This window comes from Streptomyces sp. GS7 (genome assembly GCF_009834125.1).
GTDB lineage: Bacteria > Actinomycetota > Actinomycetes > Streptomycetales > Streptomycetaceae > Streptomyces.
In genome coordinates this window covers 2,648,664-2,876,743 of the sequence record NZ_CP047146.1, presented here as the reverse complement: position 1 = coordinate 2,876,743, position 228,080 = coordinate 2,648,664, and the positions used below count along the sequence as shown (strand labels likewise).

The window sequence follows — 228,080 nt, the reverse complement described above, 5'->3', positions numbered from 1 at the left end:
AGTGCCCGGGCGATGCCGACGCGCTGCTTCTGGCCGCCGGAGAGTTGGGCCGGGTACGCCTGGGCCTTGTCGGCGAGGCCGACCAGGTCCAGCAGTTCCAGGGCCTTGCGGGAGCGCTCGCGGCGGTCGACCTTGAGGATTTCCAGCGGCAGTTCGACGTTGTCCTGGACGGTGCGCGAGGACAGCAGGTTGAAGTGCTGGAAGACCATGCCGATGTGGCTGCGCGCGGCGCGCAGGGCGGCGTTGGCGCGCTTCTGGTTGCCGGCCAGCGCCGTGAGGTCCTGGCCGGCCACGGTGACCGTGCCGGAGGTGGGGCGTTCCAGGAGGTTGAGGCAGCGGATGAGGGTGGATTTACCGGCGCCGCTCTGGCCGATGACGCCGTACACCTCGCCTTCGCGGACGTGCAGATCGACGCCGTCCAGGGCGGTGACCTCGCGGTCTCCTGAACGGTAGACCTTGGTCAGGCCCGTTGTGGTGATCACAGGGAATTCCGTCACTGTCGAGTGCTCGGCGGCTCGCCCGCCGGGCACGGGGCATTCTTGCGAGTGCGGCAGAGGGGAACGCGGAGCGGCGGCGGGCGCGGGGCCCGGCTCCGGGTTCCGGTGACGCGGGGCGGCCGGTGGCGTCTGTGGGGTGACGTACGGCGCATGGCAGCGGGTCTCGCTTCGGGGCGCGAGGCTCAGGCGGGGGCCCTCAGCGGTCACACATTCGACACATGCAACGAGCACCGGGCGCGTTGGACGCCTCGGTCGCAGGGGTGCGGTAGCTCGTCGTGGTCATGTCGGCCAGTAAACCAGACAGCGGCGCGACCCCTTCAAGCCTGTCCGTATATCGGACATCGCTGATCGCAGGGTGGACGGCGCCCTGCTCCGCGCCGCCGCTCCCGGCCGGGCGCCCGTGGCCTGCGCGGACGTCTCCGGCGGCCCGGGACGGCGGAAGCCGGCTCCCGCCCCGCCGCGGGGCGCGCTGTGGCCAACGCCACGGCCGGCGCGCCTCCGGGTGCCGTGGCGGGGTCGGGCGCGGCCCGCCACGCGCCGCGGATTAGCATCGGCCCATGCCCCACAACCCCATGGCGCGCGAGCGCGTCGTCCGGAGGCCCCGGTGATCGACGCGCTGACGATCGCGGTCGGCGTCGCCGCTCTCGCCCTGGCCGTCTGGTGCGGCTTCGCGGCCTACCGCGACCAGCCCACCAAGGACTGGCACTTCATCGGTATGGCCGTCGTGTCGCTGCTCTGCATCGTCCAACTGGTCATCGCCTTCGTGCAGTTGGCGCGCGGCCAGTCGCCGGACAAGGGCACCGCGCTGTTCGTGGCGTATCTGCTCGGGGCCGCCGCCTGCGTACCGGCGACCGGGTTCATGTCGCTCTCGGAGCGCACCCGGTGGGGTTCGGCCACCGTCGCGGCGGGCGCCGTGGTGCTGGCCGTACTGGAAGTGAGACTCTTCGACATCTGGGGAGGCGGCAGTGCCTGAGGCAGTGCCCGAGACCACGACGAGCGCCGCGGCGCAGGACGCCCGGGGCGCGGCCCCGGCCGGAAGGCTGTCGCTGGGCACCGGCCCGGGGCGGCTGCTGGTCACGCTCTACGGGATCTTCACGGTGGCCGCCGCGTCCCGCTCGCTCTACCAGCTGATCGCCCAGTTCGACCGGGCCCCGCTGGCGTACAGCCTCTCGGCGGTCTCCGCGGTCGTGTACGGGTTCATCACGTTCTCGCTGGTGCGGGGCGGGGAGGGCGCCCGCAGGGCGGCGATCGCCTGCTGCCGGCTGGAGCTGCTGGGGGTGTTCGGCATCGGCACCTGGACGCTGGTCGACTCGGCCGCGTTCCCGGACGCCACAGTCTGGTCGGACTACGGGATGGGCTACCTCTTCATCCCCGTCATCCTGCCGGTCACCGGTCTGATCTGGCTCCGCCGGGCCCGCGCGAAAGCGGCGGCCTGAGCGGCGCGACGGCCGCGTCGGAGGTACGGGCCCGCCACCGGCGCGGGCCCGTCCCGGCGTCCTACGCTCCGGTGAGCTGCTTCTCCAGCGTGACCACGCTCAGCCGACCGGTGCGCCGCTCGGTGCCCACCGGCGCGTAGCCGTGGCTGCGGTAGAGCCGGAGGTTGCCCTCGCTGCGGTGGCCGGTGAGCAGGCGGTAGCGCTTGGCGGACCGCTCGGCGGCGAGCCGTTCCTCGACGGCGGCCAGCAGCCGCCCACCGAGGCCGTGCCGCTGGAGGCGCGGATGCACCATCAGTTTGGCGATCTTCGCGGTGCCGTCGGCGTCGACCGTGCCGCGGACCGATCCGACCACCTCCTGCCCGAGTCTGGCCACCATCACGCAGCCCTCGCCGAGTTCGGCGCACAGGGCGTGCAGCGTCTGGGTCAGCGGCTCGATGGCGTAGTCGTCGTAGAGCGCGGCCTCCGTCTGGTAGCAGAGGTACTGGAGTTTGAGGATCTGTTCGGCGTCGTCGTCGGTCGCCGCAGAGATGGTCACGCTCGTGCCCATGCGCGTTTGCCTCCCCTTTTCGGTTCGCTGCTCGCTTCCGGAGTCCCCGCAAATCAGGCGCGGCAATCTCCGGCGCGAGCATTCTGCGCAGGCATTCGGGACAAGCGGAACGGACCGGCGCCAAGCTCCCCTGTGACATTCCCAACTCAGATGAGTACGGGGGCGGATGGGGCGACATGGCGCCGGTCCGGGACGCGCGGGCGGTCAGTGCCGGCGGAACTCCTCGGCGGCGAGCACCGCGGTGTCCGGGTTGTCGGAGAACAGGCCGTCGATACCGGTCGCGTAGAGCGCCTTGAAGTACGCGAGCGAGTCGCCGTAGTCGCCCGGGTTCTCACCCACCCGGAAGTCCAGCGGTAGGAAGTTGTTCTCGTTCCGCACGGTGTACGGGGTGAGGAACAGCCCCGCGGCGTGCGCGTCGCGGACAAGGGTGGTGGGCTTGCCGAGCTTGCCCTTGTCGTCCTGCGCGATGATCTGCGGCAGCCAGGGGCCGATGCCCTGGGCGAAGCCGGCGATCCACTTGAGCCCCTCGGGCTTGAGGAGGTCGGCGGTGGTACGCGGGTCGCCGGACTCGACGAAGTCCCAGGGCCTGACGGACGGTTCGTCGAGCAGGACGACCTTCGGGCACTTCACGCCCAGTTCGCTGAGGCGGCGGAGACTGCTGGACTCGAAGGACTGCAACAGGTTGGGGGCGTGCGCGGTGTGCCGGCCGTACCGGCGCAGCAGCTTGGCGAGCGGCTCCTCGATGCCCAGGCCCAGCTTGCGGAAGTAGGTGGGGTGCTTGGTCTCCGGGTAGATCCACACCGGGCGGCCGCGGCGGCGCCCCTCGCGCTCGGCCCACTGGAGGACCTCTTCGAAGGTGGCTATCTCCCAGTGCCCGTTGTAGAGGGTGTTGTGCTGGCGGACGTCGGGGATGCGCTCCTTGGCGCGCAGGGTCTTCAGCTCGGCGAGCGTGAAGTCCTCGGTGAACCAGCCGGTGATCTTCTTGCCGTCCACGGTCTTGGTGGTCTTGCGGCCGGCGAACTCCCGGTGGTCGGCGACATCGGTGGTGGCGGAGATGTCCGGCTCGTGCCGGCAGACCAGGTGTCCGTCCTTGGTGGGGACGAGGTCGCCGGCCTCGATGACGTCCGCGCCCATGTCGAGGGCGAGTTGGTAGGAGCCGAAGGTGTGCTCCGGGCGGTAGCCGCTGGCGCCGCGGTGGCCGATGACGAACGGGACGGGCAGCTTCGCGGGCCGCCCGGCGGGCGTCGGCCGGGCCGGCCGGCCGTCCGGATCCGCCGCGGTGGCCGCGGTGGCCGGGCCGGCGGCGGCGAACACCGCCGCTCCGGCGCCGAGCGCCGCGGCCCCCAGCACCGTCCGCCGTCCTGGCTCCTGCCGCTTCTCCATACGGTGCTCCTCGCTGCGCGTCGCGTTGCCCGTCCGGCCGGTTTCCGGACTTTTCGCGGTTTTCCGGTGTATCAAGAGACATCCCAGGAGGTGTCCTGAGCACGTCACCCGGGGCGTCGCCCGATCGTAAGCACGAACGGGCGACATCGACGAGACGACAGGGGGTTGTTGGAGGGACCATGAACGTAACCCGCGTCAACTCTGCGTATCGCCTTGGTGAACCCGATGTGCGAGCAGGGGTAACCCGCGAGTATGGTCCTGGGCGGCAGAGAACTGCGCTCCCTTGACCTGTCCAGCCACGACCCGGAGGACCCGTTGTCCCGCATTGTGCTGAAGGCGATTCTCGGACTGGTGATGCGTGTCCTGTTCCGCCCGAAGGTCGAGGGCATCGAGCGCATCCCGGAGACCGGCCCGGTGATTCTGGCCGGCAACCACGTCACCTTCATCGACTCGCTGTTCCTGAGCCTGGTCGTCAAGCGCCCGGTGTTCTTCATCGGCAAGGACGAGTACGTCACCGGCAAGGGCGTCAAGGGCCGCCTGATGGCCTGGTTCTTCACCACCGCCGGCATGATCCCGGTGGACCGCGACGGCGGGCACGGCGGGGTCGCGGCGCTGATGACCGGCCGCCGGATCCTGGAGGAGGGCCAGGCCTTCGGCATCTACCCGGAAGGCACCCGCTCCCCCGACGGCCGGCTGTACCGCGGCCGTACGGGCATCGCCCGGCTCGCCCTGATGACCGGCGCCCCGGTCGTCCCGTTCGCCATGATCGGTACGGACAAGGTGCAGCCCGGCGGCAAGGGCCGTCCGCACATCGCCCCGGTGACGGTGCGCTTCGGTGAGGCGCTGGACTTCTCGCGGTACGACGGCATGGACCGCGACCGCTATGTGCTGCGGGCGGTCACCGACGAGGTGATGAGCGACGTCATGGAGCTGTCCGGCCAGGAGTACGTCGACATCTACGCCACCAAGGCCAGGGCCGCCTGACCCCTGCCCCCTGACCACGACGCCGGGCCCCTTCCGTATACCGCGGGATGGGGCCCGGTGCGTGAGTCCGGACCGTCACAAGGCGCGCCGGTCAGCAGGGCACCCGGAAGCCGCCGGGGGCGCGCTGGCCCTCGGCGCCGCCGGTCAGCGCCGCCCGCAGGGCCGCTTCGGGCCGCGGGATGTTGCCGCCGACCACGTGGAGGAGCTGCTGCTCCACGGCGACGATGCCGGTGCGGGCGCCGGGGACGTGCGCGTTCTTGACCGCGACGCGGTTCAGCGGGGCCGGCGCCAGGTGCTTCCTGGTGCGGACGAAGGCGACGAAGCTCTCGAAGTCGCGGCTGTGCCGGACGGGTTCGGTGAATCCGGTGAAGGCGCTGAAGCCGTCCTGGTTGATGAGGGTGTAGGAGGGGGCGGCCAGGCGGTAGGTGCGGGCGCGGTCGAGGGCCTTGCCGTCGATGAAGACCTCGGCGGGGTCGATCCGGCGGCCGACCTTGCCCGTGGCGTCGAAGGTGTAGCGGACGTTGCCGGAGACGGCCAGCGGGGCGAAGGCCAGGCCGCCGCCGTGGGCGGGCGCCCACTGCTCCTCCAGGGCGTCGTGGATCTGCTGCCCGGTGACGGTGACGGTCATGATCGGGTCGCCGAAGCCGACCGCGTTCCACGCCTGCCCGAAGGTGATGACGCCATCCGCCTCCTCGTCACGTTCCAGGTCGGCGGAGATGATCGCGGAGCCGACGCGCGGGGCGACCGCGATGACGGCGAGTTCGGCGGGGACGTTGCGGTGGGCCGCGGGGTCGTCCATCGGGCCGTGCGGCTGCCCGCCGGCCCACAGCGCCCAGTCGGCGACGAGGTCGCCCATCGTGGACTCCCCCGCGGCGTTGCGCTGCCGGGTGAAGGAGGCGGACTGGGTGCCGATCCGGGTGCGGGCGCGCCGGGCGCCGTAGCCCGCCCAGTAGTCGGCGATCGACCGCAGCTCCTTGTCCGGGGCCACATCGCGGGTGTTGGGGTGGTTGACCGCGGTGGTCAGCGAGCGGATGACCTTGCCGGTGCGGCGGTCCAGCCGCAGATTGATCTCGTTGATGATCTGGCCGTAGCAGCCGGCCTCGACGAACGGGCGGGGGGCGCCCTTGGGGTCGGGCAGCATCATCGTGAAGGCGCAGTGCCAGTGGCCGGTGACGATGGCGTCGATGTCGGCGGAGGCGCGCAGCGCCAGCTCGTAGGCCGGGCCCGACGGGTTGCTGCCGCTGGAGAAGTCGCTGCCGGCCACCGCGCCGTCGTGCATGCTGAGCACGATCGCGTTGACGCCGCGTGACTTCAGTTCCGCGGCACAGCGGTTGGCGGTCTCCAGCTCGTCCAGGGTGCGCAGGCCCGGCTGGTAGGAGCCGGGGAAGGACTCGGTGCCGATGGCGGTCAGGTGGATGAAGCCGATCGGCAGTCTGCGGCCGTGGCCGGCGTCGACGTGCACGATGTTGTACGGGGGCAGCACCCGCTTGCCGGTCTCGTGCCACACCATGTTGGCGCTGTAGTACGGGAAGTCCGCTCCGCGGAAGCGGTGGCCGGTGGAGTCGGTGAAGGAGTCGTCCCGGCCGGCGACCCGGAAGGACTCGCCGCGTTCCATGTGCGACGTCAGAAACGCCGCGGACTTGTCGAATTCGTGGTTGCCGGCCGAGGCGAAGTCCAGGCCCATGGCGTTGAGGGCCTCGATGGTGGGCTCGTCGGCGAAGGAGGAGGCGTCGAACTCCCAGCCGGAGAAGAGGTCTCCGGGGGCGAAGAAGATCGAGTTGTGCCGCCCGGCACGCAGCCGCTCCAGGTGGGCGGCCATGAAGGCGACGCCGCCCACGGTGTAGCGCTTGCCGCCGGCGCCGGTGATGACGGAGTTGGCGCCCGGCGCGCCCTGCAGGTAGCCGTGCAGATCGGTGATGTTGAGGAGCTGGACGTCGACGTACTCGTCGGCGGTGGCCGCGTCACGGGCGTGGCCGGTGGCGTAGGCGTTGCTGCCGATGGCGCTGGCGGTGGCCATCGCCCCCGCAGCGGTGAAGAAGGACCGTCGTCCGATGTCGCGCACTCTGCGTCACTCTCCTGAGCGGGGCCGACCGTTGGGGGGACGACGGGAGAGTCAAACGAGCCGCACGGGACATCCGGCCACGAGGACGCATACCGGGCATGAACGGCGAGGGACAGTCGCCCCCGGGGGCGTGTCCCGTGGATCATGGCGGGTGTCCACCGCCGTGATCCACGGGACACGCCTGCACGGGGCCAGGGGGCCCGGCGCTGTCCCTCGTTCGCCTGCCGGGTCCGCCCTTACGGGTGTCCGGGACGCTACGGGAGTTCGGCCGGGCCGCCGGCCGCGGAGCCGGACCCGGTCACCGGCGCGGCAGCGTCCGGCGCGGGCTGCTCCTGGGCCGGGCTGTTCGCCAGCTCCTGGCCGCGGAGCAGGAACCACGCGGCCACCGCGGCGCCCAGCAGCACCACCGCGCCCACCCCCGCGGCGGTGTCCACGCCGTTGACGAAGGAGTCCTGAGCGGCCTTCAGCAGCGCGGCGCCCTGGTCGGCGGGGAGTTGGCCGGCCGCCTCGACGGCGCCGCCCAGCGACTCGCGGGCGGCGTCGGCGGCGTGCTCGGGCACCCCGGCCGGGGTGCCGAAACCGCGGTAGATGCTGGTGACGATGGAGCCGAGCAGGGCGATGCCGAGCGCGGCGCCGAGTTCGTACGCCGTCTCGGAGACCGCGGAGGCGGCGCCCGCCTCCTCCTTCGGGACGCTGGAGAGGATCACGTCGGCGGTGACCGTGAAGGCGAAGCCCGCGCCGACGCCCACCACGAAGAGGATGACGGACAACGCGAGGGTGCCGGTGTCGCCGTGCAGGGTCATGCACCCGGCGAGCGAGAGCCCGACCACCGCGAGGCCGCCGGCCACCACGACGCGTACCGTCAGCCGGCGGGCGACCCAGCCCGCGGCCAGGCCGGCGCCCACCGCGCCCACCGCGGCCGGGAGTTCGGTGAGCCCGGCGTTCAGCGGCGTGCGCGACTGCACCATCTGGAGGAACTGGGAGAGGAAGAACACCAGCCCGGACAGCCCCAGGATGGTCAGCAGGTCCGCCAGCACCGCGCCGGAGAACCCGCGGTGCTGAAAGAGCTTCATGTTCAGCAGTGGTGAGGCGAGGGTGTGCTGGCGCCGGACGAAGACGATCAGCGTGAGGACGCCGATGGCGGCCGCCAGCCCGATGTCCCAGCGGAAGCCGTGGACCGCGGCCTCCTTGATGGCGTAGACGACGGCGACGATGCCCACCAGCGACAGCAGGACGCTGGGAACGTCCCACGGCCCGGGATCCGGATTGCGCGACTCCGGGATCACTTTCGCCCCGACGACCACCAGCAGCGCCATCACCGGAAGGTTGATCAGGAAGACCGAACCCCACCAGAAGTGGCCCAGCAGAAAGCCGCCGAGGACCGGCCCGACGGCGGTACCGGCCGAGGCCATGGCGCCCCAGATGCCGATCGCCAGGCTGCGTTCCTTGGGGTCGTGGAAGAGGTTGCGGATCAGCGCGAGGGTGGACGGCATCAGCGTTGCGCCGGCCACGCCCTGGAGGGCCCGGGCGGCGATCATCATCTCCGGGGTGGTGGCGTACGCGGCGACCACCGACAGCGCGCCGAACGCGACCGAGCCGACCAGCAGCAGCTTCTTCCGGCCGATCCGGTCGCCGAGGCTGCCCATGGACACCAGCAGACCGGCGATGACGAACGAGTAGATGTCGCCGATCCACAGCAACTGGGTCCCGGACGGCCGCAGATCCTCGCTCAGGAACGGGGTGGCGAGGCCGAGGACGGTGGCGTCGACGCCGACCAGCAGCACCGCGAGGACGAGGACCGAGAGCGCGAGCCAGCGGCCCGGCCGGGGCTGGTCGTCCACATGAGCCGAACCGGCCCGTCCTGACGCTATGGTCTCGCTCATTTCTCCATGCTCCGTCGGATGCCACCGAGCAGCAGCTCGGCGATCGAGTGGTTGAGGTCGTTGCGGGCGACCCGCCCTTCGTGCACCGCCCAGGCGCCCGCGCCGATGAGTCCGTAGAACGCCTCGGTCAGCCAGGCCGAGCTGAGGTCGATGCGGAAGTCGCCCTCTTCCTGGCCGCGGCGGAAGAGCTCGGTGATCCGCGCGTCGAGCCGGGCCCAGCCGGCGTTGATCTCGCCGCCCTCGAAGAGCTGGTTCTCGGTGAAGAGGAAGGCGAGGACGCCGGCGACCGGTTCGCTCGCGCGGATCAGCCGGCGCAGCGCGTCGGCGGCGTCCCCCTCGGCGAGCCGGGCGGCGTCCATCGCCTGCGCCAGCTGCTCGATCCCGTGCTCCTCCAGGGCCCGGATCAGCGCGTCCCGGCCCGCGAAGTGCCGGTGCAGGGTCGCCCGGCTGATGCCGGCGGCGCGGGCGATCTCGTCCATCGAGGTCGTCGCCCGGCGGGTGAGCAGGGCGGCGGCTTCCTTCAGTACCTGTTCACGATCCACGGCCATGAGACACAGTCTAACCGAATGAGACATTCATGTCTCATGGCGGAAGGAGGCGCCGACACGGCACCTACGTCCGCGGTGCGTCCGGGATCGCCGCCCCCGTCTCGCGAAAGCACCGGGACGCGGAGTACGGCGAAGGCCCCCACCCGGTCGGGTGGGGGCCTTCGCCGTACTCCGTCGTCAGATGCCGGTCAGGGCCGCTTCTTGGCCTCGGCCCACTCCTGCTGCCGCACCAGGTCGGCGCGTACCTCGGCGAGCTGCACCGCCACCGCGGACGGCGCCGTGCCGCCCCGGCCGCTGCGCGAGGCGAGCGAACCGGGGACGTTCAGCACACCGCGGACCTCGGGCGTCAGATGCGGCGAGATCTTGGCGAACTGCTCGTCGGTGAGCTGGTCCAGCTCGATGCCGTGCGCCTCGCACTCCTTGACGCACTCACCGGCGACCTCGTGCGCCACCCGGAACGGCACACCCTGCTTGACCAGCCACTCCGCGATGTCGGTCGCGAGCGAGAAACCGGCCGGCGCCAGCTCCGCCATCCGCTCGCGGTGGACGGTGAGGGTGGCCATCATCCCGGTGAACGCCGGGAGCAGCACCTCCAGTTGGTCGCAGGAGTCGAAGACCGGCTCCTTGTCCTCCTGGAGGTCCCGGTTGTACGCGAGCGGCAGCGCCTTGAGGGTCGCCAGCAGCCCGGTCAGGTTGCCGATCAGCCGGCCGGACTTGCCGCGCGCCAGCTCGGCGATGTCCGGGTTCTTCTTCTGCGGCATGATCGACGAGCCGGTGGAGAAGGCGTCGTGCAGGGTCACGAAGGAGAACTCCTTCGTGTTCCAGATGATGACCTCCTCGGCGATCCGCGAGAGGTTGACCCCGACCATCGCCGTGATGAAGGCGAACTCGGCGACGAAGTCCCGCGAGGCGGTGCCGTCGATGGAGTTGCCGACCGAGCCGTGCTCGAAGCCGAGGTCCGCGGCGACCGCCTCCGGGTCCAGGCCGAGCGAGGAACCGGCCAGCGCGCCCGATCCGTACGGCGAGACGGCGGTGCGCTCGTCCCACTGCCGCAGCCGCTCGGCGTCCCGCGACAGCGACTGCGCATGCGCCAGCACATGGTGGGCGAAGAGCACCGGCTGGGCGTGCTGGAGATGCGTACGGCCCGGCATGGCCACGTCCGGGTGCGCCTCGGCGAGGCCGACGAGCGCTTCCTGGAGGTCGGCGATCAGCCCGCCGATGATCCGGGCGTGGTCGCGCAGGTACATCCGGAAGAGCGTGGCGACCTGGTCGTTGCGGGACCGGCCGGCCCGCAGCTTGCCGCCGAGGTCCGGACCGAGCCGTTCCAGCAGCCCGCGCTCCAGGGCGGTGTGCACGTCCTCGTCGGCGACGGTGCCGGTGAACGAGCCGTCGGCGACGTCGCGTTCGAGCTGGTCGAGGCCGGCGAGCATCCGCGTCAGCTCGTCCTCGGTGAGCAGGCCCGCCGTGTGGAGGACGCGGGCGTGCGCGCGCGAGCCGGCGATGTCGTACGGCGCGAGCCGCCAGTCGAAGTGGACGGACGCGGACAGCTGGGCCAGGGCCTCGGCGGGACCGTCGGCGAACCGGCCGCCCCAGAGCCGTACCTCACCGCTGTTGCTGCTCACTGCTGCTCCTCAAGGCTGTGGATGTGCCGCCGCCTCCCTGCGAGGGCGGGGAGGCGGCCGTCGTACGAAAAGTAACGAGCCGGGCCCGGAATCGGCCACGCCGGGCCCGTCGGGGTCCGCCTGCCGGGTCCGTCAGGCCCCGCCGGCCAGATCACGCCGTGCGGCGATCTTGCTCGACATGCCGAAGAGCTCGATGAAGCCCTTGGAGAGCGACTGGTCGAAGGTGTCGCCGGTGTCGTAGGTCGCGAGGTGGAAGTCGTACAGCGACCGGTCGGACCTCCGGCCGGTGACGACCGCGCGGCCACCGTGCAGGGTCATCCGGATGTCGCCGGACACGGCCTCGTTGGCCTCGCCGATGAAGCCGTCCAGGGCCCGCTTGAGCGGCGAGAACCACAGGCCGTCGTAGACCAGTTCGCCCCAGCGCTGCTCGACCTGCCGCTTGTAGCGGGCCAGTTCGCGCTCGACGGTGACGTTCTCCAGCTCCTGGTGCGCGGTGATCAGGGCGATCGCGCCCGGCGCCTCGTACACCTCGCGGGACTTGATGCCGACCAGCCGGTCCTCGACCAGGTCGATCCGGCCGATGCCCTGGACGCCGGCCCGCTCGTTCAGCTCCTGGATCGCCTGGAGGACGGTGACCGGCCTGCCGTCGACGGCGACCGGGACACCGGACGCGAAGGTGATGACGACCTCGTCGGCCTCGCGCGGGGTGGCCGGGCTCTGCGTGTACTCGTAGACGTCCTCGATCGGCGCGTTCCAGATGTCCTCCAGGAAGCCCGTCTCCACGGCCCGCCCGAAGACGTTCTGGTCGATGGAGTACGGCGACTTCCTGGTGGTCGCGATGGGCAGGTTCTTCTCCTCGCAGAACGCGATCGCCCGGTCCCGGGTCATCGCGTAGTCACGGACCGGTGCGATGCACTTCAGGTCCGGGGCGAGGGAGGAGATCCCCGCCTCGAAGCGCACCTGGTCGTTCCCCTTGCCGGTGCAGCCGTGGGCGACGGTCGTCGCGCCGTGCTTCCGCGCGGCGGCGACCAGGTGCTTGACGATGGCCGGCCGCGAGAGCGCGGAGACCAGCGGATAGCGGTCCATATAGAGGGCGTTGGCCTTGATCGCCGGGAGGCAGTACTCGTCGGCGAACTCGTTCCTGGCGTCCGCGACCTCGGCCTCCACGGCACCGCAGGCGAGCGCGCGCTTGCGGATGACGTCCAGGTCCTCGCCGCCCTGGCCGACGTCCACGGCAACGGCGATGACCTCGGCGCCCGTCTCCTCGGCGATCCAGCCGATGCAGACGGAGGTGTCCAAGCCGCCTGAGTAGGCGAGTACGACGCGCTCGGTCACGGGCTTCTCCTTACGGTGCATGCGCTGGTAGGTATAAGTATGCACTCGGCCGTATGTTTCGTCAATGGCGTGGGGGACGTGCAGGCCGGCGGCGCGCCACCGGTCCGGCGCGGGCGGCCCGACCCCTTGCCCGGCACGGACTATTCACCCTCCCGCAGCGCCTCCAGCAGCACCTTCACATGACTGAGGGACAGGTCCCTGGTCGCGGTCAGCAGCGTCACCGGACCGTCCGCCGCCAGCTCCCGCAGATGCCGCAGCGCCGCCCGCGCGCGCTCCTCCGCCAGCTCGTCGCGGTACCGCGCGGCGAACTCCTCGAACCGCTCCCCCTCGTGCCGGTACCAGCGCCGCAGCTCGGACGAGGGCGCCGCGTCCTTGCACCACTCGGTCAGCCGGGCGTCCTCCTTGGCCAGCCCCCTGGGCCACAGCCGGTCGACCAGCACGCGGGCCCCGTCCGCCGGCTCCGGCGTGTCGTACACCCGGCGCACCCGGATGGCATCGACGGTCGACACACCACCCTTATGGGATTTTGCGGACATAACCCCATCGAAACACGGCCGCCCGAGCCCCGCAGGGGGCCGACGGACACCGCCTGCCGTCCTCGGCGGGGCCCCGCTTTGGATTCATGGGCCGGGACAGGGTAGTTTTTCTTCTGCACGCCCGGCCGGGAACACTCCGGCCGGTTCGAGCACCGGGACGTGGCGCAGCTTGGTAGCGCACTTGACTGGGGGTCAAGGGGTCGCAGGTTCAAATCCTGTCGTCCCGACGGTGTTGTTGCAGGTCGAAGGCCGTTTCCGAGTATCGGAAGCGGCCTTTTCCCGTGGGGCTTTCCCGTGGGGCGCGGCCGGCTTGCGCCGGAGTGCTTCAGCGCGGGCGCTCGGACGTCACGACAGTTTGCCGATCTCGCCGCGGACCCGGTCCATGACCTTGGCCGGGAGGGTCGCGTAGCCCTGGAAGGTCAGGTTCTCCTGGCCTTTCTGGCTGGCGATGTACGCCAGGAACGCCTTGGTGGCGGGCCAGGTCGCCGGCTTGTTGCCCTTGTCGCAGACGATCTCGTAGGTGACCACGTCGATGGGGTAGGCACCGGCGTCCTTGGTCGCGTAGTCGAGGTCGAGGAGCACATCGCCGCCGGTCCCGGCGGTCCGGGCACCGGCGATCGCCCGGGATGCCGCGATCACGTTGGGGTCGGCCGGGATGGGGGCCCCGGTGTCGACCGAGACCGTGCGGATCATGCGGTCGACCGCGTACGGCAGCTCGACGTAGCCGATCGCGCCCTCGGTCCGCTGGACCTGGGAGGCGAGGTCCGCGGACCCCTTGGCGGACTTGCCGCCCTTGCCGGTCCAGTCCTTGCTGTGTGCGTTCGGCCAGGCGTCCGGGGCGGCGGCGTGCAGATACGCGGTGAAGTTGTCCGTCGTCCCGGAGGAGTCGGAGCGGTGGAACGGCTGGATCGGCGTCGCCGGCAGCTTGGCGTCCTTGTTCCGCTGGGCGATCGCCGGGTCGTTCCAGGTCGTGATCTGCCCGTTGAAGATCTTGGCGAGGGTGGGGGCGTCCAGGACCAGCCGGTCGACCCCGGGGACGTTGAAGCCGACCGCGATCGGCCCGCCGACCATCGGGAGGTGGATCGCCTGGCCGCCGTCGGAGCAGACCTTCCGGGACCGGGCGACCTGGTCGGCGGTCAGCGGGGAGTCCGACCCCGCGAAGGCGGTCCTGCCCGCCAGGAACTGGTCCTGGCCGGCGCCGGAGCCGTTACCGGTGTAGTCGATCCTGGTGCCCTCGCAGGCGTGCGTGTAGCTCTTGATCCAGAACTTCATGGCGTACTGCTGCGCCGTCGAGCCGGAGGCCAGCAGTCCGGCCGCCCTGCCGCAGGCGATGCCGTTCGCGCCGGCACCGGCGGTGGGCGGCTTGGTGGTGCCGGGCGACGAGCCGGAGGAGGGGGAGCCGCCGTTCGAGCCGCAGGCGGTCAGCGCCAGGGCGCCGGAGATGACCGCCACCCCGGCCGCCTTGGTGTACGGCCGGCCCTTCCGCTGGAGTTTCACGCGCTGGTGCTCCTTCCCGCGGACCGGGCTCGGCCGGCGCGGCAGAGGATAGTGAGACCTCCGTCACTATATGCACATGAATCGGAACTATGGGTGATTTCCGGTGGAACGGGTGCGTCAGTGGGCCTTCTGCGCCAGGCGCAGCAGGTGGTCCGCCAGTTGCTGCCCGCCCGCCGGGTCGCGGCTGATGAGCATCAGGGTGTCGTCGCCGGCGATGGTGCCGAGGATGTCGTGGAGTTCGGCCTGGTCGATGGCGGACGCCAGGAACTGGGCGGCGCCCGGCGGGGTGCGCAGGACGACGAGGTTGGCGGACGCCTCGGCGGAGATGAGGAGTTCGCCGGAGAGGCGGCGCATCCGCTCCTCCTTGGCGGACTCCCCCAGGGGCGCGCGGGGCTTGCGGTCGCCGCCCTCGCTGGGCACCGCGTAGATCAGCTCGCCGCCGGTGTTGCGGATCTTCACCGCACCCAGTTCGTCCAGGTCGCGGGAGAGCGTCGCCTGGGTGACGGAGAGTCCGTCGTCGGCGAGCAGCCTCGCGAGCTGGCTCTGGGAGCGCACCGGCTGCCGGTTGAGGATGTCCACGATCCGGCGGTGGCGGGCGGTGCGGGTCTGCGGTACGGCCTGGCCACCGTTGTACTCGTTGTCCTGCGGCACGGTCATCGTTGCGTCAGTCTCCGGATCATCGGTCCCCGTCGGCCTTTTGGCGGGCCGCGTTGAGGACGCCGGGAAGCTTCCGGAGGAAAGTGTCCGCCTCCTCGTCCGAGACGATCAGCGGCGGGGCGAGCCGGATGACGTCCGGCGCGACCGCGTTCACCAGAAGGCCCGCGTCCTGAGCCGCCTGCTGCACCTGCGGTGCGAGGGGCTCGGTCAAGACGATACCCAGGAGCAGACCCGCCCCGCGGACCTGGCCGATCAACGGGTGCCCCAGCGCCTCGGTCCCGGCACGCAGCCGCTCGCCGACCCGCTTGACGTGATCGAGGACGCCGTCCGCCTCGATGGTGTCCAGGACGGCGAGGGCACCGGCGCAGACGACCGGGTTGCCGCTGAAGGTCGAGCCGTGCAGGCCCGGGGTGAGGAGGTCGGCGGCCGCGCCGAAGGCCAGCGTGGCGCCGATGGGCAGTCCGCCTCCCAGGCCCTTGGCGAGGGTGATGACGTCCGCCTCGACGCCCTGTGCCTGGGATTCCAGCCAGTGCCCGGTCCGGCCGATGCCGGTCTGGATCTCGTCGAGGACGAGCAGGGTCCCGTTGGCCGCGGTGATCTCGCGGGCCGCCCGGAGGTAGCCGGGCGGCGGGACCACCACGCCGTTCTCGCCCTGGACAGGCTCCAGGATGACGAAGGCGGTGTCGGTGGTGACGGCGGCGCGCAGCGCCTCGGCGTCCCCGTACGGCACGTAGTCGACCTCGCCGGGCAGCGGGGCGAACGGGCCCTGCTTGGCGGGCTGTCCGGTGAGGGCGAGGGCGCCCATGGTCCGGCCGTGGAAGCCGCCGACGGTGGAGACCATGTGGGTCCGGCCGGTCAGCCGGCCGATCTTGAAGGCGGCCTCGTTGGCCTCGGCGCCGGAGTTGGAGAAGTAGACCCGGCCCGGGCGGCCGGCGAGCCCGAGCAGCCGCTCGGCGAGGGCCACGGTGGGCTCGCTGACGAAGAAGTTGGAGACATGGCCGAGGGTGGCGATCTGGTCGGAGACGGCGCGGACCACCGCCGGGTGGGCGTGGCCGAGCGCGTTGACCGCGATACCGCCGAGGAAGTCGAGGTACTCCCCGCCGTCGGCGTCCCAGACCGTGACGCCCTCGCCGCGGACGAGTGGGAGGCGCGGGGTGCCGAAGTTGTGCATCATGGCGCCCTGCCAGCGCTGGGTGAGCCCTTCGTTGGTCACCGGGCCCCGGGTGCCCTCGGTTGCTGCCGACCCGCTCATTCCGTCCCCTCCTGGGTGCCGCTCGTGTCCGTTTCCGGCGCGGGGTCCGGCACCACCATCGTGCCGATGCCCTCGTCCGTGAAGATCTCCAGCAGGATCGAGTGCTGGACCCGCCCGTCGATGACCCGGGCGGTGTGCACGCCGTTGCGTACGGCGTGCAGGCAGCCCTGCATCTTCGGGACCATGCCGCTGGCCAGATCGGGCAGCAGCTTCTCCAGTTCGCTCGCGGTGAGCCGGGAGATCACCTCGTCGCTGTGCGGCCAGTCCTCGTACAGCCCCTCGACGTCGGTGAGCACCATCAGTGTCTCCGCGCCCAGCGCCGCCGCCAGCGCGGACGCGGCGGTGTCGGCGTTGACGTTGAAGACGCCGGAGGTATCGCCCTCGTCGCTGCTGCGCGCGATGGACGAGATCACCGGGATCCGTCCGTCGTCCAGCAGGGCCTGCACCGCGCCGGGGTCGATGGCGGTGATCTCGCCGACCCGGCCGATGTCGACCAACTGCCCGTCGACGTCCGCGTAGTGCTTGGTCGCGGTCATCAGGTGGGCGTCCTCGCCGGTCATGCCGACGGCCAGCGGACCGTGCTCGTTGAGCAGCCCGACCAGTTCGCGCTGCACCTGGCCGGCCAGCACCATCCGTACGACGTTCATCGCCTCGGGCGAGGTCACCCGGAGCCCGCCCCTGAACTCCGACTCCAGGCCGAGCAGTTCCAGCTGTGCGCTGATCTGCGGCCCGCCGCCGTGCACGACGACGGGCCGCAGCCCGGCGTGCCGCAGGAACACCACGTCCTGCGCGAAGGCGCGCTTCAGCTCCTCGTCGACCATCGCGTTGCCGCCGAACTTGATGACGACGGTCTTGCCGTGGTGCCGGGTCAGCCAGGGCAGCGCCTCGATGAGCGTGCGGGCCTTGGGGAGCGCGGTGTGCTTGCGAGTGCTCATGACGAGTACGCGCTGTTCTCGTGGACGTAGTCGGCCGTGAGGTCGTTGGACCAGATGACCGCGGACTCGGTGCCGGCGGCGAGGTCGGCGGTGATCCGCACCTCCCGGTAGCGCATGTCGACGAGGTCGCGGTCCTCCCCCACCGAGCCGTTCTTGCAGACCCAGACGTCGTTGATCGCGACGTTCAGCTGGTCCGGCTCGAAGGCGGCGGAGGTGGTGCCGATGGCGGAGAGCACCCGGCCCCAGTTGGGGTCCTCGCCGTGGATGGCGCACTTGAGCAGGTTGTTGCGCGCGATGGACCGGCCGACCTCGACCGCGTCGTCCTCGCTGGCCGCGCCCACGACCTCGATCCGGATGTCCTTGCTGGCGCCCTCGGCGTCGCCGATCAGCTGCCGGGCCAGGTCGTCGCAGACCGTGCGGACCGCCTCGGCGAAGACGTCCCGGTCCGGCACGACACCGGAGGCGCCGGAGGCCAGCAGCAGCACCGTGTCGTTCGTGGACATGCAGCCGTCGGAGTCGACCCGGTCGAAGGTGGTGCGGGTGGCCGCGCGCAGCGCCGCGTCCAGGTCGGCGGCCGGCAGATCGGCGTCGGTGGTCAGCACCACGAGCATGGTGGCGAGGCCGGGTGCGAGCATCCCGGCGCCCTTGGCCATCCCGCCGACGGTCCAGCCGTCCTGACCTGACTGGGCGGTCTTGTGGATGCTGTCGGTGGTCTTGATGGCGATGGCGGCCTTCTCGCCGCCGTGCTCGGTCAGTTCGGCCGCGGCCCGCTCGACTCCCGGCAGCAGCTTGTCCATCGGGAGCCGCAGTCCGATGAGCCCGGTGGACGCGACCGCCACCTCCCCGGCGCTGTGCCCGTCGAGCACCTCGGCGACCTTCTCGGCGGTCGCGTGGGTGTCCTGGAACCCGAGCGGACCCGTACAGGCGTTGGCGCCACCGGAGTTGAGGATCACCGCGGAGACCCGGCCGCCCTTGAGGACCTGCTCGGACCAGACGACCGGCGCCGCCTTGACCCGGTTCGAGGTGAACACACCGGCGGCGGCCAGGCGCGGCCCGTTGTTCACCACCAGGGCGAGGTCCGGGTTCCCGTTCTCCTTGATCCCGGCGGCGATACCCGCCGCGGAGAATCCCTTTGCTGCCGTGACGCTCACGGCGCCTCCTTGTTCGCTTCTCCGCCCGCGCAGCGCAGCGGCGCGGCCTTCGTGGTCATCCGCGGCCCGGCGGCCGCGCGTGCGACGCTCACAGCGCCCCCTCGTTCGCTTCTCCGCTCACGGTGCGACCCCGGTCGCCGACAGTCCGGCGGTCTCGTCGAGGCCGAGGGCGATGTTCATGGACTGGACGGCGCCGCCCGCGGTGCCCTTGGTGAGGTTGTCGATGGCGCTGATCGCGATGATCCGGCCGGCCGCCGGGTCGTACGCCGCCTGGATCTGCGCGGCGTTGGAGCCGTGGACCGAGGCGGTCGCCGGCCACTGGCCCTCGGGCAGCAGCCGGACGAACGGCTCGTCGGCCAGCGCCTTCTCGTACGCGGCCCGCACGGTCCCGGCGTCCGTCCCGGGCACGGCCTTCGCCGAGCAGGTGGCGAGGATGCCGCGGGACATGGGCGCGAGGGTCGGGGTGAAGGACACCGTGACCCGCTCGCCGGCCACCGCGCTGAGGTTCTGGATCATCTCGGGGGTGTGCCGGTGCCCGCCGCCGACGCCGTACGGGCTCATCGAGCCCATGACCTCGGAGCCCAGCAGATGCGGCTTGAGGGCCTTGCCCGCCCCCGAGGTGCCGGTGGCCGCGACGATCACGGCCTCCGGCTCGGCGAGACCGGCGGCGTACGCCGGGAAGAGCGCGAGCGAGACGGCGGTCGGGTAGCAGCCCGGGACCGCGATGCGCTTGGCCCCCCGCAACGCGGCCCGGCCGCCGGGCAGTTCGGGCAGGCCGTACGGCCAGCTGCCCGCGTGGTCCGAGCCGTAGAACGCCTCCCAGTCCGCGGCGTCCCGCAGCCGGAAGTCCGCGCCGCAGTCCACGATCAGCACGTCCGGCCCGAGCTGCTCGGCGACCGCCGCGGACTGCCCGTGCGGCAGCGCGAGGAAGACGACGTCGTGGCCGGCCAGCGCCTCGGCGGAGGTGGGGGCCAGTTCCCGGTCGGCCAGCGGAACGAGGTGCGGCTGCAGCGCGCCCAGGCGCTGGCCCGCGTTGGAGTGCCCGGTCAGCGCCCCGATCTCGACCTCGGGGTGCCCCAGGAGCAGGCGCAGGACCTCACCTCCCGCGTATCCGCTCGCACCGGCGACTGCTGCTCGTACCGTCATGGACCCTCCTCCGTGATGGCATGACTATACGGACCCCAGCAGTTTTATGCAATGAGGTGCGTCAAGGTCCGGTGGGGGCGACTGCGGCTCACGAGACGCCGCAGCCCGGCCCACCCCGGGTCATGGCGCATGAGCGCACAAGGCTCACGGGTCGGGGTGTCGTCGGGGCTCCGCGTCAGGGCAGGGCGAGGACGCAGAACTCGTGGCCCTCCGGGTCGGCGAGGACCGTCCACGGCACCGTGCCCTGGCCCACGTGGGCGGGCGTCGCGCCGAGGGCCCGGAGGCGCGCGACCAGCTCCGCCTGGTGGGCCGCGAAGGCGGTGGCGAGATCGAGGTGCACACGGTCCTTTGCCGCTGCCTTGGGTTCCGGGACGGGAACGACGTCGACGCAGACGGCGACCGGGTCCGGCCAGACGGGGCCGCCGACGCGTCCGACGTACGGGGTCACGCCGGGGCTGTAGGCACTCCGGCCGAGCGCCTCCGCCCAGAACCGGCCGACCGCCGAGGCATCGAGAGCCTTGATGTTGACCCGAACAGGTCGTAATGCCATGCCGGTGATCCTACGCACCCGCTCCGCAGCGACACCGCACCGTCGCCAAACAGAGATCAACTCGCTTACCGGCCGCAAGGTCTGGCTCGCCGACCGGAGCACGCGGCCCCGCCGGGTGACGTCGCGGTGCCGCCCGGCCTGCGGCCGCTGCCGGGGGCACCACGACGTGTGGCGGGACGCGACGAACGCGACGTGCGGAAAGGGGTCAGCGGGTGCGGGGCTGGGTGAAGCGGAGCATGTTGCCGGCCGGGTCGCGGAAGGCGCAGTCGCGGACGCCGTAGGGCTGGTCGATCGGCTCCTGGAGGACTTCGCCGCCGGCGGACCGGATCCGTTCGAAGGTGGCGTCGCAGTCGTCGGTGGAGAAGATCACGCCGCGCAGGTTCCCCTTGGCCAGGAGTTCCGCCATCGCCTGCCGGTCGGCCGGGGAGGCGTTGGGGTTGGCGAGCGGCGGTTCGAGGACGATCTCGACGTCGGGCTGGGCGGGCGACCCGACGGTCACCCAGCGCATCCCCTCGAACGCGACGTCGTTGCGCACCTCCAGACCGAGGACGTCGCGGTAGAAGGCGAGCGCCTTGTCATGGTCGTCGACTGCGATGAAGCACTGCGAGAGCTTGATGTCCATGCCTCCGACGCTACGAGGCGGCGGCGGAGTCCGCTTCTCCGATCCTGACCGGTTCGCCGGCCCCGACCGGTGCGCCGTTCCTGACCGGTCGCGTGAGGATCTTGGCGACGCACGCCGGGATCGCGGCGCCCGCCTCGTGGCGGCGGGCCCGGTACGCGCTCGGGGTCTCCCCGACCAGCGCGGTGAAGCGCGAGCTGAACGACCCCAGGGACGTACAGCCGACCGCGAAGCAGACCTCCGTCACGCTCAGGTCGCCCCGCCGCAGCAGCGCCTTGGCCCGCTCGACACGGCGGGTCATCAGGTAGCTGTAGGGCGTCTCTCCGAAAGCGGCGCGGAAGCTGCGGGAGAAGTGCCCGGAGGACATCAGGGCGATGCTCGCCAGCGACGGGACGTCCAGCGGCTGCGCGTAGTCGCGGTCCATCACGTCCCGTGCGCGGCGCAGCCTGACCAGGTCCTCAAGTGTCACGCGCACCAGCATCGCACGGCGCCGGACGCCGCCCGGCCGGCTGCCGCCGGGGCCGGTGCGGGGGTCAGTGCTCCTGGGCCGTGGGGCGCACCATGATCTCGTTGATCGCGGCGTGCGGGGGCTGGGTGACCATGAAGGTGAGGGCGCGCGCGATGTCCTCGGCCCGCAGCCAGGACTCCTGCGCCATGCCGCGGGCCGCGGCCAGCCCGGCACCGGTCGCCATCTCCGTCGAGGTCAGCCCCGGCTCGACGACGCCCACCCGCACACCGCGTCCGGTCACCTCCTGGCGCAGGGCCTCGCTGAACGCGCACACCGCGTGCTTCGTCGCCGAGTACACGCTGTTGCCGCGGCGCGGCACGCGGCCCGCGACCGAGCTGACGGCGACCAGGTCGGCGACCCCGCGCGGACCGTGCTCCGCCGCGCGCAGCAGATGCGGCAGTGCCGCCCGCGACAGGTGCAGAACGGCCGTCAGGTTCAGGTCGACCATCCGGTCGAGGTCCTCGGGGCCGACCTCCTCCAGTGCCCCCATCGCGACGTAACCGGCGTTGTTGACCAGCACGTCCAGCCGCCCGAAGCGCTCGGCGGCCTCCGCGACGCTGCGCCGGGCGCGGGCGCCGTCCCGCAGATCGGCCGTGATGGCGGCGCACGAGCCGCCCCGCGCCCGGATCGTGTCGGTCAGCTCCGCCAGCCGCTCGGCGCGCCGGGCCACCAGCGCGAGCGCCGCGCCCTCCCGGGCCAGCGCCAGGGCGGTGGCCGCCCCGATGCCGCCGGACGCGCCGGTCACCAGCGCCACACAGCCCGCCAACGGTGGGCCCGGTGCCGCGGCGCCGACGTTCGCGGAGTTCTCGGCGGCCCCGGCGTTCGCGGTGTGTCCGGCGTTCTCGGCGTGCGTACCCGTGGGCCCCATGGCGGCAGCTTGCACCCGGCGGCCCCGGAGCGCCTCCCGGCGCGGGCGGGAGCGGTGCGGGATGCAGCCGCCGCCCGTGCTCCGTAAGGTCGTAGAAGGGGGTGCGGGGCGGGCGGAGGTCGCCTCTCGTCGGGAGCTGCCATGACCACACCGCGGGATCTGTTGCTCATCAGCCTGGAGCTGACGCCCCGGCATCCTGTCGAGCGGGGCGATCTGTCGCTCGCGCTCGCCGCGGCCGAGGTGATCGACCTGCTCGGCGTCGAGGCCGTCCGGCTGGACGGCGACCGCATCGTGCCGGGCTATCTGCCGGGACTCTCCGACCGCCTGCTGGCCACGGCCGCGGAGTCGCTGGTACGGGACGCGCCCCACGAGACCGTCGACGACTGGCTGTGGCGCAGGGGCCGCGGGCTGGCCGAGGCGTATGAGACCGTCCTGGAGGACGAGGGTCTGCTCACCCGGCAGCGCCACCGGGGGCTGCCGTTCCGGAAGGGTGCGGCGGTGCCGGTGGATTCGCCCGCCCGGTGGCGGGCCGCGGACCGCTGGGCGGCGCAGGAGCCGGTGCTCATGGCGCTCGCGACGGCGCTCGGATACGGCGCGGAACCGGCCGAGCAGGCGCCCGGCGTCGTCGACGAGGCGGTGACGACCGTGCTGGCCACGGTCAGCGACGCGCTCCAGGAGCTGGCGGCGGTGCGGCAGCGGCGCGCCATCGAAGAGGCCGCGTTCGAGAACATCTGGCGGGGCGAGTGACGGACCGGCGGGCCGGCCTCCTCGGGTGAACGGCCCGGCCCCTCACGTCCCGTAGACGCTGCCGGTGTTGCGGCGCGGCGCCGGGCGGTGCTTGGCCGCCGGGCCCGCGGCGAAGGCGTGCAGCAGGTTCTCCGTGGTGCGGGTGACGAACGCTCCGGCGCGGGTGTCGATGCCGTGGTCGCGGCCGTCGTCGGCGGTGCCCGCCATGAGCGCCTCGACCCAGCGCATGGTGCCGGTGGCGAAGACGCCGGCACCGCTGGGGACCGTGTAGTAGGCGGAGTCGGCGTGGCTGGAGCGCCCCTGGCAGACGAGCGGGGAGTGGGCGATGATCTCCAGCTCGGCGGGGGTGGGGGCCTCCGGGGTGACCCGGTCGTACTCGACGCCGACCAGGTGCGGGAAGGAGTCGCCCGGCCGCACCCCGGTGCCGCTGAAGAGCCAGTGGTCCGCGGCGTGCACGACGTACGGGGCGTCGGTCGGGTAGCCCTCGTAGAAGACGCCGGTCAGCGCGGACTCCGGGTCGGCGGCCGGCGGCTCGCGGAAGTCGTGGGTGGGCGGCTCGCGGTGGGCGGCGAAGCCGGGATCGGCGCGGTAGTCGGTCTTGTAGCAGGCGACCGTGCGCAGCGGTCCGGTCGGGCCGGACTCCAGGCGGACGCGGCGGAAGCAGGCGTTGGCGCCGAGGAAGGCGAGGTTGGTGCCCGCGTCGCGGGCCCGGGTGACATGGTCGCGCTGCTGCGGGGTCCAGTATTCGTCGTGGCCGAGGGAGAGGGCCGCACTCGCCCCGTGGAGGGCGGCCGGGTCGCGGTGGACGTCCACGGACGTGGTGTAGGCGAGCGGGAGGCCGAGCCGTTCCGCGAGGACGACCAGGGCGCGCTCGTAGACCAGGAACTTCTCGGCGCCGGTGGCGTCGTAGGGGCGGTCGAAGGCGACGGCCAGCGAGCGGCCGGCGTAGGAGCCGTCCTCGCCCTGGTAGAGGCTGTAGCCGCCCCAGGTGTTGTACGCCTGCCAGGTCGTCACCGCGTGCATCAGGACGGTGCGGCCCGCGGCGGCGGCCGAGCGGACGATCAGCGGGACGTAGCGCTGGTGGCCGTGCTCGGCGTCGAGGCGGAGCAGGTAGGCGCCGGGGGGCCAGCCGTCGGTGCGGACAGCGGTGCTGCGCGGCCAGTCGGCCCGGACGGTACGGGTCTCCGGCAGCAGCCGGGGGTCCCGTTGGCGCCGCCCGGCCAGCCGGTCCGAGCGCCACACCAGCCGGGCCTGGGCGCCGCCGTACCAGCCGACCCGGTAGGCCAGGACCCGGTAGCCGGGCGCGGTGGTGGAGACATGGAGCCCGAACTCCTCGCCGGGCAGGACGCTCACCCGGTCGGTATAGCCCGCGATCGCGTCGGGCGGACCGGTGGAGCGCAGCCGCCAGTCGGGGCTGCCGGGGCGGTTCCGCTCGGCGGTGAGGGAGGGCTGGTCGCCGGTGGCGGGCGCGAACCGGTTGCGCTCCTCGGCGTCGCAGCCGGTGAGGCCCGCGGCGAGACCGGCGGCACCGGCCGCCGCGGCGCCGAGGAAGTGCCGGCGGTCCAGGCCGCCGTCCGTGCGGTCGTTCATCGGATCGCTCCCGTCGGATCGCCGGTGCGGGGCGCCGGCGGCCCGGCCCCGGTGCCCTCCCGGGCTCTGGTCGCCGGGCCCGCGGTCCTCTCAGCACGATGCTGCGCCGCCGCGGACCGCCGGACGACCCCGGCGGGCCCGAATGCGCGGACGGCGGCCCCGGAGGGTGCACGGCTGTGCCCGGCCGCCCGTGAGGACGGCCGGGCACGGTGCTGCCGCCGCGGGCGGCTCAGGCGTGCTGCGGCATCTCGTTCTTGAGGGATGACCGGATCTGCTCGCGCAGCTCGGGGCCGTCCGTGTGGCCGTGTACGGATACCGCGTGCTCGCTGGCGGCGCGGACCACTTCCTCCTCCTCGCCGGCGATGACGAGGGTGCAGTGCGTCTCGCTCGGGTGATCCCGGCAGTCGATCTTCTTGCGCATGATCCACCTCCTCGCCTCCAGTGTCGGCCCGGCCGCGGCGCGCCGCCGTCCGTATACGGGGAATCGCGTATGGCGCTCCGGCCGCCCGAGCTGTTGCAGTGGAGGCAGGCGAGGAGGTGACGGCCATGGCGACGTCCGCCCGTGTCGTGCCCGGCGGCGCCCGGGGCGGCGACGCTGCCCGGGACGGGCAGGTGCAGGACTTCCTGGAGCGGGTGATCACCGACGGCGGGGCCGCGGTCGCCGGCCTGTGCACCTCCCTGGGCGACCGGCTCGGCCTGTACCGGGCGATGGCCGGCGCGGGTCCCCTCACCTCCGTGGAGCTCGCCGCCCGCACCGGGCTGGTCGAGCGCTACGTCCGCGAATGGCTGGCCGCGCAGGTCGCCGGCGAGTACGTGACGTACGCGCCCGACGCCGGCACCTACCTCCTGCCCGACGCGCACGCCGCCGTCCTGGCGGATCCGGAACTGCCCAGCCACGTAGCCGGGTTCTTCACCATGCTCCAGGCCCTGTACGCCACCGAGGACGCCCTCATGGACGCCTTCCGCACCGGCGAGGGGGTGGGCTGGGAGGAGCACGGGCCGGCGCTGTTCGCGGGCACCGCGAAGTTCTTCCGGCCCGGCTACACGGCCGCGCTGGTACCGGAGTGGCTGGCCTCGCTCGGCGGTGTGGTGGACAAGCTGGAGCGCGGCGCGAAGGTCGCGGACATCGGGTGCGGCTACGGCTACGCCACCGCGCTGATGGCGCGGGCCTTCCCGCGGTCGCGCTTCGTCGGGTACGACTTCCACCGCCCGTCCGTCGAGGCGGCCCGCGGCGTCGTGGCCAAGCAGGGCATCGGCGACCGGGTCCGCTTCGAGGTCGCAACGGCCCAGGACTTCCCCGGTGAGGACTTCGACCTGATCACCTTCTTCGACTGCCTGCACGACACCGGCGACCCGGGCGGCGCGCTGCGGCACGCCGAGCACGCGCTGGCCGAGGACGGCGTCTGCATGATCGTGGAGCCGAACGTGTCGTCGCACGACGAGGAGAACGCCAACCCCATCGGCCGGGTGCTGACCGCGGCCTCGGTCGCCGTCTGCCTGCCGTCCGCGCTGGCCCAGCACGGTCCGCAGGCGCTGGGAAACCACGCGGGTGAGGAGGCGATGCGGGGCATCGCCGACGCGGCCGGGCTGCACCACTGGAGGCTCGCCGCCCAGAGCCCGGTCAACCGCGTCTATGCCGTCGGGCGTTGACGCGCCCGACGCCCCCGGCCGGTCTTCCCCCGGCCGGCCGGGCGGCCTCGGCCTCCGGGGCGGCCTTCCGGGCCGTCCCGGACCGGCCTTGACCCCGGCCGCCGTGCTCGGCACGCTGGTCGTATGAGCGCTGCCGCGGAGGCCGGCCTGCGGCGCATCCTGTCCGTCGTGGACCTGCTGATCGACGCCGTGGACGAGGAGTCCCTCGTGCCGGCGCTGCTCCCGCTGCTGCTCGGCGCGCTGCCCGGCGACAGCGTCATCTGGTCGCCCCGGCCCGACCTGCTCCACCCGCGGCGCACGCTGCCGGACGACCTGCTGAGCCAGGACGTCGTGGATGCCTTCGACCGGGAGTGGCGGACCGACTCGTTCGTGCGGCACACCCGCCTCGGCAGCGGCACCCCGATGCGCCGCTCGACCCTCCAGAGCCGCGCCGAGTTCCACGCGATGCCCGCCTACACCGACGTCTACCGGCCGTTCGGCGCCGAGCGGCAGCTCGCCATGTCCTTCCCCGCGGGCTACGCCGCCGGCGTACCGCGGCGGGTCTGCGTGGTGGTCAGCCGCGACGCGCACGGCAGCGACTTCGGCGCGGCCGACGTGATCGCCGCCGGCCTGCTGCGCACCCGCCTGAGCCATGTCCTCAACCGGCTGGCCCCGCCGGCCCCCGCGCCCGACCTGATCACCCGGCGGGAGTCCGCCGTACTCGGCCTGCTCGCCCACGGCCTGACGAACCAGCAGATCGCCCGCCGCCTGGCGATCAGCCCGCGCACCGTCGACAAGCACCTGGAGCACGCCTACGCGAAACTCCGTGTCGGCGGCCGGGTGGCGGCGGCGAACGCCTGGCTGATGCGCGGCACGGACCCGGTCCGCGGCATCGGGGCCTTACGGGCCACCGGGGCCGCCGCCCCCGGCAGCCGTACGGCGGGCTGAGACGGGCGTACGGGCTGCCGCCGGTCCGGCCACTCCCCGCGCCCCGCGAACACCTCCGCGGAGGCCGGCAGGACGACCGCCGCGGTGCCGCCGCTGCCCATCGGCACCGGCGTCCCCGCCGCCGGCGATCCGTCCTCGACGGCCGCCCGGAACACCGCCCGCACCAGCCGGTGCCTGACGCTGCCGGTGGGGTGCGCCGACTCGTCCTTGAGGTGGATGTCGACGTCCGGGAGGGCGGACAGGCGCGGCGGAAGCAGCGGTGTCGGGGCGCCGCCGTCCCCGTCGGCGGCGAGGCGGGCGCAGCGCCTCCGCGGCCCAAGTGCCGTGATTCGGGGACGAGTTCGCAGCCATGGACCGGTCTCCAGGCCATGTCCGCGGCGCCGTTGACCCGTGCGTCTCCCGGGCGAAGGGCGTGCGCGACGCCGGCCCGTCAGATGCCGATCGGCCCCGGGTCGATCAGCCCCATGGTCATCCACTGCTCCGGTGCCGTCAGCGTCCGGAAGCCGACCTTCTCGTAGACGCCGTGCGCGTCCTTGGTGGCGAGCGTGAGCCGGGACAGCCCGAAGGGAGTCAGGTGCGCGGCGATCGCCTCGACCAGGCCGGTGCCCAGGCCCTTGCCGCGGTCGTCGCGGCAGACGTAGACGTCGCAGAGCCAGGCGAAGGTGGCATAGTCGGTGACGATCCGGGCGTATGCCGCCTGACGGCCCGAACTCTCCTCGTAGAGACCGAAGTTGAGCGAGTTCGCGAGGGCCCGGTCGTGCATCTCGCGGGTGCGGCCCAGCGCCCAGTGGGTGTCGGCGGACAGCCAGTCGTGGACCAGGTTGGCGTCCAGGCGCGCCGGGTCGGTGGAGATCTCGTAGCCGTCGAGGGCGTGATCGGTCATGCCGGGAGGTTGGCAGAAAGGCGGGCCCGGAGTCGAACCGGTGGACGAGACGGCCCGCCCGCTCCCGCGGGCCGGCGCTCACTCCACCGGCACCCCCAGCTCCCGGCAGGCCACCCGGAGCCGGCGGACGCCCTCCGACAGTTCGCCGGTGCCGCCCGCCGACGCGAAGCTCAGCCGCAGATGGGCGGCGGGCGGTTCGGCGGCGAAGTACGGGCGGCCGGCCGCGACCGCGACGCCCGCACGCAGCGCCGCGCCGGTCAGCGCCGCCTCGTCGGTGCCGTCCGGCAACCGCAGCCAGAGGTGGTAGCCGCCGGGCGCCGCGGGGTGCCCGAGCCCACGCGCGGCGAGGCCGGGCAGCTCCCGGTGCAGCGCGGCCAGCACGGTCTGCCGACGGTCCGTCAACTCCTGGGCGATCGACCTCAGATGGCGGGGCCAGGCGGGCGACCCGACGAGTTCCAGCGCGGCCTCCTGGAGGGGCCCCGGCACGAAGAAGCTGTCGACGACCTGGATGGCGCGCAGCCGGTCCAGGACCGGGCCGCGGGCCGCCAGCGCCCCCACCCGCAGGCTCGGCGAGGTGGCCTTGGTGAGCGAGCGGACGTGGACGACGGTGCCGTCCGTGTCGTCCGCGAACAGCGTCGGCGGCAGCGCGGGCGCGTCGCCGTGGACCAGCAGCCGGGCGAAGTCGTCCTCGATCACGAACGCGCCGGCCGCGCGCGCCACCCGCAGCACCTCGCGCCGCCGCTCCCCGGCCAGCACCGCGGCCGTCGGGTTCTGGAACAGCGGCTGGCAGACGAACAGCCGGGCGCCGCTGGCCCGGAAGGCGTCGGCGAGCAGATCGGTCCGCACCCCGTCGGCGTCCATCGGCACCGGTACCGGGCGCAGCCCGGAGGCGCGGGCGACGGCCAGCATCCCGGGGTAGGTCGGGGACTCGACGAGCACCGGGGCGCCGGGCGCGGCGAGCGCGCGCAGCGCGGCGGTCAGCGCGCTCTGGCCGCCGGCGGTGATCAGTACGTCACTGGCCGCCGGCCCGCCCCGGGGGCCGCCGATCTCCCGCGCGAACCAGGCGCGCAGCTCCGGGACCCCGTCCAGCGGCGGCCGGTTCCAGGCGCCCGGCCGCCGCCCGGCCCGGGCCAGGGCCGCGGCGAGGGCGCGTTCGGGCTGGAGGTCGGGGTGCAGGTAGCCGCTGTTGAGCTCGATGACGCCGGGCGCGGGGGCGGCGAGGGTCGCCAGCACGCCGGACGCGTCGACGCTGCGCGGGACCTGGTCGCCGGCCGGTTCGGCGCTCAGTGCGATCTCCTGCCAGGAGGTGTCGACCGGCCCGGCGGCTTCGCCGCGTGGCTCGGCGCGGAAGGCTCCGGCGCCGGGGCGGGTGACGACCAGGCCCTCGGCGACCAGCTCGGCGAGGGCCCGGGAGACGGTCACCGGGCTGACCCGGTGCCGTTCGACGAGCACCCGGCTCGACGGCAGCTTCTCACCGGGTGAGTAGCGCTTCAGCTCCCTACGGAGGATCGCGGCCAGTTCGGCACCACTGCTACGCTCTTGCATGAGAGCCAACGATAGCGCTACCACCCTCGATGCGATAGCGGTCACCGCCCCGGAGCCGCCGCGCACCCCGCAGCCCGCGGCGGCCGGCACGCCCCGCTCCGGCGCCCTGCTCGCCGCCCTCGGTGTCGCCGCCTTCTCGCTCACCTTCCCGGCGACCGCCTGGGCGCTGGAGGGCATGGGCCCGTGGACCGTGGTGATGCTGCGCAGCGTGCTAGCCGCGGCGCTGGCGGGCGGCTGCCTGGCGGCCCGCCGGGTCCGCGTCCCGGAGCGGCGCCACTGGGCGGGCATCGCCGTCGTGGCCGGCGGTGTCGTCCTCGGCTTCCCGCTGCTGACCACACTCGCGCTGCAGACCTCCACCACCTCGCACGCGGCCGTCGTGGTCGGCCTGCTGCCGCTGACCACCGCCGCCTGCTCGGCCGTACGGACCGGTGCCCGGCCCTCCCGGATGTTCTGGATCGCCTCGCTGGCCGGCGCCGCGGTGGTCGTCGGCTTCGCGGTGCAGCAGAGCGGCGGCGCGCCGAGCACCGGCGACCTGTACCTCTTCGCGGCGCTGCTGGTGTGCGCGGCGGGCTACACCGAGGGCGGGCGGCTGGCCCGCCACATGCCCGGGTGGCAGGTGATCGGCTGGGCGCTGGTGCTGGCGCTCCCGGTGACCGCGGTCGGCACGGCGGTGGCGCTGCCGGCCGAGCCGCCGCACTTCACGGCGCACGCGGTCGCCGGACTGCTGTGGCTGACGGCCGGCTCGACGTTCCTGGGCATGGTCGTGTGGTACCGCGGGATGGCCGCCATCGGCGCCCCCAAGGCGAGCCAGATCCAGCTGGCGCAGCCGCTGCTGACGCTGGTCTGGTCCGTGGTGCTGCTCGGCGAGCGGCTGCCGCCGGCCGCGCCCGCGGCGGCGCTGGCGGTCCTGGCCTGCATCGCCGTCACCCAGCGCGCACGGTGCTGACCGGGTTCGGGCCGGGCGCCGCACCGCTCTCCGGGTGCGAGCGGCGCCCCCGGACGTAAACTTGCGGCGATGGCGGGTTACGCCGTCCGGGCCGTCCCAGGTCCGTCATCCGCTGGCCGCCCACCGCCCGGCCGTCGCGCAGTCGGCCGTGCGGTCGTACGGCCACTCGACGCGGGAGGACACCAGATGCAGGCGAAAAAGGGCGACAGGCTGCTGGTGCACGGCAGGACCGTCGGGCATGGCGACCATGTCGTCGAGATCGTCGAGGTGCTGGGGACGAACGGCGAACCGCCCTTCCGCATCCGCGCCGAGGACGGCCACGAGACGATCATGTGGCCCGGCCCGGACTGCGTCGTCCAGCACCCCAAGACCACCCGCACCCACACCACCGCGTAGCGGCGCCGCCCGCCACGCCGGCGGCGCGGCGCGCGCCGCCTACCGTGCCGCGCCGCCGTAGTGGTCCCGGACGACCCGCGCCAGCGCGCCCAGCGGGTCCCGGACCACGTCCTTCGCCGAGAAGTAGACATGGCCGCCGATCTGCGGGTAGCGGCGGGCGAAGGCGACGTGCCGGGAGAGTTCGGCGGGGTTCCGCCAGGCTGCGGGGTCGGCCGTCCGGCCGGCCTTGTACAGCGCCTCGCCGATGTAGACGTCGACCTCGGTGCCGGCCGCCGTCCGGGCCCACCACGACACCAGCTCCGCGTAGTCGGCGGCCGGGAAGCCGAGGGGCCAGTACACCTGCGGCACGATGTAGTCGATCCAGCCCTCCCGCACCCAGCGGCGGGTGTCGGCGTAGAGATCGTCGTAGGTCTGCACCCCGGCCTCGGTCCGCGAACCCCGGGGGTCCGTGGTGCGATTGCGCCAGACCGCGAACGGGCTCACCCCGAACCGCACCCGCCGCCCCAGCCGCTCGCTCATCCCCCGCACCAGGCGGTCGGTGTTCGCCCGCCGCCAGTCACCGCGGTGCACGAAGTCCGCGCCGTACTCCTCGTACGCCGCGTCGTCGCAGAAGGACTCGCCGGCGACCGGATACGGATAGAAGTAGTCGTCGAAGTGCACCCCGTCGACGGGGTAGTGCCGCACCGCGTCGAGCATCGCGTCCTGCACGAACCGGCGGACCTCCGGCAGCCCGGGGTTGTAGTAGAGCTTGCCGCCGTACGGCACCACCCACCGCGGGTGGCGGCGCGCGGGGTGGCCGGGCGCCAGCCGCCCGGGGTCGGCGTGGTTGGCCACCCGGTACGGGTTGAACCAGGCGTGCAGCTCCAGATCACGCCGGTGCGCCTCATGGACCGCGAAGCCGAGGGGGTCCCAGCCCGGGTCGCGGCCCTGCGTGCCGGTCAGACACTGCGCCCAGGGCTCGTACGGCGACGGCCACAGCGCGTCGGCCGTGGGCCGCACCTGGAAGAACACGGCGCCGAGCCGCCGTTCGACCGCCACGTCCAGCAGTTCCACCAGTTCCCGCTGCTGCTCCGCGCGCCTCAGCCCCGGCTTCGAGGGCCAGTCCAGGTTGGCGACCGTCGCCAGCCACATCCCCCGCATCTCGCGCCGGACCACCCCGTCCGCGCCCGCCTTCGTACCCGGCGCCAGCAGCCAGGAGGCCGCTCCCGCCGCCGCCGCTCCGAATCCGCGCCGTGTCATCCCTCGCACCAATAGCCCCAGTTCATCCGTTTCATCCTGTTCCGAAGGCTCAGAATGCCTGCCCCGGCGCCCTCGTCCCAGCACCTCGCGGAGTAACGTCGGGGCCGAGGCGGGCGCCGGACCCTTACGGCGTACCGCCGGTCCTGAAGATCAGCGAAAGGCACGAGGTGACGGACTCATTCGCCGACATTGCACGCGTCGGAGTGGTCGGCTGCGGCCAGATGGGCGCAGGCATCGCCGAGGTGTGCGCCCGCGCCGGGCTGGACGTCATGGTCGCGGAGACCACTGGCGAAGCACTGGAGCTGGGTCGCACCCGCTTGACCCAGTCCCTCGGCAAGGCCGCCGAACGCGGCAAGATCACCACGGCGGAGCACGACGCGACGCTCGCCCGACTCAGCTTCACCACCGACCTCGGCGAGTTCGCCGACCGCGACCTGGTCATCGAGGCCGTGGTGGAGAACGAGCAGGTCAAAACGGAGATCTTCCAGGTACTCGACCAGGTGGTGACCCGCCCGGACGCGATCCTGGCCTCCAACACCTCGTCCATCCCCCTGGTGAAGCTCGCCGTGGCGACCTCCCGCGCCGACCAGGTCATCGGCATCCACTTCTTCAACCCGGCGCCGGTCCAGAAGCTCGTCGAGCTGATCCCGGCCCTGACCACCGCCGAGGAAACCCTCAAGCGCGCCGAGTCGCTGGTCCAGGACGTCCTGGGCAAGCACGCCATCCGCGCCCAGGACCGCTCCGGCTTCGTGGTGAACGCGCTCCTCATCCCGTATCTGCTCTCCGCCATCCGGATGTTCGAGTCCGGCATGGCGAGCCGCGAGGACATCGACAACGGCATGGAGATGGGCTGCGCCCACCCGATGGGCCCGCTCAGGCTCTCCGACCTGATCGGCCTCGACACGGTGGCCTCGGTCGCCGCATCCATGTACGAGGAGTACAAGGAGCCGCTGTACGCCGCTCCCCCGCTCCTCCAGCGGATGGTGGACGCGGGGCGGCTGGGGCGGAAGAGCGGGTCGGGGTTCTATTCGTACTAGGGAGTGCGGCGAGGCTGCCAACTGGCGCTGTTCCAGGGCGAGTTCGTATGGAGCAGCGCTGGCGGCGACGCGGCGGGGCTGGCTCTTGCCGCCCCCGCCGGGCCCTCCCGGAGCATCACCCGGAGGTATAGGGGGATCGCCGAGATAAGCCCAAAAGGGGCCACAGGATGATCTTGAAGCCCTGAGATCACAGCCCGTCACCCGTTTCATCTCGGCTTCGTTGGTGTGATGTTGAGCCTGTCGTCTGAGGCCGGGGCGGGATTGTGACCTCGATCGAGCGGACCGCGTATCCGCGGTTCAAGCGGCTGATCACCGCACATGAGCTGCATCTGTTCTTCGCTCACGAACGCGGTGATCTTCCACGACGCCCTGGACATCGCCGAGATCGTCCGCCAGCTACTGGAAGAGGGGTGGGAGATCCATCCCGAGGACCTGGCCCACATCGCGCCATACCCGACCGAGCACATCAAGCGGTTCGGCGAGTACAGCACGCACGAACTCGGCATCGAGCCCGAGGCGTACGACCCCAAGCTCGACGTCGACTTCACCCAGCTACGCGACCAGGAACCGGCCGCCTCCGGCTTCGGCGAGCGGGATCTGCTCGTCGGGGCGGACGGGGTCGGCTCCGCGGTTCGCCAGGTGCTGACGCCGCGGACCAACCCGAGGGACACCGGCGTTCGGTTCGTCATCGGCCGCACGCCGCTAACGGAGCAGTTCGCCGGCCTGTCCCGGGCCTACGGCGGGAAGATCGTCGGGGGCGGAGTGAGTCTGTTGCTCGGGGCGATGCGGTTCCCCATTCCGCCAAAGGAAGCGGCGGAGAAACTGGCACCCGAAGTAACGCTCCCTGACATCCATGACTACGTGCGCTGGGCCATGGTCCTCCCGCCGAACGGCTCTCTCGACACCTCGACGGCACAGGAGACCGCGCTGTCCAGGATGAAAGGTTGGCATCCGGACCTGCGGGCGCTCATCGAACAGGCCGACCCGGACAACAGCACCCTGCTGCCCATCGGGGTGGTCGAGCCAGGTGAGCGCTGGGCGCCCGGTCCGGTCACGCTGCTCGGTGGCGCCATCCACGCCACCCCTCCGACCGGCGGCAACGGTGCGAACACCGGCCTGCGCGATGCCGACCTGCTGGGCCGCTGCCTAATTGAGGCCGCCGAGGGCCGTCAAGATCCTCTCACCGCAGTCGACAGCTACGAGCGCCAGATGTTCGAGTACGGGGGCGAGGCCGTGCGGCACAGCCTCGCCGCGCTACCCGCCTTCGTACCGAACCTGGAACGACCCGAGCCGGCATAGGTCCAGAACCTCCCGGCCACGCCCTCAAGGCCGAACGGCACGTTTCCGGCGTGTTCCGGCTGGCCTCCTTGCAGGTGGGCCGCCCGCCGGGTTCTCCCGACCGGCCGCCCTGTCGTCAAACGACGAATGACCGCCCCTTCACCTGCTGATCTCGTGTTCCCGCTGGTCCGTGGAGCCTGAGCTCACGACTGGTCGGGCGGCACAGCTCCCTTCTCGCTCTGGAAAAGCTGATCCACGACGCCCAGCACCGCGGCACGAGCCTCGGGCGAGAGCTGTCCGGCGCGCATCGCGATCTCCTTGACCCCGTGTTCTTCTTGGAGCCGGCGCCAGAGATCCGCGTCCGCATTCATTTCCTCGGGCTGAGCCTCGGCAGCGTCGGTAGCCGGCTTGGCGTCGACACAGCCGTCCTCCAGCATTCGCAGCCGGCGTTCGACCGCGAGGACGGCAGGGTCGTCGTCCGGTTTGAGGAAGTAGTCCACGTGCTCGACCTCGAAGAGCTCGGCGAGGCTTTGCGCCTTCTCGACGGAGGGCACGGACTTCCCATTGCGCAGCTTGCGGATGTACTGGGGGCTCACTCCCACGTGTGCCGCGACTTCCGCGTCGGTGTAGCGCTGCCGGCCTTTGGGGCGCGCCGTGTCCACCAGACGTTGAAGACGGCGCCCGAACAACTGGGCAGTATCAGCCCCTTGATTGGGCGACGCTGTCGACTCCTGCCGGTGATTGGTCACAAATGTGGATCGTAGGCGGCAGTGATCGGCTCTGGAAGCTGAATAGCAACAATCGTTTCGCCGTCCGTACCTCGACCGCAAGCACTCAGCCATCTTCGGACCACTGGAACGCAGCCGATACCCCGGCTGCCTCATGCACAGCCCTCTGGGTTCCCGCTCACCGGAGGTGCTGCCGAATGACCCGATAGAGAAGGGAAGGTCGGAAACCCATGCTTCATGGTGGAAGTAACCAGGGCTGCGAACATGGCGCGGTTCGCGAACCGCGCACCCGCTCATCGGCTGGCGGCGGCTCTGGAAGCGGGCTCGCTCAGTGCCCAAGGGCTCCGGGTTACATTCGGCAACGACGTCCCGGACAGGGCAGTGGACTGGGCACGTACGCTCCTGGCGATGGAGATCATGTTCGCCAGCGATCTCGTTGGTTATGTCAAGGGCACGTGGCCTGAACACCGTGAGAGTGTCGGGCGCGCATTCAGAACCAGCCACTCTCATCGAGCACGCTGACCAGTGATGATGAGGCGTTCTAGGATCGGCCGTCAGTGGCGGTCAAAGACGCGTACAGAAACGGAGACTGCACGTTGCTGAGTTACCTCTCACCCGGTCTCCGGATGTGCCGCATCGCCTCCCCGGGCTTGGCGGCGCTGCCCCAGCATTGTGCGCGTCACGCGTCCATCAACGCCGCGGAGTTAGGTCTCTCGGCGGCTTCATGAAGGGACGCCGCTGCCAGGTTCTGTGTCCTGCCGGTCCAACAATCGCTGGAGATCCGACCACGATGCGCTGGAGGCGATTGCGCCGTCGATGCCAGGAGGTAATTGACGGGCTTCCGCTGCCCGTACCCTTCTCTGCTTCTCAACTGTGCGCCCGGCTCGCCGTGCAGCGAGGCCGTCCCTTGCACCTACGGCCGTTTCCCACGCCGGTGGTTCCCGATATGCCGACCGGTATCTGGCTGGCGACCGAGCACGAGGATTTCATCCTCTATGACGCCCAGACCAGCCCACTGCACCAGGAACACATCATTCTGCACGAGGTCGGACATCTGGTCTGCGACCACCGATCCATGGGCGGGGAACAGCATCTGTATCGGCAGATCAACCTTGCGGACCCGGCTTCCATTCGACAGGCCCTGCCCCGCGCCCGCTACTCGGACGAGCAGGAACAGGAAGCGGAGATGATCGCCAGCCTGATTCTGGAGGGCGCCGACCGCCTTGCCGCCCCGACCCTGCTGTCTGGGATGCTGGGCGGGCTGGAATCCGCGATGGGGCTGCGTAGAGCTCGCCATCGAGGATCATCGTGCTCACAGGACTAGAGGGCACCGGGATCATCACGCTGTGGGCGGTGGCCGTCGTCCGCGCCCCGCAAGGTGTCCGCAGTCGGGAGCAGCGCCCCTTGTGGTTCGCGATCGTCATGATCGCGCTGGCCATGTCAATGCATCTGGATCCCGTCACCACGGTTCTGGCCCACGTGGGCCCCAGCGCCCACTGGATCGATCTGACTACTCATCTGTTTAGCATCGTCGACGGTGCCGCCGTACTGTGGTTCATCCTCCAAGCCGCAAGACTCCAGCAGCACACTGTTTTGGTGTTCGGTGCCGCGATCGCGGTCATGGTCGCATTGGTGCTCCTGGACGTCGGTGCCACCCCACATAACCGCAATCAGATCGCTTCCTCACCGGACATCCCCAGTGTCCCGGACTCCTACTGGTGGATATTCTTCGCCTTCCACTTGACCGCGGATACCACCTGCGGGCTGGTGTGTTGGCGACACAGCCGTCGGGGCAGCATTCCCCAATCCCTCCGTTACGGATTGCGGCTGTTCGGCACGGGCATCCTCCTGGCCACTCTGCTGTGGGTGCTCAAGCTCGGGTACCTTGGGACCCGCTCAACGCTCTTCGACCCATTGTTCTCGCCCATCACTGGTGCCGAGGCCTTGTTCATCGCGGCCGGTGCGGCGTTGCCGTTCCTGATCCAGATTCGCGCTCTGTTGCGGTACCGCAGGTCTCACCGCGGCTTGGCCCTGCTCTGGCGAGACTTGGCCGCCGCCGCTCCCGATGTAGTGCTCTCACCAGGCAACCCCTTGCGTGCCGCGGCAGTGCCGATCCAACTGCGCCTGTACCGAAGGGTGATCGAGATCAGGGACGCCATGATCGTGCTGCGCAGCTATGTCGCGGAAACCACCGTCGACCAGGTGCGCCGGCACGTCACCGCTCACGCCGTCCCCGAGAACCAGGTCGACGCGCACATCACCGCCTGCTGGCTCACCGCAGCATTGCGCTCCCGGCGCATGGGCCAGACCCCCAAGGCCCAATCACTGAAGCTCACCGGGGGCGGCGCACACGACCTCACCGAGGAAATCAGCTACCTGCTCCGGATCGCCGCCGCCTACCGATCGTCGGTGGTCCACGACTACCGGGCCCTGCAGTCGGGCCCGAATCACTAGATTGGAAACACTCCTGTGCTCGTCGCCTTCGCCTTGACCCCCATGGGTGTGGAGGAAGTTGTCGCGGACTACATCGCAGATGCGGTGAAAATTGTCCGCGAATCCGGTCTCCCCAACCGCTCGGATTCCATGTACACCATGATCGAGGGTGAGTGGGACGAGGTCATGAGCGTAATCAAACGCGCTACGGAAGCGGTGGCGCTGAAGGCGCCCCGCGTCCAGGTGAGTATCAAGGTCGACGTGTGGCCGAACATGCCTGACCCCCTCAATAACAAAATTGCCCTTCTAGAGCAGCGCATCGTGGACACTGGAGGCAACGGATCTGGGCCCATCACCGACGATGCGTGAGGTCCCGATCATGATCTGCTGAGTTCTTGGAGCCTCGGATGCGCCGGCACCGCCGGACCGTCCGCCGGAATCGACAAGTAGTATCGCTCGTTGTTTGCCCAGCTGGTACGAACCGTCACCGGAAATTGTCCGCACGTCAGCATGCCTCTGCACACGGTGGTGGAGCGCCCAGTTGAAGGAATCAACCGCGGACTGAACTGGCGTTGCGGCACGCATGCCCCGGTGTTCCCTTACGTCTTGGCGAGCGTTATGCCCAACTGCTGCATGGCATCAGAGGCTGGCCCGCCTTCGGAGTGTTCAGTCCTGTACCTCTTGGTACAGGGGGACGGTGGCGGGTTCGACAGTTTCGGAGGGTGCGTGCCCGGCCTCCGGGCGGGTGGAAGAGCTTGTGGATACAGCGCCTCGACGGCGCCTGAGGCAGGCCCGCCCTGTCCAGAGGCACGATGCCGGCCCACGGGGCAGCATGCTGCACTGTCTCGCAGAACCTGGCGCCCATCGCCGGGCTCGGAGGAACAAGTCCGATGCCTGCCAGCACCCTGCCCGGTGCCGCAGCAGGATTGAGGCATGCTCCAAGACAGCACGCTGCTGGGGAGCACACCAAGCGGCGATATCCAATTTTGACCGCTTTGATCACAGGTATCGCCTATATGCTGGAGTTTCACCATAGTGCTTCATGAGAACGGTGCGCTTTTTGGACGGCCTTCCATTGTCGTCGCACCGGGTGCGATCCTCATCCCCGGTTGGCTGAGCCAAGAGGTTCAACAGGAACTTGTGACCTGCTCCCGGAAGTGGGCGATGGGGCCCGCCGGTATGCGGCGACCTCGTATGCCAGATGGCTCATGGATGCACATGCAGTCCGTGTGTCTCGGATGGCATTGGAAACCGTACCAATACTCGCGCATTGCGGATGACGTGGACGGGGAACGCGTACGTCCCATGCCGCAACGAATTAAGAGCCTTGCGCGAGCTGCTGTGCAGGACGCCGCCCAATTAGACCCTACCGTGAGCCACAATCCTGACGAGTTTTCTCCAGATGCCGCGATCATCAACTTCTACGATGATGATGACAGGCTAGGTATGCATCAAGATCGCGCCGAGGATAATTCGGCCCCAGTGGTCACCCTCAGTCTGGGCGATAGCTGCATCTTCCGTTTCGGTAACCCAGTGGGAAGAACTAAGCCATGGAAGGATCTAGTTCTCCAAAGTGGTGACCTGTTCGTTTTCGGTGGACCATCTCGACTCGCCTTCCACGGAGTCAGGCGCACATTACCCGGAACGTCACCGGCGGGACTAGACATTCGACGCGGCCGAGTCAGCGTAACCGTCCGGGAAACAGGAATCTCGGATCGTTGAATCGAAGCTTTAGCGAAGGGAATGAAAATGCTCACTAAATCTGATGCCGCAATTTTAGTGCGTGCCGCCAAGATTCGGATGAAGCTGACATGGGGTGACTTAGCTGGCGCGGTGGGCCGGCCGGTCGCATGGACCACAGCGGCCCTTCTGGGGCAGCACCCCATGACGAAGGAAGAAGCCGAGGCGGCAGCGACGCTACTGGGACTCAGCCAAGATGCCGTTGAGGCTTTCCAGCTACAACCCACCCGTGGCACTGAAAGCCCTTCAGTGCCGACCGACCCGACGGTCTATCGGCTGCACGAAGTGGTTCAAGTCTATGGGACCACTATCAAAGAACTCATCCATGAAGAGTTCGGCGACGGAATCATGAGTGCAATCAACTTCCGCTTGGAGGTAGATCGGAAGTCGGACCCGGAGGGCGACCGTGTTGTCATCACACTCGATGGGAAATTCCTCGCCTACCAGTGGGAGTAGGCAACCTGACACCCCGAGAGGTCTTCATCAACGCGCAGACGCCTGCATTTAGATTGCGTGAGATTGAGTGAGCGTGCAAGTGGCATATGTGCCCGGCTTGGGGCAATTCGTGAATTGAATCGAAGGGTTTTCACGATGATCGAATCCGCCCTTGCGGGCCTGTGGGCGGGCTACGGACTGGCTGTACCCGTGGGTGCGGTGGCTGTGCTCATGGTCAATATGACAGCGCAGACTTCGTTCCGCATAGGTGCATCGGCAGCCCTGGGAGCGACAACCGCGGACGTCATGTATGCAGTGATCGCTGTAACAGGAGGCGCCACCGTGGCGGGCGCGATACAGCCCTTCTCGACTCCTCTACGCTGGGTCGCCTTCGGCATCCTGGCCTTCATGGCAATTCGAATCTTCATAACTGCCATGCGCCGAGGTCGTGCAGCAGGGCTCGGCGAGCGGCAGAAAGGAAAAAATCTACGGCCTCTGAAATCCTACACGATGTTCCTCGGGCTGACGGCCCTCAATCCGTGGCCAGCCATCTACTTTGTCGCACTCATCCTGGGCCGGCAGTCGCAAGAACGCATGTCGGGCACGGACTCGGTGGTCTACGTGCTGGCGATTGCAGTTGCCTCGGCCAGCTGGCAACTCCTGCTAGCGGGCGGTGGCGCGATATTCGGCAGACTTCTCACTGGCGCACGTGGCAGGGTATTGACCGCCATGGTATCCAGTGTCCTGATTCTTGGACTGGGCGTCAGCATGGTCATGGACCAGTGACCCGCAGGGTCGGCACAGTTTGGGCGCGCTCCCGAGGAATGGGGGCGCGCCCAAGTCGCTGTGCAGGCCACGGCTATCTGCGGTCACGTGAGAGATTCAGCAGGCTGGCGCTGTAGGTCTGGATGGAGACGATCATGGACCCACTTGCGGAAGTCCAGGATCAGGCTCTCATGGGGGGTATGGAATTCCTCGAAGTATGAGGAAGCGGTTGCATTCTGAACCCGTTCGCATGCTTCGAAATCTTCCCGAGCCGTGATGTCAACGAGAGCGGCGGCGTCGTCGGGAGAGAACCCTGGCATTTTTATTGCATCCGGATGGAACAACCATTGTGTGATGACCCGGGTGCGTGCCGGTGCTACTGGTTCAAAGCGCATGCACATTACGTGGTCGGGGATGAACATGAGGTGGACATTGGGCCATAGCAGGATCCCGTGAAACGTTCGTGCATCTTCCGGAAGGACGCCAGGAAGGGTGGCTGCTGCAGGCTTCCCTGAGAGGGAGAAGCCGGTGACTTCGTCCGCAAGCAGCGAGCCTTCCATCTTGGGGCCGTCGGGGCCGCTGACGGTGCCATACCCGGTACGCCAGCTGGGAAGGATCTGGCAGATCTCGGGGTGCATCGTGGGGCAGTGGTAGCACTCACAGAAGTTCTCGTAGAGGATCTTCCAGTTTGCCTCAACGTCGTACGTGACCTCCTTGGCCACCTGGAGGTCTTCGCATCCATATCGGCCGGGTACGTCCTTGTCACCGAAGCGGTGCTGCAATAGCGGCCCGATCTGCTCCATAAGCGGCTTGGCCAACGGGTCCAGATTGACCCACAGGTAGCCCAGCCACTCGGTCACCTGTGCGGTGAAAAGATGCCGTTCCTTCGTCTCGGGCGGCAAATCGTGCAGGAAGGGTGCGGAGGTGAGATGACCGTCCAGGTTGAAGGCCCAGCCGTGATACGGACAGCGGATGGAGTTTTTGAATTGGCCCTGTTTCTCCGTACACAGCGTGGCGCCACGGTGCCGGCAAAGGTTGATCAGGGCACGTATCTCTCCATCAGGCTTCCGCACCAGGATCAGGTCTTCTCGACCGGCCCGCGCGCGTATGAAGGAGCCGGGGGCGGCGATTTGGGAGGAACGAGCCACGCAGAGCCAGGATTTTTCAAAGATCCTTTCCTGCTCCAGGTTCAGATGCTCTTCGCTGGTGTAGTAGGAGGGCGGCCACGGGATCGTCATAGTGATGCCCCTTGCGAATAGGTGGCGAAGGCGGGGTGCCTCGCCCAGGTGGCGTTGGTGGCAGGCCGCAATGCTGCGGTCATGGCTTGGGAACGTCGGAGACTGCCGGCTGCACGGCGGGGGCGCAGTGGGCCAGGAGGCGATCGATGAGCTCCGCACTGGCGCCCAGATACTGGGCAGGGTCGAGAAGGTCGCTGAGCGGGAGGTCTGTGAGGTACTGCAACACCTCAGCGTCAGCAGCCAGATTCTGTGCGAAGGTACCCTCACCCTGGCCAGCGGCATTGGTGAGCGCGGTAATGTGCTTCTTCGCTGAAGCCTTGCCCATGGCGTCACTCAGCCGGGCGACGACGCGCTCGGCGACGACTTGACCCCCGGTCAGCTGCAGGTTCTGGGCCATCCGTTCGCGGTCCACGGTGAGTCCCTCGCACAGTTCCGCGGCGGTGTGAGCTGCTCCGCCGGTGATGCGCAGGGCCTCGCGCAGTGGGTTCCACTCGGCATGCCAAGCACCAGATGGTCGCTCATCTTCGCTCACCAGGCAATGAGCAAGGGTGGCGGCGAGGGGAGGCACCTGCATCGCCGCGGAGACCAGGAGGGTGGCCAGGACGGGGTTGCGCTTTTGCGGCATGGCGGAAGATGCTCCGCGTCCCTCGACTGCCGGTTCGGCTGCCTCGGACACTTCGGTGCGTGCCAGTACCTGCACGTCTGCACCAAGCTTGCCCAGGGTGCCGACGAGGAGGGAGAGATCGGCTCCGAGAGCGGCTATCGGGACTCGGGCGGTGTGCCATGGCAGGAGAGGTGCGGCAAGTCCCAGCTCTTCGGCGAATGCCTCGGCCAGCAGTAAAGCGGGGCTGCCGTGTTCGGTTGAGGCCCCATCCAGCAGCGCGTATTCGTGATAGGCGGCCAAGGTGCCAGCGGCGCCACCCAATTGGGCAGGCAAGGAGGTCATGGCCGCCTGGGTGCGTTGGGCTGCCTGGTGGATGGCGAAGAGCCATCCGGCTGCCTTGAGGCCGAAGGTGGTAGGCACGGCATGCTGTGTCAGGGTCCGTCCGGCCATGGGGGTGTCGCGGTGGAGGGCGGCCAGGCGGGCCAGGGCGCGGAGGATCCGTTCGACGTCTTGGTGAATCAGCTGTAGGGCACGGGTGGCGACCAGCATGGCAGCGGAGTCGAGGATGTCCTGGCTGGTTCCCCCGCGGTGGACGTGGTCGGCGGCCGCGGGGTGGTCAGCGGCCACGGTGCGCTGGAGTTCAGTCACCAGAGCGACCACAGGGTTTGCGGCCTCACGGGCCCGGTGAGCCAGGTCGGCGATGTCGTATCGGTCGGCTCGGGCAGCTGCGGTGATGGCTTTGGCGGACGCTTTGGGGATCAGTCCGAGGCTTGCCTGCGCCCGGGCCAAGGCTGCCTCAGCATCCAGCATCGCCTGCAGCCATGCCCTGTCGCTGACGGCCGCCTCGATGGGGGTGCCGGAGCTCACTGTGGACAGCAGTCCGACGTCTACCAGTTCATGCGGGGTGGTCATGCCGGCTCGACTCCTTCGGTGGGGCAGCAACCAGGGCGGGGGCGGTCAGAGCAGCTCGCGCAATGGCGTCGGAATCGCTGAGGATCACCGAGTTCACTCCGGGACGGACGCCGGCGGCGGTGACCCAATGGACGTGTTCAGTGGGGATGCCGTAGGCAAAGCGTTTGGGGTGCGGGGTGCCGGAGGCATCGAGGACCCTGTAGGGCCGTTCGGTGACGGCCAGGCCGCCGGTTTGGTAACCAGGGCCGGACGGGTCGGCGATGTGGTAGGCGCTCGCCGCGCCGGCCTTCACGAGTTGGGTCAGCAGGACGTCTTGCGTATTGCGGATATCCGTTTCGGGCAGCCTGGCCTCGATCACGGCGGTGACGGGGAGGGGCCGGGAGTTGGTGATTGCGGACGTGACCAGGAAGCGGCTGCCGAGCCGGTCAGGGTGGACGGTCATGCGGGGTCCGACGACGCTCAGTATTCCGGCTTCCATGAGGGCGACCATCTCGCGTACTCGACGTGCGGGAGGCCCGATGGACAGGAAGGCGTTGAGTGGTGTGTACCACTTGTCCAGGTCCGTGTCATAGGAGGTGCCGCTGATGCCTCCGTGGTCGGCGATGAGACGGATCTCGTTGCGCAGGTCGCGCAAGACATCGAGGGCGGCCTTGAGCGGGTCGGATACGTTGCCCTGGTCGGCGTGCGCAAGGTCTTGTCGCAGGTACGGCAGCAGCCAGTTGTGGAACTCTGCGATGCTGGTGAAGCAGTGGTCTCCGTACGGGCGGTCGATACGCTCCCAAGACCAGCGCTCGTGCGGTGCGATGGTGAACTCGTCCAGCAGGTGCTCGGTGGCTGCATCGTCGTCCGTGGCGCTGTATTTGCTGAGGAAGCGCTCCCCCAGGCAACGGCAGTGCCGGTTGGTCAGCAAGGTCGCGTAGTAGACCGCCTGCACCTCGCGGCTGACCAATGGCCATACGTCCCGCCGGAAGTTCACCGTCCGGCCTGCGTCAGCACACTCACGCAGGTCCCTGATGAGTTCTGGTGTCAGGAACAGGGGCTGATGGCGCTGGGAAACGCCCTTTTCGTTCTCGCCCCGTGCGTGGTAGGGGATGCCACGCCGAGAGCCGGCCAGCAGTCTGGGCTCGCGGCCAGAGGGCCGGTAGATCAGTGAACCCTTGTGGCTCTCGAACCGTCCACCGCGGCCGGTGGTGAGGAGTGCCAAGTAGTCGAAGAAGTTCAGCCCCAGACCGCGTAGGGCTACTGCTTCCTGTGGCCGGATGGTGGAGAGGTCGGCGTCGGCGGGGTTGGAGGGGGCGAGATAGGTCAGGTTTCGCTCGGCGGCGTGGGCGGCCAGACGGGTTTCGTTGGTCCCGCGTTCGTCGAGGTGACCTTGCGCCAGGATCACTGCGTCGAGGTCGCTGAGCACGTGTCCGGTGCTCAGGATGATCTCCTGGCGTTCTCTTGTCGTGTCTTTCAGACCGATGGCTGTGGCGCGCTCGTGTCGGATCTGTACCGAGGGCGGTGCGGTCGTGACGATGTGTTGGTACGCCCAGCGCAAGTAGTGGCCGTAGAAGGAGCGGGACGGGTAGGTGTCCGGGCCCAGCTGGCGAGCCTCGGTGCGTATGTGTGCGGGGTAGTCCGACAGTGATCCCATCAGGGTCAGAAAGCGTGCCCACTCATACAGGCTGGGGCCCTCCTGGATTGGCCCGTCGCACTCGACGCTCTCGTCGGAGAAGATGGTCACTTGGCAGGCGACCGTGTTCATCAGTAGCTCGTGCGGCTGGTCTGTCCGCCACACCCGCCCTGGCCCGGGATCGTAGGGGTCGATGATGTGGATGTGCAGGCGGTCGTCGGGCGCCAGGTCGGGGACGTTGGCGCAAAGCCGCTCGAGAACTGACAGGCCACGTGGCCCGGCCCCGACGATGGCTATCTTCTTCGTCTCCGGTAAGTCAGGTGCCTGGTGCATGCATCCTCCATAGGGATGGGTCGGCTGAGGCATCGGAACGCGGTGCACGGCAGCGGGTTCGGCTCGTTGAGGGAAGAGCCGAGCTTTGCTGGTGATGACGTGGCGTCACTGTGCCGTCCGGCACTGGTTGCAGTGCCGGATCGTGGCCGGCCGTGGGTGGACGGAGGTGTGGGACATGGCTGTGGGTTGCGTAGCCTCAGCTTCCGGCTGGGGCACTGGGCCTCAGCTGCTGATGGAGCTGTTGCAGTGAGACCAGCTGGAAACTGCCGGCTCGCAGGGCTTGGATGCCGTACGCCGCGGCTTGGGCAGCCTCGATGGTGGTGAAGCATGGCGTGTCCCGCAAGACAGCCGCGGTCCGGATGCGCCGACTGTCCCCGCGTGCGGGGCTGGTGCCCGGAATGCTGATCACTAGGTGGACTTTGCCTGCGAGCACGGCATCCGCGATGTCTCGTCCGGGTGCGCCCTGGACAGGAATCTGCTTGCCACAGGTGCCAGTGCGTCGAAGCTGATCGGCGGTGTCGTATGTGGCGAGGATTTCGAACCCCAGGTCAGCCAGATGCTGAACGGGGCGTGAGACTGCGGCCAGCTCCTCTTCCTCAGCGCAGATCACCAGGCGCCCTGCGGTCGGCAGTGCCCCGTAGGCGGCGACCTGAGACTTGGCATAGGCCGCACCGAAGGTGGCGTCCAGGCCCATTACTTCGCCGGTGGATTTCATCTCCGGCCCCAGCTGGGGGTCGGCTCCCTCGCCTTGAGGGGTGGGGAAGCGGTGAAAGGGCAGGACAGCTTCCTTGACTGCGATCGGAGCGTCAGCGGGCAAGGCCGTGCCATCGCCGGAGTGCGGCAGGAGCCGCTCGGTGCGTAGCTGGGCGATGGAGACGCCGAGCATGATTCGAGCAGCTGCCTTGGCCAGGGGTACCGCTGTGGCTTTGGAGACGAAGGGAACGGTTCGGGAGGCTCGCGGGTTCGCCTCCAGGACGAACAAGTCCCCGTCTTTGAGGGCGTATTGAACATTGAGTAGACCCTGCACGCCGACGGCGCGGGCGATGGTGGCGGTGGCGTGGCGCACCCTGGCTATGACGGAGGTGGTGAGAGTGAGAGGGGGAAGGGTGCAGGCGGAGTCCCCGGAATGGATGCCGGCCGGTTCGATGTGTTCCATCACTCCGCCCAGAAACAGTTCATGGCCGTCGTAGAGGGCGTCGACGTCTATCTCCAACGCGTTCTCCAGGAACCTGTCCACCAGTGTGGGGCGCTCCTGGGAGATGCGCGGGGCGTGGCTGAGGTAGCGCTCCAGTTGCTGAGGGGTGTGGATGACTGCCATGCCTCGGCCGCCGAGCACATAGGAGGGCCGCACCATGACGGGATAGCCGAGTCGGTCGGCGGTGTGCTGTATCTGGGCAGGGGATGTGGCGGTGCCGAAGGGCGGGGCGGCGAGCCCGGCATCAGTGAGGATCTTGCCGAATGCCTCGCGGCTCTCGGCGAGATGGATGGCCTGGGGCGATGTGCCGACGATCGGGACACCGGCGTCGGCGAGCTCCTGCGCCAGGTCCAGGGGGGTCTGGCCGCCCAGTTGCACGATCACGCCGGCGACGTGACCTGAGCCCCGTTCGGCGTCGACGACCTCGAGCACGTCCTCTAGGGTCAAGGGCTCGAAGTACAGCCGGTCGGCGGTGTCGTAGTCGGTGGAGACCGTCTCCGGGTTGCAGTTGACCATGACGGTCTCATAGCCGGCGGCCTGAAGGGCCATCACGGCGTGCACACAGGAGTAGTCGAACTCCAGACCTTGCCCGATCCGATTTGCTCCGGATCCCAGGATGATGACCTTCGGGCGGTCGGTCTGCTCGGCTACCTCCGATTCGGCATCGGGGTCCAACTCGTATGCGGAGTAGTGGTACGGGGTGTGGGCGGCGAACTCCGCTGCGCAGGTGTCGACGGTTTTGTAGACAGGGCGGATACCAAGCTGGTGCCGCAGTGCGCGAACTGCCCGCTCTCCTTCTAGTTCAGGGCGGAGGGCGGCGAGTTGCCGGTCGGACACGCCGGAACGCTTCGCCTGTCGTAGCAGGTCTGCAGTCAGCGGCTCCTGCAGAAGGCGGGTGCGTAGCTCCACCAGTAACTGCAGCTGGTCACAGAACCAGGGGTCAACGGACGAAGCTTCGGCCACCTGCTGCACACTGGCGCCCAGCCGGAGGGCTCGCTCCATGGTGAACAGGCGTCCGTCATGTGGTGTGGCCAGGTGAGCAAGGACGGCGTCCAGGCCCTGGTCGACGGGGTCTGGTTGGTTCCAGAAGCCGTCGTCGTGGGCGCCGAGTGACCGCAGAGCCTTGCCCAGGGCTTCCGGAAAGCTGCGGCCCAGAGCCATCGCCTCGCCGACGCTCTTCATCGTGGTGGTGAGCTGCGGGTCGGCATCAGGGAACTTGTCGAAGGCGAAGCGAGGGACCTTCACCACGACGTAGTCCAGTGCCGGCTCGAAGCACGCGGGGGTCTCCTGCGTGATGTCGTTGCTGATCTCGTCGAGCGTGTAGCCGAGCGCGAGCCGCGCCGCGATTTTGGCGATGGGGAATCCGGTCGCCTTCGAGGCCAGCGCGGATGAGCGGGAGACTCGAGGGTTCATCTCGATGACAACCATGCGACCGGTATCAGGGTGCACGGCAAACTGGATGTTGCATCCACCGGTATCGACGCCGACCTGTCGCAGGACAGCGATGCCAAGGTCGCGCATGTTCTGGTATTCGCGGTCGGTGAGGGTCATGGCAGGTGCCACGGTCACCGAGTCGCCGGTATGCACACCCATGGCGTCGATGTTTTCGATGGAGCAAACCACCACGACGTTGTCGTTCCGGTCGCGCATGAGCTCCAGTTCGTACTCTTTCCAGCCGAGCACGCTCTCCTCGACCAGCACCTCGTTGACCGGGGATTCGGTCAAACTGGCACTGCCCAGGCGTTCCAGCTCGGCGACGGTGCGAGCCAGCCCCGAGCCCAGACCGCCCATGGTGAAGGAGGGGCGAATGACGACAGGAAGGCACAGCTGCGCAGCGGCGTCCCGGATTTCGGGCAGGGACCGGCAGACCATGCTGCGCGGCACGTCACCGCCGACGGAGCGGACGATGTCCTTGAAGCGTTGTCGGTCCTCGCCGCGCTGGATGGCTTCGACGTCGGCCCCGATCAACTCCACACCGTAGTGCTCCAGAACGCCTCGCTCATGGAGGGTGACCGCGGTGTTCAGCGCCGTCTGGCCTCCGAGGGTGGCCAGTAGGGCCTGCGGCCTCTCCCGTGCGATGACCTTCTCGACGAAGTCGGGGGTGATGGGTTCGAGGTAGGTGGCGTCGGCGATCTCCGGGTCGGTCATGATGGTCGCCGGGTTGGAGTTGACGAGGGTCACCCGCAGACCCTCCTCTTTGAGGACCCGGCATGCCTGGGTGCCGGAGTAGTCGAATTCGCATGCTTGCCCGATCACGATCGGCCCGGAGCCGATCACCATGACGTGGGCGATGTCGGTCCGCTTGGGCATCAGGATTCCCTGCCCTTCTCCATCAGCGTGACGAACTCATCGAATAGCAGCCGGGCATCGTGGGGGCCGGCTGCGGCTTCCGGGTGGTATTGGACTGAGAACGCCGGTACCTCCAGGCACTGGAGTCCCTCAACTGTGCCGTCGTTGGGGCAGTAGTGGCTGACCAGGGCTGTGCCGAAGGGTGTCTTGAAGGTCTGGCCGGGCACAGCGTCGAGGGCAAAGCCGTGGTTTTGCGACGTGATGGCGACCTGCCCGTTGCGGGCGTCTATGACGGGAACGTTGAGGCCGCGGTGCCCGTAACGCAGCTTGTAGGTGCGCAGCCCAAGGGCCTGTCCCAGGATCTGGTTGCCCAGGCAGATGCCGAACAGCGGGATGCGTCGCAGCAGTGCTTGGGTGACCACCTCGATCAGGGGACCTGCAGTGGAGGGGTCGCCGGGACCGTTGGGCAGGAAGAGGCCATCAGGAGCCAGAGCCTGTACTTCCTCGAAGGTGGAGGTCGGCGGCAGCAGATGGGTTTCGATGCCGCGTTCGGAGAGGAGGTTGTGGATGTTTTTCTTAATTCCGGTGTCCAGCGCGGCGATACGAAAACGGGTCGTGCCGGCAGCCGGTATGAAGCGCCGGCGCTCCACGCCTACCTCGTGAGCCAGGGCGGACCCAGCCATGGGCTTGCTGCCATGCACCGCGGCCAGCATGGCGGCTGTGTCGGTCACAGCCCCGGCAGAAAAGATGCCACCGCGCATGGTGCCCTGCTCCCGTAGGTGACGGGCAAGGCTGCGGGTGTCCACACCGGCAATGCCGACGATCTGCTGGCGGTGGAGCTCCTCACCAAGGGAGCGTGTGGCGCGCCAGTGCGAGGGATGGCGTGCGGGGTCACGTACTACATAGCCAGCAGCCCAGATGCGGTCGGATTCGTCGTCCTCGTCGTTCCAGCCGGTGTTACCGATCTGCGGAGCGGTCTGCATCACGATCTGGCGGTGGTAGGAGGGGTCGGTCAACGTCTCCTGGTAACCGGTCATTCCAGTACAGAAGACCATCTCTCCCAGTGAACGACCCGTCGCCCCGTAGGAAAGGCCCGGAAATACGGATCCATCCTCGAGTACGAGCACCGCAGAATGCTGTGCAGCGACGTATCCCATTAACTCACCCCTTCGATAATGTCTGGCAGGGATCGGACATGCACAATCGGAATATTGTGGCTGGATGAGCTGATGCCGCTTGCAGTGCAACAGCGACCTCTGGAACGATTCATATCCGAGCGGCGACGTTGCGCCGGCGCCTCGCACCTTGCATTCCATCGAGAGGAAAGCCTGTGATCACCTGTTGCATCCAATACAGAATTGATCCCTGGAAGCTGGAGGACTTCGAGCGATACGCGAAGGCATGGCCACCCGTCATCGAAAGGTGCGGCGGCGATCTCACAGGCTACTACCTTCCGAAAGAGGGCGAGAATAATTTCGCACTCGCTCTGATCAACTTCGCGAGCCTCGCCGATTATGAGAAGTATCGCGAACGACTTGCCGCGGACGTGGAGGCGGTCGAGAATATTCGCCAGATGAAAGAATCCGGCTGCATTCTCGTTGAGTCCCGATCCTTTCTCCGGAAGGTGTGATCCCGCGGGGCGGGAGGATGGTGTTGGCCGGCGCGACCGGCCAACACCATCAATCGATGGCCACGGAGTCCGACCCGAGGGCGGGGCGGCTACTTCACTCGCCGCCCAGCATCACCGACAGCAGAGCCATGCGGATGGGGACCCCGTTGTGGGCCTGTTCCCAATAGCCGTTGAAGGGTGTCGAATCCAGGCTGGAATCGATTTCTCCCTTGCGTGGCAGAGGATGGAAGACGGCAAGGTCTGGTTGTCCGTACTGCTCGAGCAGGCTGGCAGTCAGCGGGGTATCACCACGCAACACTCCGTCTGCCGGACGAACACTCGACACCTCATCGAGAATGGTCGGTGAGGAGTAGATCGCGTCCACCTGTGGCAGCACCTCCCGTAGATCCTCACAGATCTCCAGGTGCGGGCCGCGTTGCGCACACTCCTCGCGCAGCTGGGAGTCCAGGCCCTTTCCGGGGGCGGCCACCGCGTACACGGTGCAGTCGTAGTCCCGAAGGCCGCGTAGCAATGAGCGCGTGCAACGCATTCGCAGGTCGTTGACCACGCCGATACGCAGCCCGTCGATCTTGCCGAAGCGTCGCCAGACGGAGTACAGGTCGGTGAGTGTCTGGGTGGGATGCTCGCCTGTGCCGTCACCCGCGTTGATGACCGCGGCGCGGTCGCCGGCAGCATGGGCTGCCAGGGCCGCAACGCCGGTCTCGGGGTGTCGGACGACGATGACATCGCCGTACTCCGACAGCATCCGGAAGACGTCGTAGAGGCTTTCTTGGGTTGCGCCTCCGGCCCGAGTGACTTCGGGGTCTGCGAATCCGGTGACCGCGCCGCCGAGGCGGAGCATCGCTGTTTCATGTGCCAGGCGAGTGCGGGTGCTGGCATCGAAGAAGGCTGAGACCAGGACGCGGCCGGCGAACCGGAGGGGCAGTGCGCCCTGTTCGGCAGCGAGCCGTAGAGCTTCTGCCTTGGTGAACAGATTTTCCAGGTCCCGGCGTTGGAACTGCTGCATCGACAGCAGGTGCCTGCCGTGGAGAGCCTCAGGTGGGGCGGGGGCGGTTACCACCACACGCCCTCGACTGTCTTTGCCGTCCAGGTGCGCGAGTCCACCATGGCGTACCCCGGGGAGACTGGCAGCTGCACGCTGTCGGCCTGCTGGTCGATACCGGTGATCGCGAGCATCAGCCGCTCAATGAGCAGGCCCTGGGACATCGGAGGGGCGCCCGGAGTGATGGGGCAGGTGGTCTCCTCGATCAGCCATTTGCGCTGCATCGCCGCGTCCGGGTAGCCCGGGGCCTCGGGCACCAGCCGGCTGACGAGCTTCTCGGCATTCGCCGGCGTCAGCTCCGCGTCCTCCGGCAGGCCGATGACCTCTTCGATCGGCATGGAGTCATGGGTCCACTTCCACAAGAAGGTGCGGTTGCCGTAGACCTGGCCGGTCAGCATGAACTGGCACTGCGGGTTCCGTCGGAATGCCCGGTGCAGCATGTAGCGTGCCGGGAACTGGTACGGCTCGATCTCGTCGAATATGTAGTCGCATCCTGCGACGAACTCGTCCGCGGTCTCCGCTGAGATGCCCTCCGTGTAGACCTCGATTCGTACATCCGGGGTCATGTCGTGGACGATCTCGCCGACGACCTCGGCTTTATTGCGGCCGACGTTGCCGAAAGTCGCGCCAAGCTGCCGGTTGATGTTCGAGTATTCGAAGGTATCGAAGTCCGCGATCTTCATGCTGCGGACGCCGAGGCGGGCCAGTCGTTCCACCAGGCTGCCGCCGATACCGCCGCATCCTGCGATGCCGATGGTGCAGTCGCTCAGCTTTTCCTGACGGTGCCGCGCCTCATCCTCTGAGTCACCTAACCAGCCCAGATTGCGCCTCACTCGCGACCAGTACAGCTCCTCGTCGTACTTGGCCTCATGCACATGAACGGTCGACTTTCCCATGGTCACCCTTCCTGGCGTGAAATTCCTGCATAGGGCAGTAGAGGAACGTTCAGCGGTCGAGCACGAAGGCCCTCGATGACTGATCCTCGCTAGACAAGCTAAACAATAGTTCGGCCGCACACAAGGTGTATTACTCGTAGTCACTTCCGTTAACAACGAAATGCACGCGTAACCCCTGCGGCATATGCGTGAAACCCTCCAGGGATGGGACTAAAGCGACATTTCGTCCAACAGCTTTCCGTTACCAAAGTTTCGGAGCGGCGCAAACGTGCTTCGCAAAAAGACCCCCGTGAAGGTAATCGCATCGTCAGCAATCGAAGCATTTGATATGACGCCGAGGTACGGTTCCATTCCTCCTCAGCAGCGCCTGTGTCCTGAGGAACTCTTATTTCGATGGAGAGCGAAACGTAGATGCACTCGCTGCTCCTCGGCAGCCGCCGTAGTCGGACGGGCAGCTCTGAGGTGGCGGGCGTCGCTTCCCTCCCTCTCACATCAGGAGGTTCCGTTGAACAGCCCTCACCTGTTAACCATCCGGCCCGAGCCCGGTGAATTCGCGTGGACCTTCGGCGGAGTCCCTCCCGTGGCCCGCCTCACCCCGGATACCGCCCTGGCGGTGTACACGGAGGATGCCTTCGCTGGTGGGGTGCGGTCTGTCACCGACCGAGTGTCGAGGGTCTGCACCTTCCCCCTGCTCAACCCTCAGACCGGCCCCTTCTACATCGAGGGGGCGGAGCCCGGTGACACGCTCGCCGTGCACCTGGTCTCCATCGAGCCGGCCCGGGACTGGGGTGTCTCCAGCACAATTCCCCTCTTCGGGGCCCTCACCTCCTCGCCCACCACCGCAACACTGCAACCCCCTCTACCGGAACGGACATGGATCTGGGAGCTGGACCGGGCCCGGCGCACCTGCCGGTTCCAGGCACAAGACAGCGACATCGTCGTCGACCTCCCCATGGATCCCATGCACGGCACCGTCGGGGTGGCCCCCGCACACGGTGAGGTGCGCTCCGCCTTGGTCCCTGACGCCCACGGCGGCAACATGGACACCCCGGAGATGCGCGCGGGGGTCACCTGCTTCCTTGGCGTCAATGTCCCCGGAGCGCTGCTCAGCCTGGGCGATGGCCACGCCCGCCAAGGCGAGGGCGAGTCCTGCGGGGTGGCGGTCGAGACAGCGATGAACACCACGGTGCTCATCGGCCTGCTCAAGGGCGTGAGGACGCCATGGCCTCGCCTGGAGTCCGACACCCACATCATGACCGCCGGCTCCGCACGGCCCTTGGAGGACGCCTTTCGCATCGCCCAACTGGACTTGGTGCACTGGCTCGGTCGGGACTACGGCCTCTCCCACATGGACGCCTACCAGCTCATCACCCAGGCCCTGGAATCTCCCCTGGCCAACCTGTGCGACACCAACTACACGGCCGTCGCGAAGATGCGCAAGGCCTGGCTTCCGCCGGCCACACCTCACCGGGGCCTGCACGAGCAGCTACGCGAAACCAGCCGTCAGTTGCTGTAGCCGCTGGGAGCGGAGCGCTGCATGACGACGTGATCGGCTCTGTCACGGCGAGCCTGCCGCATCCAGCGCCTCAACCGCGAAACAGCGGGTGCCATCGAGAGAACTCACGTGGCGAGACGCCAGAAGAGGTGCCGTATGCATGTCGTACAACCCGTGAAATTCGCCAACGTCTGCTACGAGATCCGCGGCCCGGTCCTTGAGGAGGCCATGCGGCTCGAAGCGGCAGGTCACCGCATCCTCAAGCTGAACACCGGCAATCCGGCGGCGTTCGGCTTCGAGTGCCCGCCCGAGATCCTGGAGGACGTCCTCCGCTCGATCGGCACGGCGCACGGCTACGGCGACGCCAAGGGCCTGCTCTCCGCCCGCCGCGCGGTGATGCAGCACTACCAGACCAAGGGCATCGAGCTCTCCGTCGACGACATCTATCTGGGCAACGGCGTCTCCGAGCTGATCCAGATGTCGATGCAGGCGCTGCTCGACGACGGCGACGAGGTGCTGGTCCCGGCCCCCGACTACCCGCTGTGGACGGCGTCGGTCTCGCTCTCCGGCGGCACCGCCGTGCACTACCGCTGCGACGAGCAGGCCGACTGGATGCCGGACCTCGCCGACATCGAACGCAAGGTCACCGACCGCACCAAGGCCATCGTCGTCATCAACCCCAACAACCCCACGGGTGCGGTGTACGGCGACGAGCTGCTGCGCGGCATCGCGGAGATCGCCCGCCGGCACAACCTGATCGTCTGCGCCGACGAGATCTACGACAAGATCCTCTACGACGACGCCACCCACACCCCGTTCGCCGCGCTCGCCCCCGACCTGCTGACGCTGACCTTCAACGGCCTGTCCAAGGCGTACCGCGTCGCCGGCTACCGCAGCGGCTGGCTGGCGGTCTGCGGCCCCAAGGCGCACGCCGCCTCGTACATCGAGGGGCTGACGATCCTCGCGAACATGCGGCTGTGCGCCAACATGCCGGCGCAGCACGCGGTCGCCACCGCCCTCGGCGGCCGGCAGTCGATCAACGACCTGGTGCTCCCCGGCGGCCGGCTGCTGGAGCAGCGCGACACGGCCTACGAGGCCCTGATCCGGATACCGGGCATCAGCTGCGTCAAGCCGAAGGGCGCGCTGTACGCCTTCCCGCGGCTGGACCCCGCGGTGTACAAGATCAAGGACGACCGGCAGATGGTCCTCGACCTGCTGCGCGCCGAGAAGATCATGATCGTCCACGGCACCGGCTTCAACTGGCCCGAGCCGGACCACTTCCGCCTGGTCACACTGCCCGGCAAGGACGATCTGGCCGACGCCGTCACCCGAATCGGCGCCTTCCTCGACGGCTACGGACAGCCATAGGCTGCTGGACTTTTCGAAGCGGGCAGAGAAATACCCCGGTGGGTGCTCTGGCATCGCCAGGGCACCCACCGGGCTCGGGGGTTGGCTCCACCCGAGGCCCGGCGCCCCTCCGGGGGAAAGGGGTCACCGGGGGTCTGTTTACGGCTGGGCGTCAGCCAGCGGGGGCGCGCTGACAGGCTCCGGCGCGGTGCCGGCTTGGGGCCGGCGGATGAGTGCGAAGCTGGCGACGGCGCCCAGGAGAGCTACGCACGCGCCGACGATGAAGGCGGTTCGCATGCCGGTGGCGAAGGCGTGGTCGGCCGCCGCCCGAAAACCTTCCCGCACAGGGGCGGGCACGGAGGCCGCCGTGCCGTTGATGTTGCCTGTGGCGACTTCGGTTGCCAGGCCGCTCACGTTCTGGTGCAGGCCGTGGAGCCGGCCGGCCTGGGAGGTCAGGTCGTGGGAGACGGCCACAGCCATGACCGCTCCGATGCCACCGAAGCCGGCGTTCATGCCAACGATGCGCATCGTGGAGTTGATACCGGAGGCCATCCCGGACCGGGCGGCCGGCACGATGCTGATGGCCACGTTGCTCATCTCACCGTTGATCAATCCCGTTCCCAGGCCGCTGATCAGCCCGCCGATCGCGTAGTTGGTCCAATCGCTGTCAAGCGGGGCGAAGGCCAGGAGAGTTGCTCCGGCTGCGACCAGGAGCTGGCCGATGGCGAGCAGTGCGCGCGAGGAGATGCGGTTGGCCAGGCGCGCTCCCAGGGGGCCTGCGCCGAAGAGGGGGATGGCGAAGGGCAGCATCGCCATGCCTGCTTGCAGCGGGCTGTAGCCGAGTACGCCTTGGAAGTAGAGCGGCGTGTAGAGGAACAGGCCCCAGAAGGCGATGGACAACACCAACGGTGCCAGGCTGGCGCCGAGGAAGGTGCGGTTGGCGAACAGGCGCAGGTCGATCAGCGGGTAGGTCTGCCGCAGCTCCACGAAGACAAAGACGATGGCAAGCACAGCCCCCGCAGCCAGGGTGGCGACGATGGTGGGGCTGGTCCAGCCAATCTGCGGCGCCATGACGATGGAGTAGACCACCAGCAGCACTGCTCCGCTGAAGAGCACCAGGCCCTTGAGGTCCATGCGTGTGGCATGAGGGTCCTTGGACTCCCGCGTGCGCATCAATCCCAGGATGAGCATGGCGATGCCGAACGGCGCGTTGAGCAGGAACGCCCATCGCCAGCCACCCAGGTTCACAGCGAGTCCGCCGATGAACGGGCCCAAGGACGCGCCCAGCCCGGAAGCGACTCCGAAGACCGCGAAGGCATGGACGCGGCGCGGGCCCGTGAACTCCTGAACGAGGAGGGCGAGCGAAGAGCTGAACATCCCTGCCGCGCCGATGCCTTGAGCGACCCGTCCGACGTTGAGCCACAGCACAGCCGGGGCCAGTCCGGCGAGCAAGGAAGCGGCGGTGAAGAGGGCGAGCCCTGACAGGAAGACCTTCCGACGGCCGAACAGGTCCGCCAGACCACCGCCGGCCATCAGCAGGGCGGCGAAGGCCATGGTGTATCCGTTGATCACCCACTGTTGGTCGCTGAAGCTGACGGAGAAATCGCGGTGGATGTCGCGCAGGGCAACCGAGGCGACCGTGTAGTCCAGCGGCAGCAGAAACGTCGTCACGCTGCTGACGATCAATGTGCTGACCGCATAGCTCATGCGCAGTTTCGGGGTCATGCAATTCCTAGCTCAGCGTCGGGGCGCATTTTGGGGTGCGGACGCAGCACCTGGGAATGACGGTCCCAAGGATCTCTTCGAGGAGGATTGTCGGGACCGTGGCATTCGGGGGCAGATGCCTCACAGCTCCCCTCCGGATGCACCGGCGAGGGAAATTTACTAAGACGATCCTGGCAGGCTGGGAGACAGATTCTCTAGCGTCTATCGGACCAACACGTTCGGGCTGACTCGTGCCCGAGAACGGCTGCGGCGGTCTGCCGAGGGCAGACCGCCGTGCGGGGTTCGTTTCGTCATGCTGCGGGAGGATCCTCGTTGAGGGTGCTGGCCCAGTTCAGGAACTGTGCGATCTCAGGCTGCGCCAGGCGGTAGTAGCGGTGCCGTCCTTGTGGCTTGACATCCAGCAGACCTCCGGCAACCAGCTTGCTCAAATGCGAACTGGCGGTCGAGGCTGCTGTCCCTGCGACATCGGTGAGCTCGCTGGCAGAGTAGGCCTTCCCGTCAAGCAGCTTGTACAGGATGCGTACACGGCTCGAGTCCGCCAGAAGAGAGGCGACCATCACCAGCCGCCTTTCCTTGCTCATGTCACGTTCTCGAAGACTCCCGCTGCCTCCCTCGCGAAGCCCCCGGAATCGTGGCTGATCGGTGCTTAATAACGGAGAGATGGATCCGCCTTGCATTCGACCCAGCCCTTTCTTCGCTGGCGGCCGATGCCCCACGCGGGTCGCTATCAGGGCATCGGCCGCGACGTCTTGAAACGCGCTCAGCTTGAACGATGGCCGTGCTGGAGTGGATCAGAAGTGGATGTCGACTCCGTAGTTCTTGATCCACTTATTGAAGCTGACGATGTACGACATGCTGTGTGCCGGGCTGGGAGCTGTGCCGATGTAGGGCACGGGCCGGGTGCCGTCGAGAATGCCGGCAACCTTTGCACGGTCGAAGAGGTCGAAGACCGGTTCAGTGGGCCGCTCCAGCAGCGCTGCCAGCTGGGCACGGACGTGCTTGAGGTACTTGTCGTCGCGCGCCGCGGGGTAGCCGCTCTTCTTCCGCCACGCGACCGATTCGGGCAGAGCATCGGCGACGGCGTGCCGCAGGAGCCCCTTTTCCATGCCTCCCATCTGCTTGATGTGCCACGGCACGTTCCACACGTACTCCACCAGGCGGTGGTCGCAGAAGGGAACCCGAACCTCAAGCCCCACGGCCATGCTCGCCCGGTCCTTGCGGTGCAGCAGGGCCGGCAGCCAGTGTGTGAGGGCCATGTAGAACACTTCACGCAGACGGGCGTCGGTGCCGGTCTCACCCTCCAGACGTGGCACTTCGGCCATGGTCTCCAGGTAACGCTGGTGTGCGTACTCCTGCGGCTTGATCTTGGCGATGTGGGAGTCGTGCAGGAGGTCGGCGAAGGCCATTCCTTCACGCAGCCACGGGAACCCGTCGTGGTGCAGGGCCTGGGGATCCTGGAAGTAGTAGTAGCCGCCGAACACCTCATCGGCGGACTCCCCCGACAGGGCGACGGTGGAACGTTCCCGCACGCCCTTGAACAGCAGATACAGGGACGTGTCGAAGTCTCCCCAACCGGGCAGGTCGCGGGTCTTGAGACCGATGTCCTCGTGTTCGATGAGCAGGTCGTTGCTCAGCACGATGGGAGTGTGATTGCACTTCACGTGGTTGGCGACTTCACGGGCAAAGGGCGCGTCGAGGGAGGACCACCAGGTGTCCTCCGGGGTGCTGCTGCTCGTGATCTTGTCACTGTCGACGAAGTCGACAGCGAAGCTGTCCAGGGTCTGGCCGGTGGAGGCGCGCAGGTTCTTCGCCGCCAGAGCAGTCATGGCACTGGAGTCGACGCCGCCGGACAGCAGGGAGCACAGCGGGACATCGGATATGAGCTGGCGGGTGGTGATGTCCTCGAGATAGTCCCGAACGGTGCGGATGGTTTCCTGTTCGGTGTCGGTGTGCAGAAAACTGGTCAGCTGCCAGTACCGCCGCTCGATGCCGCCTTCGCGGGTGAGTTCGAAGACATGGCCCGGTCGCAGCTCGCGCATGCCACGGTAGATGCCTTCGCCGGTAGTCCGCGGCCCCGGGAAGATCAGCAGCTCGGAAAGCCCGGTCAGGTCGATGCCTGCGCTGACCTTGGGGTTGGCCAGGATCGCCTTGGGCTCCGACCCGAAGACCACTCCCCCGTCCAGGGGGTAGTAGTAGAGCGGCTTGATGCCCAGGCGGTCTCGGACCAGGAGCAGACGCTCCTGGCGCTGGTCCCAGATGGCGAAGGCATACATGCCGTTGAGCCGGTCGACGAAGGCGTCGCCCCACTGAAGGTAGGCGTGGAGGACAACCTCGGTGTCGGAGCGGGTGCGGAAGTTGCGCCCCAAGGCGCTGAGCTCGGTGCGCAGTTCCTGGAAGTTGTAGATCTCGCCGCTGTAGGTGAGCACCACATCGCCGGCCTGGGAAGCCATCGGCTGCTTGCCGCCGTCGAGGTCGATGATGGACAGGCGGCGATGGCACAGGGCTACATGGTTGCGGACCCAGATGCCGTCGGCGTCCGGACCACGGCACGCCATGGTCTGGTTCATGGCCTCCAGCGTCTTATCCTGCTTCGTCAGGTCATCCTGCCAGCTGACCCAGCCGGTGATTCCGCACATAACAGTCCCTCTCTTCACTCTAAAACCGCTCTGCCGACGTTCTCCTTGTCGACAAGGCGTCAGAAATTCGGAGCTCTGCGTGCTGTGCTTGCGGCGCTAGGCTTGCGGCGCCTTTCCCTCAGTAGCTTTTTGGGGATGGATTGCGGGGAAACGAAGACCCCACGGTTTCGTGCACCAGAGGCCGGTAGCCCGCACGAAGGACACGTACGGTGCATTGCGGGGTAACCACCGTGGCCTGCTGGGGAAGATGGTCTCTGGCAGCAGCGTTGGCGTAGCCGTCATGGGTCCACCGGAACACTCGCGCGCCCCACACCAGCCACGGGCCGCCCTGCCAATGGACCATGGTCCCGTCCGGCAGATCGTCCCTGTTCTGCTCGTGCCAGATCTGACGGGAGCGCCCCGGGTCCAGCCGGTGCCGGGCCAGGGTGTGATCGACCGTCTGCGCGTCCGGCAGCTCCGTCAGTTCATATGCGGCCATCCAGGCCCGCTTGAAACGGAGGTAGTCGGCGTTCCTGCATTCCGAGCAGGGACGATGTCCCGCCGCAAAGGAAGTGGCCTCGTCGAGGAAGAACAGCTCGGTGTAAGAGGCGGGCCCCATGACCTGACGCTGCCGCCCGCGGAATTGGAGACGGCATGAGAGCCAGTTTACCGTCCGCCAATTCCGGGTCAGCTCCTGCTGTTTGTTGTGCAGGCGCCCGCGGTTACCGAGCATCGTCCCGCGGCTCGGTACGGCTTGGATCTCACCGTATGGTGTCACGCGATTCTGGAGCGGCATGGCCCCCCTTTCTCCCGATCGTCTGTGAATCTCTGGGTGCGCGGCAGGAGCGATCACGCAGCCAAGATCGCTTGTCGTGGTGATGTCTGATGCGCCGGCGCAAAGATCTGGGTGTCGCCGGGGCGGAGGTTCCACAGCTGCATGAGGGCGTAGGAGCGCCAGGGGCGCCAGTGCTCGGCGCGGCGCATCGTGGGGGCCAGCCCGACCGGTTGCTCCAGGCTCTGCAGCGCCCGGCCGGTTGCCGGTGCTTGGGCGAGGAAGACGTCAGGGTCTTTGAGGGCCCGCATGACGAGGTAGGCGGCTCCGTGTCCGCTCAGGCCGGCTTGCATCAGCTGGCGCTCGCTCTCCGCACGGTCATGGCCGTCGCTCAGCGTCAGGTCTCCGGCAGCCAAGTCGGTGGCGATGCGCCGCAGGAGATCGGCTGCTGCGTTCGGGAGGAGGTCGGTCAGTGGTGCCTCGGCCAGGGTTTGGGCTGTGGGGAACAGGTGGGTCACCGCTCCGGTCGGGGAGGGCAGAGGACGGCCGAAGCGGCGGGTCAGTGCTGCCAAGGCCCTTGAGACTTGGGGCTCGGGCAGCATTTGCCGAAGCGCGGTGCACAACAGCAGTTCCTCGGGGTCGGCCGCGCCAGGAACGCGCAGACCCGGGTGAGCGACGACCAGAGGAGCCATCAAAGGTTCGCCGGCGAGGAGTTCTGTGACAGCCAGCGGGTCGGCGTCCAGGTCCAGCAGGCGGCGGCAGCGGTGGATGACCGTCGCCAGATCCCGTATGTCCTCCAGGCAGAACTGCGACTCGACGTAGCCGGGGCGTGGTGTGAGAGCGACCGTACTTGCTCCGTGAGGCAGACGCAGGCTCCGGCGGTACGTGCCGTCATCGATCTCTTCGATACCGGGCACCGCGCGGGCAGCGAAGAACCGGAGCAGAGCGGGCCCGTCGAAGGGTTCACGGACCGACAGGCGCACCGTGATGGTCCCGGCAGCCTGATCGGCAGGCGAGGCAGCCATATCGCGCAGAGCGGTGGGAGTGCGGTCGAAGACGGATGCGATGGTGTCGTTGAACTGGCGGACGCTGGAGAAGCCCGCGGCCATTGCCACGTCGGTGATGCGAAGGCTGGTCGTCTCCAGCAGGATGCGGGCAGTCTGGGCGCGCTGGGCGCGGGCGAGTGCTTGCGGGCCGACTCCGACCTCGGCGGTGAGCAGACGGTGAAGGTGCCGTGTGGTGTAGCCGAGGTGCGCGGCCAGTCCGGCGACGCCTTCGCGGTCGCAGACGCCGTCGGCGATCAGGCGCATGGCCCGGCCCACGACATCAGCTCGCAGGTTCCATTCCGGCGAGCCCGGGCTGGCGTCCGGGTTGCACCGCTTGCAAGCGCGGTAGCCGGCTTCCTGCGCCGCGGCCGCGCTCCGGTAGAAGCGGACGTTCTTGCGCATGGGGCAGCCGGGACAGCTCGGTCGACAGTAGATGCCGGTGGTGACCACCGCGGAGTAGAACAGCCCGTCGAAACGGGTGTCCCGGCTCAGTGTGGCCCGCCAGCAGCGTTCGAAATCAAGCACGCAAAAAACCTTTCCATTAGAGACAGCGTGGTGCTGGCAACTATCGGACATGGAGGATCCCACTTCGACTGACCCTGCGGCTCCCTGCGCCCGGTTGAAACCTCCCACTAAGAACATGGGACGCGATGAAAACAGAAGAAAAACCTACCGACCGGCCAGGTCAACGCCGTGGACGAGAGCCCGGTATCACATGGCCACTTGGACAGTCACGCCATTAACGGGCCGTGCGATCCACATAGTCGGCACGCCGAGTTGACCGCCGCCTGTTCACAGCCCGTTATTCTGGCCCAATCTTTAAGAGGCCATGTGTGCTTAGCACTCACTGAGTGGCTCAAAGAGGCTGGACGAGTTGCCCGAAAAGCAGTGCCTGCCGTGACATGGCTGATTGTTCGGCTCCACGTGAGAGGGCAGTCCAGCCGACCAACCCCTCCTGTGCGTCACGGGACCCGGCGGCCACCTCTTTTGGAGGCGACCGCCTCGCACCCACTGCAACCATCTCAAGGCATGGGGGCTGCCAAGGCAGGCGATGTGGCGTCACCCGACGGCTACCAGGGCTGGGCGGGATGGCAAACCAGCGGTAGGGATCCCGCCAATGGCGCGAAAGCGGCGTGTGCCCCGCCGAGGCACGACTGAGTCAGAGGGTGCTGGTGTCCAGGTCCAGGTCGAACGGCTCCGGCAAGTGGACGGTAGCGCCATAGGGGTGGGGCCCGTCGGCGCGGGTGTAGCCGAGGCGGCCGGGCTCGGCATACACCGTCACCGACCGCTCCTGCCGGTCCACCAGCAGGCACAGCGGTGCCCCGTATTCGGCATACCGCTTGCGTTTGACGACGCGGTCGGTAGCGCCGTTGGACTCGGAGGTGACCTCGACGACGAGGAGGGTGTCGGCGGGCAGTAGGGTGCCGGCGCCCTTGGCCGCGGCCGCGGGAACGACGGCGAGGTCGGGGATGTACCAGTTCGCGGCGCCGGGCAGGTCGAGGTTGCCGGAGCCGATGACGCAGCCGAGTCCACGGGCACGAGCGCGGATCTGTTCGCGGAGAGTGTCGGCGACGGCTTCGTGGTCCGAACGGAGCGGTGTCCTCCACATGAGCGACGTGTCGGCGCTGCTCCAGGCGCACCGGTGACCCTGTAGCGGGACAGTGCGGCGAAGGCATCCGCGCCTTCGGCCGCTGGAACACCCCGCTCTCGCGCCAGGACCTGCTCGCCACCCTGGAGCTACCGGCCTGTTCTGCTGCCTCGCCTTCATGAACCGCTTCGGGTCTGATGGAGGCTCGATTCCCTGAGAGGATCGAGTCATGGCACGTCCGTCCCCTTACCCTGCCGAACTTCGCGAGCGTGCGGTGCGCATGGTCGCGGAGATCCGTCCGAACTACCCGACCGAGTGGGCCGCGATGAAGGCGGTCGCGGCGAAGCTGGGCACCGGTGCGGCCGAGACGGTGCGGACCTGGGTCCGCAAGGCCGAGGTGGACGCGGGCCAGCGGCCCGGCACCACGTCCGAGGAAACCGCGGAGATCAAGCGTCTGCAGGCGGAGAACACCGAACTGCGGCGGGCGAACGAGATCTTGAAGGCGGCGTCGGCTTTCTTCGCGGCCGAGCTCGACCGGCCGTCAAAGCGCTCGTAGCGTTCATCGACGAGTTCAAGAAGGTGTTCGGGGTCGAGCCGATCTGCCGTGTGCTCTGCGGCCACGGACTGAAGATCGCAACGAGCACCTACTACGCCGCCAAGAACCACGCTCCCAGCGCCCGCGCGATACGGAGCTAAAGGCGCACATCAGTCGGGTGCATGCCGACAACTACGGCGTCTACGGAGTCCGGAAGGTCTGGCGGCAGCTGCACCGCGAGGGCATAGTCGCGGCCCGCTGCACGGTCGCCCGGCTGATGCGCGAGCTCGGCCTGGAAAGCGCCCGTCGTGACAAGAAGATCCGAACCACCCTGCGCGACGATGGGCATGAACGGGCGGCTGACCTGCTGCAACGCGACTTCACCGCCTCCAGGCCGAACGAGCGGTGGGTCGCGGACTTCACCTACCTCGCCACCTGGTCCGGGATCGTCTACGTCGCATTCGTCGTGGACGTGTCCTCCCGGGCGATCGTCGGCCGGTCCGCGGCGACCAGCAAGCGGGCCAAGCTGGTCCTCGACGCCCTCGACATGGCCCTGTGACGCCGGGATCGCGCCGGAACTCCCACTGGACCAGGGCTGGTTCATCATTCGGATGCGGGCAGTACACGTCTTTCGCGTTCACCGCGCACCTCATCGAGCCCGGCATCGACGCCTCGATCGGCACCGCCGGCGACGCCCTGGACAACGCGCTCATGCAGTCCCAGATCGGCCACTACAAAACGGAGCTGATCAAACCCCGCAGGCCCTGCCACGGCCTCGCCGACGTCGAGCTCGGCACCGCGGAATGGGTCGACTGGTTCAACAACCAGCGCCTCCACAGCGCGACCGGCGACATCCCGCCCCATCAGTACGAGACCAACCACCACGCTCAACACCAGCCCCGACCGGCGGCTGGAGTCAACGTATAGAGCCTCCACCGATCCCGGAGCGGTTCATCACTGAGGCAAACCGCAACCTCGGGCCGGCCAAAGAAATCGATGACGTCGCTGAGTTCATCCGTCGCACTGGCCTGCACCCAGACGACGTCACATCGGGCAACTCTCAGCTGCTGTGATGGTGTAACCACCCTTTGCTGCGGCGCGTGCTGCTTAAGCCAGCCACCTGGCAGTGAAATGCTCGATTGTCATCGAACAGGATGGGCGGCCCGAGCATGGCAGCGCTACAGGCAAGAGCTCTTCCCGCCAATGGGTTCAAGTCGTGGCTGCCCTCACGGGAGCAGTCGGCAGCGTTGTCGCCTTCCTGCTCGGCGACAACGTGCACAATCCGGCGTTGCCTCCTGCACCCTCGCCCACCGCAACCTTTTCCACTCCGCCAACGCCTACAGCACGGCCGTCGGCGAGTACATTCGCGCCAGTCTCGCCGACGCCCACGGGACAGCCGTCGACAAGCGTTCCGGTGCCCCCCAACGGGCAACCGGTAACGATCGCAGTAACCCTCACGCAGCCGGCTGGTGGCGGTATCAACGCCACATCCTGGATCGCCGCATTTGGAACGGCTGTGACTCCCTTGGCGGTAGCGGGCATTACGTACTTTCTCGGTCGCCGACAAGGCCAGGCCTTGGCGGTTCGGCAGAGGGTTGTTGGCGCTCCGGTAAGGGTGCGTCGACCGAGGGCAACAAGGGCTTCACGGCGCTGACTCGGGTCCGGGAAAGACCAGTCACTCGTCGGCTGCGTGGCTGTGCGCGAGGGCGCCCTGACCCGTCGGGCACGCTCTAGTGGAGAGGTTTGAGGCACGAAACGGTCGTACCGCCGGGGCCGTACTTCAGGTCCGCGTACAACTCGCCGCGAGAGCAGGTCGCCCCGGGCTTCTCCAGTCGACGGGTCACCTGATAGCGGGCATCCGGTGCTCCGCAGTCCGTGACCCGGAGATCCTGATGGTGCCAGTCGCCGTCATTGTGTACGCAGGCACCGACGGCGAGAGTCGGCGCGGTCTCGAAGCCGGGCCCGGAGTTGGAGCGACCGCCACCGGTCACCATGCCAAGGACGATCAGACCAGAGATCGCGACGACAACGACCAGCATCGGCACAAGGAAGAGCAGAGCCTCCGGACGGCGCAGCAGCGGCTTGCCTGGATCAAGCGGAGGCCGGAATCCGCCTACGGGAGAGGTGAGTTGGCGGAAGCCGGCCGCTGGGCCGAGGTTCATCAGCAAGGTGATTGGTGTGATGACGAGGGACAAGGGCCCCCACCAGCCCTGCCACAGCGTTTTTGCGGACATGTCGCGGACGGTGGCGAGGCCGCAGTCACGGCAGAACGCTCCGCGCCGGCTCAAGAACCGCATCAGGATGATGATGCCCTGGTGGCCGCGAACGACTGCCGGTACAGCCGGTGATGCTCCGCAGATACCGCAGGCAGGCGAACCCGGCGGCGGCGCGTACCGGCCATACGGCTGTGGTGGGGCTGTGTACGCGCCATGCGGTGAGAGGGGGGCAGCGGCGGTCGGCGCATAGGGGCTGCCCGTCTGCGGAACGTACGCGTGATGCGCCGGGTAGGGCTCGCCGCCATTGCCCGGGGCCTGATACGAGGCATGCGGACCACTCGGCTGCTGAGGCATCTGCGCGCCGGTGGGCTGCGCCCAGCCATTCGAACCAACGCCGTACGGTGGCGGTGGAGTAGCCACAGATTCCCCCTCAGTCCCTCAGTCGTTACCGAACGCAGTAACTTCGAACACCCTAGCCTCTGACCAGTGCCGGCGTTTTCCACGGCCGTCGCAGCCGGCGAGGCGGACGTCGTCCTCACACCGCTGCGGCGCGGGCCCCGCCGGGTCCGAGGTCCTGGCCGGGCCCACGCCCTCCAGACACCAATCCTCACTCCTACGCCACTGGCCTGAAGCACGCCCGCAACGCCTGCCCCCGGCGTGAACACCCCGCACTCCCGCGACTCCGTCCCCCTGTCAGCTCCATGTCTCGCAGGGCGTCCAGCAGTTGGGGCACCCCACCTCGACCTCCGTCTTCGCCAGCAGCGCGCTGACGCAGAAGTGGCGGCGCGCGTAGCGGGCCGTGGGGTGTGAGCCAGGCCAGAGCCCGTGGGGCAGAAGCGCACGCGCCTCGCAACCGCATGTCCCTGAAGGGTCCCTGGGTGTCCCGCAGCCCCCGGGCGGAGCCGGAAACCGCAGGCCAGGGCAGTAACAGCGCGTACTTCCCCCATTCACGAACGGACCCGCTCACGCCTGGAGGAACAGCGCGGCCGGCCCAGTGGGCAGCTGGTGCTGGCCGCGTTGCCCGCGGCCTGCCGCGGCTTCGCCGCCGCCGCGCTCGCCAGCCTCGCCGGGCGCCACACCGCCCTGGACTGCCGGCTGGTGGAGTCCGACCCCGGCCGCGCCATCAGCCTGGTCGTACGAGGAGAGGCGGATCTGGCGGTCGTGCACGACTGGCACAACACCCCGCTGGCGCTGCCCGCCTCGCTCTCCGTCGCCGAGCTGGGCGAGGACATCGCCGACGTCGCCCTGCCCGCCGGGCATCCGCTCGCCGGCCGGGACGTGGTGACCCCGTACGACCTGCGGGACGAACGGGTGGATCGGGCAGGGGTCCGGGGCCATGAGTGGCTGGTGCGTTGCTTCTCCGGCCTCGGCATCGAACCGGACATCACCTACCAGATCGAGGAGTACGAGTCCCAAGTGGCGCTGCCGACTGCGGGATTGGGCGTCACGATGCTGTCCCGGCTCGGCCGCGGCACCCTGCCGCCCACCGTCCACGTCGTCCCGATGCAGCCCCACCGTCCCGTCGACTCTCGGTCGTTCGGCGTTCCCGGACCGACCGCAGGCCCGCAATTCGCGCGACCTCGGCGGCGCCGCGCGAACACCGTCCGGGACAGACTCCGACCACCGACCGGCCCGAGTAGCCGGGTGAACATCGACCCGCCGGCGGTACGCCAACGGGCGCAGGCCGCCCGGCACCTGGTGCACCGCACGTAGCGGCACCGCACCACATGGACCCCGTGGCGGGAGGGTTGCCCCTCCACCACGGGGTCCACCGGCCCGTGCCGGGCCATGCAGGTGGGGGCCGTCCGCCCGCCGCTCGGGGGAAAGTTCGGCGGGCGGATCCGGCCGGCGGGCGCCCGACCGCCGGCGCCGGCCCCCGTGAAGACGAGTCAACTCCCTTGCGGGCGTTCGCAACAGAGTGTGAACGGGCCATCTCGGTGCGCGCGCTTCACACCCCGTGCGAACCGCTCACGCTCCGTCATCTCACACGGGGTGTGAAGCGCTGACCCGCATATCCCCTCCACACACGCTCCCGCCTTCCGCCGCAGCGCAGTTGACTGTTGGGCGTAACCGCACCGACCGTCACCAGAAGAAGGAAAGAGGAGCGGACCGTGACCGCCCACCCCGAACCCGACCTGACCGCCGCCGACTTAGCGGAGCTGAGGCGTCTACTCGACGTACGCACCGCCAAGGTCGACGGCCAACTCGCGCTCCAGGCACAGCGATCCGAGCAGAACACGCGTGACGCGGACGAATTGCACGCCCGCGTCACGCGGTTGGAGAGTGGCCGCTGGCCACTGCCCTCGATCGCCGCGCTCACGGGGCTCGCGGCACTGGTGGTCACCCTGTGGCAGGCAACCGGGCACTGAGGAGGATGCGGCGGAGGGGGTCAGCCCAGCCGGATGTGATGGAGCATCAGTAGGGCCGCGGCCATGTTCGCGGCCGGCACCTCCCCCCTCCCCACCATGTCGGGGACGAGCTTGAGGGACACCCACTCCCGCCGGTCCGACTCGAAGTCGTCCTGCGGCGAGCCGACGTACTCGCCCTCGTCGGACCAGTAGATGTGGTGCCGCGCGTCGGTGAGGCCGTTGGACGGCTCCACCGTGAGGAGGTGTCGGAGGGGCCCGGGTCGCCACCCGGTCTCCTCCTCCATCTCCCGCGCGGCCGCAGCCGCCACATCCTCCCCGTCCTCCACGACACCGGCGGCCAGCTCCCAGCCCCAGCTGTCGGTGATGAACCGGTGCCGCCACAGCAGCAGCACCTCATTGGCCTCGTTGACCACGGTGGCGACCGCGACCGGCCGCATCCGGATCACGAAGTGATCGAGATGACGGCCGTCGGGTAGCTCCACATCGGCCAGGTTGACCCGGAACCAGGGATTCGCGTAGACGGGCTTTTCGTCGAGGTTGTTCCAACGCACGTAACTGCCACCTTCCGCTGTTGGGCCGGCAAGGTGACACGAGCCCGGTCACAGCGGAACGCGCAGCACCTCGTCGATGAGATCGGCAGCCTCGTCCGTCGCGGAGCTCCCGGTCTCCGCCAGATGCTCGCGCACCGCCCGCAGCCGGTCCCGCAGCCGTTGCGACTCCATGCCCCGAGCCCGCTCGGTCATCTGCGCGGCATTGGCCACGGCCCGGTCCGCATCCCCTTGGCGCAGCTCGATATGAGTGAGCATGGCCAGCCGGTGAACCCGGCCGCGGTCATGTGCGGGAGTGTCCACGGCGGCGTCCGCCTGCTCCCGTGCGGCCCGCAGGTCACCGAGACTGAGCAGCGCCTCCGCCACTTGTACGTTCACCAGGCCGGGCTGGACATAGCCCGTCTCGTCCGGTTCGAGCCCCGGCCGGATCCGCTCCGCAGCCGCCTCGGCCCGCCGGATGCAGGCCAGCGCACTGGTCCCGTCCCCCAGCCGGGCATACGACTTGGCCTGCATCGCGTAGAGATCCGCGGAGAGCGCCGGAGTGATCTGCGGACCCGCGGCCCGCAACGCCGCCTCCGCGAAGGCGACCGCCTGGCGGTACTCCCGTACGAAGAGGGACTGGTTGACCAGCAGCGCGATCACATACGCGCCGAGTCCGCGGTCCCCGCTGGCCTTGGCCAGCCGCAACGCCTGATGGAAGTAGCGCTGGGCCAGCCCGAGAGCATCCGAGTCGTACGCGCAGATTCCCGCGACGGCGACCAGCCCACCGGTCGCCCGGTGCAGCTGGCGTCCCGTCGCATCGCTGTAGCTGCCCCGCAGCAGCGGCGCCGCCTCGGTGTTGAGGAATCCCACGATGCGCGCTCTGGTAGCGATACCACCCGCCTTCCGGTACATCTGCTCGTAGTGGGTCCGCGCCGCCCGCAGCATCTCGATGTCGGCCATCCCGACCCGGGTCAGCCCGTCGCGCGACACGTCGAAATCCTCCGGCGGGTTCTCCCACTCCCATACGGGGATGACCGCCGAGGTCCCCGTCAGCGCCGGAGCCGCCAGCACGTGGGGCCGCTGCTGCTCGTCGGACCGCCACAGCGCGGTGGCCCGCTCCACGAACCCCGAGAGCGGCGTCTCCGAAGCCCGCCGCTCCCCCGGCCTGCTCAGCCCGATGTCGTCCAGCCCCACCGGCCGGCGCAGCCGCTCGCCCAGAATCTCGCAGATCAGATCGGGCACCTGCCCCCGCGGGCGCTGCCCCTTCAGCCACCGCGCCACCGCGGTGTGCTCGTACCGCAGCGCCAGTCCTCGCCGCCGCCCCAGCTGATTGATCCGCGCCGCAAGCCCGGCATGCGAGATACCGGCCTCGTCCAGGATCGCGTCGAGCAGCGTGTTGGGCTCCATACCGTGCCCCCAAGGACGTAACGGCTCCGTAAGTCCAGCGTAATCAGGGCGAGTTCACACCCCGTGTGAACCGGCCGCGGCAGGAAGCCGCCACGGTGAATCGGCGAGACCCGCATCGGGACGGCGGGAAAGTCGCATACGGCGCAGGGTCGGAGGGGATGTACCGGGGTGCGCCCGCAGGACCTGGAGCGAACGCCGGGGCATTCCTCATCCACACACCAGATGCGCCCGCGCCGAGGACGAACCCCGGTGCAGCCCCTCCGCCCCCCACCCACAACGCGTCGGCGCACAACGGCGCCCAGCCACAGACAACGGAACGGGCCCCTGCCCACACACCGTGGACAGGGGCCCGAAGCACCGAGGGGGACAGCAGGGCGTCAGCCCCGCAGCACCGCCCCCACCCGCTCGACCGCCACCGCGACCGCCGCATCGCGAGCCGCCGAAGCCTCCTCCGCCGTCAGTGTCCGGTCCTCCGCCCGGAACCGCAGCGCGTACGCCAGCGACTTCTTCCCGGCGCCCACCTGCTCACCGGTGAAGACGTCGAACAGCCGCAGCGACTCCAGCAGCGCACCCGCGCCGTCCCGCAGCGCGGCCTCGACCTCCGCCGCCGGCACCGCCGCGTCGACGACCAGCGCGACATCCTGCGTGGCCACCGGGAACGTGGAGATCCGCGGTGCCTTCAGGGCGCCCGAGGCCGCCCGCTCCAGCCGGTCCAGGTCGATCTCCATCGCGCTGGTCCGCTCCGGCAGGCCCATCGCCTTGATGACGCGGGGGTGCAGCTCACCGGCGTTGCCGACGAGGATCTCCTCACCGTCGGCCACCGCCAGCAGCGCCGCACAGCGGCCGGGGTGCCACGGGGCGTGCTGGTCCTGGCGGACGATCAGCTCGACGCCAGCCTCACGGGCGACGGTCCGCCCGGCCTCGACGGCGTCCGCCCAGCCCGCCGGGTACCCGGCACTCCACCAGCCGGCCTGCTCCCGCGCCCCGGCGAGGACCACGGCGGCCCGCCGCGGCTGCTGCGGCAGCGACGCGTCCAGCGAGGCGATCTCGTCGTCGGTCGGCCGCCGGTCGACGACCAGCCGGCGGGCCGGCTGCTCCTCGCCGGTCGCCCGGAACACCGGTCCGGTCTCGAAGAGCGCCAGATCGTGCGTGCCGCGGCCGAAGTTGCGCCGCAGCGCGCCCAGCAGCCCCGGGACGAGGGTCGTACGGAGGTCGGGCTCCTCGTCCGACAGCGGGTTCACCAGCGTCACCGCGTCCCGCCGCGGGTCGTCCGCCTCGATGCCCAGCTGGTCGAGGACCGCGGACCCGGTGAACGGGTAGTTCAGTGTCTCGACATAGCCGGCGCCGGCCAGCGCCCGCCCGACCCGCCGGTACAGCCGCTGACGCTCCGTCAACCCGCGGCCGGCCGGCGGCAGCGGCAGCGTGGAGGGCAGGTTCTCGTAGCCCTCCAGCCGGATGACCTCTTCCGCCAGGTCGTTCGGCTCGCTCAGGTCCGGCCGCCAGGACGGCACGGTCACGACCAGCTCGTCCTGCCCGTAGACATCGCAGCCGACCTGCTGCAGGCGGCGTACGACGGTCTCGCGGCCGTAGGCGACACCCGCGACCTTGTCCGGGTGGTCGGCCGGGATCGTGATCGTCCGCGGCCCGCGGGGCGAGACGATCTCCGTCACGCCCTCCTCGGCGGTACCGCCGGCGAGCAGCACCAGCAGGTCCACGGTCCGCTGCGCCGCCGCGGACGCCGCCTCCGGGTCCACCCCGCGCTCGAAGCGCTTGGCCGCCTCGGAGGACAGCCGGTGCCGCCGCGCCGTACGGGCGATGGTGATGGCGTCGAAGTGCGCGGCCTCGATCACCACATCGGTGGTCCCGCGCAGCCGCCCGGTCTCCGGATCGGCGACCGGCGCCGCGATCTCGGTGTTGGCGCCGCCCATCACACCCGCCAGGCCGATCGGCCCGCGGTTGTCGGTGATGACCAGGTCCTCGCCGTCCAGCACCCGCTTGGTGCCGTCCAGCGTGGTCAGCTGCTCACCGGGGGTGGCACGGCGGACGCCGATCGGGCCGTCCACGGTCTGCCGGTCGTAGGCGTGCAGCGGCTGGCCGAGCTCCATCATCACGTAGTTGGTGACGTCGACGGCCAGCGAGAGCGGGCGCATCCCGGCCTTCTGGAGCCGCCGCTGCATCCAGATCGGGGTGCGCGCCTCGGGCTCCAGACCGGTCACCGTACGGGCGGTGAAGCGGCTGCAGCCGATCGGGTCGGCGACCTTGACCGGGTAGCCGCCGGCGTTCGGCGGCGGCACGTCCAGCAGCGCCGGGTCGCGCAGCGGCAGCCCGAACGCGGTGGCCGCCTCGCGGGCCACACCGCGCATCGACAGGCAGTAGCCGCGGTCCGGCGTGACGGCGATGTCCAGCACCTCGTCGACGAGCTCCAGCAGCTCGATCGCGTCGGTGCCCACCTCGGTGACCGGCGGCAGCACGATGATGCCGCCGCTGCCGTCGTCGCCCATGCCCAGCTCGTCGCCGGAGCAGATCATGCCGTGCGACTTCTTGCCGTACGTCTTGCGCGCCGCGATCTTGAAGTCGCCGGGCAGCACGGCGCCCGGGAGCACGACCACGACCTTGTCGCCTACGGAGAAGTTCCGCGCACCGCAGACGATCTCCTGCGGCTCACCGGTTCCGTTGGCGGTGCCGACATCCACCGTGCAGAAGCGGATCGGCTTCTTGAAGCCCTCCAGCTCCTCGATGGTCAGCACCTGGCCGACCACGAGCGGGCCCTTGAGTCCGTCGCCCAGCCGCTCGACGGTCTCGACCTCCAGGCCGACCCCGATGAGCTTCTCCTGTACGTCGCGCCCGGTCGTCGTCGCCGGCAGGTCGACGTACTCCCGCAGCCAAGAAAGCGGGACCCGCATCAGATCTCCATCCCGAACGGCCGGGTGAACCGGACGTCGCCCTCGAACATGTCACGCATGTCTTCCACGTTGTGCCGGAACATCAGCATCCGGTCGATCCCGAACCCGAAGGCGAAGCCGCTGTACTTCTCGGGGTCGACACCGCAGGCGACGAGCACCTTGGGGTTGACCATGCCGCAGCCGCCCAGCTCGATCCAGCCTTCGCTGGAGCAGGTACGGCACGGCCGGTCGGGGTTGCCCACGGACTCACCACGGCACACGTAGCAGACCATGTCCATCTCGGCGGACGGCTCGGTGAACGGGAAGTAGTTGGGCCGCAGCCGGGTCTTCATGTCCGGGCCGAACAGCGCCCGGACCATGTGGTCCAGGGTGCCCTTGAGGTCCGCCATGGTCAGGCCCTCGTCGACGGCGAGCAGCTCGATCTGGTGGAAGACCGGGGAGTGCGTGGCGTCCAGCTCGTCGGTGCGGTAGACCCGCCCCGGGCAGACGACGTAGACCGGCGGCTCGCGGTCGACGAGCGTACGGGCCTGCACCGGCGAGGTGTGGGTCCGCAGCACGACGCCCGACTCGTCGCCCTGGGTGCCGTTGCCCTGCACGAAGAAGGTGTCCTGCATCTGGCGCGCCGGGTGGTCCGGCACGAAGTTCAGCGCGTCGAAGTTGAACCACTCGGCCTCGACCTCGGGGCCCTCGGCGACCTCGTAGCCCATCGCCACGAAGACGTCCGCGACCCGCTCCATGAAGGTGGTCAGCGGGTGCCGGGCGCCGGCCGGGGTCCGGTCGTAGGGCAGCGTGACGTCCACCGCCTCCTCGACGAGCACCCGCGCGTCGCGCTCCGCCTCCAGCTCTTCCTGGCGGACCTTGAGCGCCTGGTTGACCCGGCCGCGGGCCTGGCCGACGCGCTTGCCCGCGTCCGCCTTGGCGTGCGGGGGCAGGGCGCCGATCTCGCGGTTGGCGAGGGCGAGCGGCGAGCGGTCGCCGGTGTGCGCGACCTTCACCTCGCGCAGCGCCTCCAGATCGGCGGCGGCGGCGATGGCGGCCAGCGCCTCGTCCACCCGTCGGGCGATCTCTTCCGGTTTCAGGGCTTCGACCTCGACAGGGTCGTACGACTTATTGGGTGCGGACATCTCTTCCCGTGCTTCCGGTGGACTGGCTTGGCGTGGCTGCCCGCGTGTGCCCGCGATGCCTGTGCGCCAAAGGTGCCAAAGGTCAAGTCTAAGGGGCGGGCCGCCTGCGGCCTGTCCGCCCCTGGGTGCGGGGCGCCCGACGCTTCCTCTAGGCCATGAAGGCCGGGGCCGCGACGGGCAGGCTAAATCGGAATTCCGCGCCGCCGGCCGGCGCCCGGCCGACCGTGATCGTCCCGCCGTGCGCCTCGACGATGCCCTTGACGATGTAGAGGCCCAGGCCGGTGCCGCCCCGCTTGCTGCCCCGCCAGAAGCGGGTGAATACGCGGCTCATCGACTCCTCCGGGATGCCGGGGCCCTCGTCGCTCACGGTGACGCTCGTGCCCTCCATGCTGGACGCGTCGCCGGTCGTGTCACCGGTCGCGTCCGATGCCGGTCCGACCTCGATGGTGACGGTTCCCTCGCCGTGCCGCACCGCATTTTCCAGCAGGTTGCCCAGCACCTGGTCCACCTTGTCCGGGTCCGCCCACAGATCGGGCAGCGGCTCCATCATCCGGATCAGGAAGCGGTCCGGCCGCTGGCCCGCGGTGGTCTGCGCCTGCACGTGCCGGCGGACCGCGGCGATCATGTCGACCCGCTGCCGGCGGACCTCCAGGCGCCCGGAGTCGATCCGGGAGATGTCCAGCAGCTCGGCGATCAGCCGGGTGACGCGGTTGGCGTCGGCGTCCACCGTCTCCAGCATCAGCCGCTTCTGGTCGTCGGTGAAACGCTCCCACTTCTGGAGGAGGGTGGCGGTGAACCCCTTGACGGAGGTCAGCGGAGAGCGCAGCTCATGGGCGACGGTGGCGATCAGCTCGGCATGGCTCAGCTCCGTGCGCCGCCGGGCCTCGGTGCCGCGCAGCGCGATCACCAGCCGCCGTACGGGACCGGTGGGCACGCTGCGGACGTAGCGGGCGGAGACCAGCACCTCGCGGCCCCCGAGCAGCAGGTTGCGCTCGGGCTGGCCGCGGCGGATGGCGAGCCCGCCGTACGGATCGGTCAGCCGCCACCAGCGGCGACCCTCGATGTCCTGGAGCGGCAGGGCGCGGTCGACGGGGCGGCCGAGGGCGTCCGCGGGGTCGATACCGGTGATCCGCGCGGCGGCGGCGTTGAAGCAGATCACCCGGCCCCGTTCGTCGGCGACGACCAGGCCGTCCGGGAGGTCGTCGGGGCCGAGCCCGAGGCCGCTGCCGAGCGGCTGCCCGGCGGTGGCCGCCCCGCTCCCGGGTCCGTCGGACGGGCACCCGTCAGCGGCGGCTGTGGTGGCCGAAGTCCGCACCGTCATCCCCGATTTACCCCCTTCCGGGCCGGAGCTGGCAAGACTACTAGCTCGGCCCGGATGCACCGGCGAGAACGCGGGTACGCCCCTCAGGCGGGTGACACCGAGCGGCAGCCGCCGCTGCCGCGCTGGGCGCGCGCGGAGGCGTAGAGGCACACCGCGGCGGCCGTCGCCAGGTTGAGGCTCTCGGCCCTGCCGTGGATGGGCACCCGCACCACGGCGTCGGCCAGCGCACGGGTCTCCTCCGGCAGCCCCCACGCCTCGTTGCCGAAGACCCAGGCGGTCGGCCCGCCCATGGACCCCGCGTCCAGCTCGGCGTCCAGGTCGCACTCGCCCGCGCCGTCGGCGGCCACGATCCGCACCCCGGCGCCCTTGAGCCCGCCGACCACCCGCTCCACCGGCACGCCGACCGCGACCGGCAGATGGAAGAGCGAACCGACCGACGCCCGCACGGACTTGGGGTTGTACAGGTCCACGGAGGCGTCGGTGAGCACCACCGCGTCGGCGCCCGCGGCGTCCGCGCAGCGCAGCACCGTCCCGGCGTTCCCGGGGTCGCGGACGTTCGCCAGCACCGCGACCAGCTGCGGGCGGGCGGCCAGGATCTCCTCGAACGGCGAGTCCAGGAACCGGCAGACGCCCAGCAGGCCCTGCGGGGTGACCGTCTGCGAGATGTCCGCGACGGTCCGGTCGTCGGCGAAGTGCACCCGCACGCCGGCCGCGTGCGCCGCCGCGACGATCTCCGCGTGCCGCTCGGCGGCCTCGACGGTGGCGAACAGCTCCAGGAGCGTCGGCGTACCGTCCGTACGGTGCGCGATGGCCTCCCGTACGGCCTGCGGGCCCTCGGCGATGAACCGGCGTTCCTTGCCGCGGAAGTGGCGGCGGGCCAGCCGCCGGGCGGCGGCGACACGCGGGGAACGCGGGGAGATCAGCTCGGGGGTGCCCATGGGCGGCGGCTCGCTTCTTTCGTTCGGTGCGTGGGCCCCGCTCCGGGGCGGCGGGGCGGGAAAAGCGGCGGACCCGCAGGCCGGGGCCTGCGGGTCCGCTCTCACAACGTCGTCACACGTCGGGGATCGCGACAGCACGTCGCCGTCGGCGCCGTCAACGCGGTCGGGCTGAAACTCAGGCAGCCTTCGGGGCGTTGACGTCGCTCGGCAGCGCCTTCTGGGCAACCTCGACGAGCGCGGCGAACGCACCCGCGTCGTTGACCGCCAGGTCGGCGAGGATCTTGCGGTCCACCTCGATGTTGGCGGCCTTCAGACCCTGGATGAAGCGGTTGTAGGTCATGCCGTTGGCGCGGGCAGCGGCGTTGATGCGCTGGATCCACAGCTGACGGAAGTCGCCCTTGCGCTTCTTGCGGTCGTTGTAGTTGTAGACGAAGGAGTGGGTGACCTGCTCCTTGGCCTTGCGGTAGAGGCGGGAGCGCTGGCCGCGGTAGCCGCTGGCCTGCTCGAGGATCGCCCGGCGCTTCTTGTGGGCGTTGACTGCCCGCTTGACGCGTGCCACTTGTTAACTCCTTGTAGCGGGGCCGTGGTTGTTCCTCACACGGCCCGAATCGACGTAGGGTCCCGGTCCGGTCGGCGCACCCCGCCCGCGCGGCGGGGTGCCCCGGCTCACTTGCCGAGAAGCTTCTTGATCTTCGCGGCGTCGCCCGGGGCCATCTCGGCGTTGCCGGTGAGGCGACGCGTCACGCGGGACGACTTGTGCTCAAGCAGGTGGCGCTTGCCGGCACGCTCGCGCAGCACCTTGCCGGAGCCGGTGACCTTGAAGCGCTTGCTGGCACCGCTGTGCGTCTTGTTCTTCGGCATGCGCCGTACTCTCCTCGTCAGTGGCGCTCCCACCGGCACGGGCCGGCACGCGGGAGCGTCAGATGTATCGGTTGTGTCCGGGGCGGGTGCCCCGGCCTGGATCCGGGGCGCTCGCCCAGAGATCACGCCTCGGCGTGCTCCTCGGCGGGCTCCGCAGGAGCCGCACCCTGGCGCTCCGCCTTGCGGGCGGCCTGCGCCTCGCGGGCCTCGGCCATCGCCTCGGTCTTCTTCTTGTGCGGACCGAGGACCATGATCATGTTCCGGCCGTCCTGCTTCGGGTTCGACTCGATGAAGCCGAGCTCCTGGACGTCCTCCGCGAGCCGCTGCAGCAGCCGGAAGCCGAGCTCCGGCCGGGACTGCTCGCGACCACGGAACATGATCGTGATCTTGACCTTGTCACCCTGCTTGAGGAACCGGACGACGTGACCCTTCTTGGTGTCGTAGTCGTGCGGGTCGATCTTCGGCCGGAGCTTCATCTCCTTGATGACCGTGTGCGCCTGGTTCTTGCGCGCCTCACGGGCCTTCATGGCCGACTCGTACTTGAACTTTCCGTAGTCCATGAGCTTGCAGACCGGCGGACGGGCGTTCGCCGCCACCTCGACCAGGTCGAGGTCGTACTCCTGCGCAAGCTCCAGGGCCTTGGCAAGCGGCACAATGCCGACCTGCTCGCCACTGGGACCGACGAGTCGCACCTCGGGGACGCGAATCCGGTCGTTGATGCGGGGCTCGGCGCTGATGGATCCTCCTCGGTAGCACCACGCGACGGCCTGGCGGACTGCCGCGTAACGTCTGTTCGGTGTGACCAACCGCGCCGGTACACGAAAAATGCCCCGACGGGACACAGGCGGGGCTCCACATAGATCAGGAGCACCGCCGCGAAGTCTCCGCGGGGCGCAGCCGGACCGAAGACCCGCCAACCCTGAGGTCGGTTCGGGTGGGAGAAGGAGCCTCCACTTGTGGGCCGGTCACATAGGTGTCCGGCCGGTCGCAGCAACCAGAATACACGAGTCAAGGGGTGACCCCCACTCTCGTGCTGACGCACCCCGCGCCCGCAGTGCCCGGACGGCGCCGCCGGAGGCCGCGGGCGCTCCCGCGCACGGGGGTCGCGCGCCGGGGTCATAGGCTGGGGGCGATCCCCTCAGCAGGAAGTGAAGCCTTGACATGAGCGAGCAGACCCCCCAGCAGCGGCACAACGCAGGCGACGCGGCCCGGCCCGACTTCGACACCATGACCCGCGACATCGCCGACGTGCCCGCGGTCGAGGTGATCACGACGGTCGCGGTGCACCTGATGAGCTCGGCGGCGGTCAACCTCGGGCTCGCCGAGGGCGGCGAGGCGCACAAGGACCTGGACGAGGCCCGCAAGCTCATCCACGCGCTGGCCGGGCTGGTCACCGCCGGCGCCACCGAGATCGGCTCGTACCACGCGGCGCCGCTGCGGGACGGTCTGAAGTCGCTCCAGCTGGCGTTCCGCGAGGCGTCGGTGGTGCCGGACGAGCCCGGCCAGGGCCCCGGCGAGAAGTTCACCGGGCCGGTGCACGGCTAGGGTCACCCGCACACCGACGACGAGCCCCGGCCGCACCGGCCGGGGCTCGTCGTCGTACGGGGTCGTGCCCGCCTCAGACGCGGTCGCCGGAGGCCGGTTCGTCGGGGGTCGACTCGCCGGGGGCGGCCTTCTCGGCGCCGGCGGCCTCCTCCTGCGGGTGGGTGATCTGGTGCACCACGGCCGCCAGGGCGCCGCCGATCAAGGGCGCGATGATGAACAGCCAGAGCTGGGTGATGGCCGCGCCGCCCGCGAACAGGGCCGGGCCGATGCTGCGGGCCGGGTTCACCGAGGTGCCGTCCAGCGGGATGCCGATGAGGTGGACGGTGGCCAGGGCCAGACCGATGGCCAGGCCGGCGAAGCCCGTCACCGCCGTGCTGTGCGTGACCCCCAGCACGACGAAGACGAACAGGAAGGTCATCACGATCTCGGCGACGAACGCGCCGCCGAGGTTGATGTGCACCGCCGACCGGTCGCCCCAGCCGTTCGTCCCGAAGGCCGCGTGGGTCTGCAGCCCCGGTACCTGCTTGGCGACCAGGAAGAGCAGGGCGGCGCCGACGATGCCGCCCAGGACCTGGGCGATCCAGTACTCGACCGCGGTGCGCACGGTGATGCGCCTGGCCAGCAGGGCGCCCAACGTCACCGCGGGGTTGATGTGGCAGCCCGAGATCGGGCCGAGGGCGTAGGCAAGTGCCAGCATGACGAAGCCGAAGGCCAGGGCGATGCCGAAGGTGCCGATGTACTCGCCCGCCAGCACTGCCGAGCCGACGGCGAAGAACACCAGGAGCAGCGTGCCGAGGAATTCGGATACGACCGGGCGGGTCTCCGTGATCTCCATGGGCTCTCCTCGCGTGGATCTTGAGCTCTTCTCGCATTGTGCGGTGCGGGAGGCGTCCGCGCCCGTTGGGCACAGACCGGCGGCGCGGCGGCGGCGAGCGGATCAGCGCTGGTAGAGCAGCTCCCCGGCCGGGTCTGCGGCCTCCGTACCGGGCGGCAGCAGCGCCAGGTCCAGGCCCCGTACGAGACGGGCGCGGAGGGTTTCGTCGGCGGCGAGCGCCCGGGCGAGGCGCTGGGCGGCCTCGGCGGGGACGGCGTCCGGGGCGAGGCCCAGGGAGAGGGTGCCGTCGGTCTCGTCGGACGGGTCCAGGCGGGCGCGCAGGACGGCGGGCTCGGCGGCGAGGAGGGTGCGCAGCGCGCCGGTGACGGCGGGGTCGGCGAGCGGGTCGGCGGTCGTCCGGCCCTCGGCGAGGGCGCGCAGGGCGGGGCCGGTGAGCTGGTAGGCGACCGGGCCGGCCAGGTCGACGACGACCGTGTCGGCCTTCTCGTGGGCGGCGGCCAGCAGCGCCTGCCGGAGCGGGACGGCGACCGGGCGGGCGTCCGGGCGCCACCGCTGGAGGGCCTCCATGGAGGTGAAGGCCGGGAGGGCGCGGCGGCCGTCGGGGGCGGTGAGGGTGGGGACGGCCATGTCGCTGGACTTCTCGCGGCGGAGGCCGTCCGCGCCGGTCTCGACCTCGCCGAGGAGGGCCACGACGGGGACGAGGACGCGGGCGCCGGCCAGTGCGCTCAGTACGCGGGGCTCGGCGCCGCGGTCCGCGCCGTAGGCCGCGAGTGCCGCCGCCAGGGCCGGGTCGGCGGAGCCGTCGTCGTCGGCGAAACCGGGGTCGGGGATGTTCTTCTGCACGTCGCCGAGCGTATCGGCCGGGGTGCGGGGCGCCGCCGGCCGGGGCGCCGGGTGCGGTGTCAGCCGCGGGTGCGGGTGCGCCGGATGACGAGGGCGGCGGTCACCAGGGCCAGGCCGATGCCGCCTGCGGTCCAGGGGAGCCAGTTGGTGGGGGTGGCGTCGGGGGTGTCGGTGGTGGGGCCGGGGCCGAAGTAGCGGTGGGCGTAGCCGGCGGGGGTGGGCTTCTCGGGTGTGGGTTTGAGGTCGTCGGCGGCTTTGAGGGCGGCGGCGGGGTCGACGAGGCCGGCGCCGAAGTCGTCGTTCCGGCCGCCCTTGGGGGGCTGCTGGGCGGTGGAGGTGAGCAGTTGGCGGATCTGGGCGGGGCTCAGGTCGCGGTGGGCGGAGCGGAGCAGGGCGATGGAGCCGGAGACGAAGGCGGCGGCGGGGCTGGTGCCCCAGCCGGAGACGTAGCCGGTGCCGTGGTCGGCCATGAAGATGTCGTAGCCGGGGGCGGCGACGGTGGCGTACCAGTGGCGGGTGGAGAAGGAGGCGCGGGCGCCCAGGTGCGTGACGGCGGTGGCCGCGATGACGCCGGGGTAGGCGGCGGGGTACGAGACGTGGTCGCCCTTCTCGCCGCCGTTGCCGGCGGAGGCGACGACCGGGATGCCCTTGCCCAGGGCGTACTGGATGGCGGCGTCCTCGCGGGGGTCGGGGTGGGCGGACTCGCTGTCGTCGCCGAGGGACATGTTGATCACGTCGGCGCCGTGGTCGGCGGCCCAGCGGATGCCGTCGGCGAGGGCGCCGGCCTTCTGGTCGCGGGCGCGCCGGCGCTGCGGGTCGCTGTCTTCGAGGATCACCCGGACCGGGAGGATCTTGGCGGCCGGGGCGACGCCGAGGACGCCGTCGGCGTGGCCGTCTCCGTGGCCGTGGCCGGCGATGACGCTGGCCATACCGGTGCCGTGCTCGGCCCAGGCGGCGTCGCCGGGGCCGGCGCCGAAGCCGATCAGGTCCTTGGTGGGCAGCACCTGGCCCGCGAGGTCGGGGTGGGTGCCGTCGACGCCGGTGTCCAGGACGGCGACGGTGACGCCCTCGCCCTTGGTGGTCTGCCAGGCGTCCTGGGCGTGGATGGACGCCAGGCCCCATTCCTGGGCCCGGATGGCGTCGGCGCTCGCGGGCACGGACGGCAGCACGGCCAGTGCGGCGGAGGTCAGCGCGACGGCGGCGGCGCGCCGGACGGCCTGGGTCACGGCGCTTCCTCCGTGGGCTGGGCGGGAATTCCGGATGCCGTGCGGAAGGTCGTCTCGACCTTGTCGGCGAGGTCCTTGGCGTCGTGGCCCAGACCGGACTCGCCGGGGGTGGTGGCGGTGCCGGGCTGGGCGGCGGCCTCGGCGGGCTGCGGTTCGGTGATCTCGCGGCCGTCGGCGAACCCGGAGACGGCGTAGACGACGACGGGGATGTCGGTGAGGACCCGGATGGTCCAGCTGGCGCGCTGGGCCGGGCCGAAGTCCGCGGCGGGGGTGCCCTTGGCGGCCAGCGGCAGCGGCATCAGGTCCGTGCGGGTGGCCAGGTTGTGGGTGCTGAAGCGGGCGTTGAGGTCCATCATCCCGGGCCGGTCGGCGCGGGTGGTCTGCGCGCCGACGGTGATGACGCTGGTGCGGGTGGCGTCGACGTAGGTGGCGCGCAGCAGCCGGGCGCAGCCGGCCGGGGCGAGCTCCTTGGCGAGCGGCCCCTCGTAGGCGGCGGAGCAGTCGGTGTCGGGGGCGACGGCGATTCGGGTCCACTGCCGGTCGGCGCCGCCGGGGCCGACGCCCAGGCCGTCGACGACGCGCGGGAAGAGGCTGTCGACGGGGGCGGTGTGCCAGGCGTCCTGGCCCTTGGCGAAGGCGGTGTCCGGGTTCGGGGTGCCGTTGCCGGTGTCGTCGGTGAGCCAGCTGCCCGCCGCCGCGCCGCCGAGGAGGCCGACGCCGAGGACGAGGCAGGCCGCGGTGGCGAGGGTCCGGGGGGCGGGGCGGCGGCCGGCGAGGCCGGGGAACGGACGGCGCGGGGCGGCGGCCGGGGCGGCGCCGGCCGCGGCGGGCGCGGCGGGCCTCGACGGCCAGGTGGGCTGCTGCGGGCTTCCGCGGTCCGGGGGCGGCGGGGTGCCGGGGGCGCGGTCGCCGGGCTCGCTCCACAGGGCCTCGCTGTGGGCCAGGTGGAAGGCGGCGGTGTCGCGGAAGGACGCGGGGCGGCCGGTGGGGGGCGGCGGCGCGGCGGGCGGCTCCGTGCGGGGGCGCGGCGGGGTCGCCGGACGCGGTGGGACCGCGGGGGCCGGTGGCACGGTGGGGGCCGGCGGGGCGGCGGGGGGCAGCGGCTGCCGGGCCGGCGGGGGGATGGTCGGGTCGGCGGGGACCCGGCGCAGAACGGTGGTCTGGGGGTCCTCGTCGGGCTCGGGGGTCGGGGCGGGGCGGTGCGGCGGCTGCGGGGGTATGGGTGGGGTGTGCCGTGCATCGGCGTAATCGGCGTCGGCGCTCACCAGCGCTCCCCCTCGCACGGTGTGCCCCGGACCCGATACGCAATCGGGGCAGGGTGGCTCGTATCCGGACAACACGCCGCTGACCTGCTGGTTGCGGTGTCGGGCCACTCTACGGGCTGGCGCCGCCACTGCTCCAACCCCTGGCACCTCTGTCCCCGCCGCTGTCGCGGATCCGGCGCCGCCGCTGCCGCCCCTTGTGCCGCCCTTTCCGCCGCGGGCGCTCCCCTACCCAGTGGTAGCGCACTCTGGCAGGCTGCGGCCATGTCCCAGTACCGCACCGACGCGTATGCCGACAAAGCTTTTCCCCGGGCTCTCCACTCCTCCCCCACTCTCGACTTCTCCCCCGAGCTCTCCACTTCGTTCGAGCAGGGGATACCCCCCTGCGCGGGGGGACCCCCACGCGCAGGGGAGACCGCGATCGACCGGGCGACCGCGCACCTCGACGCGCCGCTGGCCGTGGTCGACCTGGCCGCTTTCGACGCCAACGCCGCGGACCTGGTGCGCCGTTCGCGGGGCAAGCCGATCCGGGTGGCGAGCAAGTCGGTGCGCTGCCGGGCGCTGCTGGAGCGGGTGCTGGCGCGGGACGGCTTCGCGGGGATCATGAGCTTCACGCTGGCCGAGTCGCTGTGGCTGGCGCGCTCGGGGTTCCCGGACGTGCTGCTGGCGTATCCGTCGGCGGACCGGGCGGGCTTCGCCGAGCTGACCTCCGATGCCGAGCGGGCGGCGGCGGTGACGGTGATGGTCGACGATCCGGCGCAGCTGGACCTGATCGACGCGGCGCGGCCGGCCGGCGCGGGCCGCGGCGAGGAGGTGCGGGTGTGCCTGGAGCTGGACACCTCCTACCGGCTGGTGGGCGGGCGGGTGCGGGTCGGCGCCCGGCGGTCGCCGCTGCGGGCCCCGGACCGGCTCGCCGCGCTGGCCCGCACGGTGGCCCGGCGCCCCGGCTTCCGGCTGGTCGGGCTGATGGCGTACGAGGGACATGTGGCGGGGGTGGGCGACGAGGTCGCCGGGAAGCCGGTGTTCTCGCGGGCGATCCGGCTGATGCAGGCGGCGGCCCGCAAGGAGCTGGCGCAGCGGCGTTGGGAGGCCGTACGGGCGGTGCGGGCGGTGGCGCCGCGGCTGGAGTTCGTCAACGGCGGTGGGACGGGCAGTGTGCAGCACACCGCGGCGGAGGCGGCGGTCACCGAGATCGCGGCCGGGTCGGGGCTGTACGTGCCGCGGCTGTTCGACAACTTCCGGTCGTTCAGGGGGCGTCCGGCGGCGCTGTTCGCCCAGCCGGTGGTGCGGCGGCCGGGGCCGGGGGTCGTCACGGTGCTGGGCGGCGGCTATCCGGCGTCGGGGGCGGCGGGCGCGGACCGGCTGCCGGAGCCGTATCTGCCCGCCGGGCTGCGCTACGACCCGCAGGAGGGGGCGGGCGAGGTGCAGACGCCGCTGCTGGGGGCGGCGGCGGACGGGCTCTCGGTCGGGGACAAGGTCTGGTTCCGGCACGCCAAGGCCGGGGAGCTGTGCGAGCGGTTCGCGGAACTCCAACTGGTCGACGGGGACCGGGTGGTGGGGACGGTCCCGACGTACCGGGGCGAGGGCCACACCTTTCTGTAACGGCGTTACGGCACTACATCGCTACACCGTCACGGCGCAGCGATGTCACGCCGTAACGGTGTCACAGGAGGCCGGCGCCGCAGAAGGCCGCACCGCTGTCCTGTAACGGTGTCACAGGACAGCGGTGCGGCCCCCGCCGGTACGCGTCCGGCCGGCTCAGCCGTGGATGCGGTCCCGCTGGTCGGGGACGACGCTGCCGTCGGGGCGGCGGACCGGGCCCGGGGCGCCGTCGGTGTTGGTGTAGCCCTTGGTGGCGCAGGGGTAGCGGCCGGACTTGCGGGGCAGCGGGTCGATGAACATCGGGTTGACCACCCAGCGGCCGTCCGCGTTGTCGTAGCCGCGGCACATCAGCTCGTCCTTGTTGCGGTTGATGGCCAGGTGGGCGCCGGTGGCGTCGTCGACGAAGGTGACATCGGTGTTGGCGTCGCCGCCGCCCAGCGCGATGCGGTGCGCGGGGTCCTGCTGCCGCCAGGCTTCGGCGCCCTTGACCTTGAAGATCTCCTGGTTGATCCAGCAGCGCTTGCCGTCGATGTACGGAATGACCTCGCCGTGGCCGTCCTTGACGTCACCGCAGCCGGCGATGCCGGTGGTCAGCCGGCCGTCGCGGACGAGGTTGCGTATGCCGATGGTGTGCCGGGCGTCGACGCCGACGCCGCCGGACCACGCCTCGGCGACGGTCTCGGAGGACGCGGAGACGATGTAGACGTCGAACCCGGCCGCCTTGAGGGTGCGGATCAGGTCCTTCTGCTGGGCGTAGTAGCGGATGTAGCCGGCGAGTTGGTGGGTGCCGACGGTCTGCTGGGTACCGATCGGGGCGGCGAGGTTCTCGGCGCGGGCCTTCCTGGCGTACGCGGTCAGGGTGGCGGGCTTCAGGCCGGCGAACAGCGCGGGCACCCAGGCGTATTCGGGGACCGTGCGGCGGTGGTTCCAGCCGCCGGCGAAGGCCGGGGCGCCGCTCATGGTCTTCGCCTCGCCGCGGATCTCCATGATCTCGTCGGCGCAGGCGGTGTTGCGGGAGGTGGGCAGCGGCCGGCCGGGGGCGCCGGTGCCGCAGGCCCGGGTCAGCGCCCGGTCGGCGGCCGCGGTGAGCCAGGGGCTGGTGTCCCGCCAGCCTGTGGGCCGCGGCACCTTGTCGTGCCGCAGCATCCAGGCGAGGGTGGCGTCCGAGATGTCGTTCTTGACGACGGTGTTGTCCCAGTCGAAGGCGGCCACGGGGCGCGGACCGTGGTGTCGCGAGCACGTACCGCGCTCGTCGATCATCCGCTGGAGTCTGGCGCGGTTGTCGCCGTACCAGGGGATGTCCGGGGAGAGCCGGGGGCAGTGGGCGCGTACCGGGTTCGCGGCGGGGGCTGCGGCCGTCGCGGGCACGGTGGCGGTGAGCGCGGTGAGGGCGGCGGCCCCGGCGAGGCCCAGGGCGAGCGTGCGGCGCTTGCGGGTGGTCATCTGTCCTCCGTGGTCAGGGGCGGGCAGCAGACGGGACCGGCACCCGGTGGGGCCGGTCCCGATGTTGATCATGGAGGCTACAGGGGTGTGACGTAGGCGCCCGCGATGCCACCGTCGACCAGGAATTCGGCGGCGTTGACGAACGAGGAGTCGTCGCTCGCGAGGAAGGCGACCGCGGACGCGATCTCCTCGGGTTCGGCGAACCGGCCGACCGGGACGTGCACCAGGCGGCGCGCGGCCCGCTCGGGGTCCTTGGCGAACAGCTCCTTCAGCAGCGGGGTGTTGACCGGTCCCGGGCACAGCGCGTTGACGCGGATGCCCTCGCGGGCGAACTGCACGCCCAGTTCGCGGGACATGGCCAGCACGCCGCCCTTGGACGCGGTGTAGCTGATCTGCGAGGTGGCGGCGCCCATCACGGCCACGAAGGACGCGGTGTTGATGATGGAGCCGCCGCGCCCGGTCTGCTCGAACTGCCGCCGCATGTAGGGCAGTGCGTGCTTGCAGCAGAGGTAGACGGAGGTGAGGTTGACCTCCTGGACGCGCTTCCAGGCGTCGAGGCCGGTGGTGAGGATCGAGTCGTCGTCGGGCGGCGAGATGCCCGCGTTGTTGAAGGCGATGTCGACCGAGCCGTAGGTGTCGAAGGCGGTCCGGTAGAGCGCCTCGACCTGCTCGGAGTCGGTCACGTCGACCTGGACGAAGGTGCCGCCGACCTCCTCGGCGGCGGCCTTGCCGGCCTTCTCGTCGATGTCGGCGCACACGACGTCGGCGCCTTCGGAGGCCAGCCGGCGGGCGGTGGCCAGGCCGATGCCGCTGCCGGCTCCGGTGATCACGGCGGTACGGCCGACGAGGCGGCGGCAGACGGCGGTCTGGTCGGTCACTTGGAGCCCTCTTTCTGGTGGTGGCTGAGCAAACGGTCGGCGCTCGGGCCGGGAACGGCTGGGGGTCCGGGGGTCAGCCCCCGGAAGGAGCAGCCTCGGTGCTGATGAAGATGTTCTTGGTCTCGGTGAAGGCGGCCAGCGCGTCCGGGCCCAGTTCGCGGCCGAGGCCGGACTGCTTGAACCCGCCGAACGGGGTCCAGTAGCGCACGCTGCTGTGGGAGTTGACGGAGAGGTTGCCCGCCGCGACGGCCCGCGAGACGCGCAGCGCCCGGCCGACGTCACGGGTCCACAGGGAGCCGGAGAGGCCGTAGTCGGTGGCGTTGGCGAGCCGGATCGCGTCGGCCTCGTCGTCGAAGGGGAGGACGACGGCGACCGGGCCGAAGATCTCCTCGACGGCGGTGCGGTCGTCGGGGCGGCCCTCAAGGACGGTGGCCGGGTACCAGAAGCCCTTGCCGGCCGGGGCCTCGCCGCGGATGGCGGCGGGGGCGTCCTCGGGGACATAGGACCGTACGCGGTCGCGCTGGGCGGCGGAGATCAGCGGGCCCATCTGGGTGGCGGGGTCGGCCGGGTCGCCGACGGTGAACGCCTTGACGGCGGGCTCCAGCAGTTCCATGAAACGGTCGTAGACGCCGCGCTGGACCAGGATCCGGCTGCGGGCGCAGCAGTCCTGGCCGGTGTTGTCGAGGAAGGAGCCGGGGGCGGCGGCCGCGGCGGCCTCGATGTCGGCGTCGGCGAAGACGATGTTGGGGCTCTTGCCGCCGAGTTCGAGGGTGAGCCGCTTGGTCTGCGCCGCGCAGCGGGCTGCGATCTGCCGGCCGGTGGCGGTGGAGCCGGTGAAGACGACCTTGGCGACGCCGGGGTGGTCCACCAGCGCGGTGCCGGTGACCGGCCCCTCGCCGGGCAGGACCTGGAAGAGGCCCTCGGGGAGCCCGGCCTCCAGGGCGAGTTCGGCGAGCCGGAGCGCGGTGAGCGGGGTGGTCTCGGCGGGCTTGAGGAGGACCGCGTTGCCGGCGGCGAGCGCGGGGGCGGTGCCCCAGGCGGCGATCGGCATCGGGAAGTTCCAGGGCGCGATCACGGCGACCACGCCGAGCGGTTCCTGGACGGTGATGTTCAGACCGCCGGCCACCGGGATCTGGGTGCCGGTCAGGCGCTCCACTCCCCCGGCGGCGTAGTGCAGCAGGTCGCGGACGTTGCCCGCCTCCCAGCGGGCGTTGCCCAGCGGGTGGCCGGCCTCGCGCAACTCCAGGTGGGCGAGCGGGTCGATCTGCGCGTCGACGGCGTCGGCGAACCGGCGCAGCAGGCGGGCCCGGTCGCCGGGCGCCGCCGCGGCCCAGGCTTCCTGGGCGGCGGCGGCCCGGCGGACGGCCGCGTCGACCTCGGCGGGCGAGGTGGTGGGGACGGTGGCCACCACCTCCTCGGTCGCCGGGTTGAGGATGGTCAGCTCTTGCAGCACGGGCGCTCCTTACATGCGCTCGAAGGAGCGGAAGCGCTCCCAGTCCGTGACGGCGGCGTCGTAGGCGTCCTGCTCGACGCGGGCCATGTGGCGGTAGTGGTCGACGACCTCGTCGCCGAAGGCCGCGCGGGCGATCGTGCTGTTCTCCCACAGCTCGGCGGCCTCGCGGAGGGTGGTGGGGACGTGGGCGGCGTCGGCGGTGTAGGCGTTGCCGGTGGTGGCGTCGGGGAGTTCCAGCTCGTGCTCTATCCCGTACAGGCCGGCGGCGACCATGCCGGCGACCGCGAGGTAGGGGTTCACGTCGCCGCCGGGCAGGCGGTTCTCCAGGCGGTGCGCGCGGCCGTGGCCGACCACCCGCAGGGCGCAGGTGCGGTTGTCCGGGCCCCAGGCGACGGCGGTGGGCGCGAAGGAGCCGGGGCGGAAGCGCTTGTAGGAGTTGATGTTGGGGGCGTAGAGGAGGGTGAACTCGCGGAGCGCGGCGAGCTGGCCGGCGAGGAAGTGCCGCATCGTCGGCGACATCCCGTAGGGGCCGTCGTCGTCGGCCAGCACCGGCCGGCCCTGCTCGTCCTGGAGCGAAAGGTGGATGTGGCAGGAGTTGCCCTCGCGCTCGTCGTACTTGGCCATGAAGGTGAGCGCCATGCCCTCCTGGGCGGCGATCTCCTTGGCGCCGGTCTTGTAGATGCTGTGCTGGTCGCAGGTGGTGAGCGCCTCGTCGTAGACGAAGACGATCTCGTGCTGGCCGAGATTGCACTCGCCCTTGGCGGACTCGACGGTCATCCCGGCCGCGCCCATCTCGTTGCGGATCCGGCGCAGTACGGGCTCGACGCGGCCGGTGCCGAGGACGGAGTAGTCGCCGTTCCACTGGTTGGCGGGGGTCATCCCCCGGTAGCCGCGCGACCAGGCGTCCTCGTAGGTGTCCTTGAAGAGCATGAACTCCAGCTCGGTGCCGGCGTGCGCGGACCAGCCGCGCTCGGCGAGGCGGTCGAGCTGGCGCCGCAGGATCTGCCGGGGGGAGGCGGCGACCGGGGAGCCGTCGTGCCAGGCGAGGTCGGCGGTGATCAGGGCGGTGCCGGGGTTCCAGGGGGTGCGGCGCAGGGTGGTGGCGTCACCGTGCAGGGCGAAGTCGCCGTAGCCGCGCTCCCAGGAGGACATGGCGTAGCCGTCGACGGTGTTGAGGTCGACGTCGACCGCGAGGAGGTAGTTGCAGCCCTCCGTGCCGTGTTCGAGGACGGTGTCGAGGAAGTAGCGGGCGGCGAACCGCTTGCCCTGGAGCCTGCCTTGCATGTCCGTGAAGGCGAGGACGACAGTGTCGATCTCCCCGGTGTCGACGAGGATCCTCAGCTCCTCGACGGAGAGCGGGGGCGTGCGGTCTGCCACGGTGGTGCCTCCTGTCACTGCATCCGGAGGTCATAAGGTAGGCACACGAACCATTGATTGGGAAGGGGTTCCGATGGACGGTGCGGCTGATCGGCTGGCACCTGTGCTGCGGCCGGTGCGGGCGGGCAACGGATTCGAGGAGGCGCTGGAGCAGATACTCCAGATCGTCCGGCTCGGGCTGGTACCGCAGGGCGAACGGCTGCCCGCCGAGCGGGAGTTGGCCGAGCGGCTGCAGATCAGCCGGGTCACCCTGCGCGAGGTGCTGAAGGTCCTCCAGGACGAGGGCCTGGTGGAGAGCCGGCGCGGCCGCTACGGCGGCACGTTCGTGCGGGTGCGCCCGGAGAACCCCGGCGAGGCCGAGCTGCGGCGCCGGATCGACAAGATCGACGTCGAGGACACGCTGCGCTTCCGGGAGGTGCTGGAGGTCGGCGCGGCCGGGCTGTGCGCGGCCCACGGACTCACCGACGACCAGGCGGAGCGGCTGCGCGAGGCGCTGGCGGCCACCCAGGACGCGCCGCTGGCGGACTACCGCCGGCGCGACACGCTGCTCCATCTCACGCTCGCCGAGCTGTCCGGCTCGCCGTCGCTGGCCGCCCAGTACGCAGCCGTCCGGGCGAGCGTCAACGACCTGCTGGACTGCATCCCGCTGCTGGTCCGGAACCTGGAGCACTCGCAGACCCAGCACGCCGCGCTGGTGGAGGCGGTGCTGGAGGGCGATGCGGACAGTGCGCGCGAGGTGATGCGCGAGCACTGCTGCGGGACCGCCGCCCTGCTGCGCGGCTTCCTGTCGTGAGGACCGCGAAACCCGCCTGTTACGAGATTTTCCCGCCGGGGTATTGCGCTCAGCCGACCCTGAGACAAAGGTATCGGCCCATACCTTTATTGCGGGGCTGGTAGCGGTTCGCCGACGGCCGTACCCGCCGCGGATCATCGAGTCCCCCGGAGGCGTGGTGTCCATCAACGAGCACGCGACGAACCCAGACCACGAACAGCGATCCCCTCAACTGTCCAGCGACGAACAGCGCCTCCACGAGCTGGGATACGCCCAGGAGCTGGCCCGCTCGATGTCGGCGTTCTCGAATTTCGCCGTCTCGTTCACGATCATCTCGGTCCTCTCCGGCTGTCTGACGCTGTACGGCTTTGGCATGAACACCGGTGGGCCCGCCATGATCACCTGGGGCTGGCCACTGGTCGGCCTCATGACGCTGTTCGTGGGCATGGCCATGGCCGAGGTCTGTTCCAGCTACCCGACGGCTGGCGGCCTGTACTACTGGGCGGCGAAGCTGGCCCCCTCGCACGGCCCGGCGTGGTCCTGGTTCACCGGCTGGTTCAACTTCCTCGGCCAGGTCGCGGTGACCGCGGGGGTCGACTTCGGCGCCGCGTCCTTCATGAACGCGCTGCTGGACCTCCAGTTCGGCTTCACCGCCACCCCGGTGCACACGATCATGCTGTTCGGCATCGTGCTGCTGGTCCACGGCCTGCTCAACACCTTCGGCGTGAAGCTCGCCTCCCTCCTCAGCAACGTCAGCGTGTGGTGGCACGTCCTCGGCGTGCTGGTCATCGTGGGCGCCCTGGTCGTGGTGCCCACCAAGCACCAGTCCGCCTCCTTCGTCCTCACCCACTTCACCAACAACACCGGCTGGCACTCCGGCCTCTACGTCGGGCTGCTGGGGCTGCTGCTCGCGCAGTACACCTTCACCGGCTACGACGCCTCGGCGCACATGACCGAGGAGACGCACGACGCGGCCAAGGCCGGCCCCCGCGGCATCGTGATGTCGATCCTGGTCTCCCTTGTCGCCGGCTGGGTGCTGCTGGTCGGCATCACCTTCGCCATCCAGGACTACGACGGCGAGCTGGCCAGCAAGACCGGCGTGCCCCCGGCGCAGATCTTCATCGACGCGCTGGGCACCACCGGCGGCAAGCTGCTCCTCCTGATCGCCATCGGCGCCCAGTTCTTCTGCGGCATGTCCTCGGTCACCGCCAACTCGCGCATGATCTACGCCTTCTCGCGGGACGGCGCGCTGCCCGGCTCGCAGCTGTGGCACCGCATCAACAAGCGGACGAAGACCCCGACCAACGCGGTGTGGCTGGCCGCCGGCGGCGCCTTCCTGCTGGGCCTGCCGTACCTGTGGAACGCCACGGCGTACGCGGCCGTCACCTCGATCGCGGTGATCGGCCTCTACATCGCCTACGTCCTGCCGGTCATCCTCCGCCTGCTCCAGGGCGACCGCTTCCAGCGCGGGCCCTGGCACCTCGGCCGCTGGAGCAAGCCCGTCGGCGTCATCGCCGTCGGCTGGACGCTGGTCATCTCCGTCCTCTTCATGCTCCCGACCACCAGCCCGGTCACGGCGGAGAACTTCAACTACACCCCGCTCGCCGTCCTGCTGGTCCTCGGCTTCGCCGGCACCTGGTGGCTGGTGTCGGCCCGCAAGTGGTTCACCGGCCCGAAGGTCCAGGGCACGGCGGAGGAGCTGGCCGCCATCGAACACGACCTGGAATTCTGAAGACCGACCCGGAACGCACCAGCACCCCATCGGAGGATCCGTGTCCCAGCCCCTCATCGGCATCAGCACCTACCAGGAAGAGGCCCAGTGGGGGGTGTGGACGCTGCCCGCCGCGCTGGTGCCGGCCGGCTATCCGCGCCTGGTCCGGCGCTCCGGCGGGCTGCCGGCGCTGCTGCCGCCGGGCGATCCGGAGGCCGCCGCGGCGACCGTCGCCCGGCTGGACGGGCTGGTGATCGCCGGTGGTGCGGATGTGGCGCCGGCCCGGTACGGCGCACTGCCGCACCCCCGCACCGGTCCGCCCGCGCTCGACCGGGACGCCTGGGAACTGGCCCTGATCGAGGCCGCGTTGGCGGGCGGCGTGCCGCTGCTGGGCATATGCCGTGGGCTCCAGCTGCTGAACGTGGCGCTGGGCGGCACCCTCGTCCAGCACCTGGACGGGCACGCCGGACCGCCCGGGGTCTTCGCCCGGCACGACGTCGAGCCGGTGCCCGGCACCGTCCTGGGCGCCGCGCTGCCGGGGACCGTCGCGGTCCCCACGTACCACCACCAGGCGGTGGACCGGCTCGGCCGCGGGCTGCTGGCCTCGGCGTACGCGGCGGACGGCACCATCGAGGCGGTGGAGCTGCCGGACGCGCGGGCCTTCACGCTGGCGGTGCAGTGGCACCCGGAGGCCGGGGACGACGCCCGGGTGATGGACGCGCTGGTGGCGGCCGCGGGCGGAGCCTCGCCGGCGGCGTGAGTTCCGTGACGGCGGAGCATGACGGGCCGTCAACTGCCCGTGCGGCGTGCGGTGTTCCGCACGCCGCTGCCGCTCATCCCCGGAAGTCGTCCGCCACCCCCACCAGCACCACCCGGCTCTCCGGGGCCAGCGACCGCCAGCAGTGGGTGGTCCCTCCCGAGCAGTAGAGCGTGTCGCCGGGGCCGAGTTCGTAGCGGACACCGTCCGCCTCGGCCTCCACCGCTCCCTCGACGACGTACATCAACTCATCGTGCGGATGCCGGAACTCCCGCTGCCAGTCGTGCCGCCCGGTGAACTCCAGGGCGTGCAGCTGCTGCCGGCCGCGGACCAGCGGGCGGACCCGGCCGCCGGTGCCGTCCTCGGGCACCGCCGCGGAGTCGGCGCGCACCACATCGACCGTACGCGGCCCGTCGGCGGCGGCCAGCAGGCGGACCGCGGTGGTCTCCAGGGCGTCGGCGATCAGCTGGAGCGAGCGCATGCTCGGGCGGGCCCGGTCGTTCTCGACCTGGCTGAGGAACGGGGCGGACAGACCGGTGGCACGGGCGAGGTCGGCCAGCGTCAGCTCCCGTGCGCGGCGGCGTCTGCGCACCGCCGCCCCGACGCGCGGGGCGTCCGCCGTCCCCCCGGTTGTGCTCATCCCTCGCTCCTCACCGGCGCCATCTCCGCCTCTTTATCGGTGCGTTCACACCTCTGCAACACACCGGCCCTAGCGTCTACGCTGTTTGATTCCATCAAACAAAGTTTGACGAGAGCCAGTTTGACGAGGGGAACCCGGCATGACCGCTGTCGATCAAAACACACGCCGCCGCCGCGGCACCGGCCTGATCGCACTCGACGAATCCGCCGCCTGCGACGGCTACACCCTCTACGCCCCGCTCACCGGCGGCGGCCAGGTCCTGCTGATCGACCTGCACGGCACCGTCGTCCACCGCTGGCGGTTGCCGCACCGCCCCGGCCGCCACGCCCGCATCCTCCCCAACGGCAATCTCGCCTACAACGCCACCCTCCCCGGCCAGGACGCGCTGTTCCCGATGTGGCACAAGTACCGCGGCGGGCTGATGCAGGAGATCGCCCCCGACGGCACCGTGCTGCGGGAGTTCACCGACCCGCTCCAGCACCACGACGCCCACCACCACGGCGACGGGCGGATCCTCTACACCGCGCTGGAACCCCTCACCGGCGAGCGGGCCGCGGCGGTCCGCGGCGGCGTCCCCGGCTCCGAGCCGGCCGGCGGCACCGTCCACGCCGACACCGTCCGCGAGGTCGACGCGGACGGCCGGCTGCTGTGGTCCTGGCGCGCCGCCGACCACCTCGACCGGGACGCCCACGCCCTGCACCCCGCCTACTCCCGGGAGCACTGGCCGCTGATCAACTCCGTTGCGCCGCTGGCCGACGGGAACGTCCTGGCGAGCCTGCGGAGCACCTCCGCGGTGATCGTCATCAGCCGCGCGACCGGCGAGGTCCTGTGGCGCACCGCACCGGGGCTGGTCTCCCAGCAGCACCACCCCACCGAACTGCCCGACGGCAACATCCTGATCTTCGACAACGGCGTCTTCCGGCCCGGCTGCGACGTCCCCCACTCCCGCGTCATCGAGGTGGACCGGGCGAGCGGGAAGGTGGTCTGGGAGTACCACGACCCGGCGCGGGAGGCGTTCTTCGCGCCCTTCATGGGCAGCGCCCAGCGGCTGCCCAACGGCAACACGCTGATCACCGACTCCCCCGCCGGGCGGCTCTTCGAGGTCACCGCGGCGGGCCTGCTGTGCTGGGAGTACGTCGTCCCGGAGTTCGGCAGCTACCGCGAACCGGAGGTCGGCGCCCTCTTCCCCACCCAGAACAACGCGGTCTTCCGCGCCTACCGCTACACCGCCGCCGAACTGCCCTGGCTGCAGCGGCAGGTGTGAACGATGGCACCCACCGACCCCGCACCGCCCGGCACCGCACCGGCCGACGAGCGGCTGCCGCTGCGCCGGCTGCTGCCGCTCGCCGCCCAGCACGTCCTGGCGATGATCGCCTCCCCGGTCTCCACCGCCTTCCTGCTCGCCGGCGGCCTGCGACTGCCGCCCGGCCGCACCGCCGCGCTGCTGAGCGCCACCCTCGTGCTGTGCGGGGCCGGTGCGCTGCTCCAGTCCCTCGGGGTGCCGCGGATCGGGGCCCGGCTGCCGTTCATGATGCTGCCCGGGGGCGCGGCGGCGGCGCTCTTCCTCCAGATCGCCCGGGAGCACGGCGCGGCCACCGCCTCGGGCGCGGTACTGCTCGCGGCGGCGCTGCTGCTGGCCGTACTGCCGCTGTACGGGCGGATCGTACGGTTCTTCCCGCCGCTGGTGATGGGCACGACGGTGCTGGTCATCGGCATCACCATGGTCGGGGTCGCGGCCCCGATGGCGCTCGGCGGCAGCGGGCTCGCGCTGGTCACCGTCGCCGCCACCGCCCTGGGACTCCTGCTGCTGCGCGGGGTCTGGCGGCAGCTGTCGGTGCTGCTGGGCATCGCTGCGGGCACCGCCGCGGCCGCGCTCACCGGCACCGCCTTCCGCGCCGTACCCGGCGGGACGCTGCTCGCCCCGCCCCGCCTCCTCCCGTACGGCGCCCCGCACTTCGACCTGCTCGCCGCACTGCCGCTGATGGTCTTCGCCCTCGCCTCACTGGCCGAGGCGACCGGCCAGACGGTGCTCACCAGCGAGGCGGTGGGCCGTACGCCGGACCCGGCGCGCGATGTGCCGCGGACCGCCCGGGCGGACGCGGTGGCCTCGCTGGGCGCCGGGCTGCTCGGCGGGACGCTGATGGTGACCAGCGCGGAGAACATCGGCATCGTCCAACTCACCGGCGTCCGCAGCCGGTTCGTGACCGCGGCGGCCGGCGCCCTGCTGGTCCTCGGCGGACTGCTGGCCCCGGTCACCCGGCTGCTGGCGGCGCTGCCCGCACCGGTCGTCGGCGGTGCCGCGCTGGTGGTCTACGCGGTGATCGCCGCCATGGGCATCGCCCTGCTCCACCGCGCCGACCTCGGCGACCGCACCTCCTCGGCCGTCGTCGCCCTCTCCCTCCTCGCGGGGCTGCTGCCCCTGCTGGCCCCGTCGCTGTACGCACCGCTGCCGGGCTGGGCGCACACCCTCCTCGGCAGCGGCGTACCGGCCGCCGCGCTCACCGCGACCGCGCTGTCCGCGCTGTGCGGCCGACTGGGGGCGGAACGGCGGACGGCGGCCTCCGCCGCGGGCTGAGCATCCGGCCCGCCGGAGTCCGGCGCCCCCTCTCCGCCGGCTCCTAGGACGCCCCCCGGGTCAACCCCAGCAGATCGCGGGCCGGGCCCGCCGGGCGCCGGCCGGTCGGCCACACTGCCCGCAGGTCCCGGCCGAGCCGGAGGTCGCGCACCGGGATCTCGACCAGCCGGCGGGCGGTCAGCTCCTCCCGGACGGCGAGTTCGCTCAGCACGGACGGGGCGGCCTCGCTGACCACCGCGGACTTCACGGCGGTGGTCGAGGACAGCTCCAGCAGCGGAGCGGCCAGCCCGCCGAGCCGGGCCAGCGCCGCGTCCAGGACCTGGCGGGTGCCCGAGCCGCGTTCGCGCAGGATCAGCGGGGTGGCGGCGAGTTCCGCGGCGGTCAGTCCCGAGCGCCGCCGGGTCCAGGGGTGCGACGGCGCGGCCACCACGATCAGCCGGTCGTGGCCGATCACCGCCCCCTCCAGGCCCGCCGGCACGTCCAGCCCCTCGACGAACCCGAGGTCCGCCTCGCCCGCCAGCAGTCGCTCGGCCACCGCAGTCGAGTTCCCGGCGAGCAGCGAGACCGCGGTCCCGGGGCGCTGCGCGCGCAGCGCGATCAGCCAGCCGGGCAGCAGGTACTCGGCGATCGTCATGCTGGCCGCGACCCGCAGCCGGGAGTCCCGGCGGCCGCGCAGCGCCTGGGCGCCCGCGTCGAACGCCTCGGCCGCCTCCACCACCTGCCGCGCCCAGTCCGTGACCAGCACCCCGGCGTCCGTCAGCCGCGAGCCGCGCGGCGAGCGCTCGACCAGCGCCACCCCCAACTGCCGTTCCATGGAACGGATCCGGCTGCTGGCGGCGGGCTGGGTGATGCCCTGCGCCTGGGCCGCCCGCCCCAGGCTGCCGAGCCGGGCGACGGCGAGCAGCAGCTCCATCGCCCCGAGGTCCGGCACCCGGTGGGACAGCGGGGCCGCCCCCGGTCCTCCGGTCCCGTCCGCCGCCGCGATCCGATCGTCACGCTCACTACCCATAAACCCAGTTTATGCCCTCATAGAGACAACACCCCTGGTGGGGGCCGCCCGCACCGGCGACGCTTTTCGTATGGCACCCCTCGCACCCGCACCTTCCCGCACCCCCGCCGCCACCGGCCCGGACACCCCCGGCAGCGCGCCCTCGGTCCGCCATCTGGGGCCGAACTGGTACGCCGCCGTCATGGGCACCGCGATCGTCGCCAACGCCGGTGCGGCCCTGCCGTTCACCGCCCCCGGCCTGCACATCGCCTACCGCGCCGTCTGGGCGCTGTCGGCGCTGCTGCTGGTCGCCCTGCTGGCCGCGCGCGCCGTCCACTGGGCCCGGCACGGCGACCAGGCCCGCCGCCAGCTGCTGGATCCGGCCGTCGCACCGTTCTACGGGTGCCTGTCCATGGCGCTGCTGGCGGTCGGCGGCGGCACCCTCGCGGTCGGCAAGGACGTCATCGGCACCCCCGCGGCGCTGGCCGCGGACGCGGTGCTGTGGACCGCCGGCACCCTGGTCGGGCTGGCCGCCGCGGCGGGGATCCCGTACCTGATGGTGGTCCGGCACCGGATCGCCGAGGGCAGCGCCTCACCGGTGTGGCTGCTGCCGCTGGTCGCCCCGATGGTCTCGGCCGCACTCGGCCCCGCACTCGTGCCGCACCTGCCGCCCGGGCAGTGGCGCGAGGCGATGCTGCTGGCCTGCTACGCGATGTTCGGGATGTCGCTGCTGGCGACGGTGCTGGTGCTGCCGCTCGTGCTGAACCGGCTGTTCCACCACGGCCCGCTGCCCCTCGTGCTCACCCCCACCCTCTTCCTCGTCCTCGGCCCGCTGGGCCAGTCCACCACCGCCGTCAGCAACCTCGGCGACGCCGCCCCCGGCGTCGTCATCCCCTCGTACGTGCACGCCATGGGCGCGTTCGCGGTGCTCTACGGCGTGCCGGTGTTCGGCTTCGCGCTGCTGTGGCTGGCCATCGCGGTGGCGATGGTGGTCCGCGCCGTCCGCAACGGCATGGGCTTCGCGATGACCTGGTGGGGCTTCACCTTCCCCATCGGCACCTGCGTCACCGGCGCCGCGGGCCTGGCCCGACACACCGGGCTCGCGGCCTTCGACTGGCTCTCGGTGGCGCTGTACGCGGTACTGATCACAGCGGTGGCGGTCGCGGGCACCCGCACCGCACACGGGTTGCTGCGCGGGCGCCTCCTCACGGCGTAGTGGCGTGGCCGCGCCCCACGTTGTCGGCTTTCCCGCCGTCGGGGTTCGCGTGTTTGCGCCTTCGGCGCGGGGTGTTGTCCGCTGCGCGGGGCTTTCGGGTGCGGTGGCGGTCCTCCGGGGGTGGTGTGCAGGACTGCTTCGCTTTACGTCCTGCACACCACCCCCTCCGGCCCACCCCCTCCCGTGGGGGGAGAAGAAACGGTGGATGGAGGCCGGGCCAAGTGGTCCACTGACGCTTTCCCTTCACCCACGAACCGACACGGTCCCCCTCACGCGCACCCCATCGGCCTTTTCCCACCCACTCACGGGAGGGGGCGGGCCGGAGGGGCAGGGTGTCCGGACGTAAAGCGAAGCAGTCCGGACACCCTGCCCCGCAGGACCGCCACCGCACCCGACAGCCCCGCGCAGCGGACCCGCCCGCCGCAGGCGAAACGGCGCCGCACCCGGCAACGTCGGGAGCAGGCAAAGCGCAGCGGAGGGGCCCGCCGCAGGCGAAACGGCGCGGCACCCGGCAACGTGGGAAGCCGCCCCGCCGCAGGCGCACGGCGGGAAAGCCAAAAACGTGGGAAGCAAGCCAAGCGCAGCGGAACGGCGGAGCGTTACCGACTACGCCGAAGCAAATAAGCCGCCCCGCCCGCCAGGGCCAGGAGGGCCAGTCCGCCGGCCGCCTGGGTCGCGTCGACGCCCTCGGCCCAGCCGCCGCTCACCATGACGGTCTCGGTGTGGCGCGGGCCGCCCGGTGCGCATTCGACGGTGATCCGGTAGCGGCCCGGCGCCGCCCGGCCGGGGACGCGGACGTCGGCGGCCATCCCGTGGGCGCCCGGCCGCAGCGGCACCGTTCCGAAGAGTGGGGAGACCGCCCGGACGTCGTGGTCGGTACCGCACCGCCGGCCGTCGCTGATCGTGACGCGCTCGCCGGCCGTCACCGGGTTCGGTGCGACCCGGGCCGCCGCGCCGGGCGCGGCGGCGCCGAGGGCGACGGCACTGATCAGGACGGCGGCGGACAGGCGTGCAGGCTTCACGGTCAGCTCCCGGGCCGGCCGGCCGCGGCCCCTCCGGCCGCCGGGGACGCACACCGGCACACGGCGAGCGAACCACCGGCCGGGGCGCCCGGCCAGGCGGGCGCGGCCGGTCAGGTGAAACCGGCGAGCCCCGCCGCCGGCTGCTGCCGGGGCGGGGCTCGGGGTCCAAGTGCCCGTGGACCGGGGCTACTTGAGCGGTGCTAGGTGGCCGGGGTGACCGGGGCCGGCTTGTCGACGCTGCCGGGGGGACGAGGTCGGCACGCCGTCACCGGTCGCATGGTGGATCTCGGCCGGGTCCACTCCGGCTGCGCGCCTGCCCGCCTTCATACGGCGCGGACGCGACGGTGAGCCGCCTCACGTCCGGGTCACGTTTGGGGCGTACGGCATCATGCGGGGTGTGAATCGACGCCTGATGCTCCTCGACACCGCCTCCCTGTATTTCCGCGCCTATTTCGGGGTACCGGAATCGGTCAAAGCCCCGGACGGCACCCCGGTGAACGCGGTACGCGGTCTGCTGGACTTCATCGCCCGGCTCGTCCAGGACCACCACCCCGACGACCTGGTCGCCTGCATGGACTTCGACTGGCGCCCCCAGTGGCGGGTCGACCTGATCCCGTCGTACAAGGCGCACCGGGTCGCCGAGGAGGCGCCCGCGGGCTCCACCGAGCCGGACGAGGAAGAGATTCCGGACACCCTCTCCCCGCAGGTCCCGGTGATCGAGGACGTCCTCGACGCGCTCGGCATCGCCCGGATCGGCGCGGCGGGCTACGAGGCCGACGACGTCATCGGCACGCTGACCGCGCGGGCCGAGGGCCCGGTCGACATCGTCACCGGCGACCGCGACCTCTTCCAGCTCGTCGACGACGCCCGCGGCATCCGCGTCCTGTACCCCCTCAAGGGCGTCGGCACCCTCCAGGTCACCGACGGCGCGCTGCTGCGCGACAAGTACGGGGTGGACGGCCCCGGTTACGCGGACCTGGCGCTGCTGCGCGGCGACCCCAGCGACGGCCTGCCGGGGGTGGTGGGCATCGGCGAGAAGACCGCGGCCAAGCTGCTGGACGCGTACGGCGACCTGGCCGGGATCAGGGCGGCCGCCGCCGACCCGGCCAGCAGGATCACCCCGGCGCAGCGCACCCGGCTCACCGAGGCGGGCCCTTACCTGGACGTCGCGCCGAAGGTCGTACGGGTGGCCACCGACGTACCGGTTCCGGACTTCGACCTGGCGCTGCCCGGCGAGCCGGCGGATCCGGAGCGACTGGAGGCGCTGGCCGCGCGGTGGGGTCTGGGTGGCGCATTGCAGCGGTTGCTCGGCGCGCTCCCGCGGTGAGCTGTTAAGTTAGGCAAACCTAACAAGCGGGGTTCACCCAGCGGGTCCACCCCGTCGTCGACCGCGTCAGGGGAGATCGCCGTGGCAGCAGAGCGTCCGGCCCGCAGAACACCCACCCTCCACCGCGCCCAGGTGCGGCGCACCGAGCGGCTGAGCCCGCACATGCTGCGGGTGGTGCTGGGCGGCGAGGGACTGGCGGCGTTCGCCGCCGGCGAGTACACCGACCACTACATCAAGCTGGTCTTCCCGCTGCCGCACATCCGCTATCCGGAGCCGTTCGACATGGGCCGGATCCGGGCCGAGCTGCCGCGCAACCAGTGGCCCAGGACGCGTACGTACACGGTGCGCTCCTGGGACCCGGCCGCGTGCGAGCTCGCGGTGGACTTCGTCGTGCACGGCGACACGGGCCTGGCCGGGCCGTGGGCGATGGCCGCGCGGCCCGGCGACGAGATCGGCTTCCTGGGGCCGGGCGGCGCCTACGCCCCGGACGGCGCCGCCGACTGGCATCTGCTGGCCGGCGACGAGAGCGCCCTGCCGGCCATCGCGGCAGCGCTCGCCGGCATGCCCGCGGACGCCGCGGTGCACGCCTTCATCGAGGTCGCCGGCCCCGAGGAGCAGCAGGAGCTGACCGCTCCGGCCGGCGCCGAGATCACCTGGCTGCACCGCGGCGCCGCCCCGGTCGGCCGTGAACTGGTCGCCGCCGTACGGGCGTTGGAGTTCCCGGCGGGGCGGGTCCAGGCGTTCGTGCACGGCGAGGCGGGCTTCGTCAAGGAGCTGCGCCGGCTGCTGCGGGTCGAGCACGGCGTCCCGCGCGAGGATCTGTCGATCTCCGGCTACTGGCGCACCGGCCAGGACGAGGACGGCTGGCAGGCCGGCAAGCGCGAGTGGAACCAGCAGGTCGAGGCCGAGCAGGAGACCCCGGCAACGCTCGCCTCCTGAGCATCTTCCGACCGCCTTCCCCCTCCCGGCTTCCCCCTCCCGCGGCGCGGCTCACCCCTGGGCCGCGCAGCCCTCCCTTCCTGACCGCCGCTGGACCGACCGGATCGCCGCCTCACCGCGGCCGCGGCGGTCAGCGGGGCCGCGGTGCCACGATCTCGGCCAGTTCGGCCAGCGTCCGCGCCGCCTCGGGACCCCGTGCGCTGAGCACGATCTCCTCGCCGCAGCGGATGCCGATCGACATCAGCGACAGCACACTGCGCGCCGAGACCTCCCGGGAGTCGTCCCCGGGACCGGACGGCCGGGCGCGGCGGACGGTGACCACCGCCGCGCTCCGGCCCGCGGTCTGCGCGAAGACGGCGGCGGGGCGGGCATGCAGGCCGGCCGGCTCGGTGACGACCAGGCGGCGTTCCGCCGTCTCGTCCGCGGGGTCCGGTCGGGCCCCGGGCGCGGCCCCGGTCAGGATGCCGGTGAGCCGCGCCACCACCTGCTCCTCCTCGTCGGCCGTCAGCGGGCGCGGATCGACGGCCAGCCGCCCGGCGGCCATGTGATGCCCCCTCAGGAAGATCGGCGGATCGCCGGCCGCCAGCTCCGCCGCCAGGCCGGCCGCGTCCCGCCCCGCCGCCTCCGGATCGACGGTCAGCTCGGCGCGGTGGACACCCCGCCCCGCCGGGTCCGGTACCACCCGGGCCGACACCCCCGGAAGCCCGTCCAGCCGCGCCGCCAGCCGCGCCATCCGCGCCCGCTGGTCCGCCGCCCGCCCTGCCGCGTCCGCGCCGCCGGCCCGGTCGTACGCCCGGACCGCCTGGACGAGGCCGAACACGGCCTCCTTGCTCACCTTCATGGGGCGGCCGATGCCCCCGTACTGGGCGCGGCAGGCGGCGATCAACTCCGCCCGCCCGCAGATCAGTCCGGAAGTGGGGCCGCCGATGGCCTTGCCGCCGCTGTAGACGACCAGGTCGGCGCCGGTGGCCGGCCAGTACCGCAGGTCCTCCTCGGCCGCCGCGTCCACGATCACCGGCACCCCGTGCGCCCGCCCGACGGCCACCACCATCTCCAGCGGCACCTCGCCGCTGCGCACCGCGTGGTGCGACTGGACGTACAGCAGCGCGGCGGTGCGCTCGGTGACGGCGGCCGAAAGGTGCTCGGGACGCACGGCGTTGACGCTGCCGACCTCCACGGGACGGCCGCCGCCCAGCGCGATCATCTGGGTCAGCGGGGCGCCGAAGTGGACCGCGTGTCCCTTCTGGAGCACCACCTCGGCGGGGGCGTCGCCGGCGTCCGGCAGCCGCTCGATGCGCGCCGGATCCGTACCGGCGACCAGCGCGGCGACCGCGATGGCGATCCCGGCGGCGGCGCCCGTGGTGGGGCAGGCGTCCTCCGTGCCGGTGGCGCGGGCCAGCTCCCGGCCCGCGGCGACCAGCAGGTCGTCCATCACCACATGGTGGCGCGCCGCTTCGCCCATCGCGGCGATCACCGTCTCGTCGAGCCTGCTGCCGCCGAGCACGGTCAGCTTGCCGGCCGCGTTGACGGCGGGGGTGACGCCCAGGTCCTCGTGGAGGGTGCTCATGGTGGGGTGCCTTCCGTCAGCTGTCGTGGTCGGTACGCCGGCCCCGGGCGGCACGGGCGCGCCGAGGCGGCCGGGCCGGTGCGACTCCGGTGCCTGCTCCCTCACTTCCCCGTGATCGGGAAGAACACCCCGAGGAGCATCGCGCCGAGGATCGCCCCACCGGTGAGCGGCTTGCGCCACCGGTAGAAGAGCGCCGCCCCGAGCGTGGCGCCCAGGCCCACGGGCAGCGACGCGGTGGCCGCGGCGATGATGACGAGCGGGCCGAGGTAGCGCCCCGCGGAGTTGCCGGCGCCCATCATCACGTCGGCCCCGAAGGTCGACCCGCCGCCGCCCGCGGAGTGCACCGTGGTCCGGCGGACGGCGAGGACCACCGCACCGATCAGCGCGCCCAGGACGGCCCCGGTGGGCACCGCCAGCCAGAAGTGCTCCAGCGGGGCGGTGACCCCGGCCGCCAGCAGCATCGCGGGGATCCCGATGCCGACGCCGGTCTGGAGGGAGCCGCCGATGTCCAGGATCCCGACCATCGGCCCCTCGATGACCCGGGCGAAGAGGAAGCCGGCGCCGAAGGCTGCCGCCGCGCCGTAACTCCCGGTGTCCATACCGGCCTTGAGCAGCGCGGTCACCGCGACATCGCTGAAGGTGCCGGTGCGGTGCACGTAATACAGCTGCGTCCCGGCGAAGACGCCCGCCGCCAGGCACGCCGCGAAGAGCGGAAAGGCCCCTTCGGAGAGCCAGAAGCCCCCCTCGCCGGGGGCGTCCCGCGGCCCCTTCCTCATCGTTGCCACTCCCTCACTTCGCCGGTCCGCCGCCGATGGCGTCGTGCAACTGCCGTAGCCACCGCGGCACCTCGGCGTGCATCTGGCGCAGCAGCTGGAGGTCGGCGCCGCGCAGCACGGCACCGGCCGCGAACAGCGCCACCACCGCCGCGCACAGCACCCTGGTGGTCCTGGTCCAGCCCAGCTCGTCGACGCCCCTGCCGACGACGATGCCGAGCACGATGCCGGGCACCGCGTTGCCCATCACCACCTGCGCCAGCCCGCCGAGCGCCGTGCCCCAGCCGCCGGTACGCCGTCCGGCGTCGACCGCCGCCATCCAGAAGACGATCGGCATCACCGGGTTGATCAGCCACTGCGACGCCGGCCCGAGGACACCCGCGGCGACCTGCTGCAGGGAGTGCGGAACGGCCGCCGCGGTGGTGTTCAGCACGGTCACCAGGACGAGGCCGACGGCCGCCCCGACCACCGCCATCCGCCGCGGGTCGTGCAGCGTCGCGGCGGCCTCCCGGCCGCCGCGCCGGGCCGTCGACAGCGCCGCCGCCCAGTGCGGAACGATCCGGTGGTCCACGTCCGAGGTCAGCGCACCGGTGCCGACGGCGCTCGCCCAGGCGTGGAAGAAGAAGCCGAGCCCGAAGGAGAAGTGCGCGACGGGGTCGTTCTCGCAGGCGTTCAGCTCGCCCAGGGTCCGGAAGGCGCCCATGCCCTGGACGGTGGGCGCGTGGAACATCCGGGCCACGCCGGCGCCCGCCCCGAAGCCGATCAGCGCGCCGATGACCATCGACTCCAGCGCGACGGTGAGCGTACCGCCCGGCGCGACGGCCACGGTGGTGTCCCCGGCGACGTACAGAAGGCTGCTCATACGGGTGTCCTCACCTCATCCGCAGCGCGTGCTGAAGGGGCGTCAACCGCTCCTCGCGGACGGTGAAGGCGATGGCGTCCGGATCGAGCGCGGCGACCCGCACCTCGATCCGCAGCGTCAGCTCGTACCGCCGGCACTCCCGGGGGAACAGCAGCCCCAGGAACCGTTCCGTCCACCGGTGTTCGACCGCCGACACCACCTCCACGGCCAGCGGCTCCACCCGGTAGCAGACCCCGTCCACGGCCCTCCCCACCGCGGCGGCGACCTGCCGCAGCGCGGCGGCGAAGGCCCGCTCCCGGGTCGGCCCGCCGCCGCTGACCCGTACCGTGCGCCGCTCCTCGTTCACGCCGGCTCCCCCAGCTTCCGCAGCAGCGCCCCGGCCACCGCGAAGCCCAGCTCCTCGGTGTCCAGGAACCCGAAGCCGAGCACGGTCCGGCCCTGCTGGACGGCGGTGACCCCGGCCTGTGCCGAGCGCAGCCCGAACGCGATGTCGTGCCCGTAGCGGGTCCGGGCGGTCACCGCCCCCGCGCCGCCGCTCCCGCAGAACGAGATCCCCAGCGCCGCCCCCTCGGCGGCCATCACGTCGCCGACCTTCATGTCCGCACCGGGCCCGGGGATCAGCACCGGTTCGGCGCCGGCCGCCCGGACGCCGTCGGCGACCGCCTGGCCCCTGCCGAGCCGGTGCCCGATCACGATCTTGACTGTCATGCGGTGCTCCCTTGTGGTGGAGTCGGCCGATCGCCCGGCCGGCCCGGCCGCGCCATCGCGAAGTGCAGTGCCAGCAGCAGGACTTCGGCGTCCCCGGCGCGGAAGCCGAGGGGCGCGCAGTACGCGTCGATCGCCGTGCGGGCCGCGGTCAGCAGCCGCGGCGCCAGCTCCTCGGCCAGGGCCGCGTCCAGCGGGTCGAGGTGCGCGCCGGACCGCACCCGCCGGACGAACCCGAGGGCGTGCACGGCCAGTGCCAGCCCGCGCTCGTCGTCGAACGCGAGCCGCTCCGCGGCGGCCCGCTCCGCGATCAGCGGGAGCAGCCGGGCGAGGTCCCGGCGGTCCGCCTCCCGCACCGGGTCACCGCTCGCGGCGACCACGGCGGTCAGCCGCTCGACGAGGCCGGCGGCCCGCTCCGCGCCCGTCATGCGGCTGCCTCGCGCACCGGCACCAGCCGCCCCGCCCGTACGGCCGCGACCGGCACCAGCCACCGCCGCGCCGGCCGGCGCTCCCCCACGGCGTCGACCAGCCACCGCGGTGCGGCCGCCGCGCGCTCCTCCAGCACGGTCAGATCGGCCGCCGCCCCGACCCGAAGCGTCCCCAACTCCCCGCGCATCCCGAGAACTTCGGACGGATGCAGGGTGACGCAGCGGATCACCTCCGGCAGCGGCATACCCAGCGCGAGCAGCTTGCCCATCGTGGTGGTCAGGTCGTGCACGGGCCCCGCCGCGTTCCGCCGGTGCAGGTCGGTGCTGATGGTGTACGGGCGGATGCCCGCCGCCAGCGCCCGCTCCGCCGTGCCGAACGCGAAGCTCGCGCTGCCGTGCCCCACATCGAGGCGCACGCCCCGCTCCAGCGCCGCCCGCAGCTGCGGCAGGGGCTCCGGGCCGCCCCCGAACAGCCCGCCGGCCTTCCCGTGGAACGCATGGGTGACCACATCGCCCGGACCGAGCAGGTCCAGCACCGTGCCCAGCTCCGGCGGCGCGTTCCCCACATGCACCATCACCGGCACCCCGCACGCCGCCGCCACCTCACGGGCGATCCGCAGCGGCGCCAGGCCGCTGCCGCCGAGCGCCGAGCGGCTCATCCGCACCTTGAGCCCGCGCACCCTCCCCCGTTCGCGGACCAGCACACCGGCGGTGGCCTCGGGGTCCAGATCGGCCGCGCCGCCGGCGAGTTCACCGCTCCCCCCGACCAGCCCGTGCCGCGCGACATTGAGCCAGGCCAGCACGCGGGTGCCGGCCGGCGCGACGACGGAGGCCGCGAAGTCCGCCCACCGGTCGCTGCCGGAACTTCCGGCGTCCGCAACAGTGGTGACGCCCCGTTCGATTCCCGCCCGGTCGGCCGGAAGCCCCAACTCCGTAGCACCCTCGTAGACATGGGCGTGCAGATCGATCAGCCCCGGGGTGACCAGCAGCCCGCGCGCGTCGTACACCTCGGCTCCCGGCGCGGACAGCGTCCCGGGCGCGCCGACCGCCGCGATCCGCCCGCCGGCCACGGCCACCTCGCCCGGCGCCGGTACGCCGCGCTCCGGGTCGGCCAACACCCCGCCGCGCAGCAGCAGTCGGCGGCGGACGTCGGGACCGGGCGGGGACGGCGGCATGGTTGCGGGCATACCGGCGGCCTTTCGCTACGAGGCGTCGCGTCGTGCCTTCCGTTGGGGCCTTTCGTGGGGACCTGTCGTAGACCTTCCGTAGGGAGAGATTTACGCCGTGCGGCCCCGGCAAACCAGGCTCCGGCCGCGGGGCCGGCGCCAGGTCCATGTCCGGTAAACGGTTGACGGCGCATCCATCCGCCTGTTCCACTGGCCGCATGCGACCTCGGCAGCGGCTGGTCACCCGCGACCACATCGACTTCGGTCGTGTGTGGTCCGCCTCCTGTTGCCGCTGACTTCTCGACCGCGCCCCACACCCAGGCACTTCTCACGAGAAGACGAGGCCGTACCCATGCCTGTCGAGTTCCTCGGCATCGCCGCGACCAACGACGGATCCGAAGTCACCCCCCGCTCCGGCGCCTCCTTCGACAAGGAGTACACGCTCCGGCTCGCCCGCGCCCACGAGGACCACGGCTGGGACCGGGTCCTGTTCGCGTACGGATCCGGCTCCCCCGACCCCTCCCCGGCCGCCGCCTATGTCGCCGCCCGGACCGACACCCTCCAGATCCTGGTGGCGCACCGCCCGAACGTCTCCTACCCGACGTTCGCCGCGAAGACCTTCGCCACCCTGGACCACATCAGCGACGGCCGGCTCGCCGTCCACTTCATCACCGGCGGCAACGACCACGAGCAGCGCCGCGAGGGCGACACCCTCACCAAGGACGAGCGCTACGCCCGCACCCGCGAGTACATCCGGATCGTCAAGAAGATCTGGACCACCCGTGAACCCTTCGACCACGAGGGGACGCACTACCGCTTCCACGACTTCGTCAGCGACACCTTCCCCGTCCAACAGCCGCATCCGCAGGTCTCGTTCGGCGGCTCCTCCCCCGCGGCGTACGCGGCCGGCGGCGCCGAGGCGGACATCTACTGCCTGTGGGGCGAACCGCTGGCGCAGACCGCCGAGCAGATCGCCTCGGTGAAGGCCGCGGCGCAGGCGGCCGGACGCAGCGACGTCCCCCGGATCCAGGTCGCCTTCCGGCCGATCATCGCGCCCACGGAGGAACTGGCCTGGGAGAAGGCGCACCGCACCCTGGGCCGGATCAGGGCACGCAAGGCGGGCGGCCCGCCGAGCCGCCGCCATCCGCTGACGAACCCTCAGAACGCCGGTTCGCAGCGGCTGCTGGCGGTCGCGGCCGAGGGCGAGCGGCACGACCGGGCGCTGTGGACGCCGACCGCCACGGAGACCGGCGGCGCCGGCAACTCCACGGCCCTGGTCGGCACGCCGGAGACCGTGGCCCAGGCCCTGCTGGACTACTACGACCTGGGCGTGGGCATCCTCTCCGCCCGCGGCTACGACCTCCTCGACGACGCCGTGGACTTCGGCCGCTACGTCATCCCGCTCGTCCGGGAAGAGGTCGCCAAGCGGGACGCGGAGCGGGCGGCGGCACAGCGGGCCTCGTAGGACCCGTCCGGTGGGTCGTGGCCGCTCCCGTACGACCCGGCCACGACCCACCGGCGGACAACCCCACCAGCGGGACTACCCCACCGACGAATACGCCACGACCCCGCGCAGCACCCCGTCCATGGCCTTGCGCGCGGACCGCGCGACCGTGCCCTCGGGGGGCGCCGCCGCCGCGATCTGCCCGAGGACGTCCACCAGTTGCTTGCACCAGCGGACGAAGTCGCCGGCGGGCATGTCCGCCTCCTGGAGCACCTCGTCGAGGCCGAAGCCGGACGCCCAGCGGTACGCGGCCCAGGCGAAGCCGAGGTCCGGTTCGCGCTGGCCGACGCCCTCCGCCTGGCTGATCTTGTGGTCCTCCTCCAGGGCGTCCAGCCGGCCCCAGATGTGGACCATCTCCGCCAGCGCGTCCCGCGCCTTGCCGGCCGGCAGCTTGGGCGCCACCGCGTCGTCCGCCTGCCGCGCCTCGTACACCAGCGCCGATGCGCAGGCCGCCAGCTCCGCCGGGGCCAGGCCCTCCCAGACCCCCGCCCGCAGGCACTCGCTGGCCAGCAGGTCCAGCTCGCCGTAGAGCCGGGCCAGCCGGCGGCCCTCGTCGGTGACGGTGTCGCCTTCGAGGTAGTCCAGCTCGGTCAGCAGCGCGCAGATGCGGTCGAAGGTGCGCGCGATGGTGTTCGTACGCCCCTCGATCCGCCGCTCCAGCTGGCGGGTGTCGCGCAGCAGCCGGTGATAGCGCTCCGCCCAGCGTGCGTGGTCCTCCCGCTCGTCGCAGCCATGGCAGGGATGCGCCCGGATCTCCGTCCGCAGCCGCCTGATCTCCCGGTCGTCGGCCGCCTCCGCACGCGGCTTGCGGTGCCGCGAGGGCACCAGATGACCGGCCTTGGTGCGCAGCGCGGACGCCAGATCGCGCCGCGACTGCGGGCTGCGGGCGTTGAACGTGCGCGGGATCCGCATCCGGTCCAGCGCCGCGACCGGCACCGGGAAGTCGATCGAGGCCAGCCGCTTGACCTGCCGTTCGGCGGTCAGCACCAGCGGCCGGGGCCCGTCCTGGGCGTCGACGCCGCGGTGGCCGTCGGTCCGCCCCGAGGGCATGCCCGGGTCCAGCACCAGCGCCAGCCCCGCGTACTTGCCCGTCGGCACATGGATGACATCGCCGGGCTTCAGCTGCTCCAGCGCCGCGGCTGCCGCCGCCCGCCGCTGCACCGCGCCCTGCTTGGCCAGGTCCGTCTCGCGGTCCTTCAACTCCCGCCGCAGCCGGGAGTACTCCTCGAAGTCGCCGAGGTGGCAGACCATCGAGCCGCGGTAGCCGGTCAGCCCCTCCTCGTTCTTCTGCACCTGCCGGGAGATCCCGACCACCGACTTGTCCGCCTGGAACTGCGCGAACGACATCTCCAGCAGCTCCCGGGAACGGTGCCGCCCGAACTGCGAGACGAGATTGACCGCCATGTTGTACGACGGCTTGAACGAGGAGCGCAGCGGATACGTCCGCGTCCCGGCGAGACCGGCCAGCGCGCCCGGGTTCATCCCGCGCTGCCACAGCACCACCGCATGGCCCTCGACATCGATCCCGCGGCGCCCGGCGCGGCCGGTCAGCTGCGTGTACTCGCCGGGGGTGATGTCGGCGTGCTGCTCGCCGTTCCACTTGACGAGCTTCTCCAACACCACCGACCGGGCGGGCATGTTGATGCCCAGCGCCAGCGTCTCGGTCGCGAAGACGGCCTTGACCAGGCCCTTGACGAACAGCTCCTCGACGACCTCCTTGAACGTCGGCAGCATGCCGGCGTGGTGCGCCGCGATGCCCCGCTCCAGGCCCTCCAGCCACTCGAAGTAGCCCAGCACGTGCAGGTCGTCGTCCGGGATCCCGGCCGTCCGGGCCTCGACTATCCGGCGGACCTGCTCACGGCCCTCCTGGTCGTTGAGCCGCAGGCCCGAATGCAGGCACTGCTGGACGGCCGCCTCGCATCCGGCCCGGCTGAAGATGAAGGTGATGGCGGGCAGCAGCCCTTCGTTGTCGAGCCGCTCGATCACCTCGGGCCGGCTCGGCGTCCAGATCCGGGCCCGCTGACGGCGCTCCCGCTCGCGGTCCGCCTCGCGCATGTTCCGCCCGCGGCGCTTGTCCCGGCCGAACGTGGGCCGGCTGTTCTCCATCCGCGCCAGCCGCTCCAGGTCGGGGTTGACCTCCCGCCGGCCGCCGCCCTGCCCGTCCCGCTCCTCGAAGAGGTCGTAGATCCGGCGGCCCGCGAGGACGTGCTGCCACAGGGGCACCGGGCGGTGCTCGGAGACGATCACCGCGGTGTCACCGCGGACCGTGTCCAGCCAGTCCCCGAACTCCTCGGCGTTGGAGACCGTCGCGGACAGTGACACCAGGGTCACCGACTCGGGAAGATGGATGATCACCTCTTCCCAGACGGCGCCGCGGAACCGGTCGGAGAGGTAGTGCACCTCGTCCATGACGACATGGCCCAGGCCCACCAGCGACTGCGAGCCCGCATAGAGCATGTTCCGCAGGACCTCGGTGGTCATCACGATCACCGGGGCATCGCCGTTGACGCTGTTGTCGCCGGTCAGCAGGCCGACCTTGTCGGGACCGTAGCGCTTGACCAGGTCCTGGAACTTCTGGTTGGACAGCGCCTTGATGGGCGTGGTGTAGAAGCACTTGCGGCCCTGCGCCAGGGCCAGGTGGACGGCGAATTCGCCGACGATCGTCTTGCCGGATCCGGTGGGAGCCGCGACCAGCACGCCCTTGCCGGATTCCAGGGCCTGGCACGCCTCGACCTGATACGGATCCAGCTCGAAGTCGTACAGCTCCCGGAAAGGGGCGAGTGCGGTGGCCTGCTCGGCCGCCCGGAGCGTGGCGGCGGCATAGCGCTCAGCAGGGGACATGTCCTCGGTCATCGTGCTTACGAGCCTACCGGCCACCTCTGACAACGACCCGATCTTTATGGCGGGCCTTTACCCGGCCCACCCGGCACCCGCCCCGCTCCCCCGCACAACGGCTGCGGCCCCCGGCTCGAAGAGCCCGGGGGCCGCAAGGCCGGTCCACGGCGCGTCACTTCACGTGACGCCGCGACTACGCGTCATCTCCCGCGCGCCGCCCGGTCACCGCCGTCTCACGTCGCGTCGTCGTAGCCGCCGCGCCGGTTGCCGTCGTTCTCGCCGCTCGGCTGCTCCGGCAGCATCCGGCTGGACGAGACCGGCTCGATGGCCTCGACGTCCGACGGCGTCAGGTCCAGCTCCGACGCCTCGTCGTCGGACAGGCCCGCGTTCGGGTCGGCGAGCTTGCGGCGGCGGTCGTTGAGGAGGCAGATGCCGACGGCGCCGAAGTAGAGCAGGATGATCGGGGCGGCCAGCAGCGACATGGTCAGCGGGTCACCGGTCGGGGTGGCGACGGCCGCGAAGATCGTGATGCCCAGCACCATGAACCGCCACCAGCTCAGGATCCGCTGGCCGGTGAGCACCCCGCCCTTGTTCAGCAGCACCAGCAGCAGCGGCAGCTCGAAGGAGAAGCCGAAGACCAGCACCATGCGCGTGACGATGTCGAAGAAGTCGTCGGCCGGGAAGAGGTTGGACCAGTTCTCGGGGGTCAGCCCGACCAGTGCGGCGGCAGTGGTGGGCAGCACCGCGTAGGCGAGGTAGGCACCGCCGAAGAAGAGCGGTACACCGGCGGCGACGAAGCTCAGTGCGTACTTCTTCTCGTGCTTGTGCAGACCGGGGGCGAGGAAGGCCCAGAGCTGGTAGAGCCACAGCGGGCTGGCGGCGACCAGTCCCACGGTCAGCGACAGCTTGAGCATGATCGTGAACGGGGCGATGAAACCCTGCGCGACGATGTTGGCGCAGGGGTGGCCGCCGGCCGCCGCGCCGGTCTTGGGGCAGCCGACGGCCGCGATGGTCGGGCCCGTGATGAAATCGGCGATCGCCCTGTACTTGAGCGCGGCGATGATGGTGACCACGAGGATCGCCAGCACCGATTTCAGCAGCCGGTTGCGCAGCTCACGCAGATGCGCCGCGAGGGGCATCCGCCCCTCGGGGTCCTTCTCCTGCTTGCGGGCAGACTTGGGCAACCCACTTCCTCGTCTCGTGCGTCAGCCGCTCCGACGTGGTCGGGCGGCTGGATCCGGCTCGGTCAGCTCTGGGTGGTGCGGTTCGGCTCGGCCACAGGGCGCGAGCTGGCCACATCACCGGGCGCAGCCTGAATCGTACGAGGTGCCTGGGGTGCCGCGTCGGCAGGAGCCTGCGACGTCTGGGACGCGGTGCCGCTGCCGGCCGCCCGCTCGGCCTCGCTCTCCTGCTTCATCGCCTTGGCCTCGCTCTTGAGGATGCGGGCCGACTTGCCGAGCGAACGCGCCATGTCGGGAAGCTTCTTCGCGCCGAACAGCAGAAAGACCACGGCGAGGATCAGCAGAATCTCGGTGGGCCTCAGGTTGGCTAGCATGTGCGACTACCTTCTCGCCGGGGCGGCGTCTCCTGTGGTGCCTGCCGATGGGGTCGGACTGGTGTCCGGGTGGTGCCACGATCGTAACGTTCGGTGGTGAACGTCCGGCAATCCCCGTGCGTATTCCGGATTGCCCGCACCACCGCACGGCCTGACCCGCTGGTGCAGCCTACCTTTCGCCACCCCGGCGGAGCAGAGCGCGGCCGTCAGTCACGGGTGGCGTCGTGCATCCGGGAGGCGAGCGGGACCGCGGCCCGCTCCAGGTCCTGTGCGGCCCGCTGGATCCGCTCCGTGGCCGTACCGACCTGCCGGGCCAGCCGCCGCACTTCGACGAAGACACGGACGGCGAGGACGCCGAGGACGGCGATCCCCAGGAAGCCGAGGGCGATTGCGATCATGGGCCAGAGCATGGGGCGAGCCTATCGGTCGGGTCGGGGCGGGCCGGCCGCCACCGGAACGGCCCGCGCCGGCCCGCCCGCGCCGGGTGCACGCCGCCGCGCCGGAGGCCGGCCAGCCGCGCTCGGGCGCGGCCGGCTCAGCCGGTGTGCAGCCGCAGCGTCCGCACCCCGCCGCCGGTGAGCAGCTCCACGATGCGCTCCCCGGCAGGCCGGCGCACCGCCCGGTCGCACTCGGGGCAGGTGAAGGAGTAGAAGGTGGTGCGGCTGCTGGCGCCGATGGCCAGCCGGAAGGCGTCCGAGGCCAGCTCGAAGCGGCCCCGGCAGTCCGGGCAGGCCGCCTTGAAGAACACCGGAGCGGCCATGCTCGCCAGAGTGGTCGTCGCCATCGTGGTCGTCATCCTTCGCTGCCTCGAACGGTCATCGGTGCGCCCGCGCGGTCCGCGGCGGACCGGACTCACCCGCCGTACGCCGCAAGCGCCTGCCCGGCCGCCTGCCGCGCGCTGTCCGCGAGCGCCGCGGGCGAGACGATCCGGCCGTCCCGGCCCAGCCGCAGGGCCAGCCGCCGCAGCGACGCCGGGTCGGGGGTGCGCAGCGTGATCCGCAGCCCGCCGTCCGGGAGTTCGTCGGCCCGGTCGTGCGGGTAGTACTCGGCGACCCAGCGCCCGCCGGGCCCGACCTCGATCACGACCTCGGGGTCCTCGGCCGCGGGCTGCACCAGCCCCTCGGACAGATCGCGCAGCTCGACGGGCGGCGGGTCGGCCGGCGCGTCCAGCAGCTTGATCTCGGCCACCCGGTCGAGCCGGAACGTCCGCCGGGCCTCGGAGAGCCGGCACCACGCCTCCATGTAGGTGTGGCCGACGGCGAACAGCCGGATCGGATCCACCTCGCGCTCGGTCAGCTCGTCGCGCGCCGGGGAGTAGTAGCGCAGCCACAGCCGGCGCCGCTCGGCGATGGCGCGGTCCACATCGGCGAACACCCCGCCCTCGGACTCGAAGGTGACCGACAGCCGGGAACTGGCCCCGGCAGCCTCGCCCGCCGCCGCCTCCAGCTTGGCGGTGGCCCGCAGCAGCGCCTGCCGGTCGCCCTCGCGCAGCCCCGGCAGGGTCGCCACCGCACGCGCCGCGACCAGCAGCGCGGTCGCCTCGTCGGCGGCCAGCCGCAGCGGCTCGGCGACGTCGTCGGGGTTGTGCCACCAGATGCGGTCGCCGTCGGTGTCGATGTCGAGGAGGTCGCCGCCGCGGAAGCTCGTCCCGCACATCGGCAGCACGTCGAGGTCGCCGATCAGCTCGTCCTCGGTGATGCCGAAGGCGCGGGCGACGTCGCCGACCCGGGCGCCGGGGCGCTCGCGCAGATACGTCACCAGCGACAGCATCCGGCGGGTCTGGTCGATCGCGTTCGTAGCCATGGAGTCCGCTCCCCGTCCCTCTCAGCCCTTGGCCACGGCACGCAGCCGGTCGACGACGTCGGCGCGCAGCTCCGCGGGTTCCAGTACGACCACGTCGGGCCCGAACTCCACGAGCCAGGCGTCGAGTCCGTGCCCGTACGGGATCTCCAACTCGTCCCAGCCGTCGCCCAGCGCGCGGACGGTCAGCGCCCGGGCGCGCAGCGGATAGCCGTGCTCCGCGCGGAGTTTGATCCGGGCGGTGCCGGTGGCGGTCTCCCCCGCCCAGCTCTCGACGGTCTCGCGGACGGTGACGTGGTCGGGCACCGGAGCGGTGAACGCCCCTTGTCGGGAACGGACCTTGCCGGTGATCCGGGACAGCCGAAAGACCCGCTCGGCCTTCCGCTCCCGGTCCCAGCCGGCGACGTACCAGTGGCCGCGCCAGCACTCCAGGATCCACGGCTCGATGTGCCGCTGCTCGGGGCGCGCGGCATTGGACTTGCGGTAGTCGAAGACGACCGGGCGGCGGTCGCGGCAGGCCAGCATCAGCGGCTCGAAGGCGGCTTCATGGGCCGGGATCCGCGGTTCCAGGGCGCTGTGCGGCTGCCCGGCGTCCACGTCCCCGCCGTCCCCGGCGAGCGGCATCCCGGCCGCCCGCAGCTTCTGCAGGGCGCCACTGGCCGCGCCGGCGAGCCGGGCCTGCTGCCAGACCTTGGCGGCGAGCCCGAGGGCGGCGGCCTCCTCGGCGTCCAGGGTGATCGGGGGCAGCCGGTTGCTGTCACGGCGGGCGAGATAGCCGACCTCACCGTCGATCCCGTCGACGGTCTCGATGACCAGGCCGAGTTCGCGCAGATCGTCCTTGTCCCGCTCGAACATCCGGTTGAAGGACTCGTCCCCGCCGGCCGCGGCGCCTCCCGGCTTACCCGCCGCAGCACCGCCCGGTCTGCCGACCGCAGCATTCCCCGGTCTACCGACCTCGATGTAAGCCTCGATCGACATCCGCAGCTCGCGCTTGGACAGCGGGCGTCGCGTCCCCAGCAGGCACAGCGCCAGACTCATCAGCCGCTCGGCCTTGGCAATCGCCATCGACGCCCTTTCTCGTTGAGCTCCCGACCGCTGACCGTACCGTTCTGGGTGCGTGCGGCAAAGCCGAGGGCCCATGCCATCCAGCATGGGCCCTCGGAGCGTCGGACGGGGTCTCAGACGGAGACCAGATCGCAGACGAAGATCAGGGTCTCGCCCGGGGCGATCTTGCCGCCGGCACCGCGCTCACCGTAGGCGAGGTGCGCCGGGATGGTCAGGCGGCGCCGGCCGCCCACCTTCATGCCCTGGACACCCTTGTCCCAGCCCGCGATGACCTGGCCGACACCCAGCTGGAACTGCAGCGGCTTGCCGCGGTTCCAGCTCGCGTCGAACTCCTCGCCCGTGCTGAAGGAGACGCCGACGTAGTGGACGGAGACCATGTCCCCGGCCTTGGCGACCGGCCCGTCACCCTCCCACAGGTCCACGATCTCCAGGTCGGACGGGGCCGGGCCCTCGGGGAAGTCGATCTCGGGCTTGTCGATGTTCACGTATGAGCTCCTACTTGCGAATCTTTTCGATTACCGGCCCAGTCTTGCAGATCTTGCGGCAGCCGCCGTCAGACCGTGCCGACGATGTCGACCACGAAGACCAGGGTGTTCTTCGCCAGCTCGTGCTCCGGGCTCGCGCCGTAGCCCAGCTTCGGCGGGATCACGATCTCCACCCGGTCCCCGACGTGCTTGCCGACGAGCGCCTGGTCCCAGCCCTGGACGACCTGCCCGGTGCCGATCTGGAACGCGGTCGCGCCCCCGTGGTCCCAGGACGAGTCGAACTTCTTGCCGTCCTCCCACTTCACGCCGGTGTACTGGGCGATCAGCCCGTCACCGGCCTTCACCTCGGCGCCCTTGCCCTGGATCAGCACCTGCTGCTTGAGGTCGGTGGGCGCCTTCTCCCCCTTGGGGATGGTGATCGTCGCGGCCTTGGCGTCCTCGGCCTTGACCTCCGGCATCCCGTCCTCCGGCGCCGCCTGGGTGCCCTCGGCCTTCGCCTTCTTGTCCACCTTCTTCGCGCCGACCACATCGACGACCCACACCAGGCCGTCCTCCGGCTTGATGCCGGACTGCGGGTTCAGGCCCTCGCCGATCAGCGCCTTCGCGGTGCCCTCGACCTCGAACCGGCTGCCGACCTTCTGCCCGGCCACCGCGGTCATGACCTTGGGCGGCAGCATCTGCTGCGTCATCTGGTCGGTGACCTCGCTGACGACCTGGGTCCGCGGCGCACCGGGCTTGGCGCCCGGCTGCGGCGTCCAGCTGCTGCCGAGGTCCTGGCCCTTCATCGTCTGCGCGACGAAGTCCAGCCGGACCGTGTCCCCCTTGTTGACGACCGCGCCCTTGCCCTCGACGAGGGTCTTGGTGACGGCCTTGTCGGCGGGCTTGGCGCCCTTGGGCACGGTGATGGTGGGCTTCTTGCCCGCGGTGCCCGTCACCTTGACCACGGCTTCGCCGGAGGTCTTGCCGTCGTCGGACCCGCAGGCGGCGGTGAAGAGCAGAACGGGCACGGCCAGCGCGGCGGCAGCGGCGCGGCGGGTGTGCTTGGTGAACGGGCGGGGGAAGCGTCCCCCGGGAGAATTCAGCATCTGTCCAACTCGGGCTCGTGGGGTAGATGGGCAATGCCCGCCACTCTACGACCTGCACCTGTGGCGGTTTCCCGGCACAACACACGCAATGCGCCGGGAGCATTCCGCTCCCGGCGCACCGCCTCGCATTCCCGCCGCTCACATGCCCGCGATCAGCTTCTCCACCCGGTCGTCGACGGAACGGAACGGGTCCTTGCACAGGACCGTGCGCTGTGCCTGGTCATTGAGCTTCAGATGCACCCAGTCGACGGTGAAATCACGGCGCTGCTCCTGCGCCCGGCGAATGAAGTCACCGCGCAGCCGCGCACGTGTGGTCTGCGGCGGCACCGACTTGCCCTCGAAGATCTTCAAGTCGTTGCAGATCCGCTCCGCCTGCCCCTTCCGCTCCAGGAGGTAGTAAAGCCCCCGGCGGCGGTGGATGTCGTGATACGCGAGGTCTATCTGCGCCACGCGCGGATGGGACATGGTGATGTTGTTCTTCGTGCGGTAGCGCTCGATGAGCTGATGCTTCATCACCCAGTCGATCTCGGTGGAGATACGGTCCAGGTCCTCGTCCCGGATCGCCTCCAGCGTACGGCCCCACAACTCCAGGACCCGCTCGACGGTGCCCGTCCGGATGCCCCGCCGATCGCAGAAGTCGACGGCCTTTTCGTAGTACTCCTGCTGGACTTCGAGCGCCGACGCCTCGCGCCCGCTCGCCAGCCGCACCTTGCGCTGTCCGGTGATGTCGTGACTGACCTCGCGGATCGCCCGGATCGGGTTCTCCAGCGTCAGATCGCGCATGACGGTGCCCGCCTCGATCATCCGCAGGACGAGGTCGGTGGCGCCGACCTTCAGCATCATCGTCGTCTCGGACATGTTCGAGTCGCCGACGATGACGTGCAGCCGGCGGTAGCGCTCGGCGTCCGCGTGCGGCTCGTCGCGGGTGTTGATGATCGGCCGGGAGCGGGTGGTCGCCGAGGAGACGCCCTCCCAGATGTGTTCCGCGCGCTGACTGACGCAGTACACGGCGCCGCGCGGCGTCTGCAGTACCTTGCCCGCGCCGCACAGCAGCTGCCGGGTGACCAGGAACGGAATGAGGATGTCCGCGAGCCGGGAGAACTCACCGTGCCGGGCGACGAGATAGTTCTCGTGGCAGCCGTAGGAGTTTCCCGCCGAATCGGTGTTGTTCTTGAAGAGGTAGACGTCGCCCGCGATTCCCTCCTCGTGCAGGCGGCGTTCGGCGTCGACGAGCAGACCTTCGAGAATGCGCTCACCGGCCTTGTCGTGGGTGACCAGCTCGGTCACGTTGTCGCACTCGGGAGTTGCGTATTCCGGATGCGAACCCACGTCCAAGTACAGGCGGGCGCCGTTCCGCAGGAAGACGTTGCTGCTGCGGCCCCATGACACAACACGGCGGAAGAGGTACCGCGCCACCTCGTCAGGAGACAGTCGGCGCTGTCCCCTGAACGTGCACGTGACGCCGTACTCGTTCTCCAGCCCGAAGATGCGGCGGTCCATGACTGAACATTACGCCTGATGGCCTGCTCTGAAACCGGGTTCGACAGCCCCGTTTCGATCATTTTCCGCCGGGCGGTCACCCGCCGTACGCTGCACCGGATCGCCCAGAAATCGCTTTGTCGACAAAAGGACGAGCAGCGCGGCGATCCCGCCGGCCCCGGCGACCGCGAACCCGCCCGCCGAACCGCCGGCCTCCACCACCGGGCCCACCACCGAGGCGCCCACGGCCGAACCGACCCCGAACGTGGTCACCAGCCAGGAAAACGCCTCCGTCACCGTCCCCTTGGGCGCATGCCGGTCCACCACCACGAACGCGCAGGCCAGCGCGGGTGCCAGAAACACCCCCGCCACCCCCGTCAGCGCCGTCATCCCGGACACGCCCGGCACCAGCGCCAGCGGCAGATACCCCAGCGCCAGCAGCGCGATGAGCAGCCGCAGCCGCCCTTCCGGACGCCCCGGCCACTCCCGGGCGCCGTAGACGACGCCGCCGGCCAGCGCGCCGGCGCCGAGCGCGGAGAGCAGATAGCTGGAGATCATCCCGCCGCCGTGCTCGTCGGCGTACGCCACCGCCGCCACCCCGATCGACCCCAGCGCCAGCCCGACGAAGAAGAACGCGCCGATCAGCACCAGCATCCCGGACGAGCGCAGCGCCCCCAGCCAGTGCGCCTCGCGCGGCCCGCTGCGCCACTCCCGGGAGGGCCTGGAGACCACGACGGACAGCGCGCCGAGCACCCCGAGCGCGTTGATGACCAGCAGCGCCGCGCCGGCCGACCAGGCCGCCACGCACAGCGTGACCAGCAACGGCCCCACGGCGAACATGACTTCCTGCGCCACCGCGTCCAGCGCGTACGCGGCGTGCACCCGGTCCGCGCGCTGGAGCACCCCCGGCCACAGCGCCCGCAGCCCGCCCTCCAGGGGCGGGGTGAAGAACCCGCCGATCACCACGGCGGCGTAGGCGAGCCACAGCGGATCCACCCCGACGGCCGCGAGCAGCGCCATCCCGAGCGCGGAGAGCACCGAGGCGGGCAGCATCACCCGCGGCTGCCCGCAGACGTCCACCGCCCGCCCGAGGAGCGGCTGGCCGATGGCGTTGCAGAGGCCGTAGACCGCGGAGAGCGCTCCGGCCAGTCCGTAGCTGCCGCCCTGGGCGCGGACGAAGAGGACCACCGCCAGGGGCGCGGTGGCGTTCGGCAGCCGGCCGAGCAGGGTCCCCGCCAGCAGCCGGGCCGCATGCCGGGTTCTGAGCAAATCCGCGTATCCGGCGGCCATGCCTGCCCCTCTCCGTCCGGACCGGCCCGGACGTGTTACGTATAACTTCCGGCGTCATACGTACCATGGCGGCAATCCGCGGGTCCACCCCGCGGCGGACACACGCAAGGAGTGACACCCCGGTGACCAGCAACGAGGCCGCGCCGCCTCCCGGTGCGAGCACCGGCTCCACTGGAGCGGCTGACGCCGCGCCCCCTCGTAGCCCGGCCGCCGCCGGCCGCGTCACCAGCCGCGACGTCGCCCGTGCAGCCGGCGTCTCGCAGGCCGCCGTCTCCCTCGTCCTCGGCGACAAGTGGCGCGGCCGGGTCTCCCCGGGCAAGGCCGACGCCGTCCGCGCCGCCGCCCGCGAGCTGGGCTACCGCCCCAACCTCGCCGCCCGCAGCCTGCGCATGGGCCGCACCCGCACGGCGCTGCTGGTCGTCCCCGCCCTCACCACCGAGTTCTTCGCCCGGGTCTACACCGGCGCCGCCCGGGTCGCCGCCGACCACGACTTCGGCGTGGTCCTCTACCTCTCCCCCGAGGGCATCGGCCCCGCCCGCGACCCCTTCGACTCCGCCGCCGCCACCCTCGACGGCGTCATCGCCTCCTCCATGGCCGCCGACGCCCTCAGCGCGCTGCGCGCCGCCGGGCTGCCGCTGGTGATGCTCGACAGCGACCCCGCCGACACCCGCGCCTCCGCCACCGTCAACCTCGACATCGCCGACGGCGTACGGCAGTTGGCCCGCCACCTCACCGGCCTCGGGCACCGCCGCATCACCCATCTCGCGGCCGATGTCGACTCCTGGACCTTCGCCGTCCGCGCCCGGACCCTCGCCGACACCCTGGCCGGCGTCCCCGGCGCCGTACTGCACCGGCAGCCGGCCGCCCTCGGCGTCACCGCCGGACGCCACGCCGCGCACACCGCGCTGACCGCCCCCGGCCCCCGCCCCACCGCGCTGCTGTGCGACGACGACATCATCGCCGCCGGCGCCTGCAAGGCCGTCCGCCGCCTCGGTCTGCGCATCCCGGAGGACATCTCGGTCACCGGCTTCGACGACCTGGCCCTGGCCGTCGCCGTGGAACCGGAGCTGACGACCGTACGGCTCCCCGCGGAGGAGTTCGGCGAGGCCGGTATGCGCGCCCTGATGGCCGTGCTGGACGGCGCCCCCGCCGGCACCCCGACGCTCCCCGTCACGCTCGTCCCGCGCGGCTCCACCGCCCCGCCGCCGGGGCGCGCCCCGCACAACAGCGCGCGCCCCGGCGGGTGATGACCCACCGGGGCGCGCGATCCGGGCACAGCGGCCCGTCGGTGATCCTCCGGAATCCTCAGTCCGCGGACCCGGACTCCTCCTCGCTCCCGTCCGCGGTGCCCGCACCGGAGTCGCCCTCGGCGCCGGCTCCGCCCTCAGCGGCCTTGCCGTTGGCGCCCTTCCCCTTGGCACCCTTGGCACCCTTGCCGGCCGCGCCGGACGCGTCACCGGCACCCGAGGACTCGCCCGCGTCCCCCTCGGCGTCGGCCTTCTCCTCCCCCGAGGCACCATGCTCGTCCAGCAGCCGGGACAGCTGGCGGCCCAGGATCCGCTTGAACTTCCGCTGCTGCGGGCGCGTACGGTCCAGGGTGGCGACCTCGAGGTGCTCGGCGGTCAGCGTCCGCTCGCCGCCGTTGGTGTCCCGCGACAGCGAGTCCACCGCCAGCCGCAGCGCCTCCGCCAGCGTCATCCCGTCGCGGTGCCGCTGGTCGAGATAGCTGCTGATCTGGTCGGCGTTGCCGCCCACCGCGACCGAGCCGTGCTCGTCCACGATCGAGCCGTCGTGCGGCAGCCGGTAGATCTGGTCGTCCTCGGGGGCGTTGCCCACCTCGGCCACGATCAGCTCGACCTCATAGGGCTTCTCCGCCGCGCTGGAGAAGATCGAGCCGAGCGTCTGGGCGTAGACGTTCGCCAGACCGCGCGCGGTCACGTCCTCCCGGTCGTAGGTGTAGCCGCGCAGATCGGCGTAGCGCACCCCGCCGATCCGCAGGCTCTCGAACTCGTTGTACTTGCCGACCGCCGCGAAGGCGATGCGGTCGTAGATCTCGCTGACCTTGTGCAGGGCGCGGGAGGGATTCTCGGCGACGAAGACCACGCCGTCGGTGTACTGCAGCACCACGACGCTGCGGCCGCGCGCGATGCCCTTGCGGGCGTACTCGGCGCGGTCGGCCATGGCCTGCTGGGGTGAGACATAGAACGGCGTCGACACCGGCTATCCGTCCCTTCCTGTCAAAAGCTCTCTCGGTGGCTGGGGGCGCATGGCGGAACATCCGTCCCGTCAGAGCAGCGCGGCGCGCGGGCCGTCGGGCTGGTCGAGGCGGCGCTCGTGAACGGCACGGGTGATCTCCGAGACCTCGGCCTCGGTGAGCTTCTTGAAGCCCTCTTCCGTGATCACCGTGACGATCGGGTAGATCCGCCGCGCCATGTCCGGCCCGCCGGTCGCCGAGTCGTCGTCGGCGGCGTCGTACAGCGCCTGGACGACTGCGGTGGCGGCCTGATGCTCCGTGAAGTCCTCGCGGAAGAGCTTCTTCAGCGCACTGCGCGCGAAGACCGAGCCGGAGCCCGTCGCCGCGAAGCCGTGCTCCTCCGAGCGCCCGCCGGTGACGTCGTACGAGAAGATACGGCCCTTCTCGCGGTCGACGTCGTAGCCGGCGAACAGCGGCACCACGGCGAGGCCCTGCATGGCCATCCCGAGGTTGCTCCGAATCATCGTCGAGAGACGGTTCGCCTTGCCCTCCAAGGAGAGTTGGGTCCCCTCGACCTTCTCGAAGTGCTCCAGTTCCAGCTGGAACAGTTTGACCATCTCCACCGCGAGCCCGGCCGTGCCCGCGATGCCGACCGCCGAGTACTCGTCGGCCGGGAAGACCTTCTCGATGTCGCGCTGCGCGATCACATTGCCCATCGTCGCCCGACGGTCACCGGCGAGCACCACACCGCCGGGGAAGGACGTCGCCACGATGGTCGTGCCGTGCGGCGCCTCGATGACGCCCTGCGTCTGTGGCAACGAGCGGCCGCCGGGCAGCAGCTCGGGCGAGTGCGCACCGAGAAAGTCCATGAACGAGGAGGATCCAGGCGTCAGGAAGGCAGCTGGCAGACGCCCTGTGCTCAGAGGGTTGGCTTCCACGAGTTTCCTTCCAGGTATGCGATGGCTCGTCGTATGACGTCGGGCCGATCCTTGAACTGTCCTAGGGCTGCGTTGCAGCTGAAGCACAGTACGCCACGGACCTTACCCGTCTGGTGGCAGTGATCCACATGCTCGGCTGGAGCGACCAGGCAGATGCAACACACGCCCTGCTGCTCCGCGATCATTTCGTCCAATTCGGCTGGTGTGAGGCCGTACTTACGCCGAAAATAACTCTCGCGATTCCGCTCGGCCCGGCACGATCGGCAGTAGCTCGCCCAGCCGTCCGACGATGTTTTGTTGCGCTCCCACTGTTCGTGCGACTTGACCTCACGACATTGCGGACACCGCTTGAATCCCCGAGGCACGGGCACCTTCTCGCGTACTGTCCGGCCCTTGGCCATTTGGCGCTGCCGGTAGTACTCCGCAGAGCACTCCCGGCAGTACGCCTGCAATCCGTCACTCATCGCCTTGTTGGACGCGAAGCCTGCCAGCGGTTTGTGCACACGACACCGCGAGCACCGCTTCACCTCTGACTGATCACTCACCCAGCCCCCCGTAGACCTTCGAGTTGAAGGCGAACCTACTCCCCACCCTTCTGAACGAAGGACCTCACGAAATCCTCGGCGTTCTCCTCGAGGACATCGTCGATTTCGTCCAGCACCGAATCCACGTCGTCCGACAATTTCTCCTGGCGTTCCTTGAGGTCGCCCGACGCCTGCGCGTCCTGCTGCTGCTCCTCGACCTCTTCGGTGGAACGGGTGGCCTTCTGCTGTCCGCCGCCGCTGTCCTTGGTCGCCATATCCCTCACCCCGCTCGGTTCGCCCCGCTCGATGTGACCTTCAAGATCCGACCCTACAAGCAGGGTCCGACATCGGCCCTGCACTTGCTGCAACGCCCGGGAGTCACCTCGATGATTCCCGCGCCGCGGCCTTTTCAGCCGCGGATCAGCTGCCGATCATGGCGAATTTGCCATGGACCTGCCGTCCGTCAGCGACCGGACAACGTCCTGACCAGCTCTTCCGCCGTCCGGCACCGGTCCAGCAGCTCCTTGACGTGCTTACGGGTCCCGCGCAGCGGCTCCAGCGTGGGCACCCGTTGCAGGGAGTCACGGCCGGGCAGATCGAAAATGACCGAATCCCACGAGGCGGCGGCGACATCGTCCGCGTACTGCTCCAGGCACCTGCCGCGGAAGTACGCCCTGGTGTCCTCCGGAGGCTTCAGCTCGGCCCGCTCCACCGCGGACTCGTCCAGGAGCCGCTTCATCTTGCCGCGGGCCGCCAGACGGTTGTACAGGCCCTTCTCCGGGCGCACGTCGGCGTACTGGAGGTCGATGAGGTGCAGCCGGGCGGCGTCCCAGTCCAGGCCGTCCCGGCGGCGGTAGCCCTCCATGAGTTCGCGCTTGGCGACCCAGTCCAGCTCGCCGGACAGGCTCATCGGGTCGTTCTCCAACCGCCCGAGCACGTCCTCCCACCGGGTCAGGACGTCCTTGGTCTGCTCGTCCGCATCCGCTCCGTAGCGGTCCTCCACGTATTTGCGGGCCAGCTCGTAGTACTCCATCTGGAGCTGTACGGCGGTGAGCGTACGGCCGCTGCGGAGCGTGATCAGGTGCTGGAGCGTGGGGTCGTGCGAGACGTGGTGCAGAGTGCGTACGGGCTGCTCGACGGCGAGATCGACGGCGATGAAGCCGTCCTCGATCATGGACAGCACCAGCGCGGTGGTGCCCAGCTTCAGGTACGTCGAGATCTCGGAGAGGTTCGCGTCGCCGATGATCACATGCAGCCGGCGGTACTTCTCCGCGTCCGCGTGCGGTTCGTCGCGGGTGTTGATGATGGGCCGCTTGAGGGTCGTCTCCAGGCCCACCTCCACCTCGAAGTAGTCGGCGCGCTGGCTGATCTGGAAGCCGTGCTCGTGGCCGTCCTGGCCGATGCCGACCCGGCCGGCGCCGGTGACGACCTGCCGGGAGACGAAGAACGGCGTCAGGTGGCGCACGATGTCCGAGAAGGGGGTCTCCCGCTTCATCAGGTAGTTCTCGTGCGTCCCGTAGGAGGCGCCCTTGTTGTCGGTGTTGTTCTTGTAGAGGTGGATCGGCTGGGCGCCGGGGACCTGGGCGGCCCGCTCGGCGGCCTCGGCCATGATCCGCTCGCCGGCCTTGTCCCAGAGGACCGCGTCGCGCGGATTGGTGACCTCGGGGGCGCTGTACTCGGGGTGGGCGTGGTCGACGTAGAGCCGGGCACCGTTGGTGAGGATGACGTTGGCCAGGCCGATGTCCTCGTCGGTGAGCTGGCTGGAGTCGGCGGCCTCGCGGGCGAGGTCGAAGCCGCGGGCGTCCCGCAGCGGGTTCTCCTCCTCGAAGTCCCAGCGGGCACGGCGTGCCCGGTGCATCGCCGCCGCGTAGGCGTTGACGACCTGGGACGAGGTGAGCATGGCATTGGCATTCGGGTGGCCGGGGACGGAGATCCCGTACTCCGTCTCGATCCCCATTACTCGCCGTACGGTCATGCGGCCCTCCTTGCCCGGCGGCGCCCCCGGGTGGGGTCGGCGCTCAAGTACCGCTGCGCTTCCGGTCCGTGTGCGTGCCCCGCGTCAGCACAGCGTGACGCAGCGGTACCGAAGAGCCTAGAACGCCTTTGCGGCGCTGGGGAGATCATTACAGTCATTGCTCCAGTCCGGTTTTCCCTGGTTCATCGCTGCCCGCGGGGGCGGTCCGCTCGCCCCCGCAAAAGCGTCCGGCTGCGGACGCCCCGTGCAGGACATCCGCAGCCGGAGAGCGGTGTTACAGGTATTGGCCGGTATTGGCCACCGTGTCGATGGAGCGACCGGTGTCCGCGCCCTGCTTTCCGGTGACGAGGGTGCGGATGTACACGATCCGCTCGCCCTTCTTTCCGGAGATCCGGGCCCAGTCGTCCGGGTTGGTGGTGTTGGGCAGGTCCTCGTTCTCCTTGAACTCGTCCACACACGCCTGGAGGAGGTGGGAGACCCGCAGACCCTTCTGGTTGTGCTCGAGGAAAGCCTTGATGGCCATCTTCTTCGCACGTCCGACGATGTTTTCGATCATCGCGCCGGAGTTGAAGTCCTTGAAGTAAAGGACTTCCTTGTCACCATTGGCATAGGTGACCTCCAGGAATCGGTTTTCCTCGGATTCCGCGTACATCTGCTCGACGACCGACTGAATCATCCCGCTGACCGCGGCCTTGCGCGAATCGCCGTGCTCGGCGAGATCGTCGGCGTGCAGCGGGAGGTTTTCCGTGAGGTACTTCGAGAAGATGTCCTTGGCGGCCTCCGCGTCCGGACGCTCGATCTTGATTTTCACGTCGAGACGGCCGGGGCGCAGGATCGCCGGGTCGATCATGTCCTCGCGGTTCGAGGCACCGATCACGATGACGTTCTCCAGGCCCTCCACACCGTCGATCTCGGAGAGCAGCTGCGGGACGATGGTGTTCTCCACGTCCGAGCTGACGCCGGATCCCCGGGTGCGGAAGAGGGAGTCCATCTCGTCGAAGAAGACGATGACGGGCGTGCCCTCGCTCGCCTTCTCCCTGGCGCGCTGGAAGACCAGGCGGATGTGCCGCTCGGTCTCGCCGACGTACTTGTTGAGCAGCTCGGGGCCCTTGATGTTCAGGAAGAAGCTCTTCCCGGCCGGCTGCCCGGTGACTTCGGCGACCTTCTTGGCAAGGGAGTTGGCGACCGCCTTGGCGATGAGCGTCTTGCCGCAGCCGGGCGGGCCGTAGAGCAAGACACCCTTGGGCGGGCGGAGTTCGTGTTCCTTGAAGAGGTCGGGGTAGAGGTAGGGGAGCTCGACCGCGTCCCGGATCTGCTCGATCTGGCCGCCCAGACCGCCGATCTTGGTGTAGTCGATGTCCGGAACCTCTTCGAGGACCAGTTCCTCGACCTCGCTCTTCGGGATGACCTCGTAGACGTAGCCGGAGCGGGTTTCGAGCAGCAGGGCGTCGCCGGGGCGGATGGTGGTGTCCAGCAGCGGCTCGGCGAGCCGCACCACCCGCTCCTCGTCGGTGTGCCCGATGACCAGCGCGCGCTCGCCGTCCTCCAGGATCTCCTTGAGGGTGACGATGTCGCCGGCGCTCTCGAACTCCATGGCCTCGACCACGTTGAGCGCTTCGTTGAGCATGACCTCTTGGCCGCGCCGGAGGTCGTCGATCTCCACGCTGGGGCTGACATTCACCCGGAGCTTTCGGCCCCCGGTGAAAATGTCGACCGTGCCGTCCTCGTTCGCCTGCAGGAAGACACCGAAGCCGGCCGGCGGCTGTGCGAGCCGGTCGACCTCCTCCTTGAGCGCGACGATCTGGTCGCGGGCCTCGCGGAGCGTATTGGCGAGACGCTCGTTCTGAGCGGAAACGCCGGCCAGGTTGGTCTGCAGCTCGACGATCCGCTCTTCGAGAATCCTCGTGTGCCGCGGAGAGTCGGCGAGCTTGCGTCGCAGGACGGCGATCTCCTGCTCAAGATAGGCAACCTGGCCGGCTGGATCTTCAGACCCGCGCCCCGGCCGGATGCCGCGGTTGATGTCGTCGTCGTGGGCTGCCACGGTCCTCACCTCCTCCAAGGAGCTGGACGCTTCCTGACCCTACCTGGGCCGGTGCAGGTTGAAACCCCTAGATCGAAAAGACTGTCGGGGTGTGTCCGATCTTCACCCTTGCGCACGTCCTCACGCCAAGGGAATACCCACCCAACAACATCGGAAAGCGAGCGGTTGTATCGTCGAGTCGGTCAACACCCGTCAGGGCTGGCGCCACTTAGACAAAAACGGTTCACGTACGCAGGAACGGCAGGCGAGATGACCGCGCAGGACGAAGCACCGGAGCTGGAAGTCTGGATCGACCAGGACCTGTGCACCGGGGACGGCATCTGCGCGCAGTACGCGCCGGAGGTCTTCGAGCTGGACATCGACGGCCTGGCCTATGTCAAGAGCGCGGACGACGAGCTGCTGCAGGAGAAGGGGGCCGCAACGCCCGTCCCCCTGCCGCTGCTCAACGACGTGCGGGACTCCGCCAACGAGTGCCCCGGCGACTGCATCCACGTGCGCCGCGTCGCCGACCGGGTCGAGGTCTACGGGCCGGACGCCGACTGAACAGCGCGGATCGCGCGGTGTGGACGCGGCACGGACACGGCGTAGTCGAAGCGTAGGAAGTCGCCGGACACGAGCACCCCGTGTGACGGATCAGACACCCTCGGTGGCGCCGCCGGCGGGGAGTTCGCTCTGGACGAACTTCCCGCCCCGCCATTGCCACTTGACGCTCTTGTGGACGTCGGGGCAGCAGCGCGGCACATCGAGCGTGGAGTAGCCCAGGAGCGTCGTGGAGACCTCCCGGCCCTGGATGCCGATGTCCTGGACCGTGAGCCGCTGGGCGGGCGCCAGGAGGGTCGCGACGATGCGCGGTGCGGCCTTGGGGTCGGAGGGCTGCGCGAGGACGTAGACGCCGCTGGGCGGGGTCCCGGTCTCGCTGTGGCAGCGGACCACGGCGACGGTCTCCGTACCGCCGGTGCCGTCGAGGTCGCCGGAGACCTTCTCGGTCACGTCGAGGCGGTTGGGTCCGCAGTTGACGGGGAACGCCACCCTGCCCGGGTCGGGGGCCGCCGCGGACCGGGCGGACCGGGGGGTGGCGACCGCCGTGGCCGTGGCGTCGGGCGGCTGGATGAGGGACGAGGCCGCGATGACCGCCGAGATGGCGGTCGCGGTGGCGAGCCAGTGCATGGAGTGAGGCTGGGTGTGCAACAGGTCCTGGCCTGCCAAGGGCTGCACGTGGGGTAACTCCTGTGAGGTGCTGTGGCGGTGGGAGTGCCCAGCATCGTTCCACAGGAGGGGTCGGCAAGGAACCGGCGGGGGCGGAGTTTTCCGTGCAGATGCCGGGGTGGAAACGAAACGGCGCCGCCGGCGGTTCCCGGTCGGGGGAACTCGTCGGCGGCGCCTGGTGGTTCGGCGGCCGGAGCGGGAGCGTCAGCCGCGCTCGGCGGAGCCGTCCGGGCCGGCCTTCGCCGCCGCCCCGTCGGGCTTCGCGGGGGCGCTCTTCTCCCGCCCACCCGGCCCTGCGTAGTCCTCCCCGTAGGCGCCCTTGGCCGGCCGGCGGCGGCGCAGCGGGGGCTCGACGCCGTCGGCGAGACGGCGCGCGGTGAGCAGGAAGCCGGTGTGGCCGATCATGCGGTGGTCGGGGCGGACGGCGAGGCCCTCGACGTGCCAGGTGCGGACCATGGTCTCCCAGGCCGACGGCTCGTTGAAGGTGCCGTGTTCGCGGATCGCCTCGACGGTGCGGGCCAGCTGCGTGGTGGTGGCCACGTAGGCGCAGAGGATGCCGCCGGGCACCAGGGCCTTGGAGACGGCCTCCAGGCACTCCCAGGGGGCGAGCATGTCCAGGATGACGCGGTCGACGTCGGTGTCGGAGAGGTTGTCCTGGAGGTCGCCGACGGTGAGTGTCCAGGCGGGGTGCGGGCCGCCGAAGTAGCGCTCCACGTTCTGGGTGGCGATCTCGGCGAAGTCGGCGCGGCGCTCGTAGGAGTGCAGCATGCCGTCGTCGCCGATGGCGCGCAGCAGGAAGCTGCTGAGGGAGCCGGATCCCACCCCCGCCTCGACGATGCGGGCGCCGGGGAAGATGTCGGCCATCGCCAGGATCTGCCCCGCGTCCTTGGGGTAGACCACGGCGGCGCCGCGGGGCATGGACAGGACGTAGTCGGGGAGCAGGGGGCGCAGCGCGAGGTAGGCGACGTTCCCGGTGGTACGGACAACACTGCCCTCGGGAGCACCGATCAGCTCGTCGTGGGGGAAGGCTCCCTTGTGGGTGTGGAAGCTCTTGCCCTCTTCGAGCGTGAAGGTGTAGTGGCGTCCCTTGGGGTCGGTGAGCTGGACCTGGTCCCCGACCTTGAAGGGCCCGCGACGGCGGGCGGCACCGGTCGGTTCGGACATGTGACCAGCCTACCGGCCACTCGGCATGCCCCGTACCAGGGCAGCCGCGGGCGGCGGTACCGGCGCCCGCGGGGCCGACCGTACTCCGGGCGGGCGGCGGCTCGGACGGGCGGTGGCCGGGCCCGGCGGCGGGGCCCGCCGTTGCCGGTGGGGGGCGCTATCGGGGCGGTCGAACGCGGCTGGCCCCCCGGCTGGGGGCTACCCAGGGGTGCACGGCGAGAACCGCGGGCTGCGGGACGGGCCGAGGTGGGGTGGGGCGGGCTGGGGTGCGCTCGGAGTGGGCCGGCGGGAGAGCGGGTGGGGTGGGCCCGTCAGGGACGGCGGGGCGCGGCCGGTAGGGGCCGGTCGGATCGCCCGGGACACACGGACGGGGCCGGTCGGGACGGGCGGCCGTGCGCGGACCGGGCGGCCTCTGAAGAGGCCGGAGCGGACGGGGCGGCCTCAGGACGGGCGGGCGCGGACCGGGCGGCCTCGGGAACGGCCGGGCGCGGACCGGTTGGTCTCAGGACGGGCGGGCCATGGCGGCGACGAAGGCGCGTTCCACGTCGGCGGTGGAGAGGACGCCGTAGATCTCACCGGTCTCCTCGACGACCAGGTACTCGGTGGCGGGGGTGGCGCGGAGGTACTCCAGGAGGTCCTCGCCGGCCAGCTCGGCGCCGACGCGCATCCCGTCCCTGAGGTCCTGGGCGAGGGTGCCCACGGGCACCCAGGGGCGGCGGTGGTGCGGGATGCCGACGACGGCGGCCTCACGGACGAGGGCGGTGGGGGTGCCCTGGCGGTCGACGACGACAAGGGCCCGGGCGCCGGCGTCGTTGGCGCGGCGCAGCGCCTCGGAGAGCGGGGTGTCGGTCTCGACGGGGATGGCGCGCCGGGTGAGCGTACGGGCGGTGAGGTCGGGGAGGCGTTCGCGCAGCCGGGCCATGCGGAGACTGTTGCCGGCGCCGGTCCAGATGATGGCGGCGAGGATCGCGGCGAGCAGGGCGTCGGTGAGCGAGTCGGCGCCGCCGATCTCCTCGGGGGCGCGGCCGAGGGCGCCGGTGTGGGTGAGCAGCGGCAGGCCGATGAGGACGGTGACGGCGAGCGCGCGGCCCACCCAGGCGGCGGCGATGGTGCCGCTCATGGGCTTGCCGGTGAGCTTCCAGACGACGGCGCGCAGCATCCGGCCGCCGTCCAGGGGGAGGCCGGGGAGCAGGTTGAAGACCGCGACGATGAGGTTGGAGATCATCAGGCCGGCGAGCAGGACGCCGGGGACGGTGCCCGGTTCGACCATCTGCATGCCCACGTAGAAGACGCCGGCGAGGACGAGGGAGAGCAGCGGCCCGACGAAGGCGAGGACGAACTCCCTGCCGGGGGTCTCGGTCTCCTTCTCGATCTCGGAGACGCCGCCGAAGAACTGGAGCTGGATGCGGCGTACCGGGAGCCTGAAGCTGAGCGCGGCGACGGTGTGCGCGAGTTCGTGGACGAGCACGGAGGCGTAGAAGGCGACCGCGAAGAAGAGGGAGACCAGGTAGCGGGCGGCGCCGAGTTCGGGCAGCACGCGGTCCAGTTGGCCGCCGAAGACCCAGGTGATCAGGGCGGCCACCAGGAACCAGCTGGGCGCGACGTAGACGGGCACGCCGAAGGGGCGGCCCATGAGGATGCCGCCGCCGGCGCCCCGCTGCCTGTCCGGCGCCGGTTCCTTGGTGCCGTCGGTGTGCTCGGGCTGCTGGGGCGGCTGGGCCTGCGCGGACTCCTCGGGGTCCTGCGACTTCCCGCTCTCGTCCACGGCATCCCCTCGTCGAATACGGCATTGGCGCCTGCTCTGCGTGATAACTCGATCATGCAGGGCAAAGGTGCCCGACGTCGATGGTATGCGGAGCTTCCCACCGTGATCCGACGCGGGTGCCGGGGGCCGTCGCCCGGTCCGCGGCGGGCGGTTGGCGGGCCGGGGCGCTCACCGTTCGTGACCCGTCCGCGATTGTCAGTGGCGGGCCGTAGGGTTTTGTGGCATGGGATGGAGCACGGAAGAGACCGAGGCGGCCGCGCAGGGCGGCGGGCGTGTGTCCGGCGCGGCGCGGGAGGCGGCCGGCGTGCCGGCGCAGGGCGGGGCGCGGCCGCCGGTGGCGCTGTCGCCGTCGCGGGCCGGCGATTTCATGCAGTGCCCGCTGCTCTACCGCTTCCGCGTCATCGACAAGCTGCCGGAGAAGCCCAGCGCGGCGGCGACCCGGGGCACGGTGGTGCACGCGGTGCTGGAGCGGCTCTTCGACGCCCCGGCGGCGGAGCGTACGGCGGCCGGGGCGCGCGCGATGGTGCCCGGCGAGTGGGAGCGGCTGCTGGCCAAGCGCCCGGAGCTGGCCGAGCTGTTCGCGGACGACGCGGACGGAGCGCGGCTGGGGCGGTGGCTGGCGGAGGCCGAGGCGCTGGTGGAGCGGTGGTTCTCGCTGGAGGACCCGACGCGGCTGGAGCCGGCCGACCGCGAGCTGTATGTGGAGACGGTGCTGGATTCGGGGCTGCGGCTGCGGGGGTTCATCGACCGGGTCGATGTGGCGCCGACGGGCGAGGTACGGCTGGTCGACTACAAGACGGGCAAGGCGCCGCGACCACAGTTCGCCGAGGGCGCGCTGTTCCAGATGAAGTTCTACGCGCTGGTGGTGTGGCGGCTGCGCGGGGTGCTGCCGCGGCGGCTCCAGTTGGTGTATCTGGGCAGCGGTGAGGTGGTGACGTACGACCCGGGCGAGGCCGATCTGCGGGCCGTGGAGCGGAAGTTGCTGGCGCTGTGGGAGGCGATCCGGCTGGCGACGGAGACCGGGGACTGGCGGCCGCGGCCGACGAAGCTGTGCGGCTGGTGCGACCACCAGGCGCACTGCCCGGAGTTCGGCGGCACTCCCCCGGCGTATCCGTTGCCGGTGCGGGCGGTTGCTGAATCGGCCGGGGGTCCGGGGGTTGCCCCCGCAGAGACGCAGCCGTTGCCGGTGCGGGCAGTGGCTGAATCGGCCGGGGGTCCGGAGGCTGCCCCCGCAGAGACGCAGCCGTTGCCGGTGCGGGCGGTTGCTGAATCGGCCGGGGGTCCGGAGGCTGCGCCCCAGGGAGACACCGTCGTCGGCGGTGCGGGCGGCGGCTGATCCGGCCGAGGGTCCGGAGGCTGCGCCCCGGGAGGCGCAGCCGTTGCCGGTGCGCCCGGGGGACGGCGACGACGGGCCGCAGGGCAGAATGGAGCGGATCGAGTAGATCGAGCCCTGTCGAAGGAGAGCTTGTGGCTATCCGCGTCCTGCTGGTCGACGACCAGCCCCTGCTGCGTACGGGTTTCCGGATGATTCTGGAGGCGGAGCAGGATCTGGCTGTCGTCGGTGAGGCGGGCGACGGTCTCCAGGCGCTGGACCAGGTCCGGGCGCTCCAGCCCGATGTGGTGCTGATGGACATCCGGATGCCGCGGATGGACGGTGTCGAGGCGACCCGGCAGATCACCGGCCCGGCGAAGGACGGCCCGGCGAAGGTGCTGGTGCTGACGACGTTCGACCTGGACGAGTACGTCGTCGAGGCGCTGCGGGCCGGCGCGAGCGGCTTTCTGCTGAAGGACGCGCCGGCCAACGAGCTGGTGCAGGCGATCCGGGTGGTGGCGGCCGGCGAGGCGATGCTCGCGCCGAGCATCACCCGCCGGTTGCTGGACAAGTACGCCGGTCATCTGCCGTCGGGCGAGGAGCAGGTGCCGGACACCCTCCACACGCTCACGGAGCGCGAGGTGGAGGTGCTGAAGCTGGTGGCGCGCGGGCTGTCGAACGCGGAGATCGCGGCGGACCTGTTCGTCAGCGAGACGACGGTGAAGACGCATGTGGGCCATGTGCTGACGAAGCTGGGGCTGCGGGACCGGGTGCAGGCCGCGGTGTACGCGTACGAGAGCGGGCTGGTGCGGCCGGGCGCGCAGTAGTCCCGAAGGCCCGCGGGCGGCCTCAGGGGCGCCGAGCGGGCTCGGGGGCAGCAAGCAGGCGGGGCCGGTCCGGAGGTTCTCGGACCGGCCCCGGTGTCGTCTGCGGCGCGGTCAGCCCGCGGCGGACTTGCTGATCTCCCAGAAGCGGAAGACCGTCGACGAGTCGAGCGTCCACTCCAGACCGGAGACGCCCTGGCGGGCCACCGCGTACTGCTTGCCCTGCCAGATCGGGATGACCGGCAGGTCCCTGGCGACGATGTCCTGGAGCTCGCGGAAGGCCGCCTTGGTGGCGCCGCGGTTGGGCTGGTCGGCCGTCTGGGGCAGCAGCCGGCCCGAGATGACGGGCGAGTTGTAGTGGTTGTCCAGCACGTTGTCCTTGCCGAAGAACGGCTGGGTGAAGTTGTCCGGGTCCGGGTAGTCCGGGATCCAGCCCTTCACGTAGGCGCCGAAGCGGCCGGACTCCGTGCCCTGCTCGTATTCCTGGGTGGGGACGCTGCGCACCTGGGCGTCGAACAGCTTGCTGGCGTTGAGCTGTTGGGCGATTTCCCGGACGGCCGGCACGGTGCCGGGGCCGTACCGGTCGGGGGTGGCCCACAGGGTGAGCTGCACCTTGCCCTGGATGCCGGCGTCGCGGAGTGCCGCGGCGGCCTTGTCGGGCTGCGGCCGGTCGCCGTAGGTGTCGAAGAACGGGGTGGTGTGGCCGGTGATGCCGGCCGGGACGACCGAGTAGAGCGGTTCGGCGGTGCGCTGGTAGACGTCCCGTACGAGGGTGGGACGGTCGAGCAGGTAGGCGATGGCCTTGCGGACGCCGAGCTTGCCGGCGACCGGGTCGTCGAGGTTGAAGACCAGGTGCATGACCTCGGCGCTGCCGCCCTCCACGACCTGGGTGCCGTGTTGCTGCTGCAGGGAGGAGTGGTCGAGTAAGGCGATGTCCTTCATGGCGAGTCCGCGGTAGGCGACGTCGACGCCGCCGCTCTGGACGGCCTTCTTGAGCTGGTCGGTGCCGCCGAAGAACTTCACGGTCATGCCGGCGTTCTTGACCTTGGCGGGGCCCTTGTAGGACGGGTTGACGGAGAACTTGGCCTGCTGGGCCCCGTAGGAGTCGAGGGTGTAGACGCCGGAGCCGGTGGCCTTGCCGTCGGTGCGCAGCCGGTCGGCGGGGTAGACGGTGTGGTCGACGATGGAGCCGGCGCCCGAGGCGATCTTCATGGGGAAGGTGGCGTCGGGCGACTTGAGGCGGAAGACGACGGTTCTGGCGTCCGGGGCGTCGATCCCGTCGAGGGCGGAGAACATCACGGCGGGGCCGTTCTTGTCCTTGATGCGCCGGGTGCGGTCGAAGGAGAACTTGACGTCCTGTGAGGTGAGCTTGTCGCCGTTGCTGAAGGTCAGGCCGTCCTTGAGGGTGCAGCGGTAGACCCTGCTGGCGGTGTCGGTGAAGCCGCAGCTCTCGGCGGCTTCCGGCTCCGGGGTCGTACTGCCCTTGGGGAAGCTCAGCAACGACTGGAAGACGTTGTTGAACAGCAGCCAGGAGCCGGGGTCGTAGCCGGCCGCCGGGTCCGTGGCGACGACCTTGTCCGTCATTCCCATGACCACGGGCTCCCCGTGGCCGGCCGCCGGTGAGTTGTCCGTGCCGCACCCGGCGACCGCGAGCAGAGCTGTCGCCAGCCCCGCTCGGATCGGGGCGGCCAGCCACTGGTCACGCTTCACTCGGTGGTTCCTCACGTTCTGGTGATGCCGGTCGGGCCGCGGCGGGGGTGCCGCGGCGGCAGGTGGATGCGAGGTGAGGGTACGGCCCGCGGTCAGCTGGAGACGCCGCGGCCGAGCTCCCAGATCTGCAGCGCCGAGGAGGAGTTGAGGGCCCATTCGACGCCGGTGACGTTATCGCGCGCCGCAACATACTGCTTGCCCTGCCACAGCGGGAGGATCGGGATGTCGTCGGCGAGGATGTCCTGCGCCTCCTTGAAGCCGGCCGCGGCGGCGTTGCGGTCGGTCTGCTGCCGGGTGGCCGGAATCAGATCCGACTCGATCTTGTCGTTGTGGTAGGGCAGGTTGAGGAAGTTCCCCTTGCCGACGAAGGGCGCGATGTAGTTGTCCGCGTCGGGGATGTCGGCGAACCACCCCATGCCGTACGCCGCGTACTTGCCGTTCGACTCGTCGGTGCGGAACTGCTGCCACTTGTCGATGCCCTGGATGCTGACGTCGAAGAGCTTGGTGCTGTTGAGCTGCTGCTGCAGCGCCTGGAACTCCTTGGCCGTGCTGGAGCCGTAGTGGTTCTTGGTGTACGTCAGGGTGAACTTCACCGGGGTGGTGATGTTCGCCTGCGACAGGGTCTGGCGGGCCGCGGCGACATCGGGGTTGCCGTACTTGGTGAAGAAGGAGTTGATGTGGCCGGTGAGGCCGGTGGGCACGAGCGAGTAGAGCGGGTCGCCGGTGTACGCGTAGACGTCGCGCACGAGCTGGGAGCGGTTGACGACCTGTGCCACCGCCTGCCGTACGGCCTTGTTGGAGACCGACGGGTCCTTGGTGTTGAAGGCGATGTAGCGGATCTCCTGGCCGGGCATCTCCTGGAGCATGATGTGCTTGTCCCGGGAGTTCTGCAGGCCCTTGACCTGGTCCGGCGACAGGCCGCGGTTCACCAGGTCGACGTCGCCCTTCTGCAGCGCCGCCTCCATGGCCGTGGAGTCGTCGAAGAACCGCATCTCGACCTTGTCGCTCTTCACCGTCAGCCCGCCCTTGTAGTCGGGGTTCTTGGTGAAGGTGGCCTTGGTGAGGTGGTCGCCGGAGCGCTCGGTCTTGACGGTGTACGGGCCGGAGCCGACCACGTCCCAGCCCTTGTAGAGGCTGTCGTTCGGGTAGACCTGGCTGTCGACGATAGCGGCGGCCGGCGTGGCGAGCTTCTGCGGGAAGGTGGCGTCCGGCTTGGTGAGGTGGAAGACCACCTCGCGGTCGCTCGGCGTCTCGACCCGGTCGATGTCGTTCAGCAGCGACACCGGGCCGTTGGTGTAGTTGATGGTCCGCAGGCGGTCGATGGAGAACTTCACGTCCCGCGACGTGAGCGCATGTCCGTTCGAAAACTTCAGGCCGGTGCGGAGGGTACATCGGTACTGCTCGTTCTGGGTGTCGCGGAAGCCGCACGACTCGGCGGCCTCCGGCACCGGAGCGGTGCCGGTCCGGGGCTGCCGCATCAGCGTCTGGAGGGTGCTGCGCAACACGTTCCAGGCGTCGACGTCGTACGCCTGCGCCGGGTCCAGGGGCGCCGGCGCGTCCTTGGTGGCCTCGATCTGCGAGGCGACGCCGACGACGATCGGCGAGCCGCCCGAGCCCGCGCCGTCCGAGCTTCCGCACGCAGCGAGAGCCGGGGCGAGGAGTCCGGCCAGCGCCGGCAGCACCAAGGTCTTGCGATTCATCGTCGGCAGGTTCCTTATCAGCGCAGAGGTGTTGCTCGCGTCGAGATTAGTAGGCACCGCCAGCCGGTCATCGACGCAATGGAGTTGCGGCGATATGGCGGCGGGATAACGGCGGTGCGGCGATCGATATCCGGACGGGGGAACGTTTCACGCGTTGCTCCACCAATCCGGACACTTACCCCCGTAGAAGCCTCCGGCGAGGCCCTCTGGATCACTCGTCGGGCCCGCTGTCGACGGCCGGGAACGTGAGAAACGTCACGCCTTCAATGGGCCTGCGAACCACAGGAATTCCACAGGTGTATTCGTCACGGAAAATGAGCGCACCACTGCCCTGAGTTCCACGGCATTCCCCGGGACACGCTCAGTGAACGGTTCAGCGGCTTTCCGTGATGAGTGCCCTCAGAAAAGGGAGATCGACTTCTTCGAGCGAGTCCACGACGGTACGGCCGGGGGCGGGCGGGATGGCCGTCACGGACGGCACCGCGACCACCCGGCAGCCCGCCGCCTCCCCCGCCGTCACCCCGGTCAGGGTGTCCTCGACGACGGCGCACCGGGCCGGGTCCACGCCCAGCCGCGCGGCGGCCGTCAGATACGGGTCCGGGTGCGGCTTCGTACGCTCCAGGTCGTCGCCGGCGAGCGTGAGACGGAAGTTCTCCGGGCCGAGGGAGTGCAGCATCCGCTCGATGATGCTGCGGTGCGAGGCGGAGACCAGGGCGGTGGGGACCTCGTGGGCGGCCAGCTCGGCCAGCAGTCTGCGGGCGCCCGGCATCAGCGGGACACCGCGGCCGATCCGGGCCGTGAACGCCGCGTTGAGCAGCGCGCTCAGCTCCGCCAGGCCGATGTCGGCGCCGGTTTCCCGGAGCAGGTAGCCGGCACTGCGGGTCATCGGCCCGCCGACGACGACCTCGCGGTGGGTGTCGTCGAGGGTGTGGCCGAGTTCGGCGAAGACCTCGGACTCCGCCTCCCACCAGAACCCCTCGGTGTCGACGAGGGTGCCGTCCAGATCGAGGAATACGGCCTGGAGGGTCGCGGCTTCGGCTGTGCGGGTGCCGACTGCGGGGATGCTGCTGGTCATCCATCCACCTCCGTTGGGACGTCCCCGGAGGGACGAAAGGGCCGGCCGCCTCCCCGGGCTGGGGAAACGACCGGCCGCTGCCGGACCGACCAGTGTACGACCGTGCGCGGCGAAACGCGTGGCGAGCGCGGATCTCCGTGGGGAGGGCGGTCCCAGTGGGAAGGTGGCCCCGGTGGGGAAGGTGGTCCCGCTACCGTCGGTTACCGCGCGTTGAAGTACTTGGCCTCGGGGTGGTGGATGACGATGGCGTCGGTGGACTGCTCGGGGTGGAGCTGGAACTCCTCGGAGAGCTGGACGCCGATCCGCTCCGGCCGGAGGAGGTCGGCGATCTTGGCGCGGTCCTCCAGGTCGGGGCAGGCGCCGTAGCCGAGGGAGAAGCGCGCGCCGCGGTACTTCAGCGCGAACATGTCCTCGACGTCGGCCGGGTCCTCGCCGGCGAAGCCCAGTTCGCCTCGGACCCGGGCGTGCCAGTACTCGGCCAGCGCCTCGGCCAACTGGACGGACAGGCCGTGCAGTTCGAGGTAGTCGCGGTAGGAGTTGGCGGCGAACAGCTCGGCGGTGGCGGCGCCGATCTTCGAGCCGACGGTCACGACCTGGAGGCCGACGACGTCCGTCTCGCCGGACTCCTCGGGGCGGAAGAAGTCGGCCAGGCACAGCCGGCGGCCACGGCGCTGGCGCGGGAAGGTGAAGCGGGTGCGCTCGGTGCCGTCCTCGTGGAGCAGGACGAGGTCGTCGCCCTTGGAGTAGCAGGGGAAGTAGCCGTGGACCACGGCGGCTTCCAGCAGGTTCTCGGTCTGCAGCTTGTCCAGCCAGCCGCGCAGGTGGGGCCGGCCCTCGGTCTCCACCAGCTCCTCGTAGGTGGGGCCCTCGCCGGTGCGGGCCTGCTTGAGGCCCCACTGGCCCTTGAACAGGGCGCCCTCGTCCAGCCAGGAGGCGTACTCCTTGAGCTGGATGCCCTTGATGACGCGGGTGCCCCAGAACGGCGGGGTGGGGACGGGGTTGTCGGTGGCCACCTCGGAGCGGACCGCGCCCTGCTCCGACTCGGGCTCGGCCACCTCCACCGCCGCCTTCCTGGGCACCCGGCGCTGCTTGAGTTCGGGGAGGGTGGCGCCGGGCACGCCGCGCTTGACGGCGATCAGCGCGTCCATCAGGCGCAGGCCCTCGAACGCGTCGCGGGCATAGCGGACTTCGCCCTCGTAGATCTCGTGCAGGTCCTGCTCGACATAGGCGCGGGTGAGGGCCGCGCCGCCGAGGATGACGGGGAAGTCGGCGGCCATCTTGCGCTGGTTGAGCTCCTCCAGGTTCTCCTTCATGATCACCGTGGACTTGACCAGCAGGCCGGACATGCCGATGACGTCGGCGCGGTGCTCCTCGGCGGCTTCCAGGATCGCCGAGACGGGCTGCTTGATGCCGAGGTTGACGACGTTGTAGCCGTTGTTGGACAGGATGATGTCGACCAGGTTCTTGCCGATGTCGTGGACGTCGCCGCGGACGGTGGCCAGGACGATGGTGCCCTTCCCCTCGTCGTCGGACTTCTCCATGTGCGGCTCCAGGTAGGCCACCGCGGTCTTCATGACCTCGGCGGACTGGAGGACGAACGGCAGCTGCATCTGGCCGGAACCGAACAGGTCGCCGACCACCTTCATCCCGTCCAGGAGGGTTTCGTTGACGATGTCGAGGGCCGGGCGGTCCTTCAGGGCCGCGTCCAGGTCGTCCTCCAGGCCGTTCTTCTCGCCGTCGATGATGCGCCGCTTGAGGCGTTCCTCCAGCGGGAGCGCCGCCAGCTCCTCGGCCTTGCCCGCCTTCAGGGACTTCGCCGTGGCGCCCTCGAAGAGCTGCATCAGCTTCTGCAGCGGGTCGTAGCCCTCGGCGCGCCGGTCGTGGATGAGGTCGAGAGCGGCGGTGACCTGCTCCTCCTCCAGCCGGGCGATCGGCAGGATCTTGGAGGCGTGCACGATCGCCGAGTCCAGACCGGCCTTGACGCACTCGTCGAGGAACACCGAGTTCAGCACGATGCGGGCGGCCGGGTTGAGGCCGAAGGAGATGTTCGACAGGCCCAGGGTCGTCTGCACCTCCGGGTGGCGGCGCTTGAGCTCGCGGATCGCCTCGATGGTGGCGATGCCGTCCTTGCGGGACTCCTCCTGGCCGGTGCAGATGGTGAAGGTCAGGCAGTCGATGAGGATGTCCGACTCCCGCACCCCCCAGTTCCCGGTCAGGTCGGCGATCAGCCGCTCGGCGATCTCCACCTTCTTCTCTACGGTGCGGGCCTGGCCCTCCTCGTCGATGGTCAGCGCGATCAGCGCCGCGCCGTGCTCGGCGGCCAGCGCGGTGACCTTGGCGAAGCGGGAGGTGGGGCCGTCGCCGTCCTCGTAGTTGACGGAGTTGATCACCGCCCGGCCGCCCAGCTTCTCCAGGCCGGCGCGCAGCACGTCGAGTTCGGTGGAGTCCAGCACGATGGGCAGGGTGGAGGCGGTGGCGAACCGGCCGGCCAGCTCCTCCATGTCCGCCACGCCGTCCCGGCCCACGTAGTCGACGCACAGGTCGAGCATGTGGGCGCCCTCGCGGATCTGGTCGCGGGCCATCTCCACGCAGTCGTCCCAGCGGCCCTCCAGCATCGCCTCGCGGAACTTCTTCGACCCGTTGGCGTTGGTCCGCTCGCCGATGGCCAGGTACGCGGTGTCCTGGCGGAACGGGACGGTCTGGTAGAGGGAGGCGGCGCCGGGCTCGGGGCGCGGCTCGCGCGCGGGCGGCGTCAGGCCGCGGACCCGCTCGACGACCTGCCGCAGATGCTCCGGCGTCGTACCGCAGCAGCCGCCGACCAGGGAGAGGCCGTACTCGCCGACGAAGGTCTCCTGGGCGTCGGCCAGCTCGGTGGCCGTGAGCGGGTAGTGCGCGCCGTTCTTGCCCAGCACCGGCAGGCCCGCGTTCGGCATACAGGACAGCGGGATGCGCGAGTGCCGGGCCAGGTAGCGCAGGTGCTCGCTCATCTCGGCGGGTCCCGTGGCGCAGTTCAGGCCGATCATGTCGATGCCCAGCGGCTCCAGGGCGGTCAGCGCCGCGCCGATCTCCGAGCCGAGCAGCATCGTGCCGGTGGTCTCCACCGTCACGGAGCAGATGACGGGCAGGTCGGTGCCGGTCGCCTTCAGGGCGCGGCGGGCGCCGAGGACGGCGGCCTTCGTCTGGAGCAGGTCCTGGGTGGTCTCCACCAGCAGCGCGTCCGCACCGCCGGCGATCATGCCCTCGGCGTTCTGCTGGTAGGCGTCGCGCAGGGTGAGGTACGGGGCGTGGCCGAGGGTGGGGAGTTTGGTGCCGGGGCCCATGGAGCCCAGGACGTAGCGCTGCTGCCCGGTGGCGGCGGTGAACTCGTCGGCGACCTCGCGGGCGATCCGGGCGCCGGACTCGGACAGCTCGAAGACCCGCCCGGGGATGTCGTACTCGGCCAGCGCGGCGTGGTTCGCGCCGAAGGTGTTGGTCTCCACGCAGTCGACACCGACGGCGAAGTACTCCTCGTGGACCGAGCGCACGATGTCGGGGCGGGTGACGTTGAGGATCTCGTTGCAGCCCTCCAGCTGCTGGAAGTCCTCCAGGGTCGGATCCTGCGCCTGCAGCATCGTGCCCATGGCCCCGTCGGCGACCACCACGCGCGAGGCGAGGGCTTCGCGGAGTGAGGTCACGCGGGACGGGCTGGTGGACGATGGCGTCTTCGAGGCCATGGAGGTGCTCCCGTGGTTGCGACGGCTGTCGGCTTTGCACCCTCCTGGAGAGGGCGCACCCGGCCAGCGTAGCTGCCGGGCACGGGACAGGTGTTCCCCGTTCCACGCCGTGGACAGCGGCACCCGGGTGAGGCTCGGTCGACTATCCATGATCGTCGTTGGCCCGGATCGCTCCCCAAGAGTCGGCATGGACCGATATCGTTCAGCATTGTCGAACCGCATACTTCGGAGGTCGCCCGATGGCACGCACCATCCAGTCGTTGGAGCGCGCAGCCGCGATGCTGCGTCTGCTCGCCGGGGGAGAACGGCGGCTGGGGCTCTCCGACATCTCCTCCTCCCTGGGCCTGGCCAAGGGCACCGCGCACGGCATCCTGCGCACGCTCCAGCAGGAGGGCTTCGTCGAGCAGGACGCGGCCTCGGGCCGCTACCAGCTCGGCGCCGAGCTGCTGCGGCTGGGCAACAGCTATCTCGACGTCCACGAACTGCGCGCCCGCGCCCTGGTGTGGACCGACGACCTGGCCCGCTCCAGCGGGGAGAGCGTCTATCTGGGCGTGCTGCACCAGCAGGGCGTCCTGATCGTGCACCACGTCTTCCGGCCGGACGACAGCCGGCAGGTGCTGGAGGTCGGCGCGATGCAGCCGCTGCACAGCACGGCGCTGGGCAAGGTGCTGTCGGCGTACGACCCGGTGGCGCACAGCGAGGTCGTGGAGGCGGAGCGGGAGCCGTTCACGCCGCGGACGGTGACCGGGCTGGCCGACTTCGAGGGGCTGCTGGACCTGACGCGGGCGCGCGGCTGGGCCGCGGACGTGGAGGAGACGTGGGACGGCGTGGCCTCCGTCGCCGCGCCGATCCACGACCGGCGGCGGATGCCGGTGGGCGCCGTGGGGGTCACCGGAGCCGTGGAGCGGGTGTGCCGGGACGGCGAACTGCGGCCGGAAATCGTCGCTGCGGTGAGGGATTGCGCACGTGCGGTGTCCAGGGATCTTGGCGCAGGGCGATTTTGACCGGTTTCGCGGCAAATGTTCACCTAAGTTTTTCGCCACAGCACCCTTGACGGGGTCTGGGAGGTGAACAAAACTGCCGTTCGTCGGTCGGCATTGTCGAACACCTAACGGCAATATTCGCTATGGTGTGGACTGCCGCGGGCCGACCAACGCCCTCTCGGAGGGTGCGGACCACCGGAGGGACCCGGGGTTCGCCTTCCCCTGGACGAAGGACAAAGGAGTCGCCGGTGTCCAGCTCCGACATCTTCATCAGCGAGACCATCGGTACCGCTGTACTGATCTTGATGGGTGGCGGCGTCTGCGCCGCCGTCACGTTCAAGCGCTCCAAGGCGTTCAACGCCGGATGGGTCGCCATCGCCTTCGGGTGGGGCTTCGCCGTCCTCACGGGTGCCTACATCGCCGCGAAGTCCGGCGCACACCTCAACCCCGCCGTCACCATCGGCCTCGCCATCAAGGGCGCCATCCAGTGGAGCCAGGTGCCGGTGTACTTCGCCGGCGAGATGCTCGGCGCCATGATCGGCGCGGTGCTGGTGTGGGTCGTGTACTACGGGCAGTTCCAGGCCCACCTCACCGACCCCGAGGTGCTGGCCGACCACACCAGTGAAGAGGGCATGGTCGACCCGAGCGCCGCGCCGAAGGCCGGCCCGGTGCTCGGCATCTTCTCCACCGGTCCGGAGATCCGGAACGTCGTGCAGAACCTGGCCACCGAGATCATCGCCACCACCGTGCTCGTGCTGTCGATCCTCACTCTCGGTCTGAGCGACAACGGCAAGGGCGTCGGCACCATCGGGACGCTGCTGGTCGCCCTCGTCGTCGTCGGCATCGGTCTGTCGCTGGGCGGCCCGACCGGGTACGCCATCAACCCGGTCCGCGACCTCGGCCCGCGCATCGTGCACGCGCTGCTGCCGCTGCCGAACAAGGGCGGTTCAGACTGGGGTTACGCCTGGATCCCGGTCGCCGGTCCGCTCATCGGCGGCGTCATCGCCGGTGGCATCTACCAGTTGGCGTTCGCCTGAGCCGGCCGACCGCCCGCCTCCGCCCGCACAGACTTCCTGGAGCACACACCATGAGCGACACCCACAGCACCTCCTCCCACGGGCACGGCCCGTTCATTGCGGCCATCGACCAGGGCACCACGTCCAGCCGCTGCATCGTCTTCGACAAGGACGGCCGGATCGTCTCGGTCGACCAGAAGGAGCACGAGCAGATCTTCCCGAAGCCGGGCTGGGTCGAGCACGACGCGTCCGAGATCTGGACCAACGTGCAGCAGGTCGTCGACAACGCCGTCCAGAAGGCCGGGATCACCTCCGCCGACGTCAAGGCGATCGGCATCACCAACCAGCGCGAGACCACCGTCCTCTGGGACAAGAACACCGGTGAGCCGGTCCACAACGCCATCGTCTGGCAGGACACCCGCACCGACGCGCTGTGCAAGGAACTCGGCCGCAACGTCGGCCAGGACCGCTTCCGCCGGGAGACCGGGCTGCCGCTCGCCTCGTACTTCGCCGGACCGAAGATCCGCTGGCTGCTGGACAACGTCGAGGGCCTGCGCGAGCGCGCCGAGCGCGGCGAGATCCTCTTCGGCACGATGGACTCCTGGGTCATCTGGAACCTCACCGGCGGCGTCGACGGCGGCCACCACGTCACCGACGTCACCAACGCCTCGCGCACCCTCCTGATGAACCTGCACACCCTGGAGTGGGACGAGAAGATCCTCGCGTCGATGGACATCCCGGCGGCCGTGCTGCCGGAGATCCGCTCCTCGGCCGAGGTCTACGGCACCAGTGCCTCGGGGGCGCTGGCCGGCGTCCCAGTCGCCTCGGCGCTCGGCGACCAGCAGGCCGCGCTCTTCGGCCAGACCTGCTTCGACCAGGGCGAGGCCAAGTCCACGTACGGCACCGGCACCTTCATGCTGATGAACACCGGCCACGAGCCGGTCAACTCGTACAACGGGCTGCTCACCACGGTCGGTTACCGCATCGGCGACCAGCAGCCGGTCTACGCGCTGGAAGGCTCCATCGCCGTCACCGGCTCGCTCGTCCAGTGGATGCGCGACCAGATGGGGCTCATCAACAGCGCGGCCGAGATCGAGACCCTGGCCAGCACGGTCGAGGACAACGGCGGCGCGTACTTCGTGCCGGCCTTCTCCGGCCTGTTCGCCCCCTACTGGCGCTCGGACGCGCGCGGTGTCATCGCGGGCCTGACCCGCTACGTCACCAAGGCGCACATCGCCCGAGCCGTCCTTGAGGCCACCGCCTGGCAGACCCGCGAGATCACCGACGCCATGACCAAGGACTCCGGCGTCGACCTGACCGCGCTCAAGGTCGACGGCGGTATGACCTCCAACAACCTGCTGATGCAGACCATCTCGGACTTCCTGGACGCACCCGTGGTGCGCCCGATGGTCGCCGAGACCACCTGCCTCGGCGCTGCCTATGCGGCCGGACTGGCCGTCGGCTTCTGGTCCAGCACCGACGAACTGCGCGCCAACTGGCGCCGGGCCGCCGAATGGACCCCCCGCATGGACGCGGCCACCCGTGACCGCGAGTACAAGAACTGGCTCAAGGCCGTCGAGCGGACCATGGGCTGGATCGACGACGAGAGCTGACGAGGAGCACATCATGAGCACCCTGCAGAGCGTCCCGGCCCTCGGGACGCACCCGGCCGACGGTTCCACCCCGAGCCGCGCCGAAACCCGGGAGCAGCTGTCCAAGGCGACCTACGACCTCCTGGTGATCGGCGGCGGCATCCTGGGCATCTCCACCGCCTGGCATGCCGCGCAGGCCGGGCTGCGGGTGGCCTTGGTGGACGCCGGCGACTTCGCCGGCGCCACCTCCTCCGCTTCCTCCAAGCTGCTGCACGGCGGGCTGCGCTACCTGCAGACCGGTGCGGTCAAGCTGGTCGCGGAGAACCACTTCGAGCGGCGTGCGGTCTCCCGCCAGGTCGCCCCGCACCTCGCCAACCCCCTCACCTTCTACCTGCCCGTCTACAAGGGCGGCCCGCACGGCGCGGCCAAGCTCGGCGCCGGTGTCTTCGCCTACTCCGCGCTGTCCGCGTTCGGCGACGGCGTCGGCCACGTCATAAGCCCGGCCAAGGCCCAGCGCGACGTGCCGGAGCTGCGCACCGACAACCTCAAGGCCGTGGCCGTGTACGGCGACGACCAGATGAACGACTCCCGGATGGCCCTGATGACCGTCCGCGCGGCCGTCGCGGCCGGCGCCACGGTCCTCAACCACGCCGAGGTCACCGGCCTCCGCTTCACCCAGGGCCGGGTCACCGGCGCCGAGCTCAAGGACCGCATGGACGGCCGGGAGTTCGGCGTCAACGCGCGCCTGGTGCTCAACGCGACCGGCCCGTGGGTCGACCACCTGCGCACGATGGAGGACCCGAACGCGGCCCCCTCCATCCGCCTCTCCAAGGGCGCCCACCTGGTCCTCAAGCGGACCGCCCCCTGGAAGGCCGCGCTGGCCACCCCGATCGACAAGTACCGCATCACCTTCGCCCTCCCCTGGGAGGACATGCTGCTCCTCGGCACCACGGACGAGGAGTACGAGGGCGACCCCGCGGACCTCACGGTCACCGAGAAGGACACCGCCCAGATCCTGGACGAGGCCGCCTTCTCCATCCGCGACCAGCAGCTGTCCCGCGACCTGATCACCTACTCCTTCGCGGGCCTGCGGGTGCTGCCCGGCGGCCCCGGCGACACCTCCAAGGCCAAGCGCGAGACGGTGGTCACCGAGGGCAGCGGCGGCATGCTGTCGGTCGCCGGCGGCAAGTGGACGACGTTCCGGCACATCGGCCGCACCGTCATGAACAAGCTCGCCGCGCTGCCCGGCCACCCGCTGGCCGACGACATGGAGCCGATCTCGCAGCTGCCGAAGAAGCTCCCGCTGCCCGGTATCGCCAACCCCAACGCCGTCGCCCACCGGCTGCTCGTCGACGGCGGCACCCCCGGACCGCGGATGGCTCCCGAGACCGCGCGGCACCTCGCCACCCACTACGGCTCGCTGTCCTTCGACATCGCCCGGCTGGCGAACGACGACCCGGCGCTGGCCGAGCGGATCCACCCGGACGCGCCGGAGATCTGGGCGCAGGTCGCCTACGCGCGCGACCACGAGTGGGCCGAGACGGTCGACGACGTGCTGCGCCGCCGCACCACGCTGACCATCCGCGGGCTGGACACGGAGGACGTGCGGGCCCGGGTCAAGGAGATGCTGGCGGACTGACGCCAATAGCTGACGGCGCGTCAGAGCGCCGCGGGTGAACGACGATGGGGCGGTCCTGGGGCCGCCCCATCGCCGTGTCCGGGTGCGCCGGGTACGTACCGGGCGGACACCGCGTACGGCGGCGCCCGGTCATCCCCGTAGCCACGCCACGCCGCTGACACGCCGCGGCAATCTCCGGCGCGCACAGTGAGAGGGACCCCGACGGGCGGCACCCGACGCCGGAAGGACCCCATGAAATTCTCCGTGCTCTCCCTCATCGGCCACGCACCGCACCCGCTGACCGGCCGCCTCCCCTCCCCCGCGGACCGGTTCGCGGAGGTCGTCGCGACCGGCGCGGAGGCCGAGCGGCTCGGCTTCGACGCCTACGCCGTCGGCGAGCGGCACGCCGGTCCGTTCCTGTCGTCGAGCCCGTCGGTGGTGCTGGGGGCGCTGGCCGCCCGGACCTCCCGGATCCGGCTGCTGACCGGGGTGACGGTGGTGGCGATCCTCGATCCGGTACGCGTCGCCGAGGACTACGCGACGCTCACCCAGCTCGCCCGCGGCCGGATCGAGCTGGTCGTCGGCAAGGGCGCGGAGGCCGGCCACTTCGGCCTCTTCGGGCTCGACGAGGCGCGTCAGTGGGACCTCCAGGCCGAGAAGTACGCGCTGCTGCGCCGCCTGTGGAGCGAGGAAGGCGTGGACTGGGAGGGCGAGTTCCGGCCGCCGCTGAAGAACGTGACGACGGTGCCGCGCCCCTACGGCGGGCCGCCGCGCGTCTGGCACGGCTCCGCCACCAGCCGCAACTCCCCCGAACTGGCCGCCCAGCACGGCGATCCGCTGTTCACCGCGAACGCGATCCAGCCGCGCGCCGCCTACGCCGAACTCGTCGCGTACTACCGGGAGCGGTTCGCCGCGTACGGCCACGACCCGGCGCGGGCGCGGGTCGCCGCGGGCTCCGGCGGGCTGCTGATCGCGGACAGCGAACGGCAGGCCGTGGCGCGCTACAAGGACCTCTACGAGGCCAGGGTCGCCCAGACCTTCCAGCCGCACCTGGCGGGCCGGGCCGGCTACAACACCCCCTTCCGCACCATCGAGGACGCCATCGCCGACGGCCCCCAGCTGATCGGCTCCCCGCAGCAGATCATCGACAAGATCCTGGGCTACCACGAGGCGTACGGGCACGATCTCCAGTCGATCACCGTCGACGGCTTCGGCCTGGAGCACGCCGAACAGCTGGAGACCCTCCAGCGGTTCGCCGAGGAGATCGCGCCCGTGGTGCGCAGGGAGGCGCCCAGCACGCTGTGGGAGGGGGAGGAGGCGGGGCCGTAGCGACTCGGAGCCTGTCCGGAGGGGGGCCGGCGGGTCATAATGGGCCCAGACATCGGATGTCTGTGCCGGCCGGTGCGGAGGTCCGGGCGGGTCCGAGCGGGAGGGCGGCCATGGCGGTCACCGACGAGGCCATCGAGAAGATCAAGGGAATGATCGTCTCCGGGGCGCTGCGGCCGGGCGACCGGCTGCCGAAGGAGAGCGAGCTGGCAGCCGAACTCGGGCTGTCCCGCAACTCCCTCCGGGAGGCGGTGCGGGCACTCTCGCTCATCCGGATCCTGGATGTCCGCCAGGGCGACGGCACCTACGTCACCAGCCTGGACCCGCAACTCCTCCTGGAGGCCATGAGCTTCGTGGTGGACTTCCACCGCGACGACACAGTCCTGGAGTTCCTGGCCGTCCGCCGGATCCTGGAGCCGGCCGCCACCGGCATGGCCGCCGGCCGCATCCGGCCGGCCGAACTGGACGCGCTGGAGGCGAAGTTGGACGCGCTCGGGCCACAGCCCGCGGTGGAGGACCTGGTCGCCGGCGACCTGGAGTTCCACCGGACGATCGTGGCCGCGTCCGGCAACTCCGTGCTCTGCTCGCTGCTGGACGGCCTGTCCGGGCCGACCACCCGCGCCAGGATCTGGCGCGGGCTGACCCAGAAGGACGCGGTGGCCCGCACCCTCACCGAGCACCGGGCGATCCTCGGCGCGCTCCGCGACGGGGACGCGGAGGCGGCGCGGGCCTGGGCGACGGTGCACATCGCGAGCGTGGAGCAGTGGTTGCGGGCCTCGCTGTGACCGCCACGGTGCGCTGACGGCCGCGCCGCCGCCCGCGGGCCCGGCGCTCAGACCGCGAAGCCGCCGTCGACCGCGATCGCCGCCCCCGTGATGTACCGGCCGCCGTCGCCCGCCAGATGGGCCACGGTGGCCGCCACGTCCGCGGGCCGCCCGTAGGAGCCCAGGGAGGTCAGCCCGGCCTGCAGCTCCGCGCCGGCGCCGTCGGCCGGGTTCATGTCGGTGTCGACGGGGCCCGGGTGGACGAGGTTGACGGTGATGCCGCGCGGGCCCAGCTCCCGGGCGAGCGTCTTGGTGAGGCCGATGAGCGCGGTTTTGCTGGTGGCGTAGAGGGAGCCGCCGGGGAAGGCGGCCCGCTCGGCCATGCAGCTGCCGATGGAGATGATCCTGCCCCCCTCGGGCAGATGTCCGGCCGCGGCCTGCGCGGCGAGGAACGGCGCCCGGACGTTGGTGTGCAGCACCCGGTCGACATCGGCGAGACAGATCCCCTCGAAGGGCCCGAGTACGCCGACCCCGGCGTTGTTGACCAGGATGTCCAGCCGCCCGAACCGCGCCACGGTCCCCGCGACCGAGGCCCACACCGCCTCCGGGTCGGCGCCGTCGGCCCGCACCGCCCAGCCCGTGCCGCCCGCCTGCTCGATCCGCCCGACGACCTGCCCGGCCCGGTCCTCGCGGCTGTGGTACGTCAACGCCACCGCCGCACCGTCGGCCGCCAGCCGTTCGGCGATCGCAGCGCCGATGCCGCGGCTGCCGCCGGTCACCAGGGCCACCTTGCCGGCGAGGGGGCGGGCGCCGGGGGCCGTAGTCGGAGTCGTCGGAGTCGTGTGGGTCATCTTCGTTGCCTTTGCGTCGAGTTCGTCGGGTGCGTCGAGGACGGCCGCCGGAGGACGCCGGTGTGCGCTGCCTCCGCGGCGTGACTCGATCCTCCGGCGCGGCGCCGTCCCGGGCCGGCGGAATCCGGACGCGGCGTCCGGACGCCGCGTCCGCGCCCCGGCGGGTCCCGTTACGTCCCGATCCCGTACACCCGCCCCGCCGTCCCCCCGAACACCGCGGCCCGCTCCCCCGCGGTGAGGTGGCAGGTGGCGGACTCGGCGAGCGCGACGACGTCCTCGTAGTCGGCGGCCAGGGTGCACACCGGCCAGTCGGAGCCGAACATCACGCGGTCGGGCCCGAAGGCGTCCAGGACGTGCCGGGCGTAGGGCAGGATCTGCTGGGGCCGCCAGGCGGCCCAGTCGGCCTCGGTGACCAGGCCGGAGAGCTTGCAGCTGACGTTCGGGAGCCGGCCGAGGGCGGCGGCCGCGTCCGCCCAGGGCTGCCAGTCGCCGCGCGCGACGGCGGGTTTCCCGGCGTGGTCCAGGACGAAGGCCAGCTCCGGCAGGTCCGCCACGGCGCGGTGCGCGGCGGGCAGTTCGCGCGGGGTGACCAGCAGGTCGTAGACCAGTCCGGCGGCGGCCAGGGTGCCCAGGCCGCGCCGGACGTCGGGGCGGTCGAGCCAGTCGGGGTCCGGTTCGTCCTGTACCTGGTGGCGGATGCCGACGAGGCCGGCGGGCGGCTTCGCCAGCGCGTCCGCGAGGCCGGCGTCGGTGAGGTCCGCCCAGCCGACCACCCCGCGGACCGGGCCCTCCCCGGCGGCGACGGCCAGCAGTTCGGCGGTCTCCTCGTACGAGGAGGAGGACTGGACCAGGACCGTGCCGTCGACGCCGTGCGCGGTCAGGTGCGGGGCGAGGTCGGACAGCGCGTGGCGGCGGCGGATCGGGTCGGCCCACGGCCCGTCCATCCAGGGCTGCTCGCGCCGGGTCGGATCCCAGAGGTGGTGGTGGGCGTCGATACGCATCGGGGCGTACTCCCAGGTCGGCGGGTGGTCCGGCGGGCGGCTCAGCCGGCCGGCGGCAGCGGCAGGTCCGGGTCGAGCAGGCCGCGGGCGACGAGCGTATGCCACAGTTCGTCCGGAACGGGGTGGCGGAAGAGGGCGGCGTTCTCGGCGACCTCACCGGGGGTGGCGGCGCCGACGACGGCCGCCGCGACCGCGGGGTGGCCGAACGGGAAGCGGAGCGCGGCGGCTTTGAGGGGGACGCCGAACTCGGCGCAGACGTCGGCCAGTCGGCGGGCGCGGGCGAGGAGGTGGGCGGGGGCCGGGGCGTAGTCGTAGGGCGCGCCGGGCGAAGGGTCGGCCAGCAGGCCGGAGTTGTAGACGCCGCCGACGACCACCGAGGTGCCGCGCCGGGCGCACACCGGCAGCAGGTCGTCGAGCGCGGTGCGCTCCAGCAGCGTCCAGCGGCCGGCGCAGAGCACCACGTCGACGTCCAGGTCGGCCACGAGGCGGGCCAGGACGCCGCTGTGGTTCATGCCGAAGCCGATGGCGCGGACCACCCGCTGCGCGCGCAGCTCGGCGAGGGCCGGGAAGCCGGTCTCGTACACCTCGCGGAGCTGGTGCTCGACGTCGTGCAGATAGACGATGTCGACCGCGTCCACGCCGAGCCGCTCCAGGGACGCCTCCAGGGTGGCCCGGATACCGGCGCGGGAGCAGTCGCGTACCCGGGCGCGGGCGGGGGTGTCCACGAAGCCCTCGCCGTCCGGCTCCTCCCCCGGCGCCAGCGGGCGCAGCCGGCGGCCGACCTTGGTGGCGAGGGTGTAGGAACCGCGGTCGTGGCCGCGCAGCGCGCGGCCGAGGCGCTCCTCGGACAGGCCGAGGCCGTAGTGCGGGGCGGTGTCGAAGAAGCGGGCGCCGGCGGCGAGGGCGGCGCGGACGACGTCCCGGGACCGCTCCTCGGGAACGGCGCGGTAGAGGTTGCCGAGCGGTGCGCAGCCCAGGCCGAGGCGCGGGACGGTGACACCGGTCCGGCCCAACTCGGCGGTTCCGTACGGGTGGTGAGGCATGGCGCCGGGGCTCCTCAGTCCTGCTGCTCGCCGCCGGTGAAGCGGGAGACGACCAGCGCGACGATGATGATCAGGCCGTTGAGGAACTGCGTCCACAGGGGCGGCACCCCGCCCAACGTCATGACGTTGATGACCAGTTGGAGGGTGAGGACGCCGGTGAGCGCGCCGAAGAGGGTGCCCCGGCCGCCCTTGAGGCCGATGCCGCCGATCACCGCGGCGGCGAAGACCTGGAAGATCCAGCCGTTGCCCTGGGAGGCGGAGACCGCGCCGTAGTGGCCGGTGTAGAGGATGCCCGCGAACGCCGCGAGGACGCTCCCGGTGGTCAGCACGATCCAGGTGATCCGGTCGGTGCGGATGCCGGCCGCCCGCGCCGCCTCCGGGTTGCCGCCGATCGCGTAGAGCGCCCGGCCGTGCCGGAAGTAGCCCAGCGCCGCGCCGCCGAGCGCGAAGAGGGCGAGGCAGATCCAGACCGCGGCCGGGACGCCCAGCCAGTCGGCCCGGCCCAGGTACGCGAACGAGTCCGGGACGTCGACCAGCGACTGGCCTCCGGAGATGCCCACTTGGAGGCCGCGCAGCATGGTGAGCATGCCGAGGGTGGCGATGAAGCCGTTGACCCGCAGTTTGAGGATGAGCAGGCCGTTGGTGGCGCCGACCGCGGCGCCCGCGGCCAGGCAGAGCGGGATCGCCGTCCAGGTGGGCAGCAGCTCCAGTCCGGCGAACCGGGAGCCGTGGGCGGGCATCACGAGCCACAGGGCGAGGACGGGGGCCAGCCCGATGGTCGACTCCAGCGACAGGTCCATCCGCCCGCTGATCAGGATCAGCGCCTCGCCGAGGACCAGCAGGCCCAGTTCCGTGGACTGCTGGATGACGCCGACGAGGTTGTCCCGGGTCAGGAAGGCGGGCGAGACGACGAAGCCGATGACGCCCAGCACGAAGATCACCGGTACGAGGGAGAGGTCCCGGCGGCGGGCGAGGCCGGGGCGGGGGCGCGGGCCGGCGGGGGCCGGCCGGGCCGTCTCGGTGGCGGGCGGCGATGCGGTGCCGGTCATGGCGCTGTCCCTTCCGTGGCCTGTGTCCCTCATCCGTTGTCTGCGCTGTCTGCCGTGCCGTCGGTGTCCGCCGAAGTGCCGGACGGTCCCCGCGCCGACGCGCCGCCCTCCCCGGCCGGGGGGCCGTCGGCCGCCATGCCCTCCATGGCCGCCACCAGTTCGTGATCGCGCCAGCCGGGGCCGAACGCGGCGGTGACCCGGCCGTGGAAGACCGCCAGCACCCGGTCGCAGACCCGGAGGTCGTCCAGTTCGTCGGAGACGATCAGCGCCCCGCTGCCGGCGTCCGCGACCTGCCGTACGACGCCCAGCAGCGCGTCCCTGGACCTGACGTCCACGCCGTTGGTCGGCCGGACGGCGACCAGTACGGCGGGATCGCGGGCCAGTGCGCGGGCGATGACGACCTTCTGCTGGTTGCCGCCGGAGAGCCCGGAGACCGGCTGGCCGGGCCCGGTGGTCTTGATGTCCAGCGACGCGATCATCCGCCGGGCGAACTCCCGGGTCCGGGACGGCAGTACGGTCCCCAGCGGGCCCAGCCGGCCGGTGACGGTCAGGGTGGCGTTCTCGGCGACGCTGCGGCCGGGGACGAGCCCTTCGCGGTGCCGGTCCTCGGGGACGTAGCCGATGCCGGCGTCGAGGGCGTGCGGCACGCTGCCGTTGCGGACCGGCCGCCCGCGGACCGCGATCCGGCCGGCGTCCGGGGCCCGCAGCCCGGCCAGCGCCTCGCCGATCGCGGTGCTCCCGCTGGCCGCGGCACCGGCCAGGCCCACCACCTCCCCGGCCCGTACGGTCAGATCGAGCGGCCCGAACCGCCCGGCGAGCGCCAGCCCTTCGGCCCGCAGCACCGGCTCGCCGGCCGGGCCCGCGGCGGTCCGCACCGTCCGCGGCGCCCCCGCCTCCTCCCCCGTCATCGCCGCCACCAGCGCGTCCTCGGGCAGCCCGGCGACGGGGGCGGTCAGCACACGGCGGGCGTCCCGGAGGACCGTAACGGTGTCACAGAGTTCGTAGACCTCCTGGAGGTGGTGCGAGATGAAGAGGAACGCCGCCCCCTGGGCGCGCAGTTCCCGCAACTTGCCGAAGAGCCGGGCGATCCCGGCCGCGTCCAGCCGCGCGGTGGGCTCGTCCAGGACGATCAGCCGGGCGCCGCACGAGAGCGCCCGCGCGATCTCCACGAACTGCCGCTGCTCGACGCCCAGTTCCCTGATCCGGGCGCCGGGGTCGACGTCCACCCCGTACTCGGCGAGCAGTGCGCGGGCCCGCTCCCGCAGCGCCCGCCAGCGGATGGCCCGCCCGCCGGCCTCCTGGAAGCGGTTGAGGTAGAGGTTCTCCGCGACCGTCAGCTCCGGCACGGTCATCGACTTCTGGTAGACGCAGGCGACCCGGCGCCGCCAGGCCGCGGTGTCGCCCCAGCCTGGCGCGGGCTCCCCGCCGAAGGCGACCCGCCCGGCGTCCGGCCGCTCCATGCCGGTCAGCACGGACACCAGTGTCGACTTGCCGGCGCCGTTGCGGCCCACGAGGGCGTGCGCCTCGCCGGGCCGTACGGTCAGCCGGGCGCCGTCGAGGGCGACGGTCGGGCCGTAGCGCTTGACGATGCCCTCCGCGTGGACAACGGGCTGCTCCACTGTCGTCCCGCCCCCTACTTCGCCGTGCCGAGCTGGTTGGCCCACAGACCCGGGTCGCCGACGGTGGCCTTGGTGACCAGCGGCGCGGGCAGTTGGTCCTCCAGGCCGTTGCCGATCTTCACGATCGTCGAGTGGTGGTCGGTCGGCCCGGGGGCGAAGGTCTTCCCGGCCAGCGCCGCCCTGGCGTAGTACAGCGCGTACTTGGCGTAGAGGTCGGCGGGCTGGGAGAGGGTGGCGTCGATCGTGCCGGCCCGGATGGCGGCCAGCTCGTCCGGGATGCCGTCGTTGGAGATGATGGTGATGTGGCCGGCGGACCCGGCGGGCCTCAGCAGCTTCTGCTGCTGCAGCAGGGCGAGCGTCGGCTGGAGGAAGGCGCCGCCGGCCTGCAGGTAGATCCCGTCGAGGTCCCGGTGCTGGGCCAGCAGGCTCTGGAGCTTGGCGGAGGCGACCTCGCCCTTCCAGTCCGTGGCCAGCTCGTGCACGGTGATGCCCGGGAACCTCCGCTTCATGCAGGAAGCGAACGCCTCCGAGCGGTCCCGCCCGTTGATCGAGCTGAGGTCCCCCTGGAGTTCGGCGACCCGGCCCCTGCCGCCCAGCTTATTGCCGAGGTACTCGCAGGACCGCTCGCCATAGGCGCGGTTGTCGGCGCGCACGACCATGTAGACCTTGCCCTCGTCCGGGCGGGTGTCCACGCTCACCACCGGGATCTTCTTCCCGGCCAGCCGCCGGAGTTCGGCGGCGACGGCGCCGGTGTCCTGCGGCGCCATCACGATCGCCTTCGCGCCCTGGTCGGTCAGCGCCTGCACGTCGGCGACGAGCTTGCCGATGTCGTTCTGCGAGTTGGACAGCGGCAGCGCGGCCGGACCGCCGTGGTCCAGGTCATGCTTGAGGTACTGCTGGTAGGAGTTCCAGAAGTCGGTGTCCGTACGGGGCACGTCGATGCCGATCCGGCCGCCCGCGGTGTCGCTGCCCCGGTTGCAGCCGGTCAGCGCGCAGAGGGCGAGCACCGCGGCACCGGCCGCCGCTCCGGTCGTCCGTGTACGCAGTCTCATGGGTGGTCCCAACGTCGGGTGTCTGGTCCGGTGTGCGGCCCCCGGCCGGTGTGCGGCCGCGGCGTGGGTGGGCGTCAACGGGCCATGCGCAGCCGCAGCCCCTGCATCCCCCCGTCCACGGCCAGCGCCGTCCCGGTGACGGCGGAGGCGCCCGGCGAGGCCAGGTACACGAGGGCGGCGGCGACCTCCTCCGCCGTGACCAGCCGGCCCATCGGCTGCCGGGCGCTGAGCGCGGCCCGCTCGGCGACCGGGTCCTCGGCCCGGTCGAGCAGCCGGGCGACCCAGGGCGTGTCCGCGGTGCCCGGGTTGACGCAGTTGACCCGGATGCCCTCCCGGACGTGGTCCGCGGCCATCGCCAGGGTCAGCGCGAGCACCGCTCCCTTGCTCGCGCTGTAGAGCGCCCGCTGCGGCAGCCCGGCGGTGGCGGCGATGGAGCAGGTGTGGGTGATGGAGGCGCGGCCCGGCCGTTCCGCGGCCGTGCGGCGCAGATGCGGCAGCGCGGCGCGGGCGGTGCGCACCAGTCCCAGCACGTTGACGTCCAGCACCCGCCCCCACTCCGCGTCGTCGTTGTCCTCGACGGTGCCGACCGCCCCGATGCCCGCGTTGCCGACGAGCGTGTGCAGCGCGCCCAGCTCCGCCACCGCCTCCGCCACCGCGGCCCGTACGGCCGCGCCGGAGGTCACGTCGGCCACCACCCGGACCGCCCCGTCGGGCGCGCCGGACGGATCGCGGTCCAGTACGGCGACGCGGGCCCCGCGCGCCATCAGCAGGGCGGCGGCCGCCGCCCCGATCCCCGATCCGCCGCCCGTGACCAGGGCGCCCATCCCCGCGAAGTCGCCCGTGCCGGCGGTCTCGTTCATACGGACACCTCCTGCTCGCGCCGCGGCCGGCGGGCCCGCCAGACGGGCCCGTCCGGGAAGCGGTACGCGGCGACCGACGCGGGCCGCATGCGGACGGAGAACCCGGGCGCGGCGGGCGCCCGGTAGCGGCCGTTCTCGACGACCGCGGGATCGGTGAAGTGGTCGTGCAGATGGTCGACGTACTCGATGACCCGGTCCTCCCAACTCCCGCACACCGCCACGTAGTCGAACATGGCGAGGTGCTGCACCAGCTCGCACAGCCCCACCCCGCCCGCGTGCGGGCACACCGGCACTCCGTACTTGGCGGCGAGCAGCAGGATCGCCAGGTTCTCGTTGACCCCGGCCACCCGGGCCGCGTCGATCTGCACGAAGTCCACGGCGCCGGCCTGCAACAGCTGCTTGAACACCACCCGGTTGGCGACATGCTCACCGGTGGCCACCTTCACGGGCTGCCCGGAGCGCACCGCGGCGTGCCCCAGCACGTCGTCCGGACTGGTCGGCTCCTCGATCCAGTACGGGGTGTACGGCGCCAGCGCGGTCATCCAGCGGACCGCCTCGGCCACGTCCCAGCGCTGGTTGGCGTCGACCGCGATCCGGACGCCGGGCCCGACGGCGTCCCGGGCCAGCCGCAGCCGCCGCTTGTCGTCGTCGAGGTCGGCGCCGACCTTCAGCTTGATCTGGCCGAAGCCGTCGGCCACCGCCGCCTTCGCCAGCCGGACCAGCGTGCCGTCGTCGTAGCCCAGCCAGCCGGGCGAGGTGGTGTACGCGGGATAGCCCCGGGCCCGCAGCCGGTCGGCGCGCTCGGCGCGGCCGGGTTCGGCGGCGCGCAGGACGGCCAGCGCCTCGTCGGGCGTCAGCGCGTCGGAGAGATAGCGGAAGTCGACCTGCGCGACCAGCTCTTCGGGGGTCAGCGCGGCCAGGAACTCCCAGACCGGGCGGCCCGCGCGGCGGGCGGCCAGGTCCCAGGCCGCGTTGACCACCGCGCCCGCCGCCATGTGCATCACGCCCTTCTCCGGGCCGAGCCAGCGCAGCTGGGAGTCCCGGGTGAGGTCGCGGTGCAGCGCGGCGAGCCGGTCGGCGGTGGCGGGCACCGGGCGGCCGACGACGAACGGGGCGAGGGAGCGGATGGCGGCGGCCATGACCTCGTTGCCGCGCCCGATCGTGAAGCACGAGCCGTACCCCCGCGGCCCGCCGGAGGTGCGCAGGACGACATAGGCGGCGGAGTAGTCGGGGTCCGGGTGCATGGCGTCCGACCCGTCGAGCTGCTCCGAGGTGGGGAAGCGGACGTCGTGGACCTCCAGTCCGGTGACGGTGTCGGTGACGGCCATGGGCACGCTCCCTGGGATGTCGCGCGGATGTCGGAAGAACATCGGACCTTTCCCGGTCCTCCGATGTATAGACCTCGCCTCTCGGCCCCGTCCAGACCCCGTACGGAAGTTGACCGGACAACTCCCTGCACCACCCGAAACAGATCGGATGTATCTGCACTTCTTCCTGCACAGGGGCTGCGGAACGCCACCGCGGAAGCCGTAGTCTTGGGAACGCACGCACAGGAACTGCAGCCGGCGGCCGTCCCCCACGGCCGGACCGGCCGGAAGGAGGCGCTGGGTGATCGAGCTGGAGGGGGTGCCCGAGCTGATCGACCCGGTCATGGTGGCTGCGTTCGAAGGCTGGAACGACGCCGGCGACGCCGCCTCCGCCGCGGTCGCCCATCTCGACCGCGAGTGGAAGGGCGAGGTCTTCGCCGCGCTCGACGCCGAGGACTACTACGACTTCCAGGTCAACCGCCCCACGGTCTTCCTGGAGAACGGCGTCCGCAAGATCACCTGGCCCACGACCCGGCTCTCCGTCGTCCGGGTCGGCGACGCCGACGGCAAGGGCCGCACCCGCGACCTCGTCCTGGTCCGGGGTATCGAGCCGAGCATGCGCTGGCGCTCGTTCTGCAACGAACTCCTCGGCTTCGCCCATGAGTTGGGCGTCGAGATGGTGGTGGTCCTGGGTTCCCTGCTCGGCGACACCCCGCACACCCGCCCGGTCCCGGTCAGCGGCGTCACCTCCGACGCGGACCTGGCCCGGCGGCTGGACCTGGAGGAGTCGCGCTACGAAGGCCCGACCGGCATCGTCGGCATCCTCCAGGAGGCGTGCACGCACGCGGGCATCCCGGCGGTCAGCCTCTGGGCGGCGGTGCCGCACTACGTCTCCCAGCCGCCCAACCCCAAGGCCAGCCTCGCCCTCCTCAACCGCCTGGAGGACCTGCTCGACGTACGGATCCCGCTGGGCGAGCTGACCGAGGACGCCCGCGCCTGGCAGCTGGGCGTGGACCAACTCGCCGCGGAGGACAGCGAGGTGGCCGAGTACGTCCAGTCGCTGGAGGAGGCCCGGGACACCGCGGAACTGCCCGAGGCGTCCGGCGAGGCCATCGCCCGCGAGTTCGAGCGCTATCTCCGCCGCCGCGACCCGCAGGCCGGCCCGGGCGTGGCGACCGAGGGCGGGCTCACCGACGGCCGCGACGGCTCCTACCTCCGCGACAACGCCAGCGGCCGCACCCGCTACCCGCGTTCCGCGCCCAAGGAGCCGCGCGAACCCCGGCCGTCGGACGCCCCGGAGGGACCGGAGGCCGGCGGGAAGCCCGACGACGGCCCGGACGACACCGGCACCGAGCACTGAGCCGGTAGCCGGACACACGGAACCGGACGCACGGAAAGGGGGTGCCCCCGCCACTCGGCGGGGGCACCCCTGACGTATGGGGACCTGACGTATCGGAACCCTGGCGTACGGGACTCAGCGAGCCGCGGTCAGCGGCCGGCCGTCACAGCGCCACACCCAGCAGCGCGTCCACCGCCCGGGAGACGAGGCCGGGCGCGCCCTCGTCCGTACCGCCGCCGTCCTGCTGCACGGCGGCCCAGCGGTCGACCGCCGCGAGGGCGGCCGGTGCGTCCAGGTCGTCGGCCAGCGCCTCCCGGATCTCCTCCAGGAGCGCCTCGGCGGGCGGGCCGTCCGGGCGGGAGACGGCGGCCCGCCAGCGGGCCAGCCGTGCCACGGCCTCCTCCAGCACCGCGTCGGTCCACTCCCAGTCGCTGCGGTAGTGGTGCGCGAGCAGCGCCAGGCGGATCGCCGCCGGGTCGGTGCCCTCGCGCCGCACCCGGGAGACGAAGACCAGATTGCCCTTGGACTTGGACATCTTCTCGCCGTTCAGGGCGACCATCCCGGCGTGCACATACGCCTTGGCGAACGGGTACTCGCCGGTGAGCGCCTGGGCGTGCGAGGCGCCCATCTCGTGGTGCGGGAAGGCGAGGTCGGAGCCGCCGCCCTGGACGTCGAAGCCCATGCCGAGGTGCTCCAGCGCGATGGCGACGCACTCGATGTGCCAGCCGGGCCGGCCGCGGCCCAGCGAGGCGCCGTCCCAGCTCGGCTCGCCGTCCCGGGCGGCCATCCACAGCATCGGGTCGAGCGGGTTCTTCTTGCCCTCGCGCTCCGGGTCGCCGCCGCGCTCGGCGGACAGCAGCCGCATCGCCGCGGCGTCGAGGCCGGAGACCTCGCCGAAGTGCGCGTCGGAGGCGACCGAGAAGTAGACGTCGCCGTCCAGTTCGTAGGCGGCGCCGGCGTCGCGCAGCCGCTCCACCAGCGGGACGATGCCGGGTATCGCCTCCACGGCGCCTATGTAGTGCCGCGGCGGCAGCATCCGCAGCGCCGTCATGTCCTCGCGGAAGAGCGCCGTCTCGCGCTCGGCGAGCGCGGTCCAGTCGTCTCCGGTCGCGACCGCCCGCGCCAGCAGCGGATCGTCGACGTCGGTGACGTTCTGCACGTAGTGCACCTGGCGCTTCGTGTCGAGCCACACGCGCTGAACCAGGTCGAACGCGTTGTAGGTCGCCGCGTGCCCCATGTGGGTGGCGTCGTACGGCGTGATGCCGCAGACGTAGATACGGGCGACGGGACCGGGGGCGAGGGTCACCCGTCCGCCGGTCGCGGTGTCGTGGATCCTCAGGTCGCGGCCCTGACCGGGCAGGGCGGGGACCTCAGAAGCGGGCCATGCATGCATGCCTTGAGCGTAACCGGACGCACGTTCCGCATACGAACCGGACCGGGTCTCTGGCCGGAAAGGCGGTCTTGCGTTCCGCGGCCGGACGTGCAAGGGACAGGCGGGTGTTGCCGCCCGCGGGCCCGGATGCCCGGCGTCCGCCGCTCAGACCGGCGGCCAGGGGATCGCGGGCCACTCCCCGCTCGGTTCCGGGTGCCGTCCGCTGCGCAGCAGCCCGTCGATCCGGGCCCGCAGCGCGGCGATCTCGTCGTCCGTGATCAGTTCGGCCAGTCGGGCGGTGAGCGGCCCGGAGTCCGCCAGCGACTCTTTCAGGCCGCGCAGCACGGCCAGCGCCTCCTCGGTCAGCGGCTCCCCGGCCCAGCCCCACAGCAGCGTGCGCAGTTTGTCCGCCGAGTTGAACGTCACACCGTGATCGATGGCGAAGAACTCGCCGCCGGCGCCGGGCAGCAGATGCCCGCCCTTGCGGTCACCGTTGTTGATGACCGCGTCCAGCACCGCCAGCCGGCGCAGCCGCGGGTGGTCGGCGTGCACCAGCAGCGCGGTGCGGCCCTCGCCGATCTCCGCGCGGCCGACCGCCTTCCAGCCCGGCGCCGGCTCCTCGTCGGCGACCAGCGCGAGCAGCTCGGGCACCTCGTCCGCGTCGCCGGGCGGCGCTATCCACTCCTGCACCATCCCGGTCCCGAACGGGCCGTCCCGCAGCACCGTCGTCGGGATGAGGTCCCAGCCGCACGCCCGGGAGATCTCGTACGCGGCGACCTCGCGCTGGGCGAGGGTGCCGTCCGGGAAGTCCCACAGCGGGCGCTCGCCGGCGACCGGCTTGTACACGCAGGCGGCGCTGCGGCCGTCGCGCTCGACCGTGCAGTACAGGACGGCGTTGGACGCCTCCTGGATCCGGCCGCGCACGGTCAGCTCGCCCTCCGCCAGAAAGGCGCCCGGCAGGCTTCCGGTGCGCTCCGCCGCGGGCGCCGCCGGGTCCTGCGGGTCGGCGGGACCGGGCAGCGGGCCGGCCGGTTCGGCGGTGTGCTCCATGGCGCTCAGGCGTCCCGTCGGTATCCGTTCTGGCGCGGGCATACGTGTCCCTCCGGGTCGAGCGGCAGGCTGCACAGCGGGCACGGCGGGCGGCCGGCGTTGACGACCTCCAGCGCGCGCTTGGCGAACGCCCTGGCCATGGAACCGGTGAGCCGCACCCGGAGCATCGGCGGGCCGTTCTCGTCGTCCTGGAGCAGCCGCTCCTCGGCGTCGGCCAGGTCCTCGTCGCTGTCGGCGTCCAGCTCGACCAGCGCCTGCGCCTCGACGATCATGCGCTGGTCCTCGCCGTCCCAGGCCAGCGCCATGGTGCCGACCCGGAACTCCTCCTCGACCGGGGTCTCCAGCGGGGCGGTGTCGGCCATCTCGGCGGGCGAGACGGCGGGCACCGGGGCATTGCCGCCGCTGCGCCGCACCACCTCGTCCAGCAGCTCGTCGATCCGCTCCGCGAGGGCCGCCACCTGGGTCTTCTCCAGAGCGACGCTGGTGGTGCGGCCGGCCGCGGTGGCCTGGAGGAAGAAGCTACGGCGGCCAGGCAGCCCGACCGTTCCGGCCACGAACCGGTCCGGCGCGTCGTAGAAGAACACCTGACGGGACAACGTCCTGCTCCGATTCTCGACTGCGGGTCAGTGCGGTCGCTGCGGTCGCTGTGTCCCGGAAGGGGTACTGCGCGGATCACAGGGGCGTCGCGGGCAGCGCCGTCGCACCACCCTACTGCGCCGGTGGATCACGCTGCTCCCGCACCGCCACCGACGGCCCCGTCCCGCTCGCTCGCGGCGCCGCCGCCGGCGTCGGCCGCGTCGTTGTCGCGCGGCGCCAGCGAACCGAAGTCCCCGGTGTCGCCGAGCCGTACGAGATAGGGGCGCAGCCGGGTGTAGCGGATCGCGGTGACCGAGCACGGCTCGACGGAGATCCGCTGGAAGAGGTCGAGATGCATGCCGAGGGCGTCGGCGACCAGGGATTTGATGATGTCACCGTGCGAGCACATGAGGTAGACCGCCTCGGCGCCGTGCGTCTCCTCGACCCGCGCGTTCCAGTCCCGTACCGCCGCCACCGCGCGGGCCTGCATCTCCCGCATCGACTCGCCGCCGGGGAAGGCGGCCGCGGACGGGTGCTGCTGGACGATCTCCATGAGGGGCTCGTCGCCCAGTTCGGCCAGCTTGCGCCCCGACCAGTCGCCGTAGTCGCACTCGTTGATCCGGTCGTCGGTCTCCAGGCGCAGCCCGGGGCGGGCGTCGAGCAGCGGGCCCAGCGTCTCCCGGCAGCGCTGGAGCGGGCTGGAGACGGCGACGGCCAGCGGGATCCGGGCCAGCCGGGCGGGCAGCGCGGCAGCCTGGGCGGCGCCCCGCTCGTCGAGGGCGACGCCGGGCGTCCGGCCGGCGAGCACGCCGGAGGTGTTGGCGGTGGAGCGGCCGTGCCGCACCAGGATCAGCGTGGGCATGGCCGCCAGCCTACGTTCCGTACCGGCTTCCGTGGCAGGCGGCCGGGTGCCGGGTGAGAATGCCAGATGTGATCGTGGACTGCGCCATCTACCGGGAGGGCCGCCGCCATGAGTGCGCGGCCGACTTCTCCCACGCTCTGGACGAGGCGCGGGCCGACGGCCACTCCTTCCTGTGGCTGGGCATACACGAGCCGACGCAGGACGAGTTCGACCGCGTCCGCAGCCAGTTCGGGCTGCACCCGCTGGCCGTGGAGGACGCGCTCAAGGCACACCAGCGGCCCAAGCTGGAGGTCTACGACGACTCGGTGTTCGTGGTGCTGAAGCCGATCACCTACGACGTCACGGCCGACACCGTGACCTCTTCGGAGCTGATGGTCTTCGTCGGCGACGCGTTCGTGGTGACCGTCCGGCACGGTACGGCCAGTCCGCTGACGGCGGTGCGGCAGCGGCTGGAGCACCACCCGGAGATCCTCCGGCACGGCCCCGGTGCGGTGCTGTACGCGGTCAGCGACGCGGTCGTCGACCACTACATCGAGGTCGCCGGCGAACTCCAGGTGGATCTGGAGGAGTTGGAGGCGGAGGTGTTCGCCCCGATCCGCCGGAGCAGCCAGAACACCCGGAACACCGCCGCCGAGATCTACGCGTTCAAGCGCGAGGTCCTCGAATTCCGCCGCGCCACCGTCCCGTTGACCGATCCGATGCACCGCCTCCAGAGCCCGGGTGTGCCCTTCGTGCACGACCATGCCCGCCCCTTCTTCCGGGACGTGGGCGACCATCTCGCCCGCGCCAACGAGTCGGTGGAGGGCCTGGACCGGCTGCTGTCCGACATCCTCGCCGCCCACCTGGCGCAGATGGGCGTCCGGCAGAACGACGACATGCGCAAGATCTCGGCCTGGGCCGCGCTGGCGGCCGTCCCCACCCTGATCGCCGGGATCTACGGCATGAACTTCTCCGACATGCCGGAGCTGAGGTGGCACCTGGGCTATCCGGCGATCCTGGTGGTGATGGCCCTCATCGAGGTGTCGCTGTTCCGGCTGTTCAAACGGCGCGGCTGGCTGTGAGGGGCACGCGGGCGGCCGGCCCGAGCGGGCTCAGGCGAACTCCGGTGCGGAGGCGGCGGGACCGCCCAGCGCGTTGCGCCGCTCGGGCATCCGCAGACTGACCATCCGGCGCCAGCCGCCGAGCCGCTCGTAGCCGTAGAGCGCCATGATCCCGGCGGCCAGCACCGCCGACTTGGCCCTCGGCCACTTCAGGATGCGGCCCATGTGCGCCATCACGGCCAGGCTGACGTCCCGGTGGACGGCGATCTCGACCAGCGCGCACTCCCGGAGGATGCGCTGGATGGTCCGCCCGTGCCCGGCGCGGGCCAGCCGCAGCAGCTCCTCGTGGCAGTAGGCGAGGTGGTTCTCCTCGTCCTGGCAGATCATCCGGACCGCCCTGCCCACCTCGGGGTGGTCGCCGAAGTACTTCCGCAGCATCAGCATCTGCTCGGCCGCGCGCTGCTCGGTGACCCGGCTGTGCGCGAGGTAGGTGATGACGTCCCGCTCGGTCAGCGCCTCGTCGCGGCGCAGCGTGGCGTGCGCCAGTCCGATGCCCTGCCGCTCCAGCAGCATCGTGTAGTCGGTGGCCGCGGGGACGTCGGTGGGCGTCAGACCTCGCTTGCGGAGCAGGGCCCGGAAGATCCGGCCGTGCTTGTCCTCGTCGGCGCCGTGCCGGGCGACCTTGGGCGCGAGTTCCCGCTGCGAGGCGGGGAGCAGGGCGGCGATCCGGCCGTTCTCCCAGCCTCCCTGGGCCTCACCGCTGGCCGCGATGGAGCAGAAGAGGCGGTAGGAGTCGTCGTTGTCGACGATCTCCCGGAACAGGCTCCTGGCCGAGAACATCAGCGTCACCTCCGAACGGACACGCCCGTGAAGGGACAGTCAAATACGGTGGTCCGCCACCGGCAACCGGGGGCACCGGGCGCCGCGCCCGGTCGCCTGACGCGCCCCCGTGCGGCGCGCGTAACCCGCCCGGCCGTCGCCGCGTTGTGTTCCGTGACGGCCGTGGCGGGGAAGACCCCCGAGCCCCCACCACGGCCGCAGCGCTCCGCGGCGGCCCGGCACCCAGGCACCGGGCCGCCCCCGTTCCCCGGCCGTTACGCCAGCCCGGCCCGCTCCAGCGCCTCGACGCCCGCCCGCAGGGACGCCACCCGCTCGTCCAGCGTGAAGCCGGCCGGCGCCAGCGTCAGCGTGGTCACCCCGGCCGCGGCGTACGCCTGCATCCGCTCCGCGATCCGCTCGACGGAGCCGAGCAGCGAGGTCTGGTCGATCAGCCGCTCCGGGATCGCTGCGGCGGCGCCGTCCTTGTCCCCGGACAGGTACTTGTCCTGGATCTCGGCGGCCTCCTTCTCGTAGCCCATCCGCTGCGCCAGCTGGTTGTAGAAGTTCTGCTTGCGGCTGCCCATGCCGCCGACGTACAGCGCGGTGTACGGGCGGAACGCGTCCGCCAGCGCGCTGACGTCCTTGTCCTCGCCCAGCGCGAGCGGCAGCGTCGGGCAGACGTCGAACCCCTCCATGGTCTTGCCGGCCGCTTCCCGCCCCGCCCGGATGTGGGAGATGGCGGTCTCCTCCAGGTGGTCGGCGGAGGGGAAGATGAGCAGCGCGCCGTCGGCGATCTCGCCGGTCTGCCGCAGGTTCTTCGGGCCGATCGCCGCGATGTAGAGCGGGATGTGCTCGCGCTCCGGGTGCACGGTGAGCTTGAGCGGCTTGCCGGGGCCGCCGGGCAGCGGCAGCGTCCAGTGCTCGCCCTCGTAGGACAGCCGCTCGCGGGTCATCGCCTTGCGGACGATCTCCACGTACTCCCGGGTGCGCGCCAGCGGCTTGTCGAACTTCACGCCGTACCAGCCCTCGGAGACCTGCGGCCCCGAGACGCCCAGGCCCAGCCGGAACCGGCCGCCGGAGAGCGAGTCCAGGGTGGCCGCGGTCATCGCGGTCATCGTGGGCGTACGGGCCGGGATCTGGAAGATCGCCGAGCCGACGTCGATGCGCTCGGTCTGCGCGGCCACCCAGGAGAGCACCGTGGCGGCGTCCGAGCCGTACGCCTCGGCCGCCCAGCACACCGCGTAGCCGAGGCGATCGGCCTCCTGGGCCACCGCGAGATTGTCGGAGTCCATCCCGGCGCCCCAGTAGCCGAGGTTGATGCCAAGCCTCATGCCGCTCCCCTTACCCATCAGTAACGTCGCTGTTGCGGGGACTCTAGCGCGCGAGTGCGGCAGGCGTCACCGGCAGGCCGTCCGACCGGTTGTCCACAGGTCCCCTGATCGCGGCATGCGGCGCGTAATCTCAGGGCCCATGGAGCAAAGGCACCTCGGCCGTACCGGCCTTCGCGTGTCCCGCCTGGGGCTCGGCACCCTGACCTGGGCACGCGACACGGACGAGCAGGAAGCCGCCGACCAGCTCAAGGCGTTCTGGGAGGCCGGCGGGACCCTGGTCGACACCGCCGACATCTACGCCGACGGCGGCGCCGAATACCTCCTCGGCCGCCTGCTGGAAGGACTGGTTCCGCGCCAGGACCTGGTGATCGCGACCAAGGCCGGCAGCGTCCTCGCGGCCGACCGCCGGGTCGACGGCTCCCGCCGCCATCTCCTCGCCGCCCTCGACGCCTCCCTGGAGCGACTGGGCACCGACTACGTCGACCTGTGGCAGCTGCACGCCTTCGACCCGGACACACCGCTGGAGGAGACACTCCAGGCGCTCGATCTCGCCGTCGCCACCGGCCGGGCGCGCTATGTCGGCCTGGCGAACTTCTCCGGCTGGCAGCTCGCCAAGGCCGCCACCTGGCAGCTCGCCGCCCCCGGCGTACGGAACCCCCTGGCCGGCGCACAGCTCGAATACTCCCTCCTCCAGCGCGGCGTCGAACGCGAAGTCCTGCCCGCCGCCCAGGACTTGGGGATCGGCCTGCTCCCCTCCTCCCCTCTGGGCCGCGGCGTCCTCACGGGCAAGTACCGGCACGCGACCCCGGCCGACTCCCGCGGCGCGTCGGAACGTCTCGCCCCGTTCGTCGCGCCCTATCTGGACGAGGCCGCGAGCCGGGTCGTCGAAGCGGTCAGCACCGCCGCCGACGGCCTCGCCGTCACCCCCCTCCAGGTCGCGCTCTCCTGGCTCCGCGACCGCCCCGGGGTGACCGCACCGATCCTCGGCGCGCGCACGGCGCCGCAGCTCAGAGCGTCGTTGTCAGTGGAGGCCCTTAGTCTTCCTGACGAGATCCGCCGGGCGCTGGACGATGTATCGGCTCCGGTGCACCACTATCCCGACCACAACTGGAGCACGCTGTGAGTACCGACCGCCCCGCCGGCGACAACACGCCCGAGCAGGAGGCCGCTCCCGGCGGCGAGGCGGGCAGCGGATCGCGGTCCGGATCCGCCGCCGCGCCGCCCGCCGCCACGACCGCGGCGGCGCTGGCGGCTGCGGTACGGGCCGTGGAGAGCGGGGAGCGCTCGGCCGCGTCGTTCTTCAACGACGCCCCGCGGGCCGCCAAGCCCGCCGCGCGCCCGGCACCGCAGGGTGCGGGCGACGGCGGACCGGCCGGCCTCGCGGGTCCCGCCCCGGAGGTCGCACGGCAGCGCACCCCGGAGCGGCCGGCCGGCCCGGCGCGCACGCCCGAGGCGGACGGCGTCGCCGGTACGCCTCCCGGCGACGGCGCCACGGCCCGCCCCGCCCTCGCCCCGGCGCCCGGCGTCGCGGGCGTGCGGCAGGTGCTCGCGGCGGGCGGCGCCCCCGAGACGCTCGCGGAACAGGCCGCCGAAGCGCTCGGCGAGCGGGCCGCCGAAGCACTCGCGGCCGACCCCTGGCAGCTGCTCGCGGTGCCGGGAGTGCGCCCGGAACAGGCCGACGGCTTCGCGCGGGCGCTGCTCGGCCCCGCCTGCGGACCGGGCGACGAGCGGCGCGCCCAGGCGCTGATCGGCTGGCTGCTGGAGCAGGCCGCGGTCGCCGGCCACTCCGCCCTGGAGGCATCCGCCCTCCGCACGGCCCTCGCGCAACGCTCCGTACCGGACCCCGACGACGCCCTCCAGACCGCCATCGCGGACGGCGCGGTGCTGGTCTTCCAGGACGCCCTCGACACCCCGGGCCGGCCCCGGCCCGCGGCGGACGACGACGAAGACCAGCCGGTGCGGGTCCTGCTCGGCCTCGACCGCTTCGCGATGGCCGAGGAGAGCGTCGCGGACGGCCTGGCCCGGCTGCTGAACACCTTCGAGGCGGTGGACGGGTCCGAGCAGGTGGACGAGCCGGCGTCGGCGGACCAGTCGGCGACGGTGGACGAACCGGCACCGGCCGGCGAAGAACCGGCGGCAGCGGACTCGGAACCGGCTGAAGCGGCCGAAGCGGCTGAAAGGGCTGAAACGGCAGCGGTGGACGCCGCAGCGACCGCCCCGAACTCCCCGAATTTCTCGGACACTTCGGATATCTCAGATGTCTCGGACACCTCGGACGCCGACGCCGAGTCCGACGAGACAGGCGGGAGCGCCGAGGACGCCGCGGTCGCCATCCCCGTCCGTCGCTCCCCCGCCGCCTGGGAAGCCGCCGCGGACGCCGCCGCCTCCCCCTCCGCGGCGGAGCTCATCCGGGCCGCCGCGCACAGCGGCCTGGTCGCGCACACCGGCGGTGAGGCGGCCCGCGCGGAGCCCACCGCGCTGATCGCCGCGGCCCGCTCCCTCGGGCTGCGGGCCTTCGGCGCCACCCACACGGAGAACGGCCGCCGGCGGCTCGCCGGGGACCTCGCCGAGACCCGCCCCGCCGGCGCCGACGGCGACCCGGCCGCCGCGGCGGTGACCGTCTCCGGTCTGCTGTCCGGCCGGCAGGGCCCCGGCCGGGACGCGGACGGTGCGCTGGCGCTCGATCTGCTGGTCGTGCTGGACGCCCCGCAGCTCGACCTGGAGACCGCCGCGCTGCTCGTCGAGTCGCTGGCCGACGGGACCCGCCTGGTGCTCAGCGGCGACCCCGGCCTCCTGTGGTCCGCCGGCCCCGGGCGGCTCTTCCACGACCTGCTGCTGTCCCGGTTCTGCCCCCAAGTCACCTCCCGCACCCCGGACTTCGGCCCGATCGGCGAGCTGGTGTCCGGTATCGGCATCGGCGAACTCAACGAGGTCGAGGCCCCCGGCAAGGAGGTGGTGATCGTCCCGGTGCGCGCGGCGGACGAGGCGGTGCACCGCGCGGTCCAGCTCGTCGCCGACTCCGTGCCCCGGGCGCTCGGTGTCCCCGCCGACCAGACGCAGGTCATCACGGTCGGCCACGGCGGCGCGGCCGGCACCCGCGCCCTGAATGCCGCGCTCAAGGAGCGGCTCAACCCCGGACCCGGACGGTTCGGCGGCTTCGACCCCGGCGACCGCGTGGCCTACGCCCCGGCCCCCGGCCGTACGCTCCCCGGCACGGTCACCGGCGCGGACGCCGACGGCCTCCGCCTCGACTGCGCCGGCAACACCGTCGTCGTACCGCGCGAGCAGGTCGGCTCCGGCGCCGTACGGCACGGCTGGGCGCTCACCGGCCACCAGGCAGCCGGCATGCGCTGGCCCGCCGTCGTCGTGGTGATCCCCGGAGACGCGGCCGGCGGACTGACCCGCGCCTGGGTCTATACCGCCTTCAGCCGCGGTGAGCGGCATCTGTCGGTGGTCCAGGGCGCCGACCAGGCGCTGCCCCGCGCGGTCGCCGAGATCCCGGTCAAGGAGCGCACCACCCGGCTGCGGACGCTGCTGCAGATGCAGAGCGGTGCGCAGGCGGACGCGGAGCAGGCGGCGGGCTGAGCCCCGCCGCCCCGGGCGGACGGGTGCGGGGCCGGGGCGGCAGGCAGCTGCCTGCCGCCCCGGCCCCGTCACCGCTCCCGGTCACCGCTCCAGATCAGCGCTCCCGGTCAGCGCTCCTTGTCGACCGGCTCCAGCAGATCGTCCTCGTCGTCGACGCCCAGCTCCTCGTCGAAGACCGAGCTGATGTCGAAGCGGCACACCACCCGCTGCGGATCCGCCTGGTCGAACGGCGCGGCGAGCCACTCGCCCGGCTCGGCCGGCTCGTCGACGGCCGCCACCCACAGGGTGGAGTCGCCCTCCTCCAGGCCGAACTCCTTGTGCCGGGAGGCGATCTCGTCCGGTTCGAACTCGCCGAAGAGCACCCCGAGCGCCGCGTGCACACTGCTCCCGACCACCGCGGCGGCATCAGGGGAGTGGCCCGTCGCGTCATCCGCGGCGTCCGGATCGAGATCGGCGATCCGCTGTGCCTGATGCAGCAGACGCTGCGGCTTGGCGACCGTGTAGTCGCGCCGGATGAGCACGCTCAGCGCACTCGGCTCCTCGGGCCCCGCATAGGCGGGCAGGGTGTCGCTCCCGGGGATCTCGAAGGGGGTGACCTCGTCGTAGGTGTCGTAAAGCAGCTCGTCATAGACCTCAGCCGCCGCGGCGAGCTCGTCGAACGCGGCATAGACGGCGGGATCGTCCTGCCCCGAGCGGCGTTCGACCGCGTCGAGGTGACGGTCCAGCGCGGCTTTGACCGCCTCAGCGGCGGCACGTACCTCGGCAGCGGAAGGCTGCGCAGCATCAGACATAGTGCAGACGCTATCCGTACCGGGGCCGGTCCCGCACAATAGATGCGATGCCGGAATACGAATTCTGCGATGTGTATGTGCCTCGGGGGGTCTCCCGCAAGGCCACCACACGCCTCCTGACCGACCATGCCGAGTACGGACACTGGGAGTTGGACCGCCTGCGCCTCAATCCCGACGGCAGCCGCCGGGTGCGGCTGCGCCGCAGGATCATCCGCCAGCTCCGCGCCACGTGGTGAGAGCCGCCGAAGCGGCGTACGGACAGCAGAGCGGGCCCCGAAGGACGGGGCCCGCTCCCTCGCGCCCGCGTACGGAGCGCTGCTGATCAGCTACGGACGGTACGCGCCCGGCGGTAGAGCACCGCGCCTCCGAGCAGCAGCCCGGCACTGGCCGGAACCGCGTAGCCGAGCACCCCGGCACCGGTCTGCGCGAGCTGCTCCCCGCGCGCGATCGGCGTCACCCCTCGGGCGTGCGGTGCGGTCGCATGCTGCGATCCCACCCCCGGGGCGTGCGGGGAGTGCGCTCCGCCGGGGCCCTGCGGGGTGCCCGGTCGCGACCCGTGCGCGCCCCCCGGGTGGTGCGGTTGGCCCGGGGTGCCGGGGTGGTGCGGCTGGCCGGGGCTGTGCGGCGTGCCCGGACCCGGAGCCGGCGGATGGCCGGGCCGGTGCGGGGTGCCGGGTCCCGCCGGCGAGGCGTTGCCGCAGTCGTTGCCGACGGCCGGGTTCGCCACGCCGACCACGTCGACGCTGTTGCCACAGACGTTGACCGGTACGTCCACCGGCGCCTGGACCACGTTGCCGGACGCGACACCGGGCGAATTCGAGGCCCCGCCATGGGCGTTGGCGTCGTGCCCGCCGGTCGGGCGCCGGTGCTTGCCGTGGCCGTGGCCGTGGTGCCCGCCGGACCCGTTGGCGCAGTCGTTGCCGAATGCCGGGTTGAGCGCTCCCACCACATTGACGCTGTTGCCGCAGACGTTCACCGGTACGTCCACCGGCGCCTGGACCACGTTGCCGGATCCGACACCGGGCGAGTTCGCCGCGACCCCCGCTGCCCCGGAGTCCGCTTGTGCGTACCCCGTGGCCATGGCGAGCACTCCGCCCGCGGCGGCCATGGTGATCAGGCCCTTTCTCGCGACCTGTCTCATTGATTGTTCTCCTGCCTTGTGCCCTACGGGAATGCGCGCGGATGACGGTCCCGGTACGTGACCACCGTGGAGAAGTCCACCCGCGCACCGAAATACCCAGAGGCTCCGGAATGCTCGCAGGCATTCCGGAGCCGGCTGGGCCAGGCCCTTATCGGGCCGGATGCACCGTCGACAACGTCAGTTGTCGCAGCAGTGGTTGCCGAAGGCCGGGTTCAGCAGGCCAATCACGGAGATCGTGTTGCCACAGACGTTCACCGGAACGTGCACCGGTGCCTGGACCGCGTTGCCGGACAGGACGCCGGGCGAGTTCACAGCCGCGCCCTGGGCACCCGAGTCGGCAACTGCCAGACCGGCGCCGGCGATGACGAGACCACCGGCGACGGTCGCAGCAGCGACGATCTTCTTGATCATGGTTCCTCCTTGTAGACAATGCGATCCCAGCCGCGGATCGCAATCCCTCCAACGAGGTCCAGGCCGTTGAAGCTACCAACACATCGCGGCATTCACCCGTTTCAGCGAAGTCGGCGCGAACGGCAGGAATTTCGCGCGGAGTTCAGCTCGTGCGAGCCTCGGTTTTCGTGAGCACCGGCCAACGAACGTCTCAGCTCTGCTCGATGAACCGGTCCAGCACCCGCACACCGAACTTCAGCCCGTCCACCGGCACACGCTCGTCGACACCGTGGAACATCCCCGCGAAGTCCAGCTCCGGCGGCAGCTTCAGCGGCGCGAACCCGAACCCGCGGATCCCGAGGTCGTCGAAGGACTTGGCGTCCGTGCCCGCGGAGAGCATGTACGGCACCGCGCGCGCGATCGGGTCCTCGGCCTGCAGCGCCGACTGCATCGCGTCCACCAGCGCACCGTCGAAGGTGGTCTCCAGCGCCTTGTCCGCGTGCACGTCCTCGCGCTGGACCCGCGGCCCCAGAATCCGGTCCAGGTCGGCCAGGAACTCCTCCTCGTAGCCCGGCAGGAAGCGCCCGTCGACATGCGCGGTGGCCTGCCCCGGGATCACGTTGACCTTGTAACCGGCGCCCAGCTGCGTCGGGTTGGCGGTGTTCCGCATCGAGGCGCCGATCAGCTTGGCCATACCGCCGAGCTTGGCCAGCGTCTCGTCCATGTTCTCCGGGTCGAGTTCGGTGCCCAGCGCGTCCCCCAGCTCGTCGAGGAAGGCCCGCAGCGTCTTAGTCACCCGCACCGGGAACTCGTGCCGCCCCAACCGCCCGACGGCCTCGGACAGTTCGGTGATGGCGTTGTCCCGGTGGATCATCGAGCCGTGCCCGGCCGATCCGGCCACGGTCAGCTTCATCCAGTGCATGCCCTTCTGGGCCGTCTCCACCAGATACAGCCGGAGGTTCTCGTTGACGGTGAGGGAGAACCCGCCGACCTCGCTGATCGCCTCGGTCACGCCCTCGAAGAGATCGGGGTGGTGGTCGACGAGGTACCGCGCGCCGTACGTACCTCCCGCCTCCTCGTCCGCCAGGAACGCCAGCACGATGTCCCGCGGCGGCTTGCGCCCCGTACGCAGCCGGTCGCGCACGACCGCCAGCGTCATCGCGTCCATGTCCTTCATGTCGACCGCACCGCGGCCCCAGACGCAGCCGTCGGCGATCTCCCCGGAGAACGGGTGGTGGGTCCAGTCCTCCGCGTTGGCCGGTACGACGTCGGTGTGCCCGTGGATCAGCAGGGCGGGGCGCGAGCGGTCCTCGCCCTCGATGCGCGCGACGGTCGAGGCGCGCCCCTTGTGGGACTCGAAGATCTGCGGCTCCAGACCGACCTCGGCGAGCTTCTCCGCGACGTACTCGGCGGCGGCGCGCTCCCCCGGTCCCGAGTGGTCGCCGTAGTTGCTGGTGTCGAACCTGATCAGATCCCGGCACAGGTCGACCACCTCGTCCTCGCCGGTGACCGTACGGGACGGCTGCGCCTCGCTCATGCCGGAACCTCGCTTCGCTCGGACCCGCATTCGCGGGGCTCGCACCTCTCCATGGTTCGCTCGCGGAGCTCGCTCATGCTGAAACCTCGCTTCGCTCGGACCCGCATTCGCGGGGCTCGCACCTTCCCATGGTTCGCTCGCGGAGCTCGCTCACACTGCCTCCTCTTGGTTCACGGCCGCGGGGCGCCCGGGGGCGCCCGCCGCGGCGGGGGTCCACCGCCATCCTCCACCCCGCACCGGCTCCGCCCAAGGCCGCAATACTCCCGACATGCCCTGGTCACAGCCCCGCGGCCGCCCGAACCCGCGGGTGATCGACCACCCCTGAACGTTTGCTATTGTTTTCCTCGTCGGAACGGCCCGGAGCCGAAACGACAGACACCTGGTCCGGGTGGCGGAATGGCAGACGCGCTAGCTTGAGGTGCTAGTGCCCTTTATCGGGCGTGGGGGTTCAAGTCCCCCCTCGGACACCACAAGGCAATCAGGACCCCAGATCTTCCGTTCTGGGGTCTTTTGTCGTTTCCATGACTTCTCCGTGGCGGGTTCCCCTCGCTCGGTGGTTCTCCGGACCCGGCCGGGGACCCCGTGTGACCGCCGGCCCCCGGTGTGGTGCCGATCACGGCGGTCGCCCGCTCCGTCCTCCTCCGGCACGTAGGCCCCGACGTGCACTGCAAGGATTCGTCCAGCCCCTGGCAAGCCTTTCGTCCGGCGCGCGGGGCACGCCACGGTGGACAGACCCGAACATGACGACTGGGGGAACATGTCTACCGTCATCGGGCCCACGGGGGCCTTGCGGAGGGACCCCGGCCAGTGGTTGACACTGCCCGGGTGCAAGAAGATCCTTTTCATCGTTCACACCGAGGTGTACGGGAAGCGGCTGTGCGATCTGCTGCCGCTGCTGGAATCCGATCTGCGGGTGCAGGTGGCGTTCACCCTCGCCCCGCACGCGTTCAACAGCGGAGCGGACCGGCTGCTGAGGTCTCTTGGGGCGACCGTGCTGCCCTGGGAGGAAGCGGTGCGCACCGAGTTCGATCTCGCGCTGGCCGCCGGCTCCCAGGGAACCGAGCGGGTGCGCGCGCCGCTGATCCGCCTGCCGCACGGCGCCGGACACACGAAGCTGTCCCGTGTGGCGGACGACCTGCCGGGGAGTGCGCGGAGCGTGGGCGGCCTGGGGCGCAAGTATCTGATGTGGGACGGCAAGGTCGTGCCGAAGGCGTTCGGGCTGGCGCACCGTGACGAGCTGACGCAACTGGAGCGTTCCTGTCCCGAAGCCCTGCCGGTCGCGGAGGTGGTGGGCGATGCCTGCTACGACCGGATCGCGGCAAGCCTGTCGCTTCGGGAGCGGTACCGCAACGCCCTTGGGCTGCGGGCCGGCCAGAAGCTGGTGCTCATCACCTCGACCTGGGGGCCGGGCTCGTCCTTCAACCGGCTCGATGCGCTGCTCCCCCGGCTGGTGGCCGAGCTGCCGCGCCACCTCTACCGCACGGCGATTCTGGTGCACCCGAACGTCTGGGCGGGGCACGGCGGCTGGCAGGTGCGGGCCTGGCTGGCGGCGTGCCGGCGCTTCGGCATCACGGTGCTTCCGCAGGAGGTGGACTGGCGTCCGCCGCTGATCGCGTCGGACTGCGTGATCGGTGACCACGGTTCGGTCACGCTGTACGCCACGATGACCAGGGCCGCGATCCTGCTCGCCAGGTTCCCCGAGCGCGACGTCAACCCGGAATCGCCCGGAGCCTCGCTGGCGCTCGCCGCCCCCGCGCTGTCGCCGGCGCATCCCCTCACGGAGCAACTCGCCTACGCGGCCGCCGAGTACCCGGCGCAGGAGTACGCGCGGATCGCCGCACGCATCTCCTCGGAACCGGGCCGTTTCAACCGGAACATGCGGCGGCTCATGTACCGGCTCCTCGGCATCGGCCAGCCCGCGTACGACCCGGTCACCGAAGTGCTGCCGCCACCGGGCCCACTCGTCGGAGCGCGGGGTGGGCGCGCGCTGCACCGGAGGGGCAACGGCCGTCATCACAAAGGTCACAGGGGGTGCGGGCGTGCTCGCGGTGAGGGGTGAGGCAGGCCCGGCAAGCGGTCTGCTGCTCGTCGGCTGCCGCACCGCGGTGATCGTCCCGAGCCACGACTGCCTCGGGGTCGATCTGGACACCTGTGCCGACGAGACGGCGCGGCAGTGCGCCGATGTGCTGTACGGAAGTGGGGGCGCCGAGCGGGCGAGGTGGCTGCTGCGCCGCTACCCGGGCGCTCTGTTCGTGCTGCTGCGTGCCGGCGGTTCGCGGTGCGTCGCGGTCGCCCGGACCGGCGTCCGCGCCGTGACGGCGGTCGGCGACGGCCGGACGGCTCGCGGGTGGGACCCCGTGCCGCTCGCTTCGCTGCTCCACATGTGGGTGGTGGCGTTGCTGCCGCTGGAGATGCTGGCGTCCGCGGTGTTCGTGTGCGCGGGAAGGACGTACCGGTTCACGGCCTCGTCAACCGGGATCCGTGCCGGGGGCGGGTAATCGGGCCCGCAGTCGCCGGGCGTCGCGCTCGCTGACGGGCTCGTAGAGGGCCAGGGACTGCTGATAGCAGTCCCTGGCCCGGGAGGCGTCTCCGCGTTCCTCGGCGGTCTGCCCGAGAAACTCCCATACCCGGGCCTGCCAGTGGACCGAACCGGTCGTGGTGAACTCGCCGAGTGCCTGGTCGAGCAGTTCCGCGGCGCGGTCGTGGTCACCGGATGCCCGGGCGTGGGCACGGCCGAGCAGGGCGAGCGCCCGCGCCGCGTCGTAGGGGTCGCGCAGGGCGAGGAGTTCCTCGCGTGCGCGGGTCAGCGGGTCGATCGCCGCTGCGGGGCGGCCCTCGGCCAGTGCCAGATCGCCGAGGGAGAGGCGGGTGAGCGCGGCTCCGCGGTGCTGGCCGATCTCCTCGCGCAGGGCGAGTGCGCGGGTGAGGTGGGAGGCCGCGGACTCCCATCGGCCGGCGAGCAGGTGCGACTGGCCCAGTCCGTGCAGCGCCTGGGCCTGCGCGCGGCGGTCACCGTCCTGTTGTGCGCCGCGGAGTGCCTGGGCGAACCACTCCGCGGCGGTGTCGTGGTGTCCGGCTCCCCGAAGCCCGACCCCGCCCGAGGTGAGCATCCGGCTCTCGCCCTCGCGGTCACCGTCCCGGCGTGCCGCGGCCAGCCCGATCTCGTGTGCCTCGATCCACAGGTCGTACGGCCGCAGCCGCAGGAACAGGGGGAACATCCCGTCGACCAGTTGCCAGGCGGTCGCGTGCCAGCCCGCCTCCGCCGCGATGCGCACCATGGCCATGAGGTGCGAGCGTTCGGAGTCCAGCCAGTCCAACGCCGCGCCGTCGTCGACGAACACGGGCGACGGCGTCGGTTCGTACGCGTACGTACGGCGGAGTCTGCGGTGGCTCGGGGTGAGCAGCGCCTCGGCTGCCGTCGCCCTGGCCAGGTAGAGGTCGGTGATCCGGCGTACGACGGCCTGCCGGTCGCCCGGCGCGTCCTGGCGGGCGGCGGTCTCGTTCGCGTGCGCGCGGACCAGGTCGTGCAGGCGGAACCGCTCGGCGCCGTCGATGCGGTCCGGCGGCAGGTCCTCGACGAGGTTGGTCTCGATCAACTCGTCGAGGAGCGGCCCGATTTCGGCGGGCGTGAGTCCGCAGGCAACCGCGGCGACGCCCTTGTCGAACGTGCCGACCGGCGCCGGCCCCAGGCATCGATAAGCCCGAGCGGCATCGGGAGGCAGGGACCGGTAGGACTCGTCCAGTACGGTGCGCACCGCCCGTTCTCCTTCGGCGCGCAGCGCCGCCAGGGCTCCTCCGTCCTCGCCGAGGACCCCGGCCATCGCCGCCAGGGACTGCTGGGGACGGGCGGCCAGCCGAGCGCCGGCCAGGCACAGGGCGAGCGGCAATCCGGCGCACAGGGCCGCCACTTCGCGGGCCTCGGCCCGTTCCCTGTCGACCCGGTGGGCGCCGATCCTTCGGGCCAGCAGTTCCACGGCGGAGGGACCTGCCAGCAGGCCGAGCTGGTGGAAGGCGGCGCCGTCGACGCCGAGGCTGGTCAGCCGCCGCCGGCTGGTGACCACGACCAGGCTGCCGGCCGCGCCGGTGAGCAGGGGACGCACCTGGGCGGCGCTCAGCGCGTTGTCCAGCATGACGGCGACCCGGAGTCCAGCGGTGGCGGAGCGCCACAGCGCCGCTTGTTCGGCCAGCTCGGCCGGGATCCGGTCGATCCCGTAGGCGCGCAGGAACTGGCCCAGCACTTCGCCGGGCCGCGCGGGGCGGTCCTGCGAGTGTCCGCGGAGGTCCACGTACAACTGCCCGTCGGGGAACGCGCCGGCCTCGCTGAGGCCGCCCAGCCACCGGGAGGTCAGCGCGGTCTTCCCGATTCCCGCGGAGCCGCTCACCACCACGACGAGCGGGGTGCCGGTGCCGGCCCGGCGCTTCTCCGTCAACAACGCGTCCAGTGCCGTGAGGTCGCCTTCACGGCCGGTGAAGTGCGGTGGTCCGGGCAGGAGTTGACGAGGGACGGGTAATCGGCCCGGCGCGGGCGGCGCGGTGACCTGATGGAAGTGGACCCCGCCGTGCACCTCACGTGATTGCAGGGTGGGTCCGGTGAGCCGCGCGGATCCGCCGATGGTGTTCACGGCGTCGAAGGATACGGACGCTCCGGTCCGCGCAAGCCACGCTCGAAGATCCCGAGCGAGCGGTGGACGGGACCAGGATTCCTCCGCCAGGCGCTGGGCGAGAGCGTGGATGCGGTCGGGGTCGCCGGGGGCCGCCCGCGCCACCGCGACCAAGCGGGACAGCGCGCCGGGGCCGTCCGGTACGGGGTCCGCGGGCGCGGGGCGCGGCCCCGACGCGTGGACCAGCCCGGCCAGTTCCTGCCATGTCCGATCCCCGGCGGCAGCGGTCAGAGCGGAGAACAGCTCCTGAACGGTCACCGGGTCCACGTCGGCCGCCTTCCTCCCGTCCGCGCGGCGGAGCGCCGGGTCTCGCCCACTCACTCGGTCAGGTGAGGCGTACCCGTATCGCGTTCGATTTAGGCCGGTCCGTGCACGAGGCGGAGCGCCGGGACGATTGCCCGCCGACGCATGAGGCGGCCTGGCGGCTCAGGTGACGCCGTGTCATTCTTTGGTGCACAGCGAGCGGGGAGCGACCGGCGATTGGGGGGCGCTGGTGGACTTCGACATCCTCATTCTGGGCTCGGTGGAACTGCGATCGGACGGGCACCGTGACCCGCTCGGCTCGGCGAAGGAACGGCTGGTCCTCGCCGCCCTGGCGATCGACGCGGGTCAGCCGGTCACGCTGGACGCGCTCATCCACCGCTTGTGGGACGACAACCCGCCGGCCAAGCCGCGCGTCAGTCTCCATGCCTACGCCGCCCGGATCCGCCGAAGGCTGCGCGGTCCGGACGGTCAGGACCACCTCGTACAGCACACGCACACCTACACGCTCGACGTGGAGCCGGAACGCGTCGACTACCACCGCTACCAGCACCTCGCCGGCCAGGCCCGGGCGCTGACGGACAGCGGCGACGACGAGCGGGCGCTGGCCCTGTTGAAGGAGGCGGACGCGACCTGGCGGGGGGAGGCGCTCGCCGGGCTGACGGGCTGGTGGGTGGAGAACACCCGGGCGGCGCTCGGCGAGCAGCACCTCGCGGCGACCCTGAACCGCATCGACATCGAGATGCGCAGGGGGCACTTCGCCGAACTCGTCGCCGAACTGACCATCCTGGTCGAGCGGCACCCGACCGACGAGACCCTCGTCGGCCATCTGATGGTGGCCAGTTACGGTTGCGGACGTCAGGCCGATGCGCTGCGCGCCTACGAGGCCGCCCGGCGCCGGCTCCGTACCGAGCTGGGCACGGACCCGGGTGAGGGCCTGGCACGCCTCCACCGGCTCATTCTGCGCCGGACGCCCGTCGACGGCCTCTTCACCGGAAAGCGGCCGGTGGCTGCCCGGCCGGTGCCCAACAACCTCCCCAGTCACGCCGAACTCGTCGGCCGCGAGGCCGAGATGGGGCTCCTTCACCTGCCCTCGTCCGAGGGGGGTGTGATCGCGTTGCAGGCGATCAGCGGGATGGGGGGCGTCGGCAAGTCCCTGCTGGCCCTGCATGCGGCCCACCGACTCGGCAAGCGGTTCCCCGACGCCCAACTGATGCTCGACCTGCGGGCGCACTCGCCCGGCGCGGCACCGCTCGCCCCTGAGGCGGCGCTCACCGCGCTGCTGCGCATCCTGGGCGTGCCGGCCTCCGGCATCCCGCAGGAGTTGGAGGAGCTCAGCTCGCTGTGGCGCACCATGCTGAGCACCCGCCGCGCCCTGATCATTCTGGACGACGCCGCCGGCCCCGAACAGCTCCGCCCGCTGCTGCCGGGCAGTTCGCCCTCGCTGATCATCATCACCAGCCGCCGCCGGCTCGCCGGACTGCCCGGCATCCGCTCCATCGTCCTCGACGTGCTCCCCGTCGACGACGCGACCGAGCTGTTCGTCCGGCTGGTCGGAGCGGAGCGCGCCGGCGACCCTCACGATGTCGCGACGATCGTGCGGCTGTGCGGGCAGCTTCCGCTCGCCCTCGAACTGGCCGCCGGACGCCTGGCCTCCCGGCCGTCGTGGACGACCGCTCACCTGATCCAGCGGCTGTCGCGCGGAGAAGGCAGGCTCGGTGAGTTCCGCGACTCCTACGAGGAGATCGCCCGGACCTTCGAGATGTCCTACGTTGCGCTCACCGTCGAGCAGCAGTCGGCCTTCCGCTCGCTCAGCCTCCATCTCGGCCAGGAGTTCGGCCTCCACGCCGCCACCGCACTCACCGGACTGCCACCGCACGCATCCGAACGCGTCCTGGAAGCGCTGCTCGACTCGCACCTCCTGCAGGAACCGGCGCCGGACCGGTTCCGCTTCCACGACCTGCTCGGCGAGTACGCGCTCACGCTCGCCCGCGCCGAGGACACCTCGGACCAGCGCGACCGCTGCGTCGCCCGACTCGTCGACTTCTACCTCCACGCGGCGGACCGGGCCGACCGGCTCATCTACCCCCGTCGCCATCGCCTCGGCATCCGGCACGCCGCGGATCCGTTCCCGATCCCTCCCTGGTCCGGCGCCCAGGAGGCCAAGAGCTGGCTGGCGGCCGAGCGCACCGCCCTGTTCACCGCCGAGCACCATGCGCGTACCCATGGCCGCCCGCGCACGGCCGCCCGGCTCGCCCACGCACTGGCGGGGTTCCTCGACAGCGAGGGCTACTGGGCCGAAGCGGAGCGCATGCACCGGCACGCCGTCGAGTACTGGCGGACATCCGGCGAATCCCGGCCGGAGGCACGTGCGCTGATCGACCTGGGCTCCACACTGGCTCACTCCGGGCGGTATCCGGAGGCCGTCGAACGCGCGCACCAGGCCATGGCGTTGGCCCGCGGCGCGGGAGACACCACGGCGGAGGTCGAGGCGATCCATCTGCTCGGAGTGATCCACTGGCATCGGGGGCAGTTCGAAGCGGCACTCGACATGCAGCACACGGTGTTGGAGCTGCGCAGGGCCCTCGGTGACCGGTTCCAGATCGCGCGCTCGCAGAACAACCTCGGGATCACCCACTTGTTCCTCGGCCAGCACGCCTCGTCCAAGGTGTGCTTCGAGGACGCCCTCAAGGGGTTCCGTGAGGTGGGCGATTCCCAGGAGGAGTCGCGGGCCCTGAACAACCTGTCCGACCTCCATCTGGCCCTGGGCGACCGCGACTCGGCCCTCCGTACGCTGCAGCGGTCCCTGGACATCAGCATGGCCGGCGGAAGCCGCTCGGACCAGGCGGTCATCCAACTGACCCTCGCCTCCGCCTTCGAGGTCCCGGGCGACCTGGACAAGGCGCTGGACCTCTACCGCCAAGCGCTGTTCTCCTTCCGGCAACTGGGCGACCGGAGGAACGAGTGCCTGGCCCTGAACGGTATCGGGGAAGCCTTCCAGGCCGCCGGACGCAGCAACGAGGCCGTCGTCCACCACCGCGGCGCACTGGACCTGGCCAGCACCATCGGAGCGGCGCACGAACAGGCCCAGGCGATGCGTTGCCTGGGCGTCGCCGAGGCCGGTCTGGGCAACCTCCGCTCGGGGCTCGCACACCTCGAAGCGGCGGTGACCCTCGCCAGCGAGGTCCACGACCCGGAGGAGAAGAGGAAGAGCCTCGATGCGCTGGCGAGGATCCGGGCACACAACGGCGGGACATACCACAATCGTTCACTGACTTGAAGTCAATTTGGAGCATCACCAGGTCAAGCGTTCTACTACAGCCATGATCAAGAAAACACTCTTTGGAGCGGCACTCGTCGTGCTCCTCGCCTGCATCCCCTCCGCCCTCTACGGGAGTTCGGCCCCCACGACGAACAGCCCAAGCGGCACCGTCGCGTAGCCTTCTCGCCGCACGACGCCCCGCGTCAGCCGTCTGCCCCACCACCCCCTGTGAGGTGGCCCGCGGCTGACGCGCCGGGGTGCGCGGCCGGCCCGAGCGGGGTCCGGCCTTCCGCTGTTTCCCGGAGCTGTCGCCCGAGCCCGTCCTGCCAGGAGCTGACCGGGTAGTCGACATAGCCGCGGGCTCCGCCGCCGTAGTAGGTGGTGGGGTCACCGGCGGCCGGTTCGCGGTCCAGGGCGAAGCGGGCGACCAGGTCGGGGTTGGCGATGAAGTGGGTGCCGAAGGAGACGGCGTCGGCGGTTCCGGCCTCGATGGCGGCGTTCGCGGACTCGCGGTCGAATCCGTTGTTCGCGATCAGCGGGCCGTGGAAGCGGTGGCGGTAGCGGTCGATCGCCGCGGTGTCGGGGCGGGTGTCCGGGGCCGGGCGGTCGGGTCCGCGGAGGTGCAGATAGGCCACGGGGTGGTCGTTCAGCGCGGTCACGAGGTCGTCGTGGTCGGCGAGGGTGGCGGCGTCGGGCCGGAAGAGGTCGCCCCCGTCCAGGTACGGGCCCAGGCGGACTCCCACGCTCCGGCCGTCCCAGGGTGCGGCGACCGCGTCGACGATCTCCAGCAGCAGTCGCCGGCGGCGGGTGCGGTCGCCTCCGTAGGCGTCGGTGCGGTGGTTGAGCCGGGGGTTGAGGAACTGCGCGATCAGGAACGTGCCGAGGGCCGCGATCTCGACGCCGTCGAAGCCCGCGCGGCGGGCGTGGTGTGCGGCGGCGCGGTAGTCGGCGACGGTGCCGGCGATCTCGGCCGGGGTCATCGCGCGGGGCGTGACGGTCTCCTGGAATCCGGTGGGCGTGAAGGACCGCGTCCGGGGGTTGACCGGCGACGGTCCCGCGGGCTGCCGGCCGCCGAGGTGGTCGGGGTGCGAGGCGGCGCCGGTGTGCCAGAGCTGGAGCACGATCCGGCCGCCGAGGGCGTGCACGGTGTCGGTGACCCGCCGCCAGGCGGTCACCTGCTCCGCGCTGTAGATCCCGGGGACGCCGGTGAAGCCGATCGCCTGCCTGCTGACCCAGGTCGCCTCCGTGATGATCAGCCCCGCACTGGCCCGCCGGCCGTAGTAGTCCGCGTGCATCGGCGTGGGCAGCAGCCCGTCGCGGGCGGCGCGGGCGCGGGTGAGGGGGGCCATGACGACCCGGTTGGGCAGGCGCAGGCCGCCGAGGTCCACGGGGCGGAGCAGCGGCTGGCGGTGGGGGGTGGGGAGGGGTGCGGGCGTGCTGGGGGTGGTCATGGGGGTTCCTCGTCCTGGGCGTTGTCTGTTGTCGCTCCGCGGAGTCGACGGCGCGGAGAGCCGGAAGGTGACCGGTGCGGGCCGGGCGGCGGCGCGGATTTTCCGGTGCGGGTCGGCGGGGTGGCTGCGTAGGGTGCCCGGGTCGGCGGAAGGCGGGAGGGGCGTAGCGGTGCTGATCTTCGATGCGGATGACACGTTGTGGGAGAACAACGTGATCTTCGAGCGGGTCATCGACGAGTTCACGGAGTGGCTGGCCGGGCCGGGGCTGGACCGGCGCGGGGTGCGGGCCGTACTGGACGGGATCGAGGCGGCGAACGCCGTGACACAGGGCTACGGGAGCAAGGTGTTCCTGCGGAGTCTCGGGGAGTGCGTGGCCCGGGTGCGGGGACGGGCCGCCACGGACGGGGAGTTGGGGCGGATCGCCGAGTGGGAGGCGGCCTTCACCGGGGGCCGGATGGAGTTGATCGCGGGGGTGCCCGAGACGCTGGCGGAGCTGGCGCGGCGGCACGAGCTGCTGCTGCTGACCAAGGGGGACACCGAGGAGCAGCAGCGGAAGGTGGCGGCGTCGGGGCTGGCCGGGCACTTCCGGGCGGTGCACATCGTGCCGGAGAAGAACGTGGCCGCGTACGAGGAGGTGACGCGGGAGCACGGGCTGGTGCCGGAGGAGACCTGGATGATCGGGAACTCGCCCAAGTCGGATATCTTGCCGGCGCGTTCGGCGGGGCTCAACGCGGTGTTCATTCCGCATGTCCACACGTGGGTGCTGGAGCACGGGGAGCTGGATCCGGCGGTCGCGAGGGTGCTGCGGCTGGAGAAGTTCGCCGAGTTGCTGAGGCACTTTTGAGCGGGGCGGGAGGAGTTGCCGTGACGGGTGGGACGCCCAAGGTGTCGTGCGTCTTCGTGTGCCATGACAGGGGCGGCCGGGTGCTGCTGGCGCGGCGGAGCGCCGGGGCCCGGGACGAGCCCGGCACCTGGGACTGCGGCGCCGGGGCGCTGGAGTTCGGGGAGACCTTCGAGGCCGCGGTGGGCCGTGAGGTGTACGAGGAGTACGGGGTGCGGCCTCTGGGGATCGAGCGGATCGGCGTGCGGAACGTGCTGCGCGGGGATCCGGTGACCTCGCACTGGGTGGCGGTGGTGTTCGCGGTGGAGGTGGCGGCGGAGGCGGTGCGGATCGGGGAGCCGGAGAAGTTCGACGCGGTGGGGTGGTTCGGCCCGGACGCGCTGCCGGAGCCGCTGCATTCGCAGTGCGGGGAGAGCCTGCGGCTGTTCGGTGCGATGCGCGCGGACTCTCCCCCGGCGGATGTGTCCTAGAGCGGTGCGGTGTCGGTGAGGTGGCCGGAGTCGACGGTCAGCCAGCGGGTGGGCGACAGCTCGTGCAGGAAGCGGGGGTCGTGGCTGACGACGAGGAGGGCGCCCTCGTAGGAGTGGAGGGCGGTGACGAGGCGGCGGACGGAGGACATGTCGAGGTTGTTGGTCGGTTCGTCGAGGAGGAGGAGCTGGGGGGACGGTTCGGCGAGCATCAGGGCCGCGAGTGAGGCCCGGAAGCGTTCGCCGCCGGAGAGGGTGCCGGTCTGCTGGTCGGCGCGGGCGCCCTTGAACAGGAAGCGGGCGAGGCGGGCGCGGATGCGGTTGTCGGTGGCGTCCGGGGCGTAGCGGGCGACGTTCTCGACGACGGTGAGGTCGTTGTCGAGTACCTCGTCGAGGTGCTGCGGGAGGAAGCGGTGCGGGACGTGGACCTCCGCGGTGCCTTCGGCGGGCGGGAGTTCGCCGGTGAGGGTGCGCAGCAGGGTGGTCTTGCCGGAGCCGTTGCGGCCCGTCAGGGCGATGCGCTCGGGACCGCGGACCTCCAGGTCGGCGCGGGTGCCGTAACGGGTGTGCAGGCCGCGGAGGGTGAGGACGTCGCGGCCCGGCGGGACCGCGGTGTGCGGGAGGTCGACGCGGATCTCGTCGTCGTCGCGGACCGCCTCGGCGGCGTCGTCCAGGCGTTCTCTGGCCTCCTTGAGGCGCTCGGTGTGCATGATGCGGTGCTTGCCTGCGGCGACCTGGGCCTCGCGCTTGCGTGCGTTCATGACGATCTTGGGTTCGCGCTTCTGGGCGGACATCTTGTTGCCGTAGCGGACCCGGCGGGCCAACTTGACGTGGGCGTCGGCCAGTTCGCGCTTCTGGCGGGCGACGTCGGCCTCGGCGACCCGCACCATCCGCTCGGCCGCCTCCTGTTCGGCGGCCAGGGCCGCTTCGTACGCGGTGAAGTTGCCGCCGTACCAGTGGATGCCCACCCGTCGCCCACCACCACCCTCGGCCGAGGCGCTGCGCGCCGCCCCTCTCGTCACCCGGAGGTCGGCGATCCGGTCGACGCGTTCGAGGAGTTCGCGGTCGTGGCTGACCACGAGGAGGACTCCGGACCAGGCGGCGACCGCGTCGTGGAGGCGGCGGCGCGCGGTGTGGTCGAGGTTGTTGGTGGGCTCGTCGAGGAGCAGCACGTCCGGGCGGGCAAGGAGCAGGGCGGCCAGCCGGAGCAGGACCGACTCGCCGCCGGAGACCTCGCCGATGGTGCGGTCGAGGCCGATCCCGGACAGGCCGAGCTGGTCGAGGGTGGCGTGGGCGCGTTCCTCCACGTCCCAGTCGTCGCCGACGGCGTCGAAGTGCTCCTCGCTCGCGTCACCGGCCTCGATGGCGTGCAGCGCGGCGCGGACCCTGTCGATACCGAGGGCCTGGTCGACGCGGAGGCGGGTGTCGAGCGGGGCGTGCTGCGGGAGGTAGCCGACCTCGCCGACGGCCCGGACGCCGCCCGCGGTGGGGGTCAGTTCGCCGGCGATCAGCTTCAACAGGGTGGACTTCCCCGATCCGTTGAGGCCGATCAGGCCCGTACGGCCGGGGCCGACGGCGAGGTGGAAGTCCGTGAGGACGGGGGTGCCGTCGGGCCAGGCGAAGTCGAGGCCGGTGCAGACGATGGACGTCGCGGCGGAGGAGTAAGCGGGGGGCTTTGGCATGCGGGTCTCCTGGGAGGTGCGCGGAGGGGTGGGGAACTGCGCAGGGAGACACCGCGGGGGAACGTCAGGGAGCCGGGGTACGCCGTGCGTACGCCGAGGTCGCGGACGGGCCACGCGGGGCGGGGATCGCGGAGCGAATCACCGGTCGCGGGCGCGGCGTCTCAAGACCTCAGACGAGCAACGGCTTTCTCCTGTCGGCGGGGGCACTGACGACTTCGACGGTAGGGGGTGGGGGCGGAAAACGCAAACGCTATTTCTGTTGCGTTTGCGGGCGCTGTGCCGCGGTGGCGCCCACCGGGGTGCGGCGGGCGCCGTCGCGGCGGTCAGGCGGGGCGGAGGCGGACGCGCGCCGGGCCGGTGGCCTGGAGGGTGACCCCGGCGGCGACCGGGACGTCCTGGTCGACGGCGGTCAGCTCGTGGCAGCGGAGCAGGGTGGCCAGGGCCAGTACCGACTCCAGCATGGAGAAGTGCTGGCCGATGCAGGCGCGCGGGCCGCCGCCGAAGGGGAACCAGGCGTAGCGGTGCCGGCCGGCCTCGCGTTCGGGGGTGAAGCGGTCCGGGTCGAAGCGCTCCGGGTCCTCCCAGAGCGCCGGGTGGCGATGGGTGACCCAGGGGGCGACGACGACGTCGGCGCCGGCCGGGACGGCGAAGCCGGCGATCTCGGTGGCCGCCACCGCCCGGCGGCTGACGACCGGGGCCGCCGGGTAGAGCCGCATGGACTCCTTGAACGCCCGGGTCAGGAGCGGGAGTCGGTCCAGGTCGGCGGCGGTGGGGGTGCCCTCGCCGAGGACCCGGCGGATCTCGTCGCGGATCCGGGACTGCTCCTCGGGGTGCCGGGCGAGGAGGTGCAGGGTGAACGCCATGGAGGTGGCGGTGGTTTCGTGGCCCGCGAGGAGGAAGATCAGCACCTGTTCGCGGACCTCGGTGGCGTCGAGGGTGCCGTCCTGCTCGTTGCCGGCGGCGGCCAGCAGGGTCAGCAGGTCGTCGGTTTCCGGGGTGGCCGCGGGGCCGCCCTTGCCGGCCGCCGTGCGGCGTTCGGCGATGATGCGGTCGCACAGGGCGTTCAGCTCGGCGGTGACGCCGCGCGCCCGGAGGTTCCTGGGGGTGGGCCAGTCCCGGGGCATCTTCAGGGGGTTGTAGGCGCGGCTGACGACGTAGTCGTTGATGACCGGGAGACAGCGGTCGGTGGCCTCGACGGCCGCCTCCACGTCCAGGCCGAAGAGGATCCGGGCGACGGTGCGCAGGGCCAGCCGGTTCATCTCGGGGACCAGGTCGACCGTGTCGCCGGCCGACTGCCAGCGGGCGGCGACCGCTTGGGCCTCGGTGGTGACGGCCGAGGCGTAGCCGTCGACCCGGCGCTTGGTGAACAGCGGCTGCACCAGCCGGCGCTGGCGGAGGTAGTCGTCGTCCTGGCTGGTGAGCAGGCCGTTGCCGAACGCCTGGCGGACCTCCTCGTAGAGCGGGTGGTCCTTGCGGAAGTTGGCGGCCTGGGAGGCGAGGATCTGCTGGACGCCCTCGGGGGCGAAGACCGCGAGGAAGACGCTGCGGAGTCCGGGCGGGCCGGCCTCCAGGCGGACCACGTCGCCGTGCTCGCGCTGGGCTCTTAAGAAGGCGCCGAGGGAGTCGCGGCGCAGGTCGAGCAGGGAGCCGATGACGGGGAGGCCGGCGGGGCCGGGGATCTCGGTGCGGGGTCCGGGTCCGGGGCGGGAGGCGGAGTTGGTCAGGGACATGCTCGCATTCCTATCCAATTTCCGGTCGGCTGAGTAGCGTGCCGGCGACCGGGGAGGGCGGAGCGCGGGAGGGCGGGAACCGGCCGCGGGGCGGGCGCGGCGTCCCCGTACCATGGCCGGATGATCGACAAGCGTGCCGGGAGGGCGGCCGGTGCCACCGCGAGCCAGTGCCGGGTCACCGTCTGCCGCGGCTGCTGCTGCGGGGACGGGGCGAAGCTCCCGGGGGTGGACCACGCCGGGCAGATACCGCGGCTGCGGGCCGCGCTCGACGGCGCGGCGCCGGTGCGCGCCTCGGACTGCCTGGACGTCTGCGACCAGGCGAACGTGGTCGTGGTGCAGCCGTCGGCGGCGGGCCGGGCCGCGGGCGGCCGGCCGGTGTGGCTGGGTCTGGTCAACGACGACGACGCGCTGGCGGACATCGCCGCCTGGATACGGGCCGGCGGGCCGGGGATCGCGGAGCCGCCCGGGGTGCTCGACCTGTACGCGATCACCGTGTCGCGGCGGGTGCGGGAGGGCCTGGACGGCCAGGGGGCCTGAGCGGTGCGCCGGGGCCGGTGCCGCGGGTTACCGGAGTCTTACGGAACCGGCCCCCGGCGCGCGGGGCCGCGTCCGCTGGTGTTGGCTGGAGGTATGAGGTGTCTCCCGGGAAGGGCACGCTGAGCCCGTGCGCCCCACAACCCCGCCCACTCCCCCGCCCGGTCCCGCCCAGGGGCCCGTACCGGGGCCGCCGCGCCGTGTCCTGGTCGTCGAGGACGACCCGACCGTCGCCGAGGTCGTCACCGGCTATCTCTCCCGCGCCGGCTACACCACCGCGCATGCCGCCGACGGGTTCACCGCCCTGGAGCGCGCCGCGGACTTCCGCCCGCATCTCGTCGTCCTGGATCTGATGCTGCCGGGCATCGACGGCCTGGAGGTCTGCCGCCGGCTGCGGCAGTCCGGCGAGGGCCCGGCGGTCCCGGTGGTGATGCTGACCGCGCGCGGCGAGGAGGCGGACCGGATCCTCGGGCTGGAGCTGGGCGCGGACGACTATGTGACCAAGCCGTTCAGCCCGCGGGAGCTGGTGCTGCGGATCGGGTCGGTGCTGCGCCGGGCCGAGGCGGCGCCGCCGGCCGCCGCGCCCGCGGCCGTACTGCGTGCCGGGGACCTGACCGCCGACCCCGGTGGCCGGCGGGCCCACCGCGCGGGCCGGGAACTCTCCCTCACGGCACGGGAGTTCGACCTGCTGGTGTTCCTGATGCGGCACCCGGGGCGGGTCTTCTCCCGGGAGCAGCTGCTGCAGCGCGTCTGGGGCTGGGAGTTCGGCGATCTGTCGACCGTGACGGTGCATGTGCGGCGGCTGCGGGAGAAGATCGAGGCGGATCCGGCGGCACCGCGGCTGGTGACGACGGTGTGGGGCGCCGGGTACCGCTTCGACCCCGGCGGCGGCGAGGTGATCATGGCGGGCGAGGTGGCGACGCACGATGCGGCGCCCGGGGGCGGCGAGTCGCGGGCATGACGGACTTTCTGGTCATCGTGGCGCTGGCGGCGCTCGGTGCGGCGGCGGTGGGTCTGCTGGCCGCGCCCGCGGTACGGGCGCTGCGGCGGCGGTCGGTGGCGCTGTCGCTGTTCGCGGTGGCGGCCCTGGCGGTGGCCGCGATGGCGGCCGGCACGGTGGCGGTGGCCCAGGCGATGTTCCTGTCCGGGCACGACCTGGGCGTGGTGATGGCCGTGGTGGCCGTCTCCGGAGTCGTCTCGCTGGCCGCCGCGCTGCTGTTCGGGCGGCGGATCGCGGCGGGCAGCCGGGAGCTGGCCCGGTCCGCGCGGACGGTCGGCAGCGAGGGCGGTTTCGTGGCGCCCGGCGAGCCGCCGACCGCCGAACTCGCCGCGTTGTCTCGGGCGTTGGAGGAAACCAGCGGACGGCTGGCCGAGGCCCGGGAGCGCGAGCGGGCGCTGGACGCCTCGCGCCGTGAGCTGATCGCCGGGATCTCGCACGACCTCCGCACCCCGCTCGCCGGGCTGCGGGCGATGGCCGAGGCGCTGGAGGACGGGGTCGCCGAGGACACCGCCCGCTATCACGCGCGGATGCGGATCGAGGTGGACCGGCTGGCCGCGATGGTCGACGACCTCTTCGAGCTGTCCCGCATTCAGGCCGGGGCGCTGGCGCTGACGTTGTCGCGGGTGTCGGTGTACGACCTGGTGGACGACGCGCTGGCGGGCGCCCGGCCGCTGGCGCGGGCGAGCGGGGTGCGGCTGGTGGACGGCGGGGTGGTGCCGCTGCCGGTGCGGGTGGACGCCCAGCAGATCACCCGCGTGCTGGGCAATCTGCTGGTCAACGCGATCCGGGCGACGCCGGAGGACGGCACGGTCGCGGTCAGCGCGTACCGCGCCGAGGGGCGGGTGGTGCTCGCGGTGGAGGACGGCTGCGGCGGGATTCCGGCGGCGGACCTCACCCGGGTGTTCGACACGGGCTGGCGCGGCGGACCGGCGCGCACCCCACGGGCGGACGGCGGGGGCGGCGCGGGACTGGGGCTCGCGATCGTCCGCGGGATCGCCGAGGCGCACGAGGGCCGGGCCACGGTGCGCAATACGGGAGCCGGGTGCCGGTTCGAGGTGGAGCTGCCGGAGGCCGGGCCGGCGCGTACGGGGTGAGGTGACCCCGGTGGACGCGATGGACGCGGCGGACTCGATGAACGCGGTGGGGCGCGCCGGGGCGGTGCGGTGGCCCCGGCGCGCTCGGCGGAGTCCGGCGCCCGCTCAGCGGAGTCCGGCGCCGCGGCGCGGCTCCGGCGCGCCGCGCCCGTCCGCCGGCCCGGTACGGCGGGTCGGCAGGTCGCGGGCGGTGCGGACCGGTGAGGCGAGCAGGATCAGGGCGGCCAGCGGGACCCCGGCGGTCGTGATCCACAGGGCCGTGCGGACGCCCAGCCCGGCACCGAGCGCACCGCCGAGCAGCGCGCCGAGCGGCAGCGTCCCGTAGCTGAGGAACGCACTGCCGGCGGTCAGCCGGCCGAGCAGCGCGGGCGGGCAGTAGCCCTGCTGGAAGCCCGCCTTGAGCACGTTGCCGGCCACGACTCCCGCACTGACCCCGAACCCGCCCACGACGTACAGCAGCACACCGGGTCCGCCGGTGGTGAGCGGGATCAGCAACGCCACGGTGGGCAGGGCGAGTTCGAAGAGCAGGGTGGCGCGGGCGGTGCCGATGCGGGCGGCGGTCCGGCGGACCGCGAAAGCACCCGCAACCCCGCCCGTACCGGCCACGGCGAGCAGGATGCCGACGGTCCCCGGCGACAGCCCCACCTCGCGGACCAGGAAGACCGGCAGGATGGACTGATACCCCATCAGGGCGAGGTTGGAGGCGGCGCCGAAGAGCGTCAGCGTACGGAACCAGACGTCGCCGGCCACCAGCCGCAGCCCCTCGCAGACCTCCGCGACCAGCGAGCGCGGGGCGCGCTGCCCGGCGTCCGGGCGCGGTTCGCGGTGCCGGATGCCGAGCAGGCAGAGCAGGGAGAGCAGATGGGTGGCCGCGGGGGCGAGCAACCCGCCGGCGGCGCCCGCGAGTTGGACGAGGAGGCCGCCCGCGCTCTGTCCGGCGAGCTGCGCCGCCGATGCGCTGCCGTGCAGCTTGGCGTTGCCCTCCGGCTGGTCGGCCGGGTCGAGGAGGGTGGGCAGATAGGCGCTGTACGCGGTCTGGAAGAGCACCGCCGCGGCGCCGGTGAGCAGAGCCACCGCGATCAGCAGGCCGAGGCCGAGGCCGCCGGACCGGGCGATGAGCGGGACGGCGGCGAACAGCACCGCCGGGACCGCGGCGGCGCCCAGCATCAGGGGGCGGCGGGGCAGCCGGTCCACCCACACCCCGACCGGGAGCCCGATCAGCAGCCAGGGCAGCCAGCCGCAGGCGCTGAGCAGGGCGACCGCGAAGGTGTCGGCGCGCAGCGTGGCGACGGCGATCAGCGGCATGGTCACCCGGGTGACCGCGGACCCGAACTTGCCGGCGGTCTCGCCGCACCACAGCAGCCGGAAGTCGCGGTGGCGGTGGAGCAGGCCGGTCACCGGTCGGGCCGATCGGTGCGCTCCTCGCGGGGGGTGCGCTCCTCTCGGGGGAAGGACTGGAGCTGGACGACGACCGGCCGGTTCTCCGGGGCGGGCTGCCCGGAGGCGGCCCGGTACCGCTCCACGACGTCCGCCACCTCACGGTTCAACGCGGCGAGTTGATCCGGCGTCAGGCGGAGGTCGGACCACTGCGCGATCTCGCCCGCGTCCCGCCACTCCGGGGCCCAGTCCTCGGCGAGATAGCCGGCGACCCGGTGGAAGTGCTGCTGGACGATTTCGTGGACGTAGACGGAGAGCGGGCCGCGGGCGTCCGGATCGTCGCGGAAATCGGTGGTGTTGAGCTGGTGGGAGACGGCGGCGGCCCGCCACCAGCGCTCGCGGCGGGTGCCACGGCCGGCCTCCTCCTCGATGAAGTCGTGGTCGGCCAGATGGCGCAGATGCCAGCTGACCGTCCCGGTGTTCTCGCCGAGCCGGCGGGAGAGGCCGGTGGCGGTGTCCGGGCCGTCCAGCCGCAGCAGCTCCAGGATGCGCATCCGCAGCGGATGCGCCAGCGCGCGCAGACTGCGGGCGTCCATCCGGCGGGTGGGGCGCGGCGCGTGCGGTGCGCGGGCGTCGGCGGCGGGGCCGCCGCGCGTTTCGGCCGCGGGGGTTTCGGCACCGGATATCGCGGCGGGCGGCAGTGCGGCGTCGGGCGTCTCGGCATCGGTCATGGACGCCAGCGTAGAGATGCAGAGACTCCTTTGCAGAGAATTCTCTGCAATTTCTTCGGAGCTACTCGGCGGGGGAACCGCCGGTGCCAGGCGCCCGCCAGAGCGGATGTTCGCGTTCCGCCCAGCCCGCGTCGACCGCCCCCGTCCGCATCCCGCGCCGCGCCTCCGGATCGCCGTACGCCTTCCAGACGTGGCCGGAGATCGCCACGACCACGGCGAGGGCGAGCCAGTCGTGGACGAAGGTGGCCCCGGTGCGCCAGAGGAGCGGGGCGAGGTGCGGGAACCACATCAGCAGGCCGGTGGCGAGCATGACGAGCACGGCGCCCGCGATCCAGGCGGCGTAGAGCTTCTGGCCGGCGTTGAACTTGCCGGCCGGGCGGCGGCCCTTGCGGCGGCGGAGCGCGGCGCGCAGCCAGCGGCGGTCGTGCGGGCCGTAGCGGTTGAGGCGGGTGAGGTCGGCGCGCAGCGCGCGGGAGGCCAGGCCGAGCAGCAGCGGGACCGGCAGCAGGATGCCGGCCCACTCGTGGACGGTGACCATGAGGGCGCGGCGGCCGACGAGTTCGGCGAGGAAGGGGAGGTAGAGACAGCCCGCAGTCAGGACGCAGACGGACATGAGGGTGGCGGTGGTGCGGTGCACCCAGCGTTCGGCGGGGGTGAAGCGGGCGATCCGGCCGGACGGAGCGCCGGCCGCGCCGCCGTCAGGTCGTCGGGGCATCGTCGCGTCCGTTCGAGCGGCCGACCCAGGCGTCGACGTCATAGCCGCGCTCCTCCCAGAAACCCGGCTCCACCCGGTCGGTGACGGTGATCTTCGACAGCCATTTCGCCGACTTGTAGAAGTACATGGGGGCGACATAGAGGCGGACCGGGCCGCCGTGGTCGTAGCCGAGGGGCTTGTCCTGCATCCGCAGGGCCACCAGGACGTCGTCGCGGCGGGCCTGGGCGAGGGTGAGCGACTCGGTGTAGGAGCCGTCGAAGCAGGTGAAGCGGACGGCCTCGGCCTGCGGGTGGACGCCGGCGGCGGCCAGCAGCGCGCCGAGGCGTACGCCCTCGAAGGGGGTGCCAGGCACCCGCCAGCCGGTGACGCACTGGACGTCGTGCACGAGCCGGGTCTGCGGCAGGCGGCGCAGGTCGGCGAGGCGGTAGGTGGCGGGGCGGCTCACCAGGCCGTCGACGGTGAGGCGGTAGGTGCGCTCGTCCTTGCGCGGGACCGAGCCGGTGACCGAGTAGTAGCGGAAACCACCGCCGGCGGGCAGCAGGCCGGACAGCCCGGTGGGGTCCTTCTGGGCGGCGGCGCCGACGGTGCTGTCGTAGGCGCGCTGGAGGAGCGGTGCGGCGGCGATACCGGCGGCGCCGGCCGCGAGCATGCCCAGTACGACGCGGCGGCCGACGGGGCTGCCGCGGCCGTCCGCGCCCTGCCGCTGATCTGCGTCGCCGTCCGATTCGCGGGCCGGCTGCGGCTCGGGCTGCGGGTGCGGGTCCTGTGTCACGGCTCGATTCGAGCATCCGGCGGGCGTGGGGACCAGCCGTCGGGCCCCGGCGTCAGACTTTCGTCATCGTTGCCCGCAACGGCCGGTCACCGGGTGGTACAGACGGGTGCGCGCGAGAATGGTGGGTGACGAGGGCCACCCGGAGGCCGTTCCCGGGTGGCTATCCTCGGGCGCATCCCCCACCCCGCGCGATACGAGGTGTGCGACGTGACGGTGATTCTGCTCGCCCTTGGCGCGGCCTGCTGTCTGGGCACCGGATTTGTCTTCCAGCAGATCGCGGCACAGCACGCCCCACCGCAGGACTACCTCTCCCTGCGGCTGCTGCTCGACCTGGTGCGGATGCCGCGCTGGGTCGCCGGGATCGCGCTGATGGTGGCGGGGATGGCGCTGGGCGCGGTGGCGCTGGGCATGGGGGACATCACCCTCGTCGAGCCGCTGATGGCGACGAATCTGCTGTTCGCGATGGCGCTGGCCCGGCGGATCTCCCGGCAGCGGCTGGGCCGCAGCGGATGGGCCGGGCTGTGGCTGCTGGGCGGCGGGGTGACCGCGTTCATCGTGGCCGGGCGCCCGCACGGCAGCCGGAACAGCGAGGTCGGGCAGCTGGCGCAGTGGCTGATCATGGGTGTGGTGCTGGGCACCGCGCTGCTGCTGGCGGCCGTCGCCAAACGGGAGCGGGTGCATGTGAGCCTGGAGGCCGCGCTGCTGGGGGTCGCCGCCGGGCTGCTCTACGGGTTGCAGGACGCCCTGACCCGGATCAGCGGCCAGCGGTTCGGCTCCGGCGGCTGGGGCGCGCTGCTGACGAGCTGGCAGCCGTACGCGATCGTGGTGCTGGGGGTGCTGGCGCTGGTGATGGTGCAGAGCGCGTTCGAGTCCGCGCCGCTGCGGATGTCGCTGCCCGCGCTGACGGCTGCCCAGCCGCTGGCCGGGATCGCCTGCGGGGTGGGGTTCCTCGGCGACCAGCTGCGGGTGACGACCGGCGCGCTGGCCTGGGAGGCGGCCGGGATCGCGGCGGTGGTGGCGGGGATCGTGCTGATCGGGAGCCATCCGGCGATGCCGCCGGGGGCCGGGAAGGCCGCGCGCGCACGGGAGCTCCAGCCCCGCTGAGGTGCGCGCCGGCCCCTCACCTCGTCCCGGTCACACCTCACCTTTGTTAATGTTCGACATTAGAATGGCCGCATGCCCAGAACATCGGGTCCCGAGACCCGGGAGAAGCTGATCCGCGCCGCCGAGGAGATCTTCGCGGCGCAGGGCGTGGACGGCGCCCAGACCCGTGACATCGTCGCGCTCGCCGGACAGAGCAATCCCTCGGCCGTGCAGTACCACTTCGGCTCCCGCGCCGGCCTGCTGGAGGCCGTGATGGCCGGGCGGCTGGCCCGTACGGAAGCGGCCCTGGCGCCACTGCTGGCCGCCGCGGAGACCGCCGGGCCGACGCTCGCCGACCTGCTCGGGGTGCTGGTCACCGCCGAGGCCACCGAGCTGCGCACCGACCGCGGGCGGCGCTGCCTGCGGATCTCCGCCCAGCTCAGCCACGAGAGCGGGGTGCGCGCCCGGATCCCGCATCCGACGCTGGCCGGAACCGCGTACTGGCGGCTGATCTGCCGGGTCGAGGAGGCGCTCGCCGCGGCCGGGCTGCCCGAGGCGCTGCGGCTGGAGCGGCTGGACCTCGCGCTCACGCTGATGGGCGCGGCGATGGCCGACCGGGCCACGCACTACCTCAAGGGCGCCGAACCCCTGACCGGAGAGGAGCTTTTCCTCGCCGATCTCGCCGGGACGACGGAAGCCTTCCTGCGCGCCGCCGCCCCCGCGACCACCGCGCGACGGCATCCAAGGAGTTCCCCATGAGCGAGCCCGCCCCGGTGCCCGCCCCGGTATCCGCACCGAGCCCGGCCGGCAAGACCGTCATCATCACCGGCGGCGCCCGCGGGCTGGGCGCCGCGGCGGCCGAGCAGGCCGTCGCGGCCGGTGCGCGGATCGTGCTGACCGACGTCCTGGCGGAGGAGGGCGCGGCGACCGCGGCACGGCTGGGCGAGCGGGCCCGCTTCCTGCCGCACGACGTGACCTCCGACGGTCCGGTACGTCATGGGGCAGTGAGCCGGTAGCCGGGGCGGCGTCCCGGCGGGTGAGGTGGCCGCACCTGGTGGTTGCATGGCGCCATGACAGATCAGCAACCGCTCAACGCGGACGAGATCCTCGATGTCGTCGACGAGCACGACCGGGTCGTCGGGCAGGCCCCGCGCGCCGAGAGCTACGCCCGCCGGCTGCGCACCCGGTGCGCGTTCATCCTCGTCCGGGACGCCGAGGACCGGATCTTCGTGCACCGGCGGACGCCCGCGAAGCTGGTGTTCCCGTCGCACTACGACATGTTCGTCGGCGGCGTGGTCGGCGCCGGTGAGTCGTACGACGAGGCGGCGCTCCGGGAAGCCGAGGAGGAACTGGGCGTCCGGGGCCTGGCGCGCCCCGAGCCGCTGTTCCGCTTCCTGTACGAGACGCCGGAGCACACCTGGTGGTCGGCGGTGTACCAGGTGCGCTGCACCCTTCCGGTCGCGCCCCAGGAGGCGGAGATCGACTGGTACGCGTTCCTGCCGGAGGAGGAGCTGCGCCGGCGGCTGGACGAGTGGCCGTGGACGCCGGACGGGCTGGCCGCCTACCGTGAGCTGACCGCCCGTCGGGCGGCCGGGGAGCTCTGAGCGGACCGGCGACCGGGGGCTGTCCGGCGGGTCAGGGCCGGACAGCCCCCGGGCGTGGTGTCCGGCCCTGACCCACCGGACAGGCGCTGGTGTTTCGGCCATGATCCTTTCCGACGGCCACCGGCCGCCCGGCACCGCTGCCGCCCCGGCTCGCGCTGCTGCTGGTCGGCTGCACGCTCGGGATGTCGGTGTGCGGCGCGGCGCTGCTGGTGCGGACCCGCTGAGGGCGCGCCCGGCGGTACGGTGAGCCCGGCCGCGTGGACGCGGGACGCCCTCGCCCCGCCGCCCGCGCCGGGCCGGGGCAACCACCTTTCCGGGAGCGGAACATGACCGAGCAGCAGCGCCAGGCGCCGGGCGGGAGCGACCGCGGGACCGGCGAGCGGAGCGGCACCGGGCAGGTCCCCGAGCCCTACCTCACCGAACTCGCCCCCGGAGTCCACGCGTTCGTCCAGCCGGACGGCGGCTGGTGCCTGAACAACGCCGGCTTCGTCACCGACGGCGGCGCCACGCTGGTCGTGGACACCGCCGCCACCGAGCGCCGGGCGCGGCTGCTGCGCCGCCGGATCGCGGAGAGCGGCGCCCCCGCGCCCCGTACGGTCGTCAACACCCACCACCACGGCGACCACACCTACGGCAACGGCGTGTTCGCGCCCGAGGCGGCGGTCATCGGGCACGCGGCGTGCCGCCGTGAGGTGCTGGCCGCCGGGCACCAGCTGCACGCGGTCTGGCCGCAGGTGGCGTACGGCGACATCCGGATCACCCCGCCGGAGATCACGTATACCGACGAACTGACCCTGCACGTCGGGGAGTTCGAGGTGCGGCTGATCCATCCGGGGGTGGCGCACACGACCGGCGACACGATCGTGTGGCTGCCGCGGCAGCGCATCGTGTTCGCCGGCGACCTGGTCTTCCACGGGGGCACGCCGTTCGTCTTCATGGGCTCGCTGACCGGGTCGCTGCGGGCGATCGAGGTGCTGCGGTCGCTGGACGCGACCACCGTCGTCCCCGGGCACGGCCCGGTGACCGGGCCGGAGGTCTACGACGGCATCGAGCGCTATCTGCGGTTCGTCGGCGAGCTGGCCCGCGCGGGGCGGGCGGCCGGGCGTACGCCGCTGGAGGTGGCGCGGGAGGCGGACCTGGGCGCGTTCGCGGGGCTGGCCGAGAGCGAGCGGCTGGTGGCGAACCTGCACCGGGCGTACGCGGAGCTGGCGGGCGCCGCGCCGGGAGCGCCGCTGGACCCGGTGACCGGGTTCGGGGAGATGGCGGCGATGAACGGCGGGGTGCCACCGGCCTGCCACGCGTGAGCGGCCGGTCCGGGGCGGCGGGCGGCCGGCGGCGACCCGGCGTCCGGCCCGGCGGGACGTGGCGCGAACGCGGCGGGTGACGGACGCCCCACGGGCGGGCACTGGACTCCATACCGACTAGTCGGCATGATCGTGCGGGCGACCACTGGTAGCCATGGACCGTCCCACTCCCCACGGAGGAGCACGATGAGCAACGGCACCCCTCCCCCGCCGGCCGCCGGCCGGGAGGCACCCCCCGGCCTCGACCTGGACCGCCTGCGCAAACACCTGGACCGGGAACGTCCGGGCCTGGCCGGCGGGCCGCTGAGCGCGCAGCTGATCGAGGGCGGCCGGTCCAACCTCACCTATCGCGTCACCGACGGCGCCGCCTCCTGGGTCGTCCGCCGGCCGCCGCTCGGCCATGTGCTGGCCACCGCGCACGACATGCGGCGCGAGCACCGGGTGATCAGCGCGCTGCACGGCACCGCGGTGCCGGTGCCGGAGACGCTGCTGCTGTGCGAGGACGAGACGGTCGTCGGCGCACCGTTCTATGTGATGGAGCTGGTCGAGGGCACCCCGTACCGGACCGCGGACCAGCTGGCGCCGCTCGGTCCGGAGCGCACCCGCGCGGTGGTGCTCTCCCTCGTCGACACGCTGGTGGCGCTGCACGCGGTGGATCCGGCGGCGGCCGGTCTCGCCGACTTCGGCCGCCCGGACGGCTTCCTGGAGCGCCAACTCCGCCGCTGGGGCAAGCAGTTGGCCGCGTCCAAGAACCGCGCGCTGCCGGGCGTCGACGAGCTGCACGAGGCGCTGGGCCGGGCGCTGCCGACCTCGCCCGCGCCCACCGTCGTCCACGGCGACTACCGCCTCGACAACGTGCTGGTCGGCGCCGACGACACCATCACGGCCGTACTGGACTGGGAGATGTCCACGCTCGGCGATCCGCTGACCGACCTCGGGCTGCTGGTGATGTACTGCACGGACCTCGGCCTGCCGAAGTCGCCGGTCAGCACCAGCAGCGGCGCCCCGGGGCACCCCGGTCCGGACGAGCTGATCGCGCGCTATGCGGCGCGCTCCGGCCGGGACACCTCCGGCATCGCCTGGTACACCGCCTTCGCCTGGTTCAAACTCGCCGTGATCCTCGAAGGCATCCACTACCGCTTCACGCTCGGCCAGACGGTCGGCGCGGGGTTCGACCGGATCGGCGAGCTGGTGCCCGTGTTCATCGACCGCGGACTGACCACCCTCAAGGAAGGCTGAGCCCATGGACTTCGCATTCGACGCCCGCACCGAGGAACTGCGCCACCGGCTCCTGTCGTTCATGGACGAGTACGTCCACCCGGCCGAGCGGACCGCCCACGAGCAGCGGGCCGCGCTCGCCTCGCCGTGGGACACCCCGGCGGTGGTCGAGGAACTGAAGGCCGAGGCGCGGCGGCAGGGGCTGTGGAACCTCTTCTTGCCCGATGAGGAGTACGGGGCCGGGCTGACCAACCTGCAGTACGCGCCGCTGGCCGAGATCACCGGCCGCAGCCCGCAGTTGGCGCCCACCGCGCTGAACTGCGCGGCGCCGGACACCGGCAACATGGAGGTGCTGGCCCAGTTCGGCGACGCGGCGCAGAAGAAGCAGTGGCTGGAGCCGCTGCTGGCGGGCGAGATCCGGTCGGCGTTCGCGATGACCGAGCCGGAGGTGGCCTCGTCCGACGCCACCAACATCGAGACCCGTATCGAGCGGGACGGCGACGAGTACGTCGTCAACGGCCGCAAGTGGTACATCTCCGGGGCGATGAACCCGCAGTGCCAGATCTTCATCGTGATGGGCAAGACCGACCCCGACGGAGCCGACATCCGCCGCCAGCAGTCGATGATCCTGGTGCCGCGGGACACCCCTGGCCTGACCGTCGAGCGCGCCATGCAGGTCTACGGCTACGAGGACCACTACCACGGCGGGCACGCGGAGGTCGTCTTCGACGACGTGCGGGTGCCGGTCGGCAATCTGATCGGCGAGGAGGGCGGCGGCTTCGGGATCGCCCAGGCGCGGCTCGGGCCCGGCCGGATCCACCACTGCATGCGGCTGATCGGGATGGCCGAGCGGGCGATCGAGCTGATGTGCCGGCGGGCGGTGAGCCGTACCGCGTTCGGCAAGCCGCTGGCCCAACAGGGCGTGGTCCAGGAGTGGATCGCGGACGCCCGGGTGGCGGTGGAGCAGCTGCGGCTGCTGGTGCTGAAGACCGCCTGGCTGATGGACACCGTCGGCAACAAGGGCGCGCACACCGAGATCCAGGCGATCAAGATCGCCACCCCGCGGACGGTCGTGGACATCCTCGACAAGGCGGTGCAGCTGCACGGCGCGGGCGGGGTCAGCCAGGACTTCCCCCTGGCGGAGCTGTGGGCCGGGGCCCGTACGCTGCGGCTGGCGGACGGGCCGGACGAGGTGCACCAGCGGTCGCTGGCGCGGCGCGAGATCAAGCAGTACCTGTAACGCCGTTACGGGACAGTGCCGGTATCGGCGTTACAGGTCCGGCGCCTGTCACGCCGTTACGGGCGCAGCGCCCGCAGCAGCAGCTCCGCCAGGTGGTCGGCGACCTGCTGCGGGCTCAGCGGCCCGTCCTCGCGGTACCACGTCCCGAGGTGGTGCACCGAGCCGAAGTGGTAGTCGACGACCAGGTCCGCGGGGATGTCGGCGGCGAACACCCCGGTGCGCTGGCCCTCTTCGACCAGGGCCCGGAACCGCTCGTGGTAGCGCCGCCGCTCGGCGCGCACCTGCTTGTCCTTCTCGGGGCTCAGATGGTGCATGGAGCGGAAGAAGATCTTGGTGTCGTCGAGGTTCTCGATAGTGGTGACGACGACGTCCGCGGCGGCGTCCCGCAGCCGCTGCTCCACCGGTGCGTCGGCGTCCGCGAAGTGGTCCAGCCGCTCCTGCTGGAGCCGCAGCACCCGGCCGTAGACCTCGTGCAGGAGGTCGTCCTTGGAGCCGAAGTAGTGGTAGAGGGCGCCCTTGGTGACGCCCGCCGCGTCGACGATCTCCTGCACGGAGGTGCGGTCGTAGCCGTGCTCCGCGAACAGCCTGGTGGCGGTGGCCAGCAGCCGCTGCGCCACGGGCTTCGCGGTGCCGTCGCCGTTGCCGGTGCCGTCCTTCGTGCCGGCCATCGCCCTCACCTGTCCTTCGTCCGTACTCATGCGCGGTGGCGCAGCTCCCGTCGGAGGATCTTGCCACTCGTGGTCTTGGGAAGCTCGGGCAGGATCTCCACCACCCGGGGATATTTGTACGCCGCGAGCCGCTCCTTGCAGTAAGCGGCCAGTTCGGCGGGTTCGGGGGAGGCGCCCGGACGCAGGCTGACGTACGCCTTGACGGTCTCGCCCCGGTAGGCGTCCGGCACGCCCACGACGGCCGCCTCGCGGACCGCCGGGTGGGTGTAGAGGACGTCCTCGACCTCCCGGGGCCACACCTTGAAACCGGACGCGTTGATCATGTCCTTCTTGCGGTCGACGACGTAGAGCCAGCCGTCGCCGTCCATGAACCCGATGTCGCCGGTGCGCAGTTCGCCGTCCGGGATGCTCTGGGCGGTCGCGTCGGGGCGGCGCCAGTAGCCGGGCACGACCTGCGGGCCGCGGACCGCGATCTCGCCCGGTTCGCCGAACGGCAGGTCGCGGCCCGCCTCGTCGATGATCCGTACGACGGTGTCCGGGCCGGGCACGCCGACCGCGAGGGTGCCGGAGACCTTGTCGACCGGCGCCTCACGTCCGGGCGGGACGCTGGCGCAGGGAGCGGTGCACTCGGTCAGGCCGTAGCCGTTGTGGAGGTACGGGCCGAAGCCGGCGCGGAACGCCTCCACCAGCGCGGGCGGCAGCGGCGCGCCTCCGGAGCTGACCGTCCGGAAGGAGCCGAAGTGCTCGCGGGTGACGGCGGGGTGGGCCATCAGGGCCATGAAGGCGGTGGAGGGGCCGACCGTATAGGCGGGGCGGTGCTCCAGGAAGGCGTCCAGCACGACGCCCGCCTCGAAGCGGTGGGCGAGGGCCAGGGTTCCGGCGTTGGCGACGCAGGCGGCGAATTCGCAGACCATCCCGGTGATGTGGAAGAGCGGGGCGAGCGCGAAGTAGGTGGCGCCGTCGGGCAGGGCGTGTCCGGTGCGCTGGCGTTCGGCGTTGTAGCTGATGTTGCCGTGGGTGTTGGTGGCGCCCTTGGGGGTGCCGCTGGTGCCGGAGGTGTAGCTGATCAGCGCGAGGTCGTCGGCGGCCGGCCCGGGGTCGGCGGGCACCGCCCGGATCCGGCCGACCGCCCGGGCGGCGGTGAGCAGATCGTCGGCACCCTGCTGGGGGCCGAGCCGTTCGCCGCGCAGCACCCGGGCGTCGTCGCGGGTCTGGAGTTCCCGTTCGCAGGTGGTCAGGGCGATGCGCACGGAGGGCGCCGCGGCGGCGGTGGCGCGCAGGAACGCGTCCCAGGTGCGGTCCGCGCAGATGACGGCGGTGACCTCGGCGTCGGTGAGGATGTGCCGCATCTCGGCCGATTTGTACATGGGGTTGACGGGGACGACCACCCCGCCGGCCTTCCAGACACCGAGCACCGCCAGCACGAACTGCGGGGTGTTCTGGAGCATGACGGCGGCCCGGTCGCCGCGCCGCAGGCCGCGCCCGGCGAGGTGGGCGGCGATGCCGTCGGAGAGCGCGTCGGTCTCGGCGTAGGAGAGCCGGCCGTCGAAGTAGGCGAGCGCGGTGCGCTCGGGGGCGCGGCGGACCGCGGCCCGGAAGGCGTGCAGCGGCGAGGGCGGCGGCTGGACGGGGGCGCGCTGGGCGTCGGTGAGCTGTGCCAGCCACGGCTTGTCCTGGTAGGAGGTCATCGGGGTGCGGCCCTTCCTTCCTGATGGTCCGTGCTCGTCCCTGGTCGTCCGGTCGCCGGCCCGTACGGCCGGCCGGCTGCCGGTGGATCCGGGTCGCGGGCGTCGCCCTGTCCGGACGCCCGCGGCCCGCAAGTCCCCATGGGGGTGGGCCCGTTGTGCCCGGCGGTCAGCGCTCGCTCCGCTCCTCCAGCTTCCGCTGGAGGTGGTTCATGGCGCCCAGCCAGCGGTCCGGGTCGGCGGCCCGTGCGGTGTAGTAGTCCGCGACCTCCGGGTGCGGCAGGACCAGGAAGCGGCCCTCGTCCATGGCCGCGAACAGCGCGTCGGCGACGGCCTCGGGCTCCACGGCGGTGGGCGTCAGGACGAGGTCCCCGGCGGCCCCGGTGGCGGCCAGCATGTCGGTCCGTACGCCCTGCGGGCAGATGGCGTGCACGTCGATGCCGCGGTGGCGGTAGGTCAGCGACAGCCACTCGGCGAAGGCGTAGGCGCCGTGCTTGGTGACGCTGTACGGGGCCGCGGCGACCATGGTGAGCAGGCCCGCGGCGGACACGGTGGAGACGAACCGGCCGCCGCCGCGCGCCAGCCACTCCGGCACCAGCTCGCGCGCCGCCCGGACGTGGGCCATCACGTTGACGTCCCAGGCCAGCGCCCAGTCGTCCTCGGGGGCGTCCGGGCCGCCGCCGGTGCCGACGCCGGCGTTGGCGCAGAAGATGTCGATGGCGCCGCCCAGCGCCTCGCGGGCCTGTGGCACGATGCCGGAGGCGTCGCCGGGGACCGCGGTCGCCCCGATCTCCTCGGCGGTCTTGCGGGCCTTCGCCTCGTCCAGGTCGTTGACCACGACGCGGGCGCCCTCGGCGGCGAACCGGCGGGCCAGTGCGGCCCCGATCCCGCCGCCCGCTCCGGTCACGACAACGGTCTTGTCCCGTACGGCTGCCACGCTGTGTCTCCTTCGCTCGCTCCGGGTCGCCCGACGCACTGGGAGGCAGACTAACCAGTCGGTATGTCCGAGCGGAAGACCGTCCCCCACTCCCTTCCGCGCGCGAGCGGCAGGTGCCCCCTCGGCCCGGCGCCCGCTTCCGGCACGGCCTGCCGCGTTCCCTCCCGGGGCGCGGAGCGTTAGCGTGCGCACGACACGGAACCGGTCCGGCACCGACCACGGAGGGGTGCGCATGGCTCTGTCGAGACGCGTTCTACTGGGGCGGCTGGCGGCGACCGGAGCGGCCGCGGCGGCGGTCACCGCGACCCCCGCCCAGGCGGCGCCGCGGCCCGGCGGCCGGCGGGTGCACACCGGCTTCGACCGGCTGGCCGCCGACGGCTACCGCCTGCTGGACGGGCAGCGGGTCGGCATCGTCACGAACCCGACCGGGGTGACCCGCGACGTCCGGCACGTCGTCGACGTCATGCACGCCGACCGCCGGGTCCGGCTGACCGCCGTGTTCGGCCCCGAGCACGGCTTCCGGGGCACCGCCCAGGCGGGCGGCTCGGAGGCCCGGTACACCGATCCCGCCACCGGACTGCCGGTCTACGACACCTACGACAAGAGCGGCCGGGAACTGGCGGACGTCTTCACCGAGTCCGGCGTGGACACCGTCGTCTTCGACATCCAGGACGTCGGCGCGCGCTTCTACACCTACATCTGGACGCTCTACGACTGCATGGTGGCGGCCGTCGCGGCGGGCCGGCGGTTCGTGGTGCTGGACCGCCCCAACCCGGTCACCGGCCGGGCCGCGACCGGCCCCGTGCTGGACCGGAGGTACTCCTCGTTCGTCGGCCGGGAGCCGATCTCGCAGGCACACGGGATGACGGTGACGGAGCTGGCGCGGCTCTTCAACGGCGAGTTCGTGCCGCGGGCCGCCGGGCGGCCGGTGGAGCTGGAGACGGTCGCGATGACCGGCTGGCGGCGCAGCGACTTCTTCGACGCGACCGGACTGCCGTGGGTACCGCCCAGCCCGAACATGCCCACCGCGGACACCGCGCTGGTCTACGCGGGCACCTGCCTCTTCGAGGGCACCAACCTCTCCGAGGGCCGCGGCACCACCCGGCCCTTCGAACTCCTCGGCGCCGAGGGCATCGACCACCGGTGGGCGGCCGCCGCCACCGAACTGGGGCTGCCCGGCGTGCACTTCAGGGAGGCGTACTTCGCGCCGACCTTCTCCAAGTTCCAGGGCCGGACGGTCGGCGGGCTCCAGCTGCACGTCCACGACCGCTCCGCGTTCGATCCGGTGCGCACCGGGATCGGCCTGCTGGTGACGGCCCGGCGGGTCTGGAAGGGCTTCGCCTGGCGGGCCGACCACTTCGACCTGCTGACCGGGTCAGCGACCGTGCGCACGATGATCGACGCGGGCGCCGGGACGGACGAGATCGCCGCGGCCTGGCAGGACGGGCTGGCGCGCTTCCGTGCGGTGCGGGAGCGGTATCTCCGCTACCGCTAGCGGCCCTTGGGGGCCGACGGTGCACCGCACCGCCGTCGCGCATCCCCGGCACGACTGCCTGACCGACCGTCAGGACAGCCGCGGCCAAAAGCGCGAGGGAGATGTTTCGTTCCGCGAACAAAGGGCAGGTGCCGCTTACCGGACCATGATCGAACTTATGGGAGGGCAGCCATGACGGCGGCAGTGACCACCATCGGAACGCGCCACGGCCAGGGCCCGGACCACCGGCTCCCCGGCTCCGGCACCGACGGACTGCCGTACGTGGCGGACGCCTCCGCGCTGGCCCCCAAGGACGCCAAGGCGCTGTCCCGGCCGTTCTTCGAGCGGCTGGCCGCGCTGGAGGAAGGCACCCACGCGTACCAGTACGTGCGCAACACGCTCGTCGAGATGAACCTCTCCCTGGTGCGGTACTCCGCCGCGCGGTTCCGCAACCGCGGCGGCGACCCGGGCGAGATGGAGGACATCGTCCAGGTCGGCACCATCGGGCTGATCAAGGCCATCGACCGCTTCGACGTGTCCCGCGAGGTCGAGTTCACGACCTACGCGATGCCGTACATCGTCGGCGAGATCAAGCGGTTCTTCCGGGACGCCACCTGGGCCGTCCATGTGCCGCGGCGGCTCCAGGAGTTGCGGATCGAGATCGCCCAGGCCAAGGAGCGGCTCTTCGCCCGCCTGGACCGCGAGCCCACCGTCGCCGAGCTGGCCGGGCACCTCGGGCTGAGCGAGGAGCAGGTGATCGACGGGCTGATCGCCGGCAACGGCTACACCGCCGGGTCGCTGGACCAGCCCGCCGACCCGGCGGAGGTCGAGTCGGCCCGCCCGCTCGCCGACGCCCTCGGCGAGGAGGACCCGCGGCTCCGGCTCGCCGAGGACATCCACGCACTGTCCCCCCTGGTGCGGCAGTTGGACCGGCGGGACCGCCGGATCCTCACCCTCCGCTTCGTCCACGAGAAGACGCAGTCCGAGATCGGCACGGAACTGGGCGTGTCGCAGATGCACGTCTCCCGGCTCCTCGCCCGGATCCTGGACCGGCTGCGGGCGGGGCTGACCGGCCAGTCCTGAGCCGCCCGGACCCCGAGCGTCCGTCAACTACCGGGTCTCACTGGACGAGACGGCCGGATCCCGTTGTTGACCGCCCCGTACCACGGGCGTGAGAGTGCGGCTCGTGCAGAGCGAAACCACCTCACATCAGGCCACGGCGCCGTCCGTGGAGAACAGCGAGAGCCTGCGGCGGGTCGCCGTGGCCTCGTTCATCGGAACGGCCATCGAGTTCTACGACTTCTACATCTACGGCACCGCCGCGGCCCTGGTACTCAACCAGGCGTTCTTCCCGACGCTCGCCCCGGTCAACGCCACCCTCGCGTCCTTCTCCACCTACGCCGTGGCGTTCGCCGCCCGGCCGCTCGGCTCGGTGGTCTTCGGGCACTTCGGCGACCGGGTCGGGCGGAAGTCCGTACTGGTCGCCTCGCTGCTGCTGATGGGGCTGTCCACGGCGTGCGTCGGGCTGCTGCCCGGCTACGGCACGCTGGGCGTCTGGGCGCCGCTGCTGCTGGTCCTGCTGCGCTTCCTCCAGGGCATCGGGCTGGGCGGCGAGTGGGGCGGGGCGGCGCTGCTGGCGGTCGAGCACGCCCCGCGCGGCCGACGGGGGCTGTACGCCGCCTTCCCGCAACTCGGGCCCTCCGTGGGGTTCTTCGCGGCGACCGGGGTGTTCTGGCTGCTGTCGGAGGGGATGAGTGACGCGGCGTTCCGCTCGTGGGGCTGGCGGGTGCCGTTCCTGCTGTCGTTCCTGCTGGTCGGCGTGGGGCTGTTCGTCCGGCTGAAGATCAGCGAGACGCCGGTCTTCGCGAAGGTGCAGGACGCCCAGGAGGCCGCCAGGGTGCCGGCCGTCGAGGTCTTCCGGCGGCATCCGCGGGAACTGCTGCTGGGCGCCGGCGGCATGGTCGTCGCGTACGGCCTCTTCTACACCGCGACCACCTACTGCCTGTCGTACGCCACCGGCGCCCTCGGTGTCCCCCGGACCACCATGCTCGGCCTGTCCCTGGTCGCCTGCCTCTTCCTGGCGGCCGGCACCTGGCTCGCGGCCACCCGCTCGGACGGCGCCGGGCGCCGCCGGCTGATCCTCGGCGGCGCCGGGCTCGCGGCCGTCTGGGGAGCGGTGCTCTTCCCGCTGCTGGACACCCGGCAGCCGGTGCTGATCGCGCTGGGCATCGGGGGCGCGCTGTTCTGCATGGGCGTGGTCTACGGCCCGATGGGCGCGTATCTGCCGGAGCTGTTCGGTACGACGGTGCGCTACTCGGGCGCGTCGCTGGCCTACAACCTGGGCGGGGTGCTGGGCGGCGCGGTCGCCCCGCTGGTCGCCACCCGGCTCCAGCCGGCGTTCGGCTCGGCGTCGGTGGGCTGGTACGTCAGCGCGATGGCGGTCGTCTCGCTGCTGTGCGTGCGGTCGCTGCCGGAGACCCTGGAGCGCGGGCTGCCGGACTGAGCGGCGTCCCGTACGGGGTCCTCCCGGGGATCCCGTACGGGACCCCCTGCTCAGGAGCTCGCGGGCGCCGCGCCCACCGGTTCAGGGCCGCAGCCACCACCGTTCGCTCTCCCAGGAGAGCGCCTCCCAGAGGCGGTTGAGGGGGTGCTCCGGCGGATACGCGTCCCGCTCGCCGCGCCGGGTGAAGACGCCGACCAGGACCTCCGTCCGGGGGCCGACCTCCCCGACGATCTCCAGCGTGCGCAGCCCGCCGGCCTCCGGGAGCCGGCCGTCCGCCGCCGCCTCCCCGATACCGCGGGTGACCAGCATCGCGCCGCTGACCACGCCCGAGCGCAGCAGCTCGAAGCCGTAGTGGGCGGCCTCTATCTCGGCCGCCACGGTGAGCCTCTGGCGGTAGTCGCTGCCGTACCACGACGTCAGGAAGCGGCCGATCAGACCGCCCGCGGAGACCACCAGCGGCAGCCGGGGCAGGTCGCCGGCGCTGAACGAGGCGCCCGGCAGCCGGTCCGGCGGCAGGTTCGTCAGCAGCGACAGGCCGCTGCGCCGCCACTCCATGACCTCGTAGGGCGCGAGGAGTTCGGCCTCCTCGCCCTCGGTGACCACGACGCTGCCGCAGACCAGGTCCAGTTCCTGGGTGCGCAGCTTGGTGAACAGGTCGCCGGTGCGGACGTGGGTGACCTTCAGGTCGACGCCGTCGCGTTCATAGTCCGCGCTGACGTGCTCCACGGCGTCCAGGAGGAAGCCCAGGGTGTAACGGGTGGTGCCGACCGAGAGCGTACGGCCGAGCCGGCGGCGGGCGTCGTGGACGCCCTCGGCCCACTCGCCGAGCGTGCGCCGCGCCAGGTCGACCAGTGCCTCACCGGTCGCGGTGAACAGCGCGTCCTGTCCCCTCCCCTGCTTCAGCACCAGTTCCTCGCCGCACAGGGCGGCGAAGGTGCGGTTCATCGTGTCCAGTTGCTTCTGCACGCTGGACTGCTCGCGGCCCAGCCGGCGGGCGGCCCCCAGCGCCGTCCCCGCCTCGTGCACCACGATCAGCGTGCGCAACTGGTCCATCGTCGTATCGAGCAGTTCCGTCGGGTACTGCTCCGGACCTGGCACGGCCATGCGCCCCTATCGCCCCTACTCGCTTTCCCGTCCCCCTCATTCAGGAACGAGCAGCATAGCCGCCCTGGAAATCCCCTCCAGGCGGTGACCACCACCACCCTGGTCGTGCCGGTGGCCGGCGCACACGGACGGGCCCCGGGGTGCGCGCACCCCGGGGCCCGTGCCGTTCGCTCCGCTACCTGTGCGCGGGGAACTCCACCACCTGCTGGTAGGTGGGCCGGTTCTGCCAGCTCATCTTGTCGTGGGTCAGACCGCCCACCGCGCGGTGGACGATGGCGTCGGCGCACCACTGGTCGCCGGCCTTGCAGTTGTCGTCTCCCGGGTAGACCTGGGCGGCGGTCCTGCCGGCGGCCTGCTGGAGCGTGGCCAGCAGGGTGTCGCGGCAGGCCGCGAGCGTGCCGTTGCCGCAGTACCGCTCGGCGAGCGGGCCCTGGACCCGGTCGCCCAGCACGGCGCGGAGGTCCTTGTCGGCGTAGCTCCACCACCCGTACTGGAACGCCGATCCGGCGTGCGCCCCGGTGGGGCCGTGGCCTGCGGACGGCGACTCGTCGACGGCCAGGTTGGCGCCGAGCGCGGTGTAGAGGTCCTTGCCCAGGCCCGGCTCGAAGACGCCCGGGATCATCAGCGGCCACCAGGCGTCCATCAGCCGTACCGCGTCGGAGTGGGCGTAGGTGTGCGAGCCCGGTGAGGTTTCGCGGCGCCGGGCGCCGTCCTTGCGCCACGCGTCCAACTGCTGGACCGCTGCCCGCAGTCGGGGGTCGGTGACCGGCTTGCTGTCGATCACCCGCAGCAGGTCGGGGAGCACGTCCTCGCCGCGCAGGTCGGTGACGGCGGCGTCGGCCATCGCCCGGGTCAGCGACGCCCGGGTCACCCCGCCCTCCTTCGTCAGCGCGCGCACCCGGTCGTCGAGCAGGTTGGCGCGGTGCACCGAGCCGTTGCCGAAGCCGGCCGAGTCGTAGTCCTTGGCCTGCTTGTTGTTCCAGGAGATGTAGTAGTCCTGGTCGACGGACTGCGGGTGCTGGGCGGGCGGGGTGTAGTCGGTGGTGTTGGTGGCGGGGTCGAAGCCCTTCCACTCGTAGGCCGGTTCGGCCCGGACGGGCAGCGACGGGTCGACGGCGGGGTTGCGGACCGGGTTGAGGCCGCTGTTGTAGTACGCGATGTCGCGGGAGTCGGCGTAGAACCAGTTGAAGGCGTAGCCGATGTGCTGGGCCGCCTTCTGGAAGCTCCTGGCGTCGTGGACGTACGACGGGTCGTTGAACATCTGGAAGCCGATGATGGAGTCGGCCTCGTGGCGGTAGGTGGAGCGCAGCGAGGTGTAGGCGACGGGCTTGCCGCCGATGGTGGCGCGGTGGGTGACGGTGCCGTACCTGGTGCGGAAGACCTGCATCCGGTACGAGCCGGCGGCCGTCGGATCGGCGATGGTGGGCTGCCAGGAGTTGGTGCGCTCCAGCTTCTCCATGGGCAGGCACGCGCCGTGGTAGCGGTAGGAGGTGGACTCCCTGGTGGGCCGGGAGCCGTCCGCGTTGCACAGGTCGACGGCGTAGGTGTCGGTGATGTCCTGGCCGGCGGAGGTGGCGCTCCAGGCGTAGTCCTGGCCGCGGCCCAGCTGCACGTACATCCCGACGCCGGCGAACGAGGCGCCGCGGGCACTGATGCCGGGCCCCTGGATCTCCTGCAGCATCAGCAGCTGCGGCGCGAAGTATCCGGTCTGCGGGCCGAACACGGCCACCGGGTGGCCGCTGGCGGTGTGCTTGCCGGAGACCAGCAGGGCGTTGGACATCCCGCGGTGCCGGGTCGGGTCGAAGCTCCCCTTCGGCAGCACGCCGTCCTTGAACAGCCCCTCCAGCTTCCGGTACTTCTCGGGGGCCTTGACCGGGTCCCGCGGCGGGGTGGCGCTCTTGGAGGCGGCGGCGCCCTTGCGGTCGTAGACCAGCGGCTCGGGGGTGACCGAGCCCCGGTCGGGCAGCGCCGTGCCCCGGGCCTTCGCGGGCTTGACGGCGTACGGGAAACTCTGGCCGTCGTGCAGCGTCTTGGCGGCCTCGGGGTCGTTGCGCTCCCGGAAGGACTCCCAGACCCGGGTGCCCTTCTCGACGCCGTACTTCTGCTGGGCGGAGAGCAGCGCGAGGGCCGAGGGGACCTCTCCGCCGCCGCCGTTGCCGAAGAGCCCGCCGACGACGGAGGCCAGGGCTATCAGGTCGGTGAGCTTGAAGGGCTGGATCTCGCCGGCGTTGGTGAGGGCGTCGATGTGGCCGGTGAGGACGTATTCCCCGGGGAAGTACCGGCCGTCCTTGGACTGTTGGCGGTAGGCGTTGATGCCGTCGACGTACGCCTGGGCGTCGGCCATGGCCTGTTCGCCGCGCGCTCCGTTGTGGGTGCGGATGGCGTCGACCTGGGCCTGGAGGTCCGCCTCGGTGTACGGCGCCTGCGGCCAGAACTGCTGCTCCAGGCCCTGGTTGGCGAGCGCGCCGCCGGCGAACGAGGTCAGCTCCCCGCGGCCGATGTGCCGGAAGAGGTCCATCAGCCACAGCCGGTCCTGGCCCGCGGCGTAGCCGGCGCCGAACTCGGTGCCGTAGCGGGTGGTGCCCTTGATGTGCGGGACGCCGGTCTTCTTGTCGCGGGTGATGGCGACGTCGGGGCGCGGGGTGCTGACCGAGCCGACCTGGTCCTTGGGGACGCCGAAGGAGGCGTCGTTGAAGAAGTCGGTGAGGGTGTCGTCGGTGAGCGAGGGGTAGCCGCCGTTCAGCGCGTTGTACGGGGCGATCTGGTCGGTGGAGTGGGCGGGGTGGGTGCCGAACAGCTTGTTGCCGAGGATCTGCATCAGGGTGGCGTTGCCCGTCGCGCCCGGAGGCAGGATGTCGTCGCACTGACCTCGGCAGTAGTCGCCATCGGCCGTGTGGGTACTGCCGGTTGCCTGCCCGGCGGCCGCCGCGGCGGCGATGGGGGGTGGCGCCAAGACCGTGGCACCCAGGGCGAGCAGGGCCGCCGCGGCGGCAGCCCTGAGCCTTCCGGTACGTCGTCGCATTCCTGCTCCTCAAGGGGGTCCCGGCCCGTCACGAGCCCGGGGAGGGTGGGCCGGACGTTACCGCTGGTTACCCGCAACCGGAAGATGAGCAGCAGTCAACTTTCTCTCCTCCCCTGCGGGGCCCGGGAGTTGACGGACGGACACCACGGAGCATCCGCCCCCGAAACCGCAAGAAAATTCGATGGATCCGGGTGGCGCCCGGCTACGTCCATTCCGTGTCCAGTCGGGTCCTCCCCGGAGGTGGAAGGAACATGGCCGGTTTCAGAGCCCTCGCCGAACAGGTCCGCAACCCACGACTCGTCACCGCCCAGCGGCGTACCGCCCTGCGCAAATGCCTGGAACGCTTCGCCCCGTACGGGCACCGCGCCACCTGGCACCACCTGTGCACCAGGGCCGGGTTCGCCACCCAGGACCGTGACCCCGATCCGGCGCGGCTGGTGGCCGCGCTGACGGAGCTGGAGGAGGCACGCGCCCTCTGGCTCGCGTACGAAGAGGAGTTCGCCGCCCGGCGCCGCAAGGAGAAGCACGAGGGCATCCGCCAGGTCGGCGCCCTCGACGAATGGCACCGGCGCACCTGGGGCGGTTGCGACATCGTGCCCTGCGAGTCACCGCAGCGGCACCCGGCGGCCCGCCTCGCAGAGGTGCTGCGCCGCATGATCGCGGCGATGGAGGCGGGACGCCCTCGCCGCGACTGCCCGGTGTGCGGCTCCACCCGGTTCGCCTGGGTCCCGGACGAGGCCGGCTGCCCGGCCCCCGGGCCGGCCTGCCGCCAGTGCGGAGTGCTCGCCCCGGCGTCCGTCCTGACGCCGGACGCGCTGAGCACCGCGGCCGTGCGCCACGGCGCGGGAGCCTTCGCGGCGGCCTGACGCCCCCGCCACCCGGCACCGTACGCCCCGTTGCCCACCCCGTTCAGCGGGCGTTGTCGGACCCACCTGTCATCATCGGGGCATGCTGAAGATGCTTCAGGTGTGTCTCAACGGCCCGCGCACGGCGGCCGATTCGGGTGCGGTGCCGATGTCGCCTGCCGCGCTCGCGGATGCGGCGCGGCAGGCGGTCGCGGCCGGCGCCCAGGACGTCCATGTGCACCCCAAGACCCCGTGCGGCCAGGACTCCCTCTCGCCGCGGGTGGTCGGCCCGGTCCTCACGGCGATACGGGAAGCGGTGGACGTCCCGGTGGGCGTGACGACCGGCGCCTGGGCCGAGCCGGACCCCGGGCGCCGGGCGGAGCAGGTCGGGTCCTGGACGGTGCTGCCCGACCACGCCTCGGTCAACTGGCACGAGGCGGGCGCCGATACGGTCGCCGCCGCCCTGCTGGAGCGGGGCGTCGGCGTCGAGGCCGGCATCTGGGCCGGGACGGACGCGGTCGAGCGCTTCGCCCGCTCGCCGCTGGCTCCGCGGGTGCTGCGGGTGCTGGCCGAGGTCATCGGCGACACCGCACCAAAGTCCGCTCCGGCGACCGCCCGTGCGCTGCTCGCCGCGCTGGCGCCGGTGCCGCACGGCCGCCCGGTGCTGCTCCACGGCCAGGACGGCGGGGCCTGGCCGGTGCTGCGGCTCGCCGGCGAGCTGGGCCTGTGCAGCCGCATCGGCATCGAGGACACCCTGCTGCTGCCCGACGGCTCACCGGCCGCGGGCAACGCCCAACTGATAGCCGCCGCACGGGACATGGCGGGCGGTCTTCCCGTGGAGTGATCCACCCGGGGGCGTTCCGCCGCCCGCGCGCCCGCCCCCGGCACCGGTGAGCGCCTCGGCGGCGGTGCGTCCTCGGCGACGGCCCGATGTCTCCGCCGACCGCCTCGGCGGGGGCGGCGCTTCCCGGCCATTGTTCGCCGGCTGCGCGAGTCCCGCACCCCGCCGCCACCGTGCCGCTCGCCTCGGACCGCCCGCGCCCCGCGGCGCCCGAAGGGAGCCGCACGGTGGCCGCACACCACGCCGTCCTCCTGGTACTTGTGTGGCTGTAGGTGAGTGCCCCGTCCGCCCACGGCCTTTACGAGCCGCCGGGCAAGCTGACACAACTGTTCGCGGGCCGATCCACGGGCGGGTGGCACCCGTGCCCCGGCCCGCCCCGCTCGCGCGGCACCCGGGCCGCACGGGCATCGAAGGAGAGGGAGGACGTCCATGGCCGAACTGCACGATCTGACCGCACTCGAACAGGCCGAGGGGATCCGCACGGGCCGGATCTCCCCCGTCGAGCTCACCGAGCACTACCTCGCGCGGATCGACCGGCTGGACGACACCCTGGGCGCCTTCCTCACCCGCACCCCGGAGATCGCCCGGAAGCAGGCCGCGGACGCCGAGAGCGAGGCCGCCGCGGCCCGCCGCGAGGGGCGCGCGCTCCCGCCGTTGTTCGGCGTCCCGGTGCCCGTGAAGGACCTCCACCAGGTCGCCGGGGTGCGCTGCACGATGGGCTCGCGGGCGCTGGCCGACCGGATCGCGGAGACCGACGACCATGTCGTCGGCAAGCTGCGGGACGCCGGCACGATCCTGCTCGGCAAGACCAACACACCCGAATTCGGGCTGCCCTGCTACACGGAGAACGCGCTCGCGCCGCCCGCCCGCACCCCCTGGGACCTGACGCGCTCGGCGGGCGGCTCCAGCGGCGGAGCGGCCGCGGCGGTCGCCGGGGGACTCGCGCCGGTCGCCCATGCCAGCGACGGCGGCGGCTCGATCCGGATCCCCGCCTCGCTGTGCGGGCTCTACGGCATCAAGCCCAGCCGCGGCCGGATCAGCCCCGGCCCGCTGCTGCACGACGTCTCGGGCCTGAGCACCTCGGGCCCGCTGGCCCGTACGGTCGCCGACGCGGCCACGCTCCTGGACGTCATGGCGGGCCCGATGCCCGGCGACCCGTACGCCGCCCCGGCGCTGCCGCCCGGCGAGACCTTCGCCGGCCACGCCCGCCGCGACCCGGGCCGGCTGCGGATCGCGGTGCTCACCGAGGCCCCCGTGGCGGGCGCCGAGGTGCACGCCGACTGCCGGGCCGCGGTCGCCGAGACCACCGCACTGCTGGCCGAACTCGGCCACGAGTGCGAGGAGTTGGCCATCCCCGCCGACGAGGACATCCTCCTCGCCTTCACCCGCGTGTGGTCCGTGATGGCCGCCCTCCGCCCCGTCCCACCGGAGAGCGAGGAGAAGCTGATGCCGCTCACCCGCTATCTGCGGGCCCGCGGCGCCGCGATCAGCGGCCCGGCCTTCGCGGGGTCCCTGCATGCCTTCCGGATGCTCGGCCAGACCGTCGCCGACGGCCTGATGCCGCCGGACACCGGCTACGACGTGATCCTCTCCCCCACCGTGGCCGCACCCCCGCCCCTGGTGGGCGCGCTGCGCGACGACGCCGATCCGCAGGCCGAGTTCGCCGCCATCGGGCGGTTCACCCCGTTTAGCGCGCTCTTCAACGTCACCGGCCAGCCCGCGGTCAGCGTCCCGCTGCACTGGACGGCACAGGGCCTGCCGATCGGCGTCATGCTGGCCGGCCGCTACGGCGACGAGGCCACGCTGATCTCGCTCTCCGCCCAGCTGGAGCGGGCCCGTCCGTGGGCGGCCCGCACCCCGTCCGTCTGGTAGCCGGCGGCCGGGCCGGGTGCGGTCATCCCCGGCCGGTGCCGCGCCCCGGCGCGGGGGCGCACCCCGCGTCGCCCGGCGCGCACGGCCCGGCGCCGCCGTCGTCCGCCGGCGCCGGGTCCTTGGCGGCCCGGTCCACCCGCAACCGCCGCGCGCCCGGCCCCTGTTCGCCGAGGCTGTCGTACGGGTTCGACAGCGCGCACGTCTGCAGCGAGAGGCAGCCGCAGCCGATGCAGTCGGACAGCCGGTCGCGCAGCTCGACGAGCTGGCTGATCCGCTCGTCCAGTTCGGAGCGCCACACCTCGGACAGCCGGGCCCAGTCCTCGCGGTTGGGGGTGCGCTCGTCCGGCAGCTCCGCCAGCGCGTCCCGGATCACCGCGAGCGGGATCCCGACGCGCTGCGCCGCCCGTACGAACGCGACCCGGCGCAGCGCGTCGCGGGTGTAGCGGCGCTGGTTCCCGGCCGTCCGGGTGCTGCTGATCAGCCCCTTCGACTCGTAGAAGTGCAGCGCGGACACCGCCGCGCCGCTGCGCGCGGAGAGCTGGCCGACGGAGAGTTCGTGGACCTTGTACGGAAGCTGTGGCACCCCTCAACCCTACGACCTGCCCCGAGACGACCGTTGACAGCGGGCCCGCGCACTCGCATCCTGAGCAAGCGCTTAGTAAGGCGACGCTGAGGAGGCAGACGGAGATGGCAGAGCCCCGGGTGTTCGGGTCGGTCGAGGAACTGCGGGCCGCGGTCGGCACGGAGTTGGGTCCCAGCGACTGGCTGGAGGTCGACCAGAAGCGGATCGACCTGTTCGCGGAGGCCACCGGTGACCACCAGTGGATCCACGTCGACCAGGAGAAGGCCGCGGCCGGGCCGTTCGGCACCACCATCGCGCACGGCTATCTGACGCTGTCGCTGCTGCCGGCGCTGGTCCCGCGGCTGATGCGGGTCGACAACGTGACGATGGGCATCAACTACGGCACCAACAAGGTCCGTTTCCCGGCGACCGTCCCGGTCGGCTCGCGGCTGCGGGCCACCGCCCGGATCGCGGAGGTCGCCGACGTGTCCGGCGGGGTGCAGCTGACCACGGTCGTGACGATCGAGCGGGAGGGCGGCGACAAGCCGGTGTGCGTCGCGGAGTCGGTCAGCCGCTTCTACCTCTAGCCGGGCCGGCGGTCAGGCCGGCGGGGCACCCACCATCCGCAGGACGAGGTCGGCGTAGAGCGCGCCGACCTCGTCGGGCGTCCGCGGACCGTCGGCGGAGAACCAGCGGGCCACGTCCACGCACAGCGACAGCACGGCGAGGGTGGTGCCCGGGACGTCGCCGACCCGGAACTCGCCGCTGTCGGCGCCGTCCTGGATGATCTGGCGCAGCAGCCGGTCGGTGCGGCGGCGCAGACCGGCGATCTCGGCGTAGTGCACGTCGCTCAGCGCCTGCAGCTCGTACTGGATGACGCGGGCGGTGGTGTGGTGCTCGGCGTGCCAGCGGGCGAAGGTCCGTACCGCGTCGCGCAGCCGCTCGGTCGGGCTGCCCGCGGCCTCAGCGGCGGCGCCCATGATGCACAGCGCCTTCTCGTGGCCGATGCCGCTGATGCGGTACAGCAGCTCCTCTTTGGTCTTGTAGTGGATGTAGAGCGCGGCCGGGCTCATCCCGGCGCGGCCGGCGATGTCGCGGGTGGTGGTGGCGTGGTAGCCGCGCTCGGCGAACGCCTCGACGGCCGCGGCGACCAGCCGCCGCGCGGCGTCCGGGCTCACCCCGGCCCATTCCTCGCTCTCCTTGGCCGCCCGCTCCGCCGCACCCATCGCGTACCCCGCTCCTCGATCCGCCAGGGACCTTCCTCTGCCCGGATCGAACACCATACCGCGCGACTGAGCAAGCGCTTAGGTCTCCTCCCGGGTGCGGAACGAGCCGGCGCGGGCGCGGGCGCCGGGACGGAGCGTACGCGGCAGGAGCCGGTCAGAACGCGGAGACCCCGGTGAGCGCGCGGCCGATCACCAGTTTCTGGATCTGGCTGGTGCCTTCGTAGAGGGTCATCACCCGGGCGTCGCGCAGCAGCTTGCCGACCGGGTACTCGTCGATGTAGCCGTAGCCGCCGAAGACCTGGAGGGCGTTGTTGGCGGCACGCACCGCGGCCTCGGAGGCGAAGAGCTTGGCCTTCGACGCCTCGGTGGCGAACGGCTCGCCGCGGTCGATGAGATCGGCCACCCGCCAGGTCAGCAGCCGCGCGGCGTCCACGTCCACCGCGATGTCGCTGAGGAGTTCCTGGACGAGCTGGTGGCGGGCGATCGGCGCACCGAACTGCTCGCGCTCGCCGGCGTACCCGACGGCCGCGTCCAGCGCGGCCCGGGCGATGCCGACGCAGCCGGCGGCGACCGACATCCGGCCCTTGGCCAGGGCGGACATGGCGACCGAGAAGCCCTTGCCCTCGGGGCCCAGCATGGCGGAGGCGGGCACCCGCACGCCCTCCAGGACCAGTTCGGCGGTGGCCTGGCCGCGCAGCCCGAGCTTGCCGTGGATCTCGCGGCGGGTCAGGCCCGGGGTGTCCGTCGGTATCAGGAAGGCGCTGACGCCCTTGTGGCCGGGGGCGCCGCCGGTCCGGGCGAAGAGCAGCACGACGTCCGCCCAGGTGCCGTTGGTGATGAACATCTTCGCGCCGTCGACGACGTAGTCCCCGCCGTCGCGGACCGCCCGGGTGGTGAGGTTGCCCGCGTCGGAGCCGGTGCCGGGCTCGGTCAGGCCGAAGCAGCCGACCGCCCGGCCGGAGGTCAGCCGCGGGAGCCAGGCCCGCTTCTGCTCCTCGTCTCCCCAGGAGGCGATGGTCTTGGCGACCAGCCCGAGCGAGACCGAGACGATGCCGCGCACGGCGGAGTCGCCGCGCCCCAGCTCTTCGGTGACCAGGGCGTACGCGAGGTGGTCGCCGCCGGAGCCGCCGTACTCCTCGGGGACGGTCAGGCCGAGGAAGCCGAGGGCGCCGAGCTTCCCGACGATACCGGGGTCGACCCGCTCCGCGCGGTCCCAGGCGGCGGCGTGCGGGGCGATCTCGCGGTCGACGAAGTCCTCGGCGAGCCGGCGTACGGCGGCCTGTTCGGCACTGAGCTCCAGGTTCATCTCGGGCCCCCTGTCGGCGGGAAGACGGTTTAATTAGCGGTGCTAGTTTTTAGCTGGCAGCCCCTACTATGTGCGTCATGGCCCGACCCCGCAAGCCCCTGCTGAGCCGCGAGCGCATCGTCACCACCGCGCTGGCGCTGATCGACGCGGACGGGCTCGCGGCGCTCTCCACCCGGCGGCTGGCGGCGGAGCTGGGCGTGAGCGGGCCGTCGCTCTACAACCACTTCACGACCAAGGACGAGATCCTCGACGCGGTCGCGGACACGGTCATCGCCGAGGTCGACGTGTCGACGTTCGAGCGCGGCGGGGACTGGCGCGCCGGACTGCTCGACTGGGCCCGCTCCTACCGCGCGGCGCTCGCCGCCCATCCGCACATCGTGCCGTTCCTCGCCCAGGGCCCCGGCCGGCGCCCCGCCGGGCTGAAGATGGCCGACGCGGCGTTCGGCGGCATGGTGGGGGCGGGCTGGCCACCCGCACAGGCCACCCGGGTGTGCGCCATGGTCCGCTATTTCGTCGCGGGCTCCGCGCTGGGCTCGTTCGCCCGCGGCTTCGTCGACGACCCCGGCGCCTACGACCCCGACGCCTATCCGCACCTGGGTCAGGCACACCTCCTGGCGGAGCATCAACGCCGGGTCGACGAGGGCGCGTTCGAGGCGGGACTGCTCGCGCTGGTGGACGGCCTGACGCTGCACCACCCGGAGCTCGCCCCGCCCGGCGGCCCGCCCCGGCCATAGACCTGCCCCGCCGGCCGCGCGCCGCCCCGGACCGCGACCGGCTCCCCAGGGCGCCTCAGAAGACGACCAGCGCCCGGCCGCCCTTCCCCGCGAGCATCGCCTCGAAGGCGTCGGGGATGCCGTCCAGCCCGATCCGGTCGGTGACCAGGGCGGAGAGGTCGAGCGCGCCGGAGCGGACCTGTCCGGCGATGACGGGGAGATCGCGCGCCGGGTCGCTGTTGCCGTAGACGCAGCCGGAGAGCGTCCGGCCGAAGTAGAAGAGCTCCAGGGCGGAGAACGCCACCTGCTGCTCCTTGCCGCCGATGCCCACCACGGTCGTCCGGCCGCCCCGCCGGGTGGCGGACCAGGCGGTGCGGATCGCGTCGGCGCGGCCCACGCACTCCACCGCGACATCGGTGCCGAACCCGCCGGTCAGCGCGCGGATCCGCTGGGCGCACTCCTTTCCGGAAGACCCGTTCTCGCCCACGACCACGAAGTCGGTGGCCCCGGCCGCCCGCGCCAGCTCCTCCTTCTCCGGCGAGACGTCCACCGCCACGATCGTGCCCGCCCCCGCGATGCGCGCCGCCTGCACGGTGGCCAGCCCCACCCCGCCGACCCCGAACACCGCGACCGACTCCCCCGCCCGCACCCGGGCACTGTGGTGCACCGCGCCCCAGCCGGTGAGCACCGCGCAGCCGAGCAGCGCCGCGTCGGCCAGCGGCACCCCGTCGGGCAGCGGCAGCGCGGCCCGCTCGGGCACCACGGTCTCCTCGGCGAAGACGGCGGTGCCCAGCGCGGCGTAGAGCGGGCTGCCGTCGTCGGCGCGGGTGGCGTAGGGGGTTTCGCCGGCGCGCCCGGAGTGGGCGCACAGCCAGGGCTCGGCCAGCTCGCAGAACCGGCAGCTCCCGCAGGACGGGGCCCAGTTGAGGATGACGCGGTCGCCGGGGGCGACGCCGGTGACCTCCGGTCCGACCGCGGTGACGGTGCCCGCGCCCTCGTGCCCGAGCACGGCCGGAGCGGGCTGCCGCAGCGTTCCGTTGGACAGCGACAGGTCGGAGTGGCAGACACCGGCGGCGGCGAGCCGGATGCGGACCTGGCCCGGCCCCGGCTCCGGCAGCTCGATCTCGGTGATCTGGAGCGGGGCGTTGACGGCGGGCAGTACGGCGGCGCGGACCACGGGATCTCCTCGGGGCGGGCGGAGGACGGCGGGGTGACGGGGTGAGCGGGCGGGATGACGGGGCGGCGGGATGACGGGGCGGCGGGCGGCCGGGCCGGGCGGCGCCGGCGCTCCGCCAGGGGTCCGACCGGCTCAGAACTGGAGCGACTTCGTCTGCAGGTACTCGGCCAGGCCGTGCGGGCCCAGCTCGCGGCCCACCCCCGACTGCTTGTAACCGCCGAACGGGGCGAGGGGGTTGAAGCGCCCGCCGTTGATGTCGACCTGCCCGGTGTCGAGGCGGCGGGCGAAGGCGACCGCCTCGGCGTCGTCGCCGGCCCAGACCGCGCCGGCGAGCCCGTAGACGGTGCCGTTGGCGATCCGTACTGCGTCGTCCTCGTCCTCGTAGCGCAGGATCGACAGCACCGGGCCGAAGATCTCCTCCTGGGCGATGGCCATCTCGGGGGCGACGTCCGCGAAGACGGTCGGGGTGACGTAGTAGCCGACCTCGGCGGGTGCCTCCGGGCCGCCCGCGACGACCGTGGCGCCGTCGGCGATGCCCCGCTCGATGTAGCCGCGCACCCGGTCCCGCTGCCGGGCGCTGACCAGCGGGCCGACCCGCTCGCCGGGGACGTACTTGGCGACCGCGGCGGCGGCCAGCGCGACCGCCTCGTCGTAGCGGTCCGTGGGGACCAGCATCCGGGTCCACGCACTGCACGTCTGGCCGGAGTTGGCCATGACGTTGGCGACGCCGACGGCCACCGCCCTGCCGAGGTCGGCGCTGGGCAGGATGACGTTGGCGGACTTGCCGCCCAGCTCCAGCGCCACCCGCTTGACCGCGGCGCCCGCGATGGCGCCGATCTTCCTGCCGACGGCCGTCGAGCCGGTGAAGGAGACCAGATCGACGCCGTCGTGCTCGGCGAGCGCATGGCCGGCGACCGGGCCGAGGCCGGTGACGAGGTTGAAGACACCGGCCGGGAACCCGGCCGCGTCGACGCACTCGGCGAACAGCTGGGCCACCAGCGGGGTGTCCTCGGCCGGCTTGAGCACGACCGTGCAGCCCGCCGCCAGCGCCGGGGCGACCTTGGCGACGATCTGGTGCAGCGGATAGTTCCACGGCGTGATCGCGCCCACCACGCCGACCGGTTCGAGCAGCACGGTGGAGTTGCCGACGGTCTCCTCGAAGGCGCACGACCGGGCCAGCTCGGCGTACGAGCCGCAGACCGCGAGCGGCACCCCGGCGTGCACCGCGGTGCTGAAGGCGAGCGGCGAGCCCAGTTCGGCGGTGACGGTCGCGGCGATCTCCTCGGTGCGCGCGACGAGTTGGTCGTGCAGCGCGGCCAGCCGGTCGGCGCGCGCCGCGGGCGGAGTGGCGGCCCAGCCGGGCAGCGCGGCGCGGGCGGCCCGCACCGCGGCGTCCACGTCCTCCTCGGATCCGGCCGGGACGGTGCCGATCACCTGCTCGTCGGCCGGGTTGACGACCTCGATCCGGCCGCTGCCCTCGGCGGGCCGCCAGCCGCCGTCGATGTACATCGCGTCGTGCTGCTTCACGTCGTGGTCCTCCCGGGCCGCCTGGTCGTCCTCTTCCGCACCCTAGGGGGCGCCCCGGGCGCCTCCCAGGGGGACACCATCCAAACTAGCGCCGGTAGTTTCGTGGCCGCCAGCAGCTCTCGGCCACCCGTGTGCCCGGTACCCCCGCGCCACCTCCGCCCCACTGGCCTACGCGTCCAGATACCGCACCAGATAGGCCCGCAGCAGCTCCTTCGTCTCCGCGACGATCGCCGGATCGCCGCCGGGGTCCGTGCGGAAGGCGAGCTGGAGCAGCGCGTCGGCGGTCTCCACGCCGACGAGGAAGGCGGTGCGCAGCCGGTCGTCGGCGGCGTCCAGGCCGAGCCGTCCGGCGAGCAGGCCCAGCAGCCGGTCGGCGACCTCGTAGTTGGCCTGCCGCGTCTCGCGCGGGGCGGGGACGGTGAACTCGACCAGGGCGAAGCCCGGCACCGTGCGCTTCATGGCGAGGTACTCGTCGACCACCACGTCCATCGCGCCGCGCCAGCCCGGCGGCTGCCCGGGGGCGGTCAGCCGGGTGGTGATCCGGTCCGCGTACGCGTCGAGGTTCCGCTGGGCGAGCGCCTCCGCCATGGCGCGCTTGTTGGGGAAGAAGCGGTAGACGGAGCCGATCGGGACCCCGGCGCGGCCGGCGACGGCGCGGGTGCTGAGGTCCTCGTATCCGGTCTCGTCCAGCAGCTCGGCGCAGGCGTCGAGGATCCGGGCCAGGCGCTGGGCGCTGCGCCGCTGCACGGGCGCGCGGCGGAGCGGGGAGGGGGCGGCGGACGGTCCGGCGGCGGGGGCGGCGGACGGGGTGGTGGACGCGGTCGTGGGGGCGGACCGGGGGGCGGGTTGAGGCGTCGATGGCTGCACACGGTCATCTTGCCCGCCGTACGGAGCCGGGATGGCCGAGGGCGGGGATCCGGCCATCCCGGCCGGACTCCCCCAGGTTCTCGGCTTTGCTCGCGCAGGGAGGTCCCCCCCATCGTTGACGACCCACCGCCCGGAATCCTAAGGTCTTGCATAGGATTCCTTGAGTTCCGTGAACGGCGGGAGCGCGCGATGACTGGTACGGGCAACGAGCAGGCGAGGAAGACGGCCGAGGGGCTGGCCTACTCCTCCGGCTTCGGCAACGAGCACAGCTCGGAGGCCGTCCCCGGGGCACTGCCGGTGGGCCGCAACTCCCCGCAGCGGGCCCCCCTCGGCCTGTATGCCGAGCAGCTCAGCGGCTCGGCCTTCACCGAACCGCGCCGCCACAACCGGCGCTCCTGGCTCTACCGCATCCGCCCGTCGGCCGCGCACCCGCCGTTCCTCCGCGCCAACCGGGGCGAGATCCGCTCCGCGCCGTTCACCGAGTGCCTGCCCGACCCCAACCGGCTGCGCTGGAACCCGCTCCCCGAGCCCGCCGACCCGACGGACTTCGTGGACGGCCTGTGGACCCTGGGCGGCAACGGCGACGCCACCCAGCGCGCCGGTATGGCGGTGCACCTCTACCACGCCAACGCCTCCATGGACCGGCGGGTGTTCAGCGACGCGGACGGCGAGCTGCTCATCGTGCCGGAGCGCGGCGGGCTGCTGCTGCGCACCGAGTTCGGCCTGCTGCGGGCCGAACCGGGCCATGTGGCGCTGATCCCGCGCGGTGTGCGCTTCCGCGTCGAGCTGCTGGACGCGACCGCGCGCGGCTATGTCTGCGAGAACTACGGCCGCCCCTTCGAGCTGCCCGACCTCGGCCCGATCGGCGCCAACGGCCTCGCCAACGCCCGGGACTTCCTCGCCCCGACGGCCGCCTACGAGGACGTCGACGGCCCGGTCGAGGTCCTGAACAAGTTCGGCGGCAACCTCTGGACGGCCACCTACGACCACTCGCCCCTGGACGTCGTCGCCTGGCACGGCAACCACGTCCCGTACGTCTACGACCTGCGCCGCTTCAACGTCATCGGCTCGATCAGCTACGACCACCCGGACCCGTCGATCTTCACGGTGCTCACCTCCCCCTCGGACACCCCGGGCCTGGCGGGCGTCGACTTCGTGGTGTTCGCGCCGCGCTGGCTGGTCGGCGAGGACACCTTCCGGCCGCCGTACTTCCACCGCAACGTGATGACCGAGTACATGGGCCTGATCGAAGGCGCCTACGACGCCAAGGCGGAGGGTTTCGTTCCGGGCGGCGGCTCGCTGCACAACATGATGTCCGCGCACGGCCCCGACCGGGAGACCTTCGAGCGGGCCAGCGCCGCCGAACTCGCCCCGCAGAAGATCGACAACGGGCTGGCCTTCATGTTCGAGACCCGCTGGCCGCTGACGCTCACCGCGCAGGCCCGGGACGCCGGACACCTCCAGCGCGGCTACGACGACGTATGGCAGGGTCTTCAGCGCCACTTCCGCCCGTAGGATCCGGGGATCGCTCTGTGACCACCTTCGCTCCCGACTCGATCGCCCTGAACCGCAAACTGCCGCTGTGGTACCAGGTCTCGCAGTCCCTGCGCGCTTCCATACTGGGGCGCTCGCCCGAGGCGCCGCTCCGGCTCCCCACCGAGGACGCGCTCGCCGAGCACTACGGCGTCAGCGTGCTGACGATGCGCCAGGCCCTCAAGGAGCTGGAGTCGGAAGGGCTGATCAGCCGGCACCGGCGCCGCGGCACGTTCATCGAGCCGAGCGCGCAGCGCGGTGCGCCGGTCCGGCTGCTCGGGTCGGTGGACGCGATCGTGGCCCAGCAGTCCGGGATGCGGACCGCCCTGCTGGAGCACGGCCCGGTCTCCGTACCTCCCGAACTATCCGAATTCTTCCCGGACATGGACGAAGTGGCCGGTTTCCGGCGACTGCGCAGCGACGAGGCGTCGGGCGAACCCACCAACCACGCACGGAACTACGTCCGCCCCGACGTCGCCGCCCGGATCGACCTCGCGGACCTGGAGCGCTGGCCGATGACCAAGGTGCTGCGGGACGCGGTGGGCGTCCGCATCAGCCGGATCACCGACACCGTCGAGGCCCGGCTGGCCGACCCGGAGACCGCCCGGCTGCTCCAGGTGCCGCTGCTCAGCCCGATCCTGCACTACACCGGCATCACCTACGACGAGTCCGGGCGGGTGCTCGACGTCGCCCGGATCCACTACCGCGGCGACCGGTTCTCCTTCACCGTGACGCTGGAGGCGCACTGACCCCGCCGCGTGCGGCCACCGGGCTCCGGCCGCCCGGCTCTCAGATCCGCTCCAGGCTCCGCCCCGTGCTGCGTGGCCCCAGCAGCGCCACGTCCAGGCACAGCAGCACCATCAGCACCGCGGACCCGGCGAACACCGCGGCCGGTCCGAGGTCGGTCAGCACGGTCAGCGCGACGAACGGCAGCACGACCGAGGTGAGCCGGGACAGCGAGTAGGCGATGCCGATCGCGCTGCTGCGCAGGCCGGTCGGGAAGAGCTCGGTCTGGTAGACGTGGAAGGCGTTGGAGAAGACGTTGCTGCACACCGTCAGCAGGAAGCCGAAGGCGACGACGGCCCAGGGGGCGGCGGCGAAGCCGAAGGCCAGGCCGCAGGCCGCGATGCCGAGCGCGGAGGCGATGATCAGCGTGCGGCGCTCGATCCGGTCGATGAGCGGGATGGACAGCGCGGAGCCGATCGGATAGCCGCCGAAGCTCAGCGCGGCGTAGAGCAGCGAATCGGTGACCGTGTACCCCTTGGCCGTCAGCACCACCGGCGCCAGCGAGCCGAAGCCGTAGTAGCCGACCGTCTGCAGGACCTGGAAGACCCACCACATCAGCGTCCGCCGGCGGTGGTCGCCGCGGAACATCTCGCCGAGCGGCACCCGGCGCTCCGGCACCGTCTCCGCCTCCGGTACGGACGGCAGGCTCTGCCCGGTCTCCGCCGCCACCCGCTCCTCGATGCCGGCCACGATCCGCCGGGCCTCCGCGTCCCGCCCCTGGACCACCAGCCACCGCGGTGACTCCGGGAGCTGTCGGCGCATCAGCTGGAGGAAGCCGGCCCCCAGCGCACCCGCGATCAGCAGCCAGCGCCAGCCGTCGACGCCCAGCAGCTGGTGCCCGGCCACCAGCCGGGCGCCGAGCAGGGCCGCCACCGGGACCCCGACGAACCCGAAGGTGTACGCGTAGGCGAGGTAGCGACCGCGCACCGCCCGCGGGAGGAACTCCGCCAAATAGGTATCCACCAGGACGAGTTCGGCACCGAGCCCGAGACCGGCGAGAAAGCGCAGCGCGAGCAGCCAGGACAGGTTCGGCGCGACGGCGCAGGCGAGCGAGAACAGCGAGTAGCAGCCCAGGTTGACCAGGAGCATCCGGCGCCGGCCGAACCGGTCGGCCAGCACGGACAGGACGTTGGCGCCGGCGAACATGCCCAGGAACCCGGCGGCGATCACCCAGGACTTGGCCGTGTGGCCCAGGTTCCACTGCGCGGCGAGGACCGCCGCCAGCACGCCGCCGAGGAAGATCTCGTAGAGGTCGAAGAAGGCGCCGATACCGACGACGAGCGTGATCCGGCGGTGCCACCGGGACGGCGGCAGCCGGTCCAGTCGCGCCGCGGCCCTGGTCGCGACGGGGGTCCCCCCGCACCGTTCGGGCGCGGCGGAGGCGGTGTCCCTCATGGCGGTCCTCCCCTTGGCAGGCTGGTACGGCCAGGACGGTACTGCGCCAAGATCGGCAAGCGGAAGACCGCCTCTCCCCCGCCGCACCGCCGACGGGTGCCGCGAACGGCGCCCGCTCCCGTCGCTACCATGCCGGGGGTCAACCGTACGGTCCGGGAGGGGCTCCGCGTGACGGCGAAGCAGGGGGCGCCAGAGGTCGACGGTGCGCCGCGGCTGTCCGAGCTGATGCCGTGGTCCGTGCCGCCGCTGCGGCTCGGGCGCTCATGGGTGAGGGCGCCGGACGCGGCCACGCTGCGCGCCCGGTGGAAGGCGCTGGTGGACGCCGGGGACGGGGCGGCCCGCGCGCGGCTGTTTCGGCCGTCGCGGGCCCGGACGCCGGATTCCGCGGTCGGCCAGCTGCCGGGGCAGGCCACCCCCACCGGGCCGCTGTCCCGGGCGGGCGGGCCGTGCCCGGAACCGGTGCCGGTGCTGCACGGCCCCTTCGACCGGCAGTGGTTGCTGCCCGACCACCGGATGATCGACGCGGCCCGGCCGGAGTTGTGGCGGGTGGCCGACGAACGGCAGCTGTTCGCCGTGGAGTTGGGGCACGTACCGCAGTCGCCGGGGCCCGCCGTGGTCTGCTCCGACCTGCTGCCGGACGGGCACTCCCCGGCCGGCCGGCCCGGCCGGATCCGCCCCCTCTACCGACGCCCCGGCGGCACCGAGCCCAATCTCGCCCCCGGCCTGCCGGAGCTGCTGGCCCGCCGCCTGGACCGCCCCGTCGCACCGACCGACCTGCTCGCCTGGATCACCGCCACGGCCCGCCACTCCCCCGACGGCGCCGCGGTCGCGCTCACCGCCGACCCCGCCCTCTGGGACCGCGGTGTCGCGCTCGGCGAGCGCCTGCTGTGGCTGCACACCCGGGGCCGGTACGCGAGCCGCCACGCGCCCGGCCGCCCAGCCGGCGAGCGGCCCCGGATGCCGGGCGGCCGGCGGCCGTACGTACGGGCCGCGCTGCCCGCCCGCGGCCTGCCGGACACCGCGGCGTACGACGCCGAGGAGGAG

199 protein-coding genes, 2 tRNA genes and 3 pseudogenes (2 of these 204 cut by a window edge) are annotated in these 228,080 nt (G+C 71.7%); 76 read left to right on the top strand and 128 right to left on the bottom strand.

Translation table 11 applies throughout. From position 1 onward, the window contains the following. On the bottom strand, positions 1-482 hold the 5' end (the start) of the coding sequence (locus GR130_RS12420; RefSeq protein ID WP_201304869.1) for a methionine ABC transporter ATP-binding protein. It extends 574 nt beyond the left edge of the window; only the first 482 of its 1,056 coding nucleotides appear in the window; its start codon is at positions 480-482; the stop codon falls past the left edge of the window. 619 nt (positions 483-1,101) lie between these two features. On the opposite strand from GR130_RS12420, the gene GR130_RS12415 reads away from it, so the two are divergent. Further along, positions 1,102-1,470, top strand: coding sequence for a hypothetical protein (locus GR130_RS12415; protein ID WP_159504781.1), 369 nt, complete (start codon positions 1,102-1,104; stop codon positions 1,468-1,470). Positions 1,471-1,474: 4 nt separating this feature from the next. Next, positions 1,475-1,933 (top strand): hypothetical protein, encoded by a 459-nt coding sequence (locus GR130_RS12410; RefSeq protein WP_159509924.1) that lies wholly within the window; start codon positions 1,475-1,477, stop codon positions 1,931-1,933. 61 nt (positions 1,934-1,994) lie between these two features. On the opposite strand, the gene GR130_RS12405 is transcribed toward GR130_RS12410, so the two are convergent. Both GR130_RS12405 and GR130_RS12400 read right to left on the bottom strand, forming a co-directional pair. After that, positions 1,995-2,480 carry a GNAT family N-acetyltransferase gene (locus GR130_RS12405; protein ID WP_159504780.1) on the bottom strand — a complete coding sequence of 162 codons (486 nt, stop codon included), beginning with the start codon at positions 2,478-2,480 and terminating at the stop codon, positions 1,995-1,997. Positions 2,481-2,684: 204 nt separating this feature from the next. Next, complete coding sequence (locus GR130_RS12400; protein WP_159504779.1) at positions 2,685-3,863, bottom strand: glycerophosphodiester phosphodiesterase; 1,179 nt, start codon at positions 3,861-3,863, stop codon at positions 2,685-2,687. Positions 3,864-4,178: 315 nt separating this feature from the next. Here GR130_RS12400 and GR130_RS12395 point away from each other — a divergent pair, with 315 nt between their 5' ends. Next, the gene (locus tag GR130_RS12395) at positions 4,179-4,847 is read left to right on the top strand and encodes a lysophospholipid acyltransferase family protein (protein ID WP_159509923.1); all 669 of its coding nucleotides are present in this window, start codon (positions 4,179-4,181) and stop codon (positions 4,845-4,847) included. A gap of 91 nt (positions 4,848-4,938) precedes the next feature. On the opposite strand, the gene GR130_RS12390 is transcribed toward GR130_RS12395, so the two are convergent. The 6 genes from GR130_RS12390 to GR130_RS12365 all read right to left on the bottom strand — a co-directional run bounded on the left by GR130_RS12390 (position 4,939) and on the right by GR130_RS12365 (position 12,806). After that, positions 4,939-6,909 (bottom strand): bifunctional metallophosphatase/5'-nucleotidase, encoded by a 1,971-nt coding sequence (locus tag GR130_RS12390; protein ID WP_159504778.1) that lies wholly within the window; start codon positions 6,907-6,909, stop codon positions 4,939-4,941. 254 nt (positions 6,910-7,163) lie between these two features. After that, positions 7,164-8,792, bottom strand: coding sequence for an MFS transporter (locus GR130_RS12385; protein ID WP_159504777.1), 1,629 nt, complete (start codon positions 8,790-8,792; stop codon positions 7,164-7,166). Beyond that, positions 8,789-9,340, bottom strand: coding sequence for a TetR/AcrR family transcriptional regulator (locus GR130_RS12380; protein WP_159504776.1), 552 nt, complete (start codon positions 9,338-9,340; stop codon positions 8,789-8,791). The genes GR130_RS12385 and GR130_RS12380 overlap by 4 nt, the downstream gene beginning before the upstream one ends. Before the next feature lie 188 nt (positions 9,341-9,528). Next, the gene (gene argH / locus GR130_RS12375) at positions 9,529-10,962 is read right to left on the bottom strand and encodes an argininosuccinate lyase (RefSeq protein ID WP_159504775.1); all 1,434 of its coding nucleotides are present in this window, start codon (positions 10,960-10,962) and stop codon (positions 9,529-9,531) included. Between the two features lie 132 nt (positions 10,963-11,094). Further along, entirely contained in the window at positions 11,095-12,297 is a 1,203-nt protein-coding gene (locus tag GR130_RS12370) for an argininosuccinate synthase (RefSeq protein WP_159504774.1), read from the bottom strand. Between the two features lie 140 nt (positions 12,298-12,437). After that, positions 12,438-12,806, bottom strand: coding sequence for a DUF488 domain-containing protein (locus GR130_RS12365; RefSeq protein WP_236572993.1), 369 nt, complete (start codon positions 12,804-12,806; stop codon positions 12,438-12,440). 180 nt (positions 12,807-12,986) lie between these two features. On the opposite strand from GR130_RS12365, the gene GR130_RS12360 reads away from it, so the two are divergent. Beyond that, positions 12,987-13,060 (top strand) — tRNA-Pro (locus GR130_RS12360). A 118-nt stretch (positions 13,061-13,178) separates the two neighbouring features. Here the strand turns inward: GR130_RS12360 and pstS are convergent. The 10 genes and pseudogenes from pstS to GR130_RS12310 all read right to left on the bottom strand — a co-directional run bounded on the left by pstS (position 13,179) and on the right by GR130_RS12310 (position 22,016). Further along, entirely contained in the window at positions 13,179-14,330 is a 1,152-nt protein-coding gene (gene pstS / locus GR130_RS12355) for a phosphate ABC transporter substrate-binding protein PstS (RefSeq protein ID WP_159504772.1), read from the bottom strand. A gap of 117 nt (positions 14,331-14,447) precedes the next feature. Continuing rightward, complete coding sequence (locus tag GR130_RS12350; protein ID WP_159504771.1) at positions 14,448-14,987, bottom strand: arginine repressor; 540 nt, start codon at positions 14,985-14,987, stop codon at positions 14,448-14,450. Positions 14,988-15,006: 19 nt separating this feature from the next. Further along, positions 15,007-16,239: an acetylornithine transaminase gene (locus GR130_RS12345; protein WP_159504770.1), complete on the bottom strand. Its 1,233-nt coding sequence runs from the start codon at positions 16,237-16,239 to the stop codon at positions 15,007-15,009. Further along, positions 16,236-17,174, bottom strand: a complete 939-nt coding sequence (gene argB / locus GR130_RS12340) for an acetylglutamate kinase (protein ID WP_159504769.1) — start codon at positions 17,172-17,174, stop codon at positions 16,236-16,238. The genes GR130_RS12345 and argB overlap by 4 nt, the downstream gene beginning before the upstream one ends. Then, entirely contained in the window at positions 17,171-18,325 is a 1,155-nt protein-coding gene (gene argJ / locus GR130_RS12335; protein ID WP_159504768.1) for a bifunctional glutamate N-acetyltransferase/amino-acid acetyltransferase ArgJ, read from the bottom strand. Before argJ ends, argB begins: the two co-directional genes overlap by 4 nt. Positions 18,326-18,442: 117 nt before the next feature. Further along, positions 18,443-19,471, bottom strand: coding sequence for an N-acetyl-gamma-glutamyl-phosphate reductase (gene argC, locus GR130_RS12330; RefSeq protein ID WP_159504767.1), 1,029 nt, complete (start codon positions 19,469-19,471; stop codon positions 18,443-18,445). Positions 19,472-19,658: 187 nt separating this feature from the next. Further along, positions 19,659-20,021, bottom strand: a pseudogene (locus GR130_RS12325) (VOC family protein); the annotation flags it as partial. A 205-nt stretch (positions 20,022-20,226) separates the two neighbouring features. Beyond that, a complete protein-coding gene (locus GR130_RS12320) occupies positions 20,227-20,643 on the bottom strand; it encodes a VOC family protein (protein WP_159504766.1) in 417 nt (138 codons plus the stop codon). A gap of 10 nt (positions 20,644-20,653) precedes the next feature. Beyond that, positions 20,654-21,121, bottom strand: a complete 468-nt coding sequence (locus GR130_RS12315) for a helix-turn-helix domain-containing protein (protein ID WP_159504765.1) — start codon at positions 21,119-21,121, stop codon at positions 20,654-20,656. A gap of 52 nt (positions 21,122-21,173) precedes the next feature. Next, positions 21,174-22,016 (bottom strand): SDR family oxidoreductase, encoded by an 843-nt coding sequence (locus tag GR130_RS12310; protein ID WP_159504764.1) that lies wholly within the window; start codon positions 22,014-22,016, stop codon positions 21,174-21,176. A 141-nt stretch (positions 22,017-22,157) separates the two neighbouring features. Here GR130_RS12310 and GR130_RS12305 point away from each other — a divergent pair, with 141 nt between their 5' ends. Continuing rightward, entirely contained in the window at positions 22,158-22,763 is a 606-nt protein-coding gene (locus tag GR130_RS12305) for a GOLPH3/VPS74 family protein (RefSeq protein ID WP_159504763.1), read from the top strand. A gap of 42 nt (positions 22,764-22,805) precedes the next feature. On the opposite strand, the gene GR130_RS12300 is transcribed toward GR130_RS12305, so the two are convergent. Both GR130_RS12300 and GR130_RS12295 read right to left on the bottom strand, forming a co-directional pair. Continuing rightward, the gene (locus tag GR130_RS12300; protein WP_201304867.1) at positions 22,806-24,353 is read right to left on the bottom strand and encodes a N,N-dimethylformamidase beta subunit family domain-containing protein; all 1,548 of its coding nucleotides are present in this window, start codon (positions 24,351-24,353) and stop codon (positions 22,806-22,808) included. 229 nt (positions 24,354-24,582) lie between these two features. After that, the gene (locus tag GR130_RS12295; RefSeq protein ID WP_159504762.1) at positions 24,583-24,774 is read right to left on the bottom strand and encodes a DUF1059 domain-containing protein; all 192 of its coding nucleotides are present in this window, start codon (positions 24,772-24,774) and stop codon (positions 24,583-24,585) included. A 125-nt stretch (positions 24,775-24,899) separates the two neighbouring features. On the opposite strand from GR130_RS12295, the gene GR130_RS12290 reads away from it, so the two are divergent. Then, on the top strand, positions 24,900-26,003 hold the full coding sequence (locus GR130_RS12290; RefSeq protein ID WP_159504761.1) for a class I SAM-dependent methyltransferase: 1,104 nt from the start codon (positions 24,900-24,902) through the stop codon (positions 26,001-26,003). Between the two features lie 123 nt (positions 26,004-26,126). Then, positions 26,127-26,930 carry a helix-turn-helix transcriptional regulator gene (locus tag GR130_RS12285; RefSeq protein WP_159504760.1) on the top strand — a complete coding sequence of 268 codons (804 nt, stop codon included), beginning with the start codon at positions 26,127-26,129 and terminating at the stop codon, positions 26,928-26,930. 430 nt (positions 26,931-27,360) lie between these two features. Here the strand turns inward: GR130_RS12285 and GR130_RS12280 are convergent, their stop codons facing one another. Continuing rightward, positions 27,361-27,813, bottom strand: coding sequence for a GNAT family N-acetyltransferase (locus tag GR130_RS12280; protein ID WP_159504759.1), 453 nt, complete (start codon positions 27,811-27,813; stop codon positions 27,361-27,363). Positions 27,814-27,891: 78 nt separating this feature from the next. Next, positions 27,892-29,358, bottom strand: coding sequence for an aminotransferase-like domain-containing protein (locus tag GR130_RS12275; protein ID WP_159504758.1), 1,467 nt, complete (start codon positions 29,356-29,358; stop codon positions 27,892-27,894). On the opposite strand from GR130_RS12275, the gene GR130_RS12270 reads away from it, so the two are divergent. After that, positions 29,357-30,304: a DMT family transporter gene (locus GR130_RS12270; protein ID WP_159504757.1), complete on the top strand. Its 948-nt coding sequence runs from the start codon at positions 29,357-29,359 to the stop codon at positions 30,302-30,304. The two genes, GR130_RS12275 and GR130_RS12270, sit on opposite strands and share 2 nt — an antisense overlap. A gap of 186 nt (positions 30,305-30,490) precedes the next feature. Beyond that, on the top strand, positions 30,491-30,700 hold the full coding sequence (locus GR130_RS12265; RefSeq protein WP_159504756.1) for a DUF1918 domain-containing protein: 210 nt from the start codon (positions 30,491-30,493) through the stop codon (positions 30,698-30,700). A 39-nt stretch (positions 30,701-30,739) separates the two neighbouring features. On the opposite strand, the gene GR130_RS12260 is transcribed toward GR130_RS12265, so the two are convergent. Continuing rightward, positions 30,740-31,939 carry a glycoside hydrolase family 10 protein gene (locus GR130_RS12260; protein ID WP_201304866.1) on the bottom strand — a complete coding sequence of 400 codons (1,200 nt, stop codon included), beginning with the start codon at positions 31,937-31,939 and terminating at the stop codon, positions 30,740-30,742. Between the two features lie 143 nt (positions 31,940-32,082). Here GR130_RS12260 and GR130_RS12255 point away from each other — a divergent pair, with 143 nt between their 5' ends. Both GR130_RS12255 and GR130_RS12250 read left to right on the top strand, forming a co-directional pair. Continuing rightward, entirely contained in the window at positions 32,083-32,976 is an 894-nt protein-coding gene (locus GR130_RS12255; RefSeq protein WP_159509920.1) for a 3-hydroxybutyryl-CoA dehydrogenase, read from the top strand. Between the two features lie 318 nt (positions 32,977-33,294). Further along, the gene (locus GR130_RS12250; RefSeq protein ID WP_236572992.1) at positions 33,295-34,275 is read left to right on the top strand and encodes an FAD-dependent monooxygenase; all 981 of its coding nucleotides are present in this window, start codon (positions 33,295-33,297) and stop codon (positions 34,273-34,275) included. Between the two features lie 182 nt (positions 34,276-34,457). Here the strand turns inward: GR130_RS12250 and GR130_RS12245 are convergent, their stop codons facing one another. After that, positions 34,458-35,003, bottom strand: a complete 546-nt coding sequence (locus tag GR130_RS12245; protein ID WP_159504754.1) for a helix-turn-helix domain-containing protein — start codon at positions 35,001-35,003, stop codon at positions 34,458-34,460. Positions 35,004-35,928: 925 nt separating this feature from the next. Here GR130_RS12245 and GR130_RS12240 point away from each other — a divergent pair. The 6 genes from GR130_RS12240 (at position 35,929) to GR130_RS12215 (ending at position 40,376) form a co-directional block, all read left to right on the top strand. Next, a complete protein-coding gene (locus tag GR130_RS12240) occupies positions 35,929-36,306 on the top strand; it encodes a hypothetical protein (protein ID WP_159504753.1) in 378 nt (125 codons plus the stop codon). Further along, positions 36,291-37,436, top strand: a complete 1,146-nt coding sequence (locus GR130_RS12235) for an MAB_1171c family putative transporter (RefSeq protein ID WP_236572991.1) — start codon at positions 36,291-36,293, stop codon at positions 37,434-37,436. The genes GR130_RS12240 and GR130_RS12235 overlap by 16 nt, the downstream gene beginning before the upstream one ends. 15 nt (positions 37,437-37,451) lie before the next feature. After that, a complete protein-coding gene (locus GR130_RS12230; protein ID WP_159504752.1) occupies positions 37,452-37,784 on the top strand; it encodes an MTH1187 family thiamine-binding protein in 333 nt (110 codons plus the stop codon). Positions 37,785-38,450: 666 nt separating this feature from the next. Continuing rightward, a complete protein-coding gene (locus GR130_RS12225; RefSeq protein ID WP_201304865.1) occupies positions 38,451-39,137 on the top strand; it encodes an alpha-ketoglutarate-dependent dioxygenase AlkB in 687 nt (228 codons plus the stop codon). Positions 39,138-39,164: 27 nt separating this feature from the next. Next, positions 39,165-39,611, top strand: a complete 447-nt coding sequence (cynS, locus tag GR130_RS12220) for a cyanase (RefSeq protein ID WP_159509917.1) — start codon at positions 39,165-39,167, stop codon at positions 39,609-39,611. 135 nt (positions 39,612-39,746) lie between these two features. Continuing rightward, positions 39,747-40,376, top strand: a complete 630-nt coding sequence (locus tag GR130_RS12215) for a LysE/ArgO family amino acid transporter (RefSeq protein WP_159504751.1) — start codon at positions 39,747-39,749, stop codon at positions 40,374-40,376. Positions 40,377-40,459: 83 nt separating this feature from the next. On the opposite strand, the gene GR130_RS12210 is transcribed toward GR130_RS12215, so the two are convergent. The 5 genes from GR130_RS12210 to carA all read right to left on the bottom strand — a co-directional run bounded on the left by GR130_RS12210 (position 40,460) and on the right by carA (position 49,698). Beyond that, positions 40,460-41,593, bottom strand: coding sequence for an aromatic ring-hydroxylating oxygenase subunit alpha (locus GR130_RS12210; RefSeq protein WP_159504750.1), 1,134 nt, complete (start codon positions 41,591-41,593; stop codon positions 40,460-40,462). Positions 41,594-41,672: 79 nt separating this feature from the next. After that, positions 41,673-43,109: a 3-carboxy-cis,cis-muconate cycloisomerase gene (gene pcaB / locus GR130_RS12205; protein ID WP_159504749.1), complete on the bottom strand. Its 1,437-nt coding sequence runs from the start codon at positions 43,107-43,109 to the stop codon at positions 41,673-41,675. Next, positions 43,093-45,057, bottom strand: coding sequence for an FAD/NAD(P)-binding protein (locus GR130_RS12200; RefSeq protein ID WP_159504748.1), 1,965 nt, complete (start codon positions 45,055-45,057; stop codon positions 43,093-43,095). Before GR130_RS12200 ends, pcaB begins: the two co-directional genes overlap by 17 nt. A 196-nt stretch (positions 45,058-45,253) precedes the next feature. Then, positions 45,254-48,562: a carbamoyl-phosphate synthase large subunit gene (gene carB / locus GR130_RS12195; protein ID WP_159504747.1), complete on the bottom strand. Its 3,309-nt coding sequence runs from the start codon at positions 48,560-48,562 to the stop codon at positions 45,254-45,256. Beyond that, the gene (gene carA / locus GR130_RS12190; protein WP_159504746.1) at positions 48,562-49,698 is read right to left on the bottom strand and encodes a glutamine-hydrolyzing carbamoyl-phosphate synthase small subunit; all 1,137 of its coding nucleotides are present in this window, start codon (positions 49,696-49,698) and stop codon (positions 48,562-48,564) included. The genes carB and carA overlap by 1 nt, the downstream gene beginning before the upstream one ends. Positions 49,699-49,871: 173 nt before the next feature. Here carA and GR130_RS12185 point away from each other — a divergent pair, with 173 nt between their 5' ends. Further along, positions 49,872-50,171 carry an NIPSNAP family protein gene (locus tag GR130_RS12185; RefSeq protein ID WP_159504745.1) on the top strand — a complete coding sequence of 100 codons (300 nt, stop codon included), beginning with the start codon at positions 49,872-49,874 and terminating at the stop codon, positions 50,169-50,171. A gap of 94 nt (positions 50,172-50,265) precedes the next feature. On the opposite strand, the gene GR130_RS12180 is transcribed toward GR130_RS12185, so the two are convergent. Then, the gene (locus GR130_RS12180) at positions 50,266-51,231 is read right to left on the bottom strand and encodes an aspartate/ornithine carbamoyltransferase family protein (RefSeq protein ID WP_268977964.1); all 966 of its coding nucleotides are present in this window, start codon (positions 51,229-51,231) and stop codon (positions 50,266-50,268) included. Then, entirely contained in the window at positions 51,225-52,109 is an 885-nt protein-coding gene (locus GR130_RS12175) for a ThiF family adenylyltransferase (RefSeq protein ID WP_159504743.1), read from the bottom strand. The genes GR130_RS12180 and GR130_RS12175 overlap by 7 nt, the downstream gene beginning before the upstream one ends. Before the next feature lie 505 nt (positions 52,110-52,614). Between GR130_RS12175 and GR130_RS12170 the strand changes: the two genes are divergently transcribed. After that, entirely contained in the window at positions 52,615-53,625 is a 1,011-nt protein-coding gene (locus tag GR130_RS12170; protein WP_201304864.1) for an acetamidase/formamidase family protein, read from the top strand. A 135-nt stretch (positions 53,626-53,760) separates the two neighbouring features. Then, positions 53,761-54,972 (top strand): pyridoxal phosphate-dependent aminotransferase, encoded by a 1,212-nt coding sequence (locus GR130_RS12165; RefSeq protein WP_159504742.1) that lies wholly within the window; start codon positions 53,761-53,763, stop codon positions 54,970-54,972. A 138-nt stretch (positions 54,973-55,110) separates the two neighbouring features. Here the strand turns inward: GR130_RS12165 and GR130_RS12160 are convergent, their stop codons facing one another. From GR130_RS12160 to GR130_RS12135, 6 genes are all read right to left on the bottom strand, one after another. Beyond that, positions 55,111-56,676: an MFS transporter gene (locus tag GR130_RS12160; RefSeq protein WP_159504741.1), complete on the bottom strand. Its 1,566-nt coding sequence runs from the start codon at positions 56,674-56,676 to the stop codon at positions 55,111-55,113. A 290-nt stretch (positions 56,677-56,966) separates the two neighbouring features. Further along, positions 56,967-57,257 carry an ArsR/SmtB family transcription factor gene (locus tag GR130_RS12155; protein ID WP_159504740.1) on the bottom strand — a complete coding sequence of 97 codons (291 nt, stop codon included), beginning with the start codon at positions 57,255-57,257 and terminating at the stop codon, positions 56,967-56,969. A gap of 210 nt (positions 57,258-57,467) precedes the next feature. Further along, entirely contained in the window at positions 57,468-59,312 is a 1,845-nt protein-coding gene (gene asnB, locus GR130_RS12150; RefSeq protein WP_159504739.1) for an asparagine synthase (glutamine-hydrolyzing), read from the bottom strand. Positions 59,313-59,430: 118 nt separating this feature from the next. Then, positions 59,431-60,087, bottom strand: a complete 657-nt coding sequence (locus tag GR130_RS12145) for a hypothetical protein (protein ID WP_159504738.1) — start codon at positions 60,085-60,087, stop codon at positions 59,431-59,433. 53 nt (positions 60,088-60,140) lie between these two features. After that, a complete protein-coding gene (locus GR130_RS12140) occupies positions 60,141-61,685 on the bottom strand; it encodes a bifunctional transcriptional activator/DNA repair enzyme AdaA (RefSeq protein WP_159504737.1) in 1,545 nt (514 codons plus the stop codon). A 583-nt stretch (positions 61,686-62,268) separates the two neighbouring features. Continuing rightward, entirely contained in the window at positions 62,269-62,718 is a 450-nt protein-coding gene (locus tag GR130_RS12135) for a Uma2 family endonuclease (protein ID WP_159504736.1), read from the bottom strand. Positions 62,719-62,926: 208 nt separating this feature from the next. Here GR130_RS12135 and GR130_RS12130 point away from each other — a divergent pair. Beyond that, positions 62,927-64,159, top strand: a pseudogene (locus GR130_RS12130) (IS3 family transposase). An 803-nt stretch (positions 64,160-64,962) separates the two neighbouring features. On the opposite strand, the gene GR130_RS12125 reads toward GR130_RS12130, so the two are convergent. Beyond that, positions 64,963-65,466 carry an LppU/SCO3897 family protein gene (locus GR130_RS12125; RefSeq protein WP_236572990.1) on the bottom strand — a complete coding sequence of 168 codons (504 nt, stop codon included), beginning with the start codon at positions 65,464-65,466 and terminating at the stop codon, positions 64,963-64,965. Positions 65,467-66,393: 927 nt separating this feature from the next. Between GR130_RS12125 and GR130_RS12120 the strand changes: the two genes are divergently transcribed. Both GR130_RS12120 and GR130_RS12115 read left to right on the top strand, forming a co-directional pair. Further along, positions 66,394-67,161, top strand: a complete 768-nt coding sequence (locus GR130_RS12120) for a LysR substrate-binding domain-containing protein (RefSeq protein WP_328707592.1) — start codon at positions 66,394-66,396, stop codon at positions 67,159-67,161. A gap of 398 nt (positions 67,162-67,559) precedes the next feature. Continuing rightward, positions 67,560-67,817 carry a hypothetical protein gene (locus GR130_RS12115; protein ID WP_159504734.1) on the top strand — a complete coding sequence of 86 codons (258 nt, stop codon included), beginning with the start codon at positions 67,560-67,562 and terminating at the stop codon, positions 67,815-67,817. Between the two features lie 20 nt (positions 67,818-67,837). Here the strand turns inward: GR130_RS12115 and GR130_RS12110 are convergent, their stop codons facing one another. The 9 genes from GR130_RS12110 to infC all read right to left on the bottom strand — a co-directional run bounded on the left by GR130_RS12110 (position 67,838) and on the right by infC (position 77,707). Beyond that, complete coding sequence (locus tag GR130_RS12110; protein WP_159504733.1) at positions 67,838-68,368, bottom strand: NUDIX domain-containing protein; 531 nt, start codon at positions 68,366-68,368, stop codon at positions 67,838-67,840. 48 nt (positions 68,369-68,416) lie between these two features. After that, positions 68,417-69,754, bottom strand: coding sequence for a transcriptional regulator (locus tag GR130_RS12105; protein ID WP_159504732.1), 1,338 nt, complete (start codon positions 69,752-69,754; stop codon positions 68,417-68,419). 377 nt (positions 69,755-70,131) lie between these two features. Next, positions 70,132-72,657 (bottom strand): phenylalanine--tRNA ligase subunit beta, encoded by a 2,526-nt coding sequence (gene pheT, locus GR130_RS12100; protein ID WP_159504731.1) that lies wholly within the window; start codon positions 72,655-72,657, stop codon positions 70,132-70,134. Beyond that, the gene (pheS, locus tag GR130_RS12095) at positions 72,657-73,781 is read right to left on the bottom strand and encodes a phenylalanine--tRNA ligase subunit alpha (RefSeq protein ID WP_159504730.1); all 1,125 of its coding nucleotides are present in this window, start codon (positions 73,779-73,781) and stop codon (positions 72,657-72,659) included. The genes pheT and pheS overlap by 1 nt, the downstream gene beginning before the upstream one ends. Before the next feature lie 148 nt (positions 73,782-73,929). Next, positions 73,930-75,102 carry a sensor histidine kinase gene (locus GR130_RS12090; RefSeq protein WP_159504729.1) on the bottom strand — a complete coding sequence of 391 codons (1,173 nt, stop codon included), beginning with the start codon at positions 75,100-75,102 and terminating at the stop codon, positions 73,930-73,932. Positions 75,103-75,185: 83 nt separating this feature from the next. After that, the gene (locus tag GR130_RS12085) at positions 75,186-76,040 is read right to left on the bottom strand and encodes a TrmH family RNA methyltransferase (RefSeq protein WP_159504728.1); all 855 of its coding nucleotides are present in this window, start codon (positions 76,038-76,040) and stop codon (positions 75,186-75,188) included. 175 nt (positions 76,041-76,215) lie between these two features. Then, a complete protein-coding gene (gene rplT / locus GR130_RS12080) occupies positions 76,216-76,599 on the bottom strand; it encodes a 50S ribosomal protein L20 (protein WP_159504727.1) in 384 nt (127 codons plus the stop codon). A gap of 107 nt (positions 76,600-76,706) precedes the next feature. Then, the gene (gene rpmI, locus GR130_RS12075; RefSeq protein ID WP_016576627.1) at positions 76,707-76,901 is read right to left on the bottom strand and encodes a 50S ribosomal protein L35; all 195 of its coding nucleotides are present in this window, start codon (positions 76,899-76,901) and stop codon (positions 76,707-76,709) included. A 122-nt stretch (positions 76,902-77,023) separates the two neighbouring features. After that, positions 77,024-77,707: a translation initiation factor IF-3 gene (gene infC, locus GR130_RS12070; RefSeq protein ID WP_159504726.1), complete on the bottom strand. Its 684-nt coding sequence runs from the start codon at positions 77,705-77,707 to the stop codon at positions 77,024-77,026. A 355-nt stretch (positions 77,708-78,062) separates the two neighbouring features. Here infC and GR130_RS12065 point away from each other — a divergent pair, with 355 nt between their 5' ends. After that, a complete protein-coding gene (locus GR130_RS12065; protein ID WP_159504725.1) occupies positions 78,063-78,446 on the top strand; it encodes a DUF1844 domain-containing protein in 384 nt (127 codons plus the stop codon). Positions 78,447-78,519: 73 nt separating this feature from the next. Here the strand turns inward: GR130_RS12065 and GR130_RS12060 are convergent, their stop codons facing one another. From GR130_RS12060 to GR130_RS12045, 4 genes are all read right to left on the bottom strand, one after another. Beyond that, a complete protein-coding gene (locus GR130_RS12060; protein WP_159504724.1) occupies positions 78,520-79,281 on the bottom strand; it encodes an MIP family channel protein in 762 nt (253 codons plus the stop codon). A 102-nt stretch (positions 79,282-79,383) separates the two neighbouring features. Further along, a complete protein-coding gene (locus GR130_RS12055) occupies positions 79,384-80,124 on the bottom strand; it encodes an SseB family protein (protein WP_159504723.1) in 741 nt (246 codons plus the stop codon). A 59-nt stretch (positions 80,125-80,183) separates the two neighbouring features. Then, positions 80,184-81,350 (bottom strand): type VII secretion-associated serine protease mycosin, encoded by a 1,167-nt coding sequence (gene mycP / locus GR130_RS12050; protein ID WP_159504722.1) that lies wholly within the window; start codon positions 81,348-81,350, stop codon positions 80,184-80,186. After that, complete coding sequence (locus GR130_RS12045) at positions 81,347-82,615, bottom strand: hypothetical protein (RefSeq protein WP_236572989.1); 1,269 nt, start codon at positions 82,613-82,615, stop codon at positions 81,347-81,349. Before GR130_RS12045 ends, mycP begins: the two co-directional genes overlap by 4 nt. Before the next feature lie 261 nt (positions 82,616-82,876). Between GR130_RS12045 and GR130_RS12040 the strand changes: the two genes are divergently transcribed. Beyond that, the gene (locus tag GR130_RS12040) at positions 82,877-84,214 is read left to right on the top strand and encodes an amino acid deaminase/aldolase (protein WP_236572988.1); all 1,338 of its coding nucleotides are present in this window, start codon (positions 82,877-82,879) and stop codon (positions 84,212-84,214) included. A 156-nt stretch (positions 84,215-84,370) separates the two neighbouring features. On the opposite strand, the gene GR130_RS12035 is transcribed toward GR130_RS12040, so the two are convergent. The 4 genes from GR130_RS12035 to GR130_RS12020 all read right to left on the bottom strand — a co-directional run bounded on the left by GR130_RS12035 (position 84,371) and on the right by GR130_RS12020 (position 89,365). Further along, complete coding sequence (locus tag GR130_RS12035; RefSeq protein ID WP_159504721.1) at positions 84,371-85,657, bottom strand: haloacid dehalogenase-like hydrolase; 1,287 nt, start codon at positions 85,655-85,657, stop codon at positions 84,371-84,373. A gap of 77 nt (positions 85,658-85,734) precedes the next feature. Continuing rightward, positions 85,735-86,535, bottom strand: coding sequence for a 3-oxoacyl-ACP reductase (locus GR130_RS12030; RefSeq protein ID WP_159504720.1), 801 nt, complete (start codon positions 86,533-86,535; stop codon positions 85,735-85,737). Positions 86,536-86,608: 73 nt separating this feature from the next. Beyond that, a complete protein-coding gene (locus GR130_RS12025) occupies positions 86,609-87,988 on the bottom strand; it encodes an aldehyde dehydrogenase family protein (protein WP_159504719.1) in 1,380 nt (459 codons plus the stop codon). Positions 87,989-87,997: 9 nt separating this feature from the next. Continuing rightward, positions 87,998-89,365: a glutamine synthetase family protein gene (locus tag GR130_RS12020; protein WP_159504718.1), complete on the bottom strand. Its 1,368-nt coding sequence runs from the start codon at positions 89,363-89,365 to the stop codon at positions 87,998-88,000. Between the two features lie 73 nt (positions 89,366-89,438). On the opposite strand from GR130_RS12020, the gene GR130_RS12015 reads away from it, so the two are divergent. The 3 genes from GR130_RS12015 (at position 89,439) to GR130_RS12005 (ending at position 92,608) form a co-directional block, all read left to right on the top strand. Further along, positions 89,439-90,158 (top strand): FadR/GntR family transcriptional regulator, encoded by a 720-nt coding sequence (locus tag GR130_RS12015; RefSeq protein ID WP_159504717.1) that lies wholly within the window; start codon positions 89,439-89,441, stop codon positions 90,156-90,158. A gap of 157 nt (positions 90,159-90,315) precedes the next feature. After that, the gene (locus GR130_RS12010; RefSeq protein ID WP_236572987.1) at positions 90,316-91,869 is read left to right on the top strand and encodes an amino acid permease; all 1,554 of its coding nucleotides are present in this window, start codon (positions 90,316-90,318) and stop codon (positions 91,867-91,869) included. Between the two features lie 40 nt (positions 91,870-91,909). Beyond that, complete coding sequence (locus GR130_RS12005; protein WP_159504716.1) at positions 91,910-92,608, top strand: gamma-glutamyl-gamma-aminobutyrate hydrolase family protein; 699 nt, start codon at positions 91,910-91,912, stop codon at positions 92,606-92,608. Positions 92,609-92,681: 73 nt separating this feature from the next. Here GR130_RS12005 and GR130_RS12000 read toward each other — a convergent pair whose 3' ends face one another. Further along, positions 92,682-93,245, bottom strand: coding sequence for a helix-turn-helix domain-containing protein (locus tag GR130_RS12000; RefSeq protein WP_159504715.1), 564 nt, complete (start codon positions 93,243-93,245; stop codon positions 92,682-92,684). Positions 93,246-93,384: 139 nt separating this feature from the next. On the opposite strand from GR130_RS12000, the gene GR130_RS11995 reads away from it, so the two are divergent. Together GR130_RS11995 and GR130_RS11990 are read left to right on the top strand one after the other, a co-directional pair. After that, on the top strand, positions 93,385-94,509 hold the full coding sequence (locus GR130_RS11995; protein WP_159504714.1) for an aryl-sulfate sulfotransferase: 1,125 nt from the start codon (positions 93,385-93,387) through the stop codon (positions 94,507-94,509). Positions 94,510-94,512: 3 nt separating this feature from the next. Further along, entirely contained in the window at positions 94,513-95,820 is a 1,308-nt protein-coding gene (locus GR130_RS11990; protein ID WP_159504713.1) for a solute carrier family 23 protein, read from the top strand. A gap of 43 nt (positions 95,821-95,863) precedes the next feature. On the opposite strand, the gene GR130_RS11985 is transcribed toward GR130_RS11990, so the two are convergent. Further along, complete coding sequence (locus GR130_RS11985; RefSeq protein ID WP_236573955.1) at positions 95,864-96,733, bottom strand: LysR family transcriptional regulator; 870 nt, start codon at positions 96,731-96,733, stop codon at positions 95,864-95,866. Between the two features lie 166 nt (positions 96,734-96,899). Here GR130_RS11985 and GR130_RS11980 point away from each other — a divergent pair, with 166 nt between their 5' ends. Further along, on the top strand, positions 96,900-98,024 hold the full coding sequence (locus GR130_RS11980; RefSeq protein WP_159504712.1) for a TDT family transporter: 1,125 nt from the start codon (positions 96,900-96,902) through the stop codon (positions 98,022-98,024). A 599-nt stretch (positions 98,025-98,623) separates the two neighbouring features. On the opposite strand, the gene GR130_RS11975 is transcribed toward GR130_RS11980, so the two are convergent. Continuing rightward, the gene (locus GR130_RS11975; RefSeq protein WP_159504711.1) at positions 98,624-99,046 is read right to left on the bottom strand and encodes a hypothetical protein; all 423 of its coding nucleotides are present in this window, start codon (positions 99,044-99,046) and stop codon (positions 98,624-98,626) included. Positions 99,047-99,458: 412 nt separating this feature from the next. Here GR130_RS11975 and GR130_RS11970 point away from each other — a divergent pair, with 412 nt between their 5' ends. After that, complete coding sequence (locus GR130_RS11970) at positions 99,459-100,373, top strand: 5'-3' exonuclease (RefSeq protein WP_159509910.1); 915 nt, start codon at positions 99,459-99,461, stop codon at positions 100,371-100,373. Positions 100,374-100,454: 81 nt separating this feature from the next. Continuing rightward, positions 100,455-101,312 carry a siderophore-interacting protein gene (locus GR130_RS11965; protein ID WP_159504710.1) on the top strand — a complete coding sequence of 286 codons (858 nt, stop codon included), beginning with the start codon at positions 100,455-100,457 and terminating at the stop codon, positions 101,310-101,312. A 130-nt stretch (positions 101,313-101,442) separates the two neighbouring features. Here GR130_RS11965 and GR130_RS11960 read toward each other — a convergent pair whose 3' ends face one another. The 7 genes from GR130_RS11960 to GR130_RS11930 form a co-directional block, all read right to left on the bottom strand. Then, entirely contained in the window at positions 101,443-102,879 is a 1,437-nt protein-coding gene (locus GR130_RS11960; protein WP_159504709.1) for a DgaE family pyridoxal phosphate-dependent ammonia lyase, read from the bottom strand. Positions 102,880-102,980: 101 nt separating this feature from the next. Beyond that, positions 102,981-103,655 carry a DUF4310 family protein gene (locus GR130_RS11955; RefSeq protein ID WP_159504708.1) on the bottom strand — a complete coding sequence of 225 codons (675 nt, stop codon included), beginning with the start codon at positions 103,653-103,655 and terminating at the stop codon, positions 102,981-102,983. Positions 103,656-103,668: 13 nt separating this feature from the next. After that, a complete protein-coding gene (locus tag GR130_RS11950) occupies positions 103,669-104,514 on the bottom strand; it encodes a DUF4311 domain-containing protein (protein WP_159504707.1) in 846 nt (281 codons plus the stop codon). A 10-nt stretch (positions 104,515-104,524) separates the two neighbouring features. Then, positions 104,525-104,860: a DUF4312 family protein gene (locus tag GR130_RS11945; protein WP_159504706.1), complete on the bottom strand. Its 336-nt coding sequence runs from the start codon at positions 104,858-104,860 to the stop codon at positions 104,525-104,527. Beyond that, positions 104,857-105,222: an SFCGS family glycine-rich protein gene (locus GR130_RS11940; protein WP_159504705.1), complete on the bottom strand. Its 366-nt coding sequence runs from the start codon at positions 105,220-105,222 to the stop codon at positions 104,857-104,859. Before GR130_RS11940 ends, GR130_RS11945 begins: the two co-directional genes overlap by 4 nt. Beyond that, complete coding sequence (locus GR130_RS11935; RefSeq protein WP_159504704.1) at positions 105,219-105,647, bottom strand: hypothetical protein; 429 nt, start codon at positions 105,645-105,647, stop codon at positions 105,219-105,221. Before GR130_RS11935 ends, GR130_RS11940 begins: the two co-directional genes overlap by 4 nt. Then, positions 105,644-106,834 carry an amidohydrolase/deacetylase family metallohydrolase gene (locus GR130_RS11930; RefSeq protein ID WP_159504703.1) on the bottom strand — a complete coding sequence of 397 codons (1,191 nt, stop codon included), beginning with the start codon at positions 106,832-106,834 and terminating at the stop codon, positions 105,644-105,646. The genes GR130_RS11935 and GR130_RS11930 overlap by 4 nt, the downstream gene beginning before the upstream one ends. Positions 106,835-107,165: 331 nt before the next feature. Between GR130_RS11930 and GR130_RS11925 the strand changes: the two genes are divergently transcribed. Continuing rightward, positions 107,166-108,278, top strand: a complete 1,113-nt coding sequence (locus tag GR130_RS11925; RefSeq protein ID WP_159504702.1) for an LLM class flavin-dependent oxidoreductase — start codon at positions 107,166-107,168, stop codon at positions 108,276-108,278. A 75-nt stretch (positions 108,279-108,353) separates the two neighbouring features. Here the strand turns inward: GR130_RS11925 and GR130_RS11920 are convergent, their stop codons facing one another. From GR130_RS11920 to GR130_RS11870, 11 genes are all read right to left on the bottom strand, one after another. Continuing rightward, positions 108,354-111,170, bottom strand: coding sequence for a DEAD/DEAH box helicase (locus GR130_RS11920; protein ID WP_159504701.1), 2,817 nt, complete (start codon positions 111,168-111,170; stop codon positions 108,354-108,356). 215 nt (positions 111,171-111,385) lie between these two features. After that, on the bottom strand, positions 111,386-112,336 hold the full coding sequence (tatC, locus tag GR130_RS11915; protein ID WP_159504700.1) for a twin-arginine translocase subunit TatC: 951 nt from the start codon (positions 112,334-112,336) through the stop codon (positions 111,386-111,388). Positions 112,337-112,398: 62 nt separating this feature from the next. Then, positions 112,399-112,707 (bottom strand): Sec-independent protein translocase subunit TatA, encoded by a 309-nt coding sequence (gene tatA / locus GR130_RS11910; RefSeq protein WP_159504699.1) that lies wholly within the window; start codon positions 112,705-112,707, stop codon positions 112,399-112,401. 206 nt (positions 112,708-112,913) lie between these two features. Beyond that, on the bottom strand, positions 112,914-113,117 hold the full coding sequence (locus GR130_RS11905; RefSeq protein ID WP_159504698.1) for a hypothetical protein: 204 nt from the start codon (positions 113,115-113,117) through the stop codon (positions 112,914-112,916). A 125-nt stretch (positions 113,118-113,242) separates the two neighbouring features. Next, positions 113,243-113,491, bottom strand: a complete 249-nt coding sequence (locus GR130_RS11900; protein ID WP_043263617.1) for a hypothetical protein — start codon at positions 113,489-113,491, stop codon at positions 113,243-113,245. A gap of 68 nt (positions 113,492-113,559) precedes the next feature. Beyond that, positions 113,560-114,510 (bottom strand): helix-turn-helix transcriptional regulator, encoded by a 951-nt coding sequence (locus GR130_RS11895; protein WP_159504697.1) that lies wholly within the window; start codon positions 114,508-114,510, stop codon positions 113,560-113,562. A 21-nt stretch (positions 114,511-114,531) separates the two neighbouring features. Next, positions 114,532-115,572: a helix-turn-helix transcriptional regulator gene (locus GR130_RS11890; protein ID WP_159504696.1), complete on the bottom strand. Its 1,041-nt coding sequence runs from the start codon at positions 115,570-115,572 to the stop codon at positions 114,532-114,534. 113 nt (positions 115,573-115,685) lie between these two features. Beyond that, positions 115,686-116,057 carry an FKBP-type peptidyl-prolyl cis-trans isomerase gene (locus tag GR130_RS11885; protein ID WP_159504695.1) on the bottom strand — a complete coding sequence of 124 codons (372 nt, stop codon included), beginning with the start codon at positions 116,055-116,057 and terminating at the stop codon, positions 115,686-115,688. A 68-nt stretch (positions 116,058-116,125) separates the two neighbouring features. After that, positions 116,126-117,142 carry an FKBP-type peptidyl-prolyl cis-trans isomerase gene (locus tag GR130_RS11880; RefSeq protein WP_201304863.1) on the bottom strand — a complete coding sequence of 339 codons (1,017 nt, stop codon included), beginning with the start codon at positions 117,140-117,142 and terminating at the stop codon, positions 116,126-116,128. Between the two features lie 138 nt (positions 117,143-117,280). After that, positions 117,281-118,642, bottom strand: a complete 1,362-nt coding sequence (gene pafA / locus GR130_RS11875; protein ID WP_159504694.1) for a Pup--protein ligase — start codon at positions 118,640-118,642, stop codon at positions 117,281-117,283. Positions 118,643-118,651: 9 nt separating this feature from the next. Further along, positions 118,652-119,911: an MFS transporter gene (locus tag GR130_RS11870; protein WP_159504693.1), complete on the bottom strand. Its 1,260-nt coding sequence runs from the start codon at positions 119,909-119,911 to the stop codon at positions 118,652-118,654. Between the two features lie 122 nt (positions 119,912-120,033). Here GR130_RS11870 and GR130_RS11865 point away from each other — a divergent pair, with 122 nt between their 5' ends. Continuing rightward, positions 120,034-121,158: a LacI family DNA-binding transcriptional regulator gene (locus tag GR130_RS11865; protein ID WP_159504692.1), complete on the top strand. Its 1,125-nt coding sequence runs from the start codon at positions 120,034-120,036 to the stop codon at positions 121,156-121,158. A gap of 58 nt (positions 121,159-121,216) precedes the next feature. Here GR130_RS11865 and prcA read toward each other — a convergent pair whose 3' ends face one another. The 6 genes from prcA to arc all read right to left on the bottom strand — a co-directional run bounded on the left by prcA (position 121,217) and on the right by arc (position 127,583). Further along, positions 121,217-122,128, bottom strand: coding sequence for a proteasome subunit alpha (gene prcA, locus GR130_RS11860; protein ID WP_159504691.1), 912 nt, complete (start codon positions 122,126-122,128; stop codon positions 121,217-121,219). Positions 122,129-122,197: 69 nt separating this feature from the next. Continuing rightward, a complete protein-coding gene (gene prcB, locus GR130_RS11855) occupies positions 122,198-123,043 on the bottom strand; it encodes a proteasome subunit beta (protein WP_159504690.1) in 846 nt (281 codons plus the stop codon). Then, the gene (locus GR130_RS41550; protein ID WP_328707591.1) at positions 123,025-123,228 is read right to left on the bottom strand and encodes an endonuclease VII domain-containing protein; all 204 of its coding nucleotides are present in this window, start codon (positions 123,226-123,228) and stop codon (positions 123,025-123,027) included. Before GR130_RS41550 ends, prcB begins: the two co-directional genes overlap by 19 nt. 395 nt (positions 123,229-123,623) lie before the next feature. Next, the gene (locus GR130_RS11845; RefSeq protein ID WP_159504689.1) at positions 123,624-123,842 is read right to left on the bottom strand and encodes a ubiquitin-like protein Pup; all 219 of its coding nucleotides are present in this window, start codon (positions 123,840-123,842) and stop codon (positions 123,624-123,626) included. A 188-nt stretch (positions 123,843-124,030) separates the two neighbouring features. Continuing rightward, positions 124,031-125,542, bottom strand: coding sequence for a depupylase/deamidase Dop (gene dop, locus GR130_RS11840; RefSeq protein ID WP_443043593.1), 1,512 nt, complete (start codon positions 125,540-125,542; stop codon positions 124,031-124,033). A gap of 274 nt (positions 125,543-125,816) precedes the next feature. Next, the gene (gene arc / locus GR130_RS11835) at positions 125,817-127,583 is read right to left on the bottom strand and encodes a proteasome ATPase (protein WP_159504688.1); all 1,767 of its coding nucleotides are present in this window, start codon (positions 127,581-127,583) and stop codon (positions 125,817-125,819) included. Between the two features lie 249 nt (positions 127,584-127,832). Between arc and GR130_RS11830 the strand changes: the two genes are divergently transcribed. Beyond that, positions 127,833-128,126: a ferredoxin gene (locus GR130_RS11830; RefSeq protein ID WP_159504687.1), complete on the top strand. Its 294-nt coding sequence runs from the start codon at positions 127,833-127,835 to the stop codon at positions 128,124-128,126. A 90-nt stretch (positions 128,127-128,216) separates the two neighbouring features. Here the strand turns inward: GR130_RS11830 and GR130_RS11825 are convergent, their stop codons facing one another. The 3 genes from GR130_RS11825 to GR130_RS11815 all read right to left on the bottom strand — a co-directional run bounded on the left by GR130_RS11825 (position 128,217) and on the right by GR130_RS11815 (position 131,718). Then, positions 128,217-128,798, bottom strand: a complete 582-nt coding sequence (locus GR130_RS11825; protein ID WP_159504686.1) for a hypothetical protein — start codon at positions 128,796-128,798, stop codon at positions 128,217-128,219. Positions 128,799-128,993: 195 nt separating this feature from the next. Next, positions 128,994-129,953, bottom strand: a complete 960-nt coding sequence (locus tag GR130_RS11820) for a tRNA (adenine-N1)-methyltransferase (RefSeq protein WP_159504685.1) — start codon at positions 129,951-129,953, stop codon at positions 128,994-128,996. Positions 129,954-130,455: 502 nt separating this feature from the next. Next, positions 130,456-131,718, bottom strand: coding sequence for a site-2 protease family protein (locus tag GR130_RS11815; protein ID WP_159504684.1), 1,263 nt, complete (start codon positions 131,716-131,718; stop codon positions 130,456-130,458). A gap of 223 nt (positions 131,719-131,941) precedes the next feature. Here GR130_RS11815 and GR130_RS11810 point away from each other — a divergent pair, with 223 nt between their 5' ends. Together GR130_RS11810 and GR130_RS11805 are read left to right on the top strand one after the other, a co-directional pair. Next, the gene (locus GR130_RS11810) at positions 131,942-133,054 is read left to right on the top strand and encodes a RecB family exonuclease (protein WP_236572985.1); all 1,113 of its coding nucleotides are present in this window, start codon (positions 131,942-131,944) and stop codon (positions 133,052-133,054) included. A gap of 131 nt (positions 133,055-133,185) precedes the next feature. Then, the gene (locus tag GR130_RS11805) at positions 133,186-133,857 is read left to right on the top strand and encodes a response regulator (protein WP_159504683.1); all 672 of its coding nucleotides are present in this window, start codon (positions 133,186-133,188) and stop codon (positions 133,855-133,857) included. 111 nt (positions 133,858-133,968) lie between these two features. Here GR130_RS11805 and GR130_RS11800 read toward each other — a convergent pair whose 3' ends face one another. The 4 genes from GR130_RS11800 to metH form a co-directional block, all read right to left on the bottom strand. Then, entirely contained in the window at positions 133,969-135,564 is a 1,596-nt protein-coding gene (locus GR130_RS11800) for an ABC transporter substrate-binding protein (RefSeq protein WP_159504682.1), read from the bottom strand. Between the two features lie 92 nt (positions 135,565-135,656). Beyond that, positions 135,657-137,264 (bottom strand): ABC transporter substrate-binding protein, encoded by a 1,608-nt coding sequence (locus tag GR130_RS11795; RefSeq protein ID WP_159504681.1) that lies wholly within the window; start codon positions 137,262-137,264, stop codon positions 135,657-135,659. 373 nt (positions 137,265-137,637) lie between these two features. Then, positions 137,638-138,339, bottom strand: coding sequence for an HAD family hydrolase (locus tag GR130_RS11790; RefSeq protein WP_159504680.1), 702 nt, complete (start codon positions 138,337-138,339; stop codon positions 137,638-137,640). 200 nt (positions 138,340-138,539) lie between these two features. Then, complete coding sequence (metH, locus tag GR130_RS11785) at positions 138,540-142,052, bottom strand: methionine synthase (RefSeq protein WP_159504679.1); 3,513 nt, start codon at positions 142,050-142,052, stop codon at positions 138,540-138,542. Between the two features lie 239 nt (positions 142,053-142,291). On the opposite strand from metH, the gene GR130_RS11780 reads away from it, so the two are divergent. From GR130_RS11780 to GR130_RS11755, 6 genes are all read left to right on the top strand, one after another. After that, a complete protein-coding gene (locus GR130_RS11780; RefSeq protein WP_159504678.1) occupies positions 142,292-143,056 on the top strand; it encodes an IclR family transcriptional regulator in 765 nt (254 codons plus the stop codon). Between the two features lie 227 nt (positions 143,057-143,283). Further along, entirely contained in the window at positions 143,284-144,072 is a 789-nt protein-coding gene (locus GR130_RS11775) for an MIP/aquaporin family protein (protein WP_159504677.1), read from the top strand. A gap of 50 nt (positions 144,073-144,122) precedes the next feature. Beyond that, positions 144,123-145,664, top strand: coding sequence for a glycerol kinase GlpK (glpK, locus tag GR130_RS11770; protein WP_159504676.1), 1,542 nt, complete (start codon positions 144,123-144,125; stop codon positions 145,662-145,664). 13 nt (positions 145,665-145,677) lie between these two features. Continuing rightward, positions 145,678-147,282 (top strand): glycerol-3-phosphate dehydrogenase/oxidase, encoded by a 1,605-nt coding sequence (locus GR130_RS11765; protein WP_159504675.1) that lies wholly within the window; start codon positions 145,678-145,680, stop codon positions 147,280-147,282. Positions 147,283-147,513: 231 nt separating this feature from the next. After that, positions 147,514-148,590 carry an LLM class flavin-dependent oxidoreductase gene (locus GR130_RS11760; protein ID WP_159504674.1) on the top strand — a complete coding sequence of 359 codons (1,077 nt, stop codon included), beginning with the start codon at positions 147,514-147,516 and terminating at the stop codon, positions 148,588-148,590. Positions 148,591-148,700: 110 nt separating this feature from the next. Beyond that, a complete protein-coding gene (locus GR130_RS11755; protein WP_159504673.1) occupies positions 148,701-149,372 on the top strand; it encodes a FadR/GntR family transcriptional regulator in 672 nt (223 codons plus the stop codon). Between the two features lie 47 nt (positions 149,373-149,419). On the opposite strand, the gene GR130_RS11750 is transcribed toward GR130_RS11755, so the two are convergent. The 8 genes from GR130_RS11750 to GR130_RS11715 all read right to left on the bottom strand — a co-directional run bounded on the left by GR130_RS11750 (position 149,420) and on the right by GR130_RS11715 (position 158,154). Beyond that, the gene (locus GR130_RS11750; protein WP_159504672.1) at positions 149,420-150,202 is read right to left on the bottom strand and encodes an SDR family NAD(P)-dependent oxidoreductase; all 783 of its coding nucleotides are present in this window, start codon (positions 150,200-150,202) and stop codon (positions 149,420-149,422) included. A 170-nt stretch (positions 150,203-150,372) separates the two neighbouring features. Then, the gene (locus GR130_RS11745; RefSeq protein ID WP_159504671.1) at positions 150,373-151,203 is read right to left on the bottom strand and encodes an amidohydrolase family protein; all 831 of its coding nucleotides are present in this window, start codon (positions 151,201-151,203) and stop codon (positions 150,373-150,375) included. A gap of 41 nt (positions 151,204-151,244) precedes the next feature. Next, the gene (locus GR130_RS11740) at positions 151,245-152,246 is read right to left on the bottom strand and encodes an aldo/keto reductase (RefSeq protein WP_159504670.1); all 1,002 of its coding nucleotides are present in this window, start codon (positions 152,244-152,246) and stop codon (positions 151,245-151,247) included. Positions 152,247-152,260: 14 nt separating this feature from the next. Then, on the bottom strand, positions 152,261-153,295 hold the full coding sequence (locus GR130_RS11735; RefSeq protein ID WP_159504669.1) for an ABC transporter permease: 1,035 nt from the start codon (positions 153,293-153,295) through the stop codon (positions 152,261-152,263). A 29-nt stretch (positions 153,296-153,324) separates the two neighbouring features. Beyond that, positions 153,325-154,914, bottom strand: coding sequence for a sugar ABC transporter ATP-binding protein (locus tag GR130_RS11730; RefSeq protein WP_159504668.1), 1,590 nt, complete (start codon positions 154,912-154,914; stop codon positions 153,325-153,327). A 14-nt stretch (positions 154,915-154,928) separates the two neighbouring features. Further along, the gene (locus tag GR130_RS11725; RefSeq protein WP_159504667.1) at positions 154,929-155,966 is read right to left on the bottom strand and encodes a sugar ABC transporter substrate-binding protein; all 1,038 of its coding nucleotides are present in this window, start codon (positions 155,964-155,966) and stop codon (positions 154,929-154,931) included. Between the two features lie 74 nt (positions 155,967-156,040). Then, on the bottom strand, positions 156,041-156,826 hold the full coding sequence (locus GR130_RS11720; protein WP_159504666.1) for an SDR family NAD(P)-dependent oxidoreductase: 786 nt from the start codon (positions 156,824-156,826) through the stop codon (positions 156,041-156,043). Further along, positions 156,823-158,154, bottom strand: coding sequence for an enolase C-terminal domain-like protein (locus GR130_RS11715; protein WP_159504665.1), 1,332 nt, complete (start codon positions 158,152-158,154; stop codon positions 156,823-156,825). The genes GR130_RS11720 and GR130_RS11715 overlap by 4 nt, the downstream gene beginning before the upstream one ends. A 280-nt stretch (positions 158,155-158,434) precedes the next feature. Here GR130_RS11715 and GR130_RS11710 point away from each other — a divergent pair, with 280 nt between their 5' ends. Continuing rightward, positions 158,435-159,493 carry a PAC2 family protein gene (locus tag GR130_RS11710; protein ID WP_159504664.1) on the top strand — a complete coding sequence of 353 codons (1,059 nt, stop codon included), beginning with the start codon at positions 158,435-158,437 and terminating at the stop codon, positions 159,491-159,493. A gap of 142 nt (positions 159,494-159,635) precedes the next feature. Here the strand turns inward: GR130_RS11710 and mshC are convergent, their stop codons facing one another. The 4 genes from mshC to GR130_RS11690 form a co-directional block, all read right to left on the bottom strand. Next, positions 159,636-160,865, bottom strand: coding sequence for a cysteine--1-D-myo-inosityl 2-amino-2-deoxy-alpha-D-glucopyranoside ligase (gene mshC, locus GR130_RS11705; protein ID WP_159504663.1), 1,230 nt, complete (start codon positions 160,863-160,865; stop codon positions 159,636-159,638). A 144-nt stretch (positions 160,866-161,009) separates the two neighbouring features. Then, complete coding sequence (locus GR130_RS11700; RefSeq protein ID WP_201304862.1) at positions 161,010-161,936, bottom strand: SCO1664 family protein; 927 nt, start codon at positions 161,934-161,936, stop codon at positions 161,010-161,012. Continuing rightward, complete coding sequence (locus GR130_RS11695) at positions 161,900-162,490, bottom strand: DUF3090 domain-containing protein (protein WP_159504662.1); 591 nt, start codon at positions 162,488-162,490, stop codon at positions 161,900-161,902. The genes GR130_RS11700 and GR130_RS11695 overlap by 37 nt, the downstream gene beginning before the upstream one ends. 128 nt (positions 162,491-162,618) lie before the next feature. Further along, positions 162,619-163,332, bottom strand: coding sequence for a histidine phosphatase family protein (locus GR130_RS11690; RefSeq protein WP_159504661.1), 714 nt, complete (start codon positions 163,330-163,332; stop codon positions 162,619-162,621). Positions 163,333-163,391: 59 nt separating this feature from the next. Between GR130_RS11690 and corA the strand changes: the two genes are divergently transcribed. Then, entirely contained in the window at positions 163,392-164,393 is a 1,002-nt protein-coding gene (corA, locus tag GR130_RS11685) for a magnesium/cobalt transporter CorA (protein WP_159504660.1), read from the top strand. Positions 164,394-164,423: 30 nt separating this feature from the next. Here corA and GR130_RS11680 read toward each other — a convergent pair whose 3' ends face one another. Beyond that, complete coding sequence (locus tag GR130_RS11680) at positions 164,424-165,212, bottom strand: ferritin-like domain-containing protein (protein WP_159504659.1); 789 nt, start codon at positions 165,210-165,212, stop codon at positions 164,424-164,426. Positions 165,213-165,466: 254 nt separating this feature from the next. Further along, positions 165,467-166,522 (bottom strand): LLM class F420-dependent oxidoreductase, encoded by a 1,056-nt coding sequence (locus tag GR130_RS11675; protein ID WP_159504658.1) that lies wholly within the window; start codon positions 166,520-166,522, stop codon positions 165,467-165,469. A gap of 139 nt (positions 166,523-166,661) precedes the next feature. Here GR130_RS11675 and GR130_RS11670 point away from each other — a divergent pair, with 139 nt between their 5' ends. Together GR130_RS11670 and GR130_RS11665 are read left to right on the top strand one after the other, a co-directional pair. Continuing rightward, on the top strand, positions 166,662-167,645 hold the full coding sequence (locus GR130_RS11670) for an aldo/keto reductase (protein WP_159504657.1): 984 nt from the start codon (positions 166,662-166,664) through the stop codon (positions 167,643-167,645). Continuing rightward, positions 167,642-170,107, top strand: coding sequence for a helix-hairpin-helix domain-containing protein (locus GR130_RS11665; RefSeq protein WP_159504656.1), 2,466 nt, complete (start codon positions 167,642-167,644; stop codon positions 170,105-170,107). The genes GR130_RS11670 and GR130_RS11665 overlap by 4 nt, the downstream gene beginning before the upstream one ends. A gap of 107 nt (positions 170,108-170,214) precedes the next feature. Here the strand turns inward: GR130_RS11665 and GR130_RS11660 are convergent, their stop codons facing one another. After that, positions 170,215-170,898, bottom strand: coding sequence for a hypothetical protein (locus tag GR130_RS11660; protein WP_159504655.1), 684 nt, complete (start codon positions 170,896-170,898; stop codon positions 170,215-170,217). A 47-nt stretch (positions 170,899-170,945) separates the two neighbouring features. Here GR130_RS11660 and GR130_RS11655 point away from each other — a divergent pair, with 47 nt between their 5' ends. Further along, positions 170,946-171,134 (top strand): DUF5703 family protein, encoded by a 189-nt coding sequence (locus tag GR130_RS11655; RefSeq protein ID WP_014059547.1) that lies wholly within the window; start codon positions 170,946-170,948, stop codon positions 171,132-171,134. A gap of 86 nt (positions 171,135-171,220) precedes the next feature. Here GR130_RS11655 and GR130_RS41545 read toward each other — a convergent pair whose 3' ends face one another. The 3 genes from GR130_RS41545 to GR130_RS11640 form a co-directional block, all read right to left on the bottom strand. After that, entirely contained in the window at positions 171,221-172,039 is an 819-nt protein-coding gene (locus GR130_RS41545; protein ID WP_159504654.1) for a chaplin, read from the bottom strand. A 177-nt stretch (positions 172,040-172,216) separates the two neighbouring features. Continuing rightward, positions 172,217-172,450: a chaplin ChpH gene (chpH, locus tag GR130_RS11645; RefSeq protein ID WP_159504653.1), complete on the bottom strand. Its 234-nt coding sequence runs from the start codon at positions 172,448-172,450 to the stop codon at positions 172,217-172,219. A 190-nt stretch (positions 172,451-172,640) separates the two neighbouring features. Beyond that, the gene (locus GR130_RS11640; RefSeq protein WP_159504652.1) at positions 172,641-173,966 is read right to left on the bottom strand and encodes a M20/M25/M40 family metallo-hydrolase; all 1,326 of its coding nucleotides are present in this window, start codon (positions 173,964-173,966) and stop codon (positions 172,641-172,643) included. A 382-nt stretch (positions 173,967-174,348) separates the two neighbouring features. Between GR130_RS11640 and GR130_RS11635 the strand changes: the two genes are divergently transcribed. From GR130_RS11635 to GR130_RS11625, 3 genes are all read left to right on the top strand, one after another. Next, positions 174,349-174,436: transfer RNA gene (locus GR130_RS11635), tRNA-Leu, on the top strand. A 341-nt stretch (positions 174,437-174,777) separates the two neighbouring features. Further along, positions 174,778-176,025 (top strand): hypothetical protein, encoded by a 1,248-nt coding sequence (locus GR130_RS11630; RefSeq protein WP_328707552.1) that lies wholly within the window; start codon positions 174,778-174,780, stop codon positions 176,023-176,025. Next, positions 176,006-176,464: a hypothetical protein gene (locus GR130_RS11625; protein ID WP_159504651.1), complete on the top strand. Its 459-nt coding sequence runs from the start codon at positions 176,006-176,008 to the stop codon at positions 176,462-176,464. The genes GR130_RS11630 and GR130_RS11625 overlap by 20 nt, the downstream gene beginning before the upstream one ends. Here GR130_RS11625 and GR130_RS11620 read toward each other — a convergent pair. Continuing rightward, complete coding sequence (locus tag GR130_RS11620; protein ID WP_236572983.1) at positions 176,435-178,894, bottom strand: ATP-binding protein; 2,460 nt, start codon at positions 178,892-178,894, stop codon at positions 176,435-176,437. The two genes, GR130_RS11625 and GR130_RS11620, sit on opposite strands and share 30 nt — an antisense overlap. A gap of 184 nt (positions 178,895-179,078) precedes the next feature. Here GR130_RS11620 and GR130_RS11615 point away from each other — a divergent pair, with 184 nt between their 5' ends. After that, complete coding sequence (locus GR130_RS11615) at positions 179,079-182,168, top strand: AfsR/SARP family transcriptional regulator (RefSeq protein ID WP_159504650.1); 3,090 nt, start codon at positions 179,079-179,081, stop codon at positions 182,166-182,168. A gap of 185 nt (positions 182,169-182,353) precedes the next feature. Here the strand turns inward: GR130_RS11615 and GR130_RS11610 are convergent, their stop codons facing one another. Continuing rightward, the gene (locus GR130_RS11610) at positions 182,354-183,601 is read right to left on the bottom strand and encodes an alkene reductase (RefSeq protein WP_159504649.1); all 1,248 of its coding nucleotides are present in this window, start codon (positions 183,599-183,601) and stop codon (positions 182,354-182,356) included. A 169-nt stretch (positions 183,602-183,770) separates the two neighbouring features. Between GR130_RS11610 and GR130_RS11605 the strand changes: the two genes are divergently transcribed. After that, complete coding sequence (locus GR130_RS11605) at positions 183,771-184,445, top strand: HAD family hydrolase (RefSeq protein ID WP_236572982.1); 675 nt, start codon at positions 183,771-183,773, stop codon at positions 184,443-184,445. 20 nt (positions 184,446-184,465) lie between these two features. Beyond that, positions 184,466-184,912: an NUDIX hydrolase gene (locus GR130_RS11600; RefSeq protein WP_236572981.1), complete on the top strand. Its 447-nt coding sequence runs from the start codon at positions 184,466-184,468 to the stop codon at positions 184,910-184,912. Here GR130_RS11600 and GR130_RS11595 read toward each other — a convergent pair. Together GR130_RS11595 and GR130_RS11590 are read right to left on the bottom strand one after the other, a co-directional pair. Next, positions 184,909-186,591, bottom strand: coding sequence for an ABC-F family ATP-binding cassette domain-containing protein (locus GR130_RS11595; protein ID WP_159504647.1), 1,683 nt, complete (start codon positions 186,589-186,591; stop codon positions 184,909-184,911). The genes GR130_RS11600 and GR130_RS11595 overlap by 4 nt on opposite strands. Before the next feature lie 323 nt (positions 186,592-186,914). Further along, entirely contained in the window at positions 186,915-188,321 is a 1,407-nt protein-coding gene (locus GR130_RS11590; protein WP_159504646.1) for a cytochrome P450, read from the bottom strand. Positions 188,322-188,441: 120 nt separating this feature from the next. Between GR130_RS11590 and GR130_RS11585 the strand changes: the two genes are divergently transcribed. The 3 genes from GR130_RS11585 to GR130_RS11575 all read left to right on the top strand — a co-directional run bounded on the left by GR130_RS11585 (position 188,442) and on the right by GR130_RS11575 (position 190,949). Continuing rightward, positions 188,442-188,858, top strand: a complete 417-nt coding sequence (locus GR130_RS11585) for a (2Fe-2S) ferredoxin domain-containing protein (protein WP_159504645.1) — start codon at positions 188,442-188,444, stop codon at positions 188,856-188,858. 127 nt (positions 188,859-188,985) lie between these two features. Next, on the top strand, positions 188,986-189,816 hold the full coding sequence (locus GR130_RS11580) for a response regulator transcription factor (RefSeq protein WP_328707551.1): 831 nt from the start codon (positions 188,986-188,988) through the stop codon (positions 189,814-189,816). Next, positions 189,813-190,949 (top strand): sensor histidine kinase, encoded by a 1,137-nt coding sequence (locus GR130_RS11575; protein WP_159504644.1) that lies wholly within the window; start codon positions 189,813-189,815, stop codon positions 190,947-190,949. Before GR130_RS11580 ends, GR130_RS11575 begins: the two co-directional genes overlap by 4 nt. Before the next feature lie 105 nt (positions 190,950-191,054). On the opposite strand, the gene GR130_RS11570 is transcribed toward GR130_RS11575, so the two are convergent. The 4 genes from GR130_RS11570 to GR130_RS11555 all read right to left on the bottom strand — a co-directional run bounded on the left by GR130_RS11570 (position 191,055) and on the right by GR130_RS11555 (position 194,544). Next, entirely contained in the window at positions 191,055-192,347 is a 1,293-nt protein-coding gene (locus tag GR130_RS11570; protein WP_159504643.1) for an MFS transporter, read from the bottom strand. After that, entirely contained in the window at positions 192,344-192,922 is a 579-nt protein-coding gene (locus tag GR130_RS11565) for a winged helix-turn-helix domain-containing protein (RefSeq protein ID WP_159509903.1), read from the bottom strand. The genes GR130_RS11570 and GR130_RS11565 overlap by 4 nt, the downstream gene beginning before the upstream one ends. A gap of 196 nt (positions 192,923-193,118) precedes the next feature. Beyond that, entirely contained in the window at positions 193,119-193,772 is a 654-nt protein-coding gene (locus GR130_RS11560; protein WP_236572980.1) for a cytochrome b/b6 domain-containing protein, read from the bottom strand. Further along, positions 193,756-194,544: a molybdopterin-dependent oxidoreductase gene (locus GR130_RS11555; RefSeq protein WP_236572979.1), complete on the bottom strand. Its 789-nt coding sequence runs from the start codon at positions 194,542-194,544 to the stop codon at positions 193,756-193,758. The genes GR130_RS11560 and GR130_RS11555 overlap by 17 nt, the downstream gene beginning before the upstream one ends. A gap of 207 nt (positions 194,545-194,751) precedes the next feature. On the opposite strand from GR130_RS11555, the gene GR130_RS11550 reads away from it, so the two are divergent. From GR130_RS11550 to GR130_RS11520, 7 genes and pseudogenes are all read left to right on the top strand, one after another. Next, entirely contained in the window at positions 194,752-195,648 is an 897-nt protein-coding gene (locus GR130_RS11550) for a DMT family transporter (RefSeq protein ID WP_159504641.1), read from the top strand. A gap of 72 nt (positions 195,649-195,720) precedes the next feature. Continuing rightward, positions 195,721-196,386 (top strand): TetR/AcrR family transcriptional regulator, encoded by a 666-nt coding sequence (locus GR130_RS11545; RefSeq protein WP_159504640.1) that lies wholly within the window; start codon positions 195,721-195,723, stop codon positions 196,384-196,386. Continuing rightward, positions 196,383-196,610 (top strand): annotated as a pseudogene (locus GR130_RS11540) (SDR family NAD(P)-dependent oxidoreductase); the annotation flags it as partial. The gene GR130_RS11545 and the pseudogene GR130_RS11540, both read left to right, overlap by 4 nt. Before the next feature lie 87 nt (positions 196,611-196,697). Next, on the top strand, positions 196,698-197,231 hold the full coding sequence (locus GR130_RS11535; RefSeq protein ID WP_159504639.1) for an NUDIX domain-containing protein: 534 nt from the start codon (positions 196,698-196,700) through the stop codon (positions 197,229-197,231). Between the two features lie 326 nt (positions 197,232-197,557). After that, on the top strand, positions 197,558-198,535 hold the full coding sequence (locus tag GR130_RS11530) for an MBL fold metallo-hydrolase (protein ID WP_159504638.1): 978 nt from the start codon (positions 197,558-197,560) through the stop codon (positions 198,533-198,535). A 186-nt stretch (positions 198,536-198,721) separates the two neighbouring features. Further along, positions 198,722-199,774: a phosphotransferase family protein gene (locus tag GR130_RS11525; RefSeq protein ID WP_159504637.1), complete on the top strand. Its 1,053-nt coding sequence runs from the start codon at positions 198,722-198,724 to the stop codon at positions 199,772-199,774. Positions 199,775-199,778: 4 nt separating this feature from the next. Further along, on the top strand, positions 199,779-200,993 hold the full coding sequence (locus GR130_RS11520) for an acyl-CoA dehydrogenase family protein (RefSeq protein WP_159504636.1): 1,215 nt from the start codon (positions 199,779-199,781) through the stop codon (positions 200,991-200,993). Between the two features lie 56 nt (positions 200,994-201,049). On the opposite strand, the gene GR130_RS11515 is transcribed toward GR130_RS11520, so the two are convergent. From GR130_RS11515 to GR130_RS11505, 3 genes are all read right to left on the bottom strand, one after another. Further along, complete coding sequence (locus GR130_RS11515; RefSeq protein ID WP_159504635.1) at positions 201,050-201,661, bottom strand: TetR/AcrR family transcriptional regulator; 612 nt, start codon at positions 201,659-201,661, stop codon at positions 201,050-201,052. Positions 201,662-201,687: 26 nt separating this feature from the next. Next, on the bottom strand, positions 201,688-203,349 hold the full coding sequence (locus GR130_RS11510) for an AMP-binding protein (RefSeq protein WP_159504634.1): 1,662 nt from the start codon (positions 203,347-203,349) through the stop codon (positions 201,688-201,690). A 166-nt stretch (positions 203,350-203,515) separates the two neighbouring features. Continuing rightward, positions 203,516-204,283 (bottom strand): SDR family oxidoreductase, encoded by a 768-nt coding sequence (locus tag GR130_RS11505; RefSeq protein WP_159504633.1) that lies wholly within the window; start codon positions 204,281-204,283, stop codon positions 203,516-203,518. 232 nt (positions 204,284-204,515) lie between these two features. On the opposite strand from GR130_RS11505, the gene GR130_RS11500 reads away from it, so the two are divergent. The 3 genes from GR130_RS11500 to GR130_RS11490 all read left to right on the top strand — a co-directional run bounded on the left by GR130_RS11500 (position 204,516) and on the right by GR130_RS11490 (position 208,260). Continuing rightward, the gene (locus tag GR130_RS11500) at positions 204,516-205,778 is read left to right on the top strand and encodes an exo-beta-N-acetylmuramidase NamZ family protein (RefSeq protein WP_159504632.1); all 1,263 of its coding nucleotides are present in this window, start codon (positions 204,516-204,518) and stop codon (positions 205,776-205,778) included. A gap of 171 nt (positions 205,779-205,949) precedes the next feature. Continuing rightward, positions 205,950-206,840 (top strand): SigB/SigF/SigG family RNA polymerase sigma factor, encoded by an 891-nt coding sequence (locus tag GR130_RS11495; RefSeq protein ID WP_159504631.1) that lies wholly within the window; start codon positions 205,950-205,952, stop codon positions 206,838-206,840. A gap of 103 nt (positions 206,841-206,943) precedes the next feature. Further along, a complete protein-coding gene (locus tag GR130_RS11490; protein ID WP_236572978.1) occupies positions 206,944-208,260 on the top strand; it encodes an MFS transporter in 1,317 nt (438 codons plus the stop codon). An 81-nt stretch (positions 208,261-208,341) separates the two neighbouring features. Here the strand turns inward: GR130_RS11490 and GR130_RS11485 are convergent, their stop codons facing one another. Both GR130_RS11485 and GR130_RS11480 read right to left on the bottom strand, forming a co-directional pair. Further along, complete coding sequence (locus GR130_RS11485) at positions 208,342-209,364, bottom strand: LysR family transcriptional regulator (protein WP_159504630.1); 1,023 nt, start codon at positions 209,362-209,364, stop codon at positions 208,342-208,344. Positions 209,365-209,539: 175 nt separating this feature from the next. Next, on the bottom strand, positions 209,540-212,386 hold the full coding sequence (locus GR130_RS11480) for a penicillin acylase family protein (RefSeq protein WP_159504629.1): 2,847 nt from the start codon (positions 212,384-212,386) through the stop codon (positions 209,540-209,542). Positions 212,387-212,637: 251 nt separating this feature from the next. Between GR130_RS11480 and GR130_RS11475 the strand changes: the two genes are divergently transcribed. The 3 genes from GR130_RS11475 (at position 212,638) to GR130_RS11465 (ending at position 215,944) form a co-directional block, all read left to right on the top strand. Then, positions 212,638-213,252: a hypothetical protein gene (locus GR130_RS11475; RefSeq protein WP_159504628.1), complete on the top strand. Its 615-nt coding sequence runs from the start codon at positions 212,638-212,640 to the stop codon at positions 213,250-213,252. 91 nt (positions 213,253-213,343) lie between these two features. Then, positions 213,344-214,075, top strand: coding sequence for a 3-keto-5-aminohexanoate cleavage protein (locus tag GR130_RS11470; protein WP_159509900.1), 732 nt, complete (start codon positions 213,344-213,346; stop codon positions 214,073-214,075). 426 nt (positions 214,076-214,501) lie between these two features. Then, positions 214,502-215,944: an amidase gene (locus tag GR130_RS11465; RefSeq protein ID WP_159504627.1), complete on the top strand. Its 1,443-nt coding sequence runs from the start codon at positions 214,502-214,504 to the stop codon at positions 215,942-215,944. 22 nt (positions 215,945-215,966) lie between these two features. Here the strand turns inward: GR130_RS11465 and soxR are convergent, their stop codons facing one another. Beyond that, positions 215,967-216,527, bottom strand: a complete 561-nt coding sequence (gene soxR, locus GR130_RS11460; RefSeq protein WP_236572977.1) for a redox-sensitive transcriptional activator SoxR — start codon at positions 216,525-216,527, stop codon at positions 215,967-215,969. A gap of 104 nt (positions 216,528-216,631) precedes the next feature. On the opposite strand from soxR, the gene GR130_RS11455 reads away from it, so the two are divergent. Then, positions 216,632-217,093 (top strand): MaoC family dehydratase, encoded by a 462-nt coding sequence (locus GR130_RS11455; RefSeq protein ID WP_159504626.1) that lies wholly within the window; start codon positions 216,632-216,634, stop codon positions 217,091-217,093. Positions 217,094-217,105: 12 nt separating this feature from the next. Here GR130_RS11455 and GR130_RS11450 read toward each other — a convergent pair whose 3' ends face one another. Both GR130_RS11450 and GR130_RS11445 read right to left on the bottom strand, forming a co-directional pair. Beyond that, on the bottom strand, positions 217,106-217,732 hold the full coding sequence (locus GR130_RS11450) for a TetR/AcrR family transcriptional regulator (RefSeq protein ID WP_159504625.1): 627 nt from the start codon (positions 217,730-217,732) through the stop codon (positions 217,106-217,108). Positions 217,733-217,886: 154 nt separating this feature from the next. Beyond that, entirely contained in the window at positions 217,887-219,038 is a 1,152-nt protein-coding gene (locus GR130_RS11445; protein WP_159504624.1) for an acyl-CoA dehydrogenase family protein, read from the bottom strand. Between the two features lie 77 nt (positions 219,039-219,115). On the opposite strand from GR130_RS11445, the gene GR130_RS11440 reads away from it, so the two are divergent. After that, on the top strand, positions 219,116-219,772 hold the full coding sequence (locus GR130_RS11440) for a TetR/AcrR family transcriptional regulator (protein ID WP_159504623.1): 657 nt from the start codon (positions 219,116-219,118) through the stop codon (positions 219,770-219,772). A 55-nt stretch (positions 219,773-219,827) separates the two neighbouring features. On the opposite strand, the gene GR130_RS11435 is transcribed toward GR130_RS11440, so the two are convergent. The 3 genes from GR130_RS11435 to GR130_RS11425 form a co-directional block, all read right to left on the bottom strand. Next, a complete protein-coding gene (locus tag GR130_RS11435) occupies positions 219,828-220,928 on the bottom strand; it encodes a Zn-dependent alcohol dehydrogenase (protein WP_159504622.1) in 1,101 nt (366 codons plus the stop codon). A gap of 132 nt (positions 220,929-221,060) precedes the next feature. After that, the gene (locus GR130_RS11430) at positions 221,061-222,455 is read right to left on the bottom strand and encodes an aldehyde dehydrogenase family protein (RefSeq protein WP_159504621.1); all 1,395 of its coding nucleotides are present in this window, start codon (positions 222,453-222,455) and stop codon (positions 221,061-221,063) included. 168 nt (positions 222,456-222,623) lie between these two features. Beyond that, positions 222,624-223,202 (bottom strand): TetR/AcrR family transcriptional regulator, encoded by a 579-nt coding sequence (locus GR130_RS11425; RefSeq protein ID WP_236573953.1) that lies wholly within the window; start codon positions 223,200-223,202, stop codon positions 222,624-222,626. A gap of 309 nt (positions 223,203-223,511) precedes the next feature. On the opposite strand from GR130_RS11425, the gene hmgA reads away from it, so the two are divergent. Both hmgA and GR130_RS11415 read left to right on the top strand, forming a co-directional pair. Beyond that, complete coding sequence (gene hmgA, locus GR130_RS11420) at positions 223,512-224,837, top strand: homogentisate 1,2-dioxygenase (RefSeq protein WP_159504619.1); 1,326 nt, start codon at positions 223,512-223,514, stop codon at positions 224,835-224,837. 17 nt (positions 224,838-224,854) lie between these two features. Then, positions 224,855-225,604 carry a GntR family transcriptional regulator gene (locus GR130_RS11415; RefSeq protein WP_159504618.1) on the top strand — a complete coding sequence of 250 codons (750 nt, stop codon included), beginning with the start codon at positions 224,855-224,857 and terminating at the stop codon, positions 225,602-225,604. Between the two features lie 40 nt (positions 225,605-225,644). Here the strand turns inward: GR130_RS11415 and GR130_RS11410 are convergent, their stop codons facing one another. Continuing rightward, positions 225,645-227,036, bottom strand: coding sequence for an MFS transporter (locus GR130_RS11410; protein WP_159504617.1), 1,392 nt, complete (start codon positions 227,034-227,036; stop codon positions 225,645-225,647). Positions 227,037-227,204: 168 nt separating this feature from the next. On the opposite strand from GR130_RS11410, the gene GR130_RS11405 reads away from it, so the two are divergent. After that, positions 227,205-228,080 carry the 5' portion of a type ISP restriction/modification enzyme gene (locus GR130_RS11405; RefSeq protein ID WP_443043592.1) on the top strand. The gene runs 402 nt beyond the window's last position, so only the first 876 of its 1,278 coding nucleotides appear in the window; it begins with the start codon at positions 227,205-227,207; the stop codon falls past the right edge of the window.

Bases quoted from the DNA above. Each gene is read 5' to 3' on its own strand.
- GR130_RS12270 (WP_159504757.1), top strand. From the start codon at position 29,357: ATGAGAGCCAACGATAGCGCTACCACCCTCGATGCGATAGCGGTCACC.
- GR130_RS12295 (WP_159504762.1), bottom strand. From the start codon at position 24,774: ATGCGCAAGAAGATCGACTGCCGGGATCACCCGAGCGAGACGCACTGC.
- GR130_RS12345 (WP_159504770.1), bottom strand. From the start codon at position 16,239: ATGAGCGGGTCGGCAGCAACCGAGGGCACCCGGGGCCCGGTGACCAAC.
- GR130_RS11760 (WP_159504674.1), top strand. From the start codon at position 147,514: ATGAAATTCTCCGTGCTCTCCCTCATCGGCCACGCACCGCACCCGCTG.
- GR130_RS12260 (WP_201304866.1), bottom strand. From the start codon at position 31,939: ATGACACGGCGCGGATTCGGAGCGGCGGCGGCGGGAGCGGCCTCCTGG.
- GR130_RS12065 (WP_159504725.1), top strand. From the start codon at position 78,063: ATGAGCGAGCAGACCCCCCAGCAGCGGCACAACGCAGGCGACGCGGCC.
- GR130_RS12145 (WP_159504738.1), bottom strand. From the start codon at position 60,087: ATGCCGCTCCAGAATCGCGTGACACCATACGGTGAGATCCAAGCCGTA.
- carA (WP_159504746.1), bottom strand. From the start codon at position 49,698: ATGGGATACGTCGCTGCACAGCATTCTGCGGTGCTCGTACTCGAGGAT.
- GR130_RS12210 (WP_159504750.1), bottom strand. From the start codon at position 41,593: ATGACGATCCCGTGGCCGCCCTCCTACTACACCAGCGAAGAGCATCTG.
- GR130_RS11980 (WP_159504712.1), top strand. From the start codon at position 96,900: ATGGCACCCCTCGCACCCGCACCTTCCCGCACCCCCGCCGCCACCGGC.
- GR130_RS12400 (WP_159504779.1), bottom strand. From the start codon at position 3,863: ATGGAGAAGCGGCAGGAGCCAGGACGGCGGACGGTGCTGGGGGCCGCG.
- pheT (WP_159504731.1), bottom strand. From the start codon at position 72,657: ATGCGGGTCCCGCTTTCTTGGCTGCGGGAGTACGTCGACCTGCCGGCG.
- GR130_RS11410 (WP_159504617.1), bottom strand. From the start codon at position 227,036: ATGAGGGACACCGCCTCCGCCGCGCCCGAACGGTGCGGGGGGACCCCC.
- GR130_RS11520 (WP_159504636.1), top strand. From the start codon at position 199,779: ATGGACTTCGCATTCGACGCCCGCACCGAGGAACTGCGCCACCGGCTC.
- tatA (WP_159504699.1), bottom strand. From the start codon at position 112,707: ATGCTAGCCAACCTGAGGCCCACCGAGATTCTGCTGATCCTCGCCGTG.
- GR130_RS12300 (WP_201304867.1), bottom strand. From the start codon at position 24,353: ATGAACGACCGCACGGACGGCGGCCTGGACCGCCGGCACTTCCTCGGC.
- GR130_RS11905 (WP_159504698.1), bottom strand. From the start codon at position 113,117: ATGCTCTGGCCCATGATCGCAATCGCCCTCGGCTTCCTGGGGATCGCC.
- pcaB (WP_159504749.1), bottom strand. From the start codon at position 43,109: ATGACCACCCCGCATGAACTGGTAGACGTCGGACTGCTGTCCACAGTG.
- GR130_RS11755 (WP_159504673.1), top strand. From the start codon at position 148,701: ATGGCGGTCACCGACGAGGCCATCGAGAAGATCAAGGGAATGATCGTC.
- GR130_RS12265 (WP_159504756.1), top strand. From the start codon at position 30,491: ATGCAGGCGAAAAAGGGCGACAGGCTGCTGGTGCACGGCAGGACCGTC.
- asnB (WP_159504739.1), bottom strand. From the start codon at position 59,312: ATGTGCGGAATCACCGGCTGGGTCAGCTGGCAGGATGACCTGACGAAG.
- GR130_RS12040 (WP_236572988.1), top strand. From the start codon at position 82,877: ATGTCCCAGTACCGCACCGACGCGTATGCCGACAAAGCTTTTCCCCGG.
- GR130_RS11510 (WP_159504634.1), bottom strand. From the start codon at position 203,349: ATGACCTCCTACCAGGACAAGCCGTGGCTGGCACAGCTCACCGACGCC.
- GR130_RS11655 (WP_014059547.1), top strand. From the start codon at position 170,946: ATGCCGGAATACGAATTCTGCGATGTGTATGTGCCTCGGGGGGTCTCC.
- GR130_RS11640 (WP_159504652.1), bottom strand. From the start codon at position 173,966: ATGAGCGAGGCGCAGCCGTCCCGTACGGTCACCGGCGAGGACGAGGTG.
- GR130_RS12060 (WP_159504724.1), bottom strand. From the start codon at position 79,281: ATGGAGATCACGGAGACCCGCCCGGTCGTATCCGAATTCCTCGGCACG.
- chpH (WP_159504653.1), bottom strand. From the start codon at position 172,450: ATGATCAAGAAGATCGTCGCTGCTGCGACCGTCGCCGGTGGTCTCGTC.
- GR130_RS12350 (WP_159504771.1), bottom strand. From the start codon at position 14,987: ATGACCGTGCCGCAGGACAACGAGTACAACGGTGGCCAGGCCGTACCG.
- GR130_RS11565 (WP_159509903.1), bottom strand. From the start codon at position 192,922: ATGGACGCCCGCAGTCTGCGCGCGCTGGCGCATCCGCTGCGGATGCGC.
- GR130_RS11930 (WP_159504703.1), bottom strand. From the start codon at position 106,834: ATGCCCGCAACCATGCCGCCGTCCCCGCCCGGTCCCGACGTCCGCCGC.
- GR130_RS11675 (WP_159504658.1), bottom strand. From the start codon at position 166,522: ATGAGGCTTGGCATCAACCTCGGCTACTGGGGCGCCGGGATGGACTCC.
- GR130_RS11900 (WP_043263617.1), bottom strand. From the start codon at position 113,491: ATGGCGACGACCACTCTGGCGAGCATGGCCGCTCCGGTGTTCTTCAAG.
- GR130_RS12280 (WP_159504759.1), bottom strand. From the start codon at position 27,813: ATGACCGATCACGCCCTCGACGGCTACGAGATCTCCACCGACCCGGCG.
- GR130_RS11720 (WP_159504666.1), bottom strand. From the start codon at position 156,826: ATGAACGAGACCGCCGGCACGGGCGACTTCGCGGGGATGGGCGCCCTG.
- GR130_RS11745 (WP_159504671.1), bottom strand. From the start codon at position 151,203: ATGCGTATCGACGCCCACCACCACCTCTGGGATCCGACCCGGCGCGAG.
- GR130_RS11880 (WP_201304863.1), bottom strand. From the start codon at position 117,142: ATGCTGAATTCTCCCGGGGGACGCTTCCCCCGCCCGTTCACCAAGCAC.
- hmgA (WP_159504619.1), top strand. From the start codon at position 223,512: ATGACTGGTACGGGCAACGAGCAGGCGAGGAAGACGGCCGAGGGGCTG.
- GR130_RS11715 (WP_159504665.1), bottom strand. From the start codon at position 158,154: ATGGCCGTCACCGACACCGTCACCGGACTGGAGGTCCACGACGTCCGC.
- GR130_RS11515 (WP_159504635.1), bottom strand. From the start codon at position 201,661: ATGGCCGGCACGAAGGACGGCACCGGCAACGGCGACGGCACCGCGAAG.
- GR130_RS11480 (WP_159504629.1), bottom strand. From the start codon at position 212,386: ATGCGACGACGTACCGGAAGGCTCAGGGCTGCCGCCGCGGCGGCCCTG.
- GR130_RS12240 (WP_159504753.1), top strand. From the start codon at position 35,929: ATGCCGACCGGTATCTGGCTGGCGACCGAGCACGAGGATTTCATCCTC.
- GR130_RS11955 (WP_159504708.1), bottom strand. From the start codon at position 103,655: ATGAGGAAGGGGCCGCGGGACGCCCCCGGCGAGGGGGGCTTCTGGCTC.
- GR130_RS11455 (WP_159504626.1), top strand. From the start codon at position 216,632: ATGGCAGAGCCCCGGGTGTTCGGGTCGGTCGAGGAACTGCGGGCCGCG.
- GR130_RS12215 (WP_159504751.1), top strand. From the start codon at position 39,747: ATGATCGAATCCGCCCTTGCGGGCCTGTGGGCGGGCTACGGACTGGCT.
- GR130_RS11820 (WP_159504685.1), bottom strand. From the start codon at position 129,953: ATGTCCGAACCGACCGGTGCCGCCCGCCGTCGCGGGCCCTTCAAGGTC.
- metH (WP_159504679.1), bottom strand. From the start codon at position 142,052: ATGGCCTCGAAGACGCCATCGTCCACCAGCCCGTCCCGCGTGACCTCA.
- GR130_RS12000 (WP_159504715.1), bottom strand. From the start codon at position 93,245: ATGAGCACAACCGGGGGGACGGCGGACGCCCCGCGCGTCGGGGCGGCG.
- GR130_RS11575 (WP_159504644.1), top strand. From the start codon at position 189,813: ATGACGGACTTTCTGGTCATCGTGGCGCTGGCGGCGCTCGGTGCGGCG.
- GR130_RS11935 (WP_159504704.1), bottom strand. From the start codon at position 105,647: ATGACGGGCGCGGAGCGGGCCGCCGGCCTCGTCGAGCGGCTGACCGCC.
- GR130_RS12275 (WP_159504758.1), bottom strand. From the start codon at position 29,358: ATGCAAGAGCGTAGCAGTGGTGCCGAACTGGCCGCGATCCTCCGTAGG.
- GR130_RS11690 (WP_159504661.1), bottom strand. From the start codon at position 163,332: ATGCCCACGCTGATCCTGGTGCGGCACGGCCGCTCCACCGCCAACACC.
- GR130_RS12035 (WP_159504721.1), bottom strand. From the start codon at position 85,657: ATGACCACCCGCAAGCGCCGCACGCTCGCCCTGGGCCTCGCCGGGGCC.
- GR130_RS11590 (WP_159504646.1), bottom strand. From the start codon at position 188,321: ATGTCCCTGACCAACTCCGCCTCCCGCCCCGGACCCGGACCCCGCACC.
- GR130_RS12380 (WP_159504776.1), bottom strand. From the start codon at position 9,340: ATGGCCGTGGATCGTGAACAGGTACTGAAGGAAGCCGCCGCCCTGCTC.
- GR130_RS11925 (WP_159504702.1), top strand. From the start codon at position 107,166: ATGCCTGTCGAGTTCCTCGGCATCGCCGCGACCAACGACGGATCCGAA.
- GR130_RS11485 (WP_159504630.1), bottom strand. From the start codon at position 209,364: ATGGCCGTGCCAGGTCCGGAGCAGTACCCGACGGAACTGCTCGATACG.
- GR130_RS12085 (WP_159504728.1), bottom strand. From the start codon at position 76,040: ATGGGCACCCCCGAGCTGATCTCCCCGCGTTCCCCGCGTGTCGCCGCC.
- GR130_RS12315 (WP_159504765.1), bottom strand. From the start codon at position 21,121: ATGCTGGTGCGCGTGACACTTGAGGACCTGGTCAGGCTGCGCCGCGCA.
- GR130_RS12405 (WP_159504780.1), bottom strand. From the start codon at position 2,480: ATGGGCACGAGCGTGACCATCTCTGCGGCGACCGACGACGACGCCGAA.
- GR130_RS11940 (WP_159504705.1), bottom strand. From the start codon at position 105,222: ATGACAGTCAAGATCGTGATCGGGCACCGGCTCGGCAGGGGCCAGGCG.
- GR130_RS12290 (WP_159504761.1), top strand. From the start codon at position 24,900: ATGGCGACGTCCGCCCGTGTCGTGCCCGGCGGCGCCCGGGGCGGCGAC.
- GR130_RS11585 (WP_159504645.1), top strand. From the start codon at position 188,442: ATGATCGACAAGCGTGCCGGGAGGGCGGCCGGTGCCACCGCGAGCCAG.
- GR130_RS12105 (WP_159504732.1), bottom strand. From the start codon at position 69,754: ATGGAGCCCAACACGCTGCTCGACGCGATCCTGGACGAGGCCGGTATC.
- GR130_RS11780 (WP_159504678.1), top strand. From the start codon at position 142,292: ATGGCACGCACCATCCAGTCGTTGGAGCGCGCAGCCGCGATGCTGCGT.
- GR130_RS41545 (WP_159504654.1), bottom strand. From the start codon at position 172,039: ATGAGACAGGTCGCGAGAAAGGGCCTGATCACCATGGCCGCCGCGGGC.
- GR130_RS11995 (WP_159504714.1), top strand. From the start codon at position 93,385: ATGACCGCTGTCGATCAAAACACACGCCGCCGCCGCGGCACCGGCCTG.
- GR130_RS11830 (WP_159504687.1), top strand. From the start codon at position 127,833: ATGACCGCGCAGGACGAAGCACCGGAGCTGGAAGTCTGGATCGACCAG.
- GR130_RS11810 (WP_236572985.1), top strand. From the start codon at position 131,942: ATGGGATGGAGCACGGAAGAGACCGAGGCGGCCGCGCAGGGCGGCGGG.
- GR130_RS12320 (WP_159504766.1), bottom strand. From the start codon at position 20,643: ATGGACATCAAGCTCTCGCAGTGCTTCATCGCAGTCGACGACCATGAC.
- GR130_RS11970 (WP_159509910.1), top strand. From the start codon at position 99,459: ATGCTCCTCGACACCGCCTCCCTGTATTTCCGCGCCTATTTCGGGGTA.
- mshC (WP_159504663.1), bottom strand. From the start codon at position 160,865: ATGCATGCATGGCCCGCTTCTGAGGTCCCCGCCCTGCCCGGTCAGGGC.
- GR130_RS12015 (WP_159504717.1), top strand. From the start codon at position 89,439: ATGGACGGTGCGGCTGATCGGCTGGCACCTGTGCTGCGGCCGGTGCGG.
- GR130_RS11795 (WP_159504681.1), bottom strand. From the start codon at position 137,264: ATGAATCGCAAGACCTTGGTGCTGCCGGCGCTGGCCGGACTCCTCGCC.
- corA (WP_159504660.1), top strand. From the start codon at position 163,392: ATGCCAGATGTGATCGTGGACTGCGCCATCTACCGGGAGGGCCGCCGC.
- GR130_RS11525 (WP_159504637.1), top strand. From the start codon at position 198,722: ATGAGCAACGGCACCCCTCCCCCGCCGGCCGCCGGCCGGGAGGCACCC.
- GR130_RS12310 (WP_159504764.1), bottom strand. From the start codon at position 22,016: ATGGGGCCCACGGGTACGCACGCCGAGAACGCCGGACACACCGCGAAC.
- GR130_RS11790 (WP_159504680.1), bottom strand. From the start codon at position 138,339: ATGACCAGCAGCATCCCCGCAGTCGGCACCCGCACAGCCGAAGCCGCG.
- carB (WP_159504747.1), bottom strand. From the start codon at position 48,562: ATGCCCAAGCGGACCGACATCGCCCACGTCATGGTGATCGGCTCCGGG.
- GR130_RS12200 (WP_159504748.1), bottom strand. From the start codon at position 45,057: ATGCACCAGGCACCTGACTTACCGGAGACGAAGAAGATAGCCATCGTC.
- GR130_RS11725 (WP_159504667.1), bottom strand. From the start codon at position 155,966: ATGAGACTGCGTACACGGACGACCGGAGCGGCGGCCGGTGCCGCGGTG.
- GR130_RS11545 (WP_159504640.1), top strand. From the start codon at position 195,721: ATGCCCAGAACATCGGGTCCCGAGACCCGGGAGAAGCTGATCCGCGCC.
- GR130_RS11465 (WP_159504627.1), top strand. From the start codon at position 214,502: ATGGCCGAACTGCACGATCTGACCGCACTCGAACAGGCCGAGGGGATC.
- rpmI (WP_016576627.1), bottom strand. From the start codon at position 76,901: ATGCCGAAGAACAAGACGCACAGCGGTGCCAGCAAGCGCTTCAAGGTC.
- GR130_RS41550 (WP_328707591.1), bottom strand. From the start codon at position 123,228: ATGATCGCGGAGCAGCAGGGCGTGTGTTGCATCTGCCTGGTCGCTCCA.
- pheS (WP_159504730.1), bottom strand. From the start codon at position 73,781: ATGTCCGCACCCAATAAGTCGTACGACCCTGTCGAGGTCGAAGCCCTG.
- GR130_RS11595 (WP_159504647.1), bottom strand. From the start codon at position 186,591: ATGCCAAAGCCCCCCGCTTACTCCTCCGCCGCGACGTCCATCGTCTGC.
- GR130_RS11445 (WP_159504624.1), bottom strand. From the start codon at position 219,038: ATGAACCTGGAGCTCAGTGCCGAACAGGCCGCCGTACGCCGGCTCGCC.
- GR130_RS11500 (WP_159504632.1), top strand. From the start codon at position 204,516: ATGGCTCTGTCGAGACGCGTTCTACTGGGGCGGCTGGCGGCGACCGGA.
- GR130_RS11440 (WP_159504623.1), top strand. From the start codon at position 219,116: ATGGCCCGACCCCGCAAGCCCCTGCTGAGCCGCGAGCGCATCGTCACC.
- GR130_RS12135 (WP_159504736.1), bottom strand. From the start codon at position 62,718: ATGTGGAGGACACCGCTCCGTTCGGACCACGAAGCCGTCGCCGACACT.
- GR130_RS11475 (WP_159504628.1), top strand. From the start codon at position 212,638: ATGGCCGGTTTCAGAGCCCTCGCCGAACAGGTCCGCAACCCACGACTC.
- GR130_RS11680 (WP_159504659.1), bottom strand. From the start codon at position 165,212: ATGTTCTCGGCCAGGAGCCTGTTCCGGGAGATCGTCGACAACGACGAC.
- GR130_RS11740 (WP_159504670.1), bottom strand. From the start codon at position 152,246: ATGCCTCACCACCCGTACGGAACCGCCGAGTTGGGCCGGACCGGTGTC.
- GR130_RS11750 (WP_159504672.1), bottom strand. From the start codon at position 150,202: ATGACCCACACGACTCCGACGACTCCGACTACGGCCCCCGGCGCCCGC.
- dop (WP_443043593.1), bottom strand. From the start codon at position 125,542: ATGACCGTACGGCGAGTAATGGGGATCGAGACGGAGTACGGGATCTCC.
- GR130_RS11700 (WP_201304862.1), bottom strand. From the start codon at position 161,936: ATGCCCGCGCCAGAACGGATACCGACGGGACGCCTGAGCGCCATGGAG.
- GR130_RS12285 (WP_159504760.1), top strand. From the start codon at position 26,127: ATGAGCGCTGCCGCGGAGGCCGGCCTGCGGCGCATCCTGTCCGTCGTG.
- GR130_RS11535 (WP_159504639.1), top strand. From the start codon at position 196,698: ATGACAGATCAGCAACCGCTCAACGCGGACGAGATCCTCGATGTCGTC.
- GR130_RS11660 (WP_159504655.1), bottom strand. From the start codon at position 170,898: ATGTCTGATGCTGCGCAGCCTTCCGCTGCCGAGGTACGTGCCGCCGCT.
- GR130_RS12155 (WP_159504740.1), bottom strand. From the start codon at position 57,257: ATGAGCAAGGAAAGGCGGCTGGTGATGGTCGCCTCTCTTCTGGCGGAC.
- GR130_RS11610 (WP_159504649.1), bottom strand. From the start codon at position 183,601: ATGACCACCCCCAGCACGCCCGCACCCCTCCCCACCCCCCACCGCCAG.
- GR130_RS11845 (WP_159504689.1), bottom strand. From the start codon at position 123,842: ATGGCGACCAAGGACAGCGGCGGCGGACAGCAGAAGGCCACCCGTTCC.
- GR130_RS11870 (WP_159504693.1), bottom strand. From the start codon at position 119,911: ATGGCCGCCGGATACGCGGATTTGCTCAGAACCCGGCATGCGGCCCGG.
- GR130_RS11985 (WP_236573955.1), bottom strand. From the start codon at position 96,733: ATGGAGCTGCTGCTCGCCGTCGCCCGGCTCGGCAGCCTGGGGCGGGCG.
- GR130_RS11735 (WP_159504669.1), bottom strand. From the start codon at position 153,295: ATGACCGGCACCGCATCGCCGCCCGCCACCGAGACGGCCCGGCCGGCC.
- GR130_RS11960 (WP_159504709.1), bottom strand. From the start codon at position 102,879: ATGAGCACCCTCCACGAGGACCTGGGCGTCACCCCCGCCGTCAACGCG.
- GR130_RS12125 (WP_236572990.1), bottom strand. From the start codon at position 65,466: ATGTCCGCAAAAACGCTGTGGCAGGGCTGGTGGGGGCCCTTGTCCCTC.
- GR130_RS11530 (WP_159504638.1), top strand. From the start codon at position 197,558: ATGACCGAGCAGCAGCGCCAGGCGCCGGGCGGGAGCGACCGCGGGACC.
- GR130_RS12140 (WP_159504737.1), bottom strand. From the start codon at position 61,685: ATGTCCGATAGTTGCCAGCACCACGCTGTCTCTAATGGAAAGGTTTTT.
- argB (WP_159504769.1), bottom strand. From the start codon at position 17,174: ATGAGCACTCGCAAGCACACCGCGCTCCCCAAGGCCCGCACGCTCATC.
- GR130_RS12250 (WP_236572992.1), top strand. From the start codon at position 33,295: ATGAGCTGCATCTGTTCTTCGCTCACGAACGCGGTGATCTTCCACGAC.
- GR130_RS12305 (WP_159504763.1), top strand. From the start codon at position 22,158: ATGACCACACCGCGGGATCTGTTGCTCATCAGCCTGGAGCTGACGCCC.
- GR130_RS12160 (WP_159504741.1), bottom strand. From the start codon at position 56,676: ATGACCCCGAAACTGCGCATGAGCTATGCGGTCAGCACATTGATCGTC.
- cynS (WP_159509917.1), top strand. From the start codon at position 39,165: ATGCTCACTAAATCTGATGCCGCAATTTTAGTGCGTGCCGCCAAGATT.
- glpK (WP_159504676.1), top strand. From the start codon at position 144,123: ATGAGCGACACCCACAGCACCTCCTCCCACGGGCACGGCCCGTTCATT.
- GR130_RS11990 (WP_159504713.1), top strand. From the start codon at position 94,513: ATGGCACCCACCGACCCCGCACCGCCCGGCACCGCACCGGCCGACGAG.
- GR130_RS11950 (WP_159504707.1), bottom strand. From the start codon at position 104,514: ATGAGCAGCCTTCTGTACGTCGCCGGGGACACCACCGTGGCCGTCGCG.
- GR130_RS11765 (WP_159504675.1), top strand. From the start codon at position 145,678: ATGAGCACCCTGCAGAGCGTCCCGGCCCTCGGGACGCACCCGGCCGAC.
- GR130_RS12090 (WP_159504729.1), bottom strand. From the start codon at position 75,102: ATGACGGTGCGGACTTCGGCCACCACAGCCGCCGCTGACGGGTGCCCG.
- GR130_RS12385 (WP_159504777.1), bottom strand. From the start codon at position 8,792: ATGAGCGAGACCATAGCGTCAGGACGGGCCGGTTCGGCTCATGTGGAC.
- GR130_RS11450 (WP_159504625.1), bottom strand. From the start codon at position 217,732: ATGGGTGCGGCGGAGCGGGCGGCCAAGGAGAGCGAGGAATGGGCCGGG.
- GR130_RS11895 (WP_159504697.1), bottom strand. From the start codon at position 114,510: ATGGCTACGAACGCGATCGACCAGACCCGCCGGATGCTGTCGCTGGTG.
- GR130_RS11560 (WP_236572980.1), bottom strand. From the start codon at position 193,772: ATGCCCCGACGACCTGACGGCGGCGCGGCCGGCGCTCCGTCCGGCCGG.
- GR130_RS12165 (WP_159504742.1), top strand. From the start codon at position 53,761: ATGCATGTCGTACAACCCGTGAAATTCGCCAACGTCTGCTACGAGATC.
- pafA (WP_159504694.1), bottom strand. From the start codon at position 118,642: ATGGACCGCCGCATCTTCGGGCTGGAGAACGAGTACGGCGTCACGTGC.
- GR130_RS12175 (WP_159504743.1), bottom strand. From the start codon at position 52,109: ATGGGAAAGTCGACCGTTCATGTGCATGAGGCCAAGTACGACGAGGAG.
- GR130_RS11670 (WP_159504657.1), top strand. From the start codon at position 166,662: ATGGAGCAAAGGCACCTCGGCCGTACCGGCCTTCGCGTGTCCCGCCTG.
- GR130_RS11495 (WP_159504631.1), top strand. From the start codon at position 205,950: ATGACGGCGGCAGTGACCACCATCGGAACGCGCCACGGCCAGGGCCCG.
- GR130_RS11920 (WP_159504701.1), bottom strand. From the start codon at position 111,170: ATGACCGAGGACATGTCCCCTGCTGAGCGCTATGCCGCCGCCACGCTC.
- GR130_RS11470 (WP_159509900.1), top strand. From the start codon at position 213,344: ATGCTTCAGGTGTGTCTCAACGGCCCGCGCACGGCGGCCGATTCGGGT.
- argC (WP_159504767.1), bottom strand. From the start codon at position 19,471: ATGACGGTACGAGCAGCAGTCGCCGGTGCGAGCGGATACGCGGGAGGT.
- GR130_RS11890 (WP_159504696.1), bottom strand. From the start codon at position 115,572: ATGGCGATTGCCAAGGCCGAGCGGCTGATGAGTCTGGCGCTGTGCCTG.